Raw genomic sequence first — 230686 nt, 5'->3', positions numbered from 1 at the left:
TTTACGGTTTTTGTCTGTGAGGCTTTCCAGGTATAATGTATAAAGTGATTTGTCTTCCAGCATGGAAAAATTATTGCCTGTTACAAAAAAGTGCCGGGTTCCCTCATAGTACAAAATGTCGGGTTCACCGCCTGTAAAGGTTATCTTGGGAAGATTGCCGTCTCCCCCGGGACATAGAATATAAAAGGAGGATGAGCCCAGCAGGCTCTGCTCTGTCAAAGCAGACTGCACAGATGTGTCAAAGGCTCGGATTTCAATTTTGCGAAAAGTGGCAGCGGCACCTACATCAGCCTTCAATTGAAAGGTAGTGGCTCTGGTCTGCCCCGGTTCCACATTGTTTAGAGTAATCCTATAGGGGTTCATGTAGGAATAGGTGCCACCAGGATCGTTACCACCTGCGTCCAAGGGAGCAACGCCATTTGGTGTATATATGGCAACAGAGATTTCAGAATAATCTGTGGCAGCATCCTTGATAAAATTATTTATTTTGGCCTCCACTCCTATATTGGCACTTCCCAATGCCAGTTCTGATGACACATAGCTCTTTTTGTCCTTAGAAAGCTGGAGAGAAGTTGGGGCTGTCACATTCACGGTGACTTTGTCACCTTGGTATACGGTATGATTGGAATATACGCCATAATAGGTGTTTATATTCCTCTCAGCATTAACTGCAATATCCTTCATATCATAGTATAGTGCATATGCACTATCTGCAGTGAGATATCTGTCATTGAAGGCATTGGTAAACTCAAAAGCTGTATCCGGTGCAAAGTCAAATAACGATGAAGCCAGATTGTTCCAATGTCCAAAAGCAATACGGTAAGGCGAAGTGCTGTTGACCGTATAGGCCGTTATGGCAGGTGTCATGGCATCGTCTATGGCATACAGGGCAGCCGGCACAAAAGCGTTAGGCCCATAGTCAAACACCTTCTCCTTTGTAACCGTTTCCAGTGTGCCGACACCATCGACGGGTATCTGGTAATAACCATAATCACGATTGCCTAGGCAGGAGTCCAACAGGACCCTGACCTTGACGCTGTTGATTGGTTTTTGGCCATTATTTTTAACGGTATAGCTTATGGAAGTCATGCCGTGCTCATTGGAATTTAAGGCCGAAAGCTCTATTCTTTGAGTAAAGGTGAGATCATTGACACTCCACACAGCCGTGATTCCGGTCGTATCCTGAGTCACTTTGACATCAGAGCTGGATAGTCCCAAGAAGCCATACTTTCCGCCAAATATATATTCCCTCACCACATTACTGCCGTAATCCACCTTAAATGAAGTAAAGGACGTATCATACTGACCGTTGTGATAGAGCAAATTTTTGTTGTTATCGTCCTTGTTCATCTTGTTTCCTTCGACGGTGCGAATCAAAAATCCACCGTTTTTTGTCGATACTACCGCTTCAATATAATTGTTTTTCAATGTATATATCTCAGCTTCGGCCGCAGCGGCATGAACTTCCGCCAAAGGCATCATGCTAACGGATATGGCTATTGCAAGGATCATGCTGATGGTTTTTTTAAACATTCTTTTCATAATCTGACGCCTCCTTTATTTTTGAATATAGAGCCGAGTGAGATAGATTTCTCTGTTTTGCCGAACAATATAAAGCGTGTAGTAACCATCCTCATTTACTGTAAAGGTTCCTCCTTCGACCACCGTCGCATTGCGCTTCATCTGACCTGCAGTCTTATCTCCCTTACGCATATATATGGTATATGGTTCCCCTGCAAAGTCCGGAATGTCCACTGATATTTTAAGGTCATAGGTTCCTATTATGACAGTAGTACCATCATTATCCGTCTTCTGCCCGTTGACTAAAACCTCAGGCTCATCTTTGGGGTAAACCCTTATAAATCTCTGAGCTTCACGGGAGTTTCCGGCCTTGTCGGCAGCGGTAATTGTCACAGCATAAACTCCTACAGTGTCCAAATCATTCTGAGAAGGTCTATCGTTTATTCTTACGGTAACATCAGCGGCAGAGCTCACATTATCCGTTATTATTACACCGGAAAGCAAAGCCTGCTCTGTCAATTCCCCAACATTGGTTCCCTGCCGCACCTTCAGAGTAGAACGCTGCATGGTGATATTGGGAGGTATGTTGTCTATGCAGTTTATGCTCACATAATACCTGGATTTATTCCCCGCCAAATCGGTGCCCGTAACAAGATAGCTGCCGTTTTGCGTGACGGTAAAATAGTGCCAGGTGATCTTCTCAAGATCGGGCTTCCCGTCTATAAAGTCGGTGGGTGCTGCTATCGCAACAATCTGATCCTGCATGGTAATGGTACCGGCTTCATTCATAGCTGCCTTGAAGGTATAGGAGTCCTTTACCAAAGTATTTTCATCGGGCATATCGTTAAAGACAATTACCGGAGGAGTACCATCAATATTGGAAACCGTGCCGGTAACCTTGGCAGTATTGCCTGCATCATCAGTGAAGATGTATTCATAAGTGCCCCGCCGGGTTATCTCTTTTTCAAATTGCCCGTCGCTTTGTTTATACTTCTTACCGGCAAGATCGGTCACATCCTCGCTGATGCTAAAGACAAAGATTGCTTTAGTGGAGTCAGCAGCATCGTTCTTCGTTTCCACTATGGTAACAACGGGAGTCTCTTTATCTATTACATTTGCTAAAGTCAGCTCTATTTCACCTGTTTTTTTGTTTTGTGCTGCATAGGTGAGTTTTACTTTAGCATCCTTTAGGAAACTGATTAAGGCATAATCAGCCTGCTGATCCAATGTGGCATAAGGGGCAACAGTCGCTGAATCGTCTGTATAATCCGTCCCATTCCACAACCACAGCTTCATTGAAGTAATATTTTTATTAAAGGAGATACCCGTACATACATTGCCGTTGGTCTTGTGGTTCGGAGCCTGGTTTGTATACTTGGTCACATTTCCCAGTGCATCAACAAAATAAGCTGATGGCGTCCACCATTGGACTTCAGCCTTTGGGCTGCTGCTGTCAATACCCGACACTTGCATTGCAGTACGTGCCATATTGTATGCAGTATCTCTATAATCTATATTAATTGTGGCATCCTCAGTAAATTCCTTGTAATACCAATCCTTATACTTAGCATAATATGGAGATCCGGAATCGGCCATTATCTGCCAAAGCGGCGAAATAACAGCAGGGGTGCTTTGGGTGTCCGACAGCCTGAAGAAGCCCATAATCGTATAAAAATCCTTTAATTCCAAAGCGGTTTCTGCAGTAGGCGGTATAAGATCGATGAACCAGTTGTCAGTGCCGCCGAAATTCATTTCCTTGACGCTGGAATAGGGCTTTGACTCATAGGTGTCACCTATAAGGACATGTTCGTTTCCGTCATCTACCACGGCGATCTTGAATTCAGCATCCTTGTCGGTAACAGTAATGATATTTCCATTTATGCTGACACCCTGTATGTTCTTCATATAACCGGCCGCATTTGCATAAGTCAGGCCTGCGGTAGTGTCTTCGGGATTTAATAAAACCAGCTTTGTCGGACTGCTGTCAAATACCTCAAATACCAGCTTATATCCCCTGGTCCAGGATACATTCTCCAGTAGTTCCCTAAATGTAGTATAAGCATTGACAGCCGGCTCCGTCACTGGGAATAAAGGCTTGCCTTCCTCATCCCGGGGTGTCGAGGTTATGGGACTATACCATGATTCTGCTTCCTTGTATGTCTCACCATATCTTCCGTAGACCTTTACTGTGAAATTGGGCGCCTCCTTGTCCTCCTGTGGAAGCAGCGGACGGACTATGGACACGGGGCAGCAGACGGTCTTTGTCCCTATATTGCCCACGGCGTCGGTATAGGTAAAGGTGTAGGCATCTCCTGCTTTTGTGCCATATGGGAAGGTATAGCTAAGAGAGCTTCCCTCTGCCCCCTGGATGGAACGGTTGGGAATAGCTGAGTTTATGAATACGGTTACCATGTGCGTGGTCTCAGCTACACCTTGGGGCAGTGTATTGCTGGCAAACTCTGAGTAATACCAGGTTTCTTGCGCATCCGGTGCATGGCTTAAGATATTGGTCACGGGGATGACTACAGTCCGGTTTGCATACACATCATCTACTTTTTTTAGCCATAGTACAATACATCCATTGTCAGATACTGTGATTGTCGCTGATTTTTTGTAAGGACGCAACATTCCTGTTTCTATACCGCTGAATACCATATTGCTGTACTCGTAATTTTGGGGGTGATCAACACCAAAAAATACTGTTCCTTCGCTCTGGGCCTTTATGGTAACAGAAACCTTTCCTTTTACTAAGTCGGTTGTGCTGTACTCCACATCCAGACCAAATCCTTTGAAGTCTATGCTAGGTGTATATGTCTCTTTGTATTCATTACCGAAAATATCTGCCATGGTGACGTCATAGCTTCCTACTCCATAAATAGGGAAGGCTTCCCGCCTAAAGACAAATCCCTTCTCAGGATTTTGGTAACGTCCAGCATAGCTATTCCCATCATGGTTTGTATGGGTCAGGTAATTAGGCGAGGTAACCCTCACCGGCTTATTGAACACCAGATCAATATCTGAATAGGAATTATTCAACTGAGGATCCATGTCTGTTCTTATAACTTTGGGTTTTTCATTTAAAACAGCAATAGATCCTGTTTTCAAATCCGATCTGTTTCCCGCCTGATCCTCCATATAGAAAGACACCGGCATGTCAAAATTGACAGGTTTTGTATCGTCATAAAGATAGTCCATATACAGCCATATATTATATTTAACACCGGAACCGTTGTCGGTATTTTTAGTCACACCCACCTTGTAAATACCGCCGGGAGCCGCCTCACCTGCAAAGATCCAATCGCCATAGGTGCTGCCTGCCGCCGCTTTATCCATTTTGGGCAGATTGACCTGCATATATCCTTCAGAATTTACCTCAAAGCCGCTTAATGCCCTAAGCCGATCCATATAAGCCTGTTCAAACTTTAAAAACAGCTTTGTTTGGGAAGGGTCTGCAGGCATATTGTCAGTGTAAGTAATGCCTAAACTGTTTTTATAATTCATATCCCCTTGGAACCAGAATATAGATGTCTCGGGCTTTTCACTATCCGCAAATGGGGCTGTGATTGTACAAAACCCAAAATTCCCATAGGTGTTTACGGTATAAAAGTCATGGGGTTTGTTATCGGTAATCAAATATCCATCGCTGCCTACAGCGTTTGGTATAGCCTCCGCCGTTTTGGCTGTCATTTCTGTCATGGTAGCGCTTTCAAGCTTTTTAATGAAGGCGGTAGCCGACTGAAGGTTTACGGCTGAGTAATCCGGTACCAATTCCATCTCGATAACGGGAAGCTCTTCTGATACTTCAACCAGCAGTGTGCGCACTGCAGAGGCCTCGCCGTTGGCACCGGCAATCTGATAGCGTACCAGATTTTCCTGATTGCGGATCAAACCCAGTCCTTCCCTTGCAGCATCCCCTAAAACAGCCGATTTCAACTCGCCAGCAGTGTCAAAAAAGCTGATCTCATATTCCTTTGTATATGCTCCAGAAGAAATATCATACCATCTGGAGTTTGCGGGCGCTGTATCTTTAGTAATCTCCGCCGAAGCATTCCACACCTTGATGAAGGTTTGTCGATAATCAACATTTCCTGCGCTAATAGAGCCACCCTCGGCACCAAAGGACAGGGTGACCTTCTTGCCGTTTTGGCTTCCCATGTATATATAAGGAGTCCCAAAACCATAATTATAATTCTCTGAAACCTTCACAATGCCCGAATCGGTGGTATAATCAAAGCTGTGCTTAGCAGCCTTTGGCCCGAATTCCGTAAGTTTCGTTTTATCAAGATAACAATCAACAGCATTTGAATAGTCAATCCGGTTACCCTTGGATGACAGCTGCGCCTTAACCTGGTAATGCCCCGTATATTTGGCTGCATCCGCTGGAATCTGGAAGGTCTGAGTCGGAAGAGCAGATAGTTGGGTCTTCCAAATAGGGACAGCAGAACTAACGGGTGCACCGGCATCCGGCGAGGATATAAGGTAAAGCCCTATATAGCTGTCGCCGCTGTTAAAATCCCCATCATCCATTCCCCATGACGGAATAACAATATTTTCAATATTTATGGTGAATCCCTCATTGTCCAGTGAAGTCCGGAATTTATTTCCGTCGGAAGGATCAGTCCAGGACGGATTTATCCCCAGATCACTTGAGTCCGGTGTTAGAGTAATACTATGAATGGGATGGTTTGTGTAGCTCCAGTCAGAAATATTATCATCCTGTTTGCCATTGCCATCCAGAACATAATCCGGGGAGTCTGCCCTCAGGGTATAGGTTCTTACGTCCACATTAGCCGTCCCCGGAATATAGCTTATATAGTTACTGAAAATATAAGGAGGGAATTGATAATATTTCACAATCTTAGTGGTATCTATGATTTTTCCATCCTGATCCAGAGCCGCAAATTCAAGGAATCCACTAGATGCTGCAACGCAGTAGCAATCAAGGCCCTTGAAGTTTGGACCGTCTGCGGAATAAGATTCTATTTTCGTATTACCAGGATAGGCTTCATTCAGTGCATATACGGCTTCGGCTACAGTAGCCTCCCTGCCGGGGTAGGATAGACCTAATTGACCGTATCCGGCGATAACAGTTGCCTCTATATCGCCGTAGTATTTGCCGTCCATCATTGCTTGGAGCCGTCGGGCGGTGAGCTTTTCCTCTTTGAAACCCGTCATAAGATTATACATGGATGGTGCATCGTCATTGAATATATATTGCTTTGACGCTTCAGTTGTTACCGTCTGATAGCGCCACAGTAAGGGTTCGTTGGAAAAAAGTTCCCTCTTCATATGCATATCCACAGAGTCAAATTTAAAATGATCCAGCACGTCACCGTTGTCCGTATGGTTCAAGAAATTATTATTCTCGCTCTCGGTGGTGATAGTACGCACAAAGTATTCATTGCCCGTCTCACCCATAGGATCCTTTATCATCACAATAACAGTGGAATCTTCGTTTGTCCCGGGTCTTTCCTGCAGATCCTTGATTATCAATTTCGGCTCAGCCTCATATCCTGTGGAATAGGAGAAGTTATATGCCGGGAAGGTAAGATCCATAAGGTAATTGAAACCGGGATCCATAATGGTCTGATTGCCGCCTGCCACTACCGTAGAGTGGTCGTTTGCCTGAATCAAGAGATTATAGTCGTGCTTCACTCCTTTTTGGAGCCCGGCTAGAGAAAATTCAAGCTCCATGGATACTGCACTCTGGCTGACAGATCCGCTATAGTTTATCCAGTCCGTTTTATACGCTTTAGTGCTATTGTCATACCAACGGTACTTAACGCTTGAAATGTCAACCTTGCTGGGATCCTCTAATTTGATGACAGCATCTATATAACCGCTGTCAGCTTCACTGCCGGCGCCTGTTTCATACCTGACAGGAGTGATGACCGGCCCCTTGGTATCATATATATAGTCCAAAGCAAAGGAGGCAGATCCTTGATTCCCTGCAAAATCAACAGCATAGACTTTTATGGCAGTATCTGTGATGCTGTAGTTTTCCGTATCCATCAAAGCTATGTGAATAAAGTTGCCCTGAGTAATCTGCGTAAAGCTGTATTTCGTATTGGCAGTTCCCGTTGACCATGAATTAATAGGACCTTCAGGTCTGGTATTGCTGCCCGTTACTTTGTATTTGAAGGTAAAGGGAGATGCGCTTATCCACTCAAAGGAGCCGCTATTGTCCTTGGTGCTGACTCTGCTGACATATGCCGTGCCTTCACTCGTATCGTCTGATGCAGAGATAGGAAAACAAAATTGTGCACTGTCCGAGCCCGGGTAAAATACAGGGAAATATTTCATGCCCGATGAGTTAGCCGAGGTGTATACAATGGGCGCCAGTGTATCTAAAAATTCTGTTTTGCCGGCTGTGATATTTAAGTCCTTTATAATATTAATCCCCACCGGATCATAGGCATTATTTGATGGATCCAAAAGCCTCAAGCCGCCCAAAAGATCTATAGAGGCTATGGAAATGCGTTTGTCCTCCACGCCGTCATATTCGATTGGCGTCATGCCCGCCTCAACGGTCATAGTTGCGAAGGTGATATAGGCTGAATCAAATTTATCCTCCACATTCCGCTTAGCATTGCCGCTCCCTACAGCCTTTAGCTTCACAGGATTGCCAACCGCATCCCGGACGTTTATGTTAGCTTGAATATTATCGTAATCCTTTGAATCAATCCTCATATATTCAGAAAACCAGGCTGTGAAGTTTAGTGTATCTCCAACACCGGCAAATACGGTGCTTCGGTCCAGATCCGGGGCATCAAGCTCACCGGTATAGTTTTTATCGATCATGCTGCCTATTACATCAACATAGGAGATTTTTGGAGGTACATTATCCAAATAGGCATGGGAATTAAGTGCCTTGTCGGCAAATGTTTGAGCCGGATTACCGGCAAGATCGGTGATCAGGCAGCCGGTCTTTACGAAATCCATATTATTTCGGTATTGCGGTAGCAGATAAGTATAATCACTAGAGCCATAACAATATTTCAAATCAAAGGCTGTGCTGCTGCCATATAGACTGTTCTGGGCAGAGCTGCCACTGATCCCTCCGATGTAGTGATCAGTGGCTTCGCTGGCATTTGTAGCGGTATTTTGTATAATATCCGGAACCACATATTGAAAGGTTAGACGGTCATTGTCAAGTGCTATGAGCTTCGCATACTGATCCCCCACACCGTAATCACTGGCGCTTGCCTTTCTAAATACTTTAAGGGCCAGGGTTACATTATCGTGATTGGCAGAGTTATCAGAAAACCGGATTGGCTCGTCATATACAAGATGTATGTAAACGGGCTCATTGGCTTTAAAATACTGTTTCGGTTTTTTACCCGCCTCATCCTCAGTAACTAAAACTTGATTAATCTTAGGCGCCTGCCGATCGGCAAAATAGACAGCCGCATCTTTAATATAGGCATCACCATGGGCTGTACATGAGCCGCCGAGGCCGAAAGCAATTTCCAGTTTGGATGCGTAAGCATCCACCTTATTAAAGTTAGTAGAGCTTCCATAGTTTCTCAATACATTTTGGTCATTATCACCACCCGAATATCGGAAATAGAAATTCCAGTAATTGTCATACAGGGCGGTGTACTCATAGCAAAGCTTCTCGGTGAATAAATGACTTCCGAATTTGGTGTGCCTGGATGGGCACATGGATAATGTATAACCCACCCAAAGCTGCCCCCGGTTCTTGATATCTTTTATTACATTCAACCCGTTGTCAAAGGAATAAGTGTGAGTGTCGGTGTATCTGGTGTAGGTTCCTGCCCAAAGACCCTTGCTGCTCCCATTTTTAAATAGCCAGCCATAATTGGAATATGAAATTTTACTGTCCGGATGGCTTAAAAAATCACTGTTTTGTGACATATTATAAGTCATTACAGGGTAATCCAATTTTTGGCGCTTGTATGTTACCGGTCCCGGTCCGGCTGCATTTACTTGAAGCAATGGGTTTGGAAGCATACCAATCATAATAATCACCGCTAAGAAAAAACAAAAAATACGTTTTGGCACCTTAATGCCCCCTTTCATATAAAATTGACAGACTTGCTGAACATCAAACCTATGCAGAAAATTCATCCTGCTAGCCCATTAAAACAACCTCCAACATCTCGTTTACCGTCAGGCGGATCCTCCCGTCACCCCATATAACATAATCACCGTCAGTCCTGACGTTTTTGAACAATGTTTCGTCCTTAAGGTCTGAGTATTTCATGGTATGAAGCTTGACAGAGAGATTTACAGTGACGCTGCTTCCGCTCTCCATCTCCATAAAGAGCCGGTAATCCCTCATGGGAACAACAGACTTGATGTAGCTCATAAGGCATCTCCTTTCCTGGTGGACATAAAAAAACCATTCTACATCTATTGTAGAATGGTTTTTTTATCTTTGCCCCGTCCGAATGGACAGTCTTTACATTTTAGTTAAATAAGTTTTTCTGCCAGCTTGGCACGGCGGTCAATGTCCAGCTTCTGGAATACCGTGCGCAAATGAAACCTAACGGTGCTTTCCGTAACCATAAGCTTTTGGGCTATTTCGCTGTTGCGCAAGCCTTTGGCAGCCAGCTTTGCCACCTCCTGTTCGCGAGGAGTAAGATTGCCAATCAGCTCTTCTGAGGCCATATCGTCATGCAGAGCTAAAAAGCCCTTCATAAAACGTTCCTTTATTTCAATAAATGAAGCGAGGTATTTCGGGTATTGTTTCTTAATCAGTTCCTCAGGCATGCCTTGGAGCAACCAGTTATACACGGCAAGCAAAAATACCAAACCGTCGGCCAAGGCTTTTTCTGCTGCATGCTCCAAGAGCTCCGCAGCACGAGCTCTATTGCCCATTGATATATGGCCTATGGCGGCAAGAAATGAAAAAAGCGTATCCGCATAAACAGCTTCCTTGGGGAGTGTCTCCAAGACTGCTTCAGTCAATCCTGTTAGCCGTGCAAATTCATCTTCGTGCATAAAATAGCACAATCTTATAAATAAGGCGATGCCCTCCATGGAAGGAAGCAATCTTCCTGAAGTCTCACCATTTTTTAACCAATGGGGAATACGGGACTGGTGCTTCAATTCGTTTAGCAATATGGCTCGCAGCATTTCTACTTCGGAATGAAGAACGAAATTATTTTGTGCCTGCATTGAAGCTGCCCGTTCCATGGAGTCCATGGCCTGCTGCCAGCCTGCCATGTCAGACTTTTCTACAGCAATCTCTGCCAAGTGCAGTGCTGTGCCAAGCTGAATAATGCTTTGCTGTTTACCTTCGGCCAGGAAGCTTGCCTTGTACGCCAGCATCTCCGCTTCTATCAGATTCCCCCGAAAATGAGCCAGCTCAGTCCGGTACAATATATCTGCACCGATTCCGTGGCCTCCTGTCAGGCGAGAATACAGGGATATGTACTCTTCCAGCGCATCAGCCTCCAGATCTGCTTCACCGGCTGTGCTGTGAAAAACATCAAGCTGGCAGTGATTTCCGAAACACCAAGGAGCAGAGGGCATAATCACCCTGGAACAAGTCCCATTGAAAGCAATTGCGGCCTGCTCCACAAGTTCAGTCATTTTGTCCAGACGTGGCAGATGCCGCCATGAAGTAACTAGTAACCATTCCCCACGCAAGAGGGAGGTTTCTTCGCTGCAGCTTCCCTCTATTATTGAATGTAGCTCTTTCATCAATATGTCAAATTCTGTTTGTTTTCCCACAGTCAAAAGCGCCCAAGCGACCTGAAGCAGGGAAAGAGGATACCTCCTTTTAATATGTTTAGGGCATTCCTTTGCAATTTTCAGTGCTATTTCATAAAAAGGTGTGCCTCCGATATATTCCAGGGTCAAGTGGGAAAGATCGAGGGACATCATCCGCTCATAGTCACCGATTTGCATATAAAAATCAAGGGCCTTGTCCGTTTTTTTGTTATGCCTGCAATAATCCCCTGCACGCAACAGACATTCATGTTCAAAATCCGCTCCACGTTCCCTTCTTTTTTCAATCAGAAGTTCCGATAGTATGCTATGTAGTTCGTATTGCTGCCAGGCAGAATCAAAACGTATAAATGGAATTTCAAGCGCATCCAAAGCATATCCGGGCAGCTTATTACAGCCAAACAATACACATGCCTGCTGTACAGTGACCATTTCAAAAGGTGACAAAAATAACATAAAAATTTGCTGTTCCTCTGTCAGCTCATCCCATATAAGATGCTCCATCAGAGCTAAAGTGCCTGAAGTATCTGATACTGACCCTGTTTGACGATATGCGCAAAGCTGCAAATAAACTGCAATAATCCAGCCTTCGGTGCAGCGTGCAATACTTTGGGCCTGCTTAAGAGTAACTTTTACTCCCGCAAGGGAGTAATAACTAAGTATATCACCCTCATCAAGGCGCAAATCAGAAGCTGTGAAGTGTAAAACACCGCGACTGGCAATGGCTGCAACTATATCCCGCTTCAGCATTTGAGATATGATGATTATATGTAAGGCCTCTCCTCCATGCTCAATGAGTGCGTTGAACAAAGATTTCCGGAAAGCATTTTGCATCAATTGAAAGTTATCTATTACCAGATAAGTTTTAGACCTGCACTCAATAGTTCTCAGCGCATCACAAGCTTCACCGATGTTAGCAGCGTTAGGCAGCCCAATTTTTTGCAAACGTTCCCCCGCACGGCCATCTATTTTTTCGATTTCGCGGCATAAGCGCCGAAAGCCCGCCGAAGGTGCTTCGTCTGCAGCGGTAAACCAATAGACAGGTGTACCTTGGGGAAGCTCGGCTTTGAGAAAGTCCTGTATCGCCGTTGTCTTGCCATAACCCGATGGTGCCTCCACAACAGCTATAGGAGCGGAATGAAGTGTGTTTAATTTCTGTTTTAGCCGCTGGGAGTAATAATGTACCTCGGTCCTTACTCTGTTCTTTTGTTTCATATGACCCTGACCTCCCTATTGAATGGGACATAGGGACAGGTACCTCGTCCCCTATATCCTGCTAATTTGACTTTTCGATAAGCCGGTAATCCTTGATAGCTGCCTTACTGTAACACCATTAACTTCTTTCACTTTCTTAATAATCTCATTCCTTTTGCTTTTATCTTGATTTTTTAATTCTTTTGGATCCATAACGCCTAATTTTAACAATAATTTCTTAAGTTCTACATCTGATACTCTAACTTTTTCATCATCTTCCAAACACATATCGTTATTCTTTTGATTATTGAAGTTGCAAAATAATTCTATTGAGCTGTTTCTATCAGGAGAAAAAATATCTAGTGCAAAATCCGGACTAATAATGCTAGCTTCTCCTATATATTCCCTATAGCTACTCCATTTGTACTGTGCTATATTCTTTACTATTCTTGCTTTCAATGGGTTTTGATGAATATATCTCAATACTGTCAAAAAATATTCTTCATCTTCTACAGCTTCACTTTTATATCTCTCCTGGAACAAGTGTCCGCATCTCTCATATTTCTTATTATACCAAAATACATAACTGCTGCTTATTCTCTTGATTATATCTGAGATAGACTCGTCCATTTCTTTTATTAACATATGAATGTGATTGCTCATTATGCAATACGCGTATATTTCAAACTTACTTACTTCTCTGTATTTTTTGATGGTTTCGAGTAATCTTTCTATATCCCGATCATCCTCAAATATATGTTGTCTGTTTACCCCTCGAAGCATTATGTGATATATTCCGCTTTCACTCCTGTTTCTTGCATCTCTCGGCAAACCTATCACCTCACTAACAACAATATATGGGACAACGTGCCTGTCCCCTAGTCCCTTTTATCACCTACCACAACGAGTTAAATCATAAAAATAATAGGATCACTCCGGCTATGGAAATAAAGGCTCCTGCTATCTCTTTCGGGAGTATCTTTTCTTTAAATATCATGATTGAAATCGGTATTATGAGCACCGGTGATACCGATGTTATGGATGAAACAATGCCTGTCGCAGTATATTGAACCGCCAAAAGAGAGAATGTGACCCCAATGAAGGGCCCGAATACGGCTCCTATGGCTATCTGGCCTATTGCCTTCCTGTCTTCAAAAGCAGCCCTTATCTCCGGCCATTTATTTTTCATTGTTATGATAACGGTAAAGCCTATGAAGGCAGCGATCAGCCTGATCTGTGTCGCCGCAAAAGGATTGTATGAGCCCATTCCAAGCTTGCTGAAAATAAGCCCGAAGGCTTGCCCTAAGGCCCCTATGCAGGCATATGCAATGCCTTTCACCGGACGATTGAACCGGATTTTTTTCTCCGCAGGGTTTCTGCTAAGTATTACAAGGCATATGCCTCCCATGGTTATGAACATCCCTGCAAGACCAAGGATAGAAATCTTTTCCCCCATGATCAAAAATCCTGCTAATGCAGTTATAGGAGGTGCTGCGGACATGATGAGCAGCGATATCCTTGACCCTATTTCCACGTATGCTTGGAAGAGGAACAGATCACCCAGCACAAAGCCTATCAAGCCCGATATCAAAAGCCAAAACCATGTGTGTGCCGTCGCATCAACAGGAAGGGCAATGCCTCGGGAAATAAACGAGCAAATCCCAAGCAAAAAGAAGGCAATGAATAATCTTATATAATTTACCGACATAGAGCCTACTTTTTTACCTGCAGACTCAAAAGCGATCGCATTGATTGTCCAGCATATGGCCGTAACTAAAGCTGCCATTTCTCCGATATGTGACTGCATACTTTCCTCCTCTGATGCCGATTCGGCATATCAACTTATTTCCTCTTTTCCAATTTCTCCTCTGCCGCTTTTTTGTTCTCAGCAGCCCTGAATTTAACTATCCTGCTTATCAATTCAAAGGGCAGGGGCTTCGCTATAGGAAACTGGACTGCTCCTTTCGAGCTTTTATATTCCGACAATTCATCCCTAAATGCCTCGATTCCGCTGGGAGCAGGATAAAATCCTATATGATTTTTATGTATGGCAAAATGCACCAGGTTTCCATGCAGTATAAAAGTAGGCATTCCCCAGCTAATCTTTTCCCCCGCATCCGGCGCCGCCTCTTTTATAACTTTTCTTAGCTTTTCAAGTCTTTCATGAAGCTCAGGAGGGCTATTTAGGATATATTCATCTACCGAATCAATCTTATTTTCTTCCATGCTTTGATTCCTCCTCTTTGTGAATTCATTCATTGATCACTGAACTAACATTGGCCTCGTTATATTTAGCATAAAGTGTTTTTCCTGTTTTGGCAATAAAAAAAGGGCTTCCAAGTTGATTTCATGCATAAAAGCCCCATAGTCAATATATAAGAGTTTCAAGTTATTAGTTAAAATAGACATCAGTGCTGATCCGTGTTCTCCGCATCCCCTTCAGTGTTTTTCAGTGGTTTCCGTCCCCCGGCCGTGTACAGATATACATACCATTCTGCTTATCGGTGCTGTATCAACAAGTTAAGGACGCTTCTTTAAGCGTCCTTGTATGCTTTCTTGCTGCTGCCGTAATCATCTCTTTGCATCGTCATTATCTTTCCTATATGTCATACCTTTAATAACCCCATCAGCATCTTTTGAAAAAACAATAATGTTTTTTGTATGTTCATCGCCGCCCATATAGATATTGTTGGAGAAGCCAACCTGACCTTCATCAAATAAGATCTCCAAAGGAGTTCTGGTCTCATGCCCATCGAAGCCATAAGCGATGATGCCTTCCTTGTCCGGAGCAATTTCTTGCACGGATTCCGGAATAAGCGCAGCTCCTATCAATAAAGTTTCCAAATCTACCGGTCCCTCATCTATATCCTTCTGACCCGATGACTGCTCATCAAATAATGTCTGAATATATTTTTCGGCCTTTTCGTAGTCTCCTTTTGATGGATCAATAGGCAAATCGAACAAGAGATTAACTCCTTTATAGTCAGCATTGGGACTGATCTCTCCTGTTTCCGAATCAAAATTATAGGCATTGATATCATAAAATGTATTGGAGATAACCCCGATGTACAAACCTCTGTCTGCAAAAATTTCTATACCGTCGCATTCCACAATTCGATACATTATCCCGTCTTTTATAAAGGCACTGTATCCGCCATTCATTGTAAAGATATTAATATCTTTAGGATTCTGGCCCTTTATAAAAGGTGAAACGAGAAACGATACTTCGTCATATTCCGGATCATCCATTCCCGGCATCGGCGCACCATTTGCTTTAGCAATAGCAACTACCGCATAGGTCCTATCCGGATAGATGTCTTCCGCTGAGTGTTTAAAATCGCTGAGCTCTTTACCGGATACAATCCCAAGCAAGCTCACTTTATAATCACCGCTGACTTGAGTCTGATTTATAGCTAAAGCATCTTTCCCTTCAAATGCAATTGCAAGACTTTTATCTCCTAAATTCTCCGCAACCTCTTTTGGTGTGAGCAGCTGCCATGCGGCAAATGCCGAAACAGACGTTACTATGACAAGTATCGCAAATATTATCGCAGCAGGCGTTTTCTTCCTATTCCCCCGTTTCATCCGATTTTTCTCTCTCATCTGACGGATGATCAACTGATTCAAACTGTTATCCGGTTCATCGTTTGAAGAAATAGCCTGTCTGAGCAATTGGTCTAACTTTTCAAAATCCTTCATAGCCATTGACCTCCATATATTCTTTAATCATTTTTCTGGCCTTGTAAAGCCTGCTCTTTACAGTACCTGCCGGTATCTTGAGCGCAGAAGCGATATCCTCAACCGGCAGCCCGGCAGTGTAATACATATACAACGGTATTTTAAATTTGTCATTCAATGATGCAGAAGCCATATCAAGCATTGCATGAAGTTCATTGTTCAGCGCAACATGCTCCGGTGTGGCTCCATCGATCATATCAGGCGCATTATCAAGATCATCATGAAATGCCACCATCTTTGCGATCCTCTGCCGCCAGCCAAATTTCCGCCGCTGATTCTTCCATGTATTTGCTGCTATAGATATAAGGAATATCTTTGGATTCCGGGTATCATCTATTCTATGGCACAGTTCCGTAGCTTTTAAAAAAGCTTCCTGATAGAGATCATCCGCCTGGTGCTTATCTCTTGTCAGTTTGCAGCAAAATCCATAGACATCCTTGCCGTAGTTCTCAATCAAATGACTCAATTCCTCTACATCCAATCTGCTGTTTCCTCCTTTAGCTCAGTTTGACGGCGCCTTCAAACTTTAATGGGTAATATATTGATTAAATCCTCACCTGTATATTGTAACAACTTCTGATTTGGTTCAAAAATTTTATATTTCTTCCCTTATGTCATAACTTCCCCGATGGTTGCTTTGATCCTCCTTACTCCTGAGGATGAGCTTTCTTCCTTCTGAATCTTAAACCCCTTGAGCTCTCCCGTATTCAATAAAAAAACCCCAAGCTGATATTTCATTCAGCTTAGGGCGAGCTATACGGTCCGTGTTACCACCTAAATTCAGAGATCATCTCTGCACTCTGCCGGTACGAGGCCATTTATACTATCATAACCTGATACCGTGTCCCTTTTAACGGCGGAACTCCGACGAAGCCTACTAAAATCGCTCTTTTCGGTTCATGGCTCCGAGACTGCTTCAATACAACCTTTGTGAAGATTCACACCTCTCATCTTCTCTCTGTGACTCCGGCCAATATCTACTCTCTCTCTTCATAACCTTTGCATTTTAAGTTGTATAAAAGTTAGCACAAACATTGACATATGTCACGATTATTTTTAACACTTTTAAATGCTTTTATCACTGAACTAACATTCAGTGGGGGTTGAATCCCCCTCTGAATGAAGTCTCGTTCAAAAATCCCAATTCATCTTCCGATACATGAGATATTTTCAATTTAAAGTTCAAAAAGTGTCATTTTACTTAATACAATTTTCATTATATACTAAAACTATAAAAGGCATAATAGAAAAGAAAGCATGCAAAAACCTGCAGGAGCTTTTGGGAATCCCACCAGCGATAGCCGCAGAGCAATGATTTCTCCGGGTATACATCGAATTTCAAGCGTAGTTTATTCTTTTTCGGGCAATCATGAATTTGATTTGATTGCATCTCAGTATCAAGAATTGCTTATTGCTCATTGCAGGGCAAAGGAAATTGATGTTAAGATTATAAGTTAATGGCATAGACATGTTGGGCTGCAGGCCTCTATGCTGAAGAAGAGGAGGTTAAAGCTGATGAACAGCATTACAGTATGGACGAAGCAGAATGAAAATGCCGCCAAAGAACTTGACGAAACCGGCAGGTATATCGCTAAAAAAGAATATATTTTCAAGGATTTAGGTGAACACGCATATTTGGTGTTAGAGGCTTATAATTGGCTGGTAAAAAATACTCCCGTCACCGCCCAAAAGCCGGATTATGCAGAATTCCCCATATGGGTATCTTTCACAAGGGAGGCGACCATGCTCCCCAGTGCGGGAACCATAATACTGGAGCTTACATTGGATCCATCCTTGATCACGAGAGTGAATATCGACAAGTGGGGGGCAATCCTCAATTATTCCTATATTCCGGCAGATGAGCAAGATGCCAAGCACCACCGGCAGCTTCTGGAGCAATATGGGATAAGCGATGCCAAGGCCTATATGTCACAGTTTTACCCCCAGATAAAAAGGAAAATCATTGACAGTTGGAGCCGATTGTTCGATGATTCTATCGTTCTTGGCAGCAATAAAAATTATGGTAACATATGGGAGGTAAAAAAGGAATGGGTAACACAGATAATACTATAATGCTTTATTCCTCCCAATCAGAGGTTGTGGTGAGCATTCTTGAACGGGATGGGATTTGTTTTTCCAAGCAAAAATATGTGGTAAAAAAATATGAAGAAAGCGCTCCGATTTTTATAGCGGCATACAGCTGGTTTGCCATGGAAGCAGAAAAGTATCTTCCAAAGCCAGAAGGAGCTGAATACCCTTACTGGGCTTTCAGAGATTTATATAGCATTGAACAATCAACAGACAGCAGGATTTTGCGATTGTGTATTCCGGCAGAGGAAGCGATATTTTTCGATATGTACGACTGGAACAAGATACTTTGCCTTCAATATATCGGCGAGACCAAGGCTGATGAGGCACGGTTTCGTCAAATGCTTGCCGACTATGGAATCCGGAATGAAAGCGATGTAATCCTCACAAATTTTTACCCCGACTTGAAGCGTCAGGTGCAGGATAGCTGGAAAAGGCTATTTCGCCATCATGAAAAGATAAAGTTAGGTGATACCGACGGTGTAGGGAGTGTGCAGGCCGGATTATGGCAGCTAAAAAAAGAGTGGATTGTGTGATCTGCTTTAAATACTATCCAATTTGCCCTCAAGTATCCAATAGAAGGGAAATGAAAAATGTATGTTTTGAAAAACAGGTCCTACCATATGGTTTATGACAACTGCAGTAAGTCTAATAGGGCAGGTATAATCTTGAATTCCAAGAACTTAATCTTCCGGTGTTCCCTTTATTCAATATAATACAGCCCTACAAATTAATATTTAATGAATATTTACTTACAGGGCTGTATTTATGACCTATCAACAGTATTCTATTCCGCCGCTTTAAAATTATATATGGGTATTATGTTATCTATAATTTCCACAGTATCGCATATATTTCTTGCTATATCATCCATAGGCTTATACGCAAGAGGGCATTCATCCAAAGTTTCTTTATTTACGGAGGTTGTATAAATTCCTTCCATGGTTTCTTTAAATTGGCTAAGTGTAAATGAGCTTCTGGCCTGTGTTCTGCTCATAACGCGACCGGCACCGTGAGGAGCCGAGAAATTCCAATCGGCATTCCCTTTGCCTATGCATATCAGACTGCCGTCACGCATATTTATGGGGATTAACAGGATCTCACCCTTTTGAGCGGAGACAGCGCCTTTCCTTAATATCATATTTACCGTATCGATATAATTATGGACAGTGGTAAACTGTGAAGCAGCCTTAAGCTTCATACCCTTTACTATCTCCTGTATCATAGCCTTGCGGTTAAGATCCGCAAATCTCTGTACAATTTTCATATCATGGATGTAATCCTTAAAAAGCTCTCCTGAAGCATAAGCCAAGGTCTCGGGTATATCGGTGAGAATCTCTGCCTTTTTCCTTTTCAGCTCCTTCTGTATCTCCTTTTCACGCCCGGAGGCCTTTAATTCGGCAATCAAGCCTTCAAGATCAGCCTTAGTGTTCTTATTAAGGGATTTAAAGGCTTCTTCCTGGTAAAGGCTCGCAACCTGGTGGCCTAAATGGCGGCTTCCGGAATGAATGACGATATATAAGCTGCCTTCACTACCCTTGTTAACCTCAATAAAGTGATTACCGCCTCCCAGTGTGCCTATGCTGCGCCTTGCCCTGGCTAGGTTTACCTCATTTTTGCATTTCAATTGACTTAAATCTATTTCATCATTGAATCTGTGCTCCTTATCCCGTATGTTAAATCCGCTGGGAATTTTCTCATAAATAAGCTTATCAAGTTTCTGCAGCTCTATGCGGCGGTCTTCAAGCTTTATGACCTCCATGCCGCAGCCGATGTCAACGCCCACAAGATTTGGCACGACTTTGTCCTCAATGGTCATTGTGGTTCCTATCGTGCAGCCGGCGCCGCTGTGGACATCGGGCATAATGCGGATAACGCTGCCTTTTACAAACTCCTGGCTGCATAGGGCTTCGATCTGACCCACGGCACCGGGTTCTATATTTTCCGTATATACAATAGCGCTGTTGTATTTTCCTTTTATCTCAAACATTGGGGATTTCCTTTCTTAGACTGACTTCCTTATTTCTTCGCAATCATTAAATGATGCAAATTTCTCAAGACATATACTGATCTGCTTTATCAGCTTTTTTGTCTGTCTAACTCCGGCTTCAAACCATATATTTTTAACGATCAGGCATTTGGCTTTTCTGTCATTTACAACCTCGACCCTGCCAACAAACCTATCCCCATAGAGCACCGGCAATACATAATAGCCGTACTTTCTCTGAGGTTCCGGCGTGTAAATCTCCCATTTGTACTCAAAGTCGAACAGCAGCTTTATCAGCTTCCTGTCCCACAGCATATTATCCAGGGGAGCTAAAAGCTCACAGCGCTCCTTGATTTTAGGATTATGCAATACTTTTTCCAGCAGCTCGCTGTCGGCTGCAAGGCAGTAAAGCTTTTCTTTTATGTTCTCTACGCTGATCTCTATAATTTTGTTTTCTTCCGATAGCTGTTTGAAAATTTCACTTCGCAGGCTTGCTTTTAATTCCCAAATATTAAGCCAGGCATCGGAGGGCTTGTTCCACAAAAGACCTATGGCAGCAATTCTCCGCAGCACACGCCACTTCATATGCTCAAATTCATCCGGATAAGGGTCCGGCTCCTTTAGAATTTCCACAGGAATGCAATTTTCAGCAAGGTCATAATATTTTCTTGTCCCTATTTTATGATGAACGACAAGCTCCCCGCGGAAATACAGGCTTTCAAGGGCTGCTCTGGATAGCTTTGTATCACTCCAATACCATTTTACAGTATCTTTAAAATCTAAATCAGAAGAGGATACCGCTCCCTTCTCCCCGATGATCGCCTTTATGTCTTCGCATACGGCGTTGACCTCAGCATGGCTGCGCCCGCTGCTCCTATATGCTTCACGGTACCGGGAAAAATATTTCCAGTCGGACAAACTCATAATTGCAAGGTTCTTATCGAAGTAGTCGATCAGCTTTCTGTCCTCGTATAAAAGCTCATAAAGCATTTGCTTTGTAAAGCCTTTGACTCTGGATTGCAAAACCAACTCGGCATTTTTACCGCATACGTCGATAGGGTCAAACTGGATGCAGCCGACTTGATCGACATAATCGAGCACACCCCGCTTGCCGATAAACTTGTATTCGCCCATCAGCCCATGCTTTAACAGCATAAAACGGCGGGCCTGCTCATTTGTAAGGATGAGTTCGCCCATAGACATCGACTCCCTCTTTATTTGCCATTGAACATGATATGGAAAAACCATTTATCCAATAATATCAATACTAATGCTGCTGCGAGCCAAGCCAACAAGCCAAGAGATAGGGATTTCCAGGCCGGCATTTTGGCGATAGTAAAATAAACCATTGTCAAAAAAGCTATCGTGGTAGGTACGGCGAATAAACTGACCAAAACTACTCTTTGCAATGCCTGCCCGGTAACTGAAAGCGACAGGAAATAATATCCTACAAGCGTTACTACCGGAAATAAAACCACCAGTCCCGAAATATAAGGATTTTTCAATTTTCCAAGCAAGCTCACTATTAAAACAAGGCTTCCGCCTACTATAAATCTAGAAATTGCCTCTGTAAAACTCATGTCTATACTCCTATCATAATGTTTGGTAAAGTAATATATATTATAGGATACTTTTATGTCAATATCAACCACCTTGCTACAGCACTTAAGCTAGCATACCGGGCAATATGGGACAAGGTGCCTGTCCCCTCGTCCCATTATGTTTTCCAATTCTTTGGTTCTGTCCTTGCACATAGGCGGAACTCCTTTTAATTTATAAGGAATTCCCATGGCTTCATATTTATTGACACCAAGGGTATGATATGGAAGCAACTCTATCTTTTCTACATTATCAAATCTCATCATGATTTTTTTCATGCTGCGGATATGCTCTTCACTATCTGTTATACCTGGAACAACTACATGTCTTAGCCAAAGCTTTGTACCCGATTTTTTCAAGCACCCGGCAAAGTTTTCGAACTCTCCCATATCCCTTCCTGTCAGTTCTCTATATCCTGCTGAATTTATATGCTTGATATCCAGAATAACTAAGTCTGTATATTTAAAAATACTGTGATAGCTTCCTTTTCCAAATCCTGCAGTATCTATAGCCGTGTGAATCCCGTTTTCTTTGCAGAGCCTTAGGAACTCGGTCAAAAACTCAGGCTGCAAGAGAGGCTCGCCTCCCGAGCATGTAACACCGCCGCTTGATCTTTGAAAATAAGCTTTATACCTGATCGCCTTTTTAAGCAATTCCTCGGCAGTGATCTCCATTCCTTTATTTATATCCCAGGTATCAGGGTTATGACAATAGGCACATCTAAGGCTGCAGCCCTGAAAAAATGCTACAAAACGAATTCCGGGGCCATCTACCAGCCCTAATGTTTCTATGGAATGTATTCTTCCCATTTGCATCTCCTCCTGAATCACATGAACCGGTGGAATGTCCTTTTTATAACTTCAAGCTGCTGTTCCCTGGTCAGACGGTTGAAGTTGACCGCATAGCCCGAAACTCTGATGGTCAAAGCCGGATATTTCTCAGGATGTTCCATAGCATCGGTGAGCATTTCCCTTCTCATCACGTTTACATTCAAGTGATGAGCATTTTGTGCGAAATATCCGTCCAATATTGAAACAAGATTCTTTATACGCTGCTCATAGTCCTTCCCCAATGCTTCCGGCACGATTGAAAATGTATTGGAGATTCCATCCTGACATACAGATTTATAGGGGATCTTAGCAACCGAATTTAATGATGCCAATGCCCCGCTTTCATCCCTTCCATGCATGGGATTGGCACCGGGGGCAAAAGCTTCCCTAGCCTTTCTCCCATCAGGAGTAGCTCCGGTTTTCTTTCCATACACCACATTTGAGGTTATAGTCAGTACGGACAAGGTATGTTCTGCGTTCCTGTAAAGCTCATGCTTTTTCAATTCTTCTATGAACTTTTTCAGTATTTCAATGGCAATGCTATCTGCCCTGTCGTCATCATTTCCATACTTGGGGAAGCTTCCGTCAATTTTGAAATCTACAGCTATGCCCTTTTCCCTTATGGGCTTTACATCAGCATATTTTATAGCGCTCAAAGAATCAGCAGCCACGGAAAGGCCTGCCACTCCAAAAGCCATCAGCCTCCCCACTTCCGTATCATGCAGTGCCATAAGCCCTGCCTCATAGGCATATTTATCATGCATATAATGAATGACATTCACCGTGTTTACATAAAGCTCAGCCACATATTTCAGCACTTTATCATAATTGGCCTTGACCTTTTCATAATCGAGCACGTCATCTTCTATTCTGTCAATACCGGGAACCACCGGCACTCCTTTTTTCTCATCAATTCCTCCGTTTATTGCATAAAGGAGAGATTTTGCCAGGTTGCATCTCGCGCCGAAAAACTGCATCTGTTTGCCTATCTTCATCGCAGAAACACAGCAAGCTATTCCATAATCATCTCCATAGGTATCCCTCATCAGGTCATCATTCTCATATTGGATAGCGCCGCTTTCCATGGACATCCTGACGCAATACTTTTTAAAATCCTCCGGAAGGCTTTCTGACCATAGGACTGTCATATTAGGCTCCGGAGCAGGTCCAAGATTGGTCAATGTATGCAGGAATCTGAATGAAGTCCTGGTGACAAGGGTTCTGCCGTCCAGGCCCATTCCGCCGATGGATTCCGTAACCCAGTTGGGATCGCCTGCAAAAAGTTCATTGTATTCCGGAGTTCTCAAATGTCTTTCCATTCTAAGCTTTATAACAAATTGATCAATTATTTCCTGGGCTTCTTTTTCTGTAAGAATTCCCTGGCTGATATCCTTTTCAATATATATATCTATAAAAGAGCTCACTCTTCCAAGTGACATAGCTGCCCCGTTATTTTCCTTTATTCCTGCCAAGTACCCAAAATATAAAAATTGAACTGCTTCCGCAGCATTTTTGGCAGGCTTTGATATATCAAAGCCATAGGAGGCTGCCATCTTCTTTATTTTATCCAGAGCACGTATTTGTTCGGAAGTTTCTTCTCTTTTGCGGATCAATTCCTCATTCATAGCACCCTTTAAATCATGAAAATCCTTTTCCTTCTGCTCAATCAAAAAATCAATGCCATATAAAGGAACCCTTCTATAATCCCCAATAATCCTTCCCCTGCCATATGCATCAGGCAAGCCTGTCAAAAGCCCTACCGACCTTGCAGTTCTCATTTCCTCCGTATATGCGTCAAACACCCCTTGATTGTGGGTTTTGCGATACTCATCAAATATCATATCCATTTCGGGGTCCGGCTCATATCCATAAGCCCTAAGCGCTTCCTCAGCCATTCTTATACCGCCGAAAGGATTGACCATCCTCTTCAGCGGCGCATCAGTTTGGAGGCCTACAATCACTTCATTTTCCTTATCTATATAGCCGGGCTCAAAGCGGTCTATTCCGGAAACCCTCTTTGTATCCACATCGAGGATGCCCTTTTCCAGCTCTTTTTTGCATAGTTCTTTACACAGCGTCCAGACCCTTTCGGTTTTTTCAGTCGCATCCTCTAAAAAGCTTTCATCACCTGTGTATGGGGTATAATTGCTTTGAATAAAATTTCTTACGTCCACCTTCTGAGTCCAATTCCCTCCGGCAAATTCTTTCCATTCCTTTTCTTTCATTCAAATCCCTCCTAGACTTATTAAGCCAAAGTCTGGGATTTAATATAATAAAAACCGGCCTCCCGGACTTTGGTGCCCAGGCGGTCGGCATATCAAGAATCACACTCCCTATGGTCTATTCCATTTCCGCCAGTAATGTGATCCGCAATTATTCATTTATGTATTTGATTCCGATTGTACTAATATTATACAAATATACATATGTTTTGTCAACGTTATTATATTATGTTCGTATAATTAGCTATAATATCTATAAATCAATGATTAATATTCGTATTTATTTCGTCAAATATTATTGAATAATATTACTCTACAATTATCTTGATATTTATATTAAAATTAGGCAATAAAGACTCATCAACCTCTGCGATGGTTATTTCCACCGGCACTACTGTTTCTCCATTATCCTGCACAGCCATATTCGATATCCTTGATATGGTTCCTTCATATTCCTTATCAGGGTTTGCCAAAGGATTGATGACGGCTTTGCTTCCCACCTTGATATCCTTGATGAAGTCTTCGGCCACATTTGCCTGCACTATCAGGGTATCCAAGTCCAAAATGCTCATGATCTGCTTTTCGGCATTTAAACGGTCACCGGATGCATTATTGATCTTTTCAATAACTCCGTTAGGGATATCGCATATGATTTCATTCCCTTTTATACCGCTTTGAGCAATCTTATCCTTTAAGGTTTGAAGCTGCGATTTCAGTGATACAATATTTTGTTCTTTGATTTTTATATCCAATGCATTCTTATTATTGGATATTCGCTGCTTGTTTTTTAAGTCCTCCAGCCTTATCTTATCATTTTCAATTTCCTTTTGTTTTTGTTCCAATATTACCTTAGATTCATCAAACTCATTTTGAGATATTCCCCCTTTTTCCAGCATAGCTTCTTTATTCTTTAAATCCTTCTCCAGCTTATCATACTCCATTTGAGCTTTTTCCAGATTATTTTTAGCCTGAATGATTTCCGGCTCATAATCTATATTCTCGTTATTCTTATCGCCTACATCTTCCAATAGCTTTTCCAGTTCTAATTTGGCAATCTTCAAGGAATCTTCCTTCTCTTTGATCTGCTCTTCAATTTCTTTTAAGCTCAGTGTGATCAGCACATCTCCTTTTTTAACCCTTTGCCCCTCCTGTACATGTACTTTTTCAATGGTAGCAGGTAAATCTACCATGATGCCTTTTACTTGTTTTGTCTTGACCACTCCAAAAGCCTGGATAGTCTGCTGTACTGGAGCCTGGGGCTGCCCTTGGTCCGGCTGTGCCATTGCATTCTCCGTATCTTTTTTCTGACATCCTGCTGTAAATAGGATCATTGCTGCCAAGCAGACAGTTATCAATATTCTTCTCATTATTCCCACACCCTTCCGTCTTTTACGTTTATCAATCGTGTGCCATACTGGGCTGCTTCATGTGAATGCGTGACCTGCACTATGGTCTTGTTTTTTTCTTTATTTATTTTTTTAAATAGTTCCAATATCTCCGTTCCTGATTTGCTGTCGAGGTTCCCTGTAGGTTCGTCTGCCAGGATGATATCCGGCTCATTTACCAATGCTCTGGCGATGGCTACCCTCTGCTGCTGCCCTCCGGACAATTCCCTGGGGGTATGCTTTCTCCTGTCCGCAAGGCCTACAAGCTCTAAAATCTCATCCAACCTGTTCTTATACTTCTTCAGATTCTTCCCATCCAATAATATGGGAAGCATTATATTTTCCTCCAGATTCAGATTGGGGACCAGATTATAAAACTGGAATACAAAGCCTATCTCCCTTCTCCTCATCTCGCTTTCTTCCTTGTCCTTCATCACCGACAATTCCCGTCCCTTAACGGTGATGCTCCCTGAGGTAGGTTTATCCAAACCCCCAAGCAAATATAAAAGAGTGCTTTTTCCCGAACCTGAGGGTCCCATAAGAGAAACAAACTCCCCTTGATTTATTGCAAGATTGACATCCTTCAATACCTCTATGCTCACTTCGCCTAATTTGTATGTCTTGCATAAGTCTAATGCCTGAATGATATTTTCCATGCTCTCACTTCCTATTCATATTTGATGGCATCTATTATATTAAATTTCGAAGATCTCAAGGCAGGCCCCACAGATGCCGCTATGGTGATGATAACTCCTCCGGCCATAGCTGCGGCCAAAGAAGTCCATGGAATCTGTATGAAATCCTTCATAGAGCCTCCCAATGCTTCTATGACCTTTTCCACATTCATCAAAAGAAGCAAGCCGATTATAATGCCTGTCAGACCGCCTATCAAGCCACCTATAAAAGCCTCTATAAAAATCATCTTTACAGTTTGCTTTTTGTTCATCCCTACTGAACGCATGATAGCCAGTGAACGCTTTCGATCTATAAAGCTTATTATCAAATTATTGAAAACCCCGAATATGCAGATGACCAGCGACATTATCCCGAAACCTTTAAATATTCCCAGTATCTTGCTGTTGCTTTCCATGTTTTCTTCCAGCATCTGTTTCATCGATCTGACCCAGGGGTACCTATTTTTAAACTTTTCCTGAATGCTTCTTACTACCTCTTCAGGATCTTTATTTGTTTTTATTAATATATCGCTATATTGCTTAGCCCCCATATCAGATTTTAAATAACGTTCACCAATAAGCGCATATTTACCATCAAAACGATTTGATTCAATAAATCCTATGACTTTATAGTCCAATGTACCCCTTTCTGTTTTTAGTTTTAAATAGTCTCCTTTTTTAATCCCGTGATCATCTTTAAATATATTTGTAACAATGATATTCCTTCCTTCATCTAATTCCTCAATAAGCTTTTCTGACTCACCTTCAATATCCAAAGCCATATAGTCAAGGGTCTTAGCCTTATTGACACCAAGTATGCATCTTATTTCAGCATTTTTCCCTACAACTTCATGCTTGCCGTACTTTTCATATTTCCCGTATGTATCTGAAACTCCATCCACAGAAAGAAGCCTGCTCTCTACGGAGCGGTCCATGGGCCAGGACCAGAAGGATATATCATATTTATGATCCTTGAAGTAATCTAGCATATTATTAACCATGCTTTGGCTCAAGATGGTGATCATGAGCAGCACCGAAATGGACATTCCCAATAAAATGATATTGTTTAAGCTGTTTTTGTTATCCCTCAGGTTCTGTGCAGCCAATATCCCTTCATTTCCAAAGATGCGTTCATAGATGGCTTTAAATGCCTTCAGAAAACCATTGGTGATATAGGGCACAAGCAATACAACAGCAGGCACCAGCAAAAACATGCATATAACATCCACTGCTAACGCCATGCTCTCAGGCACTATCATGGGTCCTGCAATAGCTATGGTTAAAAATAATATGCCCAATATGGCTTTCCATCGCTTCTTCTTAACCTTTTTCTCTATGGAGTTCAACACGATATCCCTTATGGGAATCTTGGCTACCCTTCTGATGGGCAAAAATGAGCTGATCACTGCTAAAATCAAACCTACGCTGAATCCCATGATCAATTGGCCTAAAGTGTAATAAGCTTTGATATCAACGCCTGTCATCCAGGAAGGTGTAATTTGATTTATCATAAGCTTTAGAATGCTTATTCCCAAGACATCTCCCAGTATGCCTCCTAAAATTCCATATATCATGCTTTCAATCATCAAAACCCGATTTGTCATTTTTTTTGTCGCGCCAATGCTGCGGAATGTACCTATCACAGGGAGGCGTTCAGCCATAATGACTTTGAAGGAAGTATATATTATAAACATGCTTAAAATCAAAACAAATGCTACAATGACTAAAAACATTGCAGATATTTGCTGAGTCTCACTCTTTATCATGGCCTTTGATATGGTAGGCTCAACCCTGTACATAGGATAAGCCTTTGAAAGCTCCTCCACCATCATATCCTGCTTGGAAGGATCTTCAAGTCCCACATACAATGAATGTACTTTCCCCTTTTGACCATAAAGGCCGGCCATAGTTTCCCTCGGCACAACGATATATGTACTTTGTCCATCCTCTGCAAAAGGCCCCACAGGCTGTGAAATCGCGGAAACTGTAAACCACTTTTTAGACCCGTACATATTGATCCCCAGGGAATCGCCGGGTTTTAAATTATATTTTTCCGCCATTTTCTTTCCAATTATAGCCTTATTGCCTTTGAAAGGGCTCAGCTCCTGCTGCTGGTCCAATATTATGGGGTTCATCTCATCCAGGTCTTCCAGGTCGATACCTTGTATTTCTAATTGAATGGTTTCACCCTTTGACTTATATTCTCCGCTACCCCATATCATGCCGGCGGTATATTTCACCCCTTTTTGGTAATCATCCAATAAATTGGGAGAGATATAACCTGTTTTTGACTGTTCACCTGCGCCTATCATGATATCTGCATTGCCTATATATTTTCGCATTTGCTCCATGATCATCATCTCTACTGTCGTAGAAATAGCCGTTGATGCAAAAAATAAGGCTGAAGACAATATGATAGACAGCAGGATTAAAAATGTCCTGAGCTTCTTCTCTTTGATATTCCTGAGTGTGAATTTCACAATAATAGACACTTATTCACCTTCTGTTCATTTAGTAGTTCCTTTGTTTATACGTATAATTTTGGAAAATTACTTCCTTTTTTTACTTTTAATATTTTTATATGAATATTTAATACTTAATACTTAATGAGGTCTCATTTAATTGGGAAATCTTGATAAGAAAATAAAAAAGTTTCTAAAATGCATAAAAAAAGAACTTTCTCCCATAGATTCCCATCAATTTTATAGCATAAATTTAACATCAGCCATTCATAGATTCTTCTTTTATTTTTAAGCAAAGCTTTATATTTGTGATGACATCGTATCCTTTTAAGGCCAAGGCAGCATCGCCTTGCAGCAATTTCTTCCTTTCATTATACACTTTCTGTTTTCATGCGCTGGTGAAATAAAAATCTTCATAAAATTCCTATATCATTTATATGTGTAACACATTCAATAGTCTCTTCATATATTAGCTATAGATAAAATATTTTCCCGCGGCTAACTTTTAAATATATTTTTATTGGAGGCATATTGATGAATAATAACATAATTCCGCTTCATATGGTGCCTATCGGAAGCTTCGCTCTGGTAAGGGAGCTTATCTCTGACGGAAGCTCAAGAAGAAGAATGCTTGATCTGGGATTGATCCAGGATACTGAAATTAAATCCTTGAGAAGAAGCCCTTCCGGAGATCCGGTAGCTTATCAGATCAGGGGCGCAGTCATAGCCCTTCGGTCTGAAGAGGCCTCAAAAATATTGGTAGAAGTGATATAGAAAGTTAGAGGTGTATTTTGGAATGGGCCTTACAAATCAATCGACAGGTTTGTCAGCATTAAGAGAAGCTTCCGATATACAAAAGGTCTCTCCCGATGACATAGTGATTGCATTGGCCGGGAATCCCAATACAGGTAAAAGTACAGTTTTTAATAGTCTTACCGGATTGAACCAGCATACCGGAAACTGGACGGGGAAGACTGTAGCAACAGCCCAGGGCAGCTATAAATATGAGGGCAAAAACTTCATATTGGTTGATTTGCCGGGAACTTATTCTTTGCTTTCAAATTCTGTAGAAGAAGAGGTCGCCAGAGATTTCATATGCTTCGGCAATCCCCATGCTACCGTGGTGGTGACGGATGCCACATGTCTTGAAAGAAACCTTAACCTTGTGCTGCAGATATTGGAGATGACGGATAAGGTAGTGGTATGTGTAAATCTCATGGATGAAGCAAATAGAAAAAAGATCCGTATAGATCTGGATCAGCTGTCGCAGCTCTTGGGTGTGCCTGTTGTCGGGACAAATGCCCGCAGCGGCAAAGGCCTGAAGGAGTTGATGGATGCGGTTTATAAGGTAGCCCTGGAACAAGCAGTCACAAAACCCATTAAAGTTAAATACAGCAATGGGATCGAAAAATCTGTACAATCTTTGGATTTCCAGATAAGCAGCCTTATGCAAAACAAGATGAACAGCAGATGGCTGGCGCTGAAGCTTCTGGATAATGATGCCGCAATATTGAACTCAATAAATAGGCACCTAGGTTTCGATCTGGCAGAAAAAATAAATTACAGCAGCGAGCCTGCTGCATCCATATGGCCTTCATCAGACAGTGTAGCTGATTCAGCCGCTTTACGAGATGAAATAGTGACTTCCATAGTAGCCCTCGCAGAGGATATATGCAGCAAGGCAGTAAAATTTGAAAATGAAAACTATAATGAATTGGACAAAAGGATAGACAACGTGCTTACCTCGAAAGCTTTCGGCATTCCCATAATGATTGCACTTCTGGGAGTGGTGTTCTGGATCACAATAGAAGGAGCTAATATACCTTCGGATATTATTGCCAAATTCTTATTCTGGATCGAAGCCCGGCTTACGGATATTTTCATTCTATACGGCCTGCCTGATTGGCTCCATGGAGCACTGGTATTGGGAATGTATAGGACCTTGGCATGGGTGGTATCCGTCATGCTGCCGCCTATGGCTATATTCTTCCCCTTGTTTACCCTGCTTGAAGATCTGGGTTATTTGCCAAGAGTGGCTTTTAACCTCGACAATTATTTCAAAAAAGCCTGCGCTCACGGCAAGCAGGCATTGACAATGTGCATGGGTTTTGGGTGCAATGCGGCAGGAGTTATCGGCTGCAGGATAATCGATTCGCCCAGAGAAAGGTTGATCGCGATAATCACAAACTTTCTGGTGCCCTGCAACGGACGATTCCCAACGCTCATTGCGATAACAAGCATATTTATTGCTGGAGCTGCAAGCAGCCATCTGCAAAGCTTCATCGCAACACTGACAATTACCGGTGTTATCGTACTGGGAGTATTGGCAACCTTAATCGCATCAAAAATACTATCAAAGACTATTTTAAAAGGAGTCCCGTCCTCCTTCACTTTAGAGCTGCCGCCATACAGGAAGCCTCAGTTTGGGAGGATATTGGTGAGATCCATATTTGACAGGACCATATTTGTTTTAGGCCGTGCCGTTGCCGTTGCCGCCCCTGCAGGCCTTGTCATATGGATTTTCGCCAACATCTATATTGGGAATGCAAGCATATTGGACCATTGTGCAAGTTTTCTGCAGCCCTTTGCATACCTGCTGGGCTTGGACGGCTATATACTTATGGCTTTCATTTTAGGCTTGCCCGCCAATGAGATAGTCATGCCCATAGTGATAATGAGCTATATGTCAACAGGCTCCATGCTGGAGCTGGAAAGCTTGGATGCACTGAGGGATCTGCTTATCTCGCACGGCTGGAACTGGTTGACTGCCATATCCGTAATGTTGTTTTGCCTAATGCATTTTCCTTGCGCAACCACCCTTCTAACCATCAGGAAGGAAACCCAAAGTTGGAAGTGGACCTTTGCATCTTTCTTGGTCCCAACCATCGCAGGCATTTTGGTATGCTTTATATTTGCGCAGACTGTCAGGCTTTTAGGCTTGGTGTAGTACTGAAGGGAATTTTACTTGCTGCAGCATCCTTATTCGATTTCAAATTCGATGCTATGCAGGTAAAACTCCCTTTATATCACATTGTACCTTGCCATCATATACTCATCTACATATTTGCCGTTTTTTATGCTGGCATACTTTTTAATTCCCTCTATCTGAAAGCCCAATGATTCATAAAGCTTAACCGCCCTCTGATTTTCAACAAAGACAGCAAGCTCAAGCCTTGTCAGCATAAGCCAGTTATCCGCAAGATCGATTATTTTTTCAAATAAGGCTGTCCCAATGCCTCTTCCCTGATAATCAGGATGCACCATGAGGCCTATGCTTGCAGAATGCCTTAATCTTGGGTTCCGGCTGACATTCATGCCTATCAGTCCCACAACTTTTCTCGCCCCGTCTTCCTCAAACTCGGCTACGAGGAGATGATCATTCTCCGACAAACCCCTGATAAAATCCTCAGACCTTGTAACCCGCTCGCTGATAATACCAAGGGTATTCTCCCTCACTCCGTCCATCCTCCTCATTTCATTGATGGCTGCTGCATCATCAATTCTCACAGGCCTGATTATAAAGTCCGACATAATTATTTACCCCCTCAAATTTAAAATTAAAAAAACCCCTCAAAATCACTCCAAAGAGTGACTCCGAAGGGTTATAGCCATTCGTGTAGGACTTTTATAGTCCCTATGCTGCTCGCACTTTTATGCTCAAGCATACTCACTTTTATGTATTATTTCATATAATTACCATATTGTCAATATCGTTAAAATATGCTTCTGAAACAATAAGCAATTGTTTTATTAATTTAATCTGTTGTTTTATACCTTTTACTTATTTCTTAAAATATATATTAAATCCTGAGGAGATACGATCTTTCCAAACTCATATTTAGCATTATTTTTTTCTATAGTAATTGTCTTTCCTGTTCTTAAAGCTTCCGTCCAGAATATATCGGGATTGACATCCGGTTTAACCTGGCACGCTAAAGCATATATTCCCGCAATATATGGGATAGACCAGCTCCATCCCCCCTGTCTGTAGAACACATAGTCGTCTTTTCCCGTTGGGCTTGCTGTAGTTCTTGAATCCATAGGCACTAATAGCATATCATCTACATTATTTATCTCTTTGACCCTATCTAATCCTAAATTATAAAAGCTTTTTGCCCACCACGAACCTGGTTCATAAGAAGAAGCTTCATTGGGATCATTTATAGGATTTTTGCCCAGTCCATGAAAGAAATATCCATAGGTTTCAAACAACGATGAAGACACGACGAATATTCCCTGTTTTTTGGCTTCTTCCACAGCTGCTGCAACTTCTTTATATCCCTTCCGACTTTCATCCCAGCCGACAGAGATTGAAATAACCCTGATCTTTCTACCTTCGGGTAGAGTTTCATTGACTTCCAAAATCCTTTCTATAGATTTAGCCAACCATATAAAATCCCATTCGAAGCTATTATTTTTAAATTCTCCATGCTGTTCTGCAATATAGTACAAATCAGCATCAGGAGCAACTCCTATTGTTTTTCCGACGGCAATAGAAGCAACTGCCGGTCCATGCATCTGTGCTTCGCTATTAGGCCAATGTATCTCTTCATATAATTTTAGATTATCCTTGTATTCTATGTGGTCAACAAGTAGTGCTTGGTCTATGATCGCTATTCCAATACCCTTACCTGTTATGCCTTCTTTGTGCAATTTATCAATATTTAACCCCGGGCTCTTCCCGATCTCCATTATATTATCAGGGTTAAACTCTTTCGGAAGAGTTTCAGGCCATACAGTTTTGCTATCAAAGTCCGCATACTGTAAATCATATAACCTGTCCTCCAAATTTAGGGATGATAAGTCATACCCTCTTAAATCGACCTGCCAGCCATCGGTTGAGTCCGGATTATAAGCCGGTAAGGAGCTTAGCTTCCCTCTTCGGAAGTCTGCTTCAGCAGGATATATAGTAATATTACTTTCAACTTCTGTATGCTCTTTTGTTGAAGCTGTGTTAAGCCCGCATGATGACAAAAAGAAAGCTGCAGCTAAAATTAAAGCTAATTTTCTCATCAAAATACCCCTCTCTTTCTTGTTTGGTTTTAAGTAAAACAAATCACATTTAAGCTCAAGTAAATGCTTTATATATAATTTACCATTGTCTTACTTTTATACCTAAATATTATCATAACTGCTTCGTTTTTCCTATATATTATTGCAGTCATGGTTTTGCATTGCAAAAGCTTAGCAGATAAATGAAAATTGCTTAGACTGGATATGAGATGATATAATAGAATCAAAATACTGTTTATATGGAGACCAAATTATGACTGATAATTATGATTTAAGGTATATAAATAAGAAAGTTTCTGCAATGATACTGCCTGTGGCCATTGAAGGCGTTCTTCAGATGGCTGCAGGCTTGGTTATGATGGGAATGATAGGCAGGATCGATGTCATAGCTGTCAGTGCTCTAGGGATCAGCATGCGTATCACCCAGATGGTCTGGGCCCTTTTCAAGGGCATAACCACGGGAGCATCCGTATATGTAGCACAATATTTCGGAGCCAAAGAATACGGCAAGATGAAGCATGTCATGCAGCAGACATTGATATCTACAATCATTGTAGTGGTGATACTCCAAGCAGTAGTATATATTTTTTCTCCTGCTTTGCTTGGCATATTTGACCCAAGCCCGGAGCTATTGGAAAAGGCTATCATATATATAAGGACCGTTTCATTCGGCTTGCCATTCTTGGCTGTCATGCTTGTTGTCGGAGGAGTGCTCCAGGGCATGGGGAATGCCAAAACTCCAATGGTTATAACTATGATGATGAACATCGTAAATATATCAATCGGCTATGTGCTGATATTCGGTAGGCTTGGCTTCGAACCTATGGGAGTCAAAGGAGCTGCCATAGCAACCGCTTTGTCCCAGTTCGTCGCAGCGATTCTGGGCTTATATGTGCTATTTAGCCAAAGCGGAGTGCTGCATTCTTACTTGGACACAAGCTTCTTCAGCATTGATATGAAACAGATACGGAATATATATAAAGTCGGCCTTCCTTCCTCTGCAGAATCCATGTTCTGGCAGCTTGCTGCCATTATTCTCACCAGATCCATACTTACTTACGGTGAAACAGCCTTTGCTGCCCACCAGCTTGGAATGCAGGCAGAATCCATATCATATATGCCTGCTACCGGCTTCAGCATCGCCGCCACCGCCTTCATGGGACAAGCTTTGGGAGCCGGCGATGAAAAGCTTGCAAAGCTGTATCTTAAACAGATATTTAAAGGCTCTATTTCCATCACGGCTATAAGTGTTATAGTGCTTGTATTTTTCCCAGGTGCCATGATGTCTCTGCTGACGGATAATCCTGAGGTCATACGTCTTGGTTCCATATATCTCATACTCATGGGAATAGTACAGATACCTCAAAATGCTTCCAACGTGCTCATGGGGGCCATGAGAGGCGCAGGATATACAAATATCCCTATGCTGGTGGCAGGAACAGGGCTTTGGGGGATCAGAGTGCCTTTCACTTTGGTAGTAGTCTACTTGCTCAAGCTTCCCATAATAGGCATTTGGGTGGTTATGAGCATAGATCTGGCATTCCGCTTTTTATTCAATCTTGTCCTTTACAAAAGAAAAAATATATATGATAAGGCTTTGTTGTAAATTAAGAGGTTCACCATATTTTTAGGAGGTAACAGTCTATGCCTGATATTGCAGCATTTTTATCCTATGTCCTAGTGACAACCTTCACACCGGGGCCTAATACCATCATGTCCATGTCAAATGCAAGCCGATATGGCTTTAAGAAGAGCATAAGGTTTATCACCGGCATAATATGCGGTTTTTTTATTATCTTTGTCTTGAGCAGCATCTTCAGCATAGCTCTCTACAGACTGATCCCGTCCGTCAAATCGGCTATGAACGTGATTGGCGCTGCATATATAATGTGGCTTGCGTGGAAAACCTATAAAAGCAAACCCCATAGCATAGACGAAAACACCAAAAGTACAAACACCTTCATGGCCGGATTATTGCTGCAGTTTGTAAATATAAAACTTATTCTTTATGCTATAACAACAGTTTCCACCTTCATCGTGCCATATTATAAATCCCCGCTGGTTCTCATAAGCTTCTGTGCACTGCTGACCTTTATAGGCTTTCTGGCTAATTGCAGCTGGGCACTGTTCGGCGCTGCGTTTCAAAAATTTCTTGCGAAAAATGACAGGGTGGTAAATGCTGTTATGGCGCTATTGCTTGTCTATTGTGCGATTAAATTATTTTTTTAATTTATATTGCAAAAACAAGAGGTCAGCCCCTGATCTTCGTTCCGCAGTAGGGGCAGTATTCATAATCGGCCTCTACTGCTTTTCCGCAATGTCCGCATATATTTGAGGCCGAATGGGTATGTCCTGTTTCAACAGGCCGCAAGTCCCAATATGAGATATCAATATTCTCTCCTCTTTCAATCCCTTTTCCCTTCTCTTGCGGAATTTCATACAATGAGCTGCAGCCGCTGCATATCACATAATATTTTGCATTCCATTTAAAAATAGGTATGAAAAAGAAATGAAAAAAGTTAAAGGTTTTTATCAGCTTTCCTCCCGATCCCTTATCACAATTTCTGCAAGGTACATCATTCAAATATTTTATTTCTTCCTGTTTATTTTGTATGCCAAATACTCCGATAAAAAACATATATTCCTCCGCAAATCATTAGTTATCTATTATTCTATTATACCACGCTGCTGCATATATAGGGTATTCGGATAGAATCCCAGCTTCCTGTAAAAGTTTATCGTCGATTCGTTCTCCTGGGATACTGTGACTCCTATCACTTTACAACCCTTTTCCTTCATCCAATTTACATGCCCGGCTGCAAGCTTCGTCCCAATTCCGCTGCCTCTTTTGGCTGCATCGACATGCATGGATTCAAGCTCTCCCTTTCCATCCACTGCTGTTGATATACAATATCCTACATATTCATCGCCGCTTCTGGCTACGGTTATTTTTATTGTATCCTTGCTAAACACGCTGAAAGCTTTGATCCTCTGCTCAAAATTGATAGAACGGTATGATTCCTTGAAATACTCGGAGGTATTCTCGTGGTACTGCCGATTCTTTTCCCAGAGGTCTTTGATGATTTCAACCTCATCATAGGAAATATCAAAAATCTTGACCATAGTTATCTTCATTCCTCTTTTCTCATATTTCTTCGCTCTGCTGCTTCACCGATGCTATCATATATGCCTAAATTTTACCATATATATTGGCCTTTTGTATATAATCAATTATTCCATATGTAAAATCGGAGGCGGTTCTTTTTATTACACATGCCATATGCGATAAAAAGAACCGCCTCCGATGCTGCAATCCTGTATCTGCACTACCTCTTCACTGATCCCTTCATATTAATCTGCTATCTTTTCAATTTGTCGGGCATTTTGGGCTGATGCAATACCCAGTAGCAGCATGTTCCTGCAGAAGTCTGTGCTGCAAATAAAGCCAGGCAAGCTGCCAAGCTCAGTAATTTATGTTTTCCCTTCATTGTAATCCCTCCTCTCCACTTTATTTTTACTTTTGCCTATAGCATGATGCTAAAGGCAGAAGGGTCAACGACTCAAATAAAACTGACAGAGAAGCTATGCTGCAGTATCTATATAGCTTTATATTTATGAAATATGCTGTGACGATAATGATGATTTGTATGGTTATCGCATAGATGCTCCTCTTTCTGTAAATTCCATGCTCTCTTTTGCTCAGAGTTCTATTAGGATTATCCACAGGAGCATATCGTATGATGAGTAGAAATGATATGGCTAATGCAACGGATATTATATAGAAGCTTAGGTATGAAGGAATACTGCTTCCTGCCCAGATAATCAGCATCATAGACGCGGCTGTAGCTATAAAGCATTTCATATAGGTGTCGAGATGCAACCCTCCGGCATTGATTCTCATAAAGCCGAAAGCTGTTAGGAATATTACTGCCTCTATTACTTTTTTGAACATCACTGCTATAAATATCAATCCAAAGGCTTTGATTATTGTAGAAACCATCAGCTGAAGCCCATAATAGTATATATCATGATCCTCGCTTTGGATTATACCGGCATCCAATATTTTTTGAGCAACAATGCCTGAAATATCATCAATCATAGCATCACCCAAATCTATTTATATTCTTACATGCACTATATCAAATTGCTGTCCCAATGTGAATGCTTTATGCATAAGCAGTCGTTTAAATGTCATATTTGACACGAGCCTCGTTTGCTTAGGTCTTTAAAATCTTGTTGATGTATTTCCTTATATCCTCTACTTCTTTTTTTATAGATTCAACAGTGTTTAGCTTTAGAGTAAGCTCAGAAATCAATTCCTGATATCTTTCCTCCCTTTGCTGTTGCTTAGAATCCCTTCTTTCTTGTGCCTTTAAGATGTAAAATATAAGCACCACTGCCAGCACAGCCCAAAATCCTTGAGATGAGGCGGCTTTAATAACATCACTTTCCATATTCTCACCTCCTATCTGCCAAGTATTTATTTAGAGCTTCTAAGCCACCTTATCACCTGTTTCTATTCCCCCCTTTCTTGAACAAAACTTCATTCAGCGTTTAAATTTTGCCTGCTTATACCACAGCATGGAAAAGAGCACTTGATCTGTAATTGAAATATACCAAAATTCGGCACCTTTTTAAATAGCTTGTGCATGACAGGTCGTTGAAATGTCATCATTGGACTCTCAAGGCTATAAAGATGATGAAGAGATAAGGAATTAAGCCTATTTTATTAATTGCTAAAAATGGTATAATGTAGTAAATGATATTATTTGTTCCTTTGCTCAACGGTGTGATCTGGGGGGGATTTGCATGCCAATCAATATATTTTTATGTGATGATGACCTGGTTCAGTTGGAAACGCTTACTTCCTTCATCCATAGTATATTCAGCAAAGGTGAAATTGCAATAACACAAGCAACAAGCGGTGAGGAGCTTTTGAGCAAAATTGATGCCGTAAAGCCGGATACGGTTATATTAGATATTGAGATGAAAGGTTTGAATGGCATACAGACAGGTTTCCTTCTAAGGGAAAAATTTAAGGATTTGATAATAGTATTCATAACCGGGTTTAAGGAATACGCCTTTGATGCATTCAGTGTAAAATCTTTTGATTATATAATAAAGCCGGTCACCTTTAACCAGTTTAAAATGCTCATGGATGATATAATCATACGGCTCGATCAGATAAGGGCCTATAATGAGAAGAGCCAAACCTTGGTTATAGCCAGCAGGGATAAAAGTGCCGCCATCAGGTATGATGATATATTTTATTTTGAAAAATCGCTGAGGAAGGTCAGGATATACACCAAATGCGGGATTTATGAATATTACGGCACCTTCAAGGAGCTCATGGATAAATTGAATATGGACTTCTTTGTACAATGCCACCAGGGATATATAGTGAATATAAGCAAAATAAAAGAGATCAGGAAGGATGATCTCATATTAAATGAAATAAAGTCCTCAATATCCATGAGCCGCAAATATAAATCCGACGTAAGAGAAGCCCTATCCCGCCGGCTATTCTCTTAAGGGGGTTTATATAATGGATATATGGGGCTATATAGAATTCATGGTGAACATTATAGACGTATCCCTTCTGCTTTATTTTACATATATTATTCTTGGCAAGAGCAAGCTGCCATATAAAAGAGCCGCCGCTGCCATCATTTTGCAATCAACGATAAACACGATTCTAAACGGCTGCTTTGGTATAGGAAACCTGATAAGCTTTTCTTTGATGTATTTTTCCACTGGGGTCATCTATCATCTTCTGTTTGGATGGAGTTTGGTAAAAATATATATATGCAGCATCATCGGGCTGCTGATCATGGGCATCAGTGAAACGGCTGCTATGACCGCTGTATTATGTATCGGGAAAGCTTCGGCCTACTGGTTTTATCATCCGAATATCCATAGGATGACCGCGGTAATTTTATCAAAGGCTTTGAGCCTTCTTATCATCTATTCCAATAAAGACAGGTTCAAAAATATTGATAAAATAGAAGATATACGGCTATACCAATTTGCTTTGATAACGGGCTTTAATGTTTTAATCGGCTTTATCGCATTTTGGTTCTATAAATATACTTATATCACAAGAGGATATAAAAGCTGGTATATAATTCTTATGTCTCTGGCCTCGATTTCTTTCAGCGTAACTGTACTAAGCATTTTGAGAAAAATATCCGATCAATTGAAAAAAGAAACCGAGTGGAAGCTTAAGGAAAGGGAATTCGAGAGGCAGCGCTTTTATATCTCGGCCATCGAGGATATGCTGAGGCAGATAAAAGCTCAAAGGCATGATTTCAACCATCATATCAGCTGCATATACGGCCTTCTCCGCATGGGCAAAACAGATGAGGCTAAAGCCTATATGGAAAAGCTCACACAGTATTTATCCAGTTTCAATAATATCATCAGCGCAGGCGATCCCATAATATCCTCAATATTGAATGCTAAAATGGAAAAGGCTTATAAGGAGCACATAAAATGCGATATTGATATTTCAATACCGCATAAATTGAATTTGGAATTTTGGGTTATATCCATCGTATTGGGGAATCTGCTGGATAATGCTGTAGAAGCGTGCACCAATATACACGAGGGCATGAGAAGGATAGCTGTCACGATACATATAAGGCAAGATCATTTAATAATAAAGGTATCAAACAGCAAGGACAGGAAAATCATAATGCCCGAATCGAGTATAGACGAGAATTACAGCGCAAAAGAAGATAAGGCCAACCATGGCTTTGGATTGCCTAACATAAAAAAAACCGTTGAGAATATGAATGGCTTTATAGAAATCAAGGATATGGAAGATACCTTTGAAGTCGATATAGCTATTCCCTATTGACTATAGTTTTGTATTATATTTACTCATCTAAATCTATGATAATCTTTCTGCAATAAGTGCATTTATGACATTTCACTTCCGGCTGAGAGGAAAACCGGTTTTTATTAAGAACCTCTCCCTCAAGCTCCAATTCTGCCAATGTAGGTTTTTTAGTCTCCGGCAGCCATCTTAATGAATGGTTCACACCATAGCTTCCCCCATAAATAAACCCTGGGATAAGGCTTTTGCCGCAATATGGACAATCCATTTTTCTTCCTCCATTTCATAATGTTTATATGCTCATTTCAGCCAATGATCAACCAATGCCTTTCTCCAAGAATGGCTGATACATCATCAATGCATGGTTTTCCGTTATGTACTCATCATCTATCTGATTGCCATTAACATCATAGCATTTCCTGCATATGATATTATGCCTCATGTATCCTCCCCAGTATTCATGGGTTATGGAATGCTCCTTCTCATATACCTTATACTTAAAATAAGGCTCTATTTCAGTTCTCCATTCCCCCGACAACTCTTCACCGGTTACTTTCAAGTGCAGTTGATAAATCTCATTTGTTCCATTATATATCTGCAGGTCCCTATAATTATATACACATGTGGCTCCGCTTCCGAAAGGTTGAGTTCTGTTAGAATCGGGAAAAACATCATAGCTGTGTCTATACCGCTCTATCACAGTCAATGGTGTATGCAATGTCATCCAGTATATAAGATTCGACAACTGGCATAAGCCCCCGCCTATTTCTGCTTTATAGCCGCCGTAAAAAAGCGCCATTCCCTCTACATAGCCCTTGCTCTTATCTGGCTTGCCGATAAGCCTCCAATAAGAAAATGTTTCCCCGGGCTTGATGATTATGTTATTAAGGCACTTGACCGCTATATTCAAATTGATAATCTTGTTATATTGGTACCACATGTCCACATCTTTTAGTTTCCTCAGCGTTGGAGTCTTGTGACTGAAATATATTTTAGGCAAAAGATTCTCATCCCTAGTTCGCGCATATTTCTTGGAACCAAAGTACCAATCAAAATATCTCCTATATGTATAATACTTCTTGCCAATATATATTCTGAATTTCGACCTGATTTTAGGCCTCATTGCCGATATGTTCTCTTTATAGTTCATGATAATCCCCCATTTTGCAAAGGCATGTCCACTTATATAGAGATAGAGAGCAGAGCTATGAATCATGCGCATTACCATCGTCCAATACAGATCATTCGCTCACAAACTGCTACCAATAATGAGGTTAGTAAATCGCTGCCGCCATTAGCACTATTCCAATTATAGGATACGCTACCCAGGATATCCTTTGCATTGCTATATAAAAATCTGATGGCTCAGGATCTCTGACATCTAAGCAATGTCTAAGCTCAAAGAAAAACAGCGGGTATTTAATGTCTATTGCTATTATAAGAAATAAAATTATGGCTAATATTAAATATTCATATTCCCCACGTATTGTATCGTTAGCAAAGGATGCAAAGTCCGCTACGCTTTTTAATGATACTTTATAGTCAGCACTATAAACTGCCTCTAAGCCGAGCGAAACTCGAACATCAGCGTAATCCATCAGCGGTTCGCCATTTTTATCAAACATAAACTGGCTTCCTTTTTGATATTCGCCCTCAAAAATTATGTTTCCACCTTCATCTTTAATATTTTCAATACCCAAACCCCAATTTTCAGCGTTTTTAAAATTTACAATATATTGCTTATTAATATTATTCGGAAGCCTGTAAATTACCTCAGCACTACTGCCTTCATTTTCAAGTCCTTTGACTGTGATGTGTATATCACCATATTTACTTTTGCCTATGTAATGATTATCAGAAGCCGCAACCTCTTTTACGAGAAATGTGCGTTCATAATATGCTCCTATAGTGAAAAAGGCCTTAAAATAAAAAATCAATACTATTAATAGAATAATCGGCAACAAAATCTTCAAAAATATGTCTTTTGAACTCATCTGCTTTATTTTTTCAGCAATCATGGCTTTCTCCTTTTTATTTATATCCGGCGAGTATCTATCTCCATAGGACGTTCTTGCTATATTTGTATATTTCATAATAAACTCTGTTTTCGCATCTGTATACCCATCCCTGTCATGTTCAATTCTTTATAGCAAATTGTTTCCAATGCAAATATCTCCCCTGCCAGCACCTCGCGTTTATCCGCCCTCGAAGCGGAAATGGGGTACTATATGCAGTTGTCCTCTTTCAATTCAAGAACGCGATATATTACAACCACTCCCATAAGTTCAATGCACCTTTTGCCGGAATAGGTTCTATAAGCATTTTTACATCATGAAGCTTCCATCCATATCGCCCAGCTGTATAATTACCAAATGCAAGCTCATTTCCCTCAATCTTTGTACACCCGAAGTCCATAAGGCGGCTAACTCCATCTGCTTCATCGTAAAAAATTTTACAACAATCAAGCAATGTACATACAGCGACAACACAACCGGTAGGCAGATTATCAGATGTATATCCATGTGCCGCCAAAACGGATTTATAGGGTTCCCGTTCACATATTTTCTTATCAATTTTCTTTCCGGCATGTATTGCCAGTTCTCCTTGATACAAGGTTCTCCACGACCTAGTCTCAATCTTCTTTTCTTTCATAGCTATCAATGTTGCCCAAGGCTGTATTAATGTCAATGCCTTCATATATTCGCCTGCTTTCTTATGCATCAAATAAAAATTGCGTAACAATTTTTATCGGGTACGTGGTGCGTAGCCTAGGGTCACTTCTATGTGGTCTTGGTACGGGGTTCGAGTGTTATAGTAGCGCTCTGGAGTCTGACTCAAAAGGAATACCCTAATCCTCGTGCCCCGTACCTTGCACCTCGCAGCCATAAAAAATACTTCGCATTTTAAAACTATTGTAAATTAACAAAGCCATTAAAGCTTCATATGCTGCTGTCTTATTCTGAAATATTAATTCTTTCTCCGCAATGCTGGCAATGAAATACATGTTTTTTAGCATACATCAATCTTTCAAGATTTTCAAAGCCTCCACAATTAGGACATCGCAGCCTCTTTCTATCTAAAACAATATAAGAAAATAGGAAGATTGCTGCAAAGACAAACAAAGGCCATTTGATACATCCACCAGCTATTGTAATTCCAAATAACACAGCTAAAGCAACACCAAGGTTGATATCTTTTGCTGATATGGACTTCATGCATTAACCTCCTCTAGATAACTCATATCCAACTTATTACAACCCAAATATTTAAACATAACACTGCTATAAAAGCAGCTAAAAATGTATATGAAAACAAATATTCGTTTTCTTTTCTCTGACTAATGAAGAGTCGAATCAGCAAAAGCTCCCAACTAACAAAGAAAACTAACCATAGCAAACGTGACCTTATAATAATACTAGCAAGAAATAGAACACTGGCCAATAAATTAAGCCTTCTCATTGAAAGAAAATTTACTAATTGTTTTATTTCTGACATCGATGCTCCTCCTCATATATTGAATAAGTTTTTAAGTAAAAATTGAAGCATCTGTTATTCACCACTTATAGACCTAATGCATTTAAGAAAAGTTCCATTGTTATACTTATATATCTAAATGCTACCATATGAATTGTGCAGTTTCAAGCACAGTGATTACTACCACCATGCTTCCCTCACTGAGTTTTCTAACTTCTTTTCCATCTATTCCATTACCTTCCCATGCTTTGAATAATAGTTTTTAAAATGTTTATTTACTTATGCTTATATATTATAATTATCATATAATACGATCTAACCACAATGATAGGAGCGATATGCATTGGATAGCGCTATAGTTAATACAGAGCTTTCAAAAACAAAAAAAGCTGCAGCAACAGCCCCTTACAGGGATGATATGCTGAAGCTTCTGGCTATGATCACCATGTTGATAGATCACATCGGCTACATGTTTTTCCCTGATTATAGAATATTTAGAACTATAGGCAGATTAGCCTTTCCTATCTTTGCATATCAATTGAGTGTGGGCTATATAAAAACTTCAAATTTGAAGAAATATGCATCAAGGCTTTTAGTCTTTGGATTGATATCTCAGATCCCTTATTCGTTTTTTTCACCTGATTTGAAATTTGCGCCGTTTAATCTGAACATAATGTTTACACTCCTTACAGCCTTGGGTATTCTTTATATGTATGATATGGGCATAGCTAAGATCAAATCCTTTAAGAGCAATAATAGCTATACAGATTTATTCTTTGGAGCAGCAGCATTTTTAGGCATCTTGGCAGCGTTGGCAGTGCCGGAGCTTCTGGAGGTTTTATCCAACAGGAAATTTCGCCTGGAATATGGAATATACGGATTGCTGATGATGCTTTTATTCCATATAAATAAGAACAGAAGAGCTTCAATGGTCATAAGCTATGTATTCTTATCACTGTTCTATTCATACTTTACAGGGGTGAAGCTGCTTGCGCCGAATTCATTGGATTGGGCAAAAAAGCTGAAAATCACATGGACTTATCTATTCAGCTTTGATGAGGTCTGGAAAAGGATCGTGAATTATAGAGGCGGGCTCGCAAAATTGGAAGGCTTCTTCTTCCAATCGAGAAGCATATTCGCCTTAATACCTATCTATACCTTTGGATTATTTGACGCAAGGATTAGGCTCAACAAATATATTGGATATTTATTTTATCCTGTGCATATAACGATTTTGCTTTTGATAACAAAGTTCATATGATTTGCAATGATGCTTATAAAGCATCAAAACCCAGCTTCCTCATCTACGATAAAAAGCTTCATTCTATCTTTTACAAATTGGCCTTCTATGATGACTAAGTTAAAGCATACCCTCTCATCCGATTTGCAGTCTATACATCTATTCAACTGCAAGCATGGAGGATTATAACCGGCCCTTCTCGCATTCATCGGGGCCGATATGTTTCTGGCTCTTTTTACTGCATCATCTAAGGTGCCGCAAATCTTGTTCCTGCCGATAACTATTATTACATTATCGGGCCCATATATCATTGCAGCCGCCCTGTTTCCACTGTGGTCTATATTGACTATATGCCCTTCTTTTGAAACAGCATTGGTCCCTGTTATGTACCAATCGGCCAATAATGACTTTTTCTTTACCTGTTCGCTCTCTGCCTTGTTTTCAGCCAGCGTTTTGTCGAATACAATATTCCCTCTTTCCTTTAACAGCTTAGATATATTCATATCCTTTAGGGTTTTAGAATTTCCAACACCTACCGAGCTGTCTGGAGGTATCAGCTCAATCATTCTATCTTTGGCTTCTTCCAATGTTTCAAAAAAAGAGACCTCTATATTTCTCGACTTAAAGTTTTTTATCATCTCTGCTTTCATATTATCGTCCATATAAACCCTCCTGCACAAACCATATTACTTGAAATAAGAAAAAAGCTGAACAGAACAGCAATTTCATTTGACCCCTTCTATCTCCAGCTTCAATCTGTTAAAGTATTCCCCCATGAACATAAGTCTTTCCTTACCGATTTCTCTCGCTTTGTCTGTATACAATCTATCCACAATCTTTTTAAATTTTACTTCATATTCAACGAAAGGCGTATGTTTTGAAACATCTTTTAACCTTCCGTTTTCAACGGTATTTGATTCAAGATAGTCTTTAAGCGGCTCATCTGCTATTAACCTTTGTCCAAACTGTCCTGCTAAAATAAATGTACGGGCAATACCGGTCGCACCTATAGCATCAAGCTTATCTGAATCAAAAAGTATTTTTGCCTCTATTGAGTTGGGCTCATTTCCTGTTCTAAACCTATGAGCTATAATGCAGTGCTTTATCTTTTGGATTTTCTCCTCTTCATATTCCAGCTTTCTTAATATGCCGTCTGCAATTTCACTGCCTAAAATAGCATGGTCAACTTTTCCTGATTTATCTTTGCTCTCCTCTACCCGGGCAATATCATGCAATAATGCTGAGGGAATCAGTATTTCCATATCAACGTCTTTCTCATATTTCGCAATCAGCAGGCAAAGCTTATAAACTCTAAAAACATGGTCCAGGTTATGAGCAGAACAGGTCAATTTGTCTTCAACGATTTCCAGGATTTCATTATACTTTGTATCTATATTCATAAATATTTCCTCTGCAATATAAAATGATTTCTTAACTCACGATACTAAACATATGCTATGCTGTCAAATTATTTTTCAAGGATGGTGATTAACCCAAAGCCCTTATGCTCCAAGTACAGCCATATCCTCCCCCAATTCTTCCTTTATGCTCCGGTAGATTTGATAGAATTTGAAAATGGCCACTGATATCACCCCTCATTCTTTTTTTCTATGATTAAAGCATTTTGTCGCCCAATTGTTCTCTTTCAGGTTCTTTCTCAAAATAAACTGCTCTTAAGGCTTTTATACTATTAGGTGAAAGCAGCAAATCTTCATCTGTCACCCACTGATCTACTGCACCTATCGGGAATGTAAGGTTTGATAACTCTCCCCTTATACCCTGTTTGAGTTCCTCTATAACAACATCTAAATCAAAGGCGGACCATCCCCGGCTCATGCTAGGGGATCTCTTAAAGTCAACCTTTTGTATTAAGCCCATGTCCATTTGATATTCAATTAAAGTTTCTATTATCTTATTTACCTTTGAGCATGCAATGCCAATATCCTTAACTGTGAAGATGCTCTCAAGCTCTGATCCTATTTCATTTGCAAGACATGGCAATTTATAAAATTGCCTGTGAACCCACTTTATGTAGCTCGGTTTATAAACTCTATTCAATAAGAAAATTAAACTGATAATCCTTTTTACAGTTTCATTAAGGCTCAATCTAGCAGAAATAGCATCTCCTCTTTTATTGCATAAAACAATAAGATCCAGTTCCCAGCTAATTGTCGTCCATTGATAGGCAAGCTTATATTTCCAGACATTATCAGGATAATAATGAATATCTCTCCTGAAATCATTCAGTACTCCAAGCCCATCATAAAATACCTCTCCTGATGTCAGCTCTAAAAGTTTTTGCTCCGGTATAAGCAGCCATTCAAGGTCCGAGTATGGGAAAAGCACATCACCAATGTAGTACTTATGCAGACGCTGGAATGTTGAAATTGCCACCATAGGAAAACCTTCGCTATCGTTTGTTGCCTTAGGCAGACCATCCATTGGATCTACTTTAAACCTGGTAGGAAAGCCCTGGTAAACTAGCGGCAGTTCACTAAGAAATATTCCCCAGAGCTTTTTGCCGCTGACAGCATAATCCTCGTTTGACAGAAATATCTTAGGTTTGGGTCCCCAGCCATAAAATTTTGATATCTCGTCATCATTTCCCAAAACCTCCGAGCCCCAGCCGATTAAAGCAGCTGAATGGCCTTCTGCCATTGAAGGAAAATATTGTTTAATCAATTTTAGCACCCATTCAAAATAAAAGCTTCTAGTCAATTCTAAGCACTTCATAGTTCTCACCTTTTTATATCAAGCCCCAAGGATGGATTGAGGATTGACTGTATTATATTTTTAGACCTTATTATTTTTTCATCGGTATCAACTACTTCAAATATAATTTTCCCGTCATATCCTTTTAAATAGTTTTGAAAGATAAGCTCGAAATCCAGATCCCCTTCTCCTATAGGAAGGTGCTCATGGGCCTCACTAAAACGCTTGTCTGCTATATGCAAGCACTTAGGAAACTTAACTTCAAGGATTTCTTGCAGATGCTTATAGTCATCTATATGAGCAATATCAAGAAGCAATTCAACATCGGGATTTCTATCAAATACTACTTTCAAATCATTTGGAGTGTAATTAATCTTGTCAATTATACTATTATTCTCAATGTATAGCTTTATATTGTTTTCTCTAAGCAGTTGATTCGTTTTATAAATATTATCTGCAAGCAAATATATGGTTTCTGAATCTATCGGAAGACTTTCACATACAGGATGTATGATAACTTCCCTATGATTCAAAGATTTTAATATCTGAATCAATTGACTATTGTACTTATCATAATCGTCAATGTCATAAACTGCATGAATTATTACCGGGAACCTTGAATTTAAGATATATGGCTCTTTTGGAGATAATACTTTGTCAAGTATCAAGTCACCTTTCTTAAACCAAATTTGCATGAAATCAAATTTATTTGACTCTGAAAACTCTACTTCATCCCTATAATTATTAAACCACCGTATGCTTCTCCCATATTCTATCACTGCCTGATACCCTCCTTCTCTGACTCTAACGTTTTATGGATTATAAAATAAGCCCACAACCATGTGAGCCTTCTTGTTAAAGCCTATTATTTCGGCTTATTCGTCTTTTCGTTCCCACGTTTAAAATTTCCGGTAATCTTTGCCATTATCAATTGTGATTCTATCTTATCTGCTTTTGCTATTTTAGCCAGAAACTTTTCACTTTCTTTGCCCTTTAATATCATAACTTGTTTTTCATACCAAAATATGAATACCTTATTATCTTTCGATACTCTATACGAAAAAATTTCCTCTTCAAGCCTGTTTCGCTTATCTATATTAGCCAATTTATATAATCCTCCGGCTAAATATTATTAAATATTTCTATATCAATCTTCTTTGCATCAATATCCATTGTATCCTTATCAATCAGCTGTTTAATTATTCATAACCAAGTTTAAAAGATATGTACGATCTTCTCCATTTACTTTAATATGTGATAGAAATACTCCTGCCTGCGCATCGAACTCAACATAGTCTGCCCTTGCCGACTCCTGTAAATCAGCATAAGCAACGTTACCGTTTTGAATGGCGTAAATATATACATTTGGAGAAACACTATACACATCTGCTGCAATTTCAGCCATCCCATCACCATCGATATCCACCTCGTTTATGCTCATAGCATATGTGCTGCACAACAGCTCATAAGAATCATCTGTTTTCTTTACAAAGTAGTAATAGGCTGTTCCTAAAGCTGCTGAACTTCCCTTTATTTTATAAACGTTTTCATGGTTCAGCACATTATTGAGAATTTCCGCATTGCTGAAATCCAGACCTTCTTCCGGCTCTATATTGTCGACCGGATGAAATAATGGTGTTATTTCCATTGCCTCAGTTATTTCGTTTTTATTTTGTTGTTTGCCGAATAAGCTATCTTCATATACCATCAAAATACTTATAAGAATGACGAGTATTAAAATAGCTATCAGCAGGCTTCGTTTCTTCCTAAACAAAATAAATTCCGGCTGACCGGCATTATTTCCGACCTTCATCCTTGCCCTCTCCTTCTTTGATGATTTCAACAGCTTTTTCAATAAACTCGTCTCTGCCTTCCCTAATTCCTTCGATAGTAGGATCCATATAAATATCCGGCTGTACTCCTATTCTTTGGACGGGCTTTTTATCCGGATAGTATACACCAAGTCCACTCATGGTAGTTTCTATATTTCCGGGAAGAGTAAAGTGACGCCTATCACCGTCGGCTCCTGCCGAAGGCCTCCCAAGAACGATTGAGTTTGGGGTGTTCCTGAGAGACATGGCTGTGGTCTCTCCCTGGCTCATGGTATGTTCATCTATTAAGATCACTAATTTGCCCTTATAGGCCCCGCTATCTGAAATCCCATCGTTTGATCCTTTTGGTTTACCCGAAACAAAAGGATCAATATAATAAAATTCACCTGGTACTGAACGATTAGGAATTGATATGCTGATATACTCTTTTTCAGCCGGTATTAGATATTCTGCCAATTTATAAGCAATTACAACAGAAGGATAGTCTCTAAGATCCAGAATCAAGCCTTTGGTATTCCACCATTTCTCCATAATTTTTTCAATCTCGCCATTTTTCAATAGTCCGGCATTTATATAATAAATCGTGCCGTCTTCCATCTCCTGTGATTTAGTCTCCACATCGACATCAATATACTTTTGACTGCCTTTTGCATTTACAACAATTGTCTTTCCTCTTCGAATAACCGTAACATCGATATTCTTTTCATGAACTCGAAATAAATCACGAAAAAGCAAACTTCCGGTATCCTCCCGTGACTGAGCTATATATTTTCTTCTATTTTCCAATATTTCATCTATATCTTTGTCGCCAACTTTTAGTACAATGTCTCCAAGCTCAAGTCCACATTTATAAATTATTTTGCTTATAACGATCTGGTCGTCAATTTTAATAAAGTTTACAGGAATTGTATATATTCCGAAACGTCTGGAGATATAATTTCCTCTTTTATCTGTTATACTAGCATGAGAATCATGTATTCGAGTTGTCAATTCTGCTGTTGTCAGCAGGTAAGATTCATAATCCGAGCCATGTATAAATTTAGGTATAAACTCCAGAAGGACTTGGTCCCAATCCTCTCCGATCACATCTTTATAGGGATAATAATATTCTATAATATTCCAGTAACGAAATAAACCAAGCAGCCTGTAGCCAGTATCATCAAATTTCATATCCGGATATGGGTTCTCATTTTCCATAAATTGATAGGGTGAATCATCCTTAAAGCTAACATAGGCATTCTCTCGTTCTGAAATATTAGTATCTAAAAGGCTCGATAATTCAAGACTCAAATTTTTCCCCAGATATTTCTCGTCTTTGCACCAATCTGTAGATGGGCTGAGCTGAATAGAATCTTCGGAAATTTGATATCGCTGATCTATATCTCCAAAGGAGGACCTGCTATCAAAAGAATGAATCCACTCATAGAGGATTGAATTGACATCTGAATCTTCTTCTAGAATATAAGGCATAACGCGAAAAAGTTCATAATCCCAATTGATATTTCCGGCTATAACTTCAGGATGATAATATTTCACAACTCCCCATACCTTGCAGAGCTTAGCAATATCCATGGTCTTCTCTTCAGAAATATTTGAAAAACTTATCCCGCTTCCTTTGTCAAATTCGCTGTCTTTATCTCTCCCAATCTGATGAATATCTTTTGTTAAAGAACATCCTCCGATGCTAAAACAGATAAAAAGCAAGCTGATAGATACTATTGATTTCCAATATAGCTTTTTTCTCTCTTTCATTTTTACTGCCCCCTCCATTATCCAACAATAATCTGTGCAGTTAGATGACTCTACTCTGTCTACTCGTTTAACACTGAACTAACCCGCCCTAAGTCCAGTACCCCAGGGCACCTTCTCTTGCCCTTGCAGGGCAATTCACCTTGTATGGACTCGACAAACATTCAGTGGGGGTTGAATCCCCTACTGAATGAAGTCTCGTTCAATGATGTATAATGAAACTATTGCGTAATAAAAATCAACCTATAGCCCTGCGGATCAAATTTATGCTTTTCAGCTATTGGCTCAGTATATAATACTCTTTTAATAAGAGCTTTCTAATATTTTTTGAATTTAAATCCCAATATCTCTATATCATCTTTTTTGTCCAGGCTCTTATCATAATTTTTCCGCAGCTGGATCAAGTTCAGATGATCAAATCCACAATCTCTATATAGTTTTATGGCATTTGTATTTCGCGGTATGACATCAACAAACATTGCAATCACTTGCTTTTCAGCCATTAACTCATCTAATCTCTTCATGGCATATTTGCCGATACCTTTTCCTCTATATTGCTCCGATATGTACAAATCCTCTAACCAAGCTACATTCTGGCCGCCAAATCTTACATAGAAAAAACCTGCAGGCTCATCATCTAAAAATATATTAAATACATTCCCTTGCTCAATCCAGCTCTTTAGGGTTTCCTGGGATTCTTCGTCCGTTTGCCAATATTCTTTTGGAGCATTATTTAATTTCCTGTGATAATTCATTAATTCTGTAATCATTTTAGCAGTGATTAAAAACAAATCATTCTCCAACTCCCTGATGAGGATATTCATAATCTTCAGCCTCCTTTTACTGCATAAACTTCAAGTCCGTTCATAACAAATGATCACCCAGCTATAAATCTATCTCCATCCTTCTGTTCCTTGTTGACATTCCCATTGCTTCATAAAATCCGATTGCATCTTTATTGAATTCCCATACAACTAACTGCAATGATGATACCCCTTCTGTTTTTACATAGCCTATAATATGCTGAAATAGCAGCCTTCCGATGCCTTTTTTCTTACAATCAGATTTAACACAGAAGTCATCTATAAAAGCAATTTTTCTTGGAATAAGCACCGGTATACTTGGAGTGCTCATGATCTTTACAATACTATACGCTGCCAGCTCCTTATTGTCTGTATTTTCAACCACAAGCACTTTAATGCTCTCACTGTTTAACAAATCATTAAAATATTCTTTTAGAAAAGGAGTATCAGTATCCACATAAACATCCGACCTGTTTTTTACATGTAAATTATGTACTTCTGAATTAAGCTTGCTGATTGCAATGTAATCAGCAGCTGCCGCGTCTCTCACTATGAATTTCATAGAAACCCCTCCTCATTTTTTCGTTTTATCATTCAATCTTGCTGCCTGCTCCACAGCCCATACTTGATGCTCAAGGAATAGTTTCTGGCAGCATTCATCAACCGTCAACCACACTAGTTCATGATCTGATTCTATTTGCACGGCAAGTTTACCTGTTATCTTCATATTATAAAAATACCCTATTCCATGCATATAATATTTTAAAGCATCAGACCAATGATACTTATCACCTTTGCAGATAAACTCTTTGACCTTTACACATAGGCCTGCTTCCTCCAGACATTCCCTTACAATACATTCTTCGTGGGTTTCTTCATTTTCAATGCCACCGCCAAGTAAAAAATAACCTATTGCGGTTTTTACCACAGGAACCTTATTTTCATTGTTTAATGCGATACCATAAGCTCCTGCTCTATCTTTGTAAACTATATTAGGCAGCCTTTCCCCAAATGATTTTTCTAATATGGATTTTTTATTCAAAACAATAATCCTCCTGTTATCGCTGTAACGGCATCTGTCCTAAAACTCTATAGCTTTCTCAACTAAATCCTTTAGCATCGGCTTATTTGTTGGTGAAATATTATATGGCAGATCGTGTATGCTAAAAAACTTTAACTCTTTGCTCTCAACTCCGTCAACACAAATATCTCCATGAAATTTTGAAGATATAAAAACAGTACTCACAAAATAGAATTCATTCCCATCGGGATATATGTGGTATTGTTCATTTCCGGAATATATGTTAAATAACTTCATATCATCAACTATAATACCAGTTTCCTCAAATACCTCTCTCATCGCAGCCGTTTCCACACTTTCACCTATTTCCAGCGCTCCGCCGGGAATACACCAATTGTTATCATCGCCACGGAGTTGCAGCAGTATCCTTCCTTTGGAATCAACCAATATAACTCCGGCAGTGCATAGAATCCTTGGCTTCTTTTTCAGGCTGATTATCCATCCCGTTAAAGGAACCTTTCTAAGCACTTTATTTACACTTGCTATATAGCCCATAAATTGTACCACTCCTTAAATAGGGTCTTATCTTACGTGCTTTACTTGACTTTTAATCCCTCTCGACTTTCTATTCCTTTCTGAAATAAGGCAAACCCTGAATGTCAACTCTGCAATCGGAGATTCTTTTTTTCTCCAATTTTCTTCTAAAGAAAAGCCATGATATGAATGCCAGCTTGATTTAGTTTTAGTCACTCCATCTATTGGAAACTCCCATAAGCCATCATCATTTTTCTTGCTTGATATAAAGCTGAATACATTCTTTAAATTAGGATATTCCTCAATTATGCCGAATTGAGCCAATAGCCATAGGCCTTCTAAAGACATGATAAAATCTATAACCGAGGGTTGTCTCAGGGAAATCGAGTTTGATGCAATCACATGCAGAAAATTTGAATATGCAAAAAGCTGTCTGTTTGGAGCTATCCAATATAAATCTTTAACTTCTGCCATATCATTTAATAGAAAATCAAGAATTGCCGCAACGCTGGAATCGTCATATTCTTTCAGCCACCACCAGCTGTTAGAAATTGTTCTTATAACATACATGAAGGGGATTTCTAAATAATATGTAGCGGGCTTACCGTTTTTAACAATCAGCCAATCTTCACGGTGATTTTTATAAATCAAGCTGAATCTTTCACTATACTCTCTATACCAATCTAAAACCAATTGAGACTTTCCGGCCCTTCCAATCGATTCTAAATACACCGCTGTAATCCAACTTGTGCTTTCCGGCTTTGTTATATGCAGCACCTTGGCATATTCAATGCCTTTATGTAAAACTTCATGCTTCGGGCTGACCCCCATTTCGAATAATTCTCTTAGGTAAGTTTCTCCCGAATCAGTGCCATGATGAAATGATTTTTCGCCAAAGCATCCATTTTCTTTTTGCCGCGAAGAGATAAATTTCAATCTTTTGCTATTAAGAATTTCCTTATAAGTCTCTTGTACAATACTGTCATTGATATCTAAGCCCAGAATTTCAGTAAGAGTCCTGTACTTTATTGATGGCCCCCCATTTTGTACAAGCCATTCACAGGCATTAAGCAATTCATTCTCATTCAAAAGCATATTGTACCCCCATTTCTTCCTTAGAAAATATCCCATATGAGGATTTATATCCTAGAAAAATGCCGGCCCTGATTTTCATTATAAGATTTTATTTACCCTTATTTTAATATCCTCATCAGTTATACTCCCTGACTGCCTGGTTTTATAGTCTAAGTAAGTATTGAAGTCCGCATTGTTATCAGAGTTAAACCAGTAATATATCTTACCTTTTCCATCATATCGAAGCTCTCTGCCAAAGTGACTAAGGACAGTATAGTAATATAGTTCTGCAGTTTCAAACAGTATATCTGCCTCGGATTCCGATTGATTTATATTTACGTTTGTGTTCGCATTAGTGTGATATGAATAACCAGAAAGTATAATAACCAGCGAAACAAATAAAATCAAAACCCTACTTTGTACATTCATAAAATACTTCTCTCTATTTCTTCCAGCATGTAATATGCTCTGACAGCATATACGTCTTAGCTTAGGATAGCTCATAATCTTCTAATCAAAATGCCCTTCATATTGGGTGAATCATTATGAGTATGATAAATCTTTTCTTTTTCTTCTTCTGTACATCCAATTAGGATTTTGATTTCCGAATCTTTTTTTGTTAAATCTACAATACACATTATAGCGTCTATTTTCTGTTCTTCATCAGTTCCTCTCCAAACGTCGATTCCACCGCCATCCATTGATGTAGTATCTTTTAAATAACCATAGTCCACCCTATAAAGAAAATCCGGATATTTGGGATGCACCGTTCCCTTTGGTCTATCAATAACAACCTTCGATTGCTGCACAAGATTATCTAATGCATTCCAAAATTCTTCGTTATATTCCACAAATCATTCCTCCGCCTATATAAATAATTGTTAGTCCATCATTTTCTATTGTAGTGAATCACTACTTTGTTATAAGCCTAAGCCACTCATAAATCACGCCAAAATGGCGCTCCAATTAAATATTTTGAAATATATATAAAATACAATTAAAGTTTCTTGTGATTTTATCCTCATTTTTTGCAAACATATTGCTCAGTTTTTCTTTCAATTCATTCTTTCGTTCTTCTTTCATACCTATGTAGCCATTACCTGTATTCAGAAAGTTAATGAAATCCTCCAATGTCTGTTCTTGCTGCCAGGGATATTCTAGAAATCTTATGTTTTTAAAATAACTACTTTCTTCTATTTCTGCTTTTTCTCTTTGGCTAGCTTCTAAAAGTTCTTTATATTTAAGCATGTATAATACACCGTATTCTTTGCATATTTCGGCCAACTCATTAGATATTGGACTTTCATCATTAATATACTTATTCCAAAATAACGCACAGTAGCTGTTAGATCTCAAAGCGTCTGCTATTTTCTTATATCCCAGTGGCTTTTGAACCCAATGAAATGCTTGAGCTGAAATAGCTAAGTCATAATCCTTATCTAAACCATCTACTTCTTCAAATCTTCCAACAATATATTCAACTTGTCCTGTATCCTTAAATTTTTCAATTCCTTTCTGTGCTAGCTTTTCTCCAAGCTCAATGCAAGTTAAGTTGTAACCTCTGTTTACAAATAATTCAGTAGCCTTGCCACTGCCTGCACCTATCTCCAGTATCTTAGCATCTTCCCTTATTCCAGAAATAGATATAATACTGTCAATAAGCTCTTTAGGATAGCTTGGCCTATATTTATCATAGAAAAGGGCTGACTCATCAAACTTTTGACTTTCATTCCTTATTCCTTCTAAATCCCATTTCATAGCAATCCTCCAATCATCTTTCTAATTCTTTTATTGATAGATACAATTTTCAAACACAAAACGCCGCATACAATGGAACAGTCTTCCTGCCATTCTCAAATCCGAAGTTCCTTGTTGATAACTTAATCGCATATTCCGGCTTATGCGCATCCATATAGACATTCAGGCTTTTAGCCTTAGTATTATCCGCTGACTTTACTTCAATGGGAATAATTTTGCCATCCCGCTGGATGATGAAGTCCACTTCCGCACCACGCTCTGAAGTCCAGTAATAGTTTTTGTACTCATTCGCGGTAAGTTGACAGCAAACATAATTCTCTACCATGCCGCCTTTGAAATCATCTAACTCCCTTGAAAGATATAGCACATCCTCGGCCACAATATCCTTTTTTGCACAAAGCAAACCAATATCGGACACATAAGTCTTAAACGAGTCGATATCCTTATAGTTTTCCAATGGCTTTTTGGGATGCTCCACGCGATAAATACGGGTTACGATTCCTGAAAGCACCAACCATTCGATCGCATTCTCAAATTCGGCAGCACGGGCTCCTTTCTTGATCAACTTATACTGAAACCTTGTATTCTTTTTGGAAAGCTGAACAGTGATATTATCATAAACAATCCGCGTTTTCTTGATCTCGTTTTGCGAATTGTATTTACTCATATCATTGAGATAGCTTGCCAGCACCATATTCTGCGTATGGCGCACTAAGATAAAATCCTTGGTTTCAAAGTATTTGCTCACGCAGTCCGGCATACCACCCACCACAAGGTATTGACGGTAATAGGATAGCGCTGCTTCATGCAGTACAACTGGCATAGGCCTATCATTTTCAAAACATGCTTTGATTTGCGCTACAAGTTCATTTTCGCCGCAAGCCAAAAGAAACTCCTCCATATCCATCGGATAGAGTATTTTTATATCTACCTTACCGACCGGAAAAGAGAATTTTTCTCGATTCACTGCCACACCTAATAAACTGCCGGCAGCAATGATGTGGTATTCAGGCGCTTTCTCGCAGAAATATTTGAGCGAGGTCAGCGCACGTTCGCAAAGCTGTATCTCATCCAGCACAATCAGCGTCTTTTCACGAATAATCGTCTGCCCTGATATGCGGGACAGAACAGGAATCAGATAGCCAGGGTCAATGCTCTCGTCAAAGGTTTTGACAAGCAGCGGATCCGTCTCAAAGTTGAGATAAGCTACATTTTCATATTGCTCACGACCGAATTCAAGGATGGAATAGGTTTTGCCGACCTGCCGTGCGCCTTGCAAAATCAAAGGTTTTCGGTATGGGCTGTTTTTCCATCCTACTAAATATTCCGTAATTTTTCGGTACATTCAGACACCTCCAATGTGGATTATGATGTGAGTATATAATATTACGCGGTGAAAATCAATGAATTATTTAATATTTATACACTAAAATGCATGAATGATGCGCACTTTTTTACACAGAGAGATTACCAGTGGCCGCTTTTATTGCATTTCCGGAAGCAATCCGCCGCTCCTTCCTAGCTTAAATTATCTTTTTTCTATTAGTGATAAAGCTTGGCTATATCGACACTTCTAAGCCTTAAAGCGGCTGCATTTGACAAGGAGGTGTGTACCGGCTCTGCTCAAAAGCTTGTCCTATCAGCATTAGCGGTCATGCTGCATTAGGTTATGGATAGTGCGGGCTGAAACGAACTTAGCTCCTTAAAGTGCTATGTTACAAAATGAAAATGTTGCCACACTAAATGCTTCTATTTGTTTTTTCATTTATATAAATATCTAATGCCTTAATCCCTCTATGAGCAAGTATAATAAACAATATGAGTGCATAAATAGAAATGCCTAAAATTATTAAATGAGTTATAGAAATAAGTAGCGCAGGAATCATTAAAATCACCCCTTCCTTAATACACAATATTACCGTTATTCGTCATATATGTAAAAAGTCATATATTATTTATATCACCAGCAGCAGTATAGCATCCCATTGCCAAAGAGCCATGCAGATATATGCAAACAAGGTTTTCCCCTAATATATCCTTATACCTTATTCCTTGAAATGCAGCACTAATATGAGCCCTGTTCTACATAGGCTTTGCATGGAGAGTCGTAATCTTTAACATATCTTTCATGCTCTGAGCAATAATTCCTTATAACGTCCCGGTACTCAATGAATTCACAATTCATGCATCCTTCTGTACTATCTCTGGGTAAATCTCTAATAATGAGCTCCAGCTTTTCTGTATTCATATAGTACACTTCCCTCCCGTAATTTGCTATTGCATAATATCTGAGCCTGTATCAGAACCGCCAAGCTGTGCTTAGGGCACAACCCCTATGATTGCGCCCTCCTGCACCTTTAAATGCTTATCAATTAGTTTTACAAAATTGATTTTGTATATATAAAATATATTCTTCCTTTGAAAATAATCTTTCGCTGTCAGGGTTTCCGCATAAACTAACCATTTCTCCAATCGATATGTGATTGATTAAATGCTGGGCTTTCGATTTATTATTTACGTAGTTATTCATTATTTGTTCCGCACCATCAGCTTTTAAATTGCCTAAACACCACCATGGTGAAGGCTGTGTAACATTAGGATAAACATTGAAATTTGCATCTACATAGAAGACCGGGAATGTAGAAACAATAGATGTTGTCTCCTTATTTCCGAGCAATTCTTTAATCAAATCCTTTTCCGGCTTTCCAAAAACTTCTTGCAGATTTTCTTTGCCAAAATGCTTTAATGTCAGCTCTGCTAACTTTTCAGGAATTCTATTTAAGTCTTCTTTTGTTACTATTATCTCATATAGCTTTTCGTTTTCTCCTTCACATGAACCCGAATGTACAAACAATTGAAATTCCTGTCCAATTTCTTTACAACGACTTTCCAGCTCTAAATTGTCCATAAACTCTTCGATAAAAGGCAGTTCCTCAATATTATCTTTATTGACAAATACTTGTATCCTGGGAGCAATTCCATGTTTGAATAAAATATCTATAGACTTAACAATCTCGCTGTATGCACCTTTTCTGCCAACATAATAATCTGTGGTTTTTTCAGAGCCGAATAAGGTTAACTGGCATTTCCTTACACCAATGGAATATAACCATTCTGCATAATCTTTGTCTCTTACCATTCTCCAATAGCTCATCAATTCAAAATGCGGTGTTTTTTCATCTGACAATTGGCATTCTAAATCCCATAATTCTTTGTAATCATCCCTGAAATCCGGTTCCCTATACCAGCTTGCAATCTCCAATTTATTTGCATATGGCCTGAATGCATTTGCAATGAATACCATATCCTCTTTCTCCATTTTCCCATTTGGTGCTGCCCCCAGCCAGCAATGCTTACATCTATTCGGGCATCCTGCCATATCTATCCCAATTGTTATTTTGTTTAATTTATCCATATAACTTGCTCTCCTTTTCAATCAAATAAAAATTTATGAAAAGTGGTGCAGTTAACTGATAACAAATTAAGTCTCCTCGGCACAATCTGCTATCAGATTAATTAACCTGCACCGAGTTGATTATATGCCTCATTAAAAAATGTTTCATAACATACCTCCTATCTCAATGATGCTTTCTTTATCATCCTTTGATTCATGCCTTCGTATAAAGTGATGCGTCAGACTTCTCGCTAATCTTCAGTTTGAATCACTCCAATGGGTACTTCATTAAACAGCGGGCTGACTGACTCTTGTCTATGTATCCTTCTAATCGCTTCTGCAAATAACGGCGCAACTGAAATGATTCTAATTTTTCTACTGCTTAAAAGATGCGGATTATATACCGAATCGGTTGAAATAAGCTTTTCTATTTCACTATTTTCAAGATTTGCAACTCCTTTTTCATTCAATAGCACGTGAGATAAGCATGCGAATATTTTCTTTACTCCGCGATTTTTTAATTCGCCGGCTAAATTGATCAGCGTTCCTCCTGAAATGGTAAAGTCATCTACAATCAATGCATTCTTACCTTCCACATCGCCGATAATGTCAATCACTTTAGCATTTTCATCGTGCCCTTCTCGCTCCTTATCTCCAATTGCAACCGGCAGCTTTAAATATCTTGCATATTTCCTGGCGTCTTTAGCAAAACCTGAATCTGGTGATATGACTACCAGGTCTTCGATTTTCATAGATTTTATATACTCACATAATATGGGGCGAGCAAATAAATGATCCACCGGCTTCTTAAAGAATCCCTGGATCTGAGGGCTATGCAAATCCATGGTTATGACTCTGTCTGCTCCGGCTAATTCAATGCATTCTGCACATACTCTGCCTCGTATTGATACTCTGGGCTCATCTTTCTTATCCCCTTTAGCATATGAAAAATACGGCATGACAACCGTTACAGATTGTGCACTTGCTCTTTTAAACGCATCAATCCAAAACAATATTTCAGTAAATTCCTCATTGGGCCGAAGTCCAATAGATTGGACCAGATACACATCTTTATTTCTTACAGTTTCTTCAACCTTTACGTAGGTGTTGCCCTCACTAAACGTAATAACCTTTGATTTTCCTAACTCCGAACCTAAATAATTGCATACTCTCTCAGCAAACCTTCTGCCCGTACTTCCTGCAAATACTTTTATCTCACTTCCTCCATTCAACTTTATCACTCCACTCTGTATTTATTTTTTTATCAATCTCCTCGCATATCTCGCACACGGCATTATCATACCAATCTCTTAAGCGGCCCTCATTTCCGCATCCCATACTCCCTAAGTTCATTAAAGAATATCTCATAAAATCATATAAACCCGTCTATTTTCTCTGCCCTTCTATATGAGTTATCTATTATGGCTTTTGGATAATTCATATGCTGCAAAAGCTTAATAGCATTTCTCGTTTGAGAAACCCCCTTTTTAAGCTTGTAGTCAAAGCTTAAGCCTTTGCTGCTATCAACAATTTCACTGAAATAATAAAACTCGTAAATATCCTTTAAAATATCAGCTAATTCCCTATCATGGGTTGCTACAATAGAGATAGTCTTCCCCTGACTCAAGTATATCAATATCTCTGCTGATAATGAAATTCTCTCTATTGGGTTTGTTCCTCTAAATATTTCATCTATGGGGCAGAACACAGGTATTTTTTTCCCCAAGGCTTTGATTATCCTTAAAATTGATTCTGCTTCAGCCATATAGTAGCTTTTTCCTTTTACCAAGTCATCATTGGGGCTGATTGATGTAACTATATTAAAAAAGCATGCTTCATATTCTTTTGCTAAAGCGAAGTAATAAGTTTGGGCAAGAAGCATGTTGACTCCTAACATTCTTAAAAAAGTGGATTTGCCGGACATATTTGTTCCAGTAAGCACTATACCCTTGCCATTTATATTGATGGAATTAGGGACAGCATCCTCTATAAGGGGGTGCACGCCTTCTTCTATGTTTAATACTGTTTTCTGTACAAATCTGGGTTTTACGCATTGATATTTCAAATTGAATTGATAACTGGAAATTGAGATCAGGGCTTCTAGTTCACCCATTGTACAATAAAGCTCCATAAGATATTGCTTTTTTCCCTTTAATACACTTGATATAGCATAGTAGGCGCTCTCTTCTATAAGAAATATTACAGAAAGGCTTTCAAATAACCCGCCCCACATATTTGTGAAGCCTATCAATCTTGTACCTCTGTCAAGCTCCTTTACATTATTTAGAATGTAATCAATTTTATCTGTATAGTCGATGATATCTTTATTTCTTATACCCGATATATTTTTAGCAGCTTTAATAATACTTCTCAAGTAAAATATTCCATAAGATTTAATAGTGTTTCTTTCATTATTGTTTATAAACATATTCAGCATGCTTAATGCAACCAACGCCGCCATAAGCTTTTTATCAATTAATATGGCAAGAAGTATTATTATAATCGGCAGTATTTTCCCAAGAAAAGTATACAAATAATATTTAAATCTGTTTATTGTAAGGTCGCTCTCTATCATGTTTAAAAAAGCATTACGCCTGTCTCTGCTCAGGTTGAAAAATATGTATTGCAGCGCTTCCCTTATAGCTTCATTATCTTTAAAGGCTTCAATCAGTTTATCTCTGTTCTTCAGCTCTTTCTCATCTGTCAATGGATTTCTGAGCATAGAGTATAGGACTGCCTCTCCCAGGCTGCTATAGCTTCTATCCAATTTATCATAAACCTTATCCATATCCAAATCGTCCCAGGTTTGATCGTCTAATGTATATTCTCCTTTTTCCATCATATCAAAGAGCTTTCTTATATCTTTATGATCCCTTGTTTTTTCTATATCTCCCCTATATTCACGCCTTATGACTTTTATAATATCTTTATTAGAAAAATAGCATAAAAATCTAGTTATCCGCATAAAAACTGGACTTATCACACTTTATCAAGGTCAAAACCACTCAATTTACTACTAATTTACTACTTATGAATGAGCTTTGATACGACGATTTATCCTTGAAAAGTGAAGATATAAAGATACTTCCAATAAAATTTGAATATTTAATAGGTAGACACTTCAAAAAATGAGGTGTCTATTTTTTTACCCGATTTTGAAAGGAAGTGAACTTATGAAAACAAAAAATCAAGAATCAAAAGGTCGTTCCCCACTCTTTAAGACCATCAAACATTCATTCAGCCAATAAAAAAGAAAGGATAGGTAAAAATATGGAACTTAAATTTGTGATTCCCAACATGGAAAAAACATTCGGCAATTTAGAATTTGCTGGCGAGGATAAAGTCGTTCAGCGAAGAATCAACGGACGGCTAACTGTCTTATCAAGAAGCTATAATCTCTATTCTGATGTTCAAAGAGCAGATGATATTGTGGTGGTGCTTCCTGCTGAAGCTGGCGAAAAACATTTCGGCTTTGAGGAACGTGTGAAGTTAGTCAATCCACGTATTACCGCAGAGGGCTACAAAATCGGCACTCGTGGTTTTACAAATTACCTTTTACATGCTGACGACATGATAAAAGAATAAAGAAAGAGAGGAAAAATGATGAGATTAGCAAATGGCATTGTATTAGATAAAGACACGACTTTTGGAGAATTGAAATTCTCTGCTCTACGTCGTGAAGTGAGAATCCAAAATGAAGACGGGTCGGTTTCAGATGAAATCAAGGAACGTACCTATGACTTAAAATCCAAAGGACAAGGACGCATGATTCAAGTAAGTATTCCTGCCAGCGTGCCTTTGAAAGAGTTTGATTATAACGCACGGGTGGAACTTATCAATCCCATTGCGGACACCGTTGCTACTGCCACCTATCAAGGAGCAGATGTTGACTGGTATATCAAGGCAGACGATATTGTGCTGACAAAGGATTCTAGTTCATTCAAAGCTCAACCACAAGCAAAGAAAGAACCGACACAAGACAAATAGTCGCTAGGTAGAAAGGAGACTTTTTCGCATGAAACAGCGTGGTAAAAGGATTCGCCCATCTGGTAAAGATTTAGTCTTTCATTTTACGATAGCGTCACTCCTGCCTGTTTTCCTGCTGGTTGTCGGACTGTTTCATGTGAAGACAATCCAGCAGATCAACTGGCAGGATTTTAACCTATCACAAGCAGATAAGATTGACATTCCCTATTTAATTATCAGTTTCAGTGTCGCAATTCTTATCTGCTTGCTGGTAGCGTTTGTATTCAAACGGGTTCGCTATGATACGGTTAAACAACTTTACCACCGTCAAAAACTGGCAAAGATGATACTTGAAAACAAGTGGTATGAATCTGAACAGGTCAAAACAGAGGGTTTCTTTAAAGATAGTGCTGGTCGTACAAAGGAAAAGATAACCTACTTCCCTAAAATGTATTATCGACTTAAAAATGGCTTGATACAGATACGGGTGGAAATCACGCTGGGAAAATATCAAGACCAACTCTTACACTTGGAAAAGAAATTAGAGAGTGGCTTGTACTGTGAGCTGACGGATAAAGAGTTAAAGGATTCCTATGTGGAATATACTTTGCTCTATGACACCATAGCCAGTCGTATTTCTATTGATGAAGTAGAAGCTAAAGATGGTAAACTTCGCTTAATGAAAAACGTATGGTGGGAATATGATAAGCTCCCTCATATGTTGATTGCTGGTGGTACAGGTGGCGGTAAAACTTACTTTATACTGACACTGATTGAAGCCTTGCTTCATACAGATTCAAAACTGTATATTCTTGACCCGAAAAATGCTGACCTTGCGGACTTAGGTTCTGTGATGGCAAATGTCTACTATAGAAAAGAAGACTTGCTTTCTTGCATTGAAACATTCTATGAAGAAATGATGAAACGTAGTGAGGAAATGAAGCAGATGAAGAACTATAAGACTGGCAAAAATTATGCTTACTTAGGTCTCCCGGCACACTTCTTAATCTTTGATGAATACGTCGCTTTCATGGAAATGCTGGGAACAAAAGAAAACACCGCAGTTATGAATAAGCTGAAACAGATTGTCATGTTAGGTCGTCAAGCTGGCTTCTTTCTAATACTGGCTTGTCAACGTCCAGACGCAAAATATTTAGGCGACGGAATCCGTGATCAGTTTAATTTCAGAGTGGCTTTAGGTCGTATGTCTGAAATGGGCTATGGCATGATGTTTGGCAGTGACGTACAAAAGGATTTCTTCTTAAAGCGAATCAAAGGTCGTGGCTATGTTGATGTAGGAACAAGTGTCATATCAGAGTTTTATACTCCCCTTGTACCAAAAGGATATGATTTCTTGGAGGAAATTAAAAAGTTATCCAACAGCAGACAGTCCACGCAGGCGACGTGCGAAGCGGAAGTCGCAGGTGTGGACTGATCTTGCTGGCTGGTGTGGCAATAGCCACGCCAGCACTTAACCCCCCGTATCTAACAGGGGGGTACAAATCGACAGGAAACAGTCAAAAAAACATTAGAAAATCCTTTGGTTACAAGGGATTTACAAAATTTCAGCGTATGTCAAATGGGCTTTAAAAGTTGACATACGCCTTTTTGATTGGAGGGATTTTTACTGAATGAACAAACTTGGTTACAGCATTTAAAAGAAAAACGCTTGGCTTATGGACTATCTCAAAACCGTTTAGCTGTTGCGACTGGTATTACAAGGCAGTATCTAAGCGATATTGAAACAGGAAAAGTCAAGCCATCAGAGGATTTACAGCAGTCCCTTTGGGAAGCTCTGGAACGCTTCAATCCCGACGCTCCCCTTGAAATGCTGTTTGATTATGTAAGGATTCGCTTTCCGACAACAGACGTACAGCAGGTGGTCGAAAACATCTTACAACTGAAACTGTCCTATTTTCTTCATGAGGACTATGGTTTCTATTCTTATTCAGAGCATTATGCTTTAGGCGACATATTCGTCCTTTGCTCCCATGAACTGGACAAAGGAGTTCTGGTGGAATTGAAAGGTCGTGGGTGCAGACAATTTGAAAGCTATCTTCTGGCACAACAAAGAAGCTGGTATGAGTTCTTTATGGACGTTTTGGTGGCTGGCGGTGTGATGAAACGCCTTGACCTTGCCATTAACGATAAGACAGGGATTTTGAATATCCCTGTACTCACTGAAAAGTGCCAACAGGAAGAATGTATCTCCGTCTTCCGCAGTTTTAAAAGCTATCGCAGTGGCGAACTGGTACGCAAAGAGGAAAAGGAATGTATGGGAAACACCCTCTATATCGGTTCATTACAAAGTGAAGTTTATTTCTGTATCTATGAAAAGGACTACGAGCAGTACAAGAAAAATGATATTCCCATTGAAGACGCAGAAGTAAAAAACCGTTTTGAGATTCGATTGAAAAATGAGCGTGCCTATTATGCAGTCCGTGATTTACTCGTCTATGACAATCCAGAGCATACCGCCTTTAAAATTATCAATCGGTATATCCGTTTTGTAGATAAAGACGATTCCAAACCTCGTTCTGATTGGAAACTGAATGAAGAATGGGCTTGGTTTATTGGGAACAATCGTGAACGATTAAAACTAACCACAAAACCAGAGCCTTACTCCTTCCAAAGGACGCTGAACTGGCTATCTCATCAAGTTGCCCCGACCTTAAAGGTTGCGATTAAACTTGATGAAATCAACCAGACGCAGGTTGTAAAAGACATTCTCGACCATGCGAAACTGACAGACCGACACAAGCAGATTTTGAAGCAACAGTCAGTAAAAGAACAGGACGTGATAACAACAAAAAAATAACTCAAATACAAATTCATTGAATATAGAGAGGAGAACATTTTTATGAATTTTGGACAAAACCTTTATAACTGGTTTCTATCAAACGCTCAATCACTGGTGCTTTTAGCAATCGTTGTGATTGGCTTGTATCTTGGCTTCAAGCGTGAGTTTAGCAAACTGATTGGCTTTTTAATTATTGCGATTATTGCGGTTGGCTTAGTCTTCAACGCTGCTGGAGTAAAAGACATTTTACTAGAGCTATTCAATCGCATTATTGGTGCTTAAATAAAACCGTTCTTTTGTGGAATATAAGTGGTTTTCTTATGTTCCGCAAAGGAATGGTACACCAAACGAAGTGCGGTAGGGATTTTTGAATCTCTACAAAGAAAGGACGTGAATATATGGACGATATGCAAGTCTATATTGCGAATTTAGGCAAATACAATGAGGGCGAATTGGTCGGTGCGTGGTTTACCTTTCCCATTGACTTTGAGGAAGTCAAAGAGAAAATCGGCTTGAATGATGAATATGAGGAATACGCCATTCATGACTACGAGTTACCCTTTACGGTTGACGAATACACTTCCATTGGCGAACTCAATCGACTATGGGAAATGGTATCGGAATTACCCGAAGAATTACAATCGGAGCTATCTGCTCTGCTCACTCATTTTTCAAGCATTGAAGAACTAAGCGAACATCAAGAGGATATTATCATTCATTCCGATTGTGATGATATGTATGACGTGGCACGCTACTACATTGAAGAAACGGGTGCTTTAGGCGAAGTACCAGCTAGTCTTCAAAACTATATTGATTATCAAGCCTATGGTCGGGATTTAGACCTTTCAGGAACGTTTATCTCAACCAATCATGGGATTTTTGAAATCGTCTATTAAATCTGTCGGTACATTACTACTGGCAGATTTTCTATTTTACGGGGTGGCTCAATCAGCTACCCCTATTTTTTATGAAAGGATTGATTACATGAAGAAAATACGAAGCTATACCAGTATCTGGTCTGTGGAAAAGGTACTGTATTCTATCAATGATTTTAGACTTCCGTTTCCCATAACCTTTACGCAAATGACATGGTTTGTCGTGTCACTCTTTGCAGTGATGATACTTGGCAACTTGCCCCCTCTTTCCATGATAGAGGGAGCATTTCTCAAATACTTTGGGATTCCTGTGGCTTTCACATGGTTTATGTCTACAAAAACTTTTGATGGTAAAAAGCCTTATGGATTTTTGAAGTCTGTCATTGCTTATGCACTGCGACCAAAGCTGACCTATGCAGGAAAAAAAGTAACGCTTGGCAGAAACCAGCCACAAGAAGCCATTACAGCAGTTAGGAGTGAATTTTATGGCATATCCAATTAAATACATTGAAAACAATCTCGTCTGGAATAAAGACGGGGAATGTTATGCTTACTATGAGCTTGTTCCTTACAATTACTCATTTCTAAGTCCAGAACAGAAAATACAAGTGCATGATTCTTTCAGACAGCTTATCGCACAAAATCGTGATGGCAAAATTCATGCTTTACAAATCAGTACAGAATCCAGCATACGTTCTGCACAAGAGCGTTCCAAAAATGAAGTCACTGGCAAGCTCAAAGCGGTTGCCTATGACAAAATCGACCAACAGACAGACGCTTTAATATCCATGATTGGCGAAAATCAAGTGAACTACCGTTTCTTTATCGGCTTTAAGTTGCTTCTCAACGATCAGGAGTTTTCTATGAAAAGTCTTACCGTTGAAGCAAAAAATGCTTTGTCTGATTTTGTCTATGATGTGAACCATAAGCTGATGGGCGATTTTGTTAGTATGAGTAATGATGAAATCCTGCGTTTTCAGAAGATGGAAAAGCTCTTAGAAAATAAAATCTCTCGTCGTTTCAAAATCCGCAGGTTAGATAAGGACGACTTCGGCTATCTGATTGAACACCTTTACGGACAGACAGGCACTGCCTATGAAGAGTATGAGTACCATCTATCAAAGAAAAAGCTGGATAATGAAACGCTGATTAAATACTATGACTTGATTAAGCCTACTCGCTGTTTGGTGGAAGAAAAACAGCGATATTTGAAAATCCAGCAGGAAGATGAAACCGTCTATGTAGCTTACTTTACCATTAACAGCATTGTCGGAGAACTGGACTTCCCGTCCTCTGAAATCTTCTACTACCAGCAACAGCAATTTACATTCCCGATTGATACGTCAATGAATGTGGAAATTGTAGCGAATCGTAAAGCCCTATCTACTGTCCGCAATAAAAAGAAAGAACTGAAAGACTTGGATAACCACGCTTGGCAAAGTGATAATGAAACCAGCTCCAATGTGGCGGAAGCTCTGGAAAGTGTGAATGAGCTGGAAACCAATTTAGACCAAAGCAAGGAATCTATGTACAAGCTGTCTTATGTGGTAAGGGTATCAGCAAATGATCTTGACGAACTCAAACGTCGTTGTAATGAAGTGAAAGATTTTTATGACGATTTAAGCGTAAAACTGGTACGACCATTTGGGGATATGCTCGGCTTACATGAAGAATTTTTACCTGCCAGCAAGCGTTATATGAATGATTATATTCAATACGTGACCTCTGATTTCCTCGCTGGTTTAGGTTTTGGTGCTACTCAAATGCTGGGGGAAAATGAGGGGATTTATGTTGGCTACAGCTTAGATACTGGACGCAATGTCTATCTGAAACCTGCTCTTGCCAGTCAAGGGGTTAAGGGTTCAGTAACCAATGCGTTAGCGTCGGCTTTTGTTGGTTCGCTGGGTGGTGGTAAATCCTTTGCGAATAACCTTATCGTCTATTATGCGGTGCTTTATGGGGCACAAGCAGTGATTGTAGACCCAAAAGCAGAACGTGGCAGATGGAAAGAAACCTTGCCAGAGATTTCCCATGAAATCAATATCGTCACTCTGACTTCTGATGAGAAAAACAAAGGCTTACTTGACCCTTATGTGATTATGAAAAATCCCAAAGATTCTGAATCACTGGCTATTGATATTCTGACATTCCTTACGGGGATTTCCTCTCGTGATGGGGAACGCTTCCCAATCCTTAGAAAAGCCATTCGTGCAGTAACCAATAGTGAAGTACGAGGGTTGATGAAAGTGATTGAGGAATTACGGGTTGAGAATACGCCACTAAGTACCAGTATAGCCGACCATATCGAAAGTTTTACAGACTATGACTTTGCACATTTATTATTCAGTAATGGTTATGTGGAGCAGTCTATCAGCTTAGAAAAACAACTGAACATTATACAGGTTGCGGACTTGGTACTTCCCGACAAGGAAACTTCCTTTGAGGAATATACCACTATGGAGCTTTTATCCGTTGCTATGCTGATTGTCATTAGTACCTTTGCTTTAGACTTTATCCATACAGACCGAAGCATTTTCAAGATTGTAGATTTAGACGAAGCATGGAGCTTTTTACAGGTAGCACAAGGAAAAACACTATCTATGAAGCTGGTTCGGGCTGGTCGTGCTATGAACGCTGGGGTATATTTCGTGACCCAAAATACAGACGACCTCTTAGATGAAAAACTGAAAAATAACCTCGGCTTAAAATTTGCATTTCGTTCCACTGACCTTAACGAGATTAAAAAGACCTTAGCCTTTTTTGGTGTAGACCCAGAGGACGAAAACAATCAGAAGCGATTGCGTGATTTGGAAAACGGGCAATGCCTTATCAGTGATTTATATGGTCGTGTCGGTGTGATACAGTTCCACCCTGTATTTGAAGAACTGCTCCATGCCTTTGATACCAGACCACCTGTGCGAAAAGAGGTGTAAATGTGAAACCATCAATAGTAAACAGAATAAAATCAAACTGGACGCTGAAACGTCTAGGTAAAGTGGCAATGACAGTGGCTTTCACACTTGTGATTGCCATTTTTCTTTTAGCCATGCTGGGAACGGTGGTTCAAGCTGCGGGCTTGGTAGATGATACGGTCAATGTGGCAAATGAATACAGCCGATACCCACTTGAAAACTATCAACTGGATTTTTATGTGGATAATAGCTGGGGCTGGCTTCCGTGGAACTGGTCGGACGGGATTGGAAAACAGGTCATGTATGGACTATATGCCATTACCAATTTTATTTGGACAATCAGTTTGTATGTTTCCAATGCGACAGGTTACTTAGTACAGGAAGCCTATTCCTTAGACTTCATTTCCGCTACAGCAGATTCCATTGGTAAGAATATGCAGACCTTAGCTGGTGTGAGTGCAAACGGATTTTCAACAGAGGGTTTCTATGTTGGATTCCTCTTACTCTTGATTTTGGTTCTTGGGGTTTATGTTGCCTATACGGGACTGATAAAGAGAGAAACCACAAAGGCAATTCATGCCATTATGAATTTTGTGCTGGTGTTTATCCTATCGGCTTCCTTTATTGCCTACGCTCCCGACTACATTAAAAAAATCAATGACTTTTCATCAGACATCAGTAATGCCAGTTTATCACTTGGCACGAAGATTGTCATGCCCCATTCCGATAGTCAAGGCAAGGACAGCGTGGACTTAATCAGAGATAGCCTGTTTTCCATACAGGTTCAGCAACCGTGGCTACTGCTTCAATACAACAGTTCAGACATTGAAAGTATCGGTATTGACCGTGTGGAAAGCCTGCTCTCCACCAGCCCAGATTCCAACAATGGCGAAGACAGAGAAAAAATTGTTGCGGAAGAAATTGAAGACAGAAGCAATACCAATCTAACCATTACAAAGACCATTAACCGTTTAGGTACAGTCTTCTTCCTATTTGTCTTCAATATTGGGATTTCCATATTTGTATTCCTATTAACAGGAATCATGATTTTCTCGCAGGTACTTTTTATCATCTATGCTATGTTTCTGCCTGTGAGCTTTATTTTAAGCATGATTCCATCATTTGATGGTATGTCAAAACGAGCCATAACAAAGCTCTTTAATACCATTTTGACACGAGCTGGAATCACATTGATTATTACGACAGCATTTAGTATTTCAACCATGCTCTATACCTTATCGGCTGGTTATCCGTTCTTTTTGATTGCTTTTCTACAGATTGTGACCTTTGCAGGAATCTACTTCAAGCTGGGCGATTTAATGAGTATGTTTTCTCTACAGAGTAACGATTCTCAAAGTGTGGGAAGTCGTGTGATGAGAAAACCTCGTATGCTTATGCACGCTCACATGCACCGTCTACAGCGGAAACTTGGACGTTCCATGACTACTCTAGGGGCTGGGTCTGCCATTGTTACAGGTAAAAAAGGACAGTCGGGTTCGGGGAGTTCTGCAAGGACACAAGCAGATCACTCCCGACCAGACGGAAAGGAAAAATCAACACTTGGAAAACGTATCGGTCAAACCATCGGTACAGTAGCTGATACCAAAGACAGAATGGTAGACACTGCTAGTGGTTTGAAAGAACAGGTTAAAGATTTGCCGACCAATGCAAGATATGCAGTATATCAAGGAAAATCCAAAGTAAAAGAGAATGTCCGTGATTTAACCAGTAGTATTTCTCAAACCAAAGCGGACAGAGCCAGTGGACGCAAGGAACAGCAGGAACAAAGGCGAAAAACCATTGCGAAGCGTCGCTCTGAAATGGAACAGGTCAAACAGAAAAAACAGCCTGCTTCTTCTGTTCATGAAAGACCGACTACAAGACAAGAACAATATCATGATGAACAGACCTCAAAACAGTCTAATATTCAGACTTCATATAAGGAATCTCAACAAGCCAAACAAGAGCGTCCAGCAGTTAAGTCCGATTTTTCAAGTCCAAAAGTGGAACGCCAAGGCAATACCGTTCAAGAAAAAACCGTTCAAAAGCCAGCAACTTCAACCACTACAGCAGATAGAACTTCACAACGTCCAATCACAAAAGAACGTCCGTCTACTGTTCAAAGAGTACCACTACAAAATACAAGAAGTAGACCACCAATCAAAACCGCCACCATTAAGAAAGTCGGTAAGAAACCATGAAGTTGAAAACTTTAGTGATTGGTGGTTCTGGATTATTCTTGATGGTCTTCTCACTGCTTCTGTTTGTTGCCATTTTATTTTCAGATGAACAGGACAGCGGAATTTCCAATATTCATTATGGAGGTGTGAATGTTTCCGCAGAAGTGCTGGCTCATAAGCCTATGGTAGAAAAATATGCCAAAGAATATGGCGTTGAAGAATATGTCAACATACTTCTTGCGATTATACAGGTGGAATCGGGCGGTACTGCGGAAGATGTTATGCAGTCCTCGGAATCCCTCGGTCTTCCACCTAATTCATTGAGTACAGAAGAATCCATTAAGCAAGGTGTGAAGTATTTCAGTGAATTATTAGCCAGTAGCGAAAGGCTCAGTGTAGATTTAGAATCGGTTATCCAGTCCTACAATTATGGTGGTGGTTTCTTAGGGTATGTGGCTAATCGTGGAAATAAATATACCTTTGAACTGGCTCAAAGTTTCTCAAAAGAGTATTCAGGTGGCGAAAAAGTGTCTTACCCCAATCCCATAGCCATACCTATCAATGGGGGCTGGCGATACAACTATGGCAATATGTTTTATGTGCAACTGGTAACGCAGTATCTTGTCACAACAGAGTTTGATGATGATACGGTACAAGCCATCATGGACGAAGCACTGAAATATGAGGGCTGGCGATACGTTTACGGTGGAGCTTCCCCGACTACTTCTTTTGATTGTAGCGGACTGACACAATGGACGTATGGAAAAGCTGGAATTAACTTACCACGAACCGCACAACAGCAATATGATGTGACCCAGCATATCCCACTATCGGAAGCACAAGCTGGCGATTTGGTTTTCTTTCATTCTACCTATAACGCTGGCTCTTATATTACTCATGTTGGGATATACCTTGGCAATAACCGTATGTTTCATGCAGGCGACCCAATCGGTTATGCCGACTTAACAAGCCCCTACTGGCAACAGCATTTAGTGGGAGCAGGACGAATCAAACAATGAGAAAGGAAGATTTAATGATGAAATTTAGAAAAAATCAGAATAAAGAAAAACAGATACCAAAGGAAAAGAAACCTCGTGTCTACTATAAGGTCAATCCTCATAAAAAGGTTGTGATTGCCTTGTGGGTACTTTTAGGGCTTAGTTTCAGCTTTGCGATATTCAAGCACTTTACAGCTATAGATACTCATACTATTCACGAAACAACTATCATAGAAAAGGAATACGTTGATACTCATCATGTAGAAAATTTTGTAGAGAACTTTGCGAAAGTCTACTATTCATGGGAGCAATCCGATAAGTCCATTGATAATCGAATGGAAAGTCTAAAAGGCTATCTGACAGATGAACTTCAAGCTCTCAATGTTGATACAGTACGCAAAGATATTCCTGTATCGTCTTCTGTAAGAGGATTTCAGATATGGACGGTAGAGCCAACTGGCGACAATGAGTTTAATGTAACCTACAGTGTAGACCAGCTCATTACAGAGGGAGAAAATACAAAGACCGTCCACTCTGCTTATATAGTGAGTGTCTATGTAGATGGTTCTGGAAATATGGTACTGGTTAAGAATCCGACCATTACCAACATACCTAAGAAATCAAGTTATAAACCAAAAGCCATTGAAAGTGAGGGGACGGTTGATTCCATTACAACCAATGAAATCAATGAGTTTTTAACGACGTTCTTCAAGCTCTATCCTACAGCGACAGCCAGTGAACTTTCCTACTATGTGAATGACGGGATATTAAAACCAATCGGAAAAGAGTACATCTTTCAAGAACTGGTAAATCCTATTCACAATCGTAAGGATAATCAAGTCACGGTATCGCTGACAGTGGAGTATATCGACCAGCAGACCAAAGCAACGCAGGTATCTCAATTTGATTTGGTACTTGAAAAGAACGGGAGTAATTGGAAGATTATAGAATAACAAATATTGGTACATTATTACAGCTATTTTGTAATCACGTACTCTCTTTGATAAAAAATTGGAGATTCCTTTACAAATATGCTCTTACGTGCTATTATTTAAGTATCTATTTAAAAGGAGTTAATAAATATGCGGCAAGGTATTCTTAAATAAACTGTCAATTTGATAGTGGGAACAAATAATTGGATGTCCTTTTTTAGGAGGGCTTAGTTTTTTGTACCCAGTTTAAGAATACCTTTATCATGTGATTCTAAAGTATCCGGAGAATATCTGTATGCTTTGTATGCCTATGGTTATGCATAAAAATCCCAGTGATAAGAGTATTTATCACTGGGATTTTTATGCCCTTTTGGGCTTTTGAATGGAGGAAAATCACATGAAAATTATTAATATTGGAGTTTTAGCTCATGTTGATGCGGGAAAAACTACCTTAACAGAAAGCTTATTATATAACAGTGGAGCGATTACAGAATTAGGAAGCGTGGACAGAGGTACAACGAAAACGGATAATACGCTTTTAGAACGTCAGAGAGGAATTACAATTCAGACGGCGATAACCTCTTTTCAGTGGAAAAATACTAAGATAAACATCATAGACACGCCAGGACATATGGATTTTTTAGCAGAAGTATATCGTTCATTATCAGTATTAGATGGGGCAATTCTACTGATTTCTGCAAAAGATGGCGTACAAGCACAAACTCGTATATTGTTTCATGCACTTAGGAAAATAGGTATTCCCACAATCTTTTTTATCAATAAGATTGACCAAAATGGAATTGATTTATCAACGGTTTATCAGGATATTAAAGAGAAACTTTCTGCGGAAATTGTAATCAAACAGAAGGTAGAACTGCATCCTAATATGCGTGTAATGAACTTTACCGAATCTGAACAATGGGATATGGTAATAGAAGGAAATGATTACCTTTTGGAGAAATATACGTCTGGGAAATTATTGGAAGCATTAGAACTCGAACAAGAGGAAAGCATAAGATTTCATAATTGTTCCCTGTTCCCTGTTTATCACGGAAGTGCAAAAAACAATATAGGGATTGATAACCTTATAGAAGTGATTACGAATAAATTTTATTCATCAACACATCGAGGTCAGTCTGAACTTTGCGGAAAAGTTTTCAAAATTGAGTATTCGGAAAAAAGACAGCGTCTTGCATATATACGTCTTTATAGTGGCGTACTGCATTTGCGAGATTCGGTTAGAATATCGGAAAAGGAAAAAATAAAAATTACAGAAATGTATACTTCAATAAATGGTGAATTATGTAAAATCGATAAGGCTTATTCCGGGGAAATTGTTATTTTGCAGAATGAGTTTTTGAAGTTAAATAGTGTTCTTGGAGATACAAAGCTATTGCCACAGAGAGAGAGAATTGAAAATCCCCTCCCTCTGCTGCAAACGACTGTTGAACCGAGCAAACCTCAACAAAGGGAAATGTTACTTGATGCACTTTTAGAAATCTCCGACAGTGACCCGCTTCTGCGATATTATGTGGATTCTGCGACACATGAAATCATACTTTCTTTCTTAGGGAAAGTACAAATGGAAGTGACTTGTGCTCTGCTGCAAGAAAAGTATCATGTGGAGATAGAAATAAAAGAGCCTACAGTCATTTATATGGAAAGACCGTTAAAAAAAGCAGAGTATACCATTCACATCGAAGTTCCACCGAATCCTTTCTGGGCTTCCATTGGTCTATCTGTAGCACCGCTTCCATTAGGGAGCGGAGTACAGTATGAGAGCTCGGTTTCTCTTGGATACTTAAATCAATCGTTTCAAAATGCAGTTATGGAGGGGATACGCTATGGCTGTGAACAAGGATTGTATGGTTGGAATGTGACGGACTGTAAAATCTGTTTTAAGTATGGCTTATACTATAGCCCTGTTAGTACCCCAGCAGATTTTCGGATGCTTGCTCCTATTGTATTGGAACAAGTCTTAAAAAAAGCTGGAACAGAATTGTTAGAGCCATATCTTAGTTTTAAAATTTATGCGCCACAGGAATATCTTTCACGAGCATACAACGATGCTCCTAAATATTGTGCGAACATCGTAGACACTCAATTGAAAAATAATGAGGTCATTCTTAGTGGAGAAATCCCTGCTCGGTGTATTCAAGAATATCGTAGTGATTTAACTTTCTTTACAAATGGACGTAGTGTTTGTTTAACAGAGTTAAAAGGGTACCATGTTACTACCGGTGAACCTGTTTGCCAGCCCCGTCGTCCAAATAGTCGGATAGATAAAGTACGATATATGTTCAATAAAATAACTTAGTGTATTTTATGTTGTTATATAAATATGGTTTCTTGTTAAATAAGATGAAATATTTTTTAATAAAGATTTGAATTAAAGTGTAAAGGAGGAGATAGTTATTATAAACTACAAGTGGATATTGTGTCCTGTATGTGGAAATAAAACACGATTAAAGATAAGGGAAGATACTGAATTAAAAAAATTCCCCCTCTATTGTCCGAAATGCAGACAAGAAAATTTAATTGAAATAAAGCAGTTCAAAGTAACTGTGATTACAGAGCCAGACGCAAAGACGCAGAGCCGATAAAATGAGATTAATACAATCTCATTTTATCGGCTCTTTCCGTTATGTATGGATTCTTTTAATTAGTCTTCGATGTTTCTTGCTTCGTTGATACCGCTGGCTAAAGATTCCATTAAGGATAGTTCTTTGTCTGTAAAGCTATCCATGTATTTCTCTATCTGTAATCGTCGGGTGCTTTTTACCAAGTTATTAGCAGGTAAGAAAAATTCATCAACGGAAACATGAAGTAACGATACAAGGTCATAAAGAACTTGTATGCTGGGGTGTTGCCCTTTATTTTCAATATTAGTTAAGTACCGTGGGTCAATTTCAATCAATGCTCCCACTTGTTCACGAGTTAAACCTCGTTTCAATCGAGCTTCTTTAATGGCTAAACCAAAGGCTCTAAAATCATATTTATCTTCTTTTTTACGCATAGTAGACCACCTCTATACATTTTATTGTTCCTACTGAATTAAAAACAGGTATAGAAAAACGTGTTATATGGTTTATAGGTTTATATTTAATAAAAAGCACTACTAAACGCCAATAAAAAAAACCGTTATATGGTAGTGCTATTTACGCTGTTAAAATATTGTATATTACTTCCAAATGGCGGTTTGTTGGAGGTCAACGTCGCCATGAAGTACATCATATACAATAAATTTCCTTACATTGGGTTCTTGTCAAAAAAAGTCGTCTATCTGCAATAGATAAGTACGTCCACCAATGTGGTTTTATAAATCATATAGATAGAATAACAGAAGCGTGTAAACAGAGAAATAAATCTGTTTATATGCTTTTTTGGCTATTCAGAACTTTTTTACAAAGTTTATTTATCAGTAATGCAACAAATCCCCCTTTCACATTGGGACTAAGAGTGAAAGGAGATAAACGAGCAAGGCTCACTTCCTTTCCTAGACAGAAAGGGGGTGAGAAACATGAAACCATCTTCTTTTCAGACCACAATAGAAAATCAGTTTGACTATATCTGTAAACGTGCTATGGAAGACGAGCGAAAGAATTATATGCTTTATCTTTCAAGGATTGCAAAGCGTGAGGTGTCCTTTTCGGATGTTGGCGATTATCTTGTTAGCCAGTTTGCGACAACAGATAACTATTCAACTGACTTTCAGATTTTTACACTCAATGGGTTATCAGTAGGCGTTGAAAATGATTTGTTGAGTGAAGCATTACGTGAGTTGCCAGACAAGAAACGTGAAATTCTACTGCTGTTTTACTTTATGGACATGAGCGATTCAGAAATTGCAGACCTGTTGAAATTGAACCGTTCTACTGTCTATCGGCATAGAACCAGTGGACTAGCCTTAATTAAAAAGTTTATGGAGGAATTTGAAGAATGAAAACACAATATCCTATGATTCCCTTTCCTCTCATTGTAAAGGCAACAGATGGCGATACCGAAGCGATTAACCAGATTCTACATCATTACAGAGGGTACATAACGAAGCGTTCCCTACGACTTATGAAAGATGAATATGGCAATCAAAGTATGGTCGTTGATGAAGTCTTACGTGGAAGAATGGAAACCAGACTGATTACAAAGATTTTGTCATTTGAAATTAAGTAATATCCTCTCTCCTTTCGTGGAAGCGTGCTAAACCATTCCACGCTTCCCGAACAGGGAGGTTTGTTATTCCACCAAAGCATATTGAGCTTTCAATGTGTTTTGATAGGCTAACGAGCCATTGTTCTTTGAAAACTGAATAAAAGTAATCGAATACGTTTCGATAAGAAAAGAGCCAACGGAACTAACCGCCATGACCTATCTTATAAAGATAGCGAGCGATTCATGTTAGTGATCCGAGAAGCAATCTTTAGCAGGATTGCCTGCAACGACATTCTTATCGTGATAATGATACTCCCATACAGTCAATAGTCCGAGCGTGATAAAACCGTCGCAGGCAATGAGTATGGCTACATGAGAACCATGCAGGGGTGGAACTCCCGTGAGCTTTGCTAAAGCTGTTCGATTGCTGGTAAAACAACTTTTATGAAATCCAAATAAGTGATTTGGAAAGGAGGATTTTATGAAGCAGACTGACATTCCTATTTGGGAACGTTATACCCTAACCATTGAAGAAGCGTCAAAATATTTTCGTATTGGCGAAAACAAGCTACGACGCTTGGCAGAGGAAAATAAAAATGCAAATTGGCTGATTATGAATGGCAATCGTATTCAGATTAAACGAAAACAATTTGAAAAAATTATAGATACATTGGACGCAATCTAGCGTCGCCAAAGGGTCTTGTATATGATAAAATAGTATTAAGTCGTATCAAGGCTCTTTCCATAAAGGAAAGGAGCAAATGCCATGTCAGAAAAAAGACGTGACAATAAAGGTCGAATCTTAAAGACTGGAGAGAGCCAACGAAAAGACGGAAGATACTTATACAAATATATAGATTCATTTGGAGAACCGCAATTTGTTTACTCGTGGAAACTTGTGGCTACAGACCGAGTACCAGCAGGAAAGCGTGATTGTATCTCACTTAGAGAGAAAATCGCAGAGTTACAGAAAGACATTCATGATGGTATTGATGTTGTAGGAAAGAAAATGACACTCTGCCAGCTTTACGCAAAACAGAACGCTCAAAGACCAAAGGTTAGAAAAAACACTGAAACTGGACGCAAATATCTTATGGATATTTTGAAGAAAGACAAGTTAGGTGTAAGAAGTATTGACAGTATTAAGCCATCAGACGCTAAAGAATGGGCTATTAGAATGAGTGAAAATGGTTATGCTTATCAAACCATCAATAACTACAAACGTTCTTTAAAGGCTTCATTCTATATTGCTATACAAGATGATTGTGTTCGGAAGAATCCATTTGACTTTCAACTGAAAGCAGTTCTTGATGATGATACTGTCCCTAAGACCGTACTAACAGAAGAACAGGAAGAAAAACTGTTAGCCTTTGCAAAAGCTGATAAAACCTACAGCAAAAATTATGATGAAATTCTGATACTCTTAAAAACAGGTCTTCGTATTTCAGAGTTTGGTGGTTTGACACTTCCAGATTTAGATTTTGAGAATCGTCTTGTCAATATAGACCATCAGCTATTGAGAGATACTGAAATTGGGTACTACATTGAAACACCAAAGACCAAAAGTGGCGAACGTCAAGTTCCTATGGTTGAAGAAGCCTATCAAGCATTTAAGCGAGTGTTAGCGAATCGAAAGAATGATAAGCGTGTTGAGATTGATGGATATAGTGATTTCCTCTTTCTTAATAGAAAGAACTATCCAAAAGTGGCAAGTGATTACAACGGCATGATGAAAGGTCTTGTTAAGAAATACAATAAGTATAACGAGGATAAATTGCCACACATCACTCCACATAGTTTGCGACATACATTCTGTACCAACTATGCAAATGCAGGAATGAATCCAAAGGCATTACAGTACATTATGGGACATGCTAATATAGCCATGACGCTGAACTATTACGCACATGCAACATTCGATTCTGCAATGGCAGAAATGAAACGCTTGAATAAAGAGAAGCAACAGGAGCGTCTTGTTGCTTAGTAGTACAAATGAATTTACTACTTATTTACCACTTCTGACAGCTAAGACATGAGGAAATATGCAAAGAAACGTGAAGTATCTTCCTACAGTAAAAATACTCGAAAGCACATAGAATAAGGCTTTACGAGCATTTAAGAAAATATAAAAAGATAATTAGAAATTTATACTTTGTTTATTAGAAAAAAATTGTCTTTCGGCTTTCTTTTTAACTCCACTTCTTTAGTCAATCCTTTTCTTCCTCCTTTCATGTACTTGAGGGCTTAGCCCTTGTTTCATATGATTCTAGCAACAAAAGCGATCGCATAGGATGCAGGAATAAATATTGCTAATGATAATGCAGTTCCAACAATCCGGCTTCCCACCATTCCAACCACGCAGCCTCTGAAATCTGCTTCACTATATTTACCTTCGATCACTTCATCAGTAAGTATTGATAAATAAGGATCAACAAACAAAGTTAATAGAATAGTGGCCATGCCGTTTACAACCGAAGACAATGTGATACATGTAGCTCTTAGCTCCGGCATAATATTACCTGCATAAATCGGTGCAAAAACACCAACAGTTAAAAGAGCTACCGTTATGATATTATAAACTAGAATTTTGTAAGGCAATTTCTTTAAATTTATTTCTGATACATTCCCTTTGGAAGGAAACTTTATATTTTGTCTGATGCCCCTGATACCAGACTTGGTAAAGCTGTGGATTATTAACCTGAATACAGATTTCTTTATTGAGAAAGATAGGACTGCCTTGGTAAACAACCTTTGAAAAGTGGGTATTAGAAATGCTCCCATAACAGATGCCGCGAAAATAGATACTAAAATCAAATTGAATACTATTATTAAATCAGTATCCGATCTATTGTTTTGTTCAACAAATTTGGTCAGTATCGGCAATTGAAAAACATTGGCTGTTCTTGAGACAAGGGCAAGCACATTAAAAAGAGCAAAGGATATAGCAACCTTTCCAGTTCTGATACCCACAATTCTCACTGCATAAGCCAATGTTCCAATGATAGCTATAATAATATTAAGCGCTATGACAAAAACTATATCAGCTCCCATAACCATTCATATCCTCCATTTCTCTATAATCTTTTGAATTCTTTAGATGTATATCATATAATATCAATTTCGTCTAAACTTTCAAGTTTCATACCGTTAAATCTAAAATACAAAATATATGGCATTCTATCAGCAATGCTCCAGAAGTCAGCATGTCCGAAATCAGGATTAAAATAATTTATGATGGTGCTTAGTGCAGTGCCGTGGGTTGCAATAGCTATACTTTTGCCATGATTTTTCTTTATCACTTCAAAAAGTGCTGCTATATTACGCTCTTGCACCTGCCTCAGCGATTCTCCTCCGTCAAGCTTAAAGTCGAAATCTTCCCACTGTTTTAGTGAAAAGGCTTTAAAGTCTTCTACCCATGCCCCTACCTTGCGCTCACAAAAATTATCATCAGTCTTTATCTCAAGCCCTGTATTTTCAGCGAAATCCTTTATCGTGTCAACAGCTCTTTTAAATGGGCTTGAATAAATAGAAGTGATATTTTTATCAATTAATGCTTTTGTGACTCTCCTGGTATCTTCAATCCCCTTTTCTGATAAAGGGCGAATCAAATCATCTTTAATTGAAAAATCTGATTGAGCATGGCGAACAAAATATATATCTGTTTTCATTTGCGTATTCATCTCCTAAATTTATTCTTTATCAGCTAAATCATATCATAATAATATCTTATAAATAGTTTTATCATTTTCATATAAGCAAAGCTAGAGATATGCACAACTAGACATCTTTTCTTTTTGCCCTTGAATTATAGTTGACATAAAATTCCTCAATCCTCTTATATAGGTACGGCTGAATTAAAGGATATGTTAAACTTTCAGGTATAGTGTCAAAAAGCTTAACTTCTCCTATCTCAGTGTCTGGCAATTCACCAAGGCATTTTACATCTGAATAAAATAATTGTCCAAAAGATTCATTTTCGTCTCTAGCTACTGAATATATACAGAGCGGAATAATATTAAAATCCTTTGCTCCCGTTTCTTCAGTCAATTCCCTTGAAGCTGTAAAATTAATACTTTCGTTTTCTTCCCTATGCCGCCTGGAATCTCCCAGGTCAATCTTTCCTTATGCCTTACGAATATCCATTTATCTTTATATCTTGCCATAATAACCGCAAATTGAAGTTTGCTATCTTCAATCATATTTAATCCATAAAAATTTACCTTAAGCATATTAATAACCCCTTCATCTTTTAAGCTTTTACATTATGCAATTTAGCAAAGTCTTTCTTTAATGACATGCTAGAAGTAAACGGGGCTAAGGCATTCTTTGCCTGCCTCGCAGCAAATAAACCTGTCCCCTATATCCCTCAGCCCTCAATCAATTGGTATAATTTATGAATATTCGCTCCCACATGTTCTGGCCTGTGTGCGTCAGACGCAGTCCTCATCTTTACATTATTTTCTTTGAACACCTGGAGCATAACCTTATTCATACCAATTTCTGAAAAGCCATAGTTAAGTGCTAACCCACCGCTTTGCTCAGCATACATATTTGACTTGTTTATCAGGTTAGGTATTCCTCTCCTTTATTTAAAAATCAATCGCATCCTTTGGAAGTTCTTTAACCTTCTTTATATATTCAGTGACATTGATATCATCACTCATCGGATAGGTATATCCCAGTTTGTCAGAAAGCTCATTTCCTAATCTGCGTATCAATTTACCTGCTCTAAATAATGACTGCCAAATATCTTTATAGTCTGTGGATGGATATATCGCAATAAATTCATGATATAGGTCCTTTGCTAAAAGGCGCTTGAACCATTTCCCGCATTTGCCTGCATTTATTCTCCAATCATATTTTGCTCCTAAATGCCATTCTAATAATTTTCTGATACAATCTATCAATATCACATCAAACATATATTTAACCAGTGGCAACTCATCGCGCCATATCCCTTTTGCTATATATGTTTGAATCCACCAGGACTCATTTAATGCTTTGTCAAATTCCTCTTGAGTCGGTTTTGTTATTAAATAAATACTATCGCTAGGTAACGGTACATCTTTAAATAAATCATCTTTATCAAGCAATCCTTTTATAAGGGAATCCTCATTTTTCCCTATTTCCTTCATATCTGCAAAGCTCAGGTCAATTCTTACTCCATCTTTAAATTGCATCAAAAAGATATATCTCTCTTCAAAATCATTTTGCTGCAGTATAACCAGCTCTCCGAATTCTTTTATCCAATCCCGGTTTCTTTTATAGCGTTCATCTTCAATATCTGTTATATAAAATACTACATCATAGTCCTGCATTATATCTTTAGGTGCATTGGGATTGACTCTGGAACCATTAAGGGCAACTGCTCTGATCCTCTCATCATCATTTGCAAAATCTAATAATTGCTTTATTACTTGCTGTTCATCTCGCATACCCTAATCCACTCATTTCTCTTTAGATTTAAGCTTAGAATCATCTTTCACATAATGTCTGCCGACCGACCTGAGAGCTTGACTTTAAGCTATTTATATACAAAAGTTACAACTATTTTATGTTTTTCTCTTCAATTAATCTAGTCATATTATCATAAGCCGATAAATAATTATTGTATTCGTCTGCACAAAAGTTATCACCCAGCTTTTCTTTTGCTTCTTGAAAGGAAAGTCCTCTTCGTTCATTGAAAATTACACATGGAAACTCGATACATTCCCCGCAATTATCGACTTGCTTTTCGATTACACATTTCCGAACCGGACAATTCATATCTATGCGCTTAGTATTTTCTTTACTGCATCTGCATCCCTCACAATATATTTTATCCGCCGGTATCTCAAGATCATAATATTTATTCCAAACATTGCTCAATTTTTCTCTCTCATCATTGCTCTTTATATTAGGAGCATAAGCTTTGCATAAATCACACCTGTATCCGCACATTGTAATTTTGTCCATAACAATTTCCACACCTTTCTTTTATGTTTCTTCTTGATTAGTATAGTACACCTTGCTGTCATGATTATTGAAATTTTTTTAAGTTCAATTGCTTCATCCAGTCTAACACCATTGAGCCGGTTCTCAGAGCCTGTCCTCCTTTTAGGGCGGGTTGTTCAGTATTAAACAAATCTTGATGATATGACTTTAAATTCAGGCTTAGTAACATAAGAGCAATAGTGAATACGGCCGTCGAATTCGAGCACATTTTTGAATCTAAATAGCATCGCAGGAGCTGTAACATATTCTAACACCTTACTTTTGGGAACCCAAATCACATCGCTGGTTTCATCAGAAGTGGTCAGTTCACCATCGATATAATCACATATAAAATCAAGCATAACCTTTGTAGGCACCGGAGTAACCCCATCATAGTAGAGGTGCTGCCCTATATTGGAATAGATGCCTGCGAGGCACGGGGTACGGGGCACGAGGGTTAGGGTATTCCTTTTGGGTCAGACCCCAGAGCTCTGCTATAACACTCGAACCTCGTACCAAGACCACATAGAAGTGACCCTAGGCTACGCACCTCGTACCCGAAAAAAATTGCTTCGCAATTTTTTACTATCGCGTATCAATACTCTGTAAAGCCCCTCATATATCGCGCCCAGACAGCACGTCGATTGCTCGGTCTGCCACCTAACGGCCTGCGCTAATACAGGATATTATTGTTTACATATTACTAACTGATCAAATAGATGTCCGCTGCTATTGATAGCAAGAACCTCTATTCTCTCCTGAGATACAATTACTTGTAAAAAGTGTGGGACTGCTATGGATCTTGCGGTATGCCATTCTTGCTTATGCAAAAACCACTCTGGCATAGCGCCGGCACCCCCTGCTACAATGTACGTTACGCCATCATTAATACTGATTTTCCCATCCCTAATCGGATGGCTGCGTTCATAAACAATTGTATGGGAATTAAAAACCAGGTCAACATTATATTTTTCAAATATTGATGATAATTTTCTCAGCAATGGTACTTCATAAAATCCGGAAACATAAGGCGGGTAATGAAAGAATACAGATTTCCATCTTGCTTTTGTTTGCTCAAGTTGTGAAACCAAAAATTTAACTTGCTCTCCTTCATTGAAGAAATCATCTGTGGGAACTGCATCCCACATACCATCTTTTTCTTCATACCGGAACATGGTTGTACTATCTAATACTATAAAAACAGCCAATCATTTTATCGCGAACACAGTCTGTATGAAGTCTCTTAGATATATAAACTTCTACTTCGGATCCGCTCGATATATCGGTTTCCCACATGACAGTGATTCCGTCTTTTTGCGGCATTTGCAGATAAGGCAGTCTTTTTATGGAAATCATGCTATCATCCCCCTTTAAAATATATTTAAAATACCGGTCGTATTTATTGCTCCTGCTCTTCGCACCCTTGCAGGAATATTTATGTTAATTAAAGTTCCATATTACCCAATTTTATCATTTTATGAATTTGATAAATTTATCTTCTGACATGTTATTTTTGACAACCTTCCAAAGAGCAGCTTTGCTATCGCCTTGGAAGTGCAGGCCTTCAACACCCTGTTTCCATCTTTCGGCAGTACAATAAAGATAAGAATACCAATTAGGATTTAAGCGTCTTCCTGCAATAGCAGTAATATATAAATTCTCAAGCAAAAAATCAAAAGCTTTATCAAATTCTTTTTTATCCATACCCATCGAAACTCTTAATTCATCTTTATCTGCTACGTCTGTCTTACTCATCGCTTTATAGATCAATTTTGCTTGCTCTATGAGCGGTTTTTGAGGTTTGCAACGGCTTAGCAATTGATATGCCTTTACAGACAGATATGTAGAGCGTTTTTTGTACGCTTTGCAGTAGAAGACTTGTTTCTGCTCTATCAAAGAAATTATATTCTCCATATTGTATCCTAGCTTAACCAGAGATGGCAGCTCATTGTTTTCATTGCATAGAATAATACCGTTTCTTTCAATATACTCGCGTAATTCTTCTTGGCGGGCAGTGCTGTATTGATGAAACATATCCGTTTTAACTACTCGTGAATGAATGATGCTTCCGCAGTCTTTGCAAAGTATATGCTCTACATTGGCGCAATCTGCAGATGAATGATACGCAAATATATCAGCAAATACTTGTCCGCCTCCCAATTGATATCCGATACCAATATTTGTGCTTTGGCAATAGGGGCATTTCTCAATATTCATATTACTCACATATACCTCCCGCGAAAAAAATAATCTTTAATTAGCCATAGTATGCTTGTATGACCAAATCCGTTATCTATTTGCAATAGTTAGGAGAACAATCATTATTATCATCATAACTCCCACAACTGTGCCGGCTATGGCAATAAAATTCCTGACTTTCTCTTATGGTTCAAAAATATCCCCAAGAAAATACCTAATGGAACAAACAAAATAATGTTTCCTAGAATATTTGTTCTATTTGTCCCCGCATATGCTTTAATATCCCATATTCCTTTGAAGACAAAAACATTAATAGACCTCATAATAGGATGATTGCCTGTAAATAAATCCATTGGTGAAGCTAAGGATTTAAATATAATAACATTCAGTAAGACGCATATATAAATAATAATTGTGAAGCATAACAACCCATTGATGAGTATTTTCTTATTCTTCTCTTTTCTCATACCTTATGCCTCCAATACTAATATAATCTCTCTATATAATGGGGCACCATACAAGTTCCACGACCTTCCTGTAATCAACTGATCTAAGCCCAGGATTCTCATTATATCTTAATGGTTCACATAAAAAAGTTATATATCTCCTGTAAACGTCCCGTCCCATTCCGAGTTCATCAAAAAGTATTCCCTTTATCTCAACATCTAGGTTCGTTTCCTCTTTGATTTCCCGAATGATGCATTCTTCTTCCGACTCTCCATCTTCTAGCACGCCTCCCTGAAGAAGCCAATATTCTTCATTCCTTTTGCTATTATAATGTCTGATAACAAGAATTTGCCTACCCTTTAATATTACTGCTTGGCATCTTACATCTCTACTCATAAAACTCTCCTCAAATTGGCCTCCCATAATATTCCATACTCTAATTCGTAGAATAAACCTATTCCGACATAATATAAGGAAACAAAGTAAGGTTCGTGCTTGTTACACTCTGCCACTGATTGGATTTTTTCTATAACTCGAAAATACATATCCACAAAGACATAACTGAATTATACTTAAAACAAAAAATTCAACAGTTGCCAAATAAACTTCTCCCAATACTAATATTTGAACAATCAAGCTTACAAAAAATATACCGCCCATTATAGCAGAAATATGCCATGATTTATTACTTCTTCCTCTAAGGCTAACTATTGCTGATATAATATTCCCTATGCCAAATACTGCGATTATAATTATGCCAGGAATAACCCAATTTTCAAAAGGAACTATAGACGCCCACTCATTAGGATATTCAGCAAATATCCCATTGCCTGAAATCATCATTATTCCCGTATAGATAGCACCTAGTGATAAAAACAAGTCATATATTCCTAATAAAATCTTACTAATTTTCTGTTTCATTCTCATTTGCTCCTATCTATTAACTTTCACAAATTGCGGCAGGACGATGCGTCAATTATTCGGTTTGTTATGCAATGGCCCTGCACGCACGACACCCTTATACCTTTTCATTTTTGGTTACACTGGATACTTCTTATACAATAATGATATAATAAAATTATAGAATACAATATTTACTATTGAGGTGTTTTTATGAGTATAAAAGTAACCGTACTAGTTCAAAAGGAAGACAACTGGTATGTATCTAAATGTATTGATAATAATGTCGCTTCACAAGGAAAAACTATTGAAGAATCTCTCAGCAATTTAAAAGAAGCATTAGAATTATATTATGAAAATGGAAAACCTGAAACAATGAATGTTCAAACATTTATTACCACTATGGAGGTAGCAATCTAATGGGCTCCAAATATCCCATTCTCCCTCATAAAAAAATAATTACAACTTTATGTAAATTTGGGTTCGAAAAAACTTCTCAAAAGGGAAGTCACGTAAAATATACAAAAGCAGGCAATCCAGTTAAAGTGGTTATAATCCCTATGCATTATGAAATAGCAAAGGGTACTTTAAAAAGCATTTTAGAACAAGCAGATATTTCTTTAGAAGAATTTTTAAAATATCTTTGATTAACCTATAGAGCATTCACTTATGATGAATGTTCTATAAATTTTATCTATTATATTTTTTCTCAACTTATATAAGGATTTTAATTAACGTTTCTTGTCTGCAACATCCCTGAATCGAGCTTACAAAGCTCTTCTTCTTAGTGGTGCTTGTCATCGCTGCTATAAACAATATCTAACTCAAGTAATTTTGTAATGAACGGATCATTGTACCCTGCAATTTTTTCAAGTCTTCTCCAAGGAGTACAATATATATCGAAACCCACATCCTCCAATATAAAGCATGATGCCGCTTTGCTTGCACCGTCATCATTAGCAACAATACATAAATCCAAGTCGGATTTTTCATATATATCGCCCGAATGGAACGAACCTGCAATTCCTATCAAGGCAATTGCACCTGGACAGACTTTCTCTGCCTTTTTTACAACCGATTTAATTATTCTATCATTTCTTTCTTCCAACTTCTTTTTTATACATGCTTCCATAGCCCATTCCTCCAATGGTTTATATATAATCTTGAATTCACTTTACCAAACAACTATCATTTGATGAACGCTTCAACGCTCTGCTTGAATAATCTGTGCACAGGCGCTAATCATTTTAATTGGTAAGAACAGTTCTCAACCTGCAGTTTAAACCCAAATGAGCTATATAATTCTATTGCATTTTGATTGGCATTTTCAACAACTAAATCAACTATATCAATACCACTATGGCTGAAGGCTTCCTTTACTACAGCATTTAATAATGTCCTTCCATAGCCTTTCCCCCTATATTTCTCGTCAACTGCAATTATTTCTGCCGTAGCTGTTATCCCCCCATACGGCGGAGTTTTAAGCACACTATAGCCAATTAAGAACCCATTATCAATAATGCAAAATACTTCCCTGTTAATTCCGATAGATTGAATTATATCCTTCCCTGAAACATACACACCAGGAAATATGGAATCGTGCAACTCAATAAATTGAGTTGTATACTCCGGCAATAATTTTTCAACAGGAACAGCAAATTCCTGTTTTATGTAATCATTACGATTTAAAGTGAGGACACTTTCATTGCCTTTATTTTCTGCACAAATCAAGTTCATAAGCGACATACATTCAATATTTCTCTTATCAAAAAAGAAATTGAAGCACAATTGTTTTTTATATAGTGTTTTAGCATAATCGAGCATTTCTTTAGCTATTTTGCAAAAATCACCTTCAACAAAAGGGCCGCCACAATCTGCAGTTCGTTTTTCCTCATCAACATAAAAAGAAATAACACCTATTAGAGCATCATCTTTGTAGTAGCCCACAACAACATTATTATCCGATGTTAAACAATTCATAAAATCACGCTGTATAGCGTCATACTGACGATAGCAGAACGCAGAGTTATGCTCCGGCTCATTGTTCTTTCTGTATACCATATCTACAATTTGCTTTATATCATTAACTGAACATTTTTTTATCATATTACTCCCCCTAGCATGATAGACAAATACTCCAGCGAATCCGGCATGGACAGGCTTCATGCCCACTCTCCAATACTCTGCTTCACGAACTCCCTGCTCCGCACCCTTGTGTAGAAACATTGTTATACGGTAGAGCGATCCCCGCAAAAACGAGAGCAGCAAAGATGCTGCAGCTTTATATTTCTCTAATTAGTGAAATATGAAAAATGCGAAGCACTTTTTATGGCTGCGAGGCACGGGGTACGGGGTACGAGGCACGTGGATTGAGCAGGACTCTGGAGTCAAGGAGACGGAAACCACTGAAAGACACGAAGATAACACTGAAAAACACTGAAGGGGTTTAATATATGCAATACAAGAGCGATATAACTGATATTTCGGTCATTCTGAGCGTAAGCGAAGAATCTTAGGTATTCCTTATGGGTCTAAGATCCTTCACTACGTTCAGGATGACATATCAGATATAACCTTATTAACACTTTATACAAAGAATAAAATATCCCTCTGTGTAAATCAGTGCTAAATCAGTGTTAATCCGTGTTCCCCGTTCCCTACCCCTGTATGACGCAATATTCTACTATCGCGTATCAATCCTCTGTAAAGCATAACTCACTAATAAATTGCGGCAAAACGACGCATCCTTGAAGGAATATTCATGTTAGCCGGAGCACCACCTTACTCCCCGTGGCTATATAATTTAAATGATTTCACTAGCTTTACCGGATTAAACTCAACTAATTGTATGGTCTCAATTCTAACGTCTAATGGCTTATAATCTTCAACGATAGCATCTAATGCATCATGAAGCTTTGACTTAGGAATATTCATTCCTAATGTACAATGAGGAACCCAAAAATCAGGCAAATAATATTCCCATTTCCCTTCTATATCCTTTAAAGTCCTATGTAGCTTTGCATGCAAATTAATTAATGCTGCTGAAGCAGCCGGTGATAAAAACAATACATTTTCATTTGATGGGAAAATTCCTAAACTAGGCATTTTTACAGTAAACATACTTTCGTTTTCAGCAACTTTTTCTATTAACCTTTCCATCTCTAAAATATCAATATCATCAAATACTGCTAATGCAATATGCGGAAAACCCCCATATTGATCCATATAGGCTGATATACCTCTTTCCCTTAACTTCTTCCACATGTTTCTTATAATCAAATTGCTCTTCTCATCAAAATGTAATTCTATAGAAAATGACATAAAGCTTATTCCTCCCTAATTTAACCTCTTTGACCCACCCTAAAAACCGGGCATTGCATGACCGGCACGCCTGAGCCGTAAATAGTTCTTAATTTTACTAAAAAAATAAAAATCCAAAAGGAATTAATGCATTTGATTTCTTTTATAAAAAACTCTTTCTAAAGCCTGCAATTTCTCTAAAATTCTCACTTTTATAAAACTCATCTGAACCCTCAGTTGAAAGTAAATCTAGTCTTGTATGAGGATATAAATTATGGCATATATCTATTAGTGCTTTTCCTATACCTTTTCCCCTATATCTAATATCAACAATAATTTCTGCTATATAAGTAGTAATTTCTCCATCTGATAATGCACGGACTAACCCAATTATCAAATCTCCGTCAACAGCAACAAGAGAAATGGGCGAACTTTTCCGCTGCCATTATTACCAACAATAATGATGCGATTATATCCAAGTATATTCGATGCTATCACTTCCTAAAAAACAAATAATCTGTAGTTCTCAGTGTGACGTACTCCAACCGCCTACACTTTGCTAAGAGGCGGGGCTTCTTAACGGTGCTCTCATCCGGTAAAGCAATATGGCTTGTCTTACTTCATGCTTCTGCTCTTCCCGCCCTTGTGTAGATGCATTGTTATCAGATGGCAGGACTTCCTTGTTACATTCAAATCCGCTTCTCAAGTTCCCTTATTTTCCCGTTTTGATATCCAACTATTACTTTTCTCGTCATATTTACGAACAACCCGTTATCAACAACTCCTGGAATCCGATTAATTTTATCATGAAGTTCTTGAGAGTCTTCAATGCTTCCAAAATGACAGTCAACTATGTAATTCCCGTTGTCTGTTATATATGCCTTGTCGTCAATCATTCTTAATCTTGGCTCACAACCCAATCTGTGAAGCTTTTTTAGTGTTGCTTCATATCCAAACTTAACTGTTTCGATAGGTAAAGGAAATTTACCAAGGCGTTTTACTAATTTGCTCTCATCGACAACAATTATGAATTGTTTACTATTTGCAGCTACTATCTTTTCTCGTAATAATGCGCCTCCTCCGCCTTTAATTAAATTGAAGTTAAAATCCACTTCGTCGGCACCATCAATTGTGATATCAATTTCATTAATTTCTGAAAAAGAAATCAACCGAATTCCAAGCTTCTTTGCAATATCTTCAGACTGGATAGATGTTGCAATCGCCCATATATTAAGCCCCTCTTGAACTTTCAATCCTAATTTATGGATGGCCCAATAAGCGGTAGAGCCAGTTCCTAAGCCTACGACCATATTTTCTTGTATGTAATCAACAGCTCTCTCGGCAGCAAATCTTTTTGCATCCATGAATCCACCCGCTCAAATTTATTTACCCTGCTTTCTGAGTTAAGGTAAGACAGCCTGACCCACCCCTCCTTGAGAATTTCTCTATTATGTTTTTTATAAATATCACGATGTAATTGTTTTTAATGAATCATTATTTACAATGTGCTGGATATTTTGGGGGATTTTTATGAGATTATCCCTCAAGAATAATGGATATATTTCCAGTTTATCGATTTCATCAATTTCAAACCACCGAAAAATTAACTTTATGCTATTCTCATTCCCTTCAAAATCCCCTTGTATGTCAAGCAACTTGCAGTTGCTGCTTAATTGCCCAAGATAATAAAAGCCTATCTCATGTAATCCTTCTGCTCCGTAAGCATTAAAGTTTTCTATAATCCATACTAGCCTTTTGATATTTATATCTGCTCCAAGTTCCTCCCTTATTTCTCGAATTAAGGTTTTCTCAGAAGTTTCATTAATTTCACCTCTGCCACCAGGTAATACCCAAGCTCCAGTTTTTATCGCTCTCTGTAAAAGAATTTTATTATTATATATCACTATCCCTGCAACTCTAAAAGAAAACTTTCCATCTTTACCTTTAATAGAAATCACAAAATTCCCCCTAAACTAATTTTCACTCTGAAGCATTACTGATTGATTTGCGTTGCATATAAGATAAATATTTTGACAATAAACTGTCAAAGGTAGGAAACTAATCGAATATGAATATTTCTTCAATAGGAGCATTTACTGCTCTGGAAATATCTACAGCAAGTTTTAATGAAGGGTTATATTTGCCGGCTTCAAGTCTCATTATTGTCTCCCTTCGTACACCCACAATTTCCGCAAGCTGTTCTTGTGTAAGTTCTTTCAATTGTCTATATTTTTTAAGATTGCAAATAAATTCAGCCATATTATTTTTCCTCTAATATATATAGTTTTATAGCATAAATATTTAGTGTAATTGCATATGAAAATGATAGCAGTACGCAAATAAAATCAATATTTCTTACAGCTACTGTGGCACACCATATAATAAACAGTTCAATAATAGCAAATTGACCAATAAACGCTAATGCTGTTTTCTTATCTTCAATATATCGTTCATCCTCCTTGCTTCCACTAATTTTTGCAATAATAAAGTTCGCAAAAAAAGCAAAAAATCCAATGAATGATAAATCTAATAAATTACCGGAATAAAAATAACGAAAACTCATAAAACCCAGGAAGCCCGCAAATCCCATATAAAATTGTTTTTTTATCATAATAAGGCAACTCCCTTTTGTGATATATTTATCTCCTTATGTTATAAATATATCACTTCCCTTTTGCTTTATCAATAGTGTAAATAGAAATATTTGCCACCTCTATTTGATTTTTATCTCATATAACATAAATAATGTGCTTTCTATCAATAATTTCTTTAAGTCCTCTTAAATCCTTCGAATAATATTTTATCGTATTTTCTCTCTTTCCTCTTACAAGCACACCTTTTATTCCTACGCTTTCTGAAGAAATGCAATCTTCTATACAGTTTATTAATCCTAATTTTTCTACTATATCATGCAATTCGGGAATATGGTTGGATAAAATAATATTTGCATACCCTTCACTTTTAAAGAAATCAAGCATTTCAATAGTATCATCATATAATATGTATTCATCAGGTTTTATAATTTCATAACGAACCTTTTCAGCATAAAAAATTGCCTTGCTTTCAGGAATGTTTAATTTTTTATAAATAGCTATAAATATTTTTTGCGCATGTATCCACCAATATAAATTCAAATACTCTTCTTTTTCATTGCTCTTTCCCATAAATTTATGAAAAACCTTCCAAAACCAAATTGCTTACCTATATAGCCCGCAATTGCCATGAAAATTTTAGTCATTACTATGAATAAAAATAGAACTGCTAATACTTTTAATATATAATTAATTAAGCCCATAAATCCTCCTCTCCTATCAGCAATCTGATAGTCATAGTAAAATGTTAAGTTAATTAAATTCTAAAGCCTCTATATAGTTCGTTATATTTTACAATTATGAAATAATATAAACTATCCAAAAAACCTCCCTGACAAGCCCAGCATGGATGCCCGGCTCTTCGTCATATTGAAGGAATATTATCCAATCATTTTCAGCCTGCTTATTTATATACTCCTCTATAATTTTCAGGTAACAATTCTGCTATTTTCTTCATTATATATTTTGTGGCAAAATCTTCATATTCTTTTTTATCTTGTTCTTTTGCTCTCTTGGAAAATTCAAATTGTTTTCCTATGTTGATATGAACATCTGCATAATTAAAGGTTTCCGCATTCATATCTCCTTCTTTATTTATAGGTAACAGTCTTTCTGTCCCATATAATCCAATAGGTACAATAGGAGCCCCTGTCATCCTTGCTATAAGAAGGATTCCTTTCTTTGCTTCTATCAAACTACCAACTCTGCTTCTAGTGCCTTCCGGGAAAATCAATAAACTTTCCCCTTGCTCAACGATCTTAATAATTTTCTTAAGACCCTCTATATCAGCAGTATTAGGTTTTATATTTGTAGTCTTTATTACATTAACCCCTATACTTGGAACAGCACTATTTGATAGCTTTACACCTGCTACAAAAGTTGGATCAATCTCTTTTAAAGCCTTGTTTAAAACTAATCCATCAGAATTGCTTAAATGATTGCATATAAAAATAGTTGGTGTTTTTATTCCCTTTAAGTTTTCACTTCCCTCTGTGTTTATATTGGCATATTTTTTTAGGTACTTATCAACAACTTTTTTAGATATGTATGTAACAAATTTATCCGGTAAAATATTTATAATTTTTGCTGTTGTAGCAGATATCATTTGCTTACTCCTCCTAAATGTCTCTATACTTGAAATTATATATTGTAAAATAAGCCAATACTATTGATAATTTTGACCCCTTTGCTAAATTCTCCAGCACCAACGGTCATGCTGTGTCAGAAGATGGATAGTGCCTGCAGAGCTAAAGGCTGACACGGACGTCAACCACCTAAATCGCTTTTTAAACCCAAATTTCTCATACATCTTAACAGCCCTGTAGTTGCTTGCTTTAACTCCAAGACTTATATTCCTTCTCCTGCTCAACAGTAAGACGAAATTCATCTTTACCAAACAGTAGATTATCGCTCTCTCCGCCAACTAAATTCAGATATTTAATCATATTTTCAGCATCTTCTACTTTAGGCTTTCTCAATATTAACTTTTCCCCATTCTTTAATGATATTTCATTAAGAATATCATTTGATAGATTATCTCTCATAAACATCCCCCTTTTTAGCTCATGATTTTCTATAACAACCAATTAGAAAATCATCATAGTCATCGCTTTCAAATCCGCTCATGGATGCGCGGCAATACACTATCCTTCGAAAAATCCCTCCTCTATATCGGCATTTCATATAACGGTCTGCATGCCTGACGCTGCTGAACCGTACATATAAGAAATACCCCCCCCCGGCGGTGCTCGTGCCCGGTGAAGCAATATGGCGCGCCTACTTCTTGCCCCAACTCTATGCGCCCTTGTAGAGATGCATTGTTATCTTTAGTATGGTGCTCCTTGAAAATCTCTCTATCTCCTGCACATATTATACCTATCTTCCATGTCGTGGTAATTCCTCCCACAAAATATAAATAACTTCTATTTCGTCTTATTTTACAGCCATGGAAAAAATCTTCCTAACAAATCCGGGTATGGATGCCCGACACCTCGCCATATTAAAGATAACGTCCGGCAAAGGCACGCACGCTTCTTGCTCTAACCCACCGTACTGGTACGCGGATATACTGTTATTGACGTAGATACCGGAAAAGTTATTTTAATAGTGTTTAATTATCCTTTTTAGTTTTAATTTATAGAAAAGTGTTTAACTTTGTTTCACCGTGAAAGACTTTATCAATTAAATTTGAATTAGCCTCTAAGTGCATTAGCCTAAAATAAAGACTTCTAATGAAATTTTTAATATTAATTCGTGTAATACGATTATTCATACTTTCTCGTTCACTCACCAAATCATCAATCCACTTATTTATAGATTCATTTGATAGAGATTGAGATTTAATAATTCTAATAATTACACATGTTAAACGCTCGTCCTCTTCTTGATGAAAAGAGTATCTTCCGTTTAGTAATTTCCTTTTAATTTCCTCTAGAACTTCATAACAAATTTGTTCATTACATTCCTTACAAGCAATTAATTCATCCAATGCATCTGCACCATGTGAAACTGCATCAGCCCATCCTTTTACGTTGACATATGAACGCAAATCTTTCTCTTCGCGATAATATTTAATTAAATGATTTTTGAGGCTTAATAACTCTTCATTACATAAAAAAGATTTGTTTCTATGGTATTCTAGAATTAGAGCCACAACTAGGACTGAAAATGATCTTTTAAATACCGAATCATCCCCCTCACTACCAAGGTTATAATATAAATGGTTTTGATCTAGTACGACAGATAATATAGACCGTAGCTCTTCTTCATTAAAATAATCTATTACTCTAATCCATTGATAAAAAGTCCTGTATATTAGAAAATCACGTAATTCAGGATCTGGATCTCCGATATTGTTAAGCATGGAAGACACATAATCAGTTGCTTTTTCTCCTTTATTGAGTTTATATTGATTCTTCTTTATTCTCTGCAGGTCGATAAGTAATTGTTCTCTTTGTTCCATCCAATTTACCCCCTTAGTCAAACACTTCTTAATAAAAAATCATAAACCGCAATCCTATGTTACATAACGGACTGGCATGATGAACACGCCTGAGCCTTAGAGCGGCTCCGCTTGGTTAAGGCATGTATGTTGACATATTATTTCTTCAAGAGTGTTTTTCCAATTTGGGTTATTTATTCTTAGATGTTTTCCGTTAAATTGATTTGCAATTGAAATCCACTCATTCCCAATACAATGGATATTTAACCAGACACCAGCCTCATTATCATTTATAATTATTGTATACATATCTTTATCTTCAAATCTTACCATAGTTGCTAACTTTCTGGTAAAATCAGATTCCAAAATCAGTGTTTTCAGCATCTCAATTTGGTTAGCATTAAGTACATATTCTTGCTCGTTTGTGACGACCTGATAACTCTTTAGTCTATTAAAATCATTCTTTTCAACTCTTCTTATACAAGTTTAAATGTCGGCCAATCATTTTCTCTCGCCCATTTCAATCGATCTTCTAAAGTATTGTAATGTAGTTCTAGTTTGTGCCCATCTGGATCAAGAAAATAAAAAGATTCTCCCTCAGATGTATTTTCTTTAAAAGACCTCACCCCAGCCTCTTCAAGCTTTTCTTTCAAACTCTGAAAATCAGAAGATGGAACATTAAATGAAATATGTGAATAATCTCCTGTTGGCACTGCAATTCTCACCTCATCAACATTTAAAGCAATCCACTGATTTCCAGCTAATAAATATGCTCCTTTATCCCATTTTGCAATTAATCTAAGTCCTAACAAATTGACATAGAAATTTAAAGATCTTTCTAAATCCAGAATTGCAAATGTTATATGGTTGATTCCGTTTATCATTTAACTCTCCTCCCTTTAACTTTCCTTAGATAATAGGCTAACCTATTACTCATGAAACTACTGTTATCGAGTGCTCACTAAATTTCTTTTGCCTTTCACTTACCGTCGTTGCATAACCGACATGCCTTAGCCTTAGAGCAATGCTCCTCAGTATCGCAGGTGTAGTGCGTTCACACCCCAGAGCATTTCCCCCCGCACCCTTGCAGGAATATACATGTTATCGGATGGGTGAGACCCCGCTTACTCAGAGTGCGTGTAGAAGGCACACCCTTTACTTTTCATCTTTTTTAAGACTACATCATGCAATAAAAGTTTTAGGCCTGCATATAGTTGTCATATAGCTGTTCGAAAGAATCATATTGTTCTACCTTACGTCCTACCTTGTTATACTCTTCCAAATACTCTTCCATTATGCTTAAGAACGCTTCTTTGAATGATAGAAGATTATCCGGGTCAAAATACTGCATCAAATCAAACTTTTTTGTCCCTATATATTCTGCCATCTCGTCTAGATACTCCTGCGCTCCCCTTGCAGCATGATATGCATAGGATTTATCGTTTGACTCAGTGCTTGCAATGACCTTGTTTCGACAGTTACACCATAATTCTTCGTAAGTACCGCAAAGATTATCGTATGTAGGCACAGGCCGTTTTACAAATTTATCATACATCTTGTCATATAACTCAACTATACTTTTTAACATTTTATACGATACATTGCGTATTTCTTCAATAGTCTTAGCGTCAATTACAGCCATGTATAATTTTTCAAAATCATTAGGTATATATCGAAAGGAAGCCAATTGCTCCATGTACCTTTTAATTCCTCGTTTGAAATAGGTATTATTTAAACTTACAAGAGCATTTATCAGATTATATAAAATCTCACTTGCTGCATACCTTACAGCTCCTACATTATCTGATAGCAAAGTATTAGTATATTCCTGCTTTGCAATATCAATATATTTTTTTGCTCGTCCGATGCATTCATTCCCAATTGGCTCGGCAAGAGCATCTAGCGCTCTTTGCTTATAAGCATTAAACCTTTCCAAATATTCCGACTTTGCGCAATACAAGATTTGAAGGTCAACTAAGCACGAGATCATAGGGCTATTAAGACTAGATTGTGCTTCGATTCTGGTTTCCCATGGCGTACAATAGATATCATATCCCACATCTTCCAGGATGAAGCAAGAAGATATCTCCCATCCACGTTTAGTATTGTTTATTATGATTAGGTCAAGATCACTTTTTTCATGGAAATCTCCGGTACTAAAAGAACCAGTAAGACCAATAATTGCAATATCGTCCCGGAAATCTTTCTTGACGCGCTCGATCACCATATTTATTATTCTTTTATTTTTTTCGATTAAATTTTGCTTTGTCATTTCGTCCATACATTGCACTCTCCTTAATATCTAATATAACCCAATAAAGCTACATATTTGCAAGCTAAGGTAGAACAGCCAGTTACCTAGCTACCCCCTCACATATCCTGGCATGCGGTATTATCGCACCGGGCTCTTCAGCAGGTCTCATTTCTGCATCAGGCTTTGCCCGTTTTATTATTTCCTTATCGCCCTTTTCATGTTGGCTTCCGTTACGTTTACAACAAGTTGCCAGACAGGACGCAAGACGCGCTATTGGTGGGTGGTTAGCCCTTACCATATAGAAACTTTCATTCTATCAGAACCGCCAAGCTTTGCTTGGTGCACTAACGTCTGGTATCTCCAACGCTGCTGAACTGGACGGACATACAAGGAATACCCCTTGGTGGTGCTCACACCCTTAGGCATCCCTAATTGATTTATGCTGAGTGTAATAAAAAAATGCTTTACTATAAGCAGAAATCATATTCATTAACTATTAGGAATCTGCTTATATATTATTTCTGCTGCCTGTTTTGCAGAAATCTCGCTTACATCTATTTTTTCACTATCCATTCTAAAATAATTGCTTAATCTTGGCACACTTATCTCAATAATATCTTCCGTCCTAATACCCTGTTCTATATCTTTTTTAATTCTTTCAATCAATGCCTTTTCAGAACATACGATAGAGAACTTATATACAGTACAATCATCTTTGTTTAGTCTGGACAGCACATCATCAAGAATGCTTTGTTCATGCATTACCCAACAAAAAATAATATTTTGATACTCTGAGCAGGAAATAAAATTGTTTAATAGATGAGTAATATTATCTATTACCATCTTTTTAGTTTCGTCCGTCACAATAAAGGGCGACATATCCCAACACCAATCGCCGTCAAGAAAAACACATTTAGATAATAAGTTTTGCAGTTCTCTGCTTGTTGCAGTCTTTCCTACACCCATTGTGCCATTTATGAGAATAAGGTTTTTCAATCTTTCGCACCTCCCATTATATAAATTGCTTGCTCACATTATTCTAATAATGATGTAAGCTAAAATTATTTGAACCAGTTTTGAAAAATAAGCCCTGTAAAAGCAAAAAAATTTGTAATTATGTGAGCTATCGTTACAATTTTAATAGAATTGGTTTTATATGCAACCCATCCCCATAATAGTCCCATGAAAAAAGAACCGCCAACTAATGAAACAAATCCACCTTCGTATACAATTCCTTTTGCCAAATATAATGATATATGCCAAATGCCAAAAAATATTGATGGATATATATACGCTAAAATAATGTTATTGTTAAAAGCTTTATTAAAAGCTCCACGCCAAAACATTTCTTCAATAGTTCCATTTATTAATGCAAATAATAGAGCAATAAATAAAACTTGTAATCCTGCTGTTGAAGCCAATTCCTTAAATACCACAAAAAATGTGGCAATACAAGGTATGAATGCCAATAAGTAATACAACTTTCTCATTATAGTGGGAATGTTTGATTTTTGAGTATAAATTCCTCCCAGACTACTTAATCCATTAGAGTTATACACAGATACAGGCAGGCAAAATATAAACCAGTATATACAAAATCCTACTACATACCCTGCTGTTCTTCCTATTGCAACGGTAAGCAGAGGAATTAAAATCAACATCGATATACATAATATCGGAGCAATAGAAAGCAAAACAGTTTGCTTCTTCTCTAAACTTATCAACCCTAATCCTCCTTCTTCTATTAAGTTCGTTTTTATCTTAATAATTTATGTGATTAAATCAATATCAATCAGCTTGTTAATGCCCATGATATAATTGACCTAGTGTCAATCAGGTTATAGTTCTTTTTCCTCCTGTTGAACCTTGACCGTTTGCATGGATATTATCAAGCCGATTGAACACTAAATACGCAACAAAAGAAGGTGATACATTGAACCCACTTTACGTCGGTATTGATATTAGCAGCAGTTCCAATGTCGTCTATTTCATGAAACCTGATGGAACAAAACATAGCTGCTTTCCTGTTTCAAATAGTCTAGATGGCGCTAGATTATTATCCAATAGGATTGTTTCTGCAATTACTTCTGAATCCCTTACAGATCTTATCATTGGATTAGAAGCTACTTCCGTCTATGGTGACAGCCTCGTTTGTTTCTTAAGGGAAAATGGTAATCTTGCTCCATACAATAAAAAGATTCACTCAATCCCAAGCAGGTTAAAAAGTTTATGGATGCTTACATAATTGCAGATGCCCTGCGCTTTGGAAGAATCAACAATGAGGTATATACAGACGATTACCGTTACAAGGTTTTGCAGAGCCTTACACGTGCTCGTTTCTTCGCTGTTCAGAGCTAAACCAAGGATAAAAAGCGTTTCCTCAACTATTTATTTATGAAGTATTCTTCTTTGGCACAGGAGAAAGTATTCTCAGATACTTTCAGCACCACTGCATTAGCTGTCTACGAAGAGTTTGATTCCGCAGACGAGCTGGCCTACATGGATTTAGATGAACTAACTGACTTCATTAAAAAAAAGGAAAAAATCGCTTTCCTAATCCTGATGAAGTTGCTAAATTCATTCAGGCAGCTGCCAGAGGTTCCTACCGTCTGCCCAAGACAGTAAATGACTCTGTCAACCAGGTGCTATCTATATCCATAAGCTTCATAAGAGCGCTGGATGCACAGATCAAAGCTTTGCCCTGTTTTAAAAAACATAGTAGGCAGGGCTTGGGTAGGTGTCTTTTGCTTTTATTAGAGTAATGAGATTATCTCATTATTTCTTATTTTCACTACTTGACATCACATCTCTGGACTATCTTAACTGTTAATTACCTACCTATTTCTCCCTTGTATAATCTTCGATTCAACTCTCATGGATCTCCATTGAACAATTTCTTACAATTACGCAGTACTATAAACTACCTAATAAAATTGCCCTAACAAACCTGGGCATGAATGCCCGACATCTCGTCATATTTCAGATATCTTTTCCAATCTCATGTCCATCTACCTAAACATTACCATAATGATTTGGCTTTTTCTACATATAATTACTAATTTTGCGACTATTTCATAGCCATATGTTCTCCATATAAAACCTCTAAAATAAATTGTGCAAATATTTTGTGTTTTTCGTCATATTAGAAGGAGTTGTTTAATACATGTAGAATAAGTAAATTAAATGTATATCTTATAAATTTCATATCGACTCCGATTCCATATGACCGGTTAAGGTTTTTGGAACGATAGGGCATGGGTAGAAATGCCCATACCTGCCGTTGTGCAAAGGAGTCCATCTGTGTTGCAGTTTGTGCAAAAACAGATGGGCTTTTTTAATTAAATAAAGGAGGTGGAGCTGGCGTCCATGCGGCGTCCAGTAAAGGATTGAGCAAAGTATTAATGATTTCTCCGGAAAAGTGCATCGGCTGCAGAACCTGCGAGCTGATCTGCTCCTTCAACAGGATGGAGGAGTTTAATCCGAAGCAAGCTGCAGTATCCGTGCTGGCTTATGATGAGGCTGCAATAGCAGTGCCCATCATGTGCATGCAGTGCGAAGACCCTTCCTGCATGAAGGTTTGTCCTGTAGGAGCAATCGTAAAAGCGGAAAATGATGCAGTCATAATCGACGTTCAAAAATGCATCGGCTGCAAGATGTGCATAAGCGCATGTCCATTGGGCAATATCACCTATAGCCCGAAAGAGAAAAAAATGATCAAATGCGACTTGTGCGGAGGGAATCCGCAGTGTGCGGAGCTTTGTCCCTCAGGAGCAATTCAGTACAAAGAAGCTACACCTGCAAACCTTAATAAAAAGAGGAAGATCGGCGAAAGATTCAAGGATTTGTTTGGGGAGGTGTATGAATAATGTTTGGATTTACAGGCAAACTTCTCAGAGTGAATTTGACCGACAAGACCATTAAAAGAGAAGGCATTAATCCTGAGGATGCCAGGAAATACCTTGGTGCCAGAGGCTTAGGCACAAAATATTTCATGAATGAAGTTGATCCAAAGGTTGAACCTTTCAGCCCCGATAACAAGCTCATATTCATGACCGGCCCCCTGACGGGTACCTTAGCTACTTCTGCAGGCAGATATGAAGTAGTTGCCAAGGCTCCCCTGACAGGCACCATAGGAGCTTCCAATTCCGGAGGCCATTTCGGACCCGAGCTGAAGTATGCCGGTTATGACGGAATCATATTTGAAGGAAAATCAGAAAAGCCCGTTTATCTATACATAAATGATGATGAGGTGGAATTAAGAAATGCTGAGCATCTTTGGGGCAAAACCGTGTTTGAGACTACCGACATGCTGCTCGGCGAAGCAGGCGAAGATGCAAGAGTGGCCTGTATAGGCCCCGGGGGAGAAAAGCTGGTACTATTCGCAACGGTCATGAATGACAAAAATAGAGCTGCAGGCAGATCAGGCCTTGGTGCCGTAATGGGCTCAAAAAATCTTAAGGCTGTAGCAGTAAAGGGCTCAAAATCTGTAGAGGTTGCAAAACCCAAGGAATTTCTTGATATATGCAAGAAAGGCAGAACGATGCTGAAGGATCATCCCGTTACGGGTGCAGGCTTAGCCGCCTATGGCACTGAAGTCCTTGTCAATATTTTGAATCAATCCGGTGCCCTTCCCACTAGAAACTGGAGAGACGGCGGCATATTTGAGCATGCTGATGAGACAGCAGGGGAGACTTTGACGGAAAAATATTTGGTGAGAAATAAAGGCTGCTTCGGCTGCAATATGGGATGCGGCAGAGTGACCAGGATACCGGAGGGCAAATTTAAAAGCTTTGGTGAGGGGCCTGAGTATGAAGCAGGCTGGTCTTACGGAGCAGATTGTGGTGTCAGGAACCTGGAAGCCATATGCAAGGCAAATTTCATATGCAATGAATTAGGCATTGACCCCATAACCATGGGCTCCACTATAGCCTGTGCAATGGAGTTGTATGACAAAGGAATATTGACCAGAGAAGAGTTAGGTAGAGATCTTCCTTTCGGAGATGATGAAGGAATCGTAGAGTTTACCAGAATGACAGGCTTGAGAGAGGGCTTCGGTGATACAATGGCTATGGGCTCCTATAGAATGGCGGAGCTTTATGGTCATCCGGAGCTTTCAATGTCCGTAAAGAAGCAGGAAATGCCCGCTTATGACGGCAGAGGAGTACAGGGTATGGGCCTTGAATATGCTACTTCAAACCGCGGCGGCTGCCATGTAAGGGGATATCTTACATCCCCTGAGGTACTGGGAATACCAGCTAAGCTTGATCCTTTAGTAACAACCGATAAGGCTCCATGGTTAAAGACATTCCAGGATTTGACTGCAGTAGTTGATTCTGCAGGCATATGTCTTTTCACTACCTTTGGTATAGGGCTTCCCGAGATAGCCGAAATGATTAGAACAGCTTTGGGCTGGAAATGCTCAGATGCTGAAATATTGCAGATAGGTGAAAGAATATGGAACTTAGAAAAACTATTTAATCTGGAAGCAGGCTTCACAAAAGAGGACGATACACTTCCTGAAAGACTTCTTAAAGAACCTCTCCCTTCCGGACCTGCAAAGGGCAAGGTAAATGAGCTGGATGTTATGCTAAAGGAATATTATGAGGTAAGAGGCTGGGGAGAAGACAGCATACCAACAGAAGAAAAGCTGAAAGAATTGGCAATCAGATAAAAGTAAGTAGTTTTAGGCTGTCGGGAGATTCATACCAACCGGCAGCCTAACAAATAATGTAAGGGCGGATTTTTCATGAAGGTAAAGTATTTTGCGTATATAAGAGATTATACAGGCACAAAGGAGATTCAAATAGAACACTGCCATACATTAAAAACTCTTCTTATTAAGCTTTGTGAAAAGCATGGTTTGAAGTTTAGAAATAAAATATTCAAAAATGACAGCCTCAGCAGCGAGATAATCATTTTAGTCAACGGCAGGAACATTGTCCATCTCCAGGGGCTCGACACCTTGCTCAGCCCTGAGGATGAAATAAGCATATTCCCGGTGGTCGCCGGGGGTTAATGTTTACATTTTTTTGTATTGGCGGTGATGAATTTTGTTTGACAAATACCCAAAGGAGAAAAGATTTACATTAGCTATACTGCAGGATATTCAGAAGGAATACGGCTATATTCCCAAGGAGAAGCTCGTTGAGCTTTCCGGATATCTTGACATCCCTCTCTCAAGGCTGTACAGCATGGCCACCTTTTACAAGGCTTTAAGCCTGACGCCCAAGGGGGAGAATATAATAAAGGTCTGTGACGGCACTGCATGCCATATCAGGTCATCCAAAAGCTTATTGGATGAGATCAGGAGCACCCTTGGCATAAAGCCGGGGGAGACCACAAAAGACGGAAAGTTTTCCTTGGAAACCGTAAACTGCCTTGGCTCTTGTGCCATAGCTCCCGTCATGGTGATAAACGGCAAATACTATGGCAAGCTCACTTCCTCCATGGTTAGAGAGATTTTGAAGGAATACGGGGGTGCGAGCGGTGAGTAGAACGATCTTTGTCTGCTGCGGCACAGGATGCCTGGCAAACAATAGTATGGAAGTATATGAGAAGCTAAAAAGGTTCATAGAAAAGTATGAGCTAGATGCAGAAGTAAAAACTTCCATAAAGGCTACCGGCTGCAATGGATTATGTGAAAAAGGGCCCCTGGTGAAAATCCAGCCTGACGATATCTGCTACAGCAGGGTTAAAGCAAAAGATGCGGAAGAAATCGTCGTAAAGACCTTGATCAACGGTGAGATAGTAGACAGGCTTTTGATCTTTGATACTGCAAAGGGTAAAAAAGTGACTTCTCATAAGGAAACCGATTTTTATAAATCCCAGCAGAAAATCGCTTTAAGGAATATAGGGGAAATTGACCCTGCAAGCATAGATGATTACATTGAGCGCGGAGGATATGAGGCACTGAGCAAAGCGCTGTTTCAGATGACACCCGGGGAAGTGATCTCGGAGGTTGAGAAATCCGGATTGCGGGGCAGAGGCGGAGGCGGCTTTCCTGCAGGGCGAAAATGGAGACAGTGTGACAGTATAGACAGCTTCCCAAAGTATGTGGTATGCAATGGAGATGAGGGAGACCCGGGAGCCTTCATGGACAGGAGCATAATGGAAGGCGATCCCAATACGGTAATAGAGGGGATGACTATATGCGCCTATGCCATAAAATCAAACAGCGGATTCATATATATCAGGGATGAGTACTCATTGGCCCTCAAGAATATGAATGCCGCCATAAGGCAGGCAAGAGAAAGAGGTTTCCTGGGCAATAACATCATGGGCGGCGGGTTTGATTTCGATATACAAATAGTAAGAGGCGGAGGAGCCTTTGTCTGCGGCGAATCCACTGCATTAATGCAGTCTATAGAGGGAAATGTAGGTGAGCCCAGGGCTAAATATATACACTCTGTGGAAAAAGGATTATGGGGGCAGCCTACCGTGCTCAATAACGTGGAGACCTGGGCAAATATCCCCGAGATAATAACTAAGGGCTCTGAGTGGTTTAGCTCCATAGGTACAAAAAGCAGCAAGGGCACAAAGGTATTTTCGTTGGTAGGCAAGGTAAAGAATACGGGGCTTGTGGAAATTCCTATGGGTACAACACTGAGGGAGCTTGTATTTAAAATCGGCGGAGGAGTAATCGGAGACAAGAGATTTAAAGCCGTTCAAAGCGGCGGTCCTTCGGGAGGCTGCATACCGGAAAATCTCCTTGATCTTCCTGTGGACTTTGATACATTGAAGGATGCAGGCTCCATGATGGGCTCAGGCGGCATAATAGTCATGGATGAGAGGACTTGCATGGTGGATGTGGCAAGATATTATCTCAACTTTCTATCCGAGGAATCCTGCGGCAAATGCGTTGCCTGCCGGGAAGGCATAAAAAGGATGCTTGAGCTTCTCTCGGATATCTGCGCCGGCAAAGGCAGCGAGGAGGATTTGGAGCTATTGGAGAGCTTATGCCATACTGTGGAGGAGGCTTCTCTCTGTGGATTGGGAAAAACAGCTCCTAATCCTGTGCTGACCACATTAAAGTATTTCAAGGATGAATATCTGGCTCATATAAAGGAAAAAAGATGCCCTGCAGGAGTGTGTCCCGGCCTCACAGCTTATGAGATCGATGAAAAGCTGTGCAAAGGCTGCGGAGTGTGTGCAAAGAATTGCCCGGCTTCAGCCATATCCGGAGAGCGAGGGAAGGCACACCGCTTGGATGAAGCCTGCTGTATAAAATGCGGCAGCTGCATGGATATATGCAGGTTCAATGCGGTAAGGGTCAAAAAGGAGGTGCGGGCATGAAGATTACAGTAGACGGCATAGCATGCGAAGCCCAAAAAGGGGAAATGCTGCTTCAGATTGCAAGGAGAAACAATATTCACATACCTACTTTATGCCACAGCGATGCCCTGCCAGGACTCGGGAGCTGCAGGTTGTGCATGGTGGAAATAGCGGACAGAGGCAGAAGCAGTGTTGTCGCTTCCTGCATATATCCGGTAAAAGGTGAGATAGAGGTGCTTACTCATTCGGATAAAATTAAATCCATAAGGAAGAATCTCCTCATGCTGCTTTATGCCAGAGCTCCTGAGGATGAAACCATAAACAGGCTGCGCAAAGAATACGGGGTGCCGGATAGCATAAGATTTTCGGGAGATAAAGACGAGCACTGCATACTCTGCGGATTATGCGTCAAAGCTTGTGATGAGATGGGAAGCAGTGCCATATCAACGACCAACAGAGGCGTGACAAAGAAGGTGTCTACCCCTTATGATGAGCCTTCCGCTGAATGCATAGGCTGCGGCTCCTGCGCCTATGTATGCCCTACCGATGCCATTAAGATGAAGGAAGATGAAGGCATACGCACCATATGGAATAAAAGCTTCCATCTTGTGAGATGCAAAAAATGCGGCAAGCCCTTTGCCACACAAGAGCAGCTTGAGTATAACCGTGAAAAACTGGGAGACGATTGGGCTGAAGCTTTGTGCCAGAGCTGCAAAAAAGCAGTGACCGGCGAGAAGCTTAGAGATATATATGAGAGGACAACATAATTAACTGATTCCTATAATTATTATAGTGTTCAATGTAATATCCGCTAAGCTTATGTCCCAAAATATCTGCTTATGTAAAAAACTATAGACTAGGCACTCTTTAAAAGTTTCTAGTCTATAGTTTTTTATATAAGCTTATAAGCTATTCTTTATAAAAAGCGGCGACATACAAATATAGAATTTATTATAGATTATATATCGAACGTTAAATATTAACACTATTTGATAATTGTTGTTGCTTCTTTATAGCTTCACCTTTTGAACCTTCATATTCACGTCCCCATCCTGTAATAACCGAAAATACAAGCACAAAGAATAAAGTTATGCAGTGAAATGAAGCAAACGAAAGTTGCATTGGGTTAATAGCTTTAATGAAGCTATAATCAGCTATAAGCCCATTTACACAAGTTATAACAATAAATATGAAAGAGCTTGTAAAAGGAATTATAACCGGTAATGTACTTGCAAAACCATCAAGAAGATTAGCTCTCCTGTATGGATGGAGCTCTCTAGACTGGCCGATTTTATCTGCAATCGGTCCGAACATGATTATTGCAGGTCCGTTAGCCGCACCAAGACATACAGATGATACCATGATACCGATACCTATAATAAACTCTGAACCTATAACAGTATTGTTAAACTTGCTGTTTAAAAGGCCTTCAATAATCTTATCCATGGTACCGCTTTCGTTTAGTACGCCCATTATACCTGCAACTGCATATAGGTAGCCAACTGTACCAAGCATATTTTTAATACCATCAATAGCGAAACCCTGCAATGCTCCGTTTTCAACGGATATAATATCTTTAAATCCTATAATTCCCGTTATAAGACCTATAACTGTACCTGAAATAATACCCCATGTAATAGCAATGAAAATGTCTCTTTTAATAACTGCAACTGCTAATAGAACAACAACAGGAATTAGCATTATCAGACCCTTTGGATTCATATATTGCATAAGAATTTCTTTCCCTGCAATGTTAGCCTCGCCTGCATTACCCATGAAATAGAATAATACACACGCGATAAGACCTGCGGCTAAGGCATATTTCATTCTTGTTGCCACAACACCGCCAATGTCTGCTGTTCCTTCTTTATGTAAATATCTCTGTGATGTTGCTGACGCAATAGTCGTATCTGAGATAGGAGCTACGTTATCGCCAAAAATTGCACCGCTTAAAATAGCACCTGCAAGATATAACGGATGGGCACCTAAAAGGATACCTGACGGATATAAGATCGGAAAGCCTGAGAAAAGAGTTCCTATTGATGTCCCTGTGGCCATAGAAATAATACTTGTGGCAACAAATGTAAATACAACGAACATTCCTCCCTGAAGTCCCATGGAGTTACCAAGCCAAACGAAACCCTGGGCAACACCACCCCTTGACATAAGCTTTGCAAAAACTCCGACTACTAAAAGAATAAGTGCGAGTGTATTCATCATTGGAGAAGCCATGCCATTAACAACCGCTTCCCAATATTTCGCCCAGTCTTTGGAGAAAAGGCTTCCGATAATAAGAGCAATAATACCGCCCATGCATAGAGCTTCCATTTCAAATACTTTAAAAACAACGAAGAATGCTACACAGAATACCACAAAAATAATAAGTGGGATAAGTGATAGTAGATTTGTTCCTCTAAATTCTAACCTCTGCTTCTGCTCATCCATATCATTTCCTCCGTTCATTAAATAATGATTATCAGTATCTTTGGATTAATAAAGTGAACGGCGCCATACACCTTATTAATCTTAATGATATGATATTGAAATTATAAAATCTGTAAACTACTTTACAAAACATAAAACATTTACATAATATTTGAATAATCTATAATATTTAAATAATAAGTATAGTGTTTATTTAAATATCTGTACCATAAAAACTTCCACAGCAATAGATATAACCGTTGTAAGCTTTGCAAAAACAGCGGCATTTACGGCAGGAAGCTTTGTTTGAAAACATACAATCTCTTATGCCAGCTTTATAAGAGCATCTACACCTTTTGCGCCCTTACCTTCTTCATAGAGAAAGAAAGGATTAATGTCTATTTCTTCTATTGTCGGATTTTCTATTATTAAATTTGATAACTTCAGCAGTGTGTTAATAAGAGTCTCCTTGTCATAAACGGTACCCCTTGCACCATTTATAATTTGTGAAAGCTTTGTTTCAGTCAACATTTTGCTTGCATCAAGTCTTGTAATAGGAAGGAGTCTCAATGCAACATCCTTGAAAACCTCAACATAAATTCCTCCGCTTCCCACCATAATAACAGGCCCAAACTGTGGATCCTTCTTCATACCAATAATAGCCTCAAGCCCTGCAGGTGCCATCTCCTGAATAAGAACTCCGTCAATTTTTGCATCTGGATTATAGTGATTGGCATTATCACATATTTTAGTGAAAGCCTCTTCAACCTCTTCCTCTGTTTTAACGCCTACAAATACACAGCCTGCCTCTGTTTTATGTATAATATCTGACGATAATATTTTCATAACGACAGGCAGTTCAAGCTTTTGGGCAGCTTCCTTTGCTTCCTCAATTGTTTTTGATAGGAAACTTTTTGCCATAGAAATTTCATATTGAGAGAGAAGATTTCTTGCATCCAATTCATTTAAAAATTTACTCATGTTATTCCACTCCTCTCACGCTATCTAAAAACCATTTATATTCAACCATATGCGCCGCCGCCTTAACGCAGTGTGCAGGCGTATTATATGTTCTGATACCGTTTTCCTCCAGTATTTTTCTGCACTCCCAAACATAATTCCCCGCCATAATACAAATATAAACCGGTTTTTTCTTCGCATAACCCTCATTCTTCAAAAGCTTGACAAGCCCTTCCGCCAGTTCCTTCCTTGGAAGAAATGTTGGCACGACAGTTATAAATATAACACTGTCAACGCCGTCATCATCCATAACCGTACGAAGACTCTCAACATGATGATATACATTAGCCGCCGCTGTAATATCCGCATAGCCTTCCGGTGAGCAGACATTAGCCATATCCGGAAGAATTTCTGTTAATTTCTTTTTTGTCTTTTCCTCTACCACCGGGAGCTTTAATATCTTTTCGTCCATATAGGCATCGGTACAATAAATACCGGGCCCCCCTGCCTGTGTAAGAATAAACACATTATTGCCCTTAGGAAGAATTCCGCTATCAAGGGATTGCAGTGTATCCATCATTTCCTCTATTGTATATACTCTTATGATCCCATATTGACGAAAAGCTGCCTCATAAACCGCATCCGCACCAGCTAATGAGCCTGTATGAGAATTAGCCGCCTTAGCACCGATTTCGCTTCTGCCTACTTTTAGAACAATAATAGGCTTTTTCTTGGCTATTCTTGCAAGAGTATCAATAAGCTTTCTTCCATCAGGATAACCCTCCATGTACATACCTATAACCTTTGTATCTTCATCCTGCTCGAAATATTCAAGAAGATCTATGAAGTCAACATCAGCCATATTACCTATTGAAATAAACTTATTCATTGAAATAGGTGCAGGTTGTGAAGCACCCATCATAAGGATTGAGGCCGCTAGGGCGCCGCTTTGAGAAATGAAGCTTATTCCGCCCTTTTTACCTCTGCTTTCCTTCGGCAAAAGAGTCTCAACAAATGTTGTGTCAACTCGATTAATATTGTCGATAATACCAATACAATTAGGCCCCACGACACGTATGCCGTAACGTTTTGCTGTATTTATAAGGCAATCCTGTCTTCTTATACCTTCAGGAGTCTTAGTTTCTCCATAGTTTGCTGCCGCACAAACGATAACCTTAACATCATTTTTCTTTTTCATTCTTATCTCCAAATCAGCCATAATGTCAAAAATTACTTCTGAAGGAGTAATAAGAATAACCAATTCAACCTTTTCCTCTACCTCTGAAAGCTTTTTATAGCATTTAATTCCCAATATTTCCTTTTCAGAAACATTGATAGGAAATATTTTCTTCGGATAACCAATGCTTAATAAATTATCAAGTATTATATATCCCGCTTTGAGAGGGTTAGAGCTCGCTCCAACCACCGCGATATTCCGGGGATTAAATAAAGCATCCAAATTATTACTCATTATTCAGCTTATCCTTTCTTATAAAGTAACCAGCTGTTTAAGCCTGTGCCACTTTTTGTCTGCCAATTTCTGAATTTCCTCGATTTCATCATCGTTCAAATGCTTGAACTTCTTCATATGCTTAAGATATTCCTTAACAGGCTTAGGTTCCTTGTATTCCTTATTAATAAAAAATTTGCCATCTATAACCTCATAAAGCGGGAAAAAATTAGTTTCAACAGCAAGTCTTGAAACCTCAATACTTGTATCTGGTTTAATTCCCCATCCAGTAAGACATGGATTATACACATGAATATATGCAAGACCTCTTTGGGAAGCCTCTATGGCCTTTTCAAGCTTAGCAACCATATCAGGAATAAAAGCCGGTGAGCATGTTGCCATATACGGAATGTCATGCATAGCCATAACCATGGGAAAATCCTTCTTGTGCTGTCTCTTTCCGCCTCTGCCTTTATCACTTACAGGAGTTGTTGTTGTCCATGAATATTTTGTAGTAGCACTGCTTCGTTGATAACCTGTGTTCATATAGCCTTCGTTATCATAGCATATATAAATTAGTTTATCTCCTCTTTCCGCCGCACCTGAAAGGCACTGCATACCCGCATCAGTTGTTGCGCCATCACCAGCGAAAGCAACAACATTAACCTTTCTGCCAATCCTTTCATAATGCATTTTAATTCCTGTAAGCATAGAAGCTACATTATCCAAAAGCGGGAAAAACACAGGGATCTTTGAACCTGATTCCTTATCCCAGCCTACAACACCAACGCCGCCCATACATCCCGGCGGTACAGCATAAATTGTGTTTGGCCCCAAAACCTTCATACATGTTCTTAATGTTAACTCAACATTACATCCTACACAGGCAGATATACCCGGTGAAACCATATCCTCCATTGCGGCTAATTTATCTATTAAATTCATTCTCTGCACCTACCCCTCTTATACCATCAGCCAGATAGTTTCCCTATTCTTTTTCTCTTCTGCTGCTCTAACAATAGCATCGATTGTATCCAGCATCATTTTAATGGAGATGTCCTCTCCTCCAAGTCCTCCGATAATAGGAACGGAAGGAACATGATTGTCACCCTCATAAAGAGCTGATTTAATCTCCTGGTAAACAATACCTGTATCCCATCCAAAGGATACGTTCTTGTCAACAACGCCAAAGGATCTGACTCTAGCCAATGCCTTGCAAACTCTGGCTTTAGGGAATGGCCTTATCATTCTCATCCTTACAAGGCCTGCCTTGATGCCCTCTGCTCGCTTGAGGTCAACAGCCTCTTTAGCTGCACCTGACATAGAGCCTGTTGTTACGATAGCGTATTCGGCGTCCTCCATTCTATATTCTTCAATTGCTCCGCCATATGTTCTCCCGAACAATTCTCCATATGCTCTATCAACCTCATCAATAACCTTAAGGGCATTTTGCTGTGCCTTTAAATGTTTATATCTGTATTCCATTAAAAGATCACCGTTTGTAAGAGGATCGACAGCCATAGGCCTTTCAGGATCAAGTAAAATATGCTCAGGCTTATATGTGCCTAAAAATCCATCAACCTTCTCTTGCTCAGGAATAAAAACCTTTTCTGTCATATGCGAAAGATAAAAACCGTCAAAGCATATATTTATGGGAAGAAGGACTCTCTTATCCTCGGCAATCTTAAATGCCTGAACAATAAGGTCAAGGATTTCCTGGTTATCCTCAGCATAAACCTGAAGCCAGCCTGCATCTCTTACACTCATAGAATCCTGCTGTCCGCCCCAGACACTCTGAGGAGAAATCATTTCTCTGTTAACTATCGCCATAACTATAGGAAGTCTTAATGTAGAGGCTCTGAAATACGGCTCATACATAAGGGCAAGACCTTGAGAAGCAGTAGCCGTAAATGTTCTTGAGCCTGCAAGTGATGCTCCCGTAACTACGCTCATAGCTGAAAGCTCTGATTCAACTTCACTCATAGCCGCATCGATTTCACCGTTTGCAGCAAACTCTGTCAAGTATTCAACGACAGGTGTCTGCGGTGTAATAGGATAAGCTGCAATAACTCCGGGTCTTGCAAGCGATGCCCCAATGGCAGCAGCCTTATTGCCATTTAAAACGTCTAATTTCTGCATTTATTTTCCCTCCTCCGGTACCATGTCAATTGCCTTTTTAGGACATTCATGGGCACATATGCCGCAGCCCTTGCAATAATCATATGAAATTACAAACTTCCCATTAGTTTTATTGATCGAGTTAACAGGGCAGTATAAGAAGCACATACCGCATTTTATACATTTGTCATAATTCATAACCGGTCGCTGTGTTCTCCAGTCACCTGTATTTAAAACATGAATTCCTTCTGCTCCTATGGGAACTATATATTTACTTTTAAACTGCATTTTTCTCTCCCCTTAATTAAAGTTCTGTAACCTGGACTTCGTCATAGCCCTTGTATAAAGCTTCTTTGTTCTTGTGCCCCCAAAGCTCCTCAACCTTTTTGGCAATCTCATCAATTGAAACAAGTCCTGTTGCCTTGCAGAAAGCGCCCAACATAACTGTGTTTGTAATGGGCTTTCCAATAATTTGCAAAGCGATTGCCGTGGCATCAACAAGGGCAACTGTCTTAACATTTTCAGGCATTTTTAAGTCCTCAGGCTTATGTGTTGTGTTCAATACCAGCGTACCGTTCTCCTTAATTCCCTCAAAGACATCAACAGCATTCATGATAGTAGGGTCAAGAACTATTACTATATCAGGGTTATAAACTCTGTTCTTTGGTCTTATAGGGTCCGAGCTGATTCTTACGAAAGCAGTAACAGGAGCACCCTGCCTTTCAAATCCGAAAAATGGAATAGAATTTCCATATTTACCATCCATAACAGCGGCATATACCAATGCTTCAGCGGCTTTAACAGAACCCATTCCCCCTCTGCCGTGTATTCTTATTTCCTTCAAAGTCATTACCTCCTTTTAATCCCTTGGCTTATCTCATAAGGCACTTTCCTGTGGAAAGATTTTCAGCAAAGGCACCATTTTCAACAGCTACTTTACCATCTTTAATTGTTGTGACAGGCCATCCCTGCAATCTTCTTCCCTCAAAAATTGAGAAGTCTGAGCGTGAATTCAACTGCTCTGCTTTAACCTCTTTTGCCATATTCATATCAACTATTACTACATCTGCATCGCTTCCCGGAAGTATTGTTCCCTTCCTTGGATATACTCCGAAGGTCTCTGCGGGCTTCTTTGTCATATGAGCAATAACCTTTTCAACAGGTATTCCTCTTTTCACAACACCCTCATTTAGCACTGACGGCAGATGAGTTTCCAGTGCGGGATAGCCGGGAACTGCCTCCCACATAGATGCATCGTTGTTTTTTTCTGTTTTTGTCTGAGTTACGTTATCTGTTCCTATAGTATCAACAACCCCATCCTCTAAAGCCTTCCAAAGCTCTTCCATATCCTCAGCATCTCTGAAAGGCGGCTCCATTTTGAACTCATTTCCTGTAATATGCTGCTTTGCAATTGAAAGGTATGGACTTGTTGTCTCAACATTAACATATTTGTTTTTGGGCTTGATATTTCTTAATCTGTTGATAGCAGCCTTTGATGACATATGCACAAAATAAACAGGAACTTTGATCTTTTCAGCCAAATATGAAAGCCTGATTACAGCTTCCTCTTCGGCCATGTCCGGATGGGTATCCGCCCAGTCAAAAACTGTAGCGTTTTCACCCTTTTCTTCCCTTGTATTAGCATTGGCACGTCTCACAATGTAACGATTTTCAGCATGGGCGCAAAGCATACAGTTCTTACCGCTCTTTTTGATTTCATCAAAAACATCAAGTATAAATCCGTCATCCACATCCGGGATAAGTCCCGGAATACCGTTCATGTAAATCTTAAAGGATGTTATTCCCAGATGATTTACATAATCGGGAATTTCACTTTTTTGCTCATGATTTGAAATAACCAGATGAGGGATAATGTCTATATGGGAAAGCCTCTGAATATCCTCCATTATTTGGGGAAAGGATGTGAAATGTGATTTCTCTCCTCCAAAATAACAGCCTATTGTTGTTATACCACCCATAAGAGCTGATTTTGTTTCTGTTACAATTTCTGTTTCAAAAGGAGCAAAAAGCCCCAAATGAACATGAGGGTCAATTATTCCCGGCATTACATACTTTCCTGCGGCATCAATTGTTTTTGCCGCTGTTATTGAATTGTTGTTTCCAATAGAATGAATTTTCCCATCCTTAATATATACATTCATAGCAAAAATTCCGTTGTCCGGCAGGACAACCATGCCATTAATAACTGCAATATCAACATTAACCGAACTGTAAGGTGTAGTATGCAATTGTGAAGCAGCTATAGGTGCTGCTCCTACAGGCTGGGATATAGTTAATTTGTCAAGCTTATCTAATTTTGAACTTATTTCTCTTAGAATGTTTATAGATTCTTTATCCTCTGAAAAAGATACGGATTGTGAAGAATTTGTTTTTGTTTCCTCTTCTTTGCGATCAACCCCTGCCAAGCTTTTTATGTATGATGCAAAAATGTCGCGTTCCATAGGTTATTGCCTGCCTTCTACATTTTCTATTGCAGCAAGCGCAGCTTCTCTCGCTGCTCTGACCTCAGACTCCGAGCCCGAAATATACATCCTTCCGAAACGTCCTACCGGATCGAAGGTAACAACCTTAACCTGAGCATTTTTCTCTGCCTCATTTACAGCAATGGAAATATATGCTGCAGGTTCAACCTCCATTATAAAAAGACTTTCCCCCGGAACAAGTATTGATCCTAATCGTCCGTCACGATTGATAAGCTGAGCCTGGTAAGGGTCTGTATTTGAAATAATCTGCTCGGAAACAACTCTTGGCTTTATTCTGTCTGTCATATCAAGTCCGCAGGCATCAAGAATTGCCTGTCCTGCCTGCTTTATATCCTCAGGCGAATAGGAGTGAAGTTCAATTTCACCGTATTCTCTTTCTACTATCTGAAAGCCTGGTTTGGCATTTGTCTGCTTTAATGCTATATTAAGGAGATTGTAAACTCCGCTTCCAGGAGCTAATTCTATATATAGTTCACTCATGCCTGCCAAAGGTATATCGCCCTTTGCAACAGTTCCTGTAATAGCGGCATACTGTGGCTGCATATTATCAACAATTATAAAGGTTCTAAGATCTAATTTTTCTTTCATAGCCTAATCCTCTCCTACAGCGCAATAATCCCGCCGAAAATTAATTATTTAAGAAAGTCTTCTGTTTCAGGGTTTGGCCTTGCAATTACATGAACGCTTATAAGCTCTCCTACCTTTTGAGCTGCAGCGGCACCGGCATCAACAGCGGCCTTAACGGCCCCAACATCACCCTCGATTATTACTGTTACAAGTCCGCCTCCGATTAGCTTTTTCCCTATTATTTCAACATTAGCTGCTTTAACCATAGCATCTGCTGCCTCAATAGCTGCAACCAAACCTTTAGTTTCAATAAATCCCTTTGATTTCATATCATATTTCCTCCCTCTGTTTAATAAAATCACACGAATCGACTATCCCTATAATCGCCAAATCCACAGGTGAATTAGTGTCACCCAACGCGGCTCTTGCACCGGAGCCTGTTGCTACCAAAACAACTTCCCCCACACTGCAGCCTATAGTATCAACCGCCACCATAAATTCGCCCGTAAAATTTCCGGATTTATTTAGTCTTTGTAAAGTTACCATACTATAGCCTATCAAAGCTTTATTCTTAATGGTGGAAACAAATTTACCTTGAACTTTACAGATATACATACTAACACCTACTTCCCATCCAGAATGCTCTTGATGCAATCTAAAGCATAGTCAATTTCTTCTGGTTTTGTATAAAAGTGAGGTGCTATTCTGATTACATCTCCCCGGCCTGAACCAATAACGTTTTTCTTTCTCAAAAGACCTTCCATGGTATGCGAATCAACCTTATGTCCGCAGACAACAGCCGTCGTGCTGCCCTTCGCGCTTACATCAAATGGACTTAATGTTGTAAGCCCTCTTTCAAGAACTCCGTTTAGCGCATAAGCACTGAGCATATCAATTCTATCTTTGATTCTTGCCGGATTAACCTCATTAATGATTTCAAGGCCTGCTCTAACAGCATAAGCATTAAGCACAGGTGGCGTTCCCGTATCGAAACGGCTTGCTTTATTTGCCCAATCCAAGTATCTTGTCTGAAATAGAAATGGATTTGCTTGTCCGAACCAACCTGTCACAGAAGGCTTTAAATCCTGAATAAGCTTTTTATTTATATACATAAAGGCTATTCCCGGAATACCAAATAAATATTTGAGGCAACCTGAAACCAAGATATCAATATTCATTGCCTTAACATCTACAGGATCTGTGCCTAAACTCTGATAAGAGTCAACCAAAATAAGCGAACCTTTTCTGTGAGCTATTTCGGCAATCTTTGCAATGTCTTGTTTAAACCCATTTAAGTAATAAACCTGTGTAATGGATGTTAATAATGTATTTTCATCGATGTATCTTTCATATTCGCTTATATCGATCTGATGTTTTTCATCTACAGACACAAAATCAACCTTGGCTCCATGTCTCTGGTTTGCAAGCCATATATGATCAACAGTCGGGAATTCTGCATCTGTAACAACAACTTTCTTTCTCTTTCCTGTATAGTCAAGGGAGTTTGCAATTGAGCTTACCAGGTCTGAAACAGAAGAAGCCACTGCGATATCATCAGGATCAGCATTTATTAATTTAGCAAACTCAGCCTTTGCCTGATCAACCTCTTGGCACCATGAATCCCAGTCCATTCCTACGCCGCCCCAGTTTTCAAGATATCTGTTTATAGAGGCTAAAACCCTCTTTGATTGAGCACTTTGTGAACAGTTTCCCAGATGGGCTACATTTTTAAGAATTGGGAACTCTTCTCTCCATCTTTCAACTTCTGCTTCACTGATTAGTCCCTTATAGGGAAGTGCTTTGACCTGCGGATAGCTCCTTCTTTCAGATTTGCCGGCTATATGCTCAAAAGCCGTCTGTGGCGTAGGCTGTGTCGATACACGTGCAAATTCTGGCTGCACTACAAATTCTACACTTCCTGCATAGTTGTTCTCATCTTTGTATACAAATCTTATCCCTTTTTTTAGCGCTGCCTCTTTGGCAACAGAGGTGATAACATCTTCTCTGTTCATCTCAATTATGCTCTCACCCTTAGCAGCATAAAAATCTACATCATGTGCGGTATAAAACTTTTTCACCTCATAATACCCCTTTCTTATTGTATAGAGCTATTGTTGATTATTCTGCTTCAGGTAAAAACATCTCAAGCAATCCTTCGTTTGGCCTTGGAATTACATGTACTGATACAACCTCTCCAACTCTTTGAGCTGCTTCTGCACCGGCATCAACTGCTGCCTTAACGGCTCCTACATCACCCTTGATAATAACGGTAACGTAGCCTCCGCCGATTTCAAGTTGTCTCACCAATTCAACATTTGCTGCCTTCACCATGGCGTCAGCCGCCTCAACGCTTCCTACAAAGCCTTTTGTTTCAATAAAACCATATGAATTCACTGTTTTTTCCTCCTCTTATAACAATTTCATATACAACGCACCAGCGTTAGTATCATTAAGAGTATTCTTAATTCAATCAAGCATGGCAATTTGTTCATATGTATCATAAAAAAATCATATCAGGTATGCTATAATAATTCTGTAAATCATTTTACAAATATATAAAATATACAAAATTTTATATACAAAATTTTAAAATCTACTAAGAGATAATTGTGAGGTGATTACTATTAGTAAGATTAGCAAAAGAAATAAAGTTGATATTGAAGGAAACTCACCATGGGTTGATATGAGTTATGTTGACTGGAGCTGTATCACAAAGGATTACACTCCAAAAGGGTATAAGAAGCATGAAGTAATATATCACCAGCAGGATAATCCTGACTGTGTTTATCTGGTTAAAAAGGGCAGAGTAAGGCTTGACATTTATGGCTTTAATGGAGAAAAGCGAAGCCTTTTTATTGCTGAAGCGGGTACATTTTTCGGGGAACTTTCTACCATAGATGAAATGCCTAATATGTGCAGTGCTACCGCTGCCACATATTCAGTTGTCTACAGCATACCAAAGACCAGGTTTATTGAAGAACTCAGCAAAAATTATGATTTTTCCTTTAGTATTCTTAAAATGATGTCAAAAAAAATACGCCTCATTACAACGCAAATAAAGCAGCTTTCTTTTAATGATTCAAACTATAGAGTATGCTATGCCCTTACAAGCCTTGCCAATCAGTATGGCTCTAAAACTTCTGAGGGCTATTACAAGCTGGGCATAAAATTTACGCATCAGGAAATGGCAAACCTTACAGGCCTTTCAAGAGTTTCTGTTTCAAATATACTTCTTAATTTGGCATCTGAAGGTATAATTGATAAGGATGAAGGTTTTGTTATTATAATTGATATGAACAGATTAAGTAATTATTTGCTTGAAAATTGAGATTGAAGCGTAAAACGCCGGGGGCTGCCTTTAGAGAAGCTTTGTGCCAGAGCTGCAAAAAAGCATTGACCGACGAAAAGCTTAGAGATATATATGAGAGGGCAAAGTAGCTTTGCCCCTCATATTACTTATTTAACTGTACATAGCTGCAATCTCGCCATGTCTAAGGACATAAATATTATCCGCATTTCTTACGGTGTTGAGCCGGTGGGCAACAATAATAGTAATCCTATCCTTCAAGAATTCCATCAAATTTTCCATCACATATTCTTCGGTCAAATTGTCCATGGCAGAGGCAGCCTCATCTAAAATTACTATTCTTGCCTTCTGAAAGTAGAGCCTTGCCGTCAATTCTGCTCCTTCCTCCATCAGGCTTTATTAACCCTTCTTTCTATTTTAGCTAGTGACATACTTCTACATTATATCTAAATAAGTTTTCATTGCATTTCTGATGCTTTCTTGCAATTTATGTGATACTATCGAACCGCATTGTTCTTTCAGCCTTTCTTTGGATATGCAGCGTATTTGATGAGCCATAACGATGGAATCCTTTGATAAGCCTGAATCATCTTTGCTGACAAAGGCTTCTATTGAATATACTTTTCTTCCTGGCTTCTGAGAGGTTATTGGCAAAATTGTAACTGTCGGCAGAGCCTTGTTTATCTCTTCTTCAGATACAATCAGAACGGGTCTTGTCCCTGCTTGCTCCGAACCAATCACCGGGTCCGGCTGTACCCCGAAAATATTCCACTGATATTTTACCAATCAGTAACCCTCCTTGCCGTCTCAGCATCAGAGGTTTCAAAATCATGTATGCATTCTTCTATATCTTTCAAAAACAAAGGATCCTTAGATGCTTCTGTTATTTCTTTTATTAATTTTTCCTTTTCCAATCTCATTAAATATTCTTCAATAGCTTCCTTCACACCTGCATTTACCGAAGCAATGTAATTATCATCCGCATATTCTCTCACCTTATCAATCATTTCTACAGGCAGTGAAAATGTGTAATTCTTCACTTTTGCAGCCATACTACCACACTCCAAAATCATATTGTATATTTATATTGTATTATCTACAATATAAATATACAATATAAATGTTATTCTACATTAATATGCTTATTATATTAGGAATACAGGAAGCCTTCGACATGATGCCGGAGGCTATGGCAATGGGTATATATTCTAATGCTATGGCGTAATTACATCCTTTTACCTTTTACTTCATAAACACATTCCTTGTAATTCAAGCCTTCAACCTTTCCCTCTGCATCTATATTGAATTTAATCAATCTATATTCGCTTCCCATCGTGTAGAATTCAGTTTCCGAGTATGGTATAAGTATATTTTTAATTGCTGAAGGCTCCAAAACAAGATGATTGGCTTCTCTTCTTACAGTCATGACATTTCCGTTGTCAAGCAGATACCTTCCGCTTAATCTCTCCAGGTTCTCTTTGTCTAATTGTATTTTTTCTCTTTTCACAGGCAAATCGTACTTTTCGCCCAAAGCCATGAAAGATAGGACTTGAGCCATATTAAGGTTTATATTATCTTTATTGCTCACATTCATCAACGATATGACTGTTAGCTCTTCGTCAGGAAATCTCATTACTGTAGATGAATATCCATTGTCTAAAAGCCCATTATAGCCCATCCATTTGTGTCCATTCAGTTCTCCCACTCCCAATCCGTAGCCGTGAGCATACATTCTTTCAATGGTTTCCTTTTTTATAACTATGTCACCGTTAAGGGCCTTGTACAATAAATACAGATCCTTAGTGGTAGAGTAAATATTTCCTGAGCCTAAAAATGCGGAAACATCATATATTGTTGAGGTGACCTTTTCAATATGAGAATCAAAAATCTTATAGCCGGAGGCCATATGAGGAAATTCAGCATTAGAAGCTGCGGCACCGGTATTTTTCATACCGACAGGCTCAAAAATATTCTTCTTTAAATACTCTTCGTAGGTCTCTCCGGACACTTTTTCAATTATACAGGCTAATAGGCTGAAGGCTCCGTTGCTGTATTCATATCCTGTACCAGGTTCAAAGTCAAGGGCTTGGGATGCGATTTTATTAATCAACTCATCCCGGGAAACAGGTTCATGAAAATTGATTTCGGCGTCCCTCTTTATGCCTGAAGTGTGGGTCAGCAAATGCTCTATAGTTATTTTGTCTCCTTCAGTCTGAGAAGGGATATATTTCGATACAGGGTCGCTGAGCTTCAGCATGCCCTTTTCCTCCAGCTGCATAATAGCCAAGGCTGTAATGGGCTTGGTGTTGGAGCCTATCAGAAAGATTGTATCCTCGGTGAGCTCAATATTCTTATCATAATCTGCCTTCCCATATCCTTTGCTGAATAATATTTCTCCCCCTTTGGCTACTAAGATATTCCCGTGAATTCTCTCACGGGTGCAAAGATTATTCAAAGCCGCTATATACTCATCCGCTTTTTTGGAGAAATCTTCATTGCTTCCTGAAGTTTTTACACTGCAGCCATATAGAGCAAGCATCCCGATCGTCAATATTACAACGCTTATAATGCCTGTCCTTCTCAATTCTTTTTCTTCCCCCTTCAGTCCAATATGTTGGATTAGTTTATAGAACCTTGCTCCAGTAGTTTATTTTAGTTACTGTAACAAAGCCTACTCTTTTATAGAACTCTTTGTTGGAATCCATGATAGCATATTGAGCACCAAGCCTTTTAACCCGGTTCAGTGCCTCATAGACTGCTGCCTGCCCAAGTCCTAATTTCTGATATTCAGGTATTGTCCCCACTGGCTCAGGTGAGACATATTTATTAAGCTCGTCATACCATACGCAGCAGAAAGAAGCAATTTCCCCATCCGGTGCGACAATAAACACACCGTATTCAGGATAGAAGTCCTTTGCGGCAGCCAATGCCTCGAAAGCTTTCTTGGAGCGCTCTACATAGATGGGTTCGTCTATATATCCGAAGGCCCTGGCATGAGCAATGGCTTTTTGTTCTGCCGTAGTTTCGTTATAGGTTGTGATCCTAAAGCCCTCCGGAATGCTGACATCAAATTCATTTTCCATCTTCAGAATATTAAATGCCAGAGAATAATCTATGCTATAGCCTCTCTCCTTTGCTATAGCTTCCAATGGGTCATTCTCGGGGATTTCCACCCACACCGTTTTGTTTGGGCCATCCATTATGGATATGTTTTCTTCCCCAAACTCGAACAACTCCCTGTAGAAATCCCTCGGCAGGTCGAATCTGTCAATATTGATAAAAACTATTCCGTTTTCCTCACCCTCCGAACAAACGATAGCCGCTATTTCCCCATTTTCATATTCCCATATGCCTATTTCATCGGGCCAGTGCTCAGTGTAGTCGTGCATAATCTGTCCGAAGCATGGTGAAAAATTCATCCTATCAAAGGTCCAGTTTCTGATATATCCCAGCTTATGATTGCTGTTGATAAAAAAGGAATGCATCCTATCAAAGTCATCACTTTGATATCTTCTGAATTTTATTTCCATAATATATGCCTCCTCACAAGTTATAAGTCTACTGTACTGCCTGCGAAGCCCCTATGAAAACTCTGCTAAACTAATATGCCAATAACAGACTTGATGATCAAATACTCAAAGGCAACAGACGCTATACATGCAATAATGAAAAATGACAGTTTTGCTTCTCCAATCTGATCCTTCCAATACTGGCCTCTGAACAGCGAAAAAAGATCAGGAGTAAATGAGTATCTGACCGACTCTTTGAAATCGTCGGAATCTCTGAACATGACCTTAAAAATAATTTTATACAGAGGTATATTCACTATAAGCAATACCACCATAATAAACGCTTCTATATCTATCACCTCCATTATAGCAACGCCCAAAGGCTGTTTGCCTATTTGCACCTGACGATCAGATAATCATCGTAATGTTCAAACCCTAATGCATTATATGCTCTGACAGCAGGTGTATTATTCTTTTTGACGGAAAGAGTGGGCATTTTGCCCTTGCCTATTATTCTCCTGCATATTTCAGATACGACTGCTTTGCAGTATCCTTTGCCTCTCTCCTCTTCAGGGGTATAGACGCTTCCAATCTGGCTTATGCCCGGAGTATAAGTCTGAATGCAGGCTTGAGCGACCATCTCGCCGGCCTTTACTGCAATGATAAAATCCTCTTCTTCGCTCCTTTGCACCAAAGATTTTATGGCATCCTCTCTTGTCATGATCTCATTGAATCCCTTTTCGCGGGCATTTATAACGAAATCGACTACCGCATCATTGCCTGCTCCTCTCGCATCAATAAAGTTTATTCCATCCAATACATAAGGCTTAAAGCTCTTATTTACAAAATAAGCACTTTCATCATATGCCTGAATCTCTTTATAAGCCTCGATTTCGTCATATAAAGGCTTTACAATTTCACGCATACCCAGTAAAAATTTAAAGCTTCTCTCCCGCATGATTCCTGCAAATAAGGGCACCGCAGCTTCCGTCTCATAATGGGGTATGCAGCTTCCAAGATTATAGAAGGGCAGGATGCCTTTCAGCTCTTCACCCTCAAAGAACCCATAATAATCTGCACACCTTCTTATATCCCGTTTGTTATCTACGCCGAACTCAACAATATTGGCATATAAAAATGATGTGCCGATTTCGTTTCTCCCAAGATACTCCATAATAATTTGCTTGTCAGACTGTGTAAGTAATCTGATCATCTTCGCCACCTCCTAAAATAAAAAACCCCGCAAAATCACTCCCAAGAGTGACTCCGAAGGGTTTATATCCGTTCGTGTAGGATTGCCGCAATCCCTATGCTGCTCGCAAGCTTGTGCTCAAGCATACTCACTTTTTATGTATTATTGCATATATTTTCCATACTGTCAATATATATAGGAACGGTTATGAGCCGCTCCTGCTATATATTGACAAATGTGATCTCGTTTCCGTTTTCAGAGACAACCCGCTTAAGGTCCTCATAGGATAGCATCACTGTAGCGGTATTATCGTTAGGATGTACTCCCAGATTTGCTTTGCCTACTAAATCCTTGTCAAAAACAACCTCTACCTCATGAGCAGCATCGTTGATTATTCCTAAAGGTGAAACTGCGCCTTTTTTCAGCCCAAGATATTTCTCAAGCCTTTCCTCTGATGCAAAGCTCAGCTTTGTGCTTCCTATTTGTGCCGCAATATTGCTAAGATCTGCTCTCTTATCATTGCGAAGAATAATGAGATAATGCTTTTTTCCCTTTGCATCTCTGATAAAAAGATTTTTGCATACTTCAACCTTATCGGTTATGCCCAGATTTTCCATCTCTTCAATGGTATAGACCGCAGGATGGTTGATGACCTCATATTTGATGCCCATAGCAGTCAATTTTTCATAGACCTTTTGCTGTGCTTCCATTTTCGGATTCAACTCACTTTCTTTTGTATTAACCGTACCTTCTCTTGAAGGAGGCCTTATTCAGTGCTAGGCTGCTTCTTCCATCGGTCCTTGCCGAAGAACCATATAAAGTTCAGCCTTTGTAGCATTTGCATAGGGCGTTACAAAAATCACCCCTATGCCAAAAAACAATGCCCCCAGCAAATACCATCCGATGAAGGACAAATCCAGTACAAACATATCTAATTTATGGCCTTCAGTCATATCCCGGCTGAGTTTTATTGCCTCTTGGGCTCCTATATTAGGGTTTTCAGCCAGTATATAAGGTGCCATTGAATACTCGTAGGATTTTATAATACCTGGTATTATCAGCAGCAGATACCATAGAAAGTTCTGAACGCCCCTTAGCAGCATTGCCTTTATTATACCCATATAGTTTTCCCTGTCAAAGGCATATTTAAAACAACCGCTGCTGTCTTCGTACCGGGCAGATTTGATAAAATATCTCCTGCCTCCTACTTCCAGCGAATACCCTAAAAAAATGCGCAGGACAATCAAGGATAATATGATCAAGATCACCATGACACCAAAAATTGCGAAAAAAGTTGGTAGATCAAAGGGCATAGGGCCTCCCGAGTTTCTGTAGTTATTATAGCTGCTCCTGCCCGAGCTTCCTCCCCCGCCACCTTCGCCTCCTGCAAGATAGATAACCAAGCTGATCAAAAATGCTTTCCAATAGTTTCCTTTGAGCACTGCCTTTGCTCTATCCTTAAGCTCTTTTCTTGTCCACATATTCATACCCCACTTTCTATTCTAGTCTATAATATTTATATCAGCATATTAAAATGCTTTTCCCATGCTTTATTTCCCCGCCATATATCAAATATTACCATAACCCTCCCTCTTTTTCTATACATCCCATAAGTTTCATGTCTATAAAATTCACTGTAAATCTAACCATTTTTGTGATAGTCTATGATTATGAGTTTTATCACTGAATGTAATCTCGTTCAATAACAGGAGGGATAACATGAACAAATTCAGACATATGGAGGAATTCTTCCGGGCAAACAAGTGGAGATACATGCTTGGTGTATTTGTCCTCCTATTTGTCGACGGTCTTCAGCTTGTGACCCCCAAGCTTCTTGGTCATATCACGGATTCCCTTGGTTCCCACACCCTATCCATGAAGCAGATATATTTTTACGTATTTTTAATAATATTGATTGCAGTTTTTATAGCAGTTTTTCGATACATATGGAGGATGCTCATAATAGGGGCGTCCAGGGATCTGGAATTCTGGCTGCGCAATAAATTGTTCTCCCATTTGGAAAAACTCTCTATTAATTATTTCCACCATAAAAAAACCGGAGATTTGATGGCCCATGCCACCAATGACATAAATGCCGTCAGGATGGCCTTTGGAATGGGCGTCGTCATGGCCACGGATGCCATATTCCTGACCCTCTCCACCATTATGATAATGATGGTATCCGTTGATATGAAATTTACACTGGTAGCCTTGATACCTCTTCCCTTTGTCGCCCTTACCGTCACCTTTTTCGGCAAGGTGATCCAGAGAAAGTTCAAAAGGGTTCAGGAGGCTTTTTCCAACTTAACGGATAAGGCTCAGGAGAGCTTTTCGGGCATAAGGGTAATAAAATCCTTTGTCCAGGAGGATAAGGAAATCAATAACTTCGCAGATGCCAATAAAAACAATCTTGATGAGAACATGAATCTCATAAAGATATGGGGCGCCATGTTCCCTCTGGTAATCTTTATGGCCTCCTTAAGCTTCGTCATCACCCTCTATTACGGCGGGGTGCTTGTAATAGACAAGACCATAAGCCTTGGACAGTTTGTAACCTTTATATCCTATTTGGGACTCCTAACCTGGCCTATGATGGCCGTAGGCTACGTTATAAACGTACTTCAAAGAGGTACTGCCTCTATCCTGAGGATCAATGAAATATTAGACACCGAGCCGGAAATATTTGATGATGAAAACACCTTGGAGCTTGATGATTTTGAAGAAGCCATAGAATTTAAGAATTTGTCCTTTACCTATCCTGGAGCAGAGATCCCCGCACTCAGAGATATAAATATAACTCTGGAAAAAGGCAGGACCCTCGCCATAATAGGAAAGACGGGCAGCGGCAAGACGACTTTGGCCAATTTAATATTAAGACTATATAATGTAGAAAAAGGCAAACTTTTATTGGGAGGCTATGATATAAACCAGATGCCCTTCCACCTTCTCAGAAGCAAGATCGGCTATGTGCCTCAGGACAATTTTCTTTTTTCCTGCACTATAAAGGAAAATATAGCCTTCGCGGACGAAAGCCTGCCCTTTGAAAAAGTAGAGGAGGCTGCTAAAATAACCAGCGTCTACGACGATATCATGGACTTTCCCCAGAAGTTCGAAACCCAGCTGGGAGAAAGGGGCATAACCCTATCGGGAGGCCAGAAGCAGAGGATATCCATAGCTCGGGCCATTGCCAAGAATCCCGGCATAATGATATTTGACGACTGCTTATCCGCCGTGGATACAAAGACAGAAGAAAAAATACTTAAGAATTTGAAGAAAGTAACCAAGGACAGGACAAGCATCATAATAGCTCACAGGATATCTACTGTAAAGGATGCTGATGAGATCATCGTTTTAGATGAAGGCAGGATAATCGAGAGAGGAAATCACGACTACCTGGTATCCATAAAGGGATACTACAGCAGCATATACCATAAGCAGCTGCTGGAAGAAAAAATAGCCGGTGAGGAATAGGGGGTAGAATATATGAACAATTTTCATGAAGAAGAAGCCTTAGGAAAAGCCTTTGACGCCCGGCTGATGAAAAGACTGTTAAAGTATGCCAAGCCCTTTGCCGGACTTATTTCCATTTGCTTCGTGCTGCTGCTTTTGATAACTCTCACTGATTTAGCCAGGCCCTATCTCATGAAAGTGGCCATAGATGATTACATAGCGGCAGGCAATAAGGCAGGGCTGGAAAAAATATCTCTGCTCTTTCTTGCTGTCATCACCGGAGGTTTTGTATTCAACTATATCCAGGTTTACCTGCTGAATTATACGGGACAGAAGATCATATACAATATGAGGCAGGAGCTCTTCTCACACTTGCTGAGACTCTCCCTATCCTTCTATGACAGAAATCCTGTGGGCAGGCTTGTTACAAGGGTCAGCAACGATATGGAAAGCCTCAACGAAATGTATACTGCGGTCCTCGTAAATCTTTTTAAGGATATATTTACCCTTATAGGAATCGTAATCGTCATGCTCAGGATGAATGCAAAGGTCGCCTTGGTAAGCTTTATTGCCATACCTCTCATATTTTTGTCCGCGGCCATTTTTCGTGTGGAGTCCAGAAAAGCATACAGGCTGGTCAGAGTGAAGCTGGCAAAGATAAATTCTACCTTGAGCGAGAATATCTCAGGCATGAAGATCATCCAGATATTTAACAGGGAAGATTATAAATATGATGAATTCGTAGGTATAAATGATGAGCACAGGAAGGCGAGCATGAGGGAGCTCTTCGTATTTGCGGTGTTCAGGCCTTCCATGGACCTCATCTACTCGCTGTCTTTAGCCCTTCTCATATGGTATGGAGGAGGAAAGGTCCTCCAAGGTGAGGTGCCCTTTGGAGTTCTCTTTGCCTTTGTAAATTATATCGACCAGTTTTTCAAGCCCATAAATGACTTGACCGAGAAATTCAATATCCTGCAGTCTGCAATGGCTTCGTCAGAGCGAATCTTCCTGCTTTTAGACCAAGAGGAAACCATCAAGAACCCCAGTGAAGCTCTGCCCCTTGATAAGGTCACAGGCAAGATAGAGTTTAAAAATGTTTGGTTCGCTTATGAAGGAGAGAATTGGGTCTTAAGGGATGTAAGCTTCACCATCAATCCCGGTGAAACAGCAGCCTTCGTAGGTGCCACAGGAGCAGGAAAAACTTCAATAATAAGCCTTATCACCAGGCTTTATGATATACAGAAAGGCGAAATACTTATAGACGGTAAAAATATCAAGGAAATAGACAAATACGAGCTTCGTTCTCAAATCGGGGTAGTGCTTCAGGATGTCTTCCTCTTTACCGGAGATATAAAAGGGAATATAAGATTGAATAATGAGGATATAACCGATGAAAAGGTAAAAGAGGTTGCAAGCTTCGTAAATGCCGGAACCTTTATCGACAAGCTGCCCAGAAAGTATGAAGAAACAGTAATGGAAAGAGGAGCTACTCTCTCATCAGGGCAGAGACAACTGCTGGCCTTTGCAAGAGCGCTGGCCTTCAACCCCTCTGTATTGGTGCTTGACGAAGCTACCTCCAATATCGATACTGAGACGGAAATGCTGATACAGGATGCTATAAAGAAGCTTATAAAGGACAGGACCAATATCATAATAGCCCACAGGCTTTCCACCATACAGCATGCAGATAAGATTATCGTCATGCACAAGGGCAAAGTAAGGGAAATGGGCAAGCATCAAGAGCTTCTGGACAAAAAAGGCATGTATTACGATTTATATTTGCTGCAATATAAGGAATAGATCAACGGGGACGGTTTGAAGTGGCTCAAGTGAACCATGAAAAACCGTCCCGTTGGCTCTTTTTGCAGCAAATATTTTGACTTCCATTCATTCCCTTATTTCGTATTTAGCGGTACAATAAATAAAACAATGAAATTTCTGATATTCAATTGACTAAATAGTATAGATAAATAAAGGGTAGGGGGATAGGTATGAAGTGCAAAAAAACGGTCAGTTTCATCAGCATTGCATGCATATTTGTGATGCTGTTTTCCCTGGCAGGCTGTAAAGCGGTTGACACACCAAATTCTAAGGATGCCATGGAAGAAAGCGCATATAGCTATGAGGCTTCAGACTTAAGCACTGCTATGGCGCTGCAGAACATTTCCAGCCCATGTATCAACAGTAAAGGAGAAATTGCAGTATTTGACGAGGAAAAGGAGAAAATACTTGTGCTTGATAAAAAAGGAGCATTGCTGCGGGAAATATCTGATACCTTTAAGGGAGGCATGTCTCTTGCATACGGCACCGGGGACAAGCTGTATGCCCTTTTACAATACTATAAAAGAAAGGGCAGCGAAATAACCGGAATGATCACGGAGCTGGTAATCTACGATGAACAGGGACAGAAATCCGGTGACAAGATTGAAAAGGAAGCAAGGGGAAACGCAGAGTCCTTCAAAGGAAAGTTCATAACTAAGATGATGCCAGATAAAAAAGGAAACCTTTATGTGCGTAAAAGTGATGGGACGCTCGAAATGCTGGACAAAAGCCTGAATATCATAAAAGCCTGGGATAGAGTTAAATATTCAGACTTGGCTGTAGATGAAAAGGACAATCTGATATTATTGCAAAGAAATACAGGCGGGAAAATCTATATACAAAAATTTGACGTGAAAAATGATAAAGCTATTTGGGAAAAGGAGCTTAAAGTTCTGGATGCACCGGATTATATATATTGCAACAGAAACTCAGGCAAGCTATACGGCCTGCAAGATGGAGTCATTTTCAATTATGATTCCAAGGGGGATGTTGACCGAAGACTGCTGGATATCAAAGAATTGTCCGCTTTTGATTATATAACTGGATTCCTGGTAGATGATGAGGAGGAGATATATGTCCAAAGCTATGATGATGAAAAATCAAATATCATCTGTTTTGTAAAGCAGGATGCAAGCGAGCAGCGTGCTGCAGAGGGAAATAAAAAGAGACTGATTATACACATGAGCTATGATTTTGGTAATGCTATCTCAAATGCTATTATACAGTATAAGAAAGAACATCCTGATGTTGACATAAAAATCAATGATATCCGTGAAATATCATTTGATGAAATGATACAGAAGCTGAATGCAGAGCTGATGGCAGGAAAAGGACCGGATATTATCTTTGGTGATTTTCCTATAGCTGATTACAAGGAGAAAGGCTTGATTGCAAACCTTAGTGAATTTATCGATAGAGATAAAAGCTTTAATATAAAAGACTATGATGAAAATTTAATAAATGCATCAAAAGCGGATTATGGACTTTACAGCATACCTGTTGATTACTATATAAACTGTTTTTTGGTCAACACCAAGCTGGTGGAGCAAAAGGAGATTCCCTTAAAGAAGGATATGACCTGGGAAGAGCTGTACACCGTGGTTAGAGAGGCTAACAGAAAGCCCGATACCAAGATTTATATGCTTCCTGAAATGGGGCCTCAAGCGTTATTCTATTATATAATTTACGGAGATATAGACTACTATGTTGACAAAGAAAATAGGCTTGCCAGATTTGACAGTCAAGAATTTATACGGGCACTGGAGCTTATGAAGCGTATCGATGATGAACATTTATTTCACCCTGATATAGACGGGAAGAAAATTATACACTCAGATGGGGAGTTTGCCCCGGAAGATATATTATTTATCCCTATCACGTTTGTTTCGTATAAGCAAATATATGAATGTGGCAAATATTATAATAGCTTTGACGTTATACCTGCTATCAGAGGATTGAGCACTGATATAAGAGAAGTGCGTGCCCGCAATATAGCCATCAACAGCAATTCCCAATATAAGGAGGAGGCATGGGAATTCATAAAGCTGCTTTTATCTGAAGAAATGCAGCTTAAACTTAGTGAGAGCAATAATTTACCTGTCAATAATAAAGCAGACGAAAGAAGCGAAGCAGATATGTTTAGCGATAAGGATGGAATGCCTCCCGATTGGTATAGGCCTACAGATGAGGACATGGATAATCTAAAAAGCCTTATGGCGGAAATAAACAAAATTGAGCCCTTTGATATTGAGTTGAATGAGATAGTACGGAATGAAGTGGAGCAATATATGAAAAATGAAAAAAGTGCCCAAGATACTGCTAAAGCGGTGCAGAATAAGGTTATGCTTTATTTGCAGGAGTAGGAAATTATGAAACAGTTTTTTATAAATAATAAAAACACAAAGGCACGGGTTTGTAAATGGGGAAGAAAAGAGAATCCTACAATTATTTATTTTCATGGATTGGGCGGCACCAGTTTGAGCTTTCTTGAATTAGGAGAACTCTTAAAAGATAGATATCACATTGTATCTATTGACTTGCCTGGCCATGGAAGAACACCGGCATTTTGCTCTTTGGAAGATGAAATAAAATCATATAAAGCAGATTTTGATGGCATTTAATTAAATACTTTATAGATTGATGGCATAATGATTAATAAAATTTTATAATGAACATTATAAATGTGAGGTTGTTTATATGAACATTCTGCGAACATCTAACCTATACAAAGTGTATGGAGATGGAGATGCCTCTGTGCACGCGCTTAGACCTACGGAAATAAGAATCGACAAAGGTGAATTTGTAATAGTTGTAGGGCCCAGCGGTTCGGGAAAAACCACATTGCTGAACTTGTTGGCGGGCTTAGATAAACCAACCGGCGGAAATGTACACATAAAGGGACAGAATATATTTGATATGTCTGAAACTGATTTAACAATATTTCGAAGAAAGAATATCGGATTTGTATTTCAATTCTTTAACCTCTTGCCCATTTTATCCTTAGAAGAGAATGTGGTTCTCCCTTTGCTGTTAGATAAGAAAGATATCGATTGGGCTTATATTGATGAACTGCTTGAAATCTTAGGAATAAAAGATCGAAGAAGACACTTGCCTGGGGCCTTATCAGGAGGGCAGCAGCAAAGAGCGGCGATTGCGAGAGCTTTATGCATGAAGCCTTCTATAATATTTGCAGACGAGCCTACTGGTAACCTTGATACTAAGAGCAGCAACGAAGTAATGGAGTTGTTTAAGAACTCAGTCAAAAAATATAATCAAACCTTAGTCATGATTACTCATAATCCGGAGATCAGTAAATTTGCTGATAGAGTACTGTTTATTGAGGATGGAATGGTATCAAATGGAAAGGTTATAGGGTGAGAAGATGATTACCAGTTTTATGCAACTTGTCCCCAGGTATTTGATGTATAATAAAAAGCGCACTTTGACCATATCATTTAGCATTATATTCTCTGTGACGTTGTTGACCTCTGTAAGTATAATCATAAATAGCTATAATGAGATGGCCATTTATGCTATGGGTCAAATGTTTGGAAAGTATCATGGAGAATTTATAAATATAGAATATGATAATTTAGGTAAACCCAAAAATCTTCCTATTATAAAAACTATAGGAACAACACTGAATTTAGGTGAGTATAAATCCGAAGAATATAAGCTGGATATAATCGGGTCAGATAATAATGCTATGGATATGCTAAATTGCAATATCATAAAAGGAAATTACCCTCAAAATATCAATGAAATAATGATGGAGGAGTGGGTAATAAACAAGATGGAGCCAAAACCAGCTATTGGGGATAAACTCAGCTTGGATTATGAAATGGTAAATACTAAGGGGCTTTCAATCGGGCGGTCAAAAACTGATTTTATTCTATCTGGTATTATGGAAAATTCATATGGCACATTAGCAGCAGATAAAGGAAAGGCATTTGTGACATTGCAAACTGCAGAGCAACATATTGAAAAGTACGATAGGTCATATAGACAGTATTTTGCTATGGATACATCGCCCAATATCAGGCAAGAGCTGGCCAAGGTTAGGGAATTGCTGAACAAAAGAGCTGAAAATGAAAATGTTTTCGGCGATTATAACGAAAATGAAGGTTATGTAGATTCATTAGAAAGTGCATATAAATCCAGAAAACTGACATTCTTTATAGATGCGATAGTTGCGCTTGTTGCAGTTATGGTAATCTTTAATGTCTTCAATATATCTATTATTGAAAGGCTTAAGCATTTTGGCTTACTCAGATCTATAGGAACAACCCCAGATCAAATAAAATATATGCTATTGGCTGAAGCGCTTCTGCTGGGGCTTATATGCATACCCATAGGCATAGCTGCCGGAGTGCTTGGAACACATTTGCTATTATTTATAACTAGTAAAATTGGACTTTTTAAATCAACTATCAGCATAAGCCTATTCAGTATCGTATTGCCGTTCATTATGGGATTTTTGTCTATATTGATAGCAGTATACAATTCGGCAAAATTGGGTGCGCGTGTATCCCCTATCGAATCCATAAATTTAGAAAGCAAGATCAGAAAAAAGCAGACTGATATTAAGAGCTTCTCAAATAAATTGATTTTATCTATATACGGGCAAACGGGAAAAATGGCGCTCACAAATATCGGGAGATACAAGAAAAGATTTTTTGCGACAATTATAACAATCAGTGTTAGCATCGCATTGTTTATAAGTGTATTCTATTTAATAAAAGGTCTTGATCCGGTGCATCAGATCAGTAATCTTATGACAGCAGACTATGTACTGACATACGAATTCAACAGGGAGAGGAATGGATATACCGAAGAAGCTATTAAACAGCTTGAAAGCGTAGAAGGCATAAAAATGTTCAATAAGCTGAAGTACATTAGTTGTAATATACATATAGATACCGATCTTCTTACTAAAAAGGGTAAGGAATATTATGAGAAGGAAGCAAAAACAAATGATTACATAAGTAACTTATTAAATAGAAATCAAGTCGATTTAGTATGTTTTGCAATAGGCTTAAATGAAGAAATATACAATGAGCATTTTAAGGATATGGAAGAAATAAGTAATTACAAGAGTCAAGGAGAAGCATTGCCCTATGCATTCGTAATGCAGAATCTTTCTCACAAAGACCATACCGACCTAAGCTCAGGGGATTCAGTGCTTATTGCTTTTCCGTATAAAGAAGATGATCGATGGAAGAAAATAGAGCAGGAATTTGTTATTATGGACACTATAGATACTCCACCTGTCGCCATCAGCAAAGGCAATGGCTCTATCGCTATTTTTATGAAGGAAGAGTTCTTAGAAAAATACTATTCAATTAATGGATATCAAAAAATTGAGATTTATCTTGAGAATAGCGCTGATATGAAAGAAATTGAGGAAAGGCTTAGAGGGATAGCTTCATCTCAAAAGTATGGAAAGCTTATTTCTTTTTGGGAAGATTTAGAAAAGATAAAAAAACTGCAGACACAATTAGCTTTAGTTTTATATAGTATAGTGGCAGTTGTTTTTTTGGTCAGCTTAGTGAATATTGTAAACACAATGAGCATGAACATAATATTGAGGAAAAAAGAATTTGGAATACTTCGTGCTATTGGGGTAACAAAGCCGCAGTTGAGAGAGATGATATTTAAGGAAGGACTGCTATATGGAGTGATTGGCTCTCTGTTCGGAAGCCTTATAGGTATTGGTCTGATATATATAATTTATTACTTTGCAAGAAGAATATTATATATAGAATTTCGGATTGATTATCTGTCTATTTTATTTACATCGGTAACTACAATCATACTATGCATCACCGCTACGCTAATTCCTATAAAAAAAGTAACCTCCGCAAGTGTTATTGAATCAATAGGTGCAGTAGAATGATGAGCCATCGGGGACGTGAGCCACGAAGAACCATCCCAGGCGGCTCATTTGAGCAGTGAATATTGCCGGTCGACGGTTATGATGGCATCATAATTGGGATGCCTCTTCTTTATTGCTTTCTTGACTTCCTCCACCAGATTTTTTTCATCCTTTTCCACAAAGTCATAGGGCACTACCATGTCAAATACAAGATTCATATGCTTTTCTCCCCCAACTATGCGGAAGTCATGAATGGTCAATTCCTGAGGGAAGTCTTCTAATATCTCCAGCACCTGAAGCTGGGCTTTCTGCACCAGCCTGTCGTCTGTGTTTATGGGGTCCATATGTATGACAACATGTATACCCAATTCCTCGGATATTTCCTTTTCCGCCAGGTCTATAATATCGTGGGCTTCCATGATGTCCATGTTGTAGGGTATCTCCGCATGTATGGATGCTACGACTCTCCCGGGTCCATAGTTATGGACGATCAGGTCATGTATTCCGATAATAGCCTTATAGGAGAGGGTCTTATCCATTATTGCCTTGACGAGCTCTTCGTCAGGAGCATCCCCTAAGAGAGGATTGAGCGTATCCTTTATGAGGTTGAAGCCGTTATAGAGTATAAAAACGGATACAACCAGGCCTACATAGCCGTCAATAGGGAAGGCTATCCATATAGATGCTGCAAGGGACAATGCTACTACAGAAGTAGCGATCACGTCGCTGAGACTGTCAAAGGCAGTAGCTTCCATAACCTTTGACCCTATGGCTTTCCCGATGATCTTATTGAAAAAGCTGAGCCATACCTTGACTAGAATTGAAGCTACTAAAATTGCAAAGGTATATACGTCAAAGCTCAAGGCTTCAGGATTCATTATCCTGCTTATTGAGCTTTTTACAAATTCAAAGCCTACCAGCATGACCATAAAGGAGACCACCAAAGCCGCGATATACTCAAATCTCCCATGACCGAAAGGGTGCTCCTTATCTGCGGGCTTTCCGCTCATCATAAAGCCAAAAATCGTCACTACCGAAGATGCTACATCCGACAGGTTATTGAAGGCGTCTGCCATGACGGCTATGCTGTTCAGGTACAGCCCGATGGCAAGCTTCATGGAAAAAAGCAAGATATTGGCCACTACGCCGGTAAAGCCGGTCAAATACCCGTATCTTTGCCTTACTTCTCTGTTCTTTGTATTTCTGTAATCCTTAATAAAGGTTCTTATCAAAAAATCTGTAAACAATCAAACATCTCTCCAGTCATAATTCTTCAGATAATAAATAGCTAATTGGGTCCTGTCCCTCAGCTCCAGCTTTTCCAAAAGTGCTGTGACATAATTTCTTACGGTGCCCTCGCTCAGATATAGTTTTGCCGAGATTTCCTTATTTGATAAGCCTTCCGATATAAGTCTCATGACTGACCTTTCCCTTTCGGTCAGATCTGCATGAGGCTTGCTTCGCTTTTCTTTCTCCATCATGGATGCCAGAGCGCTGGCTATGTCTTTTTGAAATACCGCATTGCCCTTATATACTGCCCGCAAGCAGTCCACTATGCTGTCCGAGGATTGATTTTTAAGTATATAGCCTTCTGCACCGTTTTTTATTGCCTCCCTGATATATTCATCATCCTTGAAGGTTGTAAGGATGACGACCTTCACATCCTTGAAGCTATTTTTGATCAGCTTGGTTCCCAGTACGCCGTCCATTATAGGCATCCTGATGTCCATCAGCACCACATCAGGCATTTCCTTCCGGCAGATATCAAAAGCTTCCTGCCCATTGGAAGCAACGCCTGAGATCTGGATATCCTCTTCCATTTCCAAAAGAAGCTTCAAGCTTTCCCGTATCAAAGCATCATCATCAGCAATCAGCACTTTCAATGACAGCACCTCCAACATTAACAGGTATAATACATACTATTATAAAGCCGTCCTCACCGCTTACGGATATGACTCCTCCCGCATAATTCAGCCGCTCCCTCATTCCGCTCAGGCCAAGCCCTTCTTTGATGTTTCTGCATCCCTTTCCGTTATCCTTTATATACAGCCTTACATAGCTCTCGTTGGCCTCTATGCTTATATTTACCTTTGTAGCACCGGAATGCTTCGATATATTGGTCAGGGCTTCCTTGATATTATGGCTGAAAATTTCAATGTGATGAGGCTTTAACAGCGACATGTCACCCTTCTTATAAAACTCTACGGGGCAATATTTAAAATTATACACCGTTCTTTCTATATGATCCAGGCCCAAAGCTTCTTTGGGTTTGATATTATGCACGGTCTCTCTCAAGGTCACTATGGCATCGGATAGACCCCGGACGGAATTTTGCAAAAGCTCGGCAGATTTGACCGTATCCTTATCCTTCAGCTTCACTGAAGCCTGAAGCTGCATCATGATGCCGGCCAGGCTGTGACCTACGCTGTCATGTATTTCTCTGGCTATCCTATTCCTTTCCCTTAATTCCGTCAGATGCTCAATCTCCCTGAAGGCATTCAACGCTTCAGCTTTTGCTCTCTCCAGCTCATATCGCAGCTGTCTTTCCCGGTCATAAGCCTCCCGGTATAATACCTCCCTTTCCTTCATCCTTCGGCTTATATAGGCAAAGTATCCGCATAGGACCAGAAGCATTGAGTAGCTTGTAAAGCCAAAGGGGTTCAGGATGACTATCCCGGGAATTATTAATAGTCCGGATATATAGTAATATCCGGACTGCACAAGATCATAGGCGATTATTGGATAGAGATAAATATATGAGGTTTCTTTTGCAGCCAGCAGCAATATGCATACAGATTCTCCGATTATAAGCATAGGACTGTTTTTATATTTTTCTCTGAATATATTGGAAGCGATCAGCAAAAGCATAAGGGCCACCTCTGCAAATCCAGCTTCGCCTCCGATTATCTCCATCACTATCACATGCGAAAAAAGCAATATCTTAATCACATAGTTCATACCAAAACCTCAGTAACTTGCTGATAGCATCTGTTGTGTCAGCTGAAAGGCTCCTTCACAATACACTCTTATATCAGCTATTATAACAGATTTTAACTTATTACAGCAAAATCATAGTTACTAATTGCATAATACCCCATAAAATTTTTATCTTCAATACCCTAAGTGTTAATCCGTGTAAAAATCCGTGTCTTTCAGTGGTTGACCTTCCCCTAAGCTGCTATGCTAAGCTGTTAGTTCTGGCTGAGCCTAAAAGGAAAAATACCAGTGAGAACAGCAGCAGTATCCCTATTTCAATGCCAACGGATGCTATATTTCCGCCTGCAAGTATCTTTTCCATGCCCTGCAAAGCCCAGCTGACGGGTACAAAGCTGCTTGCCCTCTGGAGCACCTCAGGCATGATCCATTTATGCCAGAAGCATCCTCCCAGCATGGACATGGGTATTACTATCAACGGTGTTACAGAGGACACCTGCTTCAAGGTTTTCGATAAATTCACTATGGCCATCCCCATAGATACCGACACAACAGAATATATGAAAGTAAAAGCGATCAAGCTGATGATCGAAGCGCCAAAATCCATTTTAAATATTAATGCCATTATAGCAAATAACGCCAAAATCTGAATCCATATCACGGCGAAGAAGCTGAGCACATTTTCAAGGGCATACCTTCTCAGGCTTAACCGGGACACCAAGATTCTTTCATAGGTTTTAAATTTTTTGTCCTCTGTGATCAACGATGCAGCATTTACGGATAAATACATCATAAACATCACCATATACCCCAGGCTTTGCAGCTCCTTGCCGGATTTAGAAGGGGCATTGGAAACATCTTCATAGGATGCTTTAACATTCCCCTCCAGATAGTATCCCATCCCTCTTTCAAAGCCGTCTGCGTCACCTCCGGACGCCCCGGCAATGGCTTTGGCCGAGCTCACAAAGCTGTTGATGTAAAGCTTTGCAGGGATAGAGGCGTTATAATCCTTTATGCCGTATCCTTCTATCCGGGCATCTTCTCCTGCTATTATCCCCTCAGTAAAGCCTTTATCGATCTTTATGACATATTCCACCTTGCTATTTAAAAGCTTATCCTTTATCTCATCCTCTTTCAGCATGACCACTATACAGTTTTTTCCCAGGCCTTCCATCAGGTGTCCGGTCAGAAAGGTGCCGTCATTATCAACCACTCCGACTCTTACGGGAAAGTTCCCGTTTCCTGCAAATATGGATAATGCTATGAATGTTACCGGCAAAATTACCATCACGATAAAATTAAATTTATCCCTCAGCAGTCTTTTCAAGTTATTCCTCAATATGCTCAAGCCAGATCCCTCCTTCCCTTTAAAGCACTCAAAGCAAACAGGAGCAAGGAAGCCGCCCACAATATCAGCAGATAATTCCTTGTCTGTATCATATTCCCTTCAAAGATAGTATTGAGCATGATCCTCTGGCCTATATGATTCGGCGATAAAAAACTCAGCTTTTCCATTGCAGGCGACATATATTGAACAGGTATATATCCTCCGCCCAAGAATGTGAATACAGGCACCATGATGCTTAAAAGAGCCTGGGTTTTGTTTTCATCCCCTATCAGCATAAAGCCGGCTATCCCCAGACCCGCTGCCAGCACCGACAGGGAAAGGCATGCGAGCAGTATGACCGGTATGCGGCTTCCCCAGCTTACATTGTAAGCATATTTTGTAAACAGTATTATTACTGCCCCGTCCAGCACCAGCGTCAGTATTGTTCCTGCAACCTTCCCTATATATATTTCATAGGAAGCTATGGGAGCTGATTTCAGCCTTATCTCGGTTTTATAAAACCGCTCCTCGGACATAGCTGCACATCCATAAGTAGTGCCGTACATCATGGTCATGATGAGCATGGACACAGCATAATAATCCAAGGCACTGGGTACCTTACCGTCAGTGCCGACGGCTTCTTCCCTGATATTTTGAGTAAAATGGGCGCCGGATGCTTTGCTCCCCAGCTTTGCATAAGCATACTCCGCATTGGCAGATTTAACGAAGCTGTCTAAAACATTTTGTACGACAGAGTCTTTAAATGGGTTTGAATTGCTTTTATATACCTTTATTTCTCCTGCAGATCCCTTTTCCACATGAATAAGCGATACGGCTTTATCTTGCTTTACCCTATCCATGGCTTCACTAAAGTCATCGACTCTGTCTATCTCCATTATCTTCTTGATATCAGGGCTGAGCAAAAAGCTCTCCAGACCTGCTGATAGTTCACCGCTATCCTCATTCACCAGCACCACTTTGACAGGGTCTATGTTTTCTATTTTAAAGGAGCCTGAAAGGGCAGAGCCCAGTATGAATATGGTCACTATGGGCAAGGCCAGCATGGTGCTCAGGTTCCTATAATCCCTGATATTCCTCAGCGCCGTATAATAAGCTATATACAAGGCTTTCATACCGCGGCCACCTCATCCCTCAAGGTTCTGCCCGTCAATGTGAGAAATACGGTTTCCAAATCCGGCTTTTCCGAAGCTAAGGATATTATTTGGGAATCTGAGCTTAGGATGCACTGTATCAGACCGCTCAAATTATTGCTGCCTTTTTTGGATATTATGGTGACCCTATTCCCCGCCATGCTGCAATCTATAACGTTTTCTACCTCTTTAATCCGCTCCATCACCGTATAATTTACGGCATCCAATTCTATGACCGTCCTCTCTTCCACGGCCACAAAAGCCTTCAGCTCTTCCTTGCTGCCTCTGGCGATTATTTTGCCGTGGTCCATGATAGCTATATCGGTACAGAGCTCCTCCACCTCCTCCATATAATGGGAGGTGTATATTATGGTAGAGCCGTCCTTCCTCATTTTTTTTACAGATTCCAAGATATGATTTCGCGACTGAGGGTCTATGCCTACCGTAGGTTCATCCATGATTATGAGCTTGGGCTTGTGCACTAAAGCACAGGCAATGTTGAGCCTTCTTTTCATGCCTCCCGAGAATTTCCTGGCCTGTTGCTTTCGCCTTTCTATAAGCCCGGTAAATTTTAGGACCTCCTCCACTCTCTCCTTTAGCAAAGCACCCTTTAAATCATAGAGCCTGCCGAAAAATTCTACATTCTCATAGGCTGTCAGATCCGGATATATGGCAATTTCCTGGGGTACGATGCCTATATCGCTTTTGATCTCAGAGGCGCTTTTCTTCATGTCCTTGCCGAATATGGTTATATCGCCTTTATCCGCAGTATTTATTCCTATTATGGTATTTATGGCAGTGGTCTTGCCTGCTCCGTTGGGTCCCAAAAGCCCGAATATTTCTCCTTCTTTTACACCGAAGCTTATATTATCCACAGCAAGGGTCTCGCCATACCTTTTTATCAGGTTTTTTACTTCCAAAATCATTTCAAAACCCTCCTAATGCTTTCTACCATAATATTAAGCCAAAACAGCGCCCACTTCCAATGACAAAAATAATGAGATGATATGACAAATGTCATATCATCTCTTGACCTGGCTGACCCTGGCCATGGGATATATTATGATGTAGCATACAAGAAAAACCATCAGAGAGAACAGCAGCATTTTTAAGGCGCCTCCGCTGCCTATAAAGCTCAATACAATGAATTTCAGAGCGTCAAAAACTGCCATCCTAACCCCGGGTATAAACATGAGCAGCATCATTACCGCACCCATACCAAACAGGAACATCATACCCTTCAAATAGTATATGCTTGCGATAAGAGCAGATATAGCCGCCGCTGCAAGAGTGATTGCAAAGCAGAACAGCAGGCTTGACAAAATATTGCTCAAGCTGGAGGCCACTGCCATATTGCCTATGGAGCTTTCCGTAAATCCCAGCATTTTATATACCAAACGCTCAAATATGGACAAAATGCTGAAGATAACGGATAAAACAAGAGACAGCAGCATGTTATATGCCGCAAAGCTAAAAACAAAGCTTTTCCTCGTGCTCCCCATATTCAAAATATAGGGCAGTGTTTCATTATAGGCCACCATACTGCTTATGGCACCGAAGATAACTACTGCAGCAATATTATTGGTCGTGAACTTATCTGTATACCCTTTGCTTCTTAGATACAGTGCAATACCAAATCCGAAAACAGTGATGGCAAGTATTATGGACCAGAATATGACAAATGACTTTTTAGAGTTTATATAATGCATCTTCAGTTGAGTTTTAATATTGCTCATCTACGTCACCCCTTTTAATCATTTTTCCACCGGTAAGATGTATGAACAGCTGCTGCAGCGAAATAGAGCTTATGCTCAGATCGTCTGCTTCCATAGCTTTTATTTCCTTTTCTGAAATATCATCGAATACTGCTGCTGCTATGTTTTTACCAAATTCATCAATGTTTAAGATCGTTTTGACGGAAACATGCTTCTCCACCTGCTCTTTGATACCGCTTACATAAAAAGCTTTTTTCTTTACATCATCTGAATTTCCCTCCAGCTTCACGCTTCCTTTGTGTAGGATTATTACTTCTTCCAGCAGGTTGCTTACCTCATCTATAAGGTGAGTGGACAGTATTATGGTCCTTGGATTTTCCGTATAATCCTCTATCAATACATCATAAAACAGTTGTCTGCCTGCAGCATCCAATCCGATGTATGGTTCATCAAAAATAGTTATAGGGGCTCTGCTTGATAATCCCACAATTATTCCCAGCTGGGATTTCATCCCCAGGGAAAGGTTTTTATAGATTTTCTTTTCGTCCAGCTCGAACTGATCAGCAAGCCTTTCGGCAAAGCCTTTATCCCAGTTTGGGTAGAAGGAGGATGCGATGCTCAAGGCATCAATGACTTTGATGTCCTTAAGAAACATTCCGCTCTCTTTGACCATACACAAATTTTTCAGCGCTTTTTCATTCTCATAGGGAGCTTCTCCCAATATTTTGACTTCTCCGCCATCGGGAAATATCTGAGCGCTGATTATATTGAGCAGAGTACTCTTACCCGCTCCGTTTCTTCCTAACAGACCGTATATCTTATTTTCTTCTATCCTGAGGCTTATATCGGATAACGCTTTTGATTTGCCGTAAGCCTTTGAAATGTTCATGCATTCAATAGCATATGCCATCATTTATCTCCCCCTTCATAGCTTCTGATTATATCCAAAAGCTCTTCCTTCGTAATATTGAGCTTTCTTGCTTCATGAATCAGCTTGGTGATATACTCTTCAACAAATATCCTCTTTCTCTTATCCACTATGCGATCTTTGGCACCTTCTGCCACAAACATCCCAATCCCTCTTTTCTTAAACAATATTCCTTCTTCTACAAGAAGATTTATTCCCTTCGCTGCAGTGGCCGGGTTTATACCATAAAGCTTTGCAAACTGATTTGTGGAATATACCTGCTCCCCCTCGTTTAGTGCACCGCTTATCACTTCGTCTTCTATGGAATCAGCAATCTGCATATATATTAACTTGCTATCATCCAAAGGCATCTTCATTGAAACACCTCCTCACTTATTCGGTTAATTGGTTATGTAACTAAGTATATACCTCGTGATTTTAATTGTCAATAACTGCATCTTAATTTTCTATCAAAAAATAAAAAAGGAGCCAATCGGCTTCCTCAAGAATATATATCAGAAAACTCTACTTGTATCCTCTCAATATGTCTTACCTTTGCCGCCCGCTCTTTTTTGTGAGATTCATGGCTTTCATTTGTGGGCAGCTCTATTATAAATTCGCTGCCGCGGCCCGGCTCGCTTATCAAATATATCGTACCGCCATGGATCTCTACCAAGGACTTCACCAGCGAGAGCCCTATGCCGCTGCCTTCATGGTCTCTGGTAAGGGACTTGTTCACCTGCCTGAAGCGCTCAAAAATCATTCCCTGCTTGTCTTCAGGTATTCCGATCCCCGTATCCTTAATGCTTATAAATATGCTGCTGCCCTTGTCGGTAAGCTTTACGCTTATCTTACCCCCGGGTTTGGTGAATTTGACTGCGTTGGAGATCAGATTCAGCATTATACGCTCCATCTGATCCGGATCACATTTTATTATTTTTTCCTCCGTATCCGTATCAAATTCCAGACTAAGGCCTTTATCCTCTATATAATCGGATGCAGAGAGAGTTATATCTTCTATAATGCTTACAATATTGTAGCTTTCCAGGTTTACATCAAAATACCCAGCATCAATTTTAGTTATATCAATGATATTGGTCACGAGCCTCAGAAGCCTATAGCAATTCTGCTTCATAAGGCCTATATACTTATCCATATTTAAATCCTTCTTGCTGCCGTTCTGATTATGTATGTCAAGAAGCTGCAGCGTACCCAGTATCACATTCAAAGGTGTCCTCAGCTCGTGAGAGATATTTGCGAAAAACTCATTTTTGATCCTATCATATTCTTTTGCCTCCACCAGAAGCCTTTCATTTTCTTTCATGGCTATTTTGAGTTCTTCGGATCTCTTTCTCTCCGTGATATCACGTATTATGGCCATTACCTGAATGTCATTGCCATTGTTGAACCCTATGTTTATCATCTCCACATCCGTTTCAATCCGGTTATGAGATATTATTTTCACATCAAAGGGCATGCCAGCCTGGTTAAGATTCACACAGGCCCTTCCGATCTGGCTTTTTACATTGTATACATAGTCCGAATGTATAAATTCATACAGACTCTTCCCTGTCACATCCTCCGCTGTCAGCTCGCCCAGCAGCTTTACACCTGTGTTATTGACAAAGGTAATGGTATCGCCCTCATGAATTATAACTGCATCCGGGCTCAGCTCCACCAGGTTCCGGTACTTATTCTCGCTTCTTCTGAGCTCTTTCTCTTTATTTTTTAACTCTTCTCTCATTATTTTCTGCTCTGTTATATCCACCAGATACCTGAGCAGATATATTATCTCTCCATCGTTATTTTTTACAGCAGAAACATTGCAGAATAACCAGATCAATTCCCCGCTCTTCTTGTAAGCCCTTTTTTCCATACTGTATGTTTCCTTATGACCGCTAATAAGGCTATGGAACAGCTCTTCTTCCAATGCGGCATCCTCGGGATGAGTTACATCCCAGTAATGCTTATTGAAAAGCTCATTTTTCGTATAGCCCAATAGTGAGCATAGGTTTTGAGGCACCTTTATATACTTTCCTTCCGGAGATGTGTTGCAAATCATGATATCCGATATTTCCTCGGCCCGGGATGCAAACAAGCAGCTCTCCTTGAACCTTTCATAATAGCTTATATACCTGTATTGCATGATGCCTGCGAGCACTCCTATGCATATCATAGACAGTATATCCAGCAAAAATTCATAGTGTGAAATGTCGTAAAGGCTTGGATCTTGAACCCGGCCTCTCCTCAAATTGTACATATATAATATGGTGATGATAGTGCTCCCCACGCCCGACAATATCCCGCCTTTATATATGGAAAATATGATAAGCATTGCAAATATCCCAAAAATAGTAGATAATCTATATGAAATCTCCGTTGACTCCAAAAACATTATAGCTAATATCGTGGCTGCTATACCCATAAATCTGTTAATTTTGTTTGTCATAGCCTTCCTTCACCTCTACAAACATTCCTGTAAATATTTGTAATATTATAACTAATTCTACATATTTTTGCATTATCCTTCATTTATTTATCGCAAATTCCGACGATATATGCAAATTTATCTGCCATTTTTCCCCTAAATTCTATTTGATATGCATACTTCTTTTTTATTCTCACCCGTCAGAAGCTATGCAAAAGCAACATTCGTGATTTTCACGGCTGTTTTTTTATTTCATCTTCTTATGTATATGTGACGCATAAAAGCCGGTGCTTTAGCAGATAATTTTTGAAAGGAGAGAAATATAATATGGGCAATGAGAATATGGAATTAAATACCGCAAATTTGATAGCTCTAATCGGTCACAGCAGCGATATATACTTTAAAGATATCTATGCAGGCTCAGAGAAAGCTATAAAAGTGACCCTTGCTTTTATTGACGGGCTTATCCAAAAGGAGTACCTAAGCAATTTCATTCTGAAGCCTCTTCTAGAAAGCCCTTATTTACGCTGTGCAAAAAAAGAAGAGGAAATAATAGATCTTATCGAATCGGGCAGCTTGTATTTCCCAGATGAAAAAAAACTTTTGGATATAGACTTTGTTGCTTCTGATATACTCAACGGGAATGCCGTTCTGATATTTGATAAAAACGCCGCAGCCTTTTCCTTCAACGTTCAAGGCTTTGATACCAGAAACATAACAGAACCTTCTAACGAAAATGTGATCAAAGGCCCGAAGGATTCCTTCGTAGAGACCCTGTCAACTAATATTGCTACCATAAGGAGAAGAATAAAGACCATAGATTTGACCATTAAAGAAATAATAATAGGGAAACAGACAAAAACTCCTATCGGAATATTGTATATTAGAAATCTTACAAATGAAAGCATGGTAGATGAGATAACAAAAAAAATTCGGTCTATAGATGTGGATGGAGTACTGACCACTTCTGTCATAGAAGAGCGCTTAAGGAGCAATAAGTTCTCTCCCTTTCCTCAACTGCTGTATACCGAAAGGCCTGATAAATTTTGCTCCAACTTGCTTGAGGGCAGAGTAGGCATATTGATAGACGGTCTCCCTGTAACGCTGATTGTACCTGCTACCTTTGTGCAATTTATGCAAGCGCCTGAAGATTATTCCCAAAACTTCATCTATAGCTCTGCCATAAGGCTGCTGCGTTTTATGCTTACTGCACTTACTCTTTTTCTTCCCGGCTTTTATATAGCTGTAACCTCCTTTCATCAGGAAATGATACCTACGCAGCTTGCCTTATCAATACAAATTTCCAAAGAAGGAGTGCCTTTCCCCTCCTTTATAGAGACTTTAGGGCTCCTGATAGCTTTTGAAATACTGGTAGAGGCAGGGATCAGGCTTCCCAAAACCATAGGCCAGGCCTTATCCATAGTAGGGGCTGTCGTAGTAGGGCAAGCGGCGGTGGATGCTAAACTGGTATCCCCCGCTGTAGTCGTTATGATAGCCTCAACCGCCATATCCAGCTATGTCATGCCCAATCAGGACTTTTCCAATGCTATCAGGCTGTGGCGCTTCATAATCGCAATAGCAAGCAGCATTGCGGGATTGTTCGGCATGAGCATTGCAGGTATTTTGCTGATATATCATCTATGCACCATAGATAATTACAGCGTGCCCTACCTATCCCCCTTTGTCTCGACGGATTCGATGCAGTTCCAGGATACTTTTTTCAGATTGCCTTTATCCTTTATGAAAAACAGGCCTGCCAATCTGAAGACCAAAAATAATAAAAGGCGGAATTAGAGGTGCTTTCAGGTATGAAGAAATTAATAGTATTAATATTTATATCCCTTTTTCTTACCGCCGGCTGTACCAAATACAGCTTTGGAAGGACCGAAATAAATAAGATACTTTTCGTCAACGCTGTCGGAATAGATAAGGCAGAGGATGGCAGTGAGGATATCATTGTTTCGTCAGCCACAAAAAATATTAATCCGGCCTCAGGGTCAAGGGAAGGAAGCAGCGGTTCCAAAACAAAGACCAATATACTGACGTCAAGGGGAGCTACAACAGCTGAAGCCATTAGAGACCTTTCCGCTTATTCGGATAAAAGAGTCTTTTATGGCCATGCAGAATATATACTGATCGGAGAAGAGGCAGCTAAAGATGAAATCTTGAAGTATATGGATTTTTTTGCCCGGGACCATGAAATAAGATTAAATTCCAAGGTTTTAATCGTTAAAGGCTATACAGCTTTAAATACTTTAAGAAAAATAGGGGATGAAGATGTGTTCGTGGGAGATTTATTGGAAAGCCTCTTAAGCAACCAGGATAAACTTTCGATATCGGATGAAATAAACCTGGTTGATATAATGAATATGTTTGATTACACATATATGTCACCATATATCCCATGCATAGAAATCAAAAGTGGCAACTATGAGAATCCCAGTGAACAAGGCCGCAAAGACAGACTTAAGCTGTCCGGCTTCGCATTATTCAAAGGGGAAAAGCTTTTCGGATATATAACTGATAAAATGGCAAGAGGCTTTAACTGGGTAAGAGGAAAAATAAAGTCGGGAATAATTATAGTAAAGGAGCCCGGAGGCCAGTCTGTTTCTCTTGAAATAATAGAAAGCAAAACAAAAATCATACCAAAGCTGACAGATGGCAAACTGAATATTGCAATAAATATTAAATTATCATCCAATGTAATGGATATAAAGGGTACTAAAAATATTTTCAAAAAGGATATCTTGAATTTTCTTGAAAAGCAGCAGGAAGAAGAAGTAAAAAAAGAAGTTCAGGATATATTATCCTTTGCAAAAGAAAATAATATGGATATATTCCCCATAAGCTATGAAGTATATCGAAAATATCCGGTTCTATGGGAGAGCATAAAAAATGATTGGAATAAAATATTCCCGGATCTTAAAATATCTGTGAATATCGATTCGGTTATAAACAGAACCTATGATATCGAAGAACCTATAAGAAGCGGGTACGGGGTGGAAAAATGATTTTTTGGCTGATTTTGATAGCTGTCATATCTCTGTATGACATCAATTATATGAGCAGCAGAAAGCTGTATAAGGAAATGGCCGTATTTCTATTGTTTGCCTTATCAGCCGCCGCTATGGCTTATTTGTACACAAGGAATCCTTACAGCATAAGCATAGCGGAATTTGCTCTTAAGCTATTCCGATATAAACAATGAGGGAGGTTTATTATCATATGCTGGAAAATAAAGGCAAGATTTCTTTAAGGCAGACCCTCCTTTTATATCTGACATTGATATTCTCCCCCTCAATACGCTTTGTCTCCACATACACCGCTCATATAGCGAAACAAGCCTCTTATCTAATGCCTATAATAGCATTATTTTCTCTATATATCATGTTCTTATTGCTGGATAAAACTATTAAGAAATATAACGATAAGCCTATGACTACTATTATCACTCTAATCATAGGAAAGACCGCCGGTAAAATATTATTGACAGTGTATGCTTTGTGGATTTTGATCATGACAGCCCTTTTCACCAGATATTACGCCGAAAGACTTGTAACTTCAATATTTTCTGATACAAACATAAGCATATTTATAGCCATCATGCTTATTATTGTGCTTATTACATTAAAATCAGGACTGACTATATTGGCAAGAATGAATGAAATAATCAACCCAATCATAGGTATAGTATTTTTTCTTCTGGTTATCTTTTTATTGCCTCAAGTAAAATTAAAGAATTTGATGCCCATAAGCTACATAGACATATTGCCGGTCCTTAAATCAAGCCCAGGCACAATCTCTCTATGGGGATATATATTTTTTATTTTTTTGATAAGTGATGAAATAAGCCATAAGGAAAATTTAATGAAGCAAAGTTTATATGCATCGTTGTACCTCGCATTCTATACTATAGTGCTTTTAATAGTAGTAATAGGTTCTCTCGGATCCTCCGTCACTGAAAAGTCTCCCTTGCCATTTATGTCTGCAGTAAAGCTGATATCTGTGTTTGACATATTGGAAAAAATTGAATCCTTTGCAGTAATAGTATGGGTTCTGAGTGACTTTGTTCTTATTGCTACTCTTTCTTACATAACTCTAAGGCTTATCGGAACCATCTTTAATCTAAAGGATGAAAAGCCTCTTTTAAATATTTTCATATTGGTATTATATCTTTTAGCCTTATTGATCACTGTACGCAAATTTGACCTGGAGCGTTTTTCCTACACTGTAGCAAATATAGGGGATATTGCCCTTACATTGATCATACCTCCCATTATTTTGCTTATCGGCTTAATGAAAAAAAAGAAAAAGGCGGCCTAAGCTACATCAGCCTAAGCTGCCTTTTTTTCAAATATGCTGTATACTACCGGTATCACCACCAATGTCAGCAATGTGGATATCATCAAACCGCTCATAAGCGACACAGCCATGGGCACCATGAGGCTGCTGCCGCCCAATGCCAAAGGGATCAGCCCTATTACGGTAGTAATGGTGGTCAGCATGATGGGCCGGAATCTCTTATTCACCGCATCTATGCAGGCTGTGTTTACATCCTTACTCTCGCTTCTTTCTGCATTTATAAAGTCTACAAGCAGTATGGCGTTGTTTACCACTATGCCCGCAAGACTTACAATTCCTAAAAGCGCAGTAAAGGACAAGGGCTGTCTGAACAATGCCAGGCCCAAAATTGATCCTATTACAGATAGGGGTATGGTTATGAGTATTATAAGAGGCTGCAGGAACGATCCGAACTGGAACAGCAGTATGATATAAACAAGCATCACCGCAAATATTGCAGATACTCCCAAATCCCCAAAATACTGGACTATCTTTTCTCTTTCACCGTCAAAGATTATTGATACATTGCCCACATCCGCACCTTTCAGCTTTTCCCCCAGGCTTCTTTCAATATCCACAGGATTATATCCGGTTTTAACATCGCTTAAAACCATTACGGCCATCTCTCGGTTGTATTTTTTTATCTGAGGGTACTGATGGGCGACGCTTATCGGTGCAACGGATTTCAGCAATGCTTTATTGCCGGTTACGGAAGATTTGACAGCCAGATTTTCCAGTTCCTCTTTGGACCTTATATCCCCCTCAACCTTTATATTATATTCACTTCCTTGCTGACGGAGCTTGCTGGGCACCCTTCCCATCAAGGCTATGTTTATCTCATTCTGCACATCATAGGAGCTGAGCCCGTAATAAGCTGCCAAATCAGGGGCCAAAGCCACATCATATTGATATATTCTGTCTGCATGATCATCTTCTATATTCATGGTGCCCGGTATTTCCTTCAGTAAGGACTTTATAAGGCCGGCCGTTTGCACCAGCGCATCCATATCCTTGCCGGAGACTCTCACAACCACAGGTGCTCCTGTAGGTTCAGCCAGCTCCAGCAGCTTTACAACCACCTTGCCCCCGGCAATCTTTCTATCGATCTCGGATTGAAGGTAATCGGAAAATTCTGAGTTGGTTTTGAATCTCCCGCCCTTCTTCAAGTCAACTCTCAGCAAGATCTGAGAAAAATCCTTTGAGGGTGTGCTTATAGGTACCGCATTGTAAAACTTTGGAAGTCCGTCACCGATAGCGGCGGTATAAAACTTTATTTCCTTTTGATCTTCCAGTATGCTAAACACATCTTCAGTTATCTCTTCCGTTTTTGCCAGATCATTGCTTCTTTCGCTGGTTATATTGATATACATCATATCCTTATCGGCATAGGGGAAAAATTGGAGCCCCAGCTGCAAAGCCATAAATATGGATAGGGCAAACGCTGCCACGGATAAAGCAACTGCCCGGCCTCTCCGCTTGAGAGCCTTATCCAGCAAGCTCATAAAAAACTTTCTTGCGGAATAGTTATGCTTTCTATCTTTGCTGGGCTTGAAAAAAATATATGCCAGGGAAGGGGTGACAAAAAGAGCAGTTATATAGGAAGCGCTCAAAGATATTATCACTATCAAAGGTACGCTTATAACATACTCCCCGGCTACCGAGTTCAGCATCAGCAAAGGTATAAATGCAGCAACTGTGGTCAAGGTGGAGGTAAAAACAGGCACTGCCACCTCTCTCACACCGCCTACACAAGCATCCATCCTGTCATCGCCCCTGTCCAGCCTGACCTGGATTGCGTCGCTGGTGACTATGGCATTATCCACCAGCATCCCCAAAGCGATTATGAGAGCAGATATGGATATCTGGTGGATCTTTATTCCCAGGAGGCTCATGATAACAAAGGTTGCCATGATAGATAGCGGTATGGCTGTGGATACAACTATGGCGTTTTTAAGTCCCATTCCCGCAAACACCACAATTATTACAAAGATCATGCCCTCGATCAGATTCAGTATAAAGTCATTGGTAGCCTTTGCCACATCCTCAGGTTGAAAGAGGATCTTATCCAAAACCAAATCCTCAGGAAGCTTTTCCATAAGCTTTGTCATAGTTTTTTCAACCTTTTTGCCCACTTCAACTATATTTTTGTTTTTTACAAAGTATCCGGTCAGAAGCACTGAGTTTTTGCCATTATATTTTACTTTATAGTTGGAATCCTCCAACCCCATTTCAACCCGGGCTATGTCCTTGAGTCTGACGGATATCCCGCTTTCGGGTGAGACATATACTACGGTATTTTTTATATCCTCTATATCCTCATACCGGCTTGAAACCATGACATTTATTGTGCTGCTCCCCTCTATGGCACCAGAAGGTATTTCAACATTAGAAGCTTTTATTATATTGACAAGGTCCTGCAGCGAAAGCATATATTGGTTGAGCTTCGATATGTCTGCAACCACCTTTACTTCTTTCTTCTGCACCCCATCTATATCAAATCTGGATACTCCTTCTATCTTCATCAGTTCGCTTTTCAAGCCCTCTGCGAAAAACTCCAGCTCTTCGTAGCTGTACTTTTCCCCCGACAGGCTTATTATCATTCCTGCGGTATCTGCCAGGTCAGTCTCGATATCGATCTTGCCGCAATCCTTGGGAAGCTCATTTTGCAGATCATCCATCTTCTCCCTCAGGGCTGCCCAGGCTTTGTCAATATCCGCACCATTTCTCAGCCTCATTATTACAATGCTGGCACTATTGCGGGAGTATGATTGGGAATAATCATAGCCCTCTATCTCAACCAATTTATCTTCTATCGTTTTGGTCACCAGCTTTTCTACTATTTCAGGGGAAGCCCCCGGGTATATGGCTGTCATCATGGCAAAAGGAGGCGTGATGTCCGGATCTTCCTGCTTTGGTATCATGAAATAGTTGTAGAGGCCAAATATCATTACAGCGGCTGCCATAACGAAGGTTATCTTCTTATTGCGTATGGCAGCAGCAATAGCTTTCATCATCGTTCCATCCCCCTTAGTCATCGGATGATTTCTATCTTATCCCCGTGACTTATGCTCTTGATCCCTTCAAGTATCAACATTTCTCCCTTATTGAGCCCTGTGACTTCCACCATGTCCCCCTGTACCTTGCCTATCTTGATCTCCTTTTTTTGGGCTATTCCATTATCCGATAAATATACATAATCGTAGTCCCCCCTCAATACGCTGTTTAGGGGTATCATAACCGCATTATACTCTCCTGCGGGGACAGAGACCTTTACCACTGATCCTGCAGGCAGGTCTGCGTTTTCCAGCACTGCTTCCGCATTATAGGTCTGGGTTTCCATATCCATTATTTTTGATATGTTCTTTATTTTCCCGTCATATAGGGCCCCTTTTGACTCAATAGTGATCCTATCTCCCAGTTTCACCTCTGCAGCATCCTCTTGCGTCAATCCGAAGCTCACTATACTGTCGGCGCTGCCCAGTATCACAACTGGATAGCCGGCAGCTATCAGTTCGCCTTGCTCCGACAGCACTTCCATGACATAGCCATCCATGTCGGCTTTCAAATCAGCATCCGCTAATGCGCTTTGTTTGTATCTAAGGTCAGTATCAGCCTGGTCCAGCTGGGATTTGAGAGCTTGCTTATCTTCCTCCCTGGCACCCTTCTCAGCCTGCTGGAGCATGGTCTTTGCACCTATGTATTCCTGCTCCCTGATGCTGAGCTCCAGCTCCGCCTTATCTAAATCCTGCTTTGACATGCCTCCCCCTTCGTATACCTTTCGAGCTTTCTCAAGGCTGTCCCGGGCAAATTCATAGGCTTTTTGCGCCTTTACTACATTTGCGGAAGCCAAATCAATATCCTCCGCAGTAGCTCCATTCAAAGCCTTTGAATATTGGGCCTCTGCACCCGCCTTAGCAGCCCGTGCAGCTTCCACGGCAAAGCTAAGATCCTTAGTGTCCAAAAGAGCTATAGTTTCTCCTTTTTTTACTTTTTGTCCTTGCTCTGCCTTGATGGCCGCTATTTTTCCGGAAGCTTTGAAGCTAAGCTTTTTTACTGTCTCGGGCTTTACAGTTCCTATATAGTGGAGCTCCTTCGTACTTGCTGTTTCCTTTACCTCAATAGCTCTAACAGGTTTCTTTATATCTTCCTCAGCATTTTTAGGAGCTGTCCCCTTGCATCCTGTAAGCGTCAAGACCAGTATGACCGCTCCCAGCAGTAACATTTTATTTTTCATCCGCATGACCCCCGATTATTAGCAGTATTTAAACGCTTGTTTTAAATATATGTTTTAATTTTAGCATTGATGAAGATGCTAATCAATAAAATTTATGGAAAGTTGCAAAAATATTGTGATAAGCTGAAAAATTATTCTTCCCGATGCTGATATGAGAAAAGATTATGCCAGGACAGTATCGATAAGAAGCTTCATATAATCCTCCAGATCCTCCTTGCTCCGGAGACATATCACGGAATGCTCGTGAGAGAAGCTATCTTCCACCAGCCTGTTTATAACGGGGCCTAAAATTCCCGAGAAGATCTGAAGATATTTGAGGTTCAGCAGCTTTTCATCATCTGATTTTATGATGGCTCCGATAATTCCTCTTATCATGGCCTGCAGCTCTTTGTTGAGATATATCTTCTGGATCAATGCCGGTTTGTAGCTCCTATCCTCTGTCGCAAGATTCACTATCAAGCCAATGAGAGCAGGGTATTGAGCTATAAAGCCTGCCATGCTTTTGGCCCAGTCCAATATCTTGTCATAGGGTGATAGCTCCTGGGAGGTCAGTATGTTATATTGGATATTATATAGAGAGGTAGAGTAATGATATTCTACTTCCTTCAGAAGATTATTTTTATTTCCGAAGTAATAATTTATAGAGGCCACATTGACCCCTGCTATCTCCGTAAGCTCCCTTATCGTGACATCGCCTTTCAATCCGACCATATCTATGGCAGACTCTAATATTTTGCTTCTTGTATCCGACTCCATATTGCTCATAATAAAACCTCTTTTGATATATCTTTTAGTTTTATTCTACCATTGCTTTTTAATATTGTAAAACGGTGTCTTTTGACGCATTATATCCCGCTGCATACCCCGATGACCAGGCCCACTGCAGGTTAAAACCTCCGCAATCCCCGTCGATGTCCATTATTTCCCCGGAAAAATAGAGGCCGGGCTGGAGCCTGGACTCCATAGTCTTAGGATCGATGTCAGAGACATCTATCCCTCCTGCAGTCACCTGGGCTTCACTCCAGGATTGGGTGCCGGAAATAGGTATGACCCATCTCTTCAGCTTATGAGCTGCTGCTTTCACCTGCTCCCTGGATATATCCCCGCAAGGCATCGAAAGAGCGGCCACTCCCGCTTCCTTAAGAAGTATATTTATAAATCTTTTATTGATCAAGCCTATAAAGCTGAAATCAAAGGGCTTCGCCTGCCTGAGGGATGTCCTTCTTTCCAGCAATGATTCAAGGGCATCGAGAGCCATATGGGGAAACAGATCCAGTATGATATTGACTTTTTTGCCGTTTCTGAGCTGTTCTCCTGTGCACCGGCTCAGCTGGATCACCGGAGGCCCGGATACCCCATAATCCGTGAAGAGGATTTCTCCTCTTTCACGCCTAAGTATCCTGCCCTCAGATTCAACAGCCGCTTCACCGGTAATCTTTGCACCGGATAAAGCCTTAAGGTATGGGGCCTCCAATTTAAGCTTCACCAATGCGGGAAACGGCTCAACTATCCTATGACCGAAGGTCTTGGCCAAAGCATAGCCGCTTCCGTTGGAACCCAAGCCCGGATTGGCCTTGCCCCCGGCAGCCAGGATCACTTTATCGGCCCTGATTGCATCTTTATCCTTTAATTTTAAATTAAAGCCTTTTTTACCATGGCTTATAACCTCTGCCCTGGCATCGCAGATTTCTTGGACCCCCAGGCTTTCCATCTCATATCTCAGCACATCCAGCACGGAGGAAGCCTGGCCTGAAGCCGGAAATACCTTTCCCCCGTCTTCCTCTACACAGTATATCCCCAGATCCTCAAAAAAGCCCATGGCCGCCCTTTGATCAAACTGAGCCAAGGCGGCATAGGCAAAGGCTCTCTTGCTGCCGTGAAAGCTCTCTATATCCATATAAATATTGGTCAGATTGCATCTCCCGTTACCCGTAGCCAATAATTTTTTCCCCACTCTGGGAAGCTGCTCTACTACTGAAACATGAGCACCATTTCTCGCGGCCACGATAGCCGCCAGCATCCCCGATGCTCCGCCGCCTACTACAACTATTCTCAATTTATTCATCACCTATCAGTCTATATTATACATATTATTATATCACGGTTTTGATATTTTGAGCCCCTCGACCTGGACAGCCAGCATCAAGCAGGCTTTTACCGGTTCGCCGTCTATCAGCACGATGCAGGCACCGCATCCGTTTCCTTTCTCCTGACGGATGTTCCTATGTTGCTTTGAAAACTTTACGCAGTAGCTAGGGAGGGCAAAAAAATATTACTGCATGAAATACTATCCTTTCATGCAGTAATATATAAATCTCAAACTGCCTTCTTGCTGCGGCAGCAGTCTACGACTTCATAGATCCCCTTTTTATACTCCACGGGTATGGTATAACCTTCCTTTACCGCTTTGATAAAGCTTCTTTCGTCCTTCACCCAGTCCGGCATCTTGGTGGCGAACTTGCCTATCTGCTTCCTATGGTGGGCATCACTGCCCCCTAAAGCTGAGACCCCAAGCTCTATAGCCAGCTCAAAGGCCTTGTTGTTGTGATGCCATGGGGTGCTCCCGTTGAAAGCTTCTATACCCCACAGCAGATTCAACTGCCTTATATGATCTCCCATCCCTCTGTTGTTCTGCCTGTATGGATGAGAGCATACGGCCACGCCCCCCGCCTTGTCAACTATATCAGTCAATTCCTGTGCATGGATCTTTTTTCCCGGAAGCCTCTCCAGTCCGAATACGGTCATGTCCCCTTCAAAGGTCAATATCTCAGCTCCGGTGATTATCAGAAAGCCTGTTTCTTTCATCAAAGCTTCGGATTCTTTCTTTATTTCATTGCTCTCATGGTCTGTAATGCATACCCCATGAAGTCCCATCTCCATTGATCTGTATACTATTTCCTCCAGAGTGATAAAGCTGTCTCCAGAATATTTGCTTTCGTGCAAATGAGTGTCAATAAGCATTTCTATTCTCCTTGCATAATTATATCTATGTTAATTATAGTCTTTATGGAGTGAGTGTATGAAATGGATAATATCTATAGAAGCAAAAGTACCTATAGATATTATCTATAGGTACAAATAACTTTCTCGATTTTATCGAATACTGCCTCCCATGAAAATCTGCTCTTTATGATTGCCGGCACGTCTATAGGTATGGATTTTCCGTGTTTCACATCATCTATTTGCTGCCTTAAAGCCGAGGCCAATCTTCTTTCATAATTTGGCATTTCGCTTTCCAAAGGCTTATCAATGCCTTCCAAAACAGGCAATTTCACAAAGCTCACAACTCCTGACTTTGCTATGTCCTTACCCATCCACTGCCGCATGCCCGGCAGATCATTGGCAACCACTCTCAAGCCTGAGGCAAGAGCTTCGATAGTCACTAGAGACAACCCTTCATAGTAAGAAGGAAGAATAAATATATGGGATTCCCTATAGGCCTGTCCCAATGCCGGCTGGCTTATTTTGCCCAAAAATTCAATAGAGCAGGGGCTGCTCTCCGCCAGAGCCCTTATGACCTTTTCCTGAACTCCTGAACCCGAGCCTGCAAGTGCGAGACTTATTTCATCCGCTCCATAAGACAGCAAAGACATGGCAGTGATGAGCGAATTCACCCCTTTGGCAAAGCTGAGCTTGCCTGCATATATAAGCTTTATGGGCTTTGCCGCCGGCTTGACTCCCGGAGGATAAAAAATGCTTTCATCATAGCCTCCGCCTGTGACCATTATTCTATCTCTTTGAACACCGTACTTTTCAACAACGGCATCCCGCTGATGACTGCTCGGCGCTATTATTCCTTCCAGCTTTCTCACCCCATTGATAACATAATCCCTATGTCTTGAAGCGCAATCCAATTGCCTCAAATCAGTTCCATGGCATATTGCTATGGCGGCAATATCAGGCAGAAGCTCTTTAACATAAGCAGTAAGTATCCATAGATGGTGAGATATGATCATATCAGGCTTAAAGCTGCGGGCGGCTTCAACAATAACGGATTTGAAAGCCGCTTTCCACTTCTTTAGCATTTTCTCATCCATATCGCAGTATTTAGTGCTTTCATAAGGCATCACATCGCTCATTCCCGGCACAGGAAAAGGAAGCTCTTGGGTTTCAAATTCCACCTTATAAAAGGTTTCATCCGAAAGACCGCCAATATCCCATTTCTTATCCTTCGAAGATACACCGGCAATCAAAGCCTGCTCATAGCCTTTCATACCGCCTATTCTCAACAGATTTTCAGCAAATATTCCGCTTCCCGTCTCGCCGGGTTTTTGTGAAATTATATGAAGTATTCTCATATCAAACCCTCATCCGGCCCGTTAAATCCTTGCCCTTCTGATAATCGTCCAGTAAGGTAGGCTTTTCACTCAAAATCTGCTCTACCAATTGCTGCACTATATTTGTACTTTTAAAATTATGAGGCATGTTCTCTATATATTTATTTATATCCTCGGGTCTGTCCATACCTGCCTGTTTCAAGAAATTGAACAATATATCGGCCCTGCCCATGACTATTTCTTCCTCTTCTGCACCCATGAGCTCCTGCACCCTATTGTAAAGAAAGGATGCCAGTTCATAATGATTGGAAAATGGCACGGCTTGCCTGCTTACCCTTTCGTTGAAAGCCTTTTGAAGTCTCTTTAAGGCGATTTCTCCGGAAAGTATCATGCCGTTCAGTTCATCCAGGATTTCATATTCATCTCTTGAGAGCTTTCCGCTCAGAGGTTTATATACCAGATCATGCTCTACCTCAGCCCAGGCGTGCATGAGTACGGTAGCTATCTGAATCTCGATCAAAGCATCCGAATAGCTATTGTCCTCTTTATAATGCTGCGGCTTCAGCTTAACTCTATAGTGGGTGGCGTGATAGCCGGAAAAAACCTTTTTGTATATGCCTGAACCTCCATTGGGTTCTAAATCCTGGGGGAACTCTTTGATCTCAACGACATCAAAACTGCTCTTAACAAACTTCTCTACCTCTTCCTTATCTCCCGGGAAATATAAAGCGATTCTCACCCCCGCCAGATCAACTATATCCTCATAAATCTCTTCAATATTTTTATATTTGTTCTTCTCGTTTCTTTTGATCAGCTTATCCTTGAGCTTATCCGGCCTTTTTGCTCTATAGGTTACGATAGCTCTGATACCGGCCGTTTCCAGCTCGTTCTCGCATACTTGAGCGCAAAGCTTTGAAGCACCTTCATAATAATCAATATCCCTTATATATTGATTAAGAAACCGGCTTAAAACTTCCATATATACACCTCACTAAATAATTGCCCTGTTATAGGTTTTACCCTAATATCATTATAGCATTATTGTAATCAAGTTGATATTTTATGCGAAAATTTAAAAGAGCAAGACAAAATAGAAAGAAGGTAAATGAAGGAGCCTTCCTCTAAAACTCAAGCTTTGGCATAAAGATGATGCCATATTTACCTCCCAAATTGAATATCCAAAATTGAGAAGAAAGTCGCCTATGCCTATGCTATAATTGCAGTATCAGGCAGCAGATCCCCACCAGTGCACAAATGATCCTATGGCAAAGGCTTAGCGGGAGGTGCGGTTCCGGAAATACAGGACTATGAACCAAAAAAGAAAAAGGAGGCGGCAAAAAAATGACACAGGAAGAAATGTGGAAAGCAGTATCCGAAAATGATGCATCCTATGACGGTATCTTTTTCTATGCGGTCAGGTCCACCGGAATTTATTGCCGTCCCTCCTGCAAATCAAAAATACCGAGACGTGAAAATATTTGTTTTTTTGATACTGCGGAGCAAGCGAGAGCCGCCGGCTTTCGTCCCTGCAAGCGATGCAGAAGCGACCTTTTAGATTATCAGCCAATCAAAGAAATTGCAGAAAGGGCAAAACGGCTGCTGGAGGACTCCTTTCGCAAGAGATGTGGACTGAATCAGGAGCTGCGGCATCTGGGGGTGTCCCAGCGCCGCATGGTTGAAATCTTTAAGGACGAATACGGCGTTACGCTGTCTGAATATGTGGGCAATCTCCGTTTGGCGGAAGCAAAACGGCTGCTTTCAGATACCAATGACGAGATCATTGACATCGCATATTCCATAGGATTTGGCGGTCTATCATCGTTTTATCGCTTTTTCAAAAACAGTACAGGGTTATCCCCTGCTGCATACAGAAAGGAGCACAGAGAATGAGCAAGCACGCTTTCTATGATTTTGAATTTGGAATTTTGAAGATCGGATACACCGATACGGCAATCGTTTTGTTGAAGCAAGCGGAGCAAATTGATGCCGACAACGAGCCTTCTGCGCTTTCCGATCTGGCTTTTGAACAGATACGCGCATATCTCAAAGGCACGCGCAAGATATTCGACTTCCCATACGAGCTTCATGGCACGGAGTTTCAGAAAAAAGTGTGGAATGAGCTTTGTAAGATTCCTTATGGTGAAACCCGCACATATAAACAAATAGCGGCAGAGGTCGGCAATCCTAAAGCAAGCCGCGCAGTGGGCATGGCGAACAATAAAAACCCGATGATGCTCGCCGTTCCATGCCATCGGGTAATAGGAACAAACGGCGCTCTCACCGGTTACGCAGGCGGCCTTGATATGAAAAAAGCCCTGCTGGAGCTTGAGCGGAGCCAAGCGGCATACAAGGAGGGGCAGTAAATGAGCGGTATTAGGATTCCAAGTATTAAAATTTCTGATATTGATATGGGGACATGCTATTTTAACCCCGGCTGCGCACTAAGTATCTACAAGCCTGAATCCGGGCAAAAGTTACTGAATATGCTGAACAAACACTTCGGGCCGGTGCAGCTGCACAGCATTTGCTGTCATCACGATCCTAAGCTGCCCCATGGCTCTACCATCATAAATAACTGCGCAGGCTGCGACAGAAGATTCCGTTCCTTATATGAAGGAATAAAGACTATCTCACTATGGGAAGTATTGGACAGCATCGAAAATCTACCTCTGCCGGATCATACCGGACTGACGGTCTCGGTGCAAGACTCTTGCTCATACCGGCCAAAGCCCCAGGTACATGCTGCAGTCAGAAGGATTTTGCGGAAAATGAATATGGAAATCATCGAGTCCAAATACAGCGGAACAAGGTCCATCTGCTGTGGCGATAATTTCTATCCGCAGCTTTCGATCGGAAAAGTTACAGAGCTGCAAAAAAAGCGTGCTGCCCAGATGCCTTGCCAGGATGTTGTGGTCTATTGTGTATCCTGCATTAAATCCATGGCTATCGGTGGAAAAGTGCCCCATCACATGGCTGATCTTGTCTTAAGTGAAGAAACTGAACCACAAGAAACGAGAATCGATGTGTACCACGACACGCTGAATAAGTACATCGATGAGCACTAATCAGAGTTATTAATTATAGCGTCAGGGAAATCGCTGCTTTCAGTGGCATCACATTTAACCGGCGGAGACACAATTCCTCTTTTGGAGAACGGCGTCTGTACACCAAGCTCTCTTTTTGGTGCAGTCATTGAGAGGACAGTCATATCTAAAACCACTATCATAATTTAAGGAGCTGATGTAAATGGAATGGATTACAGGATCGAGAAAAAGGACGCATTTCGCATTGTGGGCATCAGCGCCCCGCTGGAAGCTGAGATTGAAAAGAACTTTGAAACGGTGCCCCTGTTCTGGGGAAAGGCTGCACAGGACGGCACTATCCCGAAGCTGTGTGACAAAATGAACAGCCAGCCTATGGGCATTCTGGGAGTCAGTGCCTGCAGTGATACAGCTGAAAACTGGCGGTATTATATAGCTGCTGCCAGCACAGCCGAAGCTGGAGAGTTCGAAGAATACATGGTCCCGGCCTTTACATGGGCTATTTTCAGTGTTTTGGTTACAATACCAACATTGGTTGCACCTTTGAGGTAATGATAGATAACCATATATTTATTTTACATGCTTTTGCCGTGATGTTTACATTGAGCTGATTGAAGCTATTAGTTTACTGCGGTAAAATTATTTATTATAGACATTGATAAAAATCGAAAGGTTCACCAATATGACAACTTATAATAAATTCAATAGATTAAATATTTACACTTTGCCACTTGGCATTGAACGATGTAATAACGAAAATGTGTAATTTTGCACGCCCAGAGGTGCTAAAATCATTGGCTGGGCGGTCAGAAGATGCTTACTATGTCTTTTTTATTTTTAGCTGTTTTTGCCTGCAATCATTTAAATTCCTTGACAAATTGAGACTATCGCGATAGTCTAATAGCATAAAGACTATTGAAATAGTCCGAAAGGAGGATTTGTATGAATCTCAAGCTATTTGACTCTGAGCTTAAAATCATGGAGGTTTTATGGGAAAAGGGCAATCTGCCAGCCCGCGATATCGTAGATGTACTGACAGAGCGTGTGGGCTGGAACAAAAACACCACCTATACGGTCATCAAAAAATGTATTGAAAAAGGTGCCATTAAACGGGAAGAGCCAGGCTTTTTATGCAAGCCGCTGGTGACAAAAGATGAAGTACAGCAGAGCGAAACGGAGCAGCTCATTGATAAAATGTTCGGCGGCTCCAGTGAATTGTTCTTCTCGGCATTTCTTAAAAATCAGGGTATTTCAGAAACGGAAGCCAATCGGCTTGCCAAACTGATTGAGGAGGCCAAATAAAATGCTGCATTTCAGAATGGATATGCCCCTTTACCTGATGGCACTGTATGGCAGTATGATGATTGCGGTCGTTCTCCTGCTTCGGGGCCTTTTGCGAAATCGCCTGCCCAAATTTGTTTTTCCTCTACTGTGGGGGTTGGTGCTGGTGCGGTTGCTGATTCCTTTTTCCCTATCCAGCCCCATTAGTGCACCGGTTCCAGAGTGGCAGATGAGGCTTTCCAAAAATCCCGCTGTTTACGTTGTAGAAAATGCAGTCACCACAAATGTAACTGCTCAGGAAGACATGGATTACAGCTTTGCAGAGAGTACCGATGGTCAACTGGTGCTGATGAGCGTTTTCATCTTAGGGGCCGCGGCAACAGCGGGGATTTTACTGTCTCAGAAACTCCGGTATTCCAGGAGACTAAAAAACAGTCTACTGGTGGAACATAATCAAACCATTAACACCATGCTTCGTGATATGGGTATGGGTCATATCCTTGTATTCACCAGCGATGAAATCGCCTCTCCACTGGTTTGTGGAATTTGGAATCCGCATATCTATCTGCCTGCGGGTATGGATTTCCGTCTGTCCCAGACCTTACGGCATATTCTCTCTCATGAAACCATGCACATTAAACGCAAGGATAACTGGACAAAATTGGTTATGCTGCTTGCCTTATGCCTGCACTGGTATAATCCGCTGGTATGGCTCATGTCAAAATTCCTATCCTCAGATTTGGAGGTCGCCTGTGATGCCGCTGTCCTCCGGCAGACCGGAGTGGACGAACGGCAAAGCTATGCTGCCAGCCTTCTTTCTATGGCGATTACCGGCAATCGTTCCACGCTACTCTACAGCGCCTTTTCAAAAACTGAGGTGGAGCGCCGTATTAAGAATGTTCTTGGATACAAGAGGGCGACTGCCTTCGTCTTAACCCTTTCAATACTGTTTATACTGTGCACCACCATTGTGTTTGCAACCGGAGGACAAGCGCCGTTTTCAGCCCATTTCAGCAGCTATTGCTCCAGCACATCCTCCCGGTGGGGTGTCAAAGCAGGGCTTACAAGAGACATCGCATTCGGCGAAAACGCAGATCGTCGTGCTGACAATACAATTCTTGATGTGTTGGATGCTGACACCTCCAACGATCCTGACATCATTGCCAATCGGGTGCAGGCAGCGCTGGCAGAAGAATTCAAAGTAGAAAAAGGCGCATTCCGAGTGGTTGTTGGCCTTTGTCTGGATGCGGATATGGTTGCGCGGGAATATGCAAGCCAAGGTATCACCAAGGGACAGGATGGGTATTATCTTTACAACGGTGAGGCAGTTCGAGCCTATACCGACGAAATGCTGGGTATGGTGCAGACTCAGGAGAAAGGTGTAGTGGATATCTCCGTACAACGGAATCGCTTGGGGGAAATCACCTCGGTCACGGTTTTGAGAAAAGGAGACGCTGCGTTTGATCAGCACAGCAAAAAAATCGAGCGAAGCAATCGCTATAATACGGTTATCTCTTCTGGTGCCGTAACGGAGCAGGTTACTGTTATCGAAGATAAAATCGGAGGTAACTTTTTAGATGAACAGTAAGCAACTAAAAAACCTCGCACTTGCCTCTATGTTCTTTGATCACTGGATACGGATTTTCCCGCTATCGGACGCTATTGTTCCTGTGGCAGATTGGCTCTCCTCCATTGGGCAGGAGTCGCTGGGTATTTGGATTATGTCGTGGATTCCCCACCTGCTATCCTATTTTGGCAGAGTGGCAGCACCTGTATTCATGTTCTGTATTGTTGAGGGATTTCTGCATACTCGCGATATTAAAAGGTATATCTTACGCATTTTTGCCACATCACTTCTTTCCCAGCTTCCTTATATTCTGTTTGATTTGGCGGAAGGTCGGATGTATGGTGTCATGGCAGACTGGAAAGAGGTGCCTCTAAACATCCTGTTCACTTTAGGCTTAGGATTGCTTGCCCTCTGGGGCTATTCCAAATGTGGGGAAAAAGGGTATAAGATGTTTGGGGTCGGTATCATTGTACTGGCTGGCGTACTGGCACGATTATTGCGGTTTGAGGGCAATGAGGGGTACATCTTTATTATCTTCATGTTCTATGTGATGAGGAACAGGCTGATATGGCAAAAGGCACTGGTCTTTCTTCCGGTACTAATCCTCGCCCGTTACAGGCTGGTCGTCTATACGCTGGGAAACTTGAATATGCTGCGGGGCTGCATCCTGAATGTGTTTGGACCCTATCTCGGTGTTTTGGCGGTTTGCTTCTATTCCGGTGAAAAAGGGAACATCGGAAAAAGATTTCAGCGGTTTGTATATGCATTCTATCCGCTTCATTTATTTGTTCTGGCTATGGTTGGATATTTAAGAGCATGATATGATATCGATATACAAGAGAAGAATTAGAGGAAGCTCTACAAATTGTTTCTTCAGCTATCAGCAGATGTGAAACATACAGCCGAAGCTATAGAGCAGGCTTGGGTAGAAATCTTCCCGGTATTATCCGAAAGCGGCTATCCCTGTACTTTTCTGCTACATCCAAAGTACCTGCCGGACAATACTTGAATATAGACGGTGGAAAACTGTAGCAACACATAGTACAATATTGACAAACAAAATACAAAAGACACCATTAACACAAGTTAAAGGGTTTTATTCAGAATTTCTTCCATTGCTTGGCAAATATCTTCATAGGAAATATCATCAGCATAAGCAAAGTCACGTTGGTATCGCCTCCAAAAATCTATAAGGCGAGAACTGCTTTTTATTTCATCCATAATAGTTTCAAGATTATAAGCCAAAACAGTGATAGAACGCTCATCAAACATAAGCTGAAAAGAGTATTCAACTTCTCGCGGGGTTATTTTGTATCCCGTAGTTACATCAACAGTTAGTGGAACTTTCAGGGGAAGGTAATCAGCGGACAAACTTACACGGATACGTTGACAATAAGGCGGGTGAAAGCCCTGCAGACAGCGGTAACATTGATAACAAGAGAATTGGAGGATGTTTATGGCAAAGAAAATCCGTAAAATGCTCGGTGATGTAAACGCACCGGAAGTGGCCTCTTTGATGCGGCTGATCGATACGCAGAGCAAGTCTACCATCTGCAAGTGGTGTATAGATTACGCCGAAGCTCACATTTTGCCAATATTTGAGAAGCATTGTCCCGGTGACAGCCGGCCCGGAAATGCGCTGAATGCTGCTCGCGACTACCTTGACGGCAAAGTGAAGTTTCCTGTGGTCAAGAACATCATACTAAACGAGTGCCATGCCGCCGCTCGTGAGCTTAACTCTGATCCGGCGGCGCAAGCGGCGGCACGTGCTTGCGGGCAGAGCTCGGCGGTGGTCCATACGCTGTCGCATTCACTCGGGCTTTACTTCTACGGTGCGGCGGCTGTTGCCTATGACCGTGTAGGGACAAACGAAACTGCCGAGATGTATGACCGAATCGCCAGGGAAGTATGTGCAGACATAACGGCGGCGCTTCGCACTATCGCTGTAGAAAACGAACCTAATCCGGCAAAGATAAAATGGAAGTGCTGAGTATGGGAATGAGGTGCAATGCAAAATGAACGAAAAATGCTATGAATACGATGCCATCAGGAGCGGCTTGCCGTCAATGCCTTGTTAATTTATTGACAATATCTTTGCGGTGATATACACTTAAATCAACGGTTGGATTGGATATATCCGGCTCATCCGTTTGCTTAAAATAATCTAAACCTGATTGTCGGGATGTTCCGGGCAAAAGGGAGAGGAGGAGATATTGTTATTTCTGCCTTTCGTTTTTGCGGAAGGCTTTTTTAATTGCAAGCATTCAAATGGAGGGATTTTTATGGAAACAAGGATCGGCGTAGTGGGCATAGTTGTTGAAGATCTTGAAAACAGCTCTATGGTTAATGCCGTGCTTCACGATTTTGCAGAAATAATCGTGGGCAGAATGGGCATACCTTACAGAGGAAAGGGCATATCCGTGATTTCTCTCATTGTGGACGGAACCACCGACCAGATAAGTGCTATGACAGGCAAGCTGGGAAAAATAGCTGGCGTAACCGTTAAGTCGGCTATGACAAAAAAGTAATATATTAGGAGGATCATTATGCAGGATACACCTAAAGCAAACCGCCTTCATATAGCGGTCTTCGGCAGGAGAAATGCCGGAAAATCAAGCCTTATAAATGCAATAACAGGTCAAAGCCTTGCATTGGTATCTCCTGTGGCGGGAACAACCACAGATCCGGTATATAAGGCTATGGAGCTTCTTCCCCTGGGCCCGGTCATGCTCATAGATACTGCGGGCCTTGATGACGAGGGAGAAATAGGCAGGCTGAGAACGGAGAAATCGATAAAGGTTATGGATTACGCCGATTTGGCGCTGCTGGTATTTGACCCCCTATCCGGCGATGCTTCAATGGAGGAGCTTTGGTTCGAAGATTTAAAAGCTAAAAACATACCTGCCATAGGCGTAATAAATAAAATTGATATGCTGGAAAATGGCCATGGCATAGATGCAGAGGCAAGGCTCAAGGAAAGCTTTGATATACCTTTTGTAGCTGTAAGCGCAAAGGAAAAATCAAATATAGACGGGCTTCTGGAAGCTATTATACAATATGCGCCCGCTGATTTCGAAAGAAGCACCATTGTGGGAGATATAATAGGAGAAAAAGCTCTTGTGCTCCTTGTAGCCCCTCAGGACATACAGGCTCCCAAGGGAAGGCTTATATTGCCCCAGGTTCAGGTCATGAGAGACCTTCTGGACCACAATGCTCAAATCATGACCGTAAAGGATAGCGAATTGAAGAATGCCTTAGAGTCCCTCTCCAGGAAGCCGGATTTGGTCATTACCGACTCCCAGGTATTTAAAAAAGTCAATGAAATAATACCCGAAGATATACCTCTGACATCTTTTTCAATACTGATGTCCCGCTATAAGGGCGATCTTGGTATGCTTGTGGAGGGTGCAAGAGCCATAAACCGCCTGGAGCCCGGAGATAAGGTGCTCATATCCGAAGCCTGCACCCATCATGCACTAAAAAATGACATAGCAAGAGAAAAGATACCCGCATGGCTTTCAGCCAGGGCAGGAGGCCCTTTGGAAATAAAGGTCGTATCAGGCGGCGATTTCCCCGATGATCTATCTTCTTATAAGCTCATAGTCCACTGCGGCTCCTGCATGATAAACAGCAGGCAGTTTATGAGCAGGCTATATAAGGCAAAGGCTGCAGGCGTACCGATAACCAATTTCGGCACAGCCATCGCCCATCTCAACGGGATACTTGAAAGGGTTACAGAAATGCTTCTGTAGCCCTGCTTCTCTAAAAGGCATTTCTTATAGTTGAATTAGTCCTTCAACACCTGTAAAATTTATAATAACAGCAAATCTTATTTTTTCGGAGGTATTTTTATGGCAAATATAGAGATACGAAGATATTCAAGCCGAGATAAGAAACGGATAATTGATATTTGCTATAAAACCGGCTATATGGGAGAAGATCTGACCCCTTTAAATTTATTTAATGATAGAAATTTGTTCGCCCAATTGTTCTGCCTTTATTATCTTAGATATGAAGCCGACAATTGCTTTGTCGCCGCTTTAAATGACGAAGCAGTAGGTTATATAATCGGCGCAACAAACACTAAAAGGCAAAGGATATGCTTTGCCTTATTGGCGGCAGCCCCTATACTATTGAGATCGCTTTTCTATACCTCCTGGAAATACCCTGAATCCTTTAAGGCTTTCATGCATTTTGTTTCCAATGGAGATCTCAGCAGTGAGCCTGAAAAACTAAATGCAAATTATCCCGCTCACCTGCATATAAATATCTTACCCGAATACCAGCATTTAGGCATAGGCTCTTCCTTATTAAAAGCCTTTGAAAAAGAAATGGCAAAGAAGAACATCAGAGGAATACATCTTAAAACCTCTAATAAGAATGGCAAGGCTATACCCTTCTATATAAAAAACGGATACTCCATAATATATGAAAAAGAAGAAAGGGTCTGGAAGGGTGTAAATGACTATAAAGGTTTGATATTCGGCAAGAAGCTTTGATTTAGGCAACATTAGGAGGGCATGGCATGAAAAAAAGATTAAAGATTTTTATTCTCTTTATCGCTACTGCTATAGTATGTTTCGTTGCCACATTCTTTGGCAAGGAATTTATAATAAACTATATTGAATCCTACAAGCTTTCTGATATTGATATACCCGATAAAGACTCAAAAGTGCTGGTATTTGCTCCCCATAGCGATGATGAGGTCTTGGGCTCAGGAGAGCTTATTAGAGCTACGCTGCAAAACGGCGGGGAGGTAAAGGTGGTTTTAATCACAAATGGTGATGGAAGCAGATCCACCATGGAGCTGGATTATTTCAACTTTAACCCCAAAGCAATGAATTATATTGATTTGGGACTTAGGAGGCAGCAGGAATCAATAGATGCCTTAAAAGTTCTTGGTTTAGATGAAAAAAATATAATTTTTCTGGGCTACCCCGATGGAGGCATATCTCGCCTGTGGGGCAGCTATTGGGATCACAGCACCCCCTATACAAGCCCTTTTACAAAAGTTGATAGGTCTCCCTACGACAACAGCTTCACTCCAAATGCCGTATACTCAGGTGAAAGCCTTATGGCTGATATGATAAGGATAATCAATGATTATAACCCCACTCATATTATTTATCCCCATCCCAATGACAGACATCCCGACCATTGGGCTGTCAACTGCTTTGTAAAGCATGTCCTTGCCGTCCTTCAATATAAGCCTTCGTACGAATGGTTGTACTTAGTGCATAGAGGCGATTGGCCTACTCCCATGAAAAAAAATATAAATATGTATCTGGTACCGCCTGCGAAGCTTTCCAATACGGGCACCCAGTGGTATGGCTTCATGATAAGCTATGATGATATATTAAACAAATCAACGGCTATCCACTGCTATAAATCCCAACTAAGGACCCTCAGGCCATTGATGACCGGCTTTGAAAGAAAAAATGAACTTTTTGGAGTCTATGATAATGCACAGCTGGCAAAGAGCATGAGAAGTGATGTTGATATTGAGCCGGACGACGGCAACAGATTGATCATCGATCCCCTGAAGGACACATTAGCCCTGGAAATCAGCAAAGCTGCTGATATATCCGAAATTTATGGGGAGATATCCGGCACCAAAAATTTGCATGTATTTATTGAAGCTTATGCAAATATAGATAAAAAGCTCCAATACAATCTTGGGCTTTTCTTATACGGGAGTGAAAAGATATCAAGGCTTGATGTGGAAATCAAGGATGGAAAAGCATCTCTAAAGCAGGTTTCCAAACAATCGATTACGAACGGTGAGGGGCTTATCGTTAATATTGAGGGTAAGATCATCCATATAGTAATCCCCCATAATATTACGGGGGATTACTATCACGCCTTTATAAATGCCTATACATCAAAAAACTCCGTATTGATAGACAAAACAGCATGGAGAATGCTGGATAATTAAGCTTTTATCATGCTTGGGACTTCGGACCTACCCCTTCCCTCAGCTCACCCCATATTGTTGAGAAAAGCCTCATAAAGTCTTGAGTTTTTCGTATCTCCATCATATTCCTCGGCCGCGGCAAATCGATATCGTATATCTTTTTTACTGTCCCCGGATGAGCGGTCATTAGCATAATATGATCCGACAGGAACAACGCCTCATCAATGCTGTGGGTGATGAATACCACGGTCTTTCGGTTTTCTTCCCATATCTGGATAAGCTCCTGCTGCAATATCAGGCGATTCTGCTCATCCAGCGAAGCAAAGGGCTCATCCATCAAAAGCATCTCAGGATCATTGGCAAAGGCCCGGGCTATGCTGACCCTCTGCCTCATGCCGCCTGAAAGCTGGTGAGGGTAGCTGTAAGCAAACTTTTCCAATCCCGCCAGGACCCTCAACAGCGTGGTTTTGCCGCATCCGCTGGGCCCGACGAAGCACCAGAACTCTCCTTCATCGATCTGGAGGCTTATATCATGAAAGGCTGTTATTTCTTTCTTCCTAATAAAGAACGACTTGCCCAATCCTTCTATCTTTATTTTCCTCCGCTGATTCCCTGCTATTTCACTCATATAACATCTTCCCTTCAATCCCGCTTCCACGGAATGATCCAGTGCTCTACTTCATCCAGGGCTATGGTAAATACATATCCGAGGAAGGACATAACAATAAAGGAAACATACATCTCAGGGATGTTGAATATGGCATAGGATTCCCATATGCGGTAGCCGATGCCTCCTACAGCTCCGTTCATCTCCGCTGCAACAATCAAGAGCAAAGCCATGCCCATGCCTAATTTTATCCCTGCAAATATCATAGGCAGGGCCCCCGGCAGAGCTACGGTCAGGTAATAGTTTCTCCGATCCGCCCCATAATTTTTGGCCACATCCCAGTAAATCCTGTCCAGATTGACTACCCCGGCTACTGTATTTATGAGTACAAGGAAAAAAGTACCCAGAGCTATGATCACCATCTTTTCCAATTCTGTCAGCCCAAATATGATCATAATTAGAGGCATCAAGGCTAATTTCCGTATGGGATACAAGGCGGCAACAATCGGGTCCAAAAGCGCCTTGCCGTGTTTATCCATTACCATCACCCCTGATTTATTATTTTGCTTCCATAGCTTTGCTGCTCTACGCAAAGCTAAAGCTTACAAAATAAAAGGTTATTACAATATATTCCCCATGCTCTTTGCAGGTGCATAATCATGCCATGCAACAAATAGCTAAATATCCAGCACTTTCCACCAATAACCGGTCCTCAATAGCGCTTTATGCCTATTTTTGTTGCTTTTCCAATGGAATTGACTTAAACTAAAATCACAGCAGATACTAAACAGACTCTAGGAGGAATATTTGAAAATGAGGAATGTAAAATCTAAAAAATTCACATTGATTGCAGCAGCTATTATACTAGTCCTCTCTTTTACCATAGTTCTTGCTGCGCAAAACAAGGACATAACCTGGTTTTCCATATTTGAGGGCAATAGCTATAAGCTGCGGCTGGAAAGCGGCATTAAAAAGCTTGAAAAAACAGACACAGCCATACTTCTTGGTACAGAAGATCTTAAAGCTCTGCTGGCTGAAAAAAACAAAGCGGCTGAAGTATATATGGACTTGAATACTGATATGTATGATGTTGATGAAAAAGGAAGGATCATGCTCCCCATAAGCGAAGAAAAAAACTATGATCTTGGGAAGGTCTTTTTTATGGGCAGCAATGGTTGGACAGCCCGTAATATTGATATTGCAATAGATGACAGCAAATATTTATCGGCAGCGGATGCCAAAGGCTATGAGTCCGTTTTGAAGGACCAGGCTCCGGATTATCATTCAAGGCTGGTAAATCAGAACAACACTTTGCCTGACGGCTATAACAACGAGAACCTTGTCACAATAAAAGGCGTGCAAGCCATCATAAGCAACAAAGGGATGAGGCTTGACAAAGTTACTCTGGAAGCGTTGAAAATAATGCTGGATAAAGCAGCAGCAGATGGAGTAAAGGGCTTTGTTTTAAACAGCACCTATAGGTCCTATTCAGAGCAGAAAAATTTATTTGACTATCGATTTAATGAAAGAAAAGCCAGCGGTGCTGCCAACCCCTATGAAGAAGCTTCAAAAGTGGTGGCCTATCCCGGAACCAGCGAGCATCAAACCGGCATGGCCCTGGACATACTCAGTGTCGAATATCCCAAAGGCAGTGTTTTTTCACAATCAAAGGAGTATGCATGGTTAAAGGAGAACTGCTGGGATTACGGCTTTATCCCGAGATATCCCGAGGAGAAGACGGAGAAGACAAGGATAAGCTTTGAGCCGTGGCACTATAGATATATCGGAAAGCCGCTGTCTCTATACGCAAAGCAAACGGACCTTTGCCTTGAGGAGCTTGTGGAAAGCCTCCAGAAAAATAAGTTTACAAGTTTTAAGGCTTCTGATGAAGATGTTTATTTGTTTATGCTCATAAAAAAAGGCCAGGATTTTATAATGGAAGACGGATTGAATGTGGATTATACACTAATGGAATTAACGGAAGAGGATAACCTGATTGTGATCAATAAATAAGGAAAGGAGATGTATGACGATGAATGCTTCAGGACCCGCTCTTATGGACAAAATCAAAGAGACAAAGGAAGTTTTCTGGCTCAATCCTAAGTATGAAAGCAAATCTATCTCTGAAGCCGGCGGCCTCACAATGACGGATATGCTGGACGCAGAGGCTAGGCTTAAGCGTTTTGCACCTTATATTGCATCGGTTTTCCCTGACACCGCAGAAAATTCAGGCATAATAGAATCTCCTCTATTGGAAATATCCAATATGAAAGATGCATTGGAGGGATTTGATAGACCCATTCTGGGAAAGTTGCTGCTAAAGTGCGATAGTCACCTTCCCATATCCGGTTCCATAAAGGCCAGAGGAGGAATATATGAAGTCCTCAAGCACGCTGAAAAACTGGCCTTAGAAGAAGGCATGCTTTCACCGGAGGCCGATTATTCCATACTGGATGAAAAACGCTTCAAAGAGCTTTTCTCCAGGCATAAAATTGCCGTAGGTTCTACAGGCAATCTGGGCCTGAGCATAGGGATAATGAGCGCAGCCCTTGGCTTCAAGGTTTTTGTCCACATGTCCTCCGATGCTAGGCAGTGGAAGAAAGACCTGTTAAGACGCAAGGGTGTAACTATTGTGGAGTATGCTTCGGACTACAGCAAAGCTGTCGAAGAAGGACGGAAGCAATCCGACTCAGACCCCTCCAGCTATTTCATTGACGATGAAAATTCAAAGGACTTATTTCTTGGCTATTCTGTATCGGCATTAAGACTGCAAAATCAAATGAAGGATTTAGGAATAAAGGCAGATAAAGATCATCCCTTATTCGTTTATATCCCTTGCGGAGTAGGCGGCGGCCCCGGCGGCGTCGCTTTTGGCCTCAAAATGATCTTTGGCCCCCATGTCCATTGTTTTTTCGCGGAGCCCACCCATTCACCCTGCATGCTCGCAGGGATGATGACAGGCCTCCACAATCAAATATCTGTACAGGATCTGGGGATAGACAATATCACCGAGGCGGACGGCCTCGCTGTAGGAAGGCCATCAGGCTTTGTGGGTAAAACCATGGAAAGCCTCCTGAGCGGCATATATACCGTGGAGGATAGAGAGTTGTACAAGCTTCTGGCTACATTGGCGGATACAGAAAATATATATATTGAGCCTTCTGCTGCCGCAGGTTTTCCGGGACCTTCATGGCTCTTGAACAGCCCCTGCGGTCAAGAGTATATCAGATCCTCAGGATTATCCGATAAGATGGGCAACTCTTCTCATATAGTGTGGGCAACGGGAGGAAGCATGGTGCCGGACACAATAAAGATGAGCTACTACCACAAAGGAAAAGCATATAAAAGAGCGGAGTCCAAATGATTCCGCTCACAATTTTTCCTAATCTATCACGCTATCAATATTGATCTTATCCTCTCTTGAAAGATCGATATAGCTTGAGTCTACGCAAAGTACAGGCTTTGTTATATTATGGGGAGGAACATATACGACCCTTCCCTGTTTGCCGTTATCAAGCTTCACATTGATGCCTGTAAAGTTGGCTGCCAGGCTGTTAAGGAATACATATAGTATGTTTAGATCAAAGATACTGATACCTATGGATAAGAACATTTTGAAGGCTTCAAATGGTGTTGTCCTTTTTTTATATGGCCGGTCTGAAGTCATAGCATCATAGACGTCCGCTATTGCTACAATTTTTGTATATAATCCTATATAGTCACTGGGAATGCTGAGAGGATATCCCGAACCGTCCACCCTTTCATGATGGAGCAAAACGGCTTTCTTGACTTCTGCATCGATTTCCTTTGTTTGCAGCAGTATGTCATATCCGTATACCGTATGCTTTTTTATCAGTTCAAACTCTTCAACAGTCAGCTTGCCTTTTTTTTTCAGTATATCAGCAGGTATCATGGTTTTTCCTATGTCATGCAGCAGCCCGGCTTGAATGAGCTTTATCGTGTCATCATAGCCCAAGCCCAGCCATTTTCCCATGAGCATACAATAAAATCCTACATTTATGCAATGATTATATGTATATTCATCCGCTTGCCGTATATCCCTCAAGCATGCAACTATCTCATCGCATTTATCGATGTTTTTATATATCAGCCCCTGGATCTCAATGATTTTATTATAATCAAGAGTTTTGCCCGCAGAAAGATCTGTCAAGACTTCCTTTATCTTGAGGACAGCTTGCCGATAGTCTTTTTCAAATTCCTCGCAGGATTTTTCAGCACCTTCATTTCCCTCTTCATTTTGAGAGTAAACATCCACCATAACAATTTCCATCTCAATAAGCTTTTCTATGATATAATCATTCACCACAGTATCTTTGGTAACTAACGCAACTCCCTGTTCATTTAATATATCCTCAGACAAAACAGTTCCTTCCGAGCATTCACATATATGCACTTTCATTGTATAAATCCAAACCTTTCTCAATTATTTTGACAGATACGTATATAAATAACATTCTAAGGTTCAGATGCAGTTGATCTGAACCTTAGAATACTCTATTTAAAAAGCTTTGCGTCACTTTATAAAAGCGAAAAGTTTATGCGTCTTCTCTTTTAATTCGGCAACGGTTAGCTATCGGGGCAAAGAAGTGATTTTCATTTTCTAGTAGAAGTTACAAATATATTATATATGGCAAATAATTCCTTGTCAATATTTGTGCCATATCATCATATTTTGCATAGTTTAATAGCTAAGGAGCCTATTAAAAAAAGCGGAGTCTTAATTCTCCGCTTTTATCATCTCAGCATCCTTATCGCTTCCGCTATCTTGGGTATTACTTGCTTCTTCCGGGAAACCACATCCTTTACAAAAGCTCCCTGCTCCCCTTCCACCTCAAAGGATAGCGGTATGAGAGCCGAGTTGGCGCTTCGGTGCAATAGGTATGAGCCTTCTTTTATTATATCCGTAACCAGCAGCAAGGTCAGATGATAATTATTGCGCGTATGAACCTTGCTGATGAAATCAATGAACTGCTCCTTACGGCTGAATACACTGCCCATATCCAATGTAAATACCTGCCCGATACCAACTCTCTCGGATTCTATCTGGAACTCCTTAAAGTCCCTGTAAAATATTTCTTCTATGCTGTAGCCCTCCAAAGATGTCCCAGCTTTGAACATGTCCATGGAATAAGACTCCAGATCCAAATTCACAATATTGTTTAATTCGCGGACAGCTTTTCTATCCCAATCTGTCGCTGTAGGTGATTTCAAAAACAATGTATCGGAAATTATTCCGGAAAGCAATATTCCTGCTATATCATAGGGAATTTCCACCCCTTTTGACTCAAACATGCCGTAGATAATCGTGCAGGTACTGCCTACGGGGGCATTCCTGAAGCTTATGGGCATTGAGGTAGATATGTCTCCCAGCTTGTGATGATCTATTATCTCCAATATCTCTGTTTCATGCAGCCCTTCAGCACTTTGAGCATATTCATTATGATCCACCAAAATGACCTTTTTCTTTTTGGGATTGATGATATGCTTTTTACCCATAAGGCCTAAGAAAAATCCCTTGGAATCAACTATAGGAAAGTTTCTGTAATTTGTCTGGAGCATTTCATCCCTTATATCTTCCAGATACTCTTCCTCATGAAATTGTAGAATGTTTCTTGTCTTCATTATTGATGATATAAAGTTGCATTGAGATATAAGCTTGGAAACAGTGTAGGTATCCATGGATACCGAAATCATGTTCACTGACTTGGCTTTAGCCATATTGATATATTTCTCGGGTATCTCCATATTGCCCGTTACGAGGATGAGTTGTACACCGATATTGATAGCTTCTTCGATTACTGCATAACGATCTCCTACGATTATTATATCATCCTTCCCAAAGCTCCTGTTTCCTTTAATTGTATCGCTGTACAGAGCCGCTACCTTAATTCTTCCGTATATTTCGTTGCTTCCTTGAGACAAGGCTATTCCTTCAAGATCGTTAATAATATTATCCAAAGTGGTGTTTAACATATAGAAGTCACCCTTTATAATACCCATAGCAATATCCTTCATGGTTACAATCCCCGCCAAGTGATTTGATTCGTCAACTATGGGGAGGGTTTTGAGGCTTTTTTCATCCATAATCTTATAAGCCCTGAGTATGGATGTTTCGGGTGATATAGGCGCGGTCCTGTCATAATCCAAATCCATGACTTGTATTTTTACATTATTGATCAATGGCGGCTCAGGGACTTTAAAATATTCCAGTATGAATTTTGATTCATTATTCAGCTCTCCCAATAAACCGGGAACAGTATTGTGGCCTGTACTATTCTTCAGATAGGATAATGCGACAGCGGATGCCATAGAATCCGTGTCCGGGTTTTTATGTCCAAAAATAAGTGTACTCATTTATAATATATCTCCTACTCCCTGCAATATATATTTAGGCCTGTAGGCAAATTCAAAAGGTGTGGCTTCATTGCTGACTCCGCTCATCACAATCTGAATCTTGATACGTTGGTCTGAAGGCCTTCGGATAACTTTGCCAGCTCCTGGGCTGCATTAGCCACTTCCTCCATGGACGCAGCTTGCTCTTCAGAAGCTGCGCTTATTTCTTCTCCTGAAGCCGCAGTCTCTTCGGCTACTGATGCAATACCCTGAATCGATTCATTCATGGATTGGCTGTGGCCGGCAATCTGCTGTACCGATGCGCTTAACTCCTGTATTTCACCGGTCACATTATTTATTTCTCCAAATATCAGATCAAAGTATTTCTCTGTATTGTTTACGGCCGTTACCCCTTGCAGTACATGGTCCATAGTTAGATTCATCACATCAACCACTCGTTTGGTTTCACCCTGTATGCTGCCGATAATATCTGCAATCTGTATGGCAGAGGTTGATGATTGCTCAGCCAGCTTTCTTATCTCATCTGCAACCACTGCAAAGCCTCTGCCTTGTTCCCCGGCACGAGCTGCTTCAATGGCCGCATTCAGAGCAAGGAGATTGGTTTGTTCGGAGATCTCTCTTATTACTTCAACTATCTCTCCGATTTTTTCGGATTCACTTCCCAATAATTTGACACTCTCCGCCGATTCTTCCGTCACCTTTCTTATGCTTTGCATCTTTTCAACTGCATTCTGGACTTCGCCCAAACCGCTATCGGCTTCTTTCGCAACATTTGAACTTACCGCAGATACGGTATTGGCATTTTCTGCAGCCTGCTGTATGCTGGACGCTATCTGTTCCACCACTACGCTTGCTGCAGAGGCATCCTCTGCTTGCTTGGAAGCCCCGATAGCTAATTGATTTATGGTAGAAGCCATCTCCTGGGTTGCAGAAGTAGCCTCTTCCGAAGATGCCGAAAGCTTCTGGCTGGAGGAAGCTACCTGCTGAGAGGCGTCCAGCACGTTCCTTATTACTGCCCTTAAGCCTTCCGTCATCCTATTGAATGAATTTCCCAGCTCACCTATTTCATCATTATTCCTTACCTTTACGGCTTGGATGGACAGATCCCCTTCCGCAATCATCCTTGCAGCTCCGGCTATATGCAGTATAGGCCTGGCTATTATATAAGAAATATATGATGCGGTCCCAATGCTGAAAAGTATGCTGATCCCAATGATGATCATGGTTATGGATCTGATCCTGTCGTATGCTTCCTCACCATCTGTGTAAGCCTTAAGGCCTAATTGGTTTTTCAGCTCGACAAGCGCATTGATCTCCGATTCTATCCTTTCGGCATAGAGGCGGTTGTTCATCGCCTGAATATGAGCTTCTTCAACATTGCTGTCCCTGGCTAATTCAATAACCTTTTCTTCATTTTGCTTCAACTGGCTCCATAAGCTCGTTATCTCATAATACCTTTGCTTGGCTTCATCGGATGCCGCCGTTTCATTGAAGCCTTCCAGGTTTTTTTCAAAGTTCTCTATCCCCATCCTCATACTGTCAGCGTAACTATTCTTTTCCGATTCTTCCGTTGATAATATCAGATTGTTTCGGTCTCTTGCCAATGAAACCAGATTGACTTGTGCTTCCTTTATATAAACAATACCTTTAAGATGCATATCATACAAAACATCCAGCTCATTATTAACTGATGCAAGATTATAGATGGAAAATGCACCTAGTACTACAATCAAAATAATTAAAACTCCGAATCCTAAAAATAGCTTTTTTCTTACTGTCAATTTCATTATGATTCTCCTATCTAGCATTATTTTATTCTGTATAATATTTCAATATAGTCTGAGCCAGGCTCTTCGCAAGGATACTCTGCTCATCATCGTCGATGAGCCACTCGAATTCGGCGGGATTGGGAACGAATCCGCTTTCCAGCAATATGGAAGGAGTCCAGGTGCCCCTGAACACATAGAAGCTTTTCTTATGGATGCCCTTGTCATTTCTGTTCAAGCTTTTTATAGTATCGTAATGGATCTCCTCAGCAATGGGATAAGCATGCGCATCCCTATAAAATACGGAAAATCCATTCACCTTTGAAATATCAATATTATCCGCCATGCTGTTAGAATGTATTGAAATGAAAAGGTCGGGCTTTGCAGTCTTTGATGCAGCCAGTCGCTCCTCCAGGGATACCGCTTTATCCTCTGTCCTCGTCATTAAAACCTGAGCTCCCAAGCTCTCAAGCTCATACTTGAGCTTCATGGCGGTTTTAAGATTGATCACTTTCTCAGAATATTCCTTCCCCAAGGGGCCGACTGCACCTAAGCTGTCCCCCCCATGCCCCGGGTCAAGCATTATCCTGATACCGCTTAAAGGATAAGGTCCGGATTTCCCGCTTACAGGTCTTTTTATATTAAGGATTATATCCTTGTCCGTTTTCTCTATATAGTAGCCTGCTATATTTTGATCCTTCTTCAGCTTTAATATATACTCTCCATCTCCTTCTTTGACTTTTGTTTCAACGCATGACAGCAAAGCTCCCTCCGGCAGCTTTGGCAAGACCCCTTCAGCCAATCCCGCTATCGCAAGCCTCAACTCGCCATTTTCATAGCTTGCCACAGCCAGAGAAGGTGTTGAAATGCCAAGGGTAAGCTTATCCCAGCTCTCCCCGGCGGTGTATGTGACTTTGCTGACTTTGGCTCTCATCCGGCTCTGGCCTGTATAAGTCCTGACACTTTTCTTATCCACCCACTGTCCCATGGCCAGGCGGACATAATCTCCCGTCATGCCTGTAGCATAATCGGTCATGCCCTTTTGCAGCTCATGGATCCCGCCGTTGTTACCATCAGGTGCCGGATAGGTAAATATTCCGTTCGCAATAACCTCGGCATAGTAGGGAGAGTTTTTCATCACAACACCTATCTTTGCAGGAGCCTTTACTGAATTCGTCATCCCTTTATAGCTCATCTTATAAACCGGTGCTCCAAGGTCGACATTTCTTGGATTACCTGTATATGAAGGAATGGTATACGCATAGGTAAAGGCAGCAGAATATATGCCTCCATCTATAGCCTTTGTCGTTGAGGAGGGATCCATTGCATAGCTTTTCCCGCCTATTGCAACCGTAACCTTTGATCCTATGGGAGCCTGGCAGGACAGGATTATTTTCTCTCCCGGCATTCTAAGCTCCTGGCTTCGGGGAAAAACAGAAGAAGAAAGTATTTCTGCCTTTTTCATTTTCTCCGGTGGCTTTGAAGCTGCTTCTTTAAAAATAGAAACAGCGGAGCTTGACCCTTCCTGAGAAAAGGCAAAGGTATTGGCTCCTTCTTTAAGCTTGACTAAGATACCAAAAAATCCCTGGGAGGATCTGTTCTCTACAGGCTCTCCATTCAACAGCAAGGGTTTTTCCGGATCGGATGAACCGCATATATAATATTGATCATATCTTGTTTTTATATCATCCCCGGGCACGGCAATACTGACAGGAATCCCTGCCTGAATCTCATCCCTTTTCCCATAATAAGCCTGCAGAAGGGAAAAAAGCGGGGGATTTTTAGCTATGGAGCTATAGTTGTAAAATACGCTGCCCTTTATCTCCGGGTTTTGAGAATTCATATCAAGCTGCTTTTCTATCTCTCCCACGCCATACCATGGGCTTGCAGGATCACTATTCAGCGCACGGTAAGCAGCTTGTCCTATATATAAATCAACACCCGTTCCTTTAGCAACATCTATCCACCAGGCTGCCAGCTTCTCATAATCTGCGATGGAATAGCCGATATTCCAATACAGCTGGGGGATGATATAGTCTATGGTCTTCTCTTTCACCCATTTTCTTGTATCTGCAAAATGCTCATAATAGGTTTGAGCTCCCCTTGTGTCGCTTCCCAGAGAGTTGGAGCTCTTGTTGGCCCATATGCCGAAGGGGCTGATGCCAAATCGGACAGCCGGCGAGTGCATTTTTAGGGTTTCAGATATTTCGCTTACAAGCAAGTTGATATTTTCTCTGCGCCAGTCATTTATATCCTTAAAGCTTTTTCCATACCTGGAATAGGCATCCTTGTCATCAAAGCTTTTCCCCGGATAAAAATAATCATCCATATGTATGCCGTCCACCTCATAATTTTGTACAATTTCCATCACACTGTCAGTTATATATTTTCTCACCACAGGTATCCCCGGATTGAGATAAAGATTTCCGTCTCCGTGCTTTACTACCCAATCAGGATTCCTTACAGCGGGATTGGCAGGATCTAAAGAATTGATATCATGCTTTGGCTCAGATATGGTCTTCTTTGTGACTCTATAGGGATTGATCCATGCATGAAGCTCTATTCCCCTTTTATGGGCCTCTGCAACCCAAAATTCGAGAGGGTCGAAGCCCCCGCCGGGCGCTAAACCTTGCCGGCCTGTCAGATACTTGGACCAGGGATAGAACCGGGACTTATAAAGAGCGTCTCCGGAAGGGCGAACCTGCAAAAAAACTGCATTCATTCCCAACCTTTTCGCATCATCCAGTATTTTTACCGCTTCTTGCTTCAGGACCTCTGCATCCGCTGAAGGCTTAGACGGATAGTCAATATTCAGCACAGTGGCTACCCAAATACCGCTGAAACCCTTTTCATCAAGAGGCTCTGCCTTGGCGTATCCGCTATTTAAAGGGATCGCCATTGCTATGACTGCTGCTAAAATGATCAGCTTAAATAGTTTCTTCATTATTATTAACCACTCCTCTTGCAATATTTATCCTATAAGCACGATATATGTCATAATTATATCCTTTTTATCCAAATATGTCATGTGTCAATTGCATTACATGCATAAGAATATATGTTATCAGCATATTTATGCTTCTTAAGCATTGAATAAATTTCTATATTCGTACAAATAATGAATATAGGCGATTCAACGAAAAATAGCCGGCATCATTCCGCACAAAACAAAAGAAGCAAAAGGTACGATTCCTTTTGCTTCTTTTGTTTATTCAATGACTAAAATCTTTTCAATAAAGCCCACCGAGCATTTATCTTAACCGAGGCAATACCAGCTTTGCGCTTACTCTACTTTTTATAATGTATAATTTATAGCCTTTGCCGGGCATGCTTCAGCCGCTTTGCTTACTTTAGCAGCAATAGGCCCCGCAGTAGCTTCATTTCTTGCCAAAGCTTTTTTATTATCCATGTAAAATATCTTGGGACATATATTCACACATACACCGCAGCCTATGCAATAATCTTGATTTACGCTTACTGCCTGGCTATCAGCTTCCAGTTCCTGAGGCATATCTTCTTTCTTAACGGCCTTAGCTATAAAATATGCCATTATAAATATGGATATAGTGGTCAATACCCATCTAATAGCCATAAATTTGGGCCCCAAGAATTTTGCCTCATTGGCAAGCATAGGCACTTTAATTACCGCCCAGGTACTGAGCACAATCACTATATTGGCTATGCCTGCACCTTTTTTCAGCAGCATCCTGCACACGGGAAAAGCCGCATAAATAGGCCCCGCTGAAAAGCTGCCCAATAAAAATGCAAATATATTGCCCTTAAAGCCAGATTTTTCTCCAAAGCTGTTGATTATTACCTCTTTAGGCACCCAGGCTTCTGCAAGAGAAGTAAGAATAAATATTACAGGCATTATCATAAGCATTTCGAAAACATAATACATACTGTTGTTTACAGCTGCAAGAGCTTTGTCAGGCACTGTTGCAAACAATATCCCGTAAGCCAAAATCACTGCGGATAAAAGCTTATTCTTTTTAACTTTTTCAAATATCTTCATGCTATAACCCCCATAATAAATGCAATAATTAATGCGAATACAAAGCTCAGTGAGTTCCTCCATAATGCAAATTTGAGACCCAGTTCCTTCTTTTCCAATGGAAAGGTCACAAAGCCTACCATGGTAAGGGTTGTCAAGAATGCTACGGCAGGTACTATGCTGGCGCCAACTTTGACCAATGAGCCCACTAATGGAAAGGCAATGAATGCCGGTATTAAAGTGACGCTGCCTGCAAGAGCGGATATGACTGTGGCAAGAAATACATTGGATTTGCCCAAAAATGTTTTTATAGTCTCCGGTGGTACAAAGGTTAGGATCAAGCCTATGAGAAAAAGTATTCCCATGAGATCTCCCAATAGTCCGCCCATCATGCCCTTTGCCAGCTTCGTGGAGTTCAAAGTCTTCTTTTTGTCCTTAAAAAGAAAAAATAAGAATAAAACTACTGTAATAGCCCATAACGATAAAGTAAAAACATCTAGCTTTGGAAATTTCATCTGACAACCTCCTATTTTAGTAATATTTATTATCCTATATAACTCTGTTAATGTTATAATAAAAACAAAATAAAAACAGTTACCAAGGTAACTAATCATCATAAATAGGAGATATTATGAGTATAAAAGAGTGTACCAATCTGCTTAGAGCAAATCCTTTATTCAGAAATCTGTCAGATGAAGAAATAAAACACATTATTAGTGGAAATAGCTATAGGATCGGTAAATACAAGAAAGGCTCTGTTTTATACTTTCAGAATGAAAAGTGCAGCACTTCGGACTTGATGCTATCCGGCTCAGTGGTGGTCCAAAGTATTAATGATGATGGAAATGTCCTAACAGTATCTGAATTCTCAAAAGGGGATATTATAGGGCTAAACCTCCTGTTTTCTCAAAAAGACCATTATCCCATGACCATAATTGCAAAATCAGATTCTACAATCCTTCATATGAAAAAAGAAATAATACTGGAATTATCCATGAAAAATAAGAACTTCTTGCTTATGCTGCTTCAGTACTTATCAGACCGATCTGTTTTTCTCACGGACAAAATAAAACTCATATCAGGCAAAAGCATAAGACAGCTGATATTGGACTTTCTTGCCTTTGAATGTCATGTCCAGGGAAGCAATAGAATAAAACTCACCATAACAAAAAAAGAACTGGCAGAAAGATTCGGAATACAAAGGACCTCCCTCTCCCGGGAATTGCAAAAAATGAGAGAGGAAGGCATGATTGACTATGATAGGGATTGGATGGAGACAAACGTGCCGAACAAACGTGCCTGGGAAAGCTCCGAAAAAGTAGAATGTGCGAGTAAATATACATCATAATTCATATATACTCACATGCACTTTCCTAAACCTTCCTAAAAATTCTTCAATACTAGTCCAAAATATGATATGATAATAGTAGTAAAAGCATTGAAAATAGGGAGGTTTAGGGCACATGTTAGGGAAAAATAGCGGTCAAATTGATATTTTTAATAATATAATATTTGAAAGATTAATACCCAAGGACCACCTATTGGTTAAAATAGACTCAATAATAGATTTTTCCTTTGTTTATGATAAGGCTCCGCTAATGATGCTAAAAATCTTGCTATTAGAATACCTATATAACCTTTCGGACGTAGAAGAATTTAAAATTGGAACCTGAAGAAATATCAGCCTACAAAGTATATGGAACTATTGAAAACAGAGCATACCCAAAAGATAATAAGATTGTTTCAAACATTGCATTTTATGAAGAGTCCAGTAGAGAGGTAAAGTTTTATGGAATAAAAGAATTTAAGCTGTCAGAAGATCTCAATACTGCTACTTGCCCCAACGGTGTTACTACAGAAAACTATATTATTGCTAAAGATAAGCCTAGTAACACAGAATTTAAAGTATTTAAATTTGATAACAGAACCTGTAAACAGTGCCCATTAAAAGAAGAATGCCTGTATAAGGACAAAAACGGAAAACCCCAAGGTGGTGGAAGAAGACTTAAAATTCCAGTAAGATATGATGCTGTGTTAAAGGATCAAAAACATGTTGAAACAAAAGAATTTGAAGAAACCATTAACAAACGGTTTAAAATTGAAAGAAGATTTGCCACCATGGCAAGGAATCATGGGCTTCGGAGAAGCCGATACCTAAAGCTAAAAAGATCGGGTATACATATAACTTTAGCAAACATGGCATGCAATATAATAAGGATGGTAAATATACTTTGCCATCCTAGCATTGCCACCACCCAAAATTGAAGAGCTCCTATAAAGGAGCTCTGGAAAAAGGCTACAATCAGGCTTATAAGCTAAAATGCAAAATTTATTACCAGTTACAGGTAAACTATGATAAATAACTGTTAATGTCATTAAATATTTATTCAGTGCTAGGAAAACTCCAGCTTTTGCGGGCTATTTTTCGGAGCTTTCCCCGGCACCATAGTTAGATAGTTATTGATTGAACAAACTCATAAAACCACCGGCCTCGAACAGCTAAAGCTCTAGCAGAGAAATTATAGTGTCCGGTTAGTTATGTGCTCATTAGATTGACCAAGATAATCCGCACAGTATCAATCTTTACATAACTGCTTAAGTTTTGTACAAATGACTTAGGTGCTACCTATGCCTCCGGGCATTCTGTGGAAAAAATGTGCGAGATACTTAAAGTGCCCCGGAATGGTTACTATGACTGGCTGGACAGGCCAGTTCCAAAAAGAGAAGGCAAGCAGAAAAGAATACTTGATATTATCATAAAAACCCATAATAAGCATGAAATGTGGTGAGTAGATTCTATCTGCGCAGAGATAAATAAAACTATAAAATTTAGTCTTGATATCGTATACCGGCTAATGAAGAAAAGCAGCATAAATATTACTATGGAAGTACTGCTTATTTATAAAGCAACTTGAATTTCTTATGATGTCAAGGGAAGCGTTAGCTGTTCATTTAACCCTTGAGATCACAAGAAATTCAAGCAGTCCATTTATCAAGACTGAAAACACGCACAATGATTACCGTCACACGAACGAAGATTACGAGTTGTAAATAAAAACAATCAACACGGTTTTGGATAACCGATCACAAAACGGTCGATGCTTCAAAACGGCATTGATACCGAAAACCAACCTTTTGTAGCATTCAGGACATTTGTTTTCCTAATATAACCGGTTCAACTGAGCCATTGGTAGACATATCAACGGTTCTCCGTGGCTCAGTTTCCTATGATCCTTTCGCCTTGCCATCACCTTTCATTGGTAACAACCTTGAGTGAAAACCTTAAAATCGTGTCCAGGCAGTACCTTCTTTTTCATACGTTTAATACGTTCCATTTGATTATAGTATTCTATCAAATCTGTATGTACACCATTCGGTATCATGGGTTCGCTCTCGTAACATTCATACAATGCAATACAATCTCCAGTAATCATGTATTCTTCTTCTTTTGTTTCGATCAGCACGCTTTGAGATCCAGGACTATGTCCAGGTGTCGATAAAAGAGAAATCCCGGGGAGCAAATCACAATCTCCATGAACAGTATTATAATTTGTTTCACGAATCATCGCAGCATTATATCCACCTTTATGAATTGGCAAAGGTGCGAAAGCATATTGCAATTCCACCAATTGTACAAAAAACTCTGCATTTGTGAATAGATGGTTACTGCCGATGTGATCCCAGTGCAAATGTGTTGAAATCACATGTGTTACTTCTTCAGGCAAAACTCCTATACGCCGCAAAGATCTTTCCATGGTCTGTTTAGGCGTCTGCATATATGGCAAATAATGAAGACCATCTGCCGGAATCCCTCCAGTGTCAACCATGATTTTATGGAACCCATCCGTGAGGTACCAAGCTATTATAGGATACTCTTCTTCCGTGCCCGGGTCTTTCATATAGGCCATATTGATTTTAGGTCGTACTATTGTGCCAAGGTGAAGCGGATAAATAACATATTTCCCTCTCATAATTAAGCTCCTTACGGCTGAATGCCTTTTAATCAATTTTTAAACCAATATCTGCATGCTTTAACGGCTTTTCATGTTATAAAGTGTACACATAACCCTCTATCAATCGTCTAGCAGTACGTCCAAAGGCAGCCTTTTGTATCAGGATGTTTTCTTTCTCTATTCTTACTTCGATTTCAACCATCATATATCCTGCAGGATGTGCAATCAAAAAGTCAGCTGTGCTTTGTTTCGCGTATGTATAAGGAATTGTTCCTGGGATTTTAGCAGCTACAGCAGTACATACCGCCGCTGTCCCCGAATATGTTTTATGCATAGTTTGCATAAAAATTAATCTGCTGGTTAGAGAAGCTTTTTCATCCTTTGCATGGGATACAATTGCTAGAAGAGGAATCGCAGGGCTACAATCCTGTGCACGCTTCCAGTCATCAACCAACCCAATTTTCTGTGCGGCCACACCCCGAATACATTCCAAAACAGACAGCAAATCGGGCATACATGCAATATCTTCCGGTGTTTCGTCACCTTTGAGCCCAAGATCCACTGCCCGAACAAATACGACCGGATTCGCAATATCAACAATGGTCGCATCCAACACCCCGTAGCCGCTCACATTCAAGTGATCTACAAGTTTTCCCGTTGGTAACAGCTTTCCCGAAACTGCGCCTCCAGTTTCCGAAAAATCCAGGTTCAGCTTTGGCCCCTTTCCGGGCACGCCATCAATTGCATAATTTCCCGATCGCGCCGGTCTCCCGTTCTCACAAGGAACATCTACCTTCAAAATTTTATTTGTATTTTTATTTAAAATACGTACCAACACACTTTGCCCTTTTACAGTGACAATGCCTTCTTCAACAGCAAACAAACCAACAGCAGAAGTGATATTACCACAATTTCCATTGTAATCTACCGTGCCAGATGTGAGGGAAACCTGTGCAAAAGTATAATCAATATCTGCATCCAACCGATCAGATTTTTTGACAATTGCCACTTTACTTGTAAGAGGATCAGCACCACCGAGTCCGTTAATTTGCCTAACATCAGGGCTCCCCATTACCGCACATAGAAATGCATCTCTCGCCTTTCCTTCAGGGGGAATATCATCTTCATAAAAAAACACTCCTTTGCTTGTTCCTCCTCGCATAATGCAGCAAGGAACCTTAGAGTAATCGTTCTTCATTCTAATACACCGCCTTTAACCAGATATTTTTGTGCATAGGGAATTAATCCCCCACATTGAACAATACGCTCAAGAAATTCTGGTATCGATCTATATTGGCAAACATAGCCGCTTGTAATGTTTTTAATTTTCCTTACAATTCGATCAAATTCGAGATGATCACCCTCACAAAAATGCGATACATCATCTACGCACATAATATCTAAGCCTAGATTAATGGCGTTTCTAAAGAAGATGCGTGAAAAGCTTTCTGCGATCACACAATCCACACCGGAGCCTTTTATAGCGAGAACGGCGTGTTCTCTCGAGCTACCGCATCCAAAGTATTTTCCCGCAACAATGATATCACCTTGCTTAACCTGCATAGCCATTTCAGGTTTTATGTTTTCAAAAATATGATTCGCCAACTCTTTTGAGTCATTGATCGATAAATAAGTCCCGGGTAAAATTTGATCAGTGTCCACATAATCAGGAAATTTCCACACGCTCATTTATCCCTTTCCCTCCTTTAAATCTGCTATTCTGCCCATAAGCGCAGATGCGGCCACTGTTGCTGGGCTGGCAAGGTAAACTTCACTTCCGACTGCACCCATTCGCCCAGGAAAATTGCGATTTGTACTCGATATGCATCTTTCCCCGTCACCTAAAAGACCAAGGTGACCGCCAAAGCATGCTCCGCAGGACCATCCTGTAATTTGCGCCCCGGCACTCACCAAATCTTGGATGATGCCTTCTGAAATAGCTTGTTCGAACACCTTCTTGCTCGCAGGATTCACCAATAAACGCACATCTTCATGAATTGTTTTGCCGCGCAGCACATCGGCTGCCACACGCAAATCCTCCAGCCTGCCGTTCGTACATGATCCTAAATAGGCTTGATGAACCTTTAATCCGCACTGCGATCTTAGCGTCTGGATATTCAGAGGGGAAAAGGGCACCGCAATGAGCGGCTCTACCTCATTGAGATTTACAGTAAGGTAGCACTCAGCTCTCCCATCCGAATGTATAATGCTCGAATTTTCTATATTGAAATATGCACAAGCTGTCTCATCAGCATCAAATATTGCCGTCTTAGCCCCACTTTCTGCTATCATATTGCAGATAGTCAATCGATCGGACAAAGTTAATGTTTTTACACCGGCGCCTGTAAATTCCACCGATTTATAGTCTGGATTATGCGAAGACAGCTCCCTAAGGATGTGCATTGCAAGATCTTTACTGAAAACATTCGCAGGGAGTTCTCCTTCGAGGCGTATCATGATCGTCTTGGGAACCATTAACCACAACTTCCCAGTAGCCATGACAACACCAAGTTCAGTGGAGCCAATACTAATGCTCAAACACCCCACAGCTCCATTTGTACAAGTGTGTGAATCTGCCCCGACTATGATATTACCTGGACGTACAATTTTTTCTTCAAATGCAACTTGATGACAAACACCACGTCCGCAATCAAAAAATTGAACATCTTGTTTCTTCGCCCATTCCCTGTAGAATTTTTGTTGATTTGCAGTATGTGCATTTGGCGCAGGCACAAAATGATCCATGCAAATAATCATTTTATTCCGGTCCCATATGTAATCCGATATTTGTGTCATAACATCAATTGCAATTTGAGAACTTACATCGTGGCCAAGTGCAACATCTATAGCAACTTCAACATATTCCTCAGGCTCTACACGCTGGCCGCACACCCTGCTTAATATCTCAACTACAAGACTCATTGCAATCACCCTCCAATTCCAAAGCCTTTTTCATATACTGTTTATCGATATCCTTATATCTAGTCATGCCGATAAGTTGATTGAATTCGGAATAGGATATAATATCCATCCCTATAGAGCTTCCAGTATCACGCATTGTGACCAAAGCACGAATCGCGGCCTTTACAGCAGATAAAAGTACCGTAATCGGATAAAGCGCTATGTTATAGCCCATATCAAAAACCTCCTGTGAGGTATAAGCAGGTGCCTTTCCGGTTTCCGCCATATTGATTACATGATGCACAGGCAAAAGCTTTGGAATAGCGGCAGTCTGTTCCCTATCGATCGGTGATTCGACAAACAGGCAATCCGCTCCAGCTTTTAAGTATGATTCACAACGCCGAATTGCAGAGGAAAAGCCCTCCACCGCAATAGAATCAGTCCGTGCGATGATCAACATGTTTTTGTTTTCTCGTGCATCTGCAGCAGCTTTGATCTTCGCAACCATTTCGCTAGTTGAAATGACTCTCTTGCCTTCAATATGGCCACATCGTTTTGGCCATTGTTGATCTTCAAGTTGAATCGCTTGAGTACCTGCTTGCTCATAAAGCTTCAAAGTATGTATAACATTCAAAGGCCCACCATATCCCGTATCGGCATCTGCAATTACCGGGATTCGACAGCTGTTTGAAATATTTAACATTACATTTGCTATTTCATTTCCATGGATTAATCCCAAATCCGGCTTCCCTAATCGAGCAGCAGAAACACCATATCCGGTCAAAAATACCGCCGAAAATCCAGCTTCTTCGGCGAGCTTTGCAGTTAGTGCATCATATATACCAGGTACAAGAATATGGTTTTGCTGTTCAAGTATTTCTTTAAGTGAGTATGTTGTCTTTCGTTCCATTGTACCCTCCAAAGCCCCTAAGATCATAAATTTTTTAATTAGACCTCCTGCCGCGAGAACTCCTGCGGCAGAAGTGTCTCTAATATTTCAAAGTTACTTTTGTATTGTAGTTGAAGCAGCTTATTTATAAAAAATTAGTGCTCTCCTGCTGCTTGTGCATTATAAACAAATGCCATGTCATCCGTCCTGCTACTGAACTTATCTAAAGCCTCTGCTTTCTTCTGCCTCTCTTCATCCGACATCGGTTTCGTAGCAAGGCTGATGACGAATAAAAGGATACCGTTAATCAAGAATCCCCAGAATCCGCCGTGAAAACCAAAGGGCGAAAATCTAAATATATAGCATATGCTTATAACTAAAATACCTCCTATAAACCCACATAAAGCGCCTTGATGCGTTGCACGTTTCCATGAAAACATGCCGAATAGAGGCCAAAACGCCTGTGCCCATCCGGAATTTGCCATATTCAACAATATGATGATCCCAGGTACTTTAAATTGAGAAGCAATTACAGCAATCAAAACCAATGCTAGGGTGCAGAAACGCCCTATGTTGCGAAGCTGTTTACTGTCCATATCAGGCCTTGCCTGTTTGATGAAGTCAACTGAGATAATGGAAGTGGCCGATACTAAAAGCGAGGAGATCGTACTCATCCCTGCTGCTAATATGCCTATGACAACAATTATTCCCCACAGGGGTGCGAATTCCGCCATTGTTGTCACCAAAATACTGTCTGCATTTGCAACTTCTACTCCAAGAACCTTGCCTGAAAACCCAATAATGAGTGCGGGGAGAATTAGTACAAAACAGTAGAATGGAGCTAAGGTACCCGCTAGTTTTACAACTGTTTTCCCATCCTTGGCAGCGTACATCCTCTGCCAAACGTGTGGCGCACAAAACCCGCCGAAGGCCTGTGCTAGGAAAAACCCCGCATAGTTCTTCCAATTCCAAAATAAGGATTGGTCTGTAAAGTAATATAGTAGATTCTCATTGGCTTGTTTCATTAATTGATAAAGGCTGCCTATACCGCCTATCTGCGGTCGTGTTAAAAGTATGACAACACTACCCCATAAAATTGTAAAAAACATGAACCCCTGCGCGCTGTCTACATAGGCTTGCGATTTAAATCCACCATAATATACATAGATGCCCACAAGGCCGGCTGCATAAACACAGGACAGCCAAAATGGTATAAAACCATTTGTCAAAGCCGTAATTGCCAGTCCCACACCAGACACTTGCGCCAGGAGGTTTGGCAGTATGAATATAAGCTGGGTAAGGCCAACGCTTTGTCTTAAGGCCTTACTGTCGTAATAGTCTTCCAGCATATCGGCCGGTGTTGTATAATTATTTTCCTTAGCGATTCGCCACATACGCGGGGCATAAGTCCCCATTAGCATTAGAATAATTATCTGCCATGTCATCGCTGCAATGTAACCTATCCCATTACTAAAAAAGGCCCCCGGCGCACCCATGAATATCCACGTGGAAAACCAAGTAGCCATGGTTGTAAAATAAAGAACAAAATACCCTGTGCCGTCACCCAGGAAGTATCCTCGTGCTGTTGACACAGTTTTTTTGTCATATGCTTTTCCAATTCCGATATATAGACAAAAAACAGAATATATACTGATTGCAGCAAGGCTTAATATGAGCTGTGTATTCAAATTTTCCGACCTCCTTCGCCTTCGGTCTTGTCAATTCCATCATAAGGATCCCAAAGTTTCTTAGACCATAAAAACAGTAATACGCAGGCAATTGCCACTAGCAATAAGGCATACCATTGGGTAAATGGCAAAGGCCCAAGATAAGGCTCCAATTGGTTTAATGCCGGAATAAAATAAGGCGCAATGCATAATAAGGGATAAACAATCCAAATCAACCACTGGCTTTTTCTTAGCATGCTGTTTCCTCCTTCATCAAAAGTTTGAGTAAAACAATTTACCGAAGCAAATCTGTTAATTCATTAATGTTTTTAATCTGTTCCAGATTTGATACCAGATCTATAATATTTTCTGCTCGCTTTGCTTGCATATTAAAAGATGATAGTAGCCTAAACTTAGCTAATAATTCTTCACGGTTTATAGGATTTTCAGGATCTCCTTTAGGATGCTCAATATATGAGGAGTATTTCTTACCGTCCTTCATTGTCACGATAACCGTAGATGGGTACTTTTCCGGATAAACCTTTTCAGCCTCAGGATCGAGCTCATAGCGGACCTTTTGCATGAGGGTCAGGATTTCCGGATCTTTGATAGAAGCATTCGTGAACTCCGGGACAGACGCGCGTTTCTTAACCAATCCCACAGCTGCAGCATATGGCAGACTGAATTGTGCGTCCACAACCGTTTCAGGGTGATATTTGCGCCCACTTGGTTCCGTTAGAATGGTAATCATCCATTTGTTGCATTTCACGATAACATCTTCGATGTCGCTTGGATTGAGCTCATTGTTTTTTGAAATATCGATAGCACAATCCACAATCGGACAAGCAAAACGGCAGCAGGCATGAGGTTTTATGCTATTGTCTGCAAACTCCCATTTTTCTCCGAGCCTATTGTTGATTCTGAATACATCAAATTTGTCCTGATATGAATATGCCCTTACAAAACCATCTTTGCCCTCGTAAATCGAAGAGGGACCGGTATAGCCATCTCTCGCCAGCAACGCCGGCAAAATTCCATTCATTGCCGCATAACCCGCCTGAAATCGCTTAGTCCATGATCCGTCAGCCTTCCACTCCAGCAAACCTGCGGCTTCACTTCCTGCAATTCCCTGAGCTGTTGCCAGTTGTGCAGCATTGAGTCCCAAAATTTTTCCTGCACCCAATGTTGCACCAAACACACCAGTGGTTCCGGTAGGATGAAAGCCTTGGTAATAAGTCTGCCCTAAGAATGACTCTCCAAGGCGAATCATAAGCTCAGAACCTAGAACATATGCTGTGATCACATCCTTACCCGTTGCTCCCAACGTTTCTGCCATTGCCAAAACAGCAGGAAACACAGCCACAGACGAATGAAGAGTCCCTTCTCTATGATCGTCATCCATATCAAAGGCATGTCCGGTCACACCATTGATAAATGCCGCCCAGGGCGCTGAAACTTTAGTGTTGTAACCGATAACAGTACTCTGCGGGTTTCCCCCAAGAGTCATAGCGACTTTTGAGGCGATCTGACTAGATTCGATATGCCGTCCGCCAATAATACAACCCAACAAATCCAAAATAAGTGTTTTTGCATAATCCTGCACTTTTCTTGGAAGATCATTGTATGTTGTCTGTTCTGCAAATTCCCCCCATTGTGTAGCAAGGTGCTTTTTTGATTCATTGAATTTTTTCATTTATTTTACCTCCTGAAATGATTTAAACAACGCGTTGCATCTTTTTTATAAGCATACTTCGTGCCAAACCATTTCAGTTGGATTTGGGATTACCTCACATCCGTTATTTTTCAAGCTTTAAAGCGTTTATCCAACATGCGAAGTCTGCTGGTTTTTGCCCTGCAGTTCAAATAAATACGTTAAAAACGTTTCATGTCATGAAACGTTTTTAACGTATTAGGCGCATTTTTTTAACTACTTGTCATTTTTTTCAGCTTGTTTTTTCAGCTTTCTCCACAATGTCACGCGGCTTATTCCTAAAAGCTTTGCGGCTTCATTATACCGTCCCTGCGTTTTCTCAAGAGCATCATAAATGTGTTTTATTTCCTCATCGTAATATAAACTTGATTTTGCCCTATTCCCTTGATATGTGCCGACTGCTTTTGGTGCATCTGCCACGCCGATTCTCTTTTTCTCGATGCAACCTGTAATCAGATCCGAAATTTCTGCCGGAGAACTAACATCTTCCGCCATCACAACCAACATTTTAGTGAAGTTTTCTAGTTCCCGTACATTTCCGGGCCAAAGGTACGAACAAAGTAAAGAAGTCAATTCGTCGGAGCAAGAGATCAATTTCTTCGCTAAATTGGGAGACAATTTTTCGACAAATGTCTGGAATAATGTAAAAATATCCTCCGTGCGATCGCGTAGCGACGGCAGCTGAAGCTCCAACACATTGAGCCTGTAATACAAATCTTCACGAAACCTCCTCTGTTTTACAAGCTCTAATAAGTTTTGATTTGTTGCGACAATGATACGTGCATCAAAGGGGATGACTTTCCTTCCACCTACACGCATAAGCTCTTTTTCTTGAACAACTCTGAGCAATTTTGTCTGCATAGCCAAATCAATCTCTCCAATTTCATCTAAAAAGATTGTACCCTTATGAGCCATTTCGAAAAGCCCTTCTTTTCCTCCACGTCTTGCTCCGGTGAAAGCACCATCCTCATATCCAAACAATTCGCTTTCCAACAGATTATTTGAAATCGCCGAGCAATTAACTGCGACAAATGCGTTCTCAGATCTGCGGCTAAAATTGTGCATGGATTGAGCCAGCACTTCTTTTCCTGTCCCGGTTTCCCCCATGATAACAATTGACTCGTCGCTGAGTGCATATTTTTTCGCAGTATTCAAGATGCGCTGAAAGGACGGGTTGCTTGAATGCAGCTTCCCAAAAGTATGTTTTGCAACAAAGCCTTTAGTAAGCATGTTTTTTCTAATATCGAGTTCCGATTTCTGTATGATGCGCACATCATCAATAAACAACAGCAAATTCTCCAGTTGATCTTTGTACATAATGGGGATTGCATCTACAATATAAGAGTTATTATGAATCTTTATAAACAAATTCTTTTCCGTTTCTTTTATATCGAGTATGCTGCTTAATTCATTTCCGAACAGTTCCAAAATGTTTTGTCCGATTATTTCAGAAGCATCTATTTCAAAAAAAGCGGCTAATGCTAAGTTACAAAGAAAAATCTCACCTTTATTGTTGGACAAAACAATGCCTTGCCGCGCATAGTTGATTACATTGGAAAGCTGGATATTTTTACTTGCTTCTTTTTTAATGGATACTGCCATGTTCGACGCAACGGTTAAATAATAGCGCAGCGTTTCCTGTGGGTATATAAAGATGGATTTCATGCCATTCTCTTCCGCTATTCGGCATGTCTCTCCGCTGCCAACTACACATTGATATCCTGCCTCTTTATATTTATGTATTAAAGCATTTCGCTCTTCCAACTGATGATAATTTTCCTGCACAATGTCATGCTTTAATATATTTTTTATATAAGCCAGCTCGGAGTAGTCATTATCGTATGTGATTACTACGACCTTTTTATGGGATTTTATAGCTTTGCTATAAGCCATAAGAGTATCGTGAATACTTGGTTTAATCATAACAATCGGTTTGTCCACGAGCGCTGAAAGTTGTTGACCGATAAATCCACTCGATAAAAAAACATCGAAAATTTCAAGGTTATCTGGCATATGTACTTTTCCATCATGAATCGCTTCAATAAAGGCATAATCAACGGGTAAATCCATAATCTTAAGTTGATTGTTCAGTTCTTTAGATAGCTTTCCAACACCTAATATGCAAACAACCGGACGCATTATATCCCTCCTCGAATGCGAATTTTCACCATTGTATCATTTTCTGCTTGATTTTGAATAAAATCTATTGAACGAGACTTTATTTAAGGCTTTCAGCCATGCCTTATCCTTTAGGTTTCTTCTCTTAATTGCTTATAGGCGTTCTTATAGGAGGATTAAAGGAATTTTTATCAGCTATTTTCATTACTCTGGCTTACCATAATCTCACAGAGTCCGCACAGATACATTGTTCAGCTGGGCCATCTATCTGATCGTGAGGCTGTTATAAAATCCCCCGCTCCGGTTAAAGTCTTCATCCTGACTCTTCTGTTTAATGTTTGATTATATTATATAGAAGATTATCAGCAAGGGCTAGGGTATTCCTAAAAGGTACATGCAAACGAAAAACAATCCTTCGTGGCTTTTTATGCAACTTCAGTAGCTTTCAATGGTTCCTGTCCCCAACAATAACTGTCTAGCTATCGTGCCTGGAAAAACTCTTAAAAATAGGCCTTAAAAATCGGAGCTTTCCCAGGCACTTTAATTTTTGGACTTTCTTGCCTTTGAATGTCATGTCCAGGGAAGCAATAGAATAAAACTCACCATAACAAAAAAAGAACTGGCAGAAAGATTCGGAATACAAAGGACCTCCCTCTCCCGGGAATTGCAAAAAATGAGAGAGGAAGGCATGATTGACTATGATAGGGATCATATATTTGTAAAGGATGTCGCTATTCTGAGCAAATAGATAGGTCTTTATCACTGGAACAATCCTATTATCTCCTGAGGTGTCATCTTAGCCAGCATGGTTTCCCCGGGCTGTATTACCGCTTCGATCATCTCTTTCTTTTTCTGCTGCAGCTCAAATACCTTTTCCTCTATAGTGCCTTGAGTTATAAGCTTAACCACATGAACAACATTTTTTTGTCCTATTCTATAGGCCCGGTCTGAAGCTTGATCTTCCACTGCCGGATTCCACCAGGGGTCAAAATGGATTACCATATCTGCTCCTGTAAGATTGAGTCCTGTGCCTCCGGCCTTCAGGGAGATGAGAAAAATTCTTCCCATTCCATTATTAAATGACTGAACCATTTCTCCGCGAAGCTCCGATTTTGTACTTCCATCTAAATAAAAATACTCTATTTTTTGCTTTTCCAAATGCTTTCTGATAATTGAAAGCATGGAGGTAAATTGAGAGAACAACAGAATTCTATGGCCGCTTGCCAAAGCTTCTTCTAATAGCTCTTCCAGCAATAGCATTTTACCGCTGCCCCCGGTGTAATTATCGATGAACAGCCCCGGATGGCAGCAAATCTGCCTGAGCCTGGTAAGCACCGCCAATATTTTTATTTGGCTTTTCTCCAAGCCTTTATCTTCAATTTCTTTGGATACCTCACCTTTAGCTTGCTCCAGATATGCCATATATATTTTCTTTTGTTCATCTGTAAGCTCAGAAACCATCTTGCTTTCAATCTTTTCGGGCAATTCCTTCAACACTTCCTTCTTCATTCTTCTCAGAACGAAGGGCTTTATTTGCTTGCCCAATTCTCGCAATGCCTTTTCGTCTTTTTCCCTAATAATCGGCTTCTCATATTTCTTTACAAACTTACCGTGGGATAATAGATATCCGGGAAGTATAAAATCAAATATTGACCATAATTCAGTCAATGAATTTTCAATAGGAGTACCGGTTAGGGCAAAGAAGCCTTTTGCCTTCAGTATTTTTACTGATTTGGCATTTATGGAATCCGGATTTTTAATATGCTGGGCTTCATCCAAAAAGCAATAGGAGAATTTCATTCCCCTATACAAATCAATATCCCTGCGGATCAACGGATAAGAAGTAACTACCATATCAGCACCAGTGACATCTTTTAATAATTCTTGCCTGTCTTTGGGCAAGCCGGCTACTACCATTACGTTCATATCAGGCACAAACTTCTTAGCTTCTGCTTGCCAATTATAAATCAAAGATGTGGGAGCCACTACCAATACAGGTCCTACGGCTTTTTCTTTTTCTGATACTATAAATGCCAAGGCCTCCAGAGTTTTTCCCAAGCCCATGTCATCTGCCAGAATACCGCCCAGGCCATACGCTGCAAGAGTTTTCAGCCACTTAAAGCCTACCTTTTGGTAATCTCTGAGGATGTTTCCCAGATCTCCGGGAATTTCAAAGTCCATATCCTTAGGCTCCTGAATATTTTGTACCATTTGCTTGAAGGCAATATTTCTTTCTATGTTTACCAGGTTGGACTCACGGAGCTTTTTATCCAAATATAGAGCTCTATACTTAGGAAGCTCCAGAGTCTCACCCTTCAGGTCATTTCCTGATATATGGAGATGCTCTAAAAGCTCCGATACTTCTATGATCTCCGATGCCTCAAGGGGCATAAAGGAACCGTCCTTCAATCGATGATACTTCTTTTTTTCTCTTATGGAATTGAATATGCTTTGCAGTTCGTCCCTGTCTACTCCTTCAAAGGCAAAGGAAAACTGCAGCAAGTCCGACCCTTCATTCAGTCTTACTCTCCCCGAGAAGGAACGCGGATCCTTTATGGTCATTCTTTTAAAAGCATCTGAATAATAAACCTCCGATAGTTTTTGCAATTCGGACAATATCTCATTGAGAAAAACAAATATCTTATCTTCCTCTTCCAAATAAACTTTATCTTTAAGTATTTTAAATTCTGCTTTTTCCAGCAATCCGATTATGCTTCTTTCTTTCTCCGCATCCCGTATGAGTATTCTGCCATTTGCCGGATCAGCAGATCTCGGGAGGAAAGGATCAATAACTTCCTCTCCGTAGCAAAACTCTATCCTGGCTGAAATTCCAGAGTCCAGCTTATCAAAATATATCCTTGAATTTAACTCCTGCTGATAAAAGCTTCTCTCCAGATTTGGATCTATATATACTTCTCCGGCGTTTTTTATGTAAGGCAATATCTCCGATGCAAATCTTTCCTTGTCATGAGAAGAAAAGACCATCTCCTGATTGTGTTTAGCTACCATGGAGTTAAAAAAGGGGACAAAAGCCTGTTTTTGCTTATGCGAGGGCTTATAGATCTTTCCTTCACAAAGAAAATATTCTCCCCCTTTAGTCAATGGATATAAGGAGTCGTCAACGCTCAAATTCAACACCATATTTTCATTTTTGTTATATAGCCTGAACTTAAGCGGAATATCCTCTTCCCAAACTTTCATATCGGTCATATCGCTGTCAAAGAACTTAAAATCAAAAGGCTTATCCTTTAACATTTGGAAAAGCCTCATCAATATCGTATCAGATATGTAAAGCTTCCTGCCCTTAAAAGCACTTGGATTGCCATATCCGTAGGAGCTCATTGCCATAATAACCTGTTCATTATCATATTGCTCTTTTATCAGCTTGATGATCTGCTGATCCGCTTCAGAAAAGCCATGTTCATCAGGATCAAAGGTAAAGCTTTTGCCATATTGGATCAGCTTTCTTTCATTCAGATCTTTGATAAAATCTTTGAGGCTTTTTACCACATATAATCTTTCTTCTCCTATTCGGAGCTCTATAGAAAAATTATTCCTCCTGTAGCCCCCTTCCATCTCCAAAAGCAGCTTCAGCTTTATCTCTTTTAAAGCCGGTTTAACCTGCAAGGCATCAAAAAAATTGAATATCTCTTTGTTTGGATTGATTTGCAAGGGCTTTTTGTCAGATTTGATCGTGTCTCCTTTTCTGCCGAAGAATACTTGGGCAGCTTTAAGCGCTGCAACAATATGCTTGCAGATTCCATCATACTCATAATAGGCAGGACATTCACACTCATAGTCTGCTACGGTGCCGTCCTGATAAAGCTCAATTTCTACTCTGTACTTTTTGCTTCCTATCACATCAGCCTCGATGGTCAGGCTGTCTTCGTCAAAAGAAAAATCTCTGACCCTATTGCTGTTATAATAAGCTAAGCCTCTTGCATAAGTGGCTGTATTGGCTGTATTTTCTAATATATCGCTATCTGATATTGAAAATTTGAACATATAAACTCCTTCTAGCAATCATATGCCAGGCATGTCAATCAATATATACCAGGCTTAACCCCGGCTATCTTTTCTATCTTAATCCCTTTTCAGGGATTTTTTACCGCTTAACGAGCATCCAGTGAGGGTTGAATCCCCCTCTGAATGAAGTCTTGTTCAAAAGCTCGACTCATTTCATTATAGCCATTTTTCTGAGTTTATCCAATATGTCGAATATAAATTTTCCAAATACATCATGTGCGAATTGCATTACAAGAAGCAATGCATTATTTTTTTGACATTGAAGTAAGAAAAATGTCAATATTTAATACTTATTGAAATGTAGGTAGAAAACTATTTACAATGATTTGCCTTTAGGCTATACTTATCTATAATGGAGGTGTGTATTGTGAACGAACGCATAAACCGGCCGGAATACCTAAACCGTCTGATTGAATATAAAGACAAGGAAGTTGTGAAAATCATAACCGGGATACGCCGCTCCGGGAAATCTACTTTGCTCGACCTCTTTGAGGATTATTTACTGAACGAAGGCGTCCCGGAAAGCAATATTATTCACATGAATATGGAATCTCTACAACATGTTGACTTGCTTGACTATATGACTTTTTATGCTTATGTCAGCAAAAAAATCGTAAGGGGAGAAAAAAACTATCTGATCTTCGATGAGCTCCAGGCAGTGACCCATTGGGAGAAGGCAGTTGAATCCTTTCGAATCGACTTCGGATCGGACGTTGACATATACATTACCGGCTCAAATTCCTATCTCCTGTCATCGGAATTTTCAACCCTGCTCTCGGGGCGTTACGTTGAAATACGTGTATTGCCATTATCCTTCAAGGAGTTTCTGACCTTCTGCACTTTTGCCCCTGATGTGGCGATGGACGATAAATTTCAACGATATCTTCAGTTCGGCGGAATGCCGGTGCTGCGACAGTTTGACTTTAACGAGGCTCGAATCAATGAAGTCCTTGAGGGGATATATTCTACCATCATCCTGCGGGATGTCATGGAGCGCAATAAAGTAGTCGATCAGCATCTTTTGCACAAGCTTGTATTATTCCTGTGCAATAATATCGGCAGCATAACCTCTCCCAACAATATTGGAAATATTCTATCGGATGAAGGCGATATCAAAAGAGAAAAAAAGAAATCGGACAAAAGCATTGCCGGTAAGACTGTCGATAAATATATACAAATGCTTCGAAACGCTTTTATATTTTATCAGGCAGGGCGCTATGATGTAAAAGGCAAGCAGCTGCTAAAGACTCTGGAAAAAAATTATATCATCGATCTGGGCTTTCGCAATATGCTCCTTGGATATCGCGATGCGGACCGGGGGCATATGCTTGAAAATGTAGTTTACTTGGAACTCTTGCGCCGCGATTATCGAGTTTATATCGGCAAAGTAGGAGAAACCGAGGTCGATTTTGTAGCGCAAAAGCCAAATGAAAAGCTTTATATACAGGTTACGGAAACAATGTCCGGCGAAGAGGTCAGAGAGCGTGAACTGCGTCCATTGAGAATAATACGGGACAACTACGAAAAAATAGTATTGTCTATGGATAAAAGCTATATTTCTTCTTATGACGGTATTAAGTCGATCAATATCATAGATTTTTTGCTGCACAAGGTGTAAATTATTTTTTATAGAATTCCATGCCTTCTTTGGCCAGCTTTTCTTCCCAGATCATCTGCAGAAGGGCCAGATCGTCCTTATAATCGGTTTTGGTTTCGTCCTTATCATACTCAAGCTTTTCGGGTATCTCAATCACAAAATTATCTTCGCCAAACTCATTCCATTCCTTTTGCAGCTCCCTACAGGGGTGCATCCCTGATCCCAGACGGACTTTAGCACCATTTATAACCCCTTTCAGATCATGGGTTGCTTGGATATAGCACTTGTTATTTTCTTTACATCGAACCATAAATATGCCCATATCGGGCTTCATATTCTTATACCATTCCTTAAGCTCTTTTTTTCTATCCATCAGCTGTCACCCCCTTTTTCATCCTCTTTTGCGATCACCCAATACTCAGCTCCATTGGCAGTCCTTCCAAGAAATTTGTAATCTATAAGGGATCTTCTCAATATGAAATAATCTCCGAAGGTATGCCACGAATTGATGATACCGTTGACCTCTTTTTCATTATATATCCTGTTTTTTTCAAATTTGCCCGCCAGATATGCCAGGACGGCTGTCTTGGCCCTGCTGGACGCAGGCCATTGTTTTATCTTGCCGTCCTTATCTAAGAAAGCAGACATATTGACTTCTTTCCTGGTTTTGCTCATATATCAGTACCCCATTTCTTTCAGTATTCTTGATAATGTGCGCAATCTTTCGCCAATCAGCTCATCATCGCTTTCAAGGGCCTGCCTGAAAAGCTTTATATCCTCATCAATCTTTTCATTATCGGTGCACACGGCCACAGTCATAGCATCACCCTGCAAACCAACCCTGTCTATAACAGGTTTCTCAGGGTCATACAGCTTCTCATATCGATAAGCCTCTCTAAAGTGGAGCTTTGTCCTGCAAACAAGTATTGCCAGATCAAGCACTCTGTGCAGCGGCAATTCTTCAGACTGTCTCGACCACTTTTCTCCCGTGTACCTCCAAACCTTGGCCGAAATATCCACCTTGCCCCGGTCATTCCACTGGGCTAATCCCAAAGAAAGGCCTTTGGCATCTGTATTATATGCGTATCTGCCGTCAACATTCTCATAGTTTTCAGATACTATAACCGGTTTATGCTTCAAAGTAGTTGGTATCTTCATAAATTTTAACCTCCAATAGATATACTACAATTAGTAATTTAGTAAACTACTAATTGTAGTATATTACTGATTCTATTTTATGTCAACGTAAAAACATATAAAAACTAAAATTTGCCATTCTCATATATAGATATCTTCGAGATGTATTCATGCATGTTTAATCACCTGTACTTGCCTTTCATCCTTAATATCTTACCTCTTGTCCTGAAACTATTTACTTTTTCGCTCTTTCCCCATAATATAAGCTTAAAATAGTGTATCGTTTACAGTGTTAAACCTTTCCATAATGAGGGATTTTTTATGAAAAGAAAAGTTATTTGCCTGATCATTTTTACAATTTTTTTATTCGTTGCATGCAGCAATACAGAATCTGAAGAAAATAAAATCATAAATACAATCAAAGAGTTTGAACAAGCAGAATATGGATTTTATACACTGGCTATTAATTTTAGGACATATGAAAAAAGAATAGCACCTCTTATGCACTCGAGCTCAGGATATTTAGACAGCCAAAAGAAAAAAGATAAATTTTATATATATTCAAATGGCATACGCACGCTTGCAAATTATGTCTCCATGGAAGAAGTTTTAGATGCGGACGAAGGCAGGCTTATTGAGCTAAAAGATAAGTTTGATAAGCTGGTCAAAGAGGCAGGGTATCCGTCGGCAGAAATCGAGCCTCTGTACGCATCCAATGTTTATACGAGCAAGGATGGAAGCTCTAAATATGTTTATACAAAGCAAACAGCAGATTGGGGTTTAGATATGCCCTTGGAAAAATACAAAAAGTTTATTTTAAAGGAAGAAGGCAAACTATGGAAGATAAATATTATAATCGAAGATGTTATTTCCACAGATCCCGAAAGCAAACATAGAAAGTTAAGGGAAAAAGTCTTTACGGTTCATGAAGGCGAAAAGATAGAGTTTATAAATAAGATAGATATCTTTTAATAGGATGGCACAGATACCTTAAGCTGGTTTCTGTGCTTTTTTTATAGTGTTATAATGAGTATATGTAAAAGCTCAAGAAGTTGATAGATAAGTTGCAATAAATGCATTTGTAGTTTTAAAAAGACATATGCCGTCATTCTGAGCGTATGCGGAGAATCTTAGCCAGATTCTTCACCCACTTTGTTTCGTTCAGAATGACAGTTTTGTAAAATATTTACCGCAACTTATATGTGTGAAACTCTGGCAGGTGAAAAAAGGTGAATTTTAAAAAAAGCTTATACTTAACCAAATCCATTGCCGTGATACTGCTTTTTGCCATGGCATATATCAAGGAACATGCAGATGGGGCAAGAGCCATAGCTTTTATCGGGTTATTCATTTTGCTTTTAGCAGGACAATATATCAGAAGCAAAATGCTTATTAAAGAAAAAATTTATTTCTATTCCTTTTTGGCAGAAGCATTTCTCATATTTGCTCTTGAAAGCTTATCAAAATATGTCATAAACAATTACCTGCATATATTCTATATCTTCCTGATATTAGAGGCAGGTCTGGTGTTGGATAGAAGGAAGGCTCTTGGGATAAATATTTTTATCGCCGGAATCTCCCTTATAAAATATTTTTATAAATTTGACAACGAATTCTTATTTCAGCTATTGATATTGAGTTTTATCATAACCATCCTAAATTATGCATCAGCCCAGAAAGAGGCTGCCGTAAAAATCGAAGAGCTTTCAAAGGCAAATGAGCGGCTGAGGATAGGCAGGGAAATCCATGATTCCTTAGGCCACACCTTGACAGGATTGATCATGCAGCTTGAAATGGCATATCATGTCTTTGATACCGATAAAGACAAAAGCTATGGATTGCTGCGGGATTCCATAGGCAGCAGCAGAGAAGCATTGCGGCATACCAGGCAAGCCGTTGAAAAGCTAAGGAATGACAAGTACGATATAATAGAAATGATCAAGCGGTTTCAAGAACAAACGGTAGCAGTTATCGTCTTTAATGATCATGCAAACACTCCATTCTTTAAGGAGCAGTATAAAGGCCTTATATTCAGGCTTATTCAAGAGGCTTTGACCAATTCCATAAAGCACGGCAGAGCAAAAAATATATCAATAAACATTAATCAGGAGAAAGATCATATAAAGATTATGATAGAGGATGACGGATCGGGCGCTGAAAAAGTCATTGAAGGCTATGGGCTTAAAGGCATGAGGGAAAGGCTTGATGAATTGAACGGATATTTTGATTATGGAAGCAAAAATAAAGGTTTTTTCATAAAAGCCTTGATACCGGCAGGTGATATATATGAATAAAATCAAAGTATTGTTAGCGGATGATCAGGAAATATTTCTGGAGGGCCTGAGGATGTTTCTTAGCATCGATGACAGAATAGAGGTGGCGGGCTCTGCAAAGAACGGCAAAAGAGCTTATGAAATGTGCAAATGGCTCATGCCTGATGTAGTGCTTATGGATATCAAGATGCCTGAAATGGATGGAGTAGAGGCCGCAAGGCTTATAAAGAGGGACTTTCCCCATATAAAGGTATTGATATTGACAACCTTCAATGATGACGAATACATATTTGAAGCACTGCGGTATGGAGCCGACGGCTACATATTAAAGGATGCGGCTCCGGACTCCATCATCGAGGCTATAATAACCTTGCATAATGGCGGTGTCCTCATGGAGCCCACCGTAGCCGCAAAGGTAGCAAAAAAATTTGCCGATATGGCCAATGCTGGAACCGGCGTTGACAACTGCGGACAAATAAATCTATTGACCGGCAGAGAAAAGGAAATTGTGGTTCTGGTTTCCCGGGGCAAATCCAATCAGGAAATAGCCGATGAGCTGTTTTTGTCTTTGGGAACCGTAAAGAATCATCTTTCCAACATATTGAGCAAGCTTGGCTTGAGGGACAGGACTCAGCTTGCAATATTCGGAATAAAAAATAATATGACTTAAGTAACGGTTAAAGTATAAAAGATATATCTTTATGCATAGGATAAACGCTCTGCAATCAGCTATGATGTTATTAGAAAGTGCATGGAGGTGTTTTGATGAAAAAGTTAAGGATCGTATTGCCATTATTCTTGCTCGCCGTGTTGTTATTCGGCCTTGCAGCGTGTACAGGAGATGTTTTCGCAATATATAAACAAGCAAAAGAAAAAACAAGGTCGATAAAAACCGGCAAGCAAAAAGTTTGTTTGACCTTCAGCAATGAAGCGGATATGGGCAAGCTGGGATCGATATTAAAAAATGGGAAAAATCGCAGTCCGGAAGCGGCGATACTATATGAAACCCTAAATAAATTTAAGGATTTTAGGATTGAATATACAAAGCAGTATGATGTAATGCAGGATAAATATATAAGCGACGGCTATATCAGATTCAATATATATAATCTGGAGGGCAAGCTTTACAAGGATAAGGACAGTTATATCATTGAAAAGCTTCAGACCCCTAAATATGTACGCTTTACATCCCATGAACTCGCGGAGGAATTCTTTAAGCAATACGGCTTTGAAGGACAAAATCTTTCTTTTAATAATGATATAACTGCTGTGCTTGCTGATATTGCAGACGAGCATATCACGAGAGACAGCATGATGAGCAACGGAAGAAAAATCCTCAGCACACTGGAGGGAGATATCAAGGTCAAAGAGTTAAAGATCACTTTGGAGGGCGAGAGATTAAAAAACTTGAAAAATGAATTTCTGCATGCTCTAAGCCAAAACACCCTGGTTTTCAGCGAGCTGGATTCTGATAAAATTGCCGATAGAAGAATCAAGGAGATGCTCACCGCCGTTATAAGACCATTAGAGCCCTTGTCCATGGAATACACTGTCTTTATTGATGCCAATGGCTATATAATGGAAAAAAACATCAATTTGAAAAGCAAGCTTTATTATCCTGAAATTGATATGGAGGTTACCAAGACATGGAACTATAACAGCCAGTACTGGGATCTGAATAAGGAACAGGACATCCAGCCTCCAAAGGGCATAGATGCCGAAGGTACAATAGATGTTAAAACTTTTCTGGAGCTGATCAATAATATAAGTCTATGATTTAAATGATCACTCCCATGTTTGCCATACTTCCGGCTTATAACCTACTGTTGCCTGCTTACCGTTTCTTACTATAGGGGTATTATATAGTTCAGGATTGTTCAGGAGTATTTCTTCCCTGATGCTCCTATTGGTAATCTTATGCAAATTGAGCTTTTCATAGCTCTTGGCCTTTGTATTGAACAGATCGTTGAAGGGAACAGCTGAAGCTACGCTCTCAAGCTCTCTTTTGCTCAAGGCTTTAAGCTTTAAGTCGGCAAATTGAAATTTGATATTTCTCTCTTTAAAATATCTTTGCGCTTTTTTTGTATCAAAGCATTTATCTATTCCGAATATTTGTATGTTCATCTTTTTCATCCTTTTAAAAAGTTTTATCAATCATAAGTTTGATTCTACTGCAATAACCCTAATTTAATTTTGTCCCATGGCATCTTCTCTTACTCCTGCGGAGCAATTCACCTTAGTTGTGCTGACTGATAAAAGAGTGCGTTGTGAAGGGACTTAGAGTTTGTTAGTTTTGGCGCAACCCTATGCAAGAAGCTTACAAAGTCTTAGTCCCGGAGCCCTGTAATCGTTATCAGTTAGCACAACAAAACTGCTAAAGATGAGTTATTGCAGCAAAATCAATATTAATAACCTATTATATATTTGGCATATGGAGATTTGGACGGAATTATTATTACCGGCTCCCCGTTTAAGGTCGTCGTATACGAATCCAGGGTTAAATACAGCTCAAAGAAAGCCGAATCTTTCCCATAGGCTTCATTATATATGCGGGCAGCTTCCTTTTCACCCTCCGCAATGATCTCTTTTGCTTCACGATCTGCCCTTGCCAGCATTTCGCCTACTTCCCTGTCCGTTTCGGCTTTTATCTTTATCGCTTCCGCATCACCCTGGGATAAATATTCTTGAGCCTTGCTCTCCCTCTCAGATATCATTCTCGTATACACGGACTGCTCGTTAGTGGAAGGCAGATCCGCCCTTTTCATCTTGATGTCGACCAAATTGATTCCGTTGCCGTTTTGTTTTAAAATGTCATTTACCTTATTTTTAACTACCACATCAAAATCATCACGAGAGCTGCTTTCCAAATTCACTATCTGGTCAAAATTCAGCTTCCCCAATTCCGTACGGATATTCGAATATATTATATCTCCCAAACGGCTTTCAGCAGCTAATTGGGTGCGCAGGGTCTCGATCATCTTCTGCGGGTCTGTGATATTCCAGATCGCATAATAATCCACCATTATGCGTTTTTTATCCAGTGTATTTATTTCCGTAGGCGGCACATCATACAATAATGTGCATTTTGGAAGCCGTGAAATCGATTGAACAAAGGGCAGCTTCACATTTAAACCCGGAGCATCGATCACACTGACAATCTTGCCAAACTGCCGGACAACCGCATATTCACTGGGAATGGTTATATATAGACTGGTAAGTGCCGTAAAAAGGATCACCAAAACCAAAATAACGGGTATCGCCATCTTGCTTCCTTTTAATTTGATCATTGTTCAGCACCTCCTTTGCTATCTTTTATGACATCTATGGGCAGGTATTTTACAGTACCGGAGCCCTCATCCATGATATATATTTTGGCTTTAGGCAAAATCTTGTTTAATGTTTCTATTACAAGGCGCTGCTTTGTTACTTCCTTGTTTTTAATATACTCGGAATAAATAGCGTTAAAGGTCGCCACATCTCCCTTAGCTTTTTCTATCCTTTCTGTCTTAGCTCTCTCTGCATTGCTTATCAATGCTTCCTTCTGACCTTGAGCTGAGTTTACCCTTTCATTTTTATACCTGGTGGCTTCATTCACCTTAGTAATTTTATCTTCCCTGGCCGACGTGACCTTCTTGAATGCTGCGCTCACCTGCTCTGTAGGCAAATCCACGTCCTGCAAATTGACATTGACAATTCCGATGCCTATATCATAGCTGTCCACCAGGCGCGTCAACAAAGAACGCACATCGTTCATTATTTGTGCCCTGCCGTCGGTTAGGGCTTCATCAACCTTTGCGCTTCCTATTACTCCTCTTAATGCAGCAGATACCACATTGCGGAGGGTAAGGACCGGATCTTCATTGTTGTAGAAAAATTTGATAGGATCTGTCACACGCCATTGGACCTCAAAATCAACCAAAATAATATTTTCATCCCCTGTGATCATCTTGGCCTCGTTCATATAAACTGTTACATCATCCGGCTCAGCTGTGTTGTTGCGCCGTCTGGATACTTCCGGTGTAGCCTCGCTGTAGCCGAATGTCAGGGAAAAGGTTTCTCTTGAAATCTTTTTCACCGACTGTACAAAAGGCAGCTTAAACTTCAAGCCCGGTTCCAGAATTGCGGGATTTGGCTTACCCAGCGTGATCAAAACCGCATATTCCGTTTGATCCACAGTATAAAAACAGCTGAACAGCATTATAACCAATATAATGCCTATGGGCACCAAACCGACCCATTTCAGCTTGGTCCTGTCTACCTCTACCTTTAGATTCTTTAGCATAAAACATATCACCCCCAATTTTTATTGTGTCACGAGACATCATATAACCCTTCTGGTTTTCTCGTCGGCAAAGTTCTTGCCGTCTGTTATTTATATGCTACCAGAGGGCTTATTTATTTGCAATAATCACGAAGCACTCCACCATATGCATTTTATTCCTTTCTGCCTTGCATTGGCATCTGAAGGCCCTGCAGCCTTGTCATACTATCCATCTCTTTTCATATATAAAAATCTGATCCTATTCCAAAATAAGCTGACAGCATACCGTCTATCTCCTCTTCCAGAGCCTTTATTCTCTCCTCGGATGCACCATTTTGATGCAGCTCCAGAAGTTCCCCGCTCAAAGGCTCTATATCCTTGCAGTCTTCATAGTCAGGTATCTTGAGATCCATCACCGTGTTGGGATAATAGTCGTACATGCCGCTGCCCATCTTTTTAGCGAAAAGCTTGAAATAAAATTCATAAAGCCTTGAATTCAAGATTCCAATCAGGAAAGGAAGAGTATAGTTCTCCGCTCCATCCTTTAAAATGAAAGAATAGACATCCGCACTGCAGAAGCAGCCTGTTCTGTCCAATGCAAATCTGTTGCTTCCGCTCTTAAAGGGGTAGACTATTTTATCCCTGGTGAAAAGCTCGGGATTTCTCCCCCATTGAAGCTGATTCCATTGCCTGAAGCCTTTTCTGCATTCTCTCCTATTCTCCAGGCGTTCTCTGTATTTTTCTATATGCATTATGCTGTTCGGGTATTTAAGAGGCTCGTCTATCCAATCCGAATATATAAGCTTCAAATTGCTATTCCTGATCCTGTATCTTTCAACATGACTGTTTTTTATCCAGGGCCTCAAAAGCTCTTCTTCTATAGATAAAGCCTTTATCATAAGCTCATCCACTATAAAGGCCTTATCGCAGCCGGTTATTATGCCCTGGAAGCTTTCTGCTATGTCCCCAAGGCGCGTCTTGCAGCGGTTTTCCATCCTTTCCAGGATATCTCTTTTATCATCCGGGATCAAAATCCATCTATCCTCCAGGAGCTTATCCTGATCTACTGCAAATTTCTCAAAATCCCCGGAGTCTATGCCTTTTATTTTGCCCCCTTCATACTTCCATATCTCTGTCTCGTTATGCTCACCGCTCTCATTGGCAAGAAAAAATATGGCGGTTGCTACACCTATCCCCTGAAAGATATTTTCTCCATAAAAGTCTACTATTTGCATTATCCTGCTGTTTTTTTGCAGATAAGTCCTCAGCTTCCTTCCCGTAGGGCTTTCCATGAAATATCTGGAGGAAATAAAGGAGATGACGCATTTATCAACTCCGGCCTCTAAGGCCCTCTGATAGAAGCAGTAGGAAATATCGGATTTGTCCCGGAAAACCTCCTTATACTCATCCAGCAGCCATTTTTTATAGCCCATGGCCATCTCCTTATGCCCAACATATGGGGGATTGCCGATTATATAATCATACTTGTTTGACCAGAATATATTATTCCTAAGTATTTCTTCTGTCCTTTCCCGGCCTAAATATTCTATCTTGTCATCTCTTAAATTATGGACGCCATATATCAGCTTATACTCTTGAAGCTCGCGGCTTAGCTGCTCTTTATCATAATACTTCTCCCAACGTAAGAGGCTGTCGCAATATATTATATTCATTTCTCCAAAGTATTTTTTTCTGTCCTTGGCCATCAGGCTTGCCGAGCAGAGCCAGAGGGCTTCTTTGTCAATATCCGCACCGTATAAGCAATGCTTCAGGATATGATGATGCAGATTCTCTTCCTGCCAGTAGCTGCAGCCGTCAACAGCGTAAGTTGCGCCCTCCTTATTTATTTCATACATCTCAGCCTCATATTTCTCCCGCAATAGGGGGAGGGCTGCCCGGAACTTTGCTTTCAGCAAATCATAGGCCTTCAGCAGGAAAAATCCGCAGCCGCAGGCAGGGTCCAGGATTTTAATAAAAGGTTTTTGGATTAAGTCAGCACAGCCTAAGGTTTTCTCAAGCATAAAGTCGATTATATAGTCGGGGGTATAGTATTTGCCATGTGCCCTCTTCGTATCTCTTTCCATGGATTGCTGATATAGCCTGCCCAATTTGAAATCTTCCATAAGATCACCTGCCTTGCATTGTTGATTCCATTATACACTGATTGGCCGGGAATTTCCCAGATATATCTGATGAGCTTTTACAAATTCCTTTATCCGGAATAATAAGGTATAATACTATTAATAAGTTATGAAAGGAGTATGATCAATGGAAAAGATCATCGACATCGAATGGAGCAAGCTCGGTTTCAGCTATATAAAAACAGACTATCGCTATATATCCTATTGGAAAGATGGCAAATGGGATGAAGGAACATTGACACAAGACAACAGGCTTCATATAAGTGAAGCTTCCACAGCTCTTCATTACGGTCAGCAGTGCTTCGAAGGCCTTAAGGCTTATAGAACAAAGGATGGAAAAGTCCAGCTCTTCAGGCCTGACAGGAATGCGGCCAGAATGCAGGATAGCTGCAGAAGAATCATGATGCCTGAGTTTCCCATTGAAAGATTTGTTGACGCCTGCAAGCAGGTAGTAAAGGCTAACGAGATCTACGTTCCCCCTTATGGCAGCGGTGCGACTCTGTACCTGCGCCCCTTCTTAATCGGCGTTGGTGACAACCTGGGAGTCAGGCCCGCACCTGAGTTTATTTTCTCAGTATTTTGCTCTCCTGTAGGCCCATATTTCAAAGGCGGAATGAAGCCTGTAAACTTCTCGGTTTCCGATTATGACAGGGCAGCTCCCTACGGTACAGGAGCTGCAAAGGTAGGAGGAAACTATGCAGGAAGCCTTATGCCCCATGAAATGGCTGTAAAGAGCGGCTTTGCAGATTGCATATATCTTGATCCCGCTACTCATACAAAGATTGAGGAAGTAGGAGCAGCAAACTTTTTCGGCATTACTAAGGATAATAAGTTTGTAACACCAAAATCCCCGTCAATTCTCCCAAGCATCACTAAATATTCGTTGATGCAGGTAGCCAAAGATTATCTCGGCATGGAAGTTGAGGAAAGAGATGTCTATATTGATAAGCTTGATGAATTTGCTGAAGCAGGAGCTTGTGGCACAGCTGCGGTAATCACTCCCATAGGGGGCATAGAGTACAAGGGTAAGCTTCATGTGTTCTACAGCGAGACAGAGGTAGGTCCTGTTACCAAAAAGCTTTATGAGACCCTCTGCGGAATACAGGTGGGAGATATTACGGCTCCGGAAGGTTGGATAGCAGGAGTATAACGAGCGGATGCAACATAAGAGGAGACGTGAACCACTGAAAGACAGGGAATTTCTGACGAAAGAACAGTCCATGATTTTTTATTTAGCATCTTGATTTCTTAATGCTTTATATCTGTTATTCTAAGCCAAACAAAGTGAAGCGAAGAATCTGGATAAGATTCTTCGCTTCACTCAGAATGACGGCATACGCGTTTTTAGTCGCCAACAATAATAACTGTCATCAACTCTTCAGTGATTTTTGTGCTGTTTCAGTGACTTTTCGTGTTTGCCGTTCCCCATCGCATTCTAGATACTATGCCATCTTATAGGGTATCTAAAACAGCTTTCAAATCAGCTATGATGTCCTCCGGATTTTCCAGTCCCACCGATAGCCTTACTAGCCCGTCGCTTATGCCGCTGGCGGCCCTTTCCTCCGGCGAATAAGGCGAATGTGTCATTGAAGCGGGATGCTGGATCAATGTCTCTGCATCACCCAGGCTCACTGCCAGGGTACACAGCTTCACATTGTTCATCAGCTTCTTGCCTTCTTCCACTCCGCCCTTTATCTCAAAGGCTATCATGGCTCCCGGCAGCTTCATCTGCTTTTTCGCCAGCTCATATTGAGGAAAGCTTTTAAGTCCCGGATAGTATATCTTATCAACTGCTGGATGCTGCTCCAAGAACGCAGCTACCTTCATCGCATTTTCGCAATGTCTCTCCATCCTGATCTCCAGGGTTTTAATACCGCGGCATATCAGGTATGCTTCAAAGGGACCTAAAACGGAGCCGGTCATATCCTTCACTCCAAAGAGCCTTACCTGATCTATAAATTCCTTCTTGCCGGCCACTGCTCCGGCTATAACATCCCCATGGCCGTTCAGATATTTTGTGGCGGAATGCAGCACTACATCCGCACCAAGCTCAAGGGGTTTTTGAATATATGGTGTGCAATAGGTATTGTCTACGAATACCAGGCATCCTTCCGTTTCATGAGCTATTTTACTTATGGTTTCAACGTCGGCGATATCCATAGTCGGGTTTGCAGGTGATTCCAGATAAACAACTTTAGTATTTGGTCTCATGGCTTCCCGGACATTTTCCGGTTCATTGGTGTTTACAAAGGTGACCTGTACACCATAGCGGCTTATGCCATGGTTTAAGTATGCAAAGGTGCAGCCATATAGGGTCTCCGCCGCCACTATATGGTCTCCGGCCTTTAATGCGGTCCATAGAGCCGAGGTTATAGCTCCCATACCGGAAGACATTGACATGGCCGCTTCCGCGCCTTCCAAAAGCGCTATCTTTTCTTCCAATTCAGTGTTGTTTGGGTTGCCGAGTCTGGTATATATGTACCCGCCCTCTTCCAGGGCAAATCTTCTCCCTCCCTGTTCTGCCGTATCAAATGCAAAGGTTGAGGATTGATAAATTGGTGTAGCTAACGCTCCTGCTGCATTGTCTGCATGGCCTCCATGTATGGCTTTTGTTGCAAAGCCCATTTCTTTAAGGTTCAGCTTGCTCACTATGAATACCTCCTCAATGATTATGATCTAAATACATATTTCTACACATAAATGGATTTCCCTTCAAGTTTCTAGACAAAAAAGGGAAAAGAGCCCCTGCATGCAAGGGCGCTCTATAATTTGCCCAGTTCCTCTTTGCCGTATCCCAGGAGCCTTATGGCATTTATTATGACCAGCAGTACGGATACCTCGTGTATCAGCATGCCCGAGGATAAAAATACCATCTTCAGCAGAACTCCTGCGATCAGCGTTATGACCACTGCTATAGCAAAATAAATATTCTGCTTCATATTGATGACGGTGGCCCTGCTCAAGCCTATAGCATAAGAAAGCTTTTTCAGCTCAGCCGACATGAGCACCACGTCTGCGGTTTCCATAGCCACATCAGAACCTGCTCCGCCCATGGCAATCCCCAGATCTGCGGAGGCCAATGCCGGCGCATCATTGACACCGTCTCCAACCATTGCTGTGATTCCATACTCCTCCTGAAGCCTTTTCAGCATTTGAACCTTGCCCTCCGGCAGCAATTCTGCATAATAATCATCCAGATTCAGCTTCTTTGCTATGGCTGATGCAGCTCTCCTATTGTCTCCCGTGAGCATTACTATCCTCTTGATCCCCTTATCCTTAAGCTTTTTGATCAGCCTGTCGGCTCCCTCTCTGATATCATCAGATATGGATATCACACCTAATATCTTGCCCGGCTCTGCTGTTATGACTGCAGTCTGCCCCAGGGCCTCTTCTCCTCTTATATAGTCTTCAATTTCATCGGAAATATCTATGCTGTTTTCTTCCATCAGCTTCCGGTTTCCCACCAGGATTGTTCTTTCTTCTATCTTTGCTTTAAGGCCGTGACCGGCTATTATTTCCGAATCCTCAGGAGCGGGAAGATCATCGTTAAGTCTCCTGCTTGCTTCTTCCAGTATAGCTTTTGCCAGAGGATGCTCCGAATATCCTTCCGCAATGGCAGTTACCCTTAAGAGCCCCTCCTCTTCCCCCTCAAAGGCCTTTATTTTTGTGACCTTCGGCTTGCCAATGGTCAAAGTCCCCGTTTTGTCAAAGGCCAATACTTTTACAGTTCCCAGCTTCTCGATGATCTCTCCGCCCTTCATCAGCACGCCGTGCTTTGCTCCGTTGCCTATGCCTGCTACAATGGATACGGGTGTTGATATTACCAGGGCTCCGGGACAGGCTATGACCAATAGCGTAAGGGCCAACTCTATGTCTCTTGTGATCATAAATACCAATGCTGCCAAGACTATAATGCCGGGAGTATAATATTTGGAGAAAACCTCAAGAAATTTTTGGGTCTTTGCCTTTTTATCCTGAGCTTCCTCCACCATCTGAAGTATCCTTGAAAAGGTGGTATCCTCTCCCACTCTGTCCGCTTTCACCTTTATATATCCGGATTCTATGACTGTCCCGGAGAAAACCGTTTCATCCTCGCCTCTGCTCACGGGTATAGATTCTCCTGTTATGGCTGCCTGATTCACATAGGAGCTTCCTTCCACCACCGTGCCGTCTACAGGTATTTTTTCTCCCGGCCTTATTATCACTATCTCGCCCTTCATCACTTCCTCGGCAGGTATTTCTATTTCTGTCCCTTCTCTTATGACTTTAGCTGTATTAGGCGCCAAATCCAGCAGCGCTTTTATAGCGGATCTGGTCTTTTCCAGGGTTTTGCCTTCCAGGTATGCACCGAACATGAACAGGAAGGTAACTGCCGCCGCTTCCCAATATTCGCCTATTATGAGCGCTCCGGCAACTGCAAGGGTCACCAGGGCATCAATGCCTACTATTTTGAATCTGACAGCTCTGAAGGCATTCAGGGCTATAGGATATCCTGCAATCAAGGCAGCCATAATCATCAAAGCATCTTTCCAGACAGGATCAGAAATGAGATATTTGAGAGCAAAGGACAATAAGATCAGAAGTCCTGAAATCAAAACCCTCTGCCCTCTGCTTATCTTAATCATTGCAGGAGCACCTTTATTTCACGCCTAAGACATCAAAGCCCAGGGCTTCTATTGTCTTTTTTATTTCGCCTTCGCCTGCTGCTCCTTCATCGAAGGATACCTTAACCTTGCTGGAAGAAAAGAGTACCTCAACCTCATTTATGCCTTTTATCCTTTTTACCACCGCTTCTATTTTTGATGCGCAGCTTGGGCATGTCAACGTCTCCAATTGAAAGGTTTTATTAGTCATTTTTAATTCCTCCTTAATACTTTATGGTTTTATTATAAACAATTGGAAAAATAAAAACCGTAACAACTATTACGGTTTTAGCCTCAATTTTCACTCAGCCTGAAAAAATCAATTGTTGCCTTCCGCTTATCATGATATAATAGTATCAGCATATAGCACCAGGTGCTAAGAATAGGAGAAGAGCAGATGATTTTAAGGGAGTTAAAGATAGGCAATATTACCGTGTCCGTTCCTATAATCCAGGGTGGAATGGCCGTAAGAATATCTACAGCCCGCCTTGCAGCAGCAGTGGCAAATGAAGGTGGCATAGGCATCATAGCAGGCACGGGCATGAGCATGGATGAGCTCATAAGTGAAATACGCATGGCAAGAAAAATGACAAAGGGAGTAATAGGCGTCAATGTGCTGTTCGCAGTGAGAGAATTCGCAGACATGGTCAGAGCTGCCATGAAGGAAGGTATCGATCTTTTCATATCGGGAGCAGGTTTTTCCAGAGACATGTTTTCCTGGGGCAAGGAATATGATACTCCCGTAATCCCCATTGTTTCCTCCGCAAAGCTGGCCGCAATGGCGGAAAAGCTTGGAGCCGCCGCGGTAGTTGTTGAAGGCAAAGAAGCAGGCGGGCATCTGGGCACAGACAGGCCTATGAAAGAGATACTCCGGGAAGTTTGCAAAGAGGTAAAAATCCCTGTGATAGCCGCAGGAGGTATAATCGACGGAAAAGATATTGCCGGTGCAATAAAGCTTGGGGCCAGCGGAGTCCAAATGGGGACCCGTTTTGCCGCCAGCCAGGAATCCGCTGCTTCGAAGGAAATGAAGGATATGTATGTCAGGGCAAACAAGGAGGATGTGGTCCACATAAGCAGCCCTGTAGGTTTGCCCGGTCAATGCATAAGAAACGGGTTTTATAAGCGGATTGAAAGCGGAGCATCAAAAGGTACCCATGAGTGTTTTGCATGCCTTAAACGCTGCAACCATAATTTTTGCATAATGAAAGCTCTCCTCAACGCCTGCGACAGAGGCAACCCTGAGGAAGCCCTGATGTTTGCCGGAGAGCTTGTATATAAAATTAAGGAAATACTGCCTGTTAAGCAGATTTTCAAAAATTTGCTTAGCGAAGCAGCAGGGGTAGAATGATCTTCCCCTGCTTCTATCTTGGTCTGGATATTTCGATATTTACCCTTCTGCCCATCAGCCTCTTGCCTGAGCAATGCTTGATTATAGCCTTTGCAGCTTCCTCAGTAGCATTGACAAAGGTAAATTTCTCCATAATGTCTATATCCCCAATGTCTTCCTTGTCTGTGTCAGCCTGGTCGCTGAAGAACTGGAGCAAAGCTTTGGGATTTATTTTATCCATCCTGCCTATGCTCAAGAACAGTCTTACATAGCTGCTTGAAGAGCCTATAGAGTTTTCTGCGTAATTTGAACCCAGTTCTTTTTCAAGCACCATGCTTATTAAGGCCGCCGCCACATCGACCAGATTGTATTCCTCATCCAATTCTGTTGCCAAAGACACAAATCTCTTGTGTTCTTCCTTTTCTATGACTTCCTTAACTCTTGCTACGGCGCTCTTATACTTTGTGAGGAATATTTCATCGATGGAGGGGACTTCTTTTCTCCTGATCTTGCTTCTTGTTGCCTTCTCTATCTGCTTCAATATATAATATTCCCTGGAAGTCACCAGAGTATATGCGGTTCCTTCCCTGTTGGCCCTGCCGGTCCTGCCTATCCTGTGGACATAGGATTCCGTATCCTGAGGCAGATCATAATTTATTACATGAGATACATTCTCTACGTCAATCCCTCTTGCTGCTACATCTGTTGCCACCAAAAAATCCAAATTGCCTTCCTTGAACTTTCTCAAAGTGCTCATCCTTTGGCTCTGGCTCATATCTCCATGCATTCCCTCAGCATTATACCCCCTTACGTCCAATGCTTCCACCAGCTCATCTACGCCTTTTTTGGTTTTGCAAAATATAATAGCGCTTGAGGGTTCATCCACATCCAATATCCTGCACAGGGATTCAAACCTGTCTTTTTGCTTTACCTCATAATAGAACTGTGATACTGTCGCCACTGTCATGGCATTCTTCACTATGGAAATATGCTTCGTATCGTCAGACATATATTTTCTGGAAAGCTGCCTTATTTCATCGGGCATAGTGGCAGAAAAGAGCATGGTCTGCCTGTCCTTGCTGCAATTTTTTACAATTTCTTCAATATCGTCTATAAATCCCATATCCAACATTTCATCAGCTTCATCAAGGACCAAAAACTTTATGCGGCTGAGATCGATCACATTTCTGCCGATAAGGTCAAGAACTCTTCCCGGAGTTCCTACCACTATGTCTATGCCTCTCCTGAGCGCGCTTATCTGCCGATCTATGGGCTGGCCTCCGTATACCGGCAGCAGCTTTACCTTGGTAAATCTGGCGATGCGGTTCAGCTCATCATTTACCTGTATGGCAAGCTCTCTCGTAGGAGTGAGAATAATAGTATTTATCTTCCCTTCCGACCTGTCCAGCTTGTTCAAAATAGGCGCTCCAAAGGCTAAGGTTTTGCCTGTTCCCGTTTGAGCCTGACCTATCACATCAAAACCTTCCAAAACTATGGGTATTACCTCTTCCTGTATCTTTGACGGCTCTTCAAAGCCCATATCATCTATCGCCTTAAGTATCTTATCACTTAGTCCTAAATCGGCGAATTTCACATTTTTCATTAAATTCCTTCTTTCTAGTTTTATTCGGGACATTTTATAGCAAGGAATACCCTGCGCAGCAGCAGTACATCCCATTTCCTTACTATTTCTATTATTTGCATTGTAGATTATATTAATTACAACACAAAAACCCTATAAGAATTAATTCTTATAGGGTTTGGCTGCTAATATAGAATTATCTTCTAAATCCTCTGTTATTGTTCTGCTGCTTTTTTGCTCTTCTGCAATCAGGACATCTTTGAGGTTCATTTTCAAAACCCTTTTCCTTGTAGAAATCTTGCTCGCCCTCTGTGAATACAAATTCTTTTCCGCAGTCTTTGCAAGTTAAATTCTTATCTGCCATTTCAACATTCCTCCTTTTTCATTTTTAAAAGTTAAAACTGATCGACTCAACGCCCCAAAAGAGAAATGTCGTTAATCGTTTTAATCTTTAAAATGCAAACCACGCTGCATTTCTAACTAAGTATAACATCAATATTCACAATATGCAACTGTTATTTGTAAATATCGGAAAATATTAATATTTTTTGTAATCTACAAGACTATTGAGAAATCATTCGCGGCTCCGCTGCTTGTGCAGAACTCCTCAAGTCTGCCCGCTTCCAATGGTCGGCTGATATAATACCCCTGTATACAGTCGCAGCCTTTATTGGCTAGAAGCTTGAATTGCTCTTCTTTTTCAACCCCTTCTGCTGTAACGTCCAGATCCAATCCCTTGCTTAAAAGGATTATGCCGTCAATGATCGCTTCTATCCTTCTGTCACTGCATACTTCGTCAATAAATGATTTATCTATTTTTAAATCGCTTATGGGAAGCATATAAAGATAGCTCAGAGATGAATAACCCGTACCAAAATCATCTAATGCAATCCTTACTCCCATGTTCCTCAGTTCCTTGAGCTTATCTATGTTCTCATCTATTCTTTTGATGAGCTCGCTTTCGGTGACTTCCAGCTCCAGGTATTTGGGGTCCAGCCCTGTCGTATTCAAAATGTTTCTTACGCTTTCCGCAAAAAAATTATTTTTAAGCTGGATCGCAGATATATTTACCGATACAGATAAAGGACACCCATTATCATGCCATGTCTTGCACTGCTCGCAAGCGGTCTTGAGCACCCATTCTCCCATAGAAATGATCAAGCCGTCTTCCTCGGCAATATTAATAAATTCCGATGGAAGGATCAAGCCGCATTGGGGATGATCCCACCGGATAAGGGCCTCAGCCTTAGTAATTCTGCCGCTTTTATAATCTAATACAGGCTGGTAATGCAGCAAGAATTGCTTTTCATCAACAGCTTTTTTCAATTCAACTTCAAGCAATGTTCTGCTCTTTATCTCAATTGCCATTGTGCTTTCATACAGCTTACATTGACTTTTACCGCTGCTTTTAGCATTTTGCATGGCAGTATCTGCATTCTTTATCAAAGCTTTATATTCTTTTCCGTGGTTAGGGTACAACGCTATGCCTACACTGGCACGGCACAGCATCTCGTAATCATCCACTCTTATAATGCCCCTGAACAAGCTCGCAATTGATTCACCGATGTGCAATGCCTCCTCTTCATCCTTTACATCTGATATAAAAGCCGCAAACTGATCCCCTCCGAAACGGCATACCAAACCTCTTTTCCCTATTATTTTTCTTAGTTGCTCTGCCGATTTCCTCAATACTATATCACCGTACTCATAACCGAAGGCGTCATTTATATCTTTAAAATTATCTAGGTCAAGCGAAAATATGGCCAGCTTGGCGTCTCCGGCTTTACAGCATCCGACTTCAATATCAAGTCTTTGAAAAAACTGCATCCTGTTGGGAAGATAAGTTACAGGATCAAGGAGAGTGCATATCTCAAGCTGCTTTTCAGCAGCCTCCTGGGCAACCCTGGCCTTCTTGCTTTTGAGCTTTTCATATATTAAATGGCATAAAGTTTTTAAGGTTAATAATAAATTGGAGGACTCTGAAATCTGGCAATTTGTAAGATTCAAAGGCCCTGAGATAAGGTATCCTGCAGATTTGCTGTCCATGCTTATGGGAAATACAGCATAGCTTGACCCATCGCTGCAGCCGTATAATCTATATCCTTCATTTATATTTACGGTGATATCTTTCAGCCATTCTGCATAGGTATGGCCTTCGCCCTTTATCGTCCCTGATTGAATTATCATATCGCCTTTATTATCTATCAATCCCAATGGTAAACCGGTGCTGATGAAGAATTCATCAAATATATCGTCAAATTCACCAGCTTCTATCAAATCCTCCAGCAGATACTTCATAGTTGTCCCCCTCTCGGAGCCATCTTTTCATAATTCCATATATTGGGTTCACGATCTTGGATCAGCTCACCTCCATATGCGCTTTTTTTCCACTTCTATGCTAAGCACTTCTCCTATTGAATCCAAGTACTTATTGCCTGACCTGTCTCCCGTAATTATCAGATATAGATATGCTTCACTGCTTCCGATAAGCCGGGCAAGCTCCCTTTGAGTCATATTCAGCTCTGAAAGTCTGTGCTTGATGATAAGTCCAAGGCTTGAGAGCTTCCTTTTCCTCACAGTTTATCCCTCCTTGATACCATGAACATTTGTTAAAAAGATATCATTATATAACAGCATTGACGCTGCAAGATAGTCATATATTAGGCGAAAGATATGCTTGAGGTCGTTTGTTTAACATTGCCAATATGTTATCATGAAAATGTTACTACAAATACGTGTATATTTACAATTTTACCACTTATGAGAAATATGTCAATTAAAGGTTGTCGTTTTCCCGTTTTTACTGTCGTGTTTTACTACTATTGAGAACATTTTGGAGGTGTAAAGTATGCTTGATAGGTTTGAAGGTATTGGAGAAAGGCTAAGTCTGATGCTTAAGCTAAAAAAAATAACGCAGAAAGAAGCTTGTGAATTAACAGGAATATCAAAGAACGCCATGAGTAATTATGTCAATGGAAACAGAATTCCCGAATCGCTTATGCTATACAAATTGGCTAAGCTCTTCAGAACATCCATGGAGTGGATATTGACCGGTGAGAATTTGGCTTTTGATGAAAGCTCAGAAAGCTTCAAAGCCTATTTGCGAGGCACGGCTGAAGAAATAATCAGGAGATATGCACATCTTGAATCCTGGGGTAAAAACAACCTCATATCCAATGAAAATAAATTTGATATGGCAAATGAGATAGTAAATCTTTTAGAGACTTATTTGAAGCATGGTCCGGGAAATTCACGTGTATTAGTGCTTACACATTACGAATATAGCTCTATCATTAAATTCAAGCAGCTTTCTATGGAAGATAAGATAGCTTTAGAGGAATTCGTCAATGTCAAGCTCCGCTTAGCCAGAGAATATAATACAGATAATTGCATCAACACCCCATAAGGAGCCCAAACAAATAAAAGCAGCATTAAGTTATACAGAAATAACTTATTTTTTATAGCATAATGATATATTTTTATATCATAGCTCCGCTTTTATATAAATATAAATCTGCAAAAGAGCCATACTAAATAATACAATATATTTTGAAGGGAGTTTATATATATGGCTCTAAGCAACAAAGAAAGACTTTTGATAGAAGACAATCTTAACGCCGAATACTTATGCATAAGAAAATATCAGCAATATGCTGCTATGGCTCAGGATCAAAAACTAAAACAGGTGTTTACGGATCTTGCCGCTAAGGAGCAAAAACACGCAGACACCCTCAAGGGCATGCTGTCTGGAAGCAACATAAGCGATCAAAACATATTCGGAACCTATAACAGCCCTAAGGGAGATTTCTCAAATGTGAGCCAAAACCTTGGCTTCACTGACGCTCAGCTTCTGAATGATGCTTTATCTACAGAAAAGCATGTTTCCGGCTCTTACAACAATGCAGTGCTGGAATCGGCAGACACAAATATAAGGAAGCAGCTCCAGCACATACAGAAAGAAGAGCAGGATCATGCCGAAATATTGTTCAGCGAGATGCAGTCCAAAGGCTGGTATAAGATGTCATAGCACAGGAGACTTTCATTATGAAAATAAGCGGCAGAAATAAAATAAAGGGAAAAGTTGTAAATATAATAAACGGGATAGTAACCTCAGAGGTGGAAATCGATGCGGGAAACGGCATCAGGATTGTAGGCGTAATCACTAAAAGCTCCGTAGATGACATGAATATCAATGTGGGGGACGAAATAACCGCTTTGATCAAGGCTTCATCGGTAATGTTCATCAAGGATTAAGGACGCTTTATAAAGCATCCTTAATCCTTGATCACAAACTTCATAAGCGATAGCAGCCATGTATATCTTAGCTATACATGGCTGCCATTTTGCATAGGCCTTTTAATCTGCTATGCAAGATTATTCTCTATATCTCATCTTTGATGCCTTTTCTAATTATTCCGTTTATTGGTCTATAATAGTCATTTGATATGATTTCCGAATTTACCAATATACCCTTTTCATAGGTCTCTCTTGTAACCTTAACCTTATAGCCGTCAGAACCCTTTTTGGCTGCTACAGTACTGCCCTTTGCCAGTTCAGAATCCTCAATTATTTTAATCTCTGCCGGTATCTTAGCATATACCTCATTTCTGATGATATAGGTTCTATTGCTAAGATTAGAGTTCGAATATATATTGATATTTAAATTTTTCTCTTTAGCATATGCCTCAATAAATATGGGATAGTCTAAAGTGTTTTGAAACTTAAGGTCTATATTTCCCCAGGAAACCGTTGCATCAAGGCCCAGCCCTATATATGACGAAGGCAAGCCGTGATTTCTTCTCTCTATGATTTTAGCACCGGTGTCCAAAGCCGCCCTATACAGCGTAGTCGATACCTGACAGATCCCCCCGCCTATTCCGGGCTTATAATTGCCGTCCTCCAGTACAGGGGCTGCCGCATAACCCCGTTTCTTTGTTCTTTCTCCCACATAATCATTAAAACTGAATGTCTGGCCAGGCATAAGGATGCTGCCGTTAATGGCTTGTGCCGCCAGCTCTATATTATGTATTCTGGAAGCTGAAGATGAAGCAAAGCTGGTGCTGAATGACGACAGCTTCGTATCTATAACATGCAGCTGATCTGCAGTTACGGAAGCTTCTACCTCCTCCACAGGGGCTTCTATCGCAATATGTCCGATAGCTCCGGATTCAATATTCTCTTTTATATGCTCTCCGAGCCTTCCAGCTTGAAGCTTATATCCCTTGACGTCTTCTATAATCTCGATATTTCCTTCATATGTTATGACTATACCGGCATTCGCAGGCTCGGTGTTGATGTCTCTCTCTATTAAGCCGACAAATTCTTCGAGATAGCGGTCATTATATTTAAAGGAGATATCATATTCCTTTGCCACCCCCTGCTTTATAAGCTGATATTTATTTAAAAAGCTCAAGCTTTTACCTGCCGCAATCGCATTATCAACGGCGCCATCAACATCATAACCCCAAATAAGCCTTGAACAATCCATAATATAGGTCTTGCCATTGACAATTACATTAACTCCATTTTGAATCAAAGCATCTATGCAGCGGGATTTAATTAAATTTATTCCTTCTTCTTTGGTCTTGCCGCCCAAATCAATACCGGCTACTTTGATTCCCGGATAAATAAGCTTGTCCCATTTATCATTCTGATCGTATATCTCCCACATAAAGCCAAAAATCAAACCAACAAAGCATATAAATAATTGCATAATAGTGATCTTTGCAGCTCTGGTAAGTTGATATGGTTTATTCGCCATAGAATCCCTCAAATCTTTAGGCAAAATTTATATAGATAGTATAATTATTCTTCCTTCTTAAAAAATCCGATGATGTTATTGATCCTTTGTGTCTCATATTTAATGATATTATTCTGCTCCTCCAGCATGGTTTGCTTGGCTGCAATTTCATCTTCATAATAATCTATCATCTGCTTTAATTTTTTTATTTCTTCCTTATGCTTTAAAATCACGTTTGTAACCGAATTGCTATAATCACTGGCAAATTGATTGAGGACCTTCAATCTTTTTTCTCCGTCGGACATGAGCACATTAATATTTGTATTCGATGCGTTGACGATATTCATAACCGATGCCTTTCGTACTGCATAGGGCAGATTCTCCGGCAAAGCATTTATGAAGTTGCCCAGCATGAATATTGTATTAACATTGCCGTTGCCCAGCTCATAAGAAGAATATATCTCTTCTATGTTTTTATTTTTTTCAAATGCAGCCTTTTCCACTACCGGTTTATTCTCCTCTCGCATAGGCGGTTTTGTGCTTTTAGCATTGTTTTCCGAGTTCTGATATTTAGTGTCATTTTTCTGAGCCTTGACTTGCTCCGTCATTTTGCTTTCTTTGATTTTAACAGTTTCTGTCTTCTCATTATCCGTTTTTTCCACTACTCGAAATTTTTCCAGCACTGTCATTATTTTCGACATAATACTTTTCCCCCTTGTTAAATCTATTAATTATTTTAACACTTAACTAACCCGCTCTAAGTCCCCCGCCTCTATAGGCAACGGGCACCCCAGGGTGTCTTCTCTTGCCCCAGAGGGTCAATTCACCTTATGCCAAAGAGCGGGTAAGTCCAGCATGGACTCGACTAACATTCAGCGGGAATCGAATCTCCCACTGAATGAAGTCTCGTTCAATGTTAATATTCCGCGTCAACCTCTTGAACAACACTTCGTCCGGTATCAAGTCACAAGAGATAAGATAGAATGCTTTTCCCTGCAAAAACTGATAATGCAAAGATTATCAAACATGCAACAATATAAGAAAATTTCAAAGAGAGCTTATAGCCCATAATCTGCAAAAAATTGTTGAAAATCTTAATAATAGCAGTGCCAATAAGTAAAATAAACACAGAAATAACCATTAAACAGATTATCAATTTCAGAATCATTAAATCACATCCAAAAAATAGTTCCATCAAGGCTTACAGATATTGATTTTCAGAGATTATACATAATTATATATTATCATACATAATTCGCCAGTACATTCAAATCCTTATGGTACTTTTGTACTAATTTTAGCAATGCTTTTGCCACATTTTTGACATTAATGTAAAGGAGGCTTCTTAGATATAATTATGTTAACATAATTATGCAAAGTACGAGGTGGACAATATGAAAAAGCAAGGGCGCCTTCGCAGGCAACATAAACTCCGAAGCAGGCTTAGGATATATAGCAGGAACTGCCGGGCTTGACTGTTTAGGTTTTGTACAAGCTGTATTCAACATCAAGGATTATAAGCAATCTACATCCACACTGCTTACCAATTATTTTACGCCGATAAAGCTTAATGAAATTCAGCATATGGATGTATTGGTAAAGACTTATGACCATATAGCTATTTTTGACAAATGGGGAACCTATAATGGAATCCAAGGCTGGTCTTCCAAGGCATATCTGAACTATATATACTAGACACAAAATAAATTAGGACTCATGTTGAGTCCTAATTTATTTTGTGTCTTATTATTTTACTACCGGATATCCTTTGTTCATCCAGCCTGCATCTCCTGTTGCAGGAGTTCCCATTCCTGCATTTAAAGATACTGCATCATATCCTAAAAGTCTCAACGCTGCTACAGTTTGTCCTGCAGTCTGACCTGTATAGCAATATACTATTATCTTCTTATCCTTTGGCAGTGTATTAAACTGTTTTTCCATGCCGTTTGCAAAAGGTATGTTGAGAGCGCCTTCAATGTGGCCTTTTGCATAATCTTCAGCATTTCTTATTGAAAGGAATATTATGCTGTCATCCTTTGCATCTAAGAGCTTCTTTGCATCATCTTCACTTATCTTATAATTTGCATAGGTTGTTCCTTTTACTTCGTCTAAACCTTTGTAGTATTTATCAATGGCTGCTTTTATTTCAGGCTTTGTATCTGCCGGCATGCCTGCAACAAGTTCGTTTGGAGTGGTTTCAATCAAGTCATTTATTCCCTCAACCTTAGATATTCCCAAGTTCCATCCAAGATGAACAGATTTAGCTATGTAGCCTGCCATGTTTAGAAGTGCTACTGTCTGACCTGCAGTCTGGCCTGTATAGCAATATACCATTATCGGCTTATCAGAAGGTAATTTGTCCAGATTCTCTGATATTGCTGTACCCCAGGGAATATTAACAGCACCTTTTACATGACCTTTTTCATAGGCATCGGGCATTCTTATATCCATAATAAACATGTTTTCATTAGCCTTTACCTTTTCAACAAACTCTTTATCACCTATCTTGTATATATCGGAAGGCATATTTGCAAAATAAGAATCTACAGCCTCTGCTATAACATCAGTATTGGAGCTGACCTCTGGTGTCTGAGCGGGGGCGGGAGCCGGTTCTGTATTTGCTGCAGGAGCAGGTTCACTCTTGGAAGCACATG

At 40.2% G+C, this 230686-nt stretch carries 230 protein-coding genes, 4 pseudogenes, 2 riboswitches and 1 other annotated feature (2 of these 237 running past the window's edge); of the genes and pseudogenes, 77 read left to right on the top strand and 157 right to left on the bottom strand.

The annotated features are described in order from the left end of the window. The 10 genes and pseudogenes from AC4HCY_RS03915 to AC4HCY_RS03870 all read right to left on the bottom strand — a co-directional run. Positions 1-1542, bottom strand: partial view of an S-layer homology domain-containing protein gene (locus tag AC4HCY_RS03915; protein ID WP_491095426.1) — the start only. The gene continues 5169 nt to the left of window position 1, outside the view; 1542 of the gene's 6711 nt are visible here — the first part of the coding sequence; it begins with the start codon at positions 1540-1542; the stop codon falls past the left edge of the window. A gap of 15 nt (positions 1543-1557) precedes the next feature. Next, complete coding sequence (locus AC4HCY_RS03910) at positions 1558-9546, bottom strand: hypothetical protein (RefSeq protein WP_491095425.1); 7989 nt, start codon at positions 9544-9546, stop codon at positions 1558-1560. Between the two features lie 70 nt (positions 9547-9616). Then, entirely contained in the window at positions 9617-9853 is a 237-nt protein-coding gene (locus tag AC4HCY_RS03905) for a hypothetical protein (protein WP_323431125.1), read from the bottom strand. A 104-nt stretch (positions 9854-9957) separates the two neighbouring features. Continuing rightward, entirely contained in the window at positions 9958-12435 is a 2478-nt protein-coding gene (locus AC4HCY_RS03900) for a LuxR C-terminal-related transcriptional regulator (RefSeq protein ID WP_491095424.1), read from the bottom strand. A 51-nt stretch (positions 12436-12486) separates the two neighbouring features. Then, positions 12487-13245, bottom strand: coding sequence for an REP-associated tyrosine transposase (locus AC4HCY_RS03895; protein ID WP_491095423.1), 759 nt, complete (start codon positions 13243-13245; stop codon positions 12487-12489). An 82-nt stretch (positions 13246-13327) separates the two neighbouring features. Beyond that, the gene (locus AC4HCY_RS03890) at positions 13328-14221 is read right to left on the bottom strand and encodes a DMT family transporter (RefSeq protein ID WP_491095422.1); all 894 of its coding nucleotides are present in this window, start codon (positions 14219-14221) and stop codon (positions 13328-13330) included. 35 nt (positions 14222-14256) lie between these two features. Next, entirely contained in the window at positions 14257-14640 is a 384-nt protein-coding gene (locus tag AC4HCY_RS03885) for an iron chaperone (protein ID WP_491095421.1), read from the bottom strand. A 345-nt stretch (positions 14641-14985) separates the two neighbouring features. Then, the gene (locus AC4HCY_RS03880; RefSeq protein WP_491095420.1) at positions 14986-16113 is read right to left on the bottom strand and encodes a hypothetical protein; all 1128 of its coding nucleotides are present in this window, start codon (positions 16111-16113) and stop codon (positions 14986-14988) included. Then, positions 16100-16633, bottom strand: a complete 534-nt coding sequence (locus AC4HCY_RS03875; RefSeq protein WP_491095419.1) for an RNA polymerase sigma factor — start codon at positions 16631-16633, stop codon at positions 16100-16102. Before AC4HCY_RS03875 ends, AC4HCY_RS03880 begins: the two co-directional genes overlap by 14 nt. 128 nt (positions 16634-16761) lie before the next feature. Continuing rightward, positions 16762-16875 (bottom strand): annotated as a pseudogene (locus tag AC4HCY_RS03870) (hypothetical protein); the annotation flags it as partial. Between the two features lie 18 nt (positions 16876-16893). Continuing rightward, positions 16894-17155: a binding site (T-box leader), on the bottom strand. 512 nt (positions 17156-17667) lie between these two features. On the opposite strand from AC4HCY_RS03870, the gene AC4HCY_RS03865 reads away from it, so the two are divergent. Further along, on the top strand, positions 17668-18225 hold the full coding sequence (locus AC4HCY_RS03865) for a DUF3841 domain-containing protein (protein ID WP_491095418.1): 558 nt from the start codon (positions 17668-17670) through the stop codon (positions 18223-18225). Beyond that, positions 18201-18776 carry a DUF3841 domain-containing protein gene (locus tag AC4HCY_RS03860; protein ID WP_491095417.1) on the top strand — a complete coding sequence of 192 codons (576 nt, stop codon included), beginning with the start codon at positions 18201-18203 and terminating at the stop codon, positions 18774-18776. Before AC4HCY_RS03865 ends, AC4HCY_RS03860 begins: the two co-directional genes overlap by 25 nt. A gap of 251 nt (positions 18777-19027) precedes the next feature. Here AC4HCY_RS03860 and AC4HCY_RS03855 read toward each other — a convergent pair whose 3' ends face one another. The 8 genes from AC4HCY_RS03855 to AC4HCY_RS03820 all read right to left on the bottom strand — a co-directional run bounded on the left by AC4HCY_RS03855 (position 19028) and on the right by AC4HCY_RS03820 (position 29429). Next, the gene (locus tag AC4HCY_RS03855; protein ID WP_491095416.1) at positions 19028-20230 is read right to left on the bottom strand and encodes an RtcB family protein; all 1203 of its coding nucleotides are present in this window, start codon (positions 20228-20230) and stop codon (positions 19028-19030) included. Positions 20231-20245: 15 nt separating this feature from the next. After that, the gene (locus AC4HCY_RS03850) at positions 20246-21424 is read right to left on the bottom strand and encodes a winged helix-turn-helix domain-containing protein (RefSeq protein WP_491095415.1); all 1179 of its coding nucleotides are present in this window, start codon (positions 21422-21424) and stop codon (positions 20246-20248) included. 17 nt (positions 21425-21441) lie between these two features. After that, positions 21442-21807 (bottom strand): GlpM family protein, encoded by a 366-nt coding sequence (locus AC4HCY_RS03845; protein ID WP_323432537.1) that lies wholly within the window; start codon positions 21805-21807, stop codon positions 21442-21444. A 90-nt stretch (positions 21808-21897) separates the two neighbouring features. Then, the gene (pflA, locus tag AC4HCY_RS03840) at positions 21898-22635 is read right to left on the bottom strand and encodes a pyruvate formate-lyase-activating protein (RefSeq protein ID WP_491095414.1); all 738 of its coding nucleotides are present in this window, start codon (positions 22633-22635) and stop codon (positions 21898-21900) included. Positions 22636-22652: 17 nt separating this feature from the next. Next, positions 22653-24881 (bottom strand): formate C-acetyltransferase, encoded by a 2229-nt coding sequence (gene pflB / locus AC4HCY_RS03835; protein WP_491095413.1) that lies wholly within the window; start codon positions 24879-24881, stop codon positions 22653-22655. 67 nt (positions 24882-24948) lie between these two features. Further along, a riboswitch (ZMP/ZTP riboswitch) is annotated at positions 24949-25028 on the bottom strand. A gap of 158 nt (positions 25029-25186) precedes the next feature. Beyond that, complete coding sequence (locus AC4HCY_RS03830) at positions 25187-26245, bottom strand: HlyD family secretion protein (RefSeq protein WP_323431142.1); 1059 nt, start codon at positions 26243-26245, stop codon at positions 25187-25189. Continuing rightward, positions 26245-26919: an ABC transporter ATP-binding protein gene (locus tag AC4HCY_RS03825; RefSeq protein ID WP_491095412.1), complete on the bottom strand. Its 675-nt coding sequence runs from the start codon at positions 26917-26919 to the stop codon at positions 26245-26247. Before AC4HCY_RS03825 ends, AC4HCY_RS03830 begins: the two co-directional genes overlap by 1 nt. A gap of 11 nt (positions 26920-26930) precedes the next feature. Continuing rightward, entirely contained in the window at positions 26931-29429 is a 2499-nt protein-coding gene (locus tag AC4HCY_RS03820) for an ABC transporter permease (protein ID WP_491095411.1), read from the bottom strand. Between the two features lie 504 nt (positions 29430-29933). Between AC4HCY_RS03820 and AC4HCY_RS03815 the strand changes: the two genes are divergently transcribed. Both AC4HCY_RS03815 and feoB read left to right on the top strand, forming a co-directional pair. Continuing rightward, a complete protein-coding gene (locus AC4HCY_RS03815; RefSeq protein WP_323431145.1) occupies positions 29934-30173 on the top strand; it encodes a FeoA family protein in 240 nt (79 codons plus the stop codon). Positions 30174-30195: 22 nt separating this feature from the next. Next, positions 30196-32346 carry a ferrous iron transport protein B gene (feoB, locus tag AC4HCY_RS03810; RefSeq protein ID WP_323431146.1) on the top strand — a complete coding sequence of 717 codons (2151 nt, stop codon included), beginning with the start codon at positions 30196-30198 and terminating at the stop codon, positions 32344-32346. 74 nt (positions 32347-32420) lie between these two features. On the opposite strand, the gene AC4HCY_RS03805 is transcribed toward feoB, so the two are convergent. Together AC4HCY_RS03805 and AC4HCY_RS03800 are read right to left on the bottom strand one after the other, a co-directional pair. After that, positions 32421-32930, bottom strand: coding sequence for a GNAT family N-acetyltransferase (locus AC4HCY_RS03805; RefSeq protein WP_491095410.1), 510 nt, complete (start codon positions 32928-32930; stop codon positions 32421-32423). Positions 32931-33176: 246 nt separating this feature from the next. Further along, entirely contained in the window at positions 33177-34412 is a 1236-nt protein-coding gene (locus tag AC4HCY_RS03800) for a S8 family serine peptidase (protein WP_323431148.1), read from the bottom strand. A gap of 253 nt (positions 34413-34665) precedes the next feature. Between AC4HCY_RS03800 and AC4HCY_RS03795 the strand changes: the two genes are divergently transcribed. Further along, positions 34666-36018: an MATE family efflux transporter gene (locus tag AC4HCY_RS03795; protein WP_491095409.1), complete on the top strand. Its 1353-nt coding sequence runs from the start codon at positions 34666-34668 to the stop codon at positions 36016-36018. A 38-nt stretch (positions 36019-36056) separates the two neighbouring features. Next, positions 36057-36641, top strand: a complete 585-nt coding sequence (locus AC4HCY_RS03790; RefSeq protein ID WP_491095408.1) for a LysE family transporter — start codon at positions 36057-36059, stop codon at positions 36639-36641. Positions 36642-36663: 22 nt separating this feature from the next. Here the strand turns inward: AC4HCY_RS03790 and AC4HCY_RS03785 are convergent, their stop codons facing one another. From AC4HCY_RS03785 to AC4HCY_RS03765, 5 genes are all read right to left on the bottom strand, one after another. Next, positions 36664-37050 carry a zinc-ribbon domain-containing protein gene (locus AC4HCY_RS03785; RefSeq protein ID WP_491095407.1) on the bottom strand — a complete coding sequence of 129 codons (387 nt, stop codon included), beginning with the start codon at positions 37048-37050 and terminating at the stop codon, positions 36664-36666. Positions 37051-37079: 29 nt separating this feature from the next. Next, entirely contained in the window at positions 37080-37547 is a 468-nt protein-coding gene (locus AC4HCY_RS03780; RefSeq protein WP_491095406.1) for a GNAT family N-acetyltransferase, read from the bottom strand. A 224-nt stretch (positions 37548-37771) separates the two neighbouring features. Beyond that, complete coding sequence (locus AC4HCY_RS03775) at positions 37772-37900, bottom strand: cyclic lactone autoinducer peptide (RefSeq protein WP_323431153.1); 129 nt, start codon at positions 37898-37900, stop codon at positions 37772-37774. 26 nt (positions 37901-37926) lie between these two features. Then, entirely contained in the window at positions 37927-38511 is a 585-nt protein-coding gene (locus tag AC4HCY_RS03770; RefSeq protein ID WP_323431154.1) for an accessory gene regulator ArgB-like protein, read from the bottom strand. A 118-nt stretch (positions 38512-38629) separates the two neighbouring features. Then, positions 38630-38866, bottom strand: a complete 237-nt coding sequence (locus tag AC4HCY_RS03765; protein ID WP_255229358.1) for a BhlA/UviB family holin-like peptide — start codon at positions 38864-38866, stop codon at positions 38630-38632. 355 nt (positions 38867-39221) lie between these two features. Between AC4HCY_RS03765 and AC4HCY_RS03760 the strand changes: the two genes are divergently transcribed. Further along, the gene (locus AC4HCY_RS03760; protein WP_491095405.1) at positions 39222-39944 is read left to right on the top strand and encodes a LytR/AlgR family response regulator transcription factor; all 723 of its coding nucleotides are present in this window, start codon (positions 39222-39224) and stop codon (positions 39942-39944) included. 13 nt (positions 39945-39957) lie between these two features. Further along, the gene (locus AC4HCY_RS03755; protein ID WP_491095404.1) at positions 39958-41271 is read left to right on the top strand and encodes a sensor histidine kinase; all 1314 of its coding nucleotides are present in this window, start codon (positions 39958-39960) and stop codon (positions 41269-41271) included. A 19-nt stretch (positions 41272-41290) separates the two neighbouring features. On the opposite strand, the gene AC4HCY_RS03750 is transcribed toward AC4HCY_RS03755, so the two are convergent. The 7 genes and pseudogenes from AC4HCY_RS03750 to AC4HCY_RS03720 all read right to left on the bottom strand — a co-directional run bounded on the left by AC4HCY_RS03750 (position 41291) and on the right by AC4HCY_RS03720 (position 44745). Further along, the gene (locus AC4HCY_RS03750; protein WP_323431157.1) at positions 41291-41518 is read right to left on the bottom strand and encodes a PF20097 family protein; all 228 of its coding nucleotides are present in this window, start codon (positions 41516-41518) and stop codon (positions 41291-41293) included. A gap of 48 nt (positions 41519-41566) precedes the next feature. Further along, on the bottom strand, positions 41567-42400 hold the full coding sequence (locus tag AC4HCY_RS03745) for a VanW family protein (RefSeq protein WP_491095403.1): 834 nt from the start codon (positions 42398-42400) through the stop codon (positions 41567-41569). A gap of 124 nt (positions 42401-42524) precedes the next feature. Next, entirely contained in the window at positions 42525-42848 is a 324-nt protein-coding gene (locus tag AC4HCY_RS03740) for a DUF6199 family natural product biosynthesis protein (RefSeq protein ID WP_491096076.1), read from the bottom strand. A gap of 444 nt (positions 42849-43292) precedes the next feature. Further along, positions 43293-43394 (bottom strand): annotated as a pseudogene (locus AC4HCY_RS03735) (GrpB family protein); the annotation flags it as partial. A 121-nt stretch (positions 43395-43515) separates the two neighbouring features. Then, positions 43516-43947, bottom strand: a complete 432-nt coding sequence (locus AC4HCY_RS03730) for an ASCH domain-containing protein (protein WP_323431160.1) — start codon at positions 43945-43947, stop codon at positions 43516-43518. A gap of 257 nt (positions 43948-44204) precedes the next feature. Next, on the bottom strand, positions 44205-44465 hold the full coding sequence (locus AC4HCY_RS03725) for a hypothetical protein (RefSeq protein ID WP_491095402.1): 261 nt from the start codon (positions 44463-44465) through the stop codon (positions 44205-44207). A gap of 22 nt (positions 44466-44487) precedes the next feature. Next, the gene (locus tag AC4HCY_RS03720; protein ID WP_491095401.1) at positions 44488-44745 is read right to left on the bottom strand and encodes a hypothetical protein; all 258 of its coding nucleotides are present in this window, start codon (positions 44743-44745) and stop codon (positions 44488-44490) included. 322 nt (positions 44746-45067) lie between these two features. Between AC4HCY_RS03720 and AC4HCY_RS03715 the strand changes: the two genes are divergently transcribed. After that, positions 45068-45985 (top strand): TraX family protein, encoded by a 918-nt coding sequence (locus tag AC4HCY_RS03715; protein WP_491095400.1) that lies wholly within the window; start codon positions 45068-45070, stop codon positions 45983-45985. A 23-nt stretch (positions 45986-46008) separates the two neighbouring features. Here the strand turns inward: AC4HCY_RS03715 and AC4HCY_RS03710 are convergent, their stop codons facing one another. The 20 genes from AC4HCY_RS03710 to AC4HCY_RS03615 form a co-directional block, all read right to left on the bottom strand. Further along, positions 46009-46626 (bottom strand): lactate utilization protein, encoded by a 618-nt coding sequence (locus AC4HCY_RS03710; RefSeq protein ID WP_323431164.1) that lies wholly within the window; start codon positions 46624-46626, stop codon positions 46009-46011. Between the two features lie 63 nt (positions 46627-46689). After that, positions 46690-47364: an HD domain-containing protein gene (locus AC4HCY_RS03705; protein WP_323431165.1), complete on the bottom strand. Its 675-nt coding sequence runs from the start codon at positions 47362-47364 to the stop codon at positions 46690-46692. A gap of 214 nt (positions 47365-47578) precedes the next feature. Continuing rightward, positions 47579-48697 (bottom strand): DUF4037 domain-containing protein, encoded by a 1119-nt coding sequence (locus AC4HCY_RS03700; protein ID WP_323431166.1) that lies wholly within the window; start codon positions 48695-48697, stop codon positions 47579-47581. 5 nt (positions 48698-48702) lie between these two features. Further along, on the bottom strand, positions 48703-49455 hold the full coding sequence (locus tag AC4HCY_RS03695) for a sugar phosphate isomerase/epimerase family protein (protein ID WP_491095399.1): 753 nt from the start codon (positions 49453-49455) through the stop codon (positions 48703-48705). An 86-nt stretch (positions 49456-49541) separates the two neighbouring features. Then, on the bottom strand, positions 49542-49781 hold the full coding sequence (locus AC4HCY_RS03690; RefSeq protein WP_491095398.1) for a hypothetical protein: 240 nt from the start codon (positions 49779-49781) through the stop codon (positions 49542-49544). A gap of 90 nt (positions 49782-49871) precedes the next feature. Continuing rightward, positions 49872-50489 (bottom strand): hypothetical protein, encoded by a 618-nt coding sequence (locus AC4HCY_RS03685; protein WP_323431169.1) that lies wholly within the window; start codon positions 50487-50489, stop codon positions 49872-49874. Continuing rightward, a complete protein-coding gene (locus tag AC4HCY_RS03680) occupies positions 50473-52260 on the bottom strand; it encodes a S41 family peptidase (RefSeq protein ID WP_491095397.1) in 1788 nt (595 codons plus the stop codon). Before AC4HCY_RS03680 ends, AC4HCY_RS03685 begins: the two co-directional genes overlap by 17 nt. 314 nt (positions 52261-52574) lie before the next feature. After that, a complete protein-coding gene (locus tag AC4HCY_RS03675; RefSeq protein WP_323431171.1) occupies positions 52575-53081 on the bottom strand; it encodes a GNAT family N-acetyltransferase in 507 nt (168 codons plus the stop codon). A gap of 61 nt (positions 53082-53142) precedes the next feature. Further along, the gene (locus AC4HCY_RS03670) at positions 53143-53622 is read right to left on the bottom strand and encodes a GNAT family N-acetyltransferase (RefSeq protein ID WP_491095396.1); all 480 of its coding nucleotides are present in this window, start codon (positions 53620-53622) and stop codon (positions 53143-53145) included. A gap of 12 nt (positions 53623-53634) precedes the next feature. Beyond that, positions 53635-54102, bottom strand: coding sequence for an NUDIX hydrolase (locus AC4HCY_RS03665; protein ID WP_491095395.1), 468 nt, complete (start codon positions 54100-54102; stop codon positions 53635-53637). A 39-nt stretch (positions 54103-54141) separates the two neighbouring features. Further along, positions 54142-54636 (bottom strand): NUDIX hydrolase, encoded by a 495-nt coding sequence (locus AC4HCY_RS03660; protein WP_491095394.1) that lies wholly within the window; start codon positions 54634-54636, stop codon positions 54142-54144. Between the two features lie 27 nt (positions 54637-54663). Beyond that, on the bottom strand, positions 54664-55710 hold the full coding sequence (locus AC4HCY_RS03655; protein WP_491095393.1) for a hypothetical protein: 1047 nt from the start codon (positions 55708-55710) through the stop codon (positions 54664-54666). A 78-nt stretch (positions 55711-55788) separates the two neighbouring features. Beyond that, a complete protein-coding gene (locus AC4HCY_RS03650; protein WP_323431174.1) occupies positions 55789-56118 on the bottom strand; it encodes a hypothetical protein in 330 nt (109 codons plus the stop codon). A gap of 71 nt (positions 56119-56189) precedes the next feature. Continuing rightward, complete coding sequence (locus AC4HCY_RS03645) at positions 56190-56540, bottom strand: inorganic pyrophosphatase (protein WP_323431175.1); 351 nt, start codon at positions 56538-56540, stop codon at positions 56190-56192. Between the two features lie 115 nt (positions 56541-56655). Beyond that, positions 56656-57447 (bottom strand): class I SAM-dependent methyltransferase, encoded by a 792-nt coding sequence (locus AC4HCY_RS03640; protein WP_491095392.1) that lies wholly within the window; start codon positions 57445-57447, stop codon positions 56656-56658. 49 nt (positions 57448-57496) lie between these two features. Further along, the gene (locus tag AC4HCY_RS03635; protein ID WP_323431177.1) at positions 57497-58792 is read right to left on the bottom strand and encodes an ATP-binding protein; all 1296 of its coding nucleotides are present in this window, start codon (positions 58790-58792) and stop codon (positions 57497-57499) included. Between the two features lie 720 nt (positions 58793-59512). After that, positions 59513-59695, bottom strand: a complete 183-nt coding sequence (locus AC4HCY_RS03630) for a hypothetical protein (protein ID WP_323431178.1) — start codon at positions 59693-59695, stop codon at positions 59513-59515. 120 nt (positions 59696-59815) lie between these two features. Then, a complete protein-coding gene (locus tag AC4HCY_RS03625) occupies positions 59816-60862 on the bottom strand; it encodes a radical SAM protein (protein ID WP_491095391.1) in 1047 nt (348 codons plus the stop codon). A 230-nt stretch (positions 60863-61092) separates the two neighbouring features. Continuing rightward, entirely contained in the window at positions 61093-62073 is a 981-nt protein-coding gene (locus AC4HCY_RS03620; protein ID WP_491095390.1) for a ribose-phosphate diphosphokinase, read from the bottom strand. A 140-nt stretch (positions 62074-62213) separates the two neighbouring features. Beyond that, complete coding sequence (locus AC4HCY_RS03615; protein WP_491095388.1) at positions 62214-63806, bottom strand: MutS-related protein; 1593 nt, start codon at positions 63804-63806, stop codon at positions 62214-62216. A gap of 305 nt (positions 63807-64111) precedes the next feature. On the opposite strand from AC4HCY_RS03615, the gene AC4HCY_RS03610 reads away from it, so the two are divergent. The 15 genes and pseudogenes from AC4HCY_RS03610 to AC4HCY_RS03540 all read left to right on the top strand — a co-directional run bounded on the left by AC4HCY_RS03610 (position 64112) and on the right by AC4HCY_RS03540 (position 78107). Beyond that, a complete protein-coding gene (locus AC4HCY_RS03610; RefSeq protein ID WP_000420682.1) occupies positions 64112-64426 on the top strand; it encodes a YdcP family protein in 315 nt (104 codons plus the stop codon). A gap of 15 nt (positions 64427-64441) precedes the next feature. Further along, entirely contained in the window at positions 64442-64828 is a 387-nt protein-coding gene (locus AC4HCY_RS03605) for a YdcP family protein (protein WP_000985015.1), read from the top strand. A gap of 28 nt (positions 64829-64856) precedes the next feature. Beyond that, positions 64857-66242, top strand: coding sequence for an FtsK/SpoIIIE domain-containing protein (locus tag AC4HCY_RS03600; protein ID WP_000813488.1), 1386 nt, complete (start codon positions 64857-64859; stop codon positions 66240-66242). Between the two features lie 2 nt (positions 66243-66244). Beyond that, positions 66245-66397 carry a hypothetical protein gene (locus AC4HCY_RS03595; RefSeq protein ID WP_000879507.1) on the top strand — a complete coding sequence of 51 codons (153 nt, stop codon included), beginning with the start codon at positions 66245-66247 and terminating at the stop codon, positions 66395-66397. 22 nt (positions 66398-66419) lie between these two features. Beyond that, complete coding sequence (gene mobT / locus AC4HCY_RS03590; protein WP_000398284.1) at positions 66420-67625, top strand: MobT family relaxase; 1206 nt, start codon at positions 66420-66422, stop codon at positions 67623-67625. Between the two features lie 42 nt (positions 67626-67667). Next, entirely contained in the window at positions 67668-67889 is a 222-nt protein-coding gene (locus AC4HCY_RS03585) for a hypothetical protein (protein ID WP_001009056.1), read from the top strand. A gap of 116 nt (positions 67890-68005) precedes the next feature. Continuing rightward, the gene (locus tag AC4HCY_RS03580) at positions 68006-68503 is read left to right on the top strand and encodes an antirestriction protein ArdA (protein WP_000342539.1); all 498 of its coding nucleotides are present in this window, start codon (positions 68006-68008) and stop codon (positions 68501-68503) included. A gap of 88 nt (positions 68504-68591) precedes the next feature. Beyond that, the gene (locus tag AC4HCY_RS03575; RefSeq protein ID WP_000723888.1) at positions 68592-68984 is read left to right on the top strand and encodes a conjugal transfer protein; all 393 of its coding nucleotides are present in this window, start codon (positions 68592-68594) and stop codon (positions 68982-68984) included. Further along, a complete protein-coding gene (tcpF, locus tag AC4HCY_RS03570) occupies positions 68968-71415 on the top strand; it encodes a conjugal transfer ATPase TcpF (protein WP_000331160.1) in 2448 nt (815 codons plus the stop codon). Before AC4HCY_RS03575 ends, tcpF begins: the two co-directional genes overlap by 17 nt. A 2-nt stretch (positions 71416-71417) precedes the next feature. Then, a complete protein-coding gene (locus AC4HCY_RS03565; protein WP_000804748.1) occupies positions 71418-73595 on the top strand; it encodes a CD3337/EF1877 family mobilome membrane protein in 2178 nt (725 codons plus the stop codon). Further along, positions 73592-74593, top strand: coding sequence for a bifunctional lytic transglycosylase/C40 family peptidase (locus AC4HCY_RS03560; protein ID WP_000769868.1), 1002 nt, complete (start codon positions 73592-73594; stop codon positions 74591-74593). The genes AC4HCY_RS03565 and AC4HCY_RS03560 overlap by 4 nt, the downstream gene beginning before the upstream one ends. Next, a complete protein-coding gene (locus tag AC4HCY_RS03555) occupies positions 74590-75525 on the top strand; it encodes a conjugal transfer protein (protein WP_001224320.1) in 936 nt (311 codons plus the stop codon). The genes AC4HCY_RS03560 and AC4HCY_RS03555 overlap by 4 nt, the downstream gene beginning before the upstream one ends. 313 nt (positions 75526-75838) lie before the next feature. After that, positions 75839-75886 (top strand): annotated as a pseudogene (locus tag AC4HCY_RS03550) (tetracycline resistance determinant leader peptide); the annotation flags it as partial. Positions 75887-75901: 15 nt separating this feature from the next. Beyond that, entirely contained in the window at positions 75902-77821 is a 1920-nt protein-coding gene (gene tet(M), locus AC4HCY_RS03545) for a tetracycline resistance ribosomal protection protein Tet(M) (protein WP_002414694.1), read from the top strand. A 118-nt stretch (positions 77822-77939) separates the two neighbouring features. Further along, positions 77940-78107 carry a cysteine-rich KTR domain-containing protein gene (locus AC4HCY_RS03540; RefSeq protein ID WP_000336323.1) on the top strand — a complete coding sequence of 56 codons (168 nt, stop codon included), beginning with the start codon at positions 77940-77942 and terminating at the stop codon, positions 78105-78107. Between the two features lie 59 nt (positions 78108-78166). Here AC4HCY_RS03540 and AC4HCY_RS03535 read toward each other — a convergent pair whose 3' ends face one another. Further along, on the bottom strand, positions 78167-78520 hold the full coding sequence (locus tag AC4HCY_RS03535) for a helix-turn-helix transcriptional regulator (RefSeq protein WP_001227347.1): 354 nt from the start codon (positions 78518-78520) through the stop codon (positions 78167-78169). A 504-nt stretch (positions 78521-79024) separates the two neighbouring features. On the opposite strand from AC4HCY_RS03535, the gene AC4HCY_RS03530 reads away from it, so the two are divergent. Then, positions 79025-79447, top strand: coding sequence for a sigma-70 family RNA polymerase sigma factor (locus tag AC4HCY_RS03530; protein WP_000804885.1), 423 nt, complete (start codon positions 79025-79027; stop codon positions 79445-79447). After that, entirely contained in the window at positions 79444-79674 is a 231-nt protein-coding gene (locus AC4HCY_RS03525) for a helix-turn-helix domain-containing protein (RefSeq protein ID WP_000857133.1), read from the top strand. The genes AC4HCY_RS03530 and AC4HCY_RS03525 overlap by 4 nt, the downstream gene beginning before the upstream one ends. 225 nt (positions 79675-79899) lie before the next feature. Here the strand turns inward: AC4HCY_RS03525 and AC4HCY_RS03520 are convergent, their stop codons facing one another. Beyond that, positions 79900-80151, bottom strand: a complete 252-nt coding sequence (locus tag AC4HCY_RS03520; RefSeq protein ID WP_001845478.1) for a hypothetical protein — start codon at positions 80149-80151, stop codon at positions 79900-79902. On the opposite strand from AC4HCY_RS03520, the gene AC4HCY_RS03515 reads away from it, so the two are divergent. After that, on the top strand, positions 80135-80338 hold the full coding sequence (locus tag AC4HCY_RS03515) for an excisionase (RefSeq protein WP_000814511.1): 204 nt from the start codon (positions 80135-80137) through the stop codon (positions 80336-80338). The two genes, AC4HCY_RS03520 and AC4HCY_RS03515, sit on opposite strands and share 17 nt — an antisense overlap. An 81-nt stretch (positions 80339-80419) precedes the next feature. Next, entirely contained in the window at positions 80420-81637 is a 1218-nt protein-coding gene (locus AC4HCY_RS03510; RefSeq protein WP_001291561.1) for a tyrosine-type recombinase/integrase, read from the top strand. Positions 81638-81909: 272 nt separating this feature from the next. Here AC4HCY_RS03510 and AC4HCY_RS03505 read toward each other — a convergent pair whose 3' ends face one another. The 12 genes from AC4HCY_RS03505 to AC4HCY_RS03450 form a co-directional block, all read right to left on the bottom strand. Continuing rightward, the gene (locus AC4HCY_RS03505; RefSeq protein ID WP_491096075.1) at positions 81910-82704 is read right to left on the bottom strand and encodes a lipid II flippase Amj family protein; all 795 of its coding nucleotides are present in this window, start codon (positions 82702-82704) and stop codon (positions 81910-81912) included. A 53-nt stretch (positions 82705-82757) separates the two neighbouring features. Then, positions 82758-83321, bottom strand: coding sequence for a histidine phosphatase family protein (locus AC4HCY_RS03500; RefSeq protein ID WP_491095386.1), 564 nt, complete (start codon positions 83319-83321; stop codon positions 82758-82760). 109 nt (positions 83322-83430) lie between these two features. Continuing rightward, positions 83431-83700, bottom strand: coding sequence for an NUDIX hydrolase (locus AC4HCY_RS03495; protein ID WP_491095385.1), 270 nt, complete (start codon positions 83698-83700; stop codon positions 83431-83433). Beyond that, positions 83697-83882 (bottom strand): hypothetical protein, encoded by a 186-nt coding sequence (locus AC4HCY_RS03490; RefSeq protein ID WP_491095384.1) that lies wholly within the window; start codon positions 83880-83882, stop codon positions 83697-83699. The genes AC4HCY_RS03495 and AC4HCY_RS03490 overlap by 4 nt, the downstream gene beginning before the upstream one ends. Before the next feature lie 360 nt (positions 83883-84242). Beyond that, positions 84243-85088, bottom strand: coding sequence for an aminoglycoside 6-adenylyltransferase (locus AC4HCY_RS03485; RefSeq protein ID WP_491095383.1), 846 nt, complete (start codon positions 85086-85088; stop codon positions 84243-84245). 112 nt (positions 85089-85200) lie between these two features. Next, positions 85201-85608 carry a DUF3795 domain-containing protein gene (locus AC4HCY_RS03480; RefSeq protein WP_491095382.1) on the bottom strand — a complete coding sequence of 136 codons (408 nt, stop codon included), beginning with the start codon at positions 85606-85608 and terminating at the stop codon, positions 85201-85203. Between the two features lie 161 nt (positions 85609-85769). Continuing rightward, complete coding sequence (locus tag AC4HCY_RS03475; RefSeq protein ID WP_491095381.1) at positions 85770-86003, bottom strand: NUDIX hydrolase; 234 nt, start codon at positions 86001-86003, stop codon at positions 85770-85772. Positions 86004-86312: 309 nt separating this feature from the next. Then, entirely contained in the window at positions 86313-86834 is a 522-nt protein-coding gene (locus AC4HCY_RS03470) for a metallophosphoesterase family protein (RefSeq protein WP_491095380.1), read from the bottom strand. Positions 86835-87096: 262 nt separating this feature from the next. After that, entirely contained in the window at positions 87097-87843 is a 747-nt protein-coding gene (locus AC4HCY_RS03465) for an AlkZ-related protein (RefSeq protein WP_491096074.1), read from the bottom strand. A 137-nt stretch (positions 87844-87980) separates the two neighbouring features. Continuing rightward, the gene (locus AC4HCY_RS03460) at positions 87981-88292 is read right to left on the bottom strand and encodes a VanZ family protein (protein WP_491095379.1); all 312 of its coding nucleotides are present in this window, start codon (positions 88290-88292) and stop codon (positions 87981-87983) included. Between the two features lie 31 nt (positions 88293-88323). Further along, the gene (locus AC4HCY_RS03455) at positions 88324-88668 is read right to left on the bottom strand and encodes an NUDIX hydrolase (RefSeq protein WP_323431190.1); all 345 of its coding nucleotides are present in this window, start codon (positions 88666-88668) and stop codon (positions 88324-88326) included. A gap of 102 nt (positions 88669-88770) precedes the next feature. Beyond that, entirely contained in the window at positions 88771-89193 is a 423-nt protein-coding gene (locus AC4HCY_RS03450) for a hypothetical protein (protein WP_491095378.1), read from the bottom strand. Between the two features lie 192 nt (positions 89194-89385). On the opposite strand from AC4HCY_RS03450, the gene AC4HCY_RS03445 reads away from it, so the two are divergent. After that, positions 89386-89592, top strand: coding sequence for a type II toxin-antitoxin system HicB family antitoxin (locus AC4HCY_RS03445; protein ID WP_323431192.1), 207 nt, complete (start codon positions 89386-89388; stop codon positions 89590-89592). Further along, positions 89592-89819 (top strand): type II toxin-antitoxin system HicA family toxin, encoded by a 228-nt coding sequence (locus AC4HCY_RS03440; protein ID WP_491095377.1) that lies wholly within the window; start codon positions 89592-89594, stop codon positions 89817-89819. Before AC4HCY_RS03445 ends, AC4HCY_RS03440 begins: the two co-directional genes overlap by 1 nt. Before the next feature lie 137 nt (positions 89820-89956). Here AC4HCY_RS03440 and AC4HCY_RS03435 read toward each other — a convergent pair whose 3' ends face one another. From AC4HCY_RS03435 to AC4HCY_RS03355, 17 genes are all read right to left on the bottom strand, one after another. After that, positions 89957-90304: a hypothetical protein gene (locus AC4HCY_RS03435; RefSeq protein WP_491095376.1), complete on the bottom strand. Its 348-nt coding sequence runs from the start codon at positions 90302-90304 to the stop codon at positions 89957-89959. Between the two features lie 110 nt (positions 90305-90414). Continuing rightward, entirely contained in the window at positions 90415-91278 is an 864-nt protein-coding gene (locus AC4HCY_RS03430; RefSeq protein WP_491095374.1) for a GNAT family N-acetyltransferase, read from the bottom strand. Positions 91279-91953: 675 nt separating this feature from the next. Further along, entirely contained in the window at positions 91954-92493 is a 540-nt protein-coding gene (locus AC4HCY_RS03425; protein ID WP_491095373.1) for a 2'-5' RNA ligase family protein, read from the bottom strand. Positions 92494-92635: 142 nt separating this feature from the next. Then, positions 92636-92869, bottom strand: a complete 234-nt coding sequence (locus AC4HCY_RS03420) for a GNAT family N-acetyltransferase (RefSeq protein WP_491095372.1) — start codon at positions 92867-92869, stop codon at positions 92636-92638. Positions 92870-93161: 292 nt separating this feature from the next. Further along, positions 93162-93836 carry a ribose-5-phosphate isomerase RpiA gene (rpiA, locus tag AC4HCY_RS03415; RefSeq protein WP_491095371.1) on the bottom strand — a complete coding sequence of 225 codons (675 nt, stop codon included), beginning with the start codon at positions 93834-93836 and terminating at the stop codon, positions 93162-93164. Positions 93837-93938: 102 nt separating this feature from the next. Then, positions 93939-94430 (bottom strand): NUDIX hydrolase, encoded by a 492-nt coding sequence (locus AC4HCY_RS03410; protein WP_323430984.1) that lies wholly within the window; start codon positions 94428-94430, stop codon positions 93939-93941. A 100-nt stretch (positions 94431-94530) separates the two neighbouring features. Continuing rightward, positions 94531-94731 carry a helix-turn-helix transcriptional regulator gene (locus AC4HCY_RS03405; RefSeq protein WP_216556987.1) on the bottom strand — a complete coding sequence of 67 codons (201 nt, stop codon included), beginning with the start codon at positions 94729-94731 and terminating at the stop codon, positions 94531-94533. A gap of 1 nt (position 94732) precedes the next feature. Continuing rightward, on the bottom strand, positions 94733-95083 hold the full coding sequence (locus AC4HCY_RS03400; protein ID WP_491095370.1) for a DUF3796 domain-containing protein: 351 nt from the start codon (positions 95081-95083) through the stop codon (positions 94733-94735). A gap of 118 nt (positions 95084-95201) precedes the next feature. Next, on the bottom strand, positions 95202-95636 hold the full coding sequence (locus AC4HCY_RS03395) for an HAD family hydrolase (RefSeq protein WP_323430986.1): 435 nt from the start codon (positions 95634-95636) through the stop codon (positions 95202-95204). Then, positions 95603-95767 carry a hypothetical protein gene (locus AC4HCY_RS03390; RefSeq protein WP_323430987.1) on the bottom strand — a complete coding sequence of 55 codons (165 nt, stop codon included), beginning with the start codon at positions 95765-95767 and terminating at the stop codon, positions 95603-95605. Before AC4HCY_RS03390 ends, AC4HCY_RS03395 begins: the two co-directional genes overlap by 34 nt. Before the next feature lie 200 nt (positions 95768-95967). Next, the gene (locus tag AC4HCY_RS03385; RefSeq protein ID WP_491095369.1) at positions 95968-96669 is read right to left on the bottom strand and encodes a lysophospholipid acyltransferase family protein; all 702 of its coding nucleotides are present in this window, start codon (positions 96667-96669) and stop codon (positions 95968-95970) included. A gap of 229 nt (positions 96670-96898) precedes the next feature. Next, a complete protein-coding gene (locus AC4HCY_RS03380; protein WP_323430990.1) occupies positions 96899-97108 on the bottom strand; it encodes a hypothetical protein in 210 nt (69 codons plus the stop codon). Positions 97109-97698: 590 nt separating this feature from the next. Beyond that, positions 97699-98526 carry a DUF2785 domain-containing protein gene (locus tag AC4HCY_RS03375; RefSeq protein ID WP_323430992.1) on the bottom strand — a complete coding sequence of 276 codons (828 nt, stop codon included), beginning with the start codon at positions 98524-98526 and terminating at the stop codon, positions 97699-97701. A gap of 455 nt (positions 98527-98981) precedes the next feature. After that, positions 98982-99389 carry a fosfomycin resistance glutathione transferase gene (locus tag AC4HCY_RS03370; protein WP_323433175.1) on the bottom strand — a complete coding sequence of 136 codons (408 nt, stop codon included), beginning with the start codon at positions 99387-99389 and terminating at the stop codon, positions 98982-98984. Positions 99390-99703: 314 nt separating this feature from the next. Further along, a complete protein-coding gene (locus AC4HCY_RS03365) occupies positions 99704-100786 on the bottom strand; it encodes a nucleotidyltransferase domain-containing protein (RefSeq protein ID WP_323433176.1) in 1083 nt (360 codons plus the stop codon). 462 nt (positions 100787-101248) lie between these two features. Further along, positions 101249-101755: an AAA family ATPase gene (locus AC4HCY_RS03360; RefSeq protein ID WP_323433177.1), complete on the bottom strand. Its 507-nt coding sequence runs from the start codon at positions 101753-101755 to the stop codon at positions 101249-101251. Positions 101756-101820: 65 nt separating this feature from the next. Beyond that, entirely contained in the window at positions 101821-102483 is a 663-nt protein-coding gene (locus tag AC4HCY_RS03355; protein ID WP_323433178.1) for a CPBP family intramembrane glutamic endopeptidase, read from the bottom strand. Between the two features lie 266 nt (positions 102484-102749). On the opposite strand from AC4HCY_RS03355, the gene AC4HCY_RS03350 reads away from it, so the two are divergent. The 8 genes from AC4HCY_RS03350 (at position 102750) to AC4HCY_RS03315 (ending at position 109797) form a co-directional block, all read left to right on the top strand. Next, on the top strand, positions 102750-103004 hold the full coding sequence (locus AC4HCY_RS03350) for a hypothetical protein (RefSeq protein ID WP_323433194.1): 255 nt from the start codon (positions 102750-102752) through the stop codon (positions 103002-103004). Positions 103005-103168: 164 nt separating this feature from the next. Continuing rightward, on the top strand, positions 103169-103384 hold the full coding sequence (locus tag AC4HCY_RS03345) for a hypothetical protein (RefSeq protein WP_323433179.1): 216 nt from the start codon (positions 103169-103171) through the stop codon (positions 103382-103384). A 573-nt stretch (positions 103385-103957) separates the two neighbouring features. After that, a riboswitch (molybdenum cofactor riboswitch) is annotated at positions 103958-104068 on the top strand. 77 nt (positions 104069-104145) lie between these two features. Further along, positions 104146-104625, top strand: a complete 480-nt coding sequence (locus AC4HCY_RS03340; RefSeq protein ID WP_323433180.1) for a 4Fe-4S dicluster domain-containing protein — start codon at positions 104146-104148, stop codon at positions 104623-104625. Beyond that, positions 104625-106430 (top strand): aldehyde ferredoxin oxidoreductase family protein, encoded by a 1806-nt coding sequence (locus AC4HCY_RS03335; protein WP_323433181.1) that lies wholly within the window; start codon positions 104625-104627, stop codon positions 106428-106430. Before AC4HCY_RS03340 ends, AC4HCY_RS03335 begins: the two co-directional genes overlap by 1 nt. A gap of 75 nt (positions 106431-106505) precedes the next feature. Then, on the top strand, positions 106506-106775 hold the full coding sequence (locus AC4HCY_RS03330; RefSeq protein WP_323433182.1) for a ubiquitin-like small modifier protein 1: 270 nt from the start codon (positions 106506-106508) through the stop codon (positions 106773-106775). Between the two features lie 34 nt (positions 106776-106809). Continuing rightward, entirely contained in the window at positions 106810-107253 is a 444-nt protein-coding gene (nuoE, locus tag AC4HCY_RS03325; protein ID WP_323433183.1) for an NADH-quinone oxidoreductase subunit NuoE, read from the top strand. Continuing rightward, positions 107246-109051 (top strand): NADH-ubiquinone oxidoreductase-F iron-sulfur binding region domain-containing protein, encoded by a 1806-nt coding sequence (locus tag AC4HCY_RS03320; RefSeq protein WP_323433184.1) that lies wholly within the window; start codon positions 107246-107248, stop codon positions 109049-109051. Before nuoE ends, AC4HCY_RS03320 begins: the two co-directional genes overlap by 8 nt. After that, on the top strand, positions 109048-109797 hold the full coding sequence (locus AC4HCY_RS03315; protein ID WP_323433185.1) for a 2Fe-2S iron-sulfur cluster-binding protein: 750 nt from the start codon (positions 109048-109050) through the stop codon (positions 109795-109797). The genes AC4HCY_RS03320 and AC4HCY_RS03315 overlap by 4 nt, the downstream gene beginning before the upstream one ends. A 205-nt stretch (positions 109798-110002) precedes the next feature. Here the strand turns inward: AC4HCY_RS03315 and AC4HCY_RS03310 are convergent, their stop codons facing one another. The 13 genes from AC4HCY_RS03310 to AC4HCY_RS03250 all read right to left on the bottom strand — a co-directional run bounded on the left by AC4HCY_RS03310 (position 110003) and on the right by AC4HCY_RS03250 (position 121447). Continuing rightward, positions 110003-111475 (bottom strand): Na+/H+ antiporter NhaC family protein, encoded by a 1473-nt coding sequence (locus tag AC4HCY_RS03310; protein ID WP_323433186.1) that lies wholly within the window; start codon positions 111473-111475, stop codon positions 110003-110005. Positions 111476-111778: 303 nt separating this feature from the next. Continuing rightward, positions 111779-112435: an acetate--CoA ligase family protein gene (locus AC4HCY_RS03305; protein ID WP_323433187.1), complete on the bottom strand. Its 657-nt coding sequence runs from the start codon at positions 112433-112435 to the stop codon at positions 111779-111781. Position 112436: 1 nt separating this feature from the next. Next, complete coding sequence (locus AC4HCY_RS03300; protein WP_323433188.1) at positions 112437-113885, bottom strand: acetate--CoA ligase family protein; 1449 nt, start codon at positions 113883-113885, stop codon at positions 112437-112439. An 18-nt stretch (positions 113886-113903) separates the two neighbouring features. After that, positions 113904-114809, bottom strand: coding sequence for a thiamine pyrophosphate-dependent enzyme (locus AC4HCY_RS03295; RefSeq protein ID WP_323433189.1), 906 nt, complete (start codon positions 114807-114809; stop codon positions 113904-113906). Positions 114810-114827: 18 nt separating this feature from the next. Next, positions 114828-116003: a transketolase C-terminal domain-containing protein gene (locus tag AC4HCY_RS03290; protein ID WP_323433190.1), complete on the bottom strand. Its 1176-nt coding sequence runs from the start codon at positions 116001-116003 to the stop codon at positions 114828-114830. Beyond that, positions 116004-116270 (bottom strand): 4Fe-4S binding protein, encoded by a 267-nt coding sequence (locus AC4HCY_RS03285; RefSeq protein ID WP_323433191.1) that lies wholly within the window; start codon positions 116268-116270, stop codon positions 116004-116006. It abuts the gene before it with no gap. A 16-nt stretch (positions 116271-116286) separates the two neighbouring features. Next, complete coding sequence (locus AC4HCY_RS03280; protein WP_491096073.1) at positions 116287-116793, bottom strand: 2-oxoacid:acceptor oxidoreductase family protein; 507 nt, start codon at positions 116791-116793, stop codon at positions 116287-116289. Between the two features lie 61 nt (positions 116794-116854). Continuing rightward, on the bottom strand, positions 116855-118444 hold the full coding sequence (locus tag AC4HCY_RS03275) for a dihydroorotase (protein ID WP_491095368.1): 1590 nt from the start codon (positions 118442-118444) through the stop codon (positions 116855-116857). 3 nt (positions 118445-118447) lie between these two features. Then, positions 118448-119074 (bottom strand): BMC domain-containing protein, encoded by a 627-nt coding sequence (locus AC4HCY_RS03270; RefSeq protein WP_255227704.1) that lies wholly within the window; start codon positions 119072-119074, stop codon positions 118448-118450. A 44-nt stretch (positions 119075-119118) separates the two neighbouring features. Next, positions 119119-119382 carry a BMC domain-containing protein gene (locus tag AC4HCY_RS03265; RefSeq protein ID WP_323431345.1) on the bottom strand — a complete coding sequence of 88 codons (264 nt, stop codon included), beginning with the start codon at positions 119380-119382 and terminating at the stop codon, positions 119119-119121. Position 119383: 1 nt separating this feature from the next. Beyond that, positions 119384-119668: a EutN/CcmL family microcompartment protein gene (locus AC4HCY_RS03260; RefSeq protein WP_323431346.1), complete on the bottom strand. Its 285-nt coding sequence runs from the start codon at positions 119666-119668 to the stop codon at positions 119384-119386. Positions 119669-119676: 8 nt separating this feature from the next. Further along, positions 119677-121131, bottom strand: coding sequence for an aminotransferase class V-fold PLP-dependent enzyme (locus tag AC4HCY_RS03255; RefSeq protein WP_323431347.1), 1455 nt, complete (start codon positions 121129-121131; stop codon positions 119677-119679). A gap of 40 nt (positions 121132-121171) precedes the next feature. Then, positions 121172-121447 (bottom strand): BMC domain-containing protein, encoded by a 276-nt coding sequence (locus AC4HCY_RS03250; RefSeq protein WP_255227700.1) that lies wholly within the window; start codon positions 121445-121447, stop codon positions 121172-121174. 220 nt (positions 121448-121667) lie between these two features. Here AC4HCY_RS03250 and AC4HCY_RS03245 point away from each other — a divergent pair, with 220 nt between their 5' ends. After that, positions 121668-122381: a Crp/Fnr family transcriptional regulator gene (locus tag AC4HCY_RS03245; protein WP_323431348.1), complete on the top strand. Its 714-nt coding sequence runs from the start codon at positions 121668-121670 to the stop codon at positions 122379-122381. Positions 122382-122513: 132 nt separating this feature from the next. On the opposite strand, the gene AC4HCY_RS03240 is transcribed toward AC4HCY_RS03245, so the two are convergent. The 9 genes from AC4HCY_RS03240 to AC4HCY_RS03200 form a co-directional block, all read right to left on the bottom strand. Continuing rightward, positions 122514-122750 carry a P-loop NTPase family protein gene (locus AC4HCY_RS03240; protein WP_491095367.1) on the bottom strand — a complete coding sequence of 79 codons (237 nt, stop codon included), beginning with the start codon at positions 122748-122750 and terminating at the stop codon, positions 122514-122516. Between the two features lie 45 nt (positions 122751-122795). Continuing rightward, positions 122796-123146 carry a type II toxin-antitoxin system PemK/MazF family toxin gene (locus tag AC4HCY_RS03235; RefSeq protein WP_323431350.1) on the bottom strand — a complete coding sequence of 117 codons (351 nt, stop codon included), beginning with the start codon at positions 123144-123146 and terminating at the stop codon, positions 122796-122798. Next, on the bottom strand, positions 123140-123412 hold the full coding sequence (locus AC4HCY_RS03230) for a hypothetical protein (RefSeq protein ID WP_323431351.1): 273 nt from the start codon (positions 123410-123412) through the stop codon (positions 123140-123142). Before AC4HCY_RS03230 ends, AC4HCY_RS03235 begins: the two co-directional genes overlap by 7 nt. 173 nt (positions 123413-123585) lie before the next feature. Then, positions 123586-124944: a serine hydrolase gene (locus tag AC4HCY_RS03225; RefSeq protein WP_323432922.1), complete on the bottom strand. Its 1359-nt coding sequence runs from the start codon at positions 124942-124944 to the stop codon at positions 123586-123588. A 40-nt stretch (positions 124945-124984) separates the two neighbouring features. Beyond that, entirely contained in the window at positions 124985-125890 is a 906-nt protein-coding gene (locus tag AC4HCY_RS03220; protein ID WP_323432921.1) for a GNAT family N-acetyltransferase, read from the bottom strand. Between the two features lie 65 nt (positions 125891-125955). Next, the gene (locus tag AC4HCY_RS03215; protein ID WP_323432920.1) at positions 125956-126234 is read right to left on the bottom strand and encodes a hypothetical protein; all 279 of its coding nucleotides are present in this window, start codon (positions 126232-126234) and stop codon (positions 125956-125958) included. A 26-nt stretch (positions 126235-126260) separates the two neighbouring features. Continuing rightward, the gene (locus AC4HCY_RS03210; RefSeq protein WP_323432919.1) at positions 126261-127082 is read right to left on the bottom strand and encodes a GNAT family N-acetyltransferase; all 822 of its coding nucleotides are present in this window, start codon (positions 127080-127082) and stop codon (positions 126261-126263) included. Between the two features lie 200 nt (positions 127083-127282). Beyond that, complete coding sequence (locus tag AC4HCY_RS03205; protein ID WP_323432918.1) at positions 127283-127771, bottom strand: prolyl-tRNA synthetase associated domain-containing protein; 489 nt, start codon at positions 127769-127771, stop codon at positions 127283-127285. Between the two features lie 66 nt (positions 127772-127837). Next, the gene (locus tag AC4HCY_RS03200) at positions 127838-128542 is read right to left on the bottom strand and encodes a DUF975 family protein (RefSeq protein ID WP_323432917.1); all 705 of its coding nucleotides are present in this window, start codon (positions 128540-128542) and stop codon (positions 127838-127840) included. A gap of 238 nt (positions 128543-128780) precedes the next feature. On the opposite strand from AC4HCY_RS03200, the gene AC4HCY_RS03195 reads away from it, so the two are divergent. The 6 genes and pseudogenes from AC4HCY_RS03195 (at position 128781) to AC4HCY_RS03170 (ending at position 138228) form a co-directional block, all read left to right on the top strand. Beyond that, positions 128781-130532 (top strand): ABC transporter ATP-binding protein, encoded by a 1752-nt coding sequence (locus AC4HCY_RS03195; RefSeq protein ID WP_323432916.1) that lies wholly within the window; start codon positions 128781-128783, stop codon positions 130530-130532. A 12-nt stretch (positions 130533-130544) separates the two neighbouring features. Then, positions 130545-132311, top strand: a complete 1767-nt coding sequence (locus tag AC4HCY_RS03190; RefSeq protein ID WP_323432915.1) for an ABC transporter ATP-binding protein — start codon at positions 130545-130547, stop codon at positions 132309-132311. Positions 132312-132502: 191 nt separating this feature from the next. Further along, entirely contained in the window at positions 132503-134695 is a 2193-nt protein-coding gene (locus AC4HCY_RS03185) for an ABC transporter substrate-binding protein (protein ID WP_491095366.1), read from the top strand. A gap of 6 nt (positions 134696-134701) precedes the next feature. After that, positions 134702-134914 (top strand): annotated as a pseudogene (locus tag AC4HCY_RS03180) (alpha/beta fold hydrolase); the annotation flags it as partial. A 115-nt stretch (positions 134915-135029) separates the two neighbouring features. Next, entirely contained in the window at positions 135030-135710 is a 681-nt protein-coding gene (locus AC4HCY_RS03175; protein WP_323432912.1) for an ABC transporter ATP-binding protein, read from the top strand. 4 nt (positions 135711-135714) lie between these two features. Continuing rightward, positions 135715-138228, top strand: a complete 2514-nt coding sequence (locus AC4HCY_RS03170; protein WP_323432911.1) for an ABC transporter permease — start codon at positions 135715-135717, stop codon at positions 138226-138228. Between the two features lie 44 nt (positions 138229-138272). Here the strand turns inward: AC4HCY_RS03170 and AC4HCY_RS03165 are convergent, their stop codons facing one another. The 10 genes from AC4HCY_RS03165 to AC4HCY_RS03120 form a co-directional block, all read right to left on the bottom strand. After that, the gene (locus tag AC4HCY_RS03165; protein ID WP_323432910.1) at positions 138273-139454 is read right to left on the bottom strand and encodes a cation diffusion facilitator family transporter; all 1182 of its coding nucleotides are present in this window, start codon (positions 139452-139454) and stop codon (positions 138273-138275) included. Further along, complete coding sequence (locus tag AC4HCY_RS03160) at positions 139455-140090, bottom strand: response regulator transcription factor (protein ID WP_323432909.1); 636 nt, start codon at positions 140088-140090, stop codon at positions 139455-139457. Beyond that, complete coding sequence (locus AC4HCY_RS03155; RefSeq protein ID WP_491095365.1) at positions 140071-141165, bottom strand: sensor histidine kinase; 1095 nt, start codon at positions 141163-141165, stop codon at positions 140071-140073. The genes AC4HCY_RS03160 and AC4HCY_RS03155 overlap by 20 nt, the downstream gene beginning before the upstream one ends. A 220-nt stretch (positions 141166-141385) precedes the next feature. Further along, positions 141386-142489 (bottom strand): ABC transporter permease, encoded by a 1104-nt coding sequence (locus tag AC4HCY_RS03150; protein WP_323432907.1) that lies wholly within the window; start codon positions 142487-142489, stop codon positions 141386-141388. Continuing rightward, positions 142486-143601 carry an ABC transporter permease gene (locus tag AC4HCY_RS03145; protein ID WP_491095364.1) on the bottom strand — a complete coding sequence of 372 codons (1116 nt, stop codon included), beginning with the start codon at positions 143599-143601 and terminating at the stop codon, positions 142486-142488. The genes AC4HCY_RS03150 and AC4HCY_RS03145 overlap by 4 nt, the downstream gene beginning before the upstream one ends. After that, positions 143598-144545 (bottom strand): ABC transporter ATP-binding protein, encoded by a 948-nt coding sequence (locus tag AC4HCY_RS03140; protein ID WP_323432905.1) that lies wholly within the window; start codon positions 144543-144545, stop codon positions 143598-143600. Before AC4HCY_RS03140 ends, AC4HCY_RS03145 begins: the two co-directional genes overlap by 4 nt. Positions 144546-144641: 96 nt before the next feature. Beyond that, entirely contained in the window at positions 144642-145355 is a 714-nt protein-coding gene (locus tag AC4HCY_RS03135) for a hypothetical protein (RefSeq protein WP_323432904.1), read from the bottom strand. Continuing rightward, on the bottom strand, positions 145342-146247 hold the full coding sequence (locus AC4HCY_RS03130; protein WP_491095363.1) for an ABC transporter ATP-binding protein: 906 nt from the start codon (positions 146245-146247) through the stop codon (positions 145342-145344). The genes AC4HCY_RS03135 and AC4HCY_RS03130 overlap by 14 nt, the downstream gene beginning before the upstream one ends. Next, positions 146244-146618 carry a GntR family transcriptional regulator gene (locus AC4HCY_RS03125; RefSeq protein WP_323432902.1) on the bottom strand — a complete coding sequence of 125 codons (375 nt, stop codon included), beginning with the start codon at positions 146616-146618 and terminating at the stop codon, positions 146244-146246. The genes AC4HCY_RS03130 and AC4HCY_RS03125 overlap by 4 nt, the downstream gene beginning before the upstream one ends. Positions 146619-146743: 125 nt before the next feature. Then, positions 146744-148690, bottom strand: coding sequence for a PAS domain-containing sensor histidine kinase (locus AC4HCY_RS03120; protein ID WP_323432901.1), 1947 nt, complete (start codon positions 148688-148690; stop codon positions 146744-146746). A 306-nt stretch (positions 148691-148996) separates the two neighbouring features. Here AC4HCY_RS03120 and AC4HCY_RS03115 point away from each other — a divergent pair, with 306 nt between their 5' ends. From AC4HCY_RS03115 to AC4HCY_RS03100, 4 genes are read left to right on the top strand one after another with little or no spacing between them, the layout of a single operon-like run. After that, complete coding sequence (locus tag AC4HCY_RS03115; protein WP_491095362.1) at positions 148997-150463, top strand: spore germination protein; 1467 nt, start codon at positions 148997-148999, stop codon at positions 150461-150463. Positions 150464-150477: 14 nt separating this feature from the next. Next, positions 150478-151680, top strand: a complete 1203-nt coding sequence (locus AC4HCY_RS03110; RefSeq protein ID WP_491095361.1) for a Ger(x)C family spore germination protein — start codon at positions 150478-150480, stop codon at positions 151678-151680. Beyond that, positions 151677-151877 carry a hypothetical protein gene (locus AC4HCY_RS03105; protein WP_255227672.1) on the top strand — a complete coding sequence of 67 codons (201 nt, stop codon included), beginning with the start codon at positions 151677-151679 and terminating at the stop codon, positions 151875-151877. The genes AC4HCY_RS03110 and AC4HCY_RS03105 overlap by 4 nt, the downstream gene beginning before the upstream one ends. Before the next feature lie 17 nt (positions 151878-151894). Continuing rightward, a complete protein-coding gene (locus tag AC4HCY_RS03100) occupies positions 151895-152992 on the top strand; it encodes a GerAB/ArcD/ProY family transporter (protein ID WP_255227671.1) in 1098 nt (365 codons plus the stop codon). An 11-nt stretch (positions 152993-153003) separates the two neighbouring features. Here the strand turns inward: AC4HCY_RS03100 and AC4HCY_RS03095 are convergent, their stop codons facing one another. The 7 genes from AC4HCY_RS03095 to AC4HCY_RS03065 form a co-directional block, all read right to left on the bottom strand. Further along, positions 153004-156024 carry an efflux RND transporter permease subunit gene (locus tag AC4HCY_RS03095; protein WP_255227670.1) on the bottom strand — a complete coding sequence of 1007 codons (3021 nt, stop codon included), beginning with the start codon at positions 156022-156024 and terminating at the stop codon, positions 153004-153006. A gap of 17 nt (positions 156025-156041) precedes the next feature. Further along, positions 156042-157244, bottom strand: a complete 1203-nt coding sequence (locus AC4HCY_RS03090; protein ID WP_491095360.1) for an efflux RND transporter periplasmic adaptor subunit — start codon at positions 157242-157244, stop codon at positions 156042-156044. Between the two features lie 162 nt (positions 157245-157406). Further along, on the bottom strand, positions 157407-158009 hold the full coding sequence (locus AC4HCY_RS03085; protein ID WP_255227668.1) for a TetR/AcrR family transcriptional regulator: 603 nt from the start codon (positions 158007-158009) through the stop codon (positions 157407-157409). 49 nt (positions 158010-158058) lie between these two features. Continuing rightward, on the bottom strand, positions 158059-159309 hold the full coding sequence (locus AC4HCY_RS03080) for a BaiN/RdsA family NAD(P)/FAD-dependent oxidoreductase (RefSeq protein WP_323432896.1): 1251 nt from the start codon (positions 159307-159309) through the stop codon (positions 158059-158061). Positions 159310-159560: 251 nt separating this feature from the next. Then, complete coding sequence (locus AC4HCY_RS03075) at positions 159561-160205, bottom strand: PHP-associated domain-containing protein (RefSeq protein ID WP_491095359.1); 645 nt, start codon at positions 160203-160205, stop codon at positions 159561-159563. 101 nt (positions 160206-160306) lie between these two features. After that, positions 160307-161542: a glycosyltransferase family 4 protein gene (locus tag AC4HCY_RS03070; RefSeq protein ID WP_323432894.1), complete on the bottom strand. Its 1236-nt coding sequence runs from the start codon at positions 161540-161542 to the stop codon at positions 160307-160309. A gap of 1 nt (position 161543) precedes the next feature. Beyond that, a complete protein-coding gene (locus AC4HCY_RS03065) occupies positions 161544-162500 on the bottom strand; it encodes a GTP pyrophosphokinase (protein WP_255227664.1) in 957 nt (318 codons plus the stop codon). Positions 162501-162862: 362 nt separating this feature from the next. Here AC4HCY_RS03065 and AC4HCY_RS03060 point away from each other — a divergent pair, with 362 nt between their 5' ends. The 12 genes from AC4HCY_RS03060 (at position 162863) to AC4HCY_RS03005 (ending at position 173345) form a co-directional block, all read left to right on the top strand. Further along, positions 162863-163411, top strand: coding sequence for a bifunctional transcriptional activator/DNA repair enzyme AdaA (locus AC4HCY_RS03060; protein WP_255227663.1), 549 nt, complete (start codon positions 162863-162865; stop codon positions 163409-163411). Next, a complete protein-coding gene (locus AC4HCY_RS03055; RefSeq protein WP_491095358.1) occupies positions 163408-163884 on the top strand; it encodes a methylated-DNA--[protein]-cysteine S-methyltransferase in 477 nt (158 codons plus the stop codon). The genes AC4HCY_RS03060 and AC4HCY_RS03055 overlap by 4 nt, the downstream gene beginning before the upstream one ends. Continuing rightward, complete coding sequence (locus AC4HCY_RS03050; RefSeq protein WP_491095357.1) at positions 163885-164586, top strand: (Fe-S)-binding protein; 702 nt, start codon at positions 163885-163887, stop codon at positions 164584-164586. 186 nt (positions 164587-164772) lie between these two features. After that, positions 164773-165114 carry a GyrI-like domain-containing protein gene (locus AC4HCY_RS03045; RefSeq protein WP_333783319.1) on the top strand — a complete coding sequence of 114 codons (342 nt, stop codon included), beginning with the start codon at positions 164773-164775 and terminating at the stop codon, positions 165112-165114. A 390-nt stretch (positions 165115-165504) separates the two neighbouring features. Next, positions 165505-165864 carry a BlaI/MecI/CopY family transcriptional regulator gene (locus AC4HCY_RS03040; protein ID WP_323432392.1) on the top strand — a complete coding sequence of 120 codons (360 nt, stop codon included), beginning with the start codon at positions 165505-165507 and terminating at the stop codon, positions 165862-165864. Position 165865: 1 nt separating this feature from the next. Then, positions 165866-167431, top strand: a complete 1566-nt coding sequence (locus AC4HCY_RS03035) for a M56 family metallopeptidase (RefSeq protein ID WP_491095356.1) — start codon at positions 165866-165868, stop codon at positions 167429-167431. Next, positions 167421-168230, top strand: a complete 810-nt coding sequence (locus tag AC4HCY_RS03030) for a TraX family protein (RefSeq protein ID WP_323432394.1) — start codon at positions 167421-167423, stop codon at positions 168228-168230. The genes AC4HCY_RS03035 and AC4HCY_RS03030 overlap by 11 nt, the downstream gene beginning before the upstream one ends. A 636-nt stretch (positions 168231-168866) precedes the next feature. Beyond that, complete coding sequence (locus AC4HCY_RS03025; protein ID WP_491095355.1) at positions 168867-169400, top strand: putative immunity protein; 534 nt, start codon at positions 168867-168869, stop codon at positions 169398-169400. Positions 169401-169692: 292 nt separating this feature from the next. Beyond that, positions 169693-169938 carry a TM1266 family iron-only hydrogenase system putative regulator gene (locus AC4HCY_RS03020; RefSeq protein WP_255229333.1) on the top strand — a complete coding sequence of 82 codons (246 nt, stop codon included), beginning with the start codon at positions 169693-169695 and terminating at the stop codon, positions 169936-169938. Positions 169939-169956: 18 nt separating this feature from the next. Beyond that, positions 169957-171162 carry a [FeFe] hydrogenase H-cluster maturation GTPase HydF gene (gene hydF / locus AC4HCY_RS03015; RefSeq protein WP_323432397.1) on the top strand — a complete coding sequence of 402 codons (1206 nt, stop codon included), beginning with the start codon at positions 169957-169959 and terminating at the stop codon, positions 171160-171162. Between the two features lie 99 nt (positions 171163-171261). Beyond that, complete coding sequence (locus tag AC4HCY_RS03010) at positions 171262-171909, top strand: GNAT family N-acetyltransferase (RefSeq protein WP_323432398.1); 648 nt, start codon at positions 171262-171264, stop codon at positions 171907-171909. Positions 171910-171935: 26 nt separating this feature from the next. Continuing rightward, positions 171936-173345, top strand: coding sequence for a PIG-L deacetylase family protein (locus tag AC4HCY_RS03005; protein WP_491095354.1), 1410 nt, complete (start codon positions 171936-171938; stop codon positions 173343-173345). Positions 173346-173352: 7 nt separating this feature from the next. On the opposite strand, the gene AC4HCY_RS03000 is transcribed toward AC4HCY_RS03005, so the two are convergent. Together AC4HCY_RS03000 and AC4HCY_RS02995 are read right to left on the bottom strand one after the other, a co-directional pair. Continuing rightward, complete coding sequence (locus tag AC4HCY_RS03000) at positions 173353-173952, bottom strand: ABC transporter ATP-binding protein (protein WP_491095353.1); 600 nt, start codon at positions 173950-173952, stop codon at positions 173353-173355. 14 nt (positions 173953-173966) lie between these two features. Beyond that, positions 173967-174470 (bottom strand): ABC transporter permease, encoded by a 504-nt coding sequence (locus AC4HCY_RS02995; protein ID WP_323432402.1) that lies wholly within the window; start codon positions 174468-174470, stop codon positions 173967-173969. A 274-nt stretch (positions 174471-174744) separates the two neighbouring features. Between AC4HCY_RS02995 and AC4HCY_RS02990 the strand changes: the two genes are divergently transcribed. Further along, positions 174745-175944 (top strand): M15 family metallopeptidase, encoded by a 1200-nt coding sequence (locus AC4HCY_RS02990; RefSeq protein ID WP_323432403.1) that lies wholly within the window; start codon positions 174745-174747, stop codon positions 175942-175944. A 19-nt stretch (positions 175945-175963) separates the two neighbouring features. Next, positions 175964-177295, top strand: a complete 1332-nt coding sequence (gene dsdA / locus AC4HCY_RS02985) for a D-serine ammonia-lyase (RefSeq protein ID WP_323432404.1) — start codon at positions 175964-175966, stop codon at positions 177293-177295. An 18-nt stretch (positions 177296-177313) separates the two neighbouring features. On the opposite strand, the gene AC4HCY_RS02980 is transcribed toward dsdA, so the two are convergent. From AC4HCY_RS02980 to AC4HCY_RS02955, 6 genes are all read right to left on the bottom strand, one after another. Then, positions 177314-178312 carry an HD-GYP domain-containing protein gene (locus AC4HCY_RS02980; protein ID WP_323432405.1) on the bottom strand — a complete coding sequence of 333 codons (999 nt, stop codon included), beginning with the start codon at positions 178310-178312 and terminating at the stop codon, positions 177314-177316. Positions 178313-178686: 374 nt separating this feature from the next. After that, positions 178687-180306, bottom strand: coding sequence for a putative manganese-dependent inorganic diphosphatase (locus tag AC4HCY_RS02975; protein ID WP_491095352.1), 1620 nt, complete (start codon positions 180304-180306; stop codon positions 178687-178689). A gap of 86 nt (positions 180307-180392) precedes the next feature. Next, positions 180393-182093 carry a methyl-accepting chemotaxis protein gene (locus AC4HCY_RS02970; RefSeq protein WP_323432407.1) on the bottom strand — a complete coding sequence of 567 codons (1701 nt, stop codon included), beginning with the start codon at positions 182091-182093 and terminating at the stop codon, positions 180393-180395. A 25-nt stretch (positions 182094-182118) separates the two neighbouring features. After that, on the bottom strand, positions 182119-185016 hold the full coding sequence (locus tag AC4HCY_RS02965; protein WP_323432408.1) for a family 10 glycosylhydrolase: 2898 nt from the start codon (positions 185014-185016) through the stop codon (positions 182119-182121). Positions 185017-185367: 351 nt separating this feature from the next. Continuing rightward, a complete protein-coding gene (locus tag AC4HCY_RS02960; RefSeq protein WP_323432409.1) occupies positions 185368-186087 on the bottom strand; it encodes a permease in 720 nt (239 codons plus the stop codon). After that, entirely contained in the window at positions 186084-186581 is a 498-nt protein-coding gene (locus AC4HCY_RS02955) for a permease (RefSeq protein ID WP_323432410.1), read from the bottom strand. The genes AC4HCY_RS02960 and AC4HCY_RS02955 overlap by 4 nt, the downstream gene beginning before the upstream one ends. A gap of 116 nt (positions 186582-186697) precedes the next feature. Between AC4HCY_RS02955 and AC4HCY_RS02950 the strand changes: the two genes are divergently transcribed. From AC4HCY_RS02950 to AC4HCY_RS02940, 3 genes are all read left to right on the top strand, one after another. Next, the gene (locus tag AC4HCY_RS02950; protein WP_323432411.1) at positions 186698-187414 is read left to right on the top strand and encodes a Crp/Fnr family transcriptional regulator; all 717 of its coding nucleotides are present in this window, start codon (positions 186698-186700) and stop codon (positions 187412-187414) included. A 115-nt stretch (positions 187415-187529) separates the two neighbouring features. Next, positions 187530-187739 (top strand): hypothetical protein, encoded by a 210-nt coding sequence (locus AC4HCY_RS02945; protein WP_323432412.1) that lies wholly within the window; start codon positions 187530-187532, stop codon positions 187737-187739. After that, a complete protein-coding gene (locus AC4HCY_RS02940) occupies positions 187729-188331 on the top strand; it encodes a transposase (protein ID WP_323432413.1) in 603 nt (200 codons plus the stop codon). The genes AC4HCY_RS02945 and AC4HCY_RS02940 overlap by 11 nt, the downstream gene beginning before the upstream one ends. A gap of 989 nt (positions 188332-189320) precedes the next feature. On the opposite strand, the gene AC4HCY_RS02935 is transcribed toward AC4HCY_RS02940, so the two are convergent. The 9 genes from AC4HCY_RS02935 to AC4HCY_RS02895 form a co-directional block, all read right to left on the bottom strand. Continuing rightward, positions 189321-190037 carry an N-acyl homoserine lactonase family protein gene (locus AC4HCY_RS02935; RefSeq protein ID WP_323432414.1) on the bottom strand — a complete coding sequence of 239 codons (717 nt, stop codon included), beginning with the start codon at positions 190035-190037 and terminating at the stop codon, positions 189321-189323. 76 nt (positions 190038-190113) lie between these two features. Continuing rightward, positions 190114-191217: a PrpF domain-containing protein gene (locus tag AC4HCY_RS02930; protein WP_323432415.1), complete on the bottom strand. Its 1104-nt coding sequence runs from the start codon at positions 191215-191217 to the stop codon at positions 190114-190116. Further along, positions 191214-191708: a LeuD/DmdB family oxidoreductase small subunit gene (locus AC4HCY_RS02925; RefSeq protein WP_323432416.1), complete on the bottom strand. Its 495-nt coding sequence runs from the start codon at positions 191706-191708 to the stop codon at positions 191214-191216. The genes AC4HCY_RS02930 and AC4HCY_RS02925 overlap by 4 nt, the downstream gene beginning before the upstream one ends. Beyond that, a complete protein-coding gene (locus tag AC4HCY_RS02920) occupies positions 191709-192941 on the bottom strand; it encodes a 3-isopropylmalate dehydratase large subunit (RefSeq protein WP_323432417.1) in 1233 nt (410 codons plus the stop codon). Then, positions 192925-193830 (bottom strand): isocitrate lyase/PEP mutase family protein, encoded by a 906-nt coding sequence (locus AC4HCY_RS02915; RefSeq protein WP_323432418.1) that lies wholly within the window; start codon positions 193828-193830, stop codon positions 192925-192927. The genes AC4HCY_RS02920 and AC4HCY_RS02915 overlap by 17 nt, the downstream gene beginning before the upstream one ends. Before the next feature lie 134 nt (positions 193831-193964). Further along, complete coding sequence (locus tag AC4HCY_RS02910) at positions 193965-195497, bottom strand: sodium:solute symporter family protein (protein WP_491095351.1); 1533 nt, start codon at positions 195495-195497, stop codon at positions 193965-193967. Continuing rightward, on the bottom strand, positions 195494-195733 hold the full coding sequence (locus tag AC4HCY_RS02905; protein ID WP_323431805.1) for a hypothetical protein: 240 nt from the start codon (positions 195731-195733) through the stop codon (positions 195494-195496). Before AC4HCY_RS02905 ends, AC4HCY_RS02910 begins: the two co-directional genes overlap by 4 nt. Before the next feature lie 38 nt (positions 195734-195771). Then, positions 195772-197169 carry an MmgE/PrpD family protein gene (locus AC4HCY_RS02900; protein ID WP_323431806.1) on the bottom strand — a complete coding sequence of 466 codons (1398 nt, stop codon included), beginning with the start codon at positions 197167-197169 and terminating at the stop codon, positions 195772-195774. A gap of 234 nt (positions 197170-197403) precedes the next feature. Beyond that, positions 197404-199326, bottom strand: coding sequence for a sigma 54-interacting transcriptional regulator (locus AC4HCY_RS02895; RefSeq protein ID WP_323431807.1), 1923 nt, complete (start codon positions 199324-199326; stop codon positions 197404-197406). A 526-nt stretch (positions 199327-199852) separates the two neighbouring features. Here AC4HCY_RS02895 and AC4HCY_RS02890 point away from each other — a divergent pair. Further along, a complete protein-coding gene (locus tag AC4HCY_RS02890) occupies positions 199853-200053 on the top strand; it encodes a helix-turn-helix domain-containing protein (protein WP_491095350.1) in 201 nt (66 codons plus the stop codon). 11 nt (positions 200054-200064) lie between these two features. Here the strand turns inward: AC4HCY_RS02890 and AC4HCY_RS02885 are convergent, their stop codons facing one another. Further along, positions 200065-203310 carry a DEAD/DEAH box helicase gene (locus tag AC4HCY_RS02885; RefSeq protein ID WP_491095349.1) on the bottom strand — a complete coding sequence of 1082 codons (3246 nt, stop codon included), beginning with the start codon at positions 203308-203310 and terminating at the stop codon, positions 200065-200067. A 388-nt stretch (positions 203311-203698) separates the two neighbouring features. On the opposite strand from AC4HCY_RS02885, the gene AC4HCY_RS02880 reads away from it, so the two are divergent. Further along, entirely contained in the window at positions 203699-204949 is a 1251-nt protein-coding gene (locus tag AC4HCY_RS02880; RefSeq protein WP_491095348.1) for an ATP-binding protein, read from the top strand. 1 nt (position 204950) lies between these two features. On the opposite strand, the gene AC4HCY_RS02875 is transcribed toward AC4HCY_RS02880, so the two are convergent. Genes AC4HCY_RS02875 through AC4HCY_RS02865 form a run of 3 tightly spaced genes read right to left on the bottom strand, consistent with a single transcriptional unit; the run spans position 204951 to position 206086 of the window. Beyond that, entirely contained in the window at positions 204951-205301 is a 351-nt protein-coding gene (locus AC4HCY_RS02875; protein ID WP_323432879.1) for a GIY-YIG nuclease family protein, read from the bottom strand. Further along, positions 205301-205603 carry a DUF2087 domain-containing protein gene (locus tag AC4HCY_RS02870; RefSeq protein WP_323432880.1) on the bottom strand — a complete coding sequence of 101 codons (303 nt, stop codon included), beginning with the start codon at positions 205601-205603 and terminating at the stop codon, positions 205301-205303. The genes AC4HCY_RS02875 and AC4HCY_RS02870 overlap by 1 nt, the downstream gene beginning before the upstream one ends. Before the next feature lie 3 nt (positions 205604-205606). Further along, positions 205607-206086 (bottom strand): DUF6530 family protein, encoded by a 480-nt coding sequence (locus AC4HCY_RS02865; RefSeq protein ID WP_491095347.1) that lies wholly within the window; start codon positions 206084-206086, stop codon positions 205607-205609. A 300-nt stretch (positions 206087-206386) separates the two neighbouring features. Here AC4HCY_RS02865 and AC4HCY_RS02860 point away from each other — a divergent pair, with 300 nt between their 5' ends. From AC4HCY_RS02860 to AC4HCY_RS02845, 4 genes are all read left to right on the top strand, one after another. After that, positions 206387-207037 carry a hypothetical protein gene (locus tag AC4HCY_RS02860; RefSeq protein ID WP_491095346.1) on the top strand — a complete coding sequence of 217 codons (651 nt, stop codon included), beginning with the start codon at positions 206387-206389 and terminating at the stop codon, positions 207035-207037. Between the two features lie 257 nt (positions 207038-207294). Then, entirely contained in the window at positions 207295-208359 is a 1065-nt protein-coding gene (locus AC4HCY_RS02855; protein WP_491095345.1) for a sensor histidine kinase, read from the top strand. After that, positions 208352-209008, top strand: a complete 657-nt coding sequence (locus AC4HCY_RS02850) for a response regulator transcription factor (RefSeq protein WP_491095344.1) — start codon at positions 208352-208354, stop codon at positions 209006-209008. The genes AC4HCY_RS02855 and AC4HCY_RS02850 overlap by 8 nt, the downstream gene beginning before the upstream one ends. Before the next feature lie 95 nt (positions 209009-209103). Continuing rightward, on the top strand, positions 209104-210114 hold the full coding sequence (locus AC4HCY_RS02845) for a hypothetical protein (protein ID WP_491095343.1): 1011 nt from the start codon (positions 209104-209106) through the stop codon (positions 210112-210114). 9 nt (positions 210115-210123) lie between these two features. Here AC4HCY_RS02845 and AC4HCY_RS02840 read toward each other — a convergent pair whose 3' ends face one another. The 4 genes from AC4HCY_RS02840 to AC4HCY_RS02825 form a co-directional block, all read right to left on the bottom strand. Continuing rightward, positions 210124-210462: an arsenate reductase family protein gene (locus AC4HCY_RS02840; protein WP_323432886.1), complete on the bottom strand. Its 339-nt coding sequence runs from the start codon at positions 210460-210462 to the stop codon at positions 210124-210126. Between the two features lie 281 nt (positions 210463-210743). Further along, the gene (gene hflC / locus AC4HCY_RS02835; protein ID WP_323432887.1) at positions 210744-211625 is read right to left on the bottom strand and encodes a protease modulator HflC; all 882 of its coding nucleotides are present in this window, start codon (positions 211623-211625) and stop codon (positions 210744-210746) included. Further along, positions 211622-212620 carry an FtsH protease activity modulator HflK gene (gene hflK, locus AC4HCY_RS02830; RefSeq protein WP_323432888.1) on the bottom strand — a complete coding sequence of 333 codons (999 nt, stop codon included), beginning with the start codon at positions 212618-212620 and terminating at the stop codon, positions 211622-211624. Before hflK ends, hflC begins: the two co-directional genes overlap by 4 nt. A gap of 218 nt (positions 212621-212838) precedes the next feature. Next, positions 212839-214722, bottom strand: coding sequence for an Eco57I restriction-modification methylase domain-containing protein (locus AC4HCY_RS02825; RefSeq protein ID WP_491095342.1), 1884 nt, complete (start codon positions 214720-214722; stop codon positions 212839-212841). Positions 214723-214867: 145 nt separating this feature from the next. On the opposite strand from AC4HCY_RS02825, the gene AC4HCY_RS02820 reads away from it, so the two are divergent. After that, positions 214868-215890: a branched-chain amino acid aminotransferase gene (locus tag AC4HCY_RS02820; protein WP_323432890.1), complete on the top strand. Its 1023-nt coding sequence runs from the start codon at positions 214868-214870 to the stop codon at positions 215888-215890. A 302-nt stretch (positions 215891-216192) separates the two neighbouring features. On the opposite strand, the gene megL is transcribed toward AC4HCY_RS02820, so the two are convergent. The 3 genes from megL to AC4HCY_RS02805 all read right to left on the bottom strand — a co-directional run bounded on the left by megL (position 216193) and on the right by AC4HCY_RS02805 (position 219594). Beyond that, positions 216193-217365 (bottom strand): methionine gamma-lyase, encoded by a 1173-nt coding sequence (gene megL, locus AC4HCY_RS02815; protein WP_491096072.1) that lies wholly within the window; start codon positions 217363-217365, stop codon positions 216193-216195. A gap of 137 nt (positions 217366-217502) precedes the next feature. Continuing rightward, complete coding sequence (locus AC4HCY_RS02810; protein WP_491095341.1) at positions 217503-219365, bottom strand: heavy metal translocating P-type ATPase; 1863 nt, start codon at positions 219363-219365, stop codon at positions 217503-217505. Between the two features lie 13 nt (positions 219366-219378). Continuing rightward, complete coding sequence (locus AC4HCY_RS02805) at positions 219379-219594, bottom strand: heavy-metal-associated domain-containing protein (protein ID WP_323433195.1); 216 nt, start codon at positions 219592-219594, stop codon at positions 219379-219381. A gap of 186 nt (positions 219595-219780) precedes the next feature. Here AC4HCY_RS02805 and AC4HCY_RS02800 point away from each other — a divergent pair, with 186 nt between their 5' ends. Next, positions 219781-220731 carry an NAD(P)H-dependent flavin oxidoreductase gene (locus AC4HCY_RS02800; protein WP_491095340.1) on the top strand — a complete coding sequence of 317 codons (951 nt, stop codon included), beginning with the start codon at positions 219781-219783 and terminating at the stop codon, positions 220729-220731. A 13-nt stretch (positions 220732-220744) separates the two neighbouring features. On the opposite strand, the gene AC4HCY_RS02795 is transcribed toward AC4HCY_RS02800, so the two are convergent. The 4 genes from AC4HCY_RS02795 to AC4HCY_RS02780 all read right to left on the bottom strand — a co-directional run bounded on the left by AC4HCY_RS02795 (position 220745) and on the right by AC4HCY_RS02780 (position 224869). Further along, entirely contained in the window at positions 220745-222313 is a 1569-nt protein-coding gene (locus AC4HCY_RS02795) for a DEAD/DEAH box helicase (protein ID WP_323431354.1), read from the bottom strand. Positions 222314-222488: 175 nt separating this feature from the next. Then, the gene (locus AC4HCY_RS02790) at positions 222489-222656 is read right to left on the bottom strand and encodes a zinc-ribbon domain-containing protein (protein ID WP_323431355.1); all 168 of its coding nucleotides are present in this window, start codon (positions 222654-222656) and stop codon (positions 222489-222491) included. Positions 222657-222847: 191 nt separating this feature from the next. Further along, a complete protein-coding gene (locus AC4HCY_RS02785) occupies positions 222848-224590 on the bottom strand; it encodes a putative bifunctional diguanylate cyclase/phosphodiesterase (RefSeq protein ID WP_323431356.1) in 1743 nt (580 codons plus the stop codon). Positions 224591-224656: 66 nt separating this feature from the next. Next, positions 224657-224869 (bottom strand): helix-turn-helix transcriptional regulator, encoded by a 213-nt coding sequence (locus AC4HCY_RS02780; RefSeq protein WP_323431357.1) that lies wholly within the window; start codon positions 224867-224869, stop codon positions 224657-224659. Positions 224870-225140: 271 nt separating this feature from the next. Here AC4HCY_RS02780 and AC4HCY_RS02775 point away from each other — a divergent pair, with 271 nt between their 5' ends. The 3 genes from AC4HCY_RS02775 (at position 225141) to AC4HCY_RS02765 (ending at position 226546) form a co-directional block, all read left to right on the top strand. After that, positions 225141-225698 carry a helix-turn-helix domain-containing protein gene (locus tag AC4HCY_RS02775; RefSeq protein ID WP_323431358.1) on the top strand — a complete coding sequence of 186 codons (558 nt, stop codon included), beginning with the start codon at positions 225141-225143 and terminating at the stop codon, positions 225696-225698. A gap of 162 nt (positions 225699-225860) precedes the next feature. After that, positions 225861-226319 (top strand): spore coat protein, encoded by a 459-nt coding sequence (locus tag AC4HCY_RS02770; RefSeq protein ID WP_323431359.1) that lies wholly within the window; start codon positions 225861-225863, stop codon positions 226317-226319. Between the two features lie 17 nt (positions 226320-226336). After that, positions 226337-226546: a TOBE domain-containing protein gene (locus tag AC4HCY_RS02765; protein ID WP_323431360.1), complete on the top strand. Its 210-nt coding sequence runs from the start codon at positions 226337-226339 to the stop codon at positions 226544-226546. Positions 226547-226673: 127 nt separating this feature from the next. On the opposite strand, the gene AC4HCY_RS02760 is transcribed toward AC4HCY_RS02765, so the two are convergent. The 3 genes from AC4HCY_RS02760 to AC4HCY_RS02750 all read right to left on the bottom strand — a co-directional run. Then, complete coding sequence (locus AC4HCY_RS02760; protein ID WP_323431361.1) at positions 226674-228053, bottom strand: VanW family protein; 1380 nt, start codon at positions 228051-228053, stop codon at positions 226674-226676. A gap of 44 nt (positions 228054-228097) precedes the next feature. After that, entirely contained in the window at positions 228098-228733 is a 636-nt protein-coding gene (locus tag AC4HCY_RS02755) for a hypothetical protein (protein WP_323431362.1), read from the bottom strand. Positions 228734-229778: 1045 nt separating this feature from the next. After that, a protein-coding gene (locus AC4HCY_RS02750; protein ID WP_323432373.1) for a rhodanese-like domain-containing protein crosses the window boundary here: on the bottom strand, positions 229779-230686 show its 3' portion. Its footprint extends 67 nt past the window's final position; 908 of the gene's 975 nt are visible here — the last part of the coding sequence; its start codon lies off the right edge, out of view; the stop codon is at positions 229779-229781.

This window comes from Lutispora sp. QWL-02 (assembly GCF_058315355.1).
Note: the sequence above shows the minus strand (reverse complement) of the source record. Positions and strands in the feature narration are given on the sequence as shown.

What these genes read in the sequence shown, in the direction of transcription:
- AC4HCY_RS03750 (WP_323431157.1), bottom strand. Translation starts at nt 41,518, where the DNA reads ATGGATTGTCCATATTGCGGCAAAAGCCTTATCCCAGGGTTTATTTAT.
- AC4HCY_RS03600 (WP_000813488.1), top strand. Translation starts at nt 64,857, where the DNA reads ATGAAACAGCGTGGTAAAAGGATTCGCCCATCTGGTAAAGATTTAGTC.
- AC4HCY_RS03675 (WP_323431171.1), bottom strand. Translation starts at nt 53,081, where the DNA reads ATGAATATCCTCATCAGGGAGTTGGAGAATGATTTGTTTTTAATCACT.
- AC4HCY_RS03220 (WP_323432921.1), bottom strand. Translation starts at nt 125,890, where the DNA reads ATGGAAATAAAATTCAGAAGATATCAAAGTGATGACTTTGATAGGATG.
- AC4HCY_RS03770 (WP_323431154.1), bottom strand. Translation starts at nt 38,511, where the DNA reads ATGATTGATGATATTTCAGGCATTGTTGCTCAAAAAATATTGGATGCC.
- AC4HCY_RS03055 (WP_491095358.1), top strand. Translation starts at nt 163,408, where the DNA reads ATGAGCAAGCACGCTTTCTATGATTTTGAATTTGGAATTTTGAAGATC.
- AC4HCY_RS03890 (WP_491095422.1), bottom strand. Translation starts at nt 14,221, where the DNA reads ATGCAGTCACATATCGGAGAAATGGCAGCTTTAGTTACGGCCATATGC.
- AC4HCY_RS02920 (WP_323432417.1), bottom strand. Translation starts at nt 192,941, where the DNA reads ATGAGTCTTGTAGTTGAGATATTAAGCAGGGTGTGCGGCCAGCGTGTA.
- AC4HCY_RS03115 (WP_491095362.1), top strand. Translation starts at nt 148,997, where the DNA reads ATGGGCAATGAGAATATGGAATTAAATACCGCAAATTTGATAGCTCTA.
- AC4HCY_RS03230 (WP_323431351.1), bottom strand. Translation starts at nt 123,412, where the DNA reads ATGGCTGCAAAAGTGAAGAATTACACATTTTCACTGCCTGTAGAAATG.
- AC4HCY_RS03630 (WP_323431178.1), bottom strand. Translation starts at nt 59,695, where the DNA reads ATGAATACAGAAAAGCTGGAGCTCATTATTAGAGATTTACCCAGAGAT.
- AC4HCY_RS03190 (WP_323432915.1), top strand. Translation starts at nt 130,545, where the DNA reads ATGAACAATTTTCATGAAGAAGAAGCCTTAGGAAAAGCCTTTGACGCC.
- AC4HCY_RS03195 (WP_323432916.1), top strand. Translation starts at nt 128,781, where the DNA reads ATGAACAAATTCAGACATATGGAGGAATTCTTCCGGGCAAACAAGTGG.
- AC4HCY_RS03640 (WP_491095392.1), bottom strand. Translation starts at nt 57,447, where the DNA reads ATGAAATGGGATTTAGAAGGAATAAGGAATGAAAGTCAAAAGTTTGAT.
- AC4HCY_RS03815 (WP_323431145.1), top strand. Translation starts at nt 29,934, where the DNA reads ATGAATAATAACATAATTCCGCTTCATATGGTGCCTATCGGAAGCTTC.
- AC4HCY_RS03680 (WP_491095397.1), bottom strand. Translation starts at nt 52,260, where the DNA reads ATGAAAGAGAGAAAAAAGCTATATTGGAAATCAATAGTATCTATCAGC.
- AC4HCY_RS03515 (WP_000814511.1), top strand. Translation starts at nt 80,135, where the DNA reads ATGAAGCAGACTGACATTCCTATTTGGGAACGTTATACCCTAACCATT.
- AC4HCY_RS03775 (WP_323431153.1), bottom strand. Translation starts at nt 37,900, where the DNA reads ATGAAGGGAAAACATAAATTACTGAGCTTGGCAGCTTGCCTGGCTTTA.
- AC4HCY_RS03745 (WP_491095403.1), bottom strand. Translation starts at nt 42,400, where the DNA reads ATGAACTATAAAGAGAACATATCGGCAATGAGGCCTAAAATCAGGTCG.
- AC4HCY_RS03205 (WP_323432918.1), bottom strand. Translation starts at nt 127,771, where the DNA reads ATGGAAGCACAGCAAAAGGTCTATGAAAAATTGACTGCTATGGGCATC.
- AC4HCY_RS03615 (WP_491095388.1), bottom strand. Translation starts at nt 63,806, where the DNA reads ATGCGGATAACTAGATTTTTATGCTATTTTTCTAATAAAGATATTATA.
- AC4HCY_RS03290 (WP_323433190.1), bottom strand. Translation starts at nt 116,003, where the DNA reads ATGCAGAAATTAGACGTTTTAAATGGCAATAAGGCTGCTGCCATTGGG.
- AC4HCY_RS03210 (WP_323432919.1), bottom strand. Translation starts at nt 127,082, where the DNA reads ATGATCAGATTACTTACACAGTCTGACAAGCAAATTATTATGGAGTAT.
- AC4HCY_RS03295 (WP_323433189.1), bottom strand. Translation starts at nt 114,809, where the DNA reads ATGAATTTAATAGATAAATTAGCCGCAATGGAGGATATGGTTTCACCG.
- AC4HCY_RS03260 (WP_323431346.1), bottom strand. Translation starts at nt 119,668, where the DNA reads ATGTATATCTGTAAAGTTCAAGGTAAATTTGTTTCCACCATTAAGAAT.
- AC4HCY_RS03585 (WP_001009056.1), top strand. Translation starts at nt 67,668, where the DNA reads ATGAATTTTGGACAAAACCTTTATAACTGGTTTCTATCAAACGCTCAA.
- AC4HCY_RS03855 (WP_491095416.1), bottom strand. Translation starts at nt 20,230, where the DNA reads ATGTTTGAGATAAAAGGAAAATACAACAGCGCTATTGTATATACGGAA.
- AC4HCY_RS03460 (WP_491095379.1), bottom strand. Translation starts at nt 88,292, where the DNA reads ATGAGAAAAGAGAAGAATAAGAAAATACTCATCAATGGGTTGTTATGC.
- AC4HCY_RS03880 (WP_491095420.1), bottom strand. Translation starts at nt 16,113, where the DNA reads ATGAAGGATTTTGAAAAGTTAGACCAATTGCTCAGACAGGCTATTTCT.
- AC4HCY_RS02790 (WP_323431355.1), bottom strand. Translation starts at nt 222,656, where the DNA reads ATGGCAGATAAGAATTTAACTTGCAAAGACTGCGGAAAAGAATTTGTA.
- AC4HCY_RS03885 (WP_491095421.1), bottom strand. Translation starts at nt 14,640, where the DNA reads ATGGAAGAAAATAAGATTGATTCGGTAGATGAATATATCCTAAATAGC.
- AC4HCY_RS02800 (WP_491095340.1), top strand. Translation starts at nt 219,781, where the DNA reads ATGATTTTAAGGGAGTTAAAGATAGGCAATATTACCGTGTCCGTTCCT.
- AC4HCY_RS03185 (WP_491095366.1), top strand. Translation starts at nt 132,503, where the DNA reads ATGAAGTGCAAAAAAACGGTCAGTTTCATCAGCATTGCATGCATATTT.
- AC4HCY_RS03530 (WP_000804885.1), top strand. Translation starts at nt 79,025, where the DNA reads ATGAAACCATCTTCTTTTCAGACCACAATAGAAAATCAGTTTGACTAT.
- AC4HCY_RS03135 (WP_323432904.1), bottom strand. Translation starts at nt 145,355, where the DNA reads ATGAGCAATATTAAAACTCAACTGAAGATGCATTATATAAACTCTAAA.
- AC4HCY_RS02850 (WP_491095344.1), top strand. Translation starts at nt 208,352, where the DNA reads ATGAATAAAATCAAAGTATTGTTAGCGGATGATCAGGAAATATTTCTG.
- AC4HCY_RS03065 (WP_255227664.1), bottom strand. Translation starts at nt 162,500, where the DNA reads ATGGAAGTTTTAAGCCGGTTTCTTAATCAATATATAAGGGATATTGAT.
- AC4HCY_RS03390 (WP_323430987.1), bottom strand. Translation starts at nt 95,767, where the DNA reads ATGGGCTTAATTAATTATATATTAAAAGTATTAGCAGTTCTATTTTTA.
- AC4HCY_RS03270 (WP_255227704.1), bottom strand. Translation starts at nt 119,074, where the DNA reads ATGAAAGAAAAATTAGATCTTAGAACCTTTATAATTGTTGATAATATG.
- AC4HCY_RS03200 (WP_323432917.1), bottom strand. Translation starts at nt 128,542, where the DNA reads ATGTGGACAAGAAAAGAGCTTAAGGATAGAGCAAAGGCAGTGCTCAAA.
- AC4HCY_RS02990 (WP_323432403.1), top strand. Translation starts at nt 174,745, where the DNA reads ATGAGGAATGTAAAATCTAAAAAATTCACATTGATTGCAGCAGCTATT.
- AC4HCY_RS02805 (WP_323433195.1), bottom strand. Translation starts at nt 219,594, where the DNA reads ATGACTAATAAAACCTTTCAATTGGAGACGTTGACATGCCCAAGCTGC.
- AC4HCY_RS02755 (WP_323431362.1), bottom strand. Translation starts at nt 228,733, where the DNA reads ATGTCGAAAATAATGACAGTGCTGGAAAAATTTCGAGTAGTGGAAAAA.
- AC4HCY_RS03170 (WP_323432911.1), top strand. Translation starts at nt 135,715, where the DNA reads ATGATTACCAGTTTTATGCAACTTGTCCCCAGGTATTTGATGTATAAT.
- AC4HCY_RS03405 (WP_216556987.1), bottom strand. Translation starts at nt 94,731, where the DNA reads ATGGCTGAATTTATTTGCAATCTTAAAAAATATAGACAATTGAAAGAA.
- AC4HCY_RS03705 (WP_323431165.1), bottom strand. Translation starts at nt 47,364, where the DNA reads ATGAATATAGATACAAAGTATAATGAAATCCTGGAAATCGTTGAAGAC.
- AC4HCY_RS03140 (WP_323432905.1), bottom strand. Translation starts at nt 144,545, where the DNA reads ATGATTTTGGAAGTAAAAAACCTGATAAAAAGGTATGGCGAGACCCTT.
- AC4HCY_RS02870 (WP_323432880.1), bottom strand. Translation starts at nt 205,603, where the DNA reads ATGAGCAAAACCAGGAAAGAAGTCAATATGTCTGCTTTCTTAGATAAG.
- AC4HCY_RS03755 (WP_491095404.1), top strand. Translation starts at nt 39,958, where the DNA reads ATGGATATATGGGGCTATATAGAATTCATGGTGAACATTATAGACGTA.
- AC4HCY_RS02770 (WP_323431359.1), top strand. Translation starts at nt 225,861, where the DNA reads ATGGCTCTAAGCAACAAAGAAAGACTTTTGATAGAAGACAATCTTAAC.
- AC4HCY_RS03335 (WP_323433181.1), top strand. Translation starts at nt 104,625, where the DNA reads ATGTTTGGATTTACAGGCAAACTTCTCAGAGTGAATTTGACCGACAAG.
- AC4HCY_RS03795 (WP_491095409.1), top strand. Translation starts at nt 34,666, where the DNA reads ATGACTGATAATTATGATTTAAGGTATATAAATAAGAAAGTTTCTGCA.
- hflC (WP_323432887.1), bottom strand. Translation starts at nt 211,625, where the DNA reads ATGATCAAATTAAAAGGAAGCAAGATGGCGATACCCGTTATTTTGGTT.
- AC4HCY_RS03375 (WP_323430992.1), bottom strand. Translation starts at nt 98,526, where the DNA reads ATGGAACAAAGAGAACAATTACTTATCGACCTGCAGAGAATAAAGAAG.
- AC4HCY_RS03700 (WP_323431166.1), bottom strand. Translation starts at nt 48,697, where the DNA reads ATGAAGTGCTTAGAATTGACTAGAAGCTTTTATTTTGAATGGGTGCTA.
- AC4HCY_RS03760 (WP_491095405.1), top strand. Translation starts at nt 39,222, where the DNA reads ATGCCAATCAATATATTTTTATGTGATGATGACCTGGTTCAGTTGGAA.
- AC4HCY_RS03830 (WP_323431142.1), bottom strand. Translation starts at nt 26,245, where the DNA reads ATGAGAAGAATATTGATAACTGTCTGCTTGGCAGCAATGATCCTATTT.
- AC4HCY_RS03905 (WP_323431125.1), bottom strand. Translation starts at nt 9,853, where the DNA reads ATGAGCTACATCAAGTCTGTTGTTCCCATGAGGGATTACCGGCTCTTT.
- AC4HCY_RS03575 (WP_000723888.1), top strand. Translation starts at nt 68,592, where the DNA reads ATGAAGAAAATACGAAGCTATACCAGTATCTGGTCTGTGGAAAAGGTA.
- tcpF (WP_000331160.1), top strand. Translation starts at nt 68,968, where the DNA reads ATGGCATATCCAATTAAATACATTGAAAACAATCTCGTCTGGAATAAA.
- feoB (WP_323431146.1), top strand. Translation starts at nt 30,196, where the DNA reads ATGGGCCTTACAAATCAATCGACAGGTTTGTCAGCATTAAGAGAAGCT.
- AC4HCY_RS03445 (WP_323431192.1), top strand. Translation starts at nt 89,386, where the DNA reads ATGAGTATAAAAGTAACCGTACTAGTTCAAAAGGAAGACAACTGGTAT.
- rpiA (WP_491095371.1), bottom strand. Translation starts at nt 93,836, where the DNA reads ATGGATGCAAAAAGATTTGCTGCCGAGAGAGCTGTTGATTACATACAA.
- AC4HCY_RS03310 (WP_323433186.1), bottom strand. Translation starts at nt 111,475, where the DNA reads ATGGATGAGCAGAAGCAGAGGTTAGAATTTAGAGGAACAAATCTACTA.
- AC4HCY_RS03655 (WP_491095393.1), bottom strand. Translation starts at nt 55,710, where the DNA reads ATGCTTTTGAATGAGAATGAATTGCTTAATGCCTGTGAATGGCTTGTA.
- AC4HCY_RS03265 (WP_323431345.1), bottom strand. Translation starts at nt 119,382, where the DNA reads ATGAAATCAAAGGGATTTATTGAAACTAAAGGTTTGGTTGCAGCTATT.
- AC4HCY_RS03100 (WP_255227671.1), top strand. Translation starts at nt 151,895, where the DNA reads ATGCTGGAAAATAAAGGCAAGATTTCTTTAAGGCAGACCCTCCTTTTA.
- AC4HCY_RS03075 (WP_491095359.1), bottom strand. Translation starts at nt 160,205, where the DNA reads ATGCTTATTGACACTCATTTGCACGAAAGCAAATATTCTGGAGACAGC.
- AC4HCY_RS03480 (WP_491095382.1), bottom strand. Translation starts at nt 85,608, where the DNA reads ATGGACAAAATTACAATGTGCGGATACAGGTGTGATTTATGCAAAGCT.
- AC4HCY_RS02810 (WP_491095341.1), bottom strand. Translation starts at nt 219,365, where the DNA reads ATGATTAAGATAAGCAGAGGGCAGAGGGTTTTGATTTCAGGACTTCTG.
- AC4HCY_RS03370 (WP_323433175.1), bottom strand. Translation starts at nt 99,389, where the DNA reads ATGATAAACGGAATCAACCATATAACATTTGCAATTCTGGATTTAGAA.
- AC4HCY_RS03035 (WP_491095356.1), top strand. Translation starts at nt 165,866, where the DNA reads ATGCTGCATTTCAGAATGGATATGCCCCTTTACCTGATGGCACTGTAT.
- AC4HCY_RS02895 (WP_323431807.1), bottom strand. Translation starts at nt 199,326, where the DNA reads ATGCGTCCGGTTGTTTGCATATTAGGTGTTGGAAAGCTATCTAAAGAA.
- AC4HCY_RS02995 (WP_323432402.1), bottom strand. Translation starts at nt 174,470, where the DNA reads ATGGATAAACACGGCAAGGCGCTTTTGGACCCGATTGTTGCCGCCTTG.
- AC4HCY_RS03435 (WP_491095376.1), bottom strand. Translation starts at nt 90,304, where the DNA reads ATGGAAGCATGTATAAAAAAGAAGTTGGAAGAAAGAAATGATAGAATA.
- AC4HCY_RS03010 (WP_323432398.1), top strand. Translation starts at nt 171,262, where the DNA reads ATGGCAAATATAGAGATACGAAGATATTCAAGCCGAGATAAGAAACGG.
- AC4HCY_RS03425 (WP_491095373.1), bottom strand. Translation starts at nt 92,493, where the DNA reads ATGTCATTTTCTATAGAATTACATTTTGATGAGAAGAGCAATTTGATT.
- AC4HCY_RS02825 (WP_491095342.1), bottom strand. Translation starts at nt 214,722, where the DNA reads ATGGAAGATTTCAAATTGGGCAGGCTATATCAGCAATCCATGGAAAGA.
- AC4HCY_RS03485 (WP_491095383.1), bottom strand. Translation starts at nt 85,088, where the DNA reads ATGCGAGATGAACAGCAAGTAATAAAGCAATTATTAGATTTTGCAAAT.
- AC4HCY_RS03900 (WP_491095424.1), bottom strand. Translation starts at nt 12,435, where the DNA reads ATGAAACAAAAGAACAGAGTAAGGACCGAGGTACATTATTACTCCCAG.
- AC4HCY_RS03365 (WP_323433176.1), bottom strand. Translation starts at nt 100,786, where the DNA reads ATGGACGAAATGACAAAGCAAAATTTAATCGAAAAAAATAAAAGAATA.
- AC4HCY_RS03085 (WP_255227668.1), bottom strand. Translation starts at nt 158,009, where the DNA reads ATGAGCAATATGGAGTCGGATACAAGAAGCAAAATATTAGAGTCTGCC.
- AC4HCY_RS02970 (WP_323432407.1), bottom strand. Translation starts at nt 182,093, where the DNA reads ATGAAATTGACAGTAAGAAAAAAGCTATTTTTAGGATTCGGAGTTTTA.
- AC4HCY_RS02900 (WP_323431806.1), bottom strand. Translation starts at nt 197,169, where the DNA reads ATGAAAAAATTCAATGAATCAAAAAAGCACCTTGCTACACAATGGGGG.
- AC4HCY_RS03215 (WP_323432920.1), bottom strand. Translation starts at nt 126,234, where the DNA reads ATGGAGGTGATAGATATAGAAGCGTTTATTATGGTGGTATTGCTTATA.
- AC4HCY_RS03800 (WP_323431148.1), bottom strand. Translation starts at nt 34,412, where the DNA reads ATGAGAAAATTAGCTTTAATTTTAGCTGCAGCTTTCTTTTTGTCATCA.
- AC4HCY_RS03280 (WP_491096073.1), bottom strand. Translation starts at nt 116,793, where the DNA reads ATGGGTTCTGTTAAAGCCGCTGAAGCATTGGTATATGCCGCTGTTATG.
- hydF (WP_323432397.1), top strand. Translation starts at nt 169,957, where the DNA reads ATGCAGGATACACCTAAAGCAAACCGCCTTCATATAGCGGTCTTCGGC.
- AC4HCY_RS03780 (WP_491095406.1), bottom strand. Translation starts at nt 37,547, where the DNA reads ATGAAGATAACTATGGTCAAGATTTTTGATATTTCCTATGATGAGGTT.
- AC4HCY_RS03520 (WP_001845478.1), bottom strand. Translation starts at nt 80,151, where the DNA reads ATGTCAGTCTGCTTCATAAAATCCTCCTTTCCAAATCACTTATTTGGA.
- AC4HCY_RS03555 (WP_001224320.1), top strand. Translation starts at nt 74,590, where the DNA reads ATGAGAAAGGAAGATTTAATGATGAAATTTAGAAAAAATCAGAATAAA.
- AC4HCY_RS03785 (WP_491095407.1), bottom strand. Translation starts at nt 37,050, where the DNA reads ATGTTTTTTATCGGAGTATTTGGCATACAAAATAAACAGGAAGAAATA.
- AC4HCY_RS02935 (WP_323432414.1), bottom strand. Translation starts at nt 190,037, where the DNA reads ATGAGAGGGAAATATGTTATTTATCCGCTTCACCTTGGCACAATAGTA.
- AC4HCY_RS03060 (WP_255227663.1), top strand. Translation starts at nt 162,863, where the DNA reads ATGACACAGGAAGAAATGTGGAAAGCAGTATCCGAAAATGATGCATCC.
- AC4HCY_RS02875 (WP_323432879.1), bottom strand. Translation starts at nt 205,301, where the DNA reads ATGGATAGAAAAAAAGAGCTTAAGGAATGGTATAAGAATATGAAGCCC.
- AC4HCY_RS02820 (WP_323432890.1), top strand. Translation starts at nt 214,868, where the DNA reads ATGGAAAAGATCATCGACATCGAATGGAGCAAGCTCGGTTTCAGCTAT.
- AC4HCY_RS03490 (WP_491095384.1), bottom strand. Translation starts at nt 83,882, where the DNA reads ATGCTTAAGGTAAATTTTTATGGATTAAATATGATTGAAGATAGCAAA.
- AC4HCY_RS03660 (WP_491095394.1), bottom strand. Translation starts at nt 54,636, where the DNA reads ATGGGCTATATAGCAAGTGTAAATAAAGTGCTTAGAAAGGTTCCTTTA.
- AC4HCY_RS03510 (WP_001291561.1), top strand. Translation starts at nt 80,420, where the DNA reads ATGTCAGAAAAAAGACGTGACAATAAAGGTCGAATCTTAAAGACTGGA.
- pflA (WP_491095414.1), bottom strand. Translation starts at nt 22,635, where the DNA reads ATGGGAAGAATACATTCCATAGAAACATTAGGGCTGGTAGATGGCCCC.
- AC4HCY_RS02845 (WP_491095343.1), top strand. Translation starts at nt 209,104, where the DNA reads ATGAAAAAGTTAAGGATCGTATTGCCATTATTCTTGCTCGCCGTGTTG.
- AC4HCY_RS03090 (WP_491095360.1), bottom strand. Translation starts at nt 157,244, where the DNA reads ATGAAAAATAAAATGTTACTGCTGGGAGCGGTCATACTGGTCTTGACG.
- AC4HCY_RS02775 (WP_323431358.1), top strand. Translation starts at nt 225,141, where the DNA reads ATGCTTGATAGGTTTGAAGGTATTGGAGAAAGGCTAAGTCTGATGCTT.
- AC4HCY_RS03385 (WP_491095369.1), bottom strand. Translation starts at nt 96,669, where the DNA reads ATGATATCTGCTACAACAGCAAAAATTATAAATATTTTACCGGATAAA.
- AC4HCY_RS02860 (WP_491095346.1), top strand. Translation starts at nt 206,387, where the DNA reads ATGAAAAGAAAAGTTATTTGCCTGATCATTTTTACAATTTTTTTATTC.
- AC4HCY_RS03765 (WP_255229358.1), bottom strand. Translation starts at nt 38,866, where the DNA reads ATGGAAAGTGATGTTATTAAAGCCGCCTCATCTCAAGGATTTTGGGCT.
- AC4HCY_RS03670 (WP_491095396.1), bottom strand. Translation starts at nt 53,622, where the DNA reads ATGAAATTCATAGTGAGAGACGCGGCAGCTGCTGATTACATTGCAATC.
- AC4HCY_RS02760 (WP_323431361.1), bottom strand. Translation starts at nt 228,053, where the DNA reads ATGGCGAATAAACCATATCAACTTACCAGAGCTGCAAAGATCACTATT.
- AC4HCY_RS03125 (WP_323432902.1), bottom strand. Translation starts at nt 146,618, where the DNA reads ATGAAGATGCCTTTGGATGATAGCAAGTTAATATATATGCAGATTGCT.
- AC4HCY_RS03175 (WP_323432912.1), top strand. Translation starts at nt 135,030, where the DNA reads ATGAACATTCTGCGAACATCTAACCTATACAAAGTGTATGGAGATGGA.
- AC4HCY_RS03465 (WP_491096074.1), bottom strand. Translation starts at nt 87,843, where the DNA reads ATGAATATTGAGAAATGCCCCTATTGCCAAAGCACAAATATTGGTATC.
- AC4HCY_RS03330 (WP_323433182.1), top strand. Translation starts at nt 106,506, where the DNA reads ATGAAGGTAAAGTATTTTGCGTATATAAGAGATTATACAGGCACAAAG.
- AC4HCY_RS03000 (WP_491095353.1), bottom strand. Translation starts at nt 173,952, where the DNA reads ATGAGTGAAATAGCAGGGAATCAGCGGAGGAAAATAAAGATAGAAGGA.
- AC4HCY_RS02795 (WP_323431354.1), bottom strand. Translation starts at nt 222,313, where the DNA reads ATGAAAAATGTGAAATTCGCCGATTTAGGACTAAGTGATAAGATACTT.
- AC4HCY_RS03535 (WP_001227347.1), bottom strand. Translation starts at nt 78,520, where the DNA reads ATGCGTAAAAAAGAAGATAAATATGATTTTAGAGCCTTTGGTTTAGCC.
- AC4HCY_RS03635 (WP_323431177.1), bottom strand. Translation starts at nt 58,792, where the DNA reads ATGTACCGAAAAATTACGGAATATTTAGTAGGATGGAAAAACAGCCCA.
- AC4HCY_RS03305 (WP_323433187.1), bottom strand. Translation starts at nt 112,435, where the DNA reads ATGAGTAAATTTTTAAATGAATTGGATGCAAGAAATCTTCTCTCTCAA.
- AC4HCY_RS03095 (WP_255227670.1), bottom strand. Translation starts at nt 156,024, where the DNA reads ATGATGAAAGCTATTGCTGCTGCCATACGCAATAAGAAGATAACCTTC.
- AC4HCY_RS03030 (WP_323432394.1), top strand. Translation starts at nt 167,421, where the DNA reads ATGAACAGTAAGCAACTAAAAAACCTCGCACTTGCCTCTATGTTCTTT.
- AC4HCY_RS02930 (WP_323432415.1), bottom strand. Translation starts at nt 191,217, where the DNA reads ATGAAGAACGATTACTCTAAGGTTCCTTGCTGCATTATGCGAGGAGGA.
- AC4HCY_RS03500 (WP_491095386.1), bottom strand. Translation starts at nt 83,321, where the DNA reads ATGAAAACAGATATATATTTTGTTCGCCATGCTCAATCAGATTTTTCA.
- AC4HCY_RS03455 (WP_323431190.1), bottom strand. Translation starts at nt 88,668, where the DNA reads ATGAGTAGAGATGTAAGATGCCAAGCAGTAATATTAAAGGGTAGGCAA.
- AC4HCY_RS03350 (WP_323433194.1), top strand. Translation starts at nt 102,750, where the DNA reads ATGAAACCTGATGGAACAAAACATAGCTGCTTTCCTGTTTCAAATAGT.
- AC4HCY_RS03020 (WP_255229333.1), top strand. Translation starts at nt 169,693, where the DNA reads ATGGAAACAAGGATCGGCGTAGTGGGCATAGTTGTTGAAGATCTTGAA.
- AC4HCY_RS03720 (WP_491095401.1), bottom strand. Translation starts at nt 44,745, where the DNA reads ATGTCAGAAATAAAACAATTAGTAAATTTTCTTTCAATGAGAAGGCTT.
- AC4HCY_RS03850 (WP_491095415.1), bottom strand. Translation starts at nt 21,424, where the DNA reads ATGGGCGAACTCATCCTTACAAATGAGCAGGCCCGCCGTTTTATGCTG.
- AC4HCY_RS02765 (WP_323431360.1), top strand. Translation starts at nt 226,337, where the DNA reads ATGAAAATAAGCGGCAGAAATAAAATAAAGGGAAAAGTTGTAAATATA.
- AC4HCY_RS03080 (WP_323432896.1), bottom strand. Translation starts at nt 159,309, where the DNA reads ATGAATAAATTGAGAATAGTTGTAGTAGGCGGCGGAGCATCGGGGATG.
- AC4HCY_RS03300 (WP_323433188.1), bottom strand. Translation starts at nt 113,885, where the DNA reads ATGAGTAATAATTTGGATGCTTTATTTAATCCCCGGAATATCGCGGTG.
- AC4HCY_RS03560 (WP_000769868.1), top strand. Translation starts at nt 73,592, where the DNA reads ATGAAGTTGAAAACTTTAGTGATTGGTGGTTCTGGATTATTCTTGATG.
- AC4HCY_RS03025 (WP_491095355.1), top strand. Translation starts at nt 168,867, where the DNA reads ATGGCAAAGAAAATCCGTAAAATGCTCGGTGATGTAAACGCACCGGAA.
- AC4HCY_RS02965 (WP_323432408.1), bottom strand. Translation starts at nt 185,016, where the DNA reads ATGAAGAAACTATTTAAGCTGATCATTTTAGCAGCAGTCATAGCAATG.
- AC4HCY_RS03710 (WP_323431164.1), bottom strand. Translation starts at nt 46,626, where the DNA reads ATGGACGATAATATGAAAGCAGAGATGATAAAAAACTTTAAGTCGAGA.
- AC4HCY_RS02865 (WP_491095347.1), bottom strand. Translation starts at nt 206,086, where the DNA reads ATGAAGATACCAACTACTTTGAAGCATAAACCGGTTATAGTATCTGAA.
- AC4HCY_RS02905 (WP_323431805.1), bottom strand. Translation starts at nt 195,733, where the DNA reads ATGCTAAGAAAAAGCCAGTGGTTGATTTGGATTGTTTATCCCTTATTA.
- AC4HCY_RS03315 (WP_323433185.1), top strand. Translation starts at nt 109,048, where the DNA reads ATGAAGATTACAGTAGACGGCATAGCATGCGAAGCCCAAAAAGGGGAA.
- AC4HCY_RS03790 (WP_491095408.1), top strand. Translation starts at nt 36,057, where the DNA reads ATGCCTGATATTGCAGCATTTTTATCCTATGTCCTAGTGACAACCTTC.
- AC4HCY_RS02840 (WP_323432886.1), bottom strand. Translation starts at nt 210,462, where the DNA reads ATGAACATACAAATATTCGGAATAGATAAATGCTTTGATACAAAAAAA.
- AC4HCY_RS02975 (WP_491095352.1), bottom strand. Translation starts at nt 180,306, where the DNA reads ATGAGTACACTTATTTTTGGACATAAAAACCCGGACACGGATTCTATG.
- AC4HCY_RS02945 (WP_323432412.1), top strand. Translation starts at nt 187,530, where the DNA reads ATGTTAGGGAAAAATAGCGGTCAAATTGATATTTTTAATAATATAATA.
- AC4HCY_RS03040 (WP_323432392.1), top strand. Translation starts at nt 165,505, where the DNA reads ATGAATCTCAAGCTATTTGACTCTGAGCTTAAAATCATGGAGGTTTTA.
- AC4HCY_RS02955 (WP_323432410.1), bottom strand. Translation starts at nt 186,581, where the DNA reads ATGAAATTTCCAAAGCTAGATGTTTTTACTTTATCGTTATGGGCTATT.
- AC4HCY_RS03440 (WP_491095377.1), top strand. Translation starts at nt 89,592, where the DNA reads ATGGGCTCCAAATATCCCATTCTCCCTCATAAAAAAATAATTACAACT.
- AC4HCY_RS03120 (WP_323432901.1), bottom strand. Translation starts at nt 148,690, where the DNA reads ATGACAAACAAAATTAACAGATTTATGGGTATAGCAGCCACGATATTA.
- AC4HCY_RS03155 (WP_491095365.1), bottom strand. Translation starts at nt 141,165, where the DNA reads ATGAACTATGTGATTAAGATATTGCTTTTTTCGCATGTGATAGTGATG.
- AC4HCY_RS02915 (WP_323432418.1), bottom strand. Translation starts at nt 193,830, where the DNA reads ATGGAACGAAAGACAACATACTCACTTAAAGAAATACTTGAACAGCAA.
- AC4HCY_RS03805 (WP_491095410.1), bottom strand. Translation starts at nt 32,930, where the DNA reads ATGTCGGACTTTATAATCAGGCCTGTGAGAATTGATGATGCAGCAGCC.
- AC4HCY_RS03845 (WP_323432537.1), bottom strand. Translation starts at nt 21,807, where the DNA reads ATGAGTTTTACAGAGGCAATTTCTAGATTTATAGTAGGCGGAAGCCTT.
- AC4HCY_RS03130 (WP_491095363.1), bottom strand. Translation starts at nt 146,247, where the DNA reads ATGATGGCATATGCTATTGAATGCATGAACATTTCAAAGGCTTACGGC.
- AC4HCY_RS03525 (WP_000857133.1), top strand. Translation starts at nt 79,444, where the DNA reads ATGAAAACACAATATCCTATGATTCCCTTTCCTCTCATTGTAAAGGCA.
- AC4HCY_RS02785 (WP_323431356.1), bottom strand. Translation starts at nt 224,590, where the DNA reads ATGAAGTATCTGCTGGAGGATTTGATAGAAGCTGGTGAATTTGACGAT.
- AC4HCY_RS03275 (WP_491095368.1), bottom strand. Translation starts at nt 118,444, where the DNA reads ATGGAACGCGACATTTTTGCATCATACATAAAAAGCTTGGCAGGGGTT.
- AC4HCY_RS03605 (WP_000985015.1), top strand. Translation starts at nt 64,442, where the DNA reads ATGATGAGATTAGCAAATGGCATTGTATTAGATAAAGACACGACTTTT.
- AC4HCY_RS02885 (WP_491095349.1), bottom strand. Translation starts at nt 203,310, where the DNA reads ATGTTCAAATTTTCAATATCAGATAGCGATATATTAGAAAATACAGCC.
- AC4HCY_RS03400 (WP_491095370.1), bottom strand. Translation starts at nt 95,083, where the DNA reads ATGATAAAAAAACAATTTTATATGGGATTTGCGGGCTTCCTGGGTTTT.
- AC4HCY_RS03110 (WP_491095361.1), top strand. Translation starts at nt 150,478, where the DNA reads ATGAAGAAATTAATAGTATTAATATTTATATCCCTTTTTCTTACCGCC.
- AC4HCY_RS03240 (WP_491095367.1), bottom strand. Translation starts at nt 122,750, where the DNA reads ATGGAGGAAGGAGCAGAATTGACGGCAAGGCTCTACTTTCAGAAGGCA.
- megL (WP_491096072.1), bottom strand. Translation starts at nt 217,365, where the DNA reads ATGGGCTTTGCAACAAAAGCCATACATGGAGGCCATGCAGACAATGCA.
- dsdA (WP_323432404.1), top strand. Translation starts at nt 175,964, where the DNA reads ATGAATGCTTCAGGACCCGCTCTTATGGACAAAATCAAAGAGACAAAG.
- AC4HCY_RS03505 (WP_491096075.1), bottom strand. Translation starts at nt 82,704, where the DNA reads ATGGGAGCTGATATAGTTTTTGTCATAGCGCTTAATATTATTATAGCT.
- AC4HCY_RS03725 (WP_491095402.1), bottom strand. Translation starts at nt 44,465, where the DNA reads ATGAAGTCCATATCAGCAAAAGATATCAACCTTGGTGTTGCTTTAGCT.
- AC4HCY_RS03865 (WP_491095418.1), top strand. Translation starts at nt 17,668, where the DNA reads ATGAACAGCATTACAGTATGGACGAAGCAGAATGAAAATGCCGCCAAA.
- AC4HCY_RS03145 (WP_491095364.1), bottom strand. Translation starts at nt 143,601, where the DNA reads ATGAAAGCCTTGTATATAGCTTATTATACGGCGCTGAGGAATATCAGG.
- AC4HCY_RS02960 (WP_323432409.1), bottom strand. Translation starts at nt 186,087, where the DNA reads ATGAAGATATTTGAAAAAGTTAAAAAGAATAAGCTTTTATCCGCAGTG.
- AC4HCY_RS03580 (WP_000342539.1), top strand. Translation starts at nt 68,006, where the DNA reads ATGGACGATATGCAAGTCTATATTGCGAATTTAGGCAAATACAATGAG.
- AC4HCY_RS03685 (WP_323431169.1), bottom strand. Translation starts at nt 50,489, where the DNA reads ATGAAGGTCGGAAATAATGCCGGTCAGCCGGAATTTATTTTGTTTAGG.
- pflB (WP_491095413.1), bottom strand. Translation starts at nt 24,881, where the DNA reads ATGAAAGAAAAGGAATGGAAAGAATTTGCCGGAGGGAATTGGACTCAG.
- AC4HCY_RS03450 (WP_491095378.1), bottom strand. Translation starts at nt 89,193, where the DNA reads ATGAAACAGAAAATTAGTAAGATTTTATTAGGAATATATGACTTGTTT.
- AC4HCY_RS03860 (WP_491095417.1), top strand. Translation starts at nt 18,201, where the DNA reads ATGGGTAACACAGATAATACTATAATGCTTTATTCCTCCCAATCAGAG.
- AC4HCY_RS03380 (WP_323430990.1), bottom strand. Translation starts at nt 97,108, where the DNA reads ATGAGAGATAATCTATCAAATGATATTCTTAATGAAATATCATTAAAG.
- AC4HCY_RS03395 (WP_323430986.1), bottom strand. Translation starts at nt 95,636, where the DNA reads ATGGGAAAGAGCAATGAAAAAGAAGAGTATTTGAATTTATATTGGTGG.
- AC4HCY_RS02925 (WP_323432416.1), bottom strand. Translation starts at nt 191,708, where the DNA reads ATGAGCGTGTGGAAATTTCCTGATTATGTGGACACTGATCAAATTTTA.
- AC4HCY_RS03625 (WP_491095391.1), bottom strand. Translation starts at nt 60,862, where the DNA reads ATGGATAAATTAAACAAAATAACAATTGGGATAGATATGGCAGGATGC.
- AC4HCY_RS03610 (WP_000420682.1), top strand. Translation starts at nt 64,112, where the DNA reads ATGGAACTTAAATTTGTGATTCCCAACATGGAAAAAACATTCGGCAAT.
- AC4HCY_RS03050 (WP_491095357.1), top strand. Translation starts at nt 163,885, where the DNA reads ATGAGCGGTATTAGGATTCCAAGTATTAAAATTTCTGATATTGATATG.
- AC4HCY_RS03740 (WP_491096076.1), bottom strand. Translation starts at nt 42,848, where the DNA reads ATGGATTACGCTGATGTTCGAGTTTCGCTCGGCTTAGAGGCAGTTTAT.
- AC4HCY_RS03430 (WP_491095374.1), bottom strand. Translation starts at nt 91,278, where the DNA reads ATGATAAAAAAATGTTCAGTTAATGATATAAAGCAAATTGTAGATATG.
- AC4HCY_RS03285 (WP_323433191.1), bottom strand. Translation starts at nt 116,270, where the DNA reads ATGCAGTTTAAAAGTAAATATATAGTTCCCATAGGAGCAGAAGGAATT.
- AC4HCY_RS03105 (WP_255227672.1), top strand. Translation starts at nt 151,677, where the DNA reads ATGATTTTTTGGCTGATTTTGATAGCTGTCATATCTCTGTATGACATC.
- hflK (WP_323432888.1), bottom strand. Translation starts at nt 212,620, where the DNA reads ATGCTAAAGAATCTAAAGGTAGAGGTAGACAGGACCAAGCTGAAATGG.
- AC4HCY_RS03045 (WP_333783319.1), top strand. Translation starts at nt 164,773, where the DNA reads ATGGATTACAGGATCGAGAAAAAGGACGCATTTCGCATTGTGGGCATC.
- AC4HCY_RS03070 (WP_323432894.1), bottom strand. Translation starts at nt 161,542, where the DNA reads ATGAGAATACTTCATATAATTTCACAAAAACCCGGCGAGACGGGAAGC.
- AC4HCY_RS03825 (WP_491095412.1), bottom strand. Translation starts at nt 26,919, where the DNA reads ATGGAAAATATCATTCAGGCATTAGACTTATGCAAGACATACAAATTA.
- AC4HCY_RS03730 (WP_323431160.1), bottom strand. Translation starts at nt 43,947, where the DNA reads ATGAAGGCATTGACATTAATACAGCCTTGGGCAACATTGATAGCTATG.
- AC4HCY_RS03650 (WP_323431174.1), bottom strand. Translation starts at nt 56,118, where the DNA reads ATGAATGTACAAAGTAGGGTTTTGATTTTATTTGTTTCGCTGGTTATT.
- AC4HCY_RS02950 (WP_323432411.1), top strand. Translation starts at nt 186,698, where the DNA reads ATGAGTATAAAAGAGTGTACCAATCTGCTTAGAGCAAATCCTTTATTC.
- AC4HCY_RS03005 (WP_491095354.1), top strand. Translation starts at nt 171,936, where the DNA reads ATGAAAAAAAGATTAAAGATTTTTATTCTCTTTATCGCTACTGCTATA.